We start from the raw sequence: 230,686 nt of genomic DNA on the forward strand, positions 1-230,686 counted from the left end.
TGTGGCTGATCAAAAAAGGCAACCTCTGCCTGTACACTATCAGCAGATTGTTTTGCTGATAAGTGCTGCTGCAATAGCTGTTCTACGGCCGATAATGGCTTAAGTCTTTGCAGTGCAGCGTACCGCTTTCGGGGGCCTCGAATAAGCTCTACTTTTAACCCAAAATGAGCAAGTATTGCCTTTTGAAGCCTTTGCTGTAAGAGATGCCTGGCGTCAGCATCAGTATACGATGCCGGTAGTTGTAGGGCATAACTATAATAATTGTGCAACATCCAATCCTTTACTTTCAGGTCCTGCGCATAATCGCCTTGATAACTTGGCACAGGCTCATTAAAAGATTGCTTTTGCAGGGTAGATGGCGATACATTCCACTGAAAGGCTGATGTAATATCAAATAGCTGGAAGACATCCTGATGAAAAGCCTGATAAATAAGCTGGTCCAATGGATTATTTATTGAATAGATCAACATACTGTCCCTGCCACGATGAATAGTCAGGGGAACCGTAAAATATTGATCCACGAAACCAGCCATCTTAAAGCCCTTTTGATCTACCAAAAGATCTGCTTTACCATTGTTCATTGTAAACAAGGACTTGTTTGGATCTACCGCTTTAATAGTATTGTTCTGCACCATCTTGGGCATATCTTCATGTAGGATCAATGCGATATTCTCCTTGGATACATAGTCTGACTTGGGTTTGGCAACCACCTTCCCTTTGTAGATCCAGATCATATGCGGTAGGCTTTGGTGCGGAAACATTTTGGCCAATACCGTATCCTCGGTAATGGATCGATAGTCCCAAGCAAAACGATCCGCTATTTTGATCAGATCTTTACAAGACTGATAAGTAACTGGGATAATCTTTACTTTGGACGGATCCAATTCTTTGGATATGGAATCCATTTTCATCAGGTAGTACAGACAAGGCTTACACCAGTTGGCCCAAAAGTCCAATACGATTAACTTGTCATAATCGGCACTCAGATCACTGATTGATTCAGCTTTAGATTTAAGGTCAAATAACTTATACTTTGTTGTATAGAAGTTTTCCGGCACTTTATCGCCTACAAATAAAGAACTCGAATCGGGCGTATAAAATTGTGCCTTTAGCATGGTAGGAAAGCACAATGAAAATAAAGCGATTAAAAGATTCAGTTTTTTAATTGCTGATCTTGAAAGTAGCCCATCGGCCCCGCTGTTCTTGCGGGACGTCTGAGCTGATAAACTAAACATAGAAACTAAGAAGTATAAGATCACAAGTACCGTGATCTTTAGTATTTGGATATATAGCAGTGCGCTGCTATTGAATTGTAGTTTTAATTTTTTCATCATTTTAGGAATTGGTATTGGATGGGGATATCCGATTAAAGAAATCGGAGATCGCTTTAGAAGTATCTATTGCTTCTTTGTTTACTCCTATTGAAATAGATACCTTACCAAGATCCAATTGAGTCATGTGGATCATTAAATAGGCTATCAGGACGCGGAGAAGTTCGACGGAAAATTCAGACAATTGGGGGTTGACCTTCAAATTCTCCTTATCGCTCGTGTCGGGATGTAAAACAACGATATAGTCTTGGATTGTACTTAAAGGATACTTATCCCAAAAGTCTTGAACATTTTTCACAGGATCATATCCTGATCTATGAGTTTCATAAATTACCAAATCCAGTAGAATTAGGTGAGCATAATCAGATCTCATTCATTAGATTTTTAATGGCGAGTTTAGAGCATACCTATTCCAGTCCGACTGAATCGGTTACTTTTTAGGCCGTAAACCGCCCGTGATAAAATTGATTAATTGGGGAGCTAGAATTCTTTTGAATGAGTATCACTAGGTAAATAATTGGGCGTCTCGAATTCCGTAGCTGATGTGGCCAGATCATTGCTGGCTGAATCGCACCGAGCTACTCGGGGGATTTGAAAATGTTTTTTGTGGATTGTTTTTTTTGATTCATAGCTCACTTAATTTAAGTTTTATAAAGTGAGTCCCTCGAGGTTATTAAGAACTATAGCGGGCTCCTATCAACCGTATAGCAGGCTTCCGACGGCCTAGTGAAACGGAATTACGATAGTCGCCCACGAGCTATAGCTTGCACAAAAGTACAAAAATATCTACATGGGCATTGGACTACCGTCTCGTTCACTAGTAATTTGTCGGAATTCACTATCGAGACTCTTTTAGTCAAATGCTATTCTATCCAAAAATTGAATGAATATTAAGCAAATATACAAATTCCATTCATTCAATACAAATATGTATCGAATAAAATTCCCGAATATATCAACATTTGGTTTATGACCAACTATTCAAAAATCGAAATAGAAATTATTAATATCTCACTAGGACTAACTGTCAAATTAAGGAGGCTAGAACACAAGTACTCCCAGCTTGACTTGGGTATTATTAGTGAGACCGACAACACCTTGATAGGTAGGATTGAAAGAGCTGAACATATAGTTGGTTGGAATGTCATCATGTTGGTGAGCCAAAAATTAAATATTAACTTCTCATCACTATTTGTACTTAAGACCAAGGCAGAAGTTTTAGAATTAATCGAGAATTGTTTAGCCCTAGAAACAAAGTTAACACAGCAGAAAAGAGCGTTTTATGACAAGTTGAAGGGGAGGGTAAATGAATTATTTGATAGAATACCGTAGATCGCTATTATACTACATTTGACAATTACTGGATTGAATAAAAAAAAGAGAAAATTAGAAATAAATTTTAATACTTTTCACAAAGGGAATAGTTCTAAGTATAATATTACAAAAAATTGATTACTCAAATTGTCTATTAATTTTAGTTATTTGGATTTAGAGTTTTTTAAAAGAACAGTTTTAATTTTTTGTGTCACTTCAGAATAATTAGTAGGCTTAATAATCAACTCTAAGATATTTGGATCTATTTTTTTTGCTTCCAATCCCTCTTTTATCTTATTATTCCCAGTTAATATAATAACCTTACGTAATACGTTATCATTATCTTTCCAGTAATTCAACAAACTATATCCATCCATATTGCTTGCTGTGGCTAAATCTATATCAATGAAAATGACAGAGTACTGACTAATTTTATTTAAATCACATAATTGTGTTTTAGCAAAAACATCAATATCCAATTTACTATCAAAATTTAATTCATTTGCCGCCTCAAAAGCTATCTTAACAGAGTCATATTCATTTTCAAATACAGCTATTTTCATCGATTATTTTAATATCTATTCTAACAATAATTATACTTAAAGGAGCATCATGCCGAGCTTCTAGGAATACATCCATCTCATTTAAAGCATCTTTCATTAAGGCTATCCCATGTGTGGTACGTTTTAAAATTTCTCTCCTATCATCGCTATTTAAATCTAATATTAGCTTATCTATTTCTGAAGCCGGTTGCGAATAATCATTTGAAAACGTAATACTAAGATTGTCTTTAGATATAACAAAATCACATTCAATTTTGTTTTTTGAATACTTTTGTATGTTATTTAGCCAATCAGATAAAAACACTTCCAACCCCTCTTCATTAATATTAACATGCCGAGTATTAGATTCTGGAATATTATGAATCTTTACCTCCAAGTTTGGAAAATACACCGAAAAAGTCCTAGCTAATATAGCATATATTTTTACAATTGATACTTTTTTAACGGTTAAAAAGTTATAGGGATTATCGTTTTTCTCCAACAAATAACTTGCTCTATCAGTAATTGTCTTGAGCTCTATCCTTGATCTAGCAACTTCCGATTCAATATGCCGATCCATGATTTTCTTTTTATCAGTAGGCATTTTCCCAATATCTTCTAACATTTTGATAAGATTACTGTATGACCCCAAATGGTTTCTGATAAAATGCATCGTTTTGATCGCGTATGTTACATATTGCCGCTTCTTCGAAAGTTCTCTTGTGGTTTCATTTCGTTGGTCTGATAAGTCCTTCTCTGCTACTAAAATATTCGATATTTTATTGAAAATCGGGCTAAACATTTGAAAAAAATCGAATCCTTTATACAGAAAATCTAAATCCCCTTCTAACAAAAATGCATACACGTATTCATAATCTTGCGCTACTGAATATAGAAAAATATTATTTTCGGAATTTATCAAATCAAACTTTGACCTTACATTGTAAGTGATTCCCTTTGCTCTTAACGTATCCAATAATCCATCTTCTATTCTACTTTTCCAAACAAATTTAGAGCCATTAACAACTACTAACCTATTATTAATTACGGCATAACAAATAATATCTTTGATAAGTTTCTTATTATTACCAATTAAAGGGTTAAATGTCCAAAGATGATTATTCAAAATTGGAATAAACTCACCATAAAATTTGTAAACATGTTTAAGATATCCCTTCCTGATGTAATAATTATTAATAATTTCCTCTAACTGATGAATAACAAACCTTACAGAGCTTCTAACAGAATTTAACCAAGCTAAAAAAAAGAGATAAATAAAGCCTACAGCAGGTAATATAAAAGTACGCCATGACAAAAACGTATAACTATTATAAATAACAAGAAGAATTAAATAAGCTATTATGGGTAAAGGAATAATGTATTTGAGATCTTTACGGGTTACGGTCGAGAACGAGCTAATAATAGGAGATATTAAATACAAAAAATTAACCGGCAAATTTGGGTTATTTCTAAATAAAACAACGAGAATTAACCCATAGGAGAAGAAAAATTTCAGTGCCGGCGTTTTATCAAATTTCAAAACCAACGAAAAGAAAATTATTGATGACATCACCACCGTTACAAAAGGTATTGCCTCTTCATTTGTAAAAAAAACAACAACCGATAGCGCGATTAGCAGAATCGAAAAAATTATACTGTTAAATATTGTAAAACGATTATCAAATTTAAACATGCTATTTTACAGAAAGTTTATCAATCAGTCTTAAATATATAAAATTAACAATGAGAAGTATATAGGCTAATTTTGCTAACACTAAAATTACTACCGAAATAAATCCCGTACCGTCGACCTTTAAATCATTGTCAATATCCAAAAACAAGGTCAACATATTGGCTATATGATTAAAAAATTGATTAGTGGTATAATTATGATAGCTGATCTCAAAAACAGCTAATTTTTCATAAGGTGTAGGCACGAGAACCAAAGAAATTGCCACAAAGGTTATTATTATTGCCAAAATGAGATTCCGTATATTGAAACTAGCTAAAAGCAGTATAGATAGCATACGCGCGCAAACTCTCTTTTCATTCCAAAGAAACTTAATCCTACATTCATGCCTTTTATTTAATAGCCAGTCAAAAGTTTCTTCAGTATGATTTAACTTTACTATTGTTATACAATAATCAACGAAGGAAACCCTTTGACTTAGTGGCAACAAATCGATTAGGTCATTTAATTTAGCCAAATTTACTTTATCATATCCATGCGCGCTATGCTTAACGGCTTTTAAATGAAAGAAAAAATAGGATTTCATAATTTTATAAATTCTATCATTTCTCCCTAAATCTATGTTTAAGCTTATTAAATTCAATAATAAATTACTTTTTTTAGCATAGGTACATTTAGTCTTTAAAGCTAGCTCAATAGCTAATATAAATTTTCTTTTTACATCGTCCTTATCCATCTAAAAAAATAAACTTAGAAGTGTAAAAATGTTTCTTACTTAATACTATGTTCTCACATGAGTAGTAATTTTTAAGATAATTCAATATACTTCTAACAAGGTTAATAATATTTCAAAAATAATATAAAAATTTATTATTATATCGCTAAATATATAAAAACAATCGTTTATCAGATCAAAGATAATTAAAGTATCTTTTAAATTAGGATCTTGTCATATATTCAAATATTTTGTGTAATTTAAGTCATACAGTCGTTGGTTTAAAAAGATATCGGCACCTATTTTGATTATATAACCTTATATTTACAAAAATTTTTGAGTACAGCATAATGGCAGCATTGGAACAAATAAAGAGCTTGATTCGTTCATTTGGCGAAGGAGACGAAAGTCGTTTCTATGCCACTGCTATGCAAATAGCTGCCGCTGAAGCGCGCCAAGGCCATACCGTCTTAGCCGAAGAGCTCAAAAAAATGATCGACAAAGCGAAGCTCTCTAAAAGTAAAGAGTCTGTCCTGATAAAAAAGCTTCCTGTCAATAGTGCTCAAAAAGAATTAGACGATTTACTAGAATTAGTTCGCCCTGAGGTAAAACTCAAAGACATGGTGCTTTCCAAGAATGTACGAAACTCTATCCAGCGTGTACTCGATGAGCAACGTAAAATAGACATTCTCGAAAGTCATGGTCTGACTGCTCGTAGAAAGCTTCTTTTTACTGGTGCTCCAGGCTGTGGTAAGACAATGAGTGCTCATGTATTGGCGAGTGAACTGGGCCTCCCCCTATTCATCATCAGGCTCGATGGGTTGATTAGTCGATATATGGGTGAATCCATCGCAAAGCTCCGCCTAGTATTTGACGCCATGCGTGATTTTAGAGCTGTATATCTTTTTGATGAGTTTGATAGTATAGGTACTTCACGTTCCGCAGGAAATGAAGTCGGCGAAATAAAGCGTGTACTAAATAGCTTCTTGCTACAGATTGAAAAAGATGATTCAAGAAGTTTGATCATCGCTGCAACTAATCTCCCTGAATCTTTAGATGTGGCACTATTCAGACGCTTTGATGATATTATTCAATTTCCTCTCCCTACTGAGGAAGATATATACCAATTATTTGATTTAGAATTCACTGGGTTTGACCTCCCCTCTACTATAGATCTAAGAAAAGTTACTCATAAAGCCATCGGATTAAGCTTTGCAGACATCCACCGTATTGTAAGTGATGTATGGAAAGATTATCTCGTCTATGGCGATAAAAATGTGAGTGAAGAAAAAATACTACATTATGTAGAAGGAAGGAAAAGACCTTTTTAAGGGACTTATTCTTTTTTCCAATATGCCAGAAAATAACCTACCCCATCTAGTAATAGATGGAAATTTTTATGATGCGCAAAATTACACCTCTAATATTCAAGGTGGTCCTACTATATTAGCTCGTAGCGGTATTAATCGCCAGCAACAAGGAGATTTCGTCAAAGTCAGATTCGATGAAGCTTTAAATGACTTTTGGAATGGTAAACAGATTCAAGACTTTGTTTATATAGTTTTTAAATCCGCGCCGGATTTCCCACTTGATATTGATAAATTTGATGATAAATCTAGTTTCCGTATTGCGTATACAAGGATATGCCAAGACGTAGATGAAGAAGGCAGGACATTCAAGTATCAAGAAGCAGGCATATACTTAGACAAAACAGCAATCACTAACTTTCTAAATAAAGTAGATGAATTTCTTACTAAGAATACACCTCAAAGTGAAAAGGCGGGTAATCCTAAACCTAGAAATTATTCTTTAATAGCAAATATAGAGGATATTCGTGCTGCCACTCTAGCAGCATTTTGGCAGGAGCCTGAAAATGAATTTCCTAATGCGGACGAAAGTATTTGGTGGGAAGTATGGTTAGATTATGATAATAACAATGACTACATTGAACATTGCAAAGATTTTCTACAGCAACAAGGAATCCAAATTGGCCAACAGTGGATCTGCTTTCCTGAGCATACAGTAGGATACATTAAAGGCACTCCGCGGCTAATGGAAAACTTACTCTATTTAGAATGTCTAAGTGAGTTACGTAAACCTCGTGATTTGACAGATTTTTTCACATACGCTACGCGTATCGAACAAGATAATTGGATTAATGATTTGTTACAACGAGTATCCAATAGCTCTGACCAAAATAAAATATCTGTATGTTTATTGGACACCGGAGTTAATCGTGGTAATCCATTATTAACTCCTCATATTAAGGAACACTATCTCTCTACAGTCTTTGCAGATGGCCATGTTGCCGACAAAACTGATATGCGTAATGGCCATGGGACTCCCATGGCGGGACTAATTCTGTACGGAGATTTATCTGAAGTATTTGGCAACAACCATCCTGTAAACATTCCTTTTAAATTCGAGAGTGTAAGAGTCATAGATCACACCAAAGCACATGACCCACTGAATTATGGTTTCGTAACGATCGATGCTGTCTCTAATGCCGAAATCATGAATCCAGATCATAAACGCGCAATTTGTATCGCTGTAACATCTAATGATAATCAGCATTTGGGGAAACCGTCACTTTGGTCCGCTACTATTGATATGCTTTCTTTTGGAACAGAAGATATTAATGAAAGAAACTTGTTTATCATTTCTTCTGGAAATTTAGCAGACGAAATTCGTAATGAATATCCACTAATTAATGATGACCATAGTATTAATGATCCCGCACAAGCATTTAACGCTTTAACTGTGGGAGCATATACGTTGAAAGATAGAATAGATCTAACTATCCATCCGCAATCAGAATTGCTTGCGAATCGTGGAGCAATGTCTCCTTGTAACACAACCTCAGTAAATTGGAACAATGAATGGCCTAGAAAACCCGACATTGTAATGGAAGGAGGTAATCAGACACTACAATACGGAGGTGTATTACGACCTGATTCGCTTCAACTATTAAGCACATCCCGTGGCACTACACAAAATTGGCTAACATCATTTGGAGATACAAGTGCAGCAACAGCCCTAGCTAGCCGATTTGCTGCACAACTATATATTGCCTATCCTAATTTCAGACCGGAAACAATAAGAGCTCTTATTGTCCTTTCCGCTGAATGGACTCCCAGCATGTTAAACAACAGAAAAATTGGACAATTGTCACCTGCCGAAAAGACAAAACTTTTACAGACTGTGGGATATGGTGTTCCTAATCTATCTAGAGCAATTAAAAGTGCTTCTAATTCACTTACTTTAATATGTGAAGCTGAGTTAAAACCATATAAATATGAAGAGTCGCGGGTTAAAACGGACCAATTCCATTTATACAACTTACCTTGGCCGGTAGACGCACTAGCAGAATTATATAATACACCGGTACAATTAACTGTTACCCTGTCTTATTTTGTCGAACCGAATCCTGGAAATAAAAGGTATGCAAAGGCAAACAACTATATGTCGCATGCATTAAGATTTAAAATGAACGATACGAACGAATCTCCAGATGCATTTGCAGGAAGAATTAGTGCTGAAATGCGGGAAGATGATTATCAAAATGAGGGTCGTGAACGAAACTGGAAATTGGGTGAAGACCTACGGAATAAAGGATCTATTCATAAAGATATATGGGAAGGCAATGCTGCTGATTTAGCAACTCGGAACATTTTGGCAATATATCCGACAACAGGATGGTGGAAAACTCGGAGAAAATTAGAACGCTATAACAATTCTATTCGATATAGCCTGATCATTAGCATTTCGTCTCCTAATAGTGACATTGATATTTACACACCTGTCAAAAATTTGATTGAGACTAAAGTAGCTATCCCTGTTGAAATTAGAGTTTAACCATGTTGAGGTAAGTGGATGGTGAAAGTTCAATAAGAGATCATTTAGGTTTTCCTCCAAAGTGTGCATTTATTTCTGAGAAGCAAAATGGTATACCCGACAGAAGACAACGGGTTACTCCTGAAACGAAACCCAAACACCCGGAGCTGAAACCGCACAAGCACAAACCTGGAGATTCGAAGTAAAGAAACAAGGGATTCAGCTATACTTTATAGCTAAATCCCTTGTTTATAAGTCGCAATTTTAATAGATCTTCAAACGCACAATAGTGTACATTCTTTTGACTACGGCATTAGAGGTTCTATTCCAAAGTAAAATCTATAATTTCTTGTTTCTATACTACAGCCATTGGTGATCACACATTGTAGAACAAGCCAACCACCTGCCCCCCTAGAACTGACTTGCACATAATTCCCACTGGCAGTCCAAGATACGATCGGGCTCCCAGCCGATTTAGAAACTAAAGACCAAGAATAACTCGTTTGACCAGCAGATTCATAATTATTAAGATTCATACTACCTTCGTACTTGACATTACCAGTCCCTTGTAGCACTTTAAATGTTTCATAATCATAAGCCTCTAAATGATCTAAGTTTTCAAATCCTATTACAGTGCTCCCTCCTACCATTATATTTTTATCATATATTCTTCCATCTATAGTTGATCTCAATTTGACAGTACCATTTGCTGTACCAATTCGAGTCACTTTCCATTGATTGTTGCCCAATGCCGTAAGAGTCGCGACATTAGCCGCATTTACAAGTGTTACAGTACCTGGGTTGACAATAGTATAAATATCTTCGGCACATGTCTGCGCTGGGCCAGTAATAATAGAAGTAAAATATACATCTATTTTAGACATTTCACCCCATTCGGAACAATTCGATGCTTTTCCTGCCACCATGATCGACCTCAGCTGCGTATCATTTATGTTTAAATTAATTGTAGGTGCTGTTGTGATGGTTTGAATCCCAGTATTTGTCGTCCACAAAAATGAAGCGGCAGGAAAATTCGCGTTGACAATATTGGCTGTATAAGTTTTAGTTCCCGTAAAATTACCCGGGATTTCCTTATCGCCACTGATATTGTATCGAGATGCAGTCTTGACTTTAACATCCAAATCTTTATAGGTGGATCCACCTGATGTCCCCCCTGTTCCAAAGGTTTCGTACTGAACACGGAGCCTCCATTTACCCTCATCAGTAATATTTCTATTCCATCTAACAACTACAGTATTTGTATTCTGGCTAACAATCGTCCCATCCACCACAGACCATAGGAAATAGTTATTAAACGAAGCCCCGCTAAATGAATATTGATAGTTAACTTCTGGACAAGGATTCGCTTCCCCTGATATAATTTGCCCGATTAGTTTATTTGAACAAAGGACAAATAAGAATAATATTATAAGATTTATTTTAGTTTTCATTTTTCAATTAATTTAGGTGACCACTCTTCAAATTCTCCATCTTTTACATCTTTAGAAAAGATTTTATGCATATAAATCTTCCCATGCTCTCTCAATGTAATCTCCTGACTACTATAAGATCTTTTACCTGATTCCGCATCTGCATCCAAAATCACAGCGATTAAATACTTTCCGGGACGATAATCTTGCAATTGAATTCCTGAGCTTTTAGTGATATTCTCTGTTTTCACTACTGTATTGGTTTTCGTATCAACTGCTATCCCTTCTAGTGCCTGATCTACATCTTTTATTGCAAGAGTCTTATCATCACTAGGCCACATAATAATTGTCGCTTCAACCGGCGATACGTAAAATTTTTGCCAGGGATTATATTTAATTGCACTGGTCCGAACGTGAACAACCGACATCTTTTCAGGGATTCCCATAAATGGATTTTGAGGTTGTTGATATAATCTATCTAAACCAATGCTTTCTTCCTGAATAAAGGGCTCATCTACCCTTTTTGAACAACCTGATAAGATTGAAATTAAAATTGGGAGTAATATAAATTTACTTTTCATGTTATTTATTATTAATGATTAAACGCATTTAACTTGTCACCAAAACAAAATATATTGATGATCAAATGACATTCTATTTTTTTAAGAACCCTCTTTCTAACGCCAAGATTTCGCTTATAGACAGATTACATTTATCTGTCAAGCTGTTTTTAATTAAATTGTGTTTTGCCATATTTTTATTCTTTTAAGTATATAGCAAAAGTAGCCTGGCTTGCACCGCTATCTGAGGAAAAGAAGGGGTAAGTAAGCGGTAGTGAAGAGATACCGAAAAGTCGGGGCATGTCTTTCATAATACTGTAAGGGAAACCGTAGGAATAACTATTTAGGGTAGCTTAGATTTGCCAAAACATACACCAATCACAAAATTTAAAATCTGTATTATGTTTAGGAATCTATTGAAAAGAAAAATACTAGCCAATTATATATTGTTATCTGTCTCACTCTTATCGCTGAATGGATGCAGTAAAAATCAAGAACCAATTGTGGAACAACCTACCGATGAATTTAGCTACGAAGTCGAATGCACAAACTGTAAAATCACTTATACAGATAAATCCAACGTCACAAAAACAGTGAACCATACAACTGGAAAATGGGAATACAAATTCGACCAGAAGATTAGTTTCGAACTAAAACTATCAATCAAGACATCCTTAAGTTCGCAACAGACAATTAATGCCTATATCTTAAAAAACAAAGAAGCGGTATTTGGTGATGTCGGCTACAATCAAACAACAATTACCTACGACACCCAAAATGCAAGAGGATCGGCAGTCTACGGTTCATACAAAAATACAGACACGGGCAACGGTGGAAATACTGGTGGCAGCACCAAACATACATCCTCCGTCTGCGGTGCTAAAAACAAATCGGGCGGTTACTGCAAACGTGTAGTTGTTGGTGGTGGAAGATGCTGGCAGCACCGATAGTGCCCCTTCTTAAAAACAAAAGCAAAAACGCGGACATTCTATATCAGCGGAAAAAGGGCTCATTTATATCGTTATAAATGAGCCCTTCTGACCTATAAAAAACTTCTTTTCTTGCCTATGATAATTTTAATTGAGATTTCTTCTTTCATTAAAATTGACTATGTGCCAACTAAGTTGTTTGTCGAAAATCCATCAATACCCTATTAGTATTGTTTAGAAATTCTTCCATACTGAAACAGTAACGTTTATATACTTCTTGTTCACTAGAATAATACGATATTTCCCCTTTGCCATTATTCAGGCCAATATAATACATAGGAGTAGGTGTCCCCCTCAAATGAAATTTAAAACTTGAAAAACATTCCTCTAACTCGCTGTAATACCTAAACTGTTCGTCTTCACTGAAGAAAAATGATCTCTCATAACCGAGAGACTCTAATTCAGCAATTGATTTATTTTCATCATTTAAGACATCTATATTTTTAACAGCCAATAAATCTTTAGCTTCATCAAACCATTCTACAATTTCAACAATATCCCACTGCCAATCTAGAATAAATTCTACCTTGTTATCCGATTCATAACATAGTTGAATTATACCCCAATCTAGTCATTAAGAATTGCCCCTACTTTAGCACCAATTATTTTTAACATCCTTTCAAATCCGACATCCGTCGGATGAGTACCGTCCACGGTTCCTTCCGAATCATCGCCTATTAAATGATCGGTTGGCAAGTAGTACAAGTCTTTATATCCGGCTTGCAGCAGTTTTTCATATTGTAATCTAAAATTCTTATTCTGCTCAGTCAATCTTGATTTCCACTTCAAATTGTAATTGCTTATCTCCCGTGTAATACTTTCTATTAACAATATAGGTACACCCGGATGAGATTTACGAAGCCGCGCTACAAAATTAAAGGTTCTTTCTTTCACCTCCTCGGGGCTACTATTTGGTACACAATCCAAAATGAACAAATCAACAGTACCGATATCACCGAGCATATCTGCGACAGCCGGCTCCATACGGGCATTTCCGCTCACTCCCATGTTAATCACATTAGCATTTAATCTGCGTCCTAATTGAGCCGGATAAGCTAAGCCTGGACGGCTTGCTGAGGCTCCATGGACAATACTTGACCCATAAACCACCACCGTTTTATTAAAAGATTGTCTAGTGGCTAAAAAGGAAGCTTTCTCATCAATAATCACCTCGAAATCCAATAATTCTTTGTACAAAGGAAAATAAAGAAGAAATTCTTTCTCGGTGTTAGCCATATCTTCGACCACTATAGCATTACTTTCTGCTTTCTTGAGATCGGGACGGGCCACCCCGGCAAAGCGCCAGCCGTTAGCTTCCTTCACATATGCATCAAATCCCCGTGACATAATTGGGGTCGAATTATTACCCAATTCCGCATCGACTGTTTTCCATCTCAAGGATAGTTTACCGGTATTGCTCTTAAAAGTGACATACATTCCAGTAGCGTGTGTATACAATTTTTTTACGGCAGCAGGAAGTCTTTTATACTTTAATGTGTCTACACGGTGATATCTAGGGGTATTTTCAAAAGGCTTTCCTTGAATCTCAAATTTAGATGCAGGAATAACTTGTTGCGCGTAAACAGAGAATGAACTACAAATTAGGATGAGTAAGAGAAGAGTACTGATCTTTTTTTTCATTGCACTTTAAATTAATGATGAACAAAAATCGTAATAAAATTCGCCCCCTATGGGGACGAATTTTATTATTTACTGAGCTTAAGCTCTATAAATGTTGGGTAATGATCAGAAATATAATGTGTATATTCATTCTTGATGATACCACTTTTGGTAATCCGTGATGCTGCAACCGAATTGGCCCAAATAAAATCTATGCGTTTGGGATGACCGGTATTATTTTGCTTGATATTTCCGTTACCGTCCTTAAAGGTCGGAACAGAACTTTCAAACTCCTTATGTAACAAACGATAGGTATCTTTAAATCCTGCTTCATGCAGTTTCCCCAATACAGAATAATCGATCGCTCCATTGTGCAAGTTACGGATGTGATCATGTTTTTGCTCACTTTGCTTCATAGCGTCCAAAACTTCCTTTCCATATTTGTCCTTATCCGATATATCCAGAGAATTAAAGTCCCCCATAATGAGTATAGGTTCGTTACTCGGGATCTCATTGGCTTGCGCCAAGATATCGGTCACTTCCTTCAATCGCTTCTCATAACTGAATGGCGAAAAATGAATGACAAAAAAGTGTATGCCTTTTATTTTTGCATAGATGTAACTATGCCACATATTTTCAGTGACCTTCTTAAAATTGACCAAAGGATACTTGGAGGTAATGGCCACAGGAAATCCATCTTCCTTAGATTGTAAAACATAGTCGTGACCGATACGCTGTCCCAATTGTTCCAGCGTCTTTTGGGTATATCCATTCATTTCTTCCAGGGCAATCACATCCGGCTTCCAGTCCTCTGCAAAGTTTACAAACCGATCTATATTGACCGAATCTTTCTTTAATCCATAAAGGACATTATACGAGACAATCTTTAATGTTTCCTGCGCATTTGCAATACACGCATTCGCAGCCACAATGATGGCAATAACAAATAAGTTTTTATAATTTTTCATTTTCTTTTTCTTTAAGTACCTGATTTATCCCAACCTTTATTCTGTTCGAGCTTGGTATTTAACTGAAGCTCTTGTGTCGGAATTGGATAGTAGTAATCTTTTTCCTCTGTCCATTTTTTGAGGATGTCCGGCAAATTGACAATACGGCCACCATTTTTTCCATTTTCCAAAACCAGTTCACCCAGTTTCTGATATTGGACACCAGGTTTTTTGGTAGGCGCAGTGCCTTCGTAAATCACCAGGTCCAATTTTCCATCTTGATCCAAATCGTATTCGCCTGCTCCAGGAAAATACATTCCATAAAATGGTTTGGCAACTTTCGCTCCTTCTTTCCAGCGTAACAGGTCATTATAGCGTAGCCCTTCTTTTACAAGCTCGATACGGCGCTCTCGGCGAATTTCCAAGATTGCCCCTGTTTGGCCACTCTTACTAACATTGGGATAAGCAGCCAAAAGATAGGGATCAGCTTTGGAATTGGCATCGGCCAACACCAAATTGGGCATATTGACACGATCCCGAAGTAATTTAATGGATCTGTCAATATCATTCTGATTGATTGTACCCAATTCGGCCTTTGCTTCGGCATAGTTAAGTAATACTTCTGCATAACGGATAATGGGCATATCATTGGTGCTTTGCCCAGCATCAAAGCCCGGTGCAAGAATATACTTAATATATTGATAACCTGTTACTGATGTTGCGAAATCAGGAACTGATGTTGTATTCGCACCAATACGCTTGTAGCCAGGTGTGCGAACTGTCTGCGATAGCCGCGGATCGCGATTCTGCGTTTCTTCGTAAAACGATAGTTTATCAAAGTTAGGCTTGTCGGTAAATCGGCTTCCATCTTTCATCAAGTAATTATTCACAAGCTCTTTAACCATACCCGGACGGCCGTAAGAAGCGGACAAAATATAGAAATTCGCAGAATGGACAAAAGGAACAGATGCGCTATACTGCCGCGCCAAGATCATTTCTGCAGGATTGGCATCTTCTGCAATGAACAGCTCCTGATAGGCTTTATTTGGGTCACTTTTGTAGATACTGTAGGTATTGGACTTCATTAACTCGTCGGCGGCAGACACACTTTGCTGAAGCATGTCTTCCCAATCGCCCAAGCCATGGTATTTGCGAAATGTACCCTCAAATAAACACATGCGGGATTTAAAAGCCAAAGCGGTCCATTTGCTGATCAATTGAGCGCTTTTGGCTGTACTGCAATTGGCGATAGCAAAATCAAGATCTTCAAGTAATTTAGCAAAAACAACTTTACGTGAATCTCTAGGTTTGAACATCGCAGGATCATCCAGCTGATTTACTTTGTCATACCATGGTACGTCACCAAAGCGAACGATCTTGTCGTAATAAAAATATGCACGAAAAAATCGAGCAATACCATCATACTGCAACCGTGCTGCCTCATCTGCACATTTGTGCGAATTTTCAAGATAGAAATTTATACGGCGAAGGGATGTCCATGTCCACCCTCCTCCACTTGCTGGAGTAGTACGGGTGCCCTGAAACTCAGAAGCGAGCGTATTACGTGCTTCGTCATCGCCCTGACCCGGTGTATTGTAATGTATGGCCAGCGCATCAGGAAGATCTGCATAAAAAGCATTGGTAAAGGTCTGCAACTCGGAAGCGGTCCGAAAATAGTTTTCAGGGGCCAGCTCTGCTATGGGATATCGTTCCAGATAGTCGTTGTTGCATGAGCCAACCACAAGTCCAACAATAAGTGTAAAAATATTAAGATTTCTTTTCATGATGTTTTCATTTTAAATAATCGTCATGTATAAATTAAAACGATAACTGAGCTCCAAAAGAATAGACGCGGCCTACAGGATAACTCCGCCCCGTATTATCGCTCATTACTTGTTCGGGATCGATGTAATCGGTCTTCAACTTCGTCCAGGTATGTAGGTTTTCTCCACTGAAGAACACACGTAGCTTATTGATCTTTGCCTTTTGAGTAAGTGTGACTGGAAATGTATAACCTACAGTCAGATTACGCAGCTTTAGGTAGGCTATATCTTGCATATACATATCGTTGGCGACAGAAAGTTCAGAGTTTTGTGCTGTATAGCCGCGTAAAAAAGGGAAATAAGCATCAGGATTTTCTGGCGACCATATCTTATCCTGAAAATTAGACGGAATAAATGAATCGTATGGTCTGGCATAAACGGACCAAAAAGCTTGTGCTTCAAGATTAGGATACCAGTTTTGCTTCCCTACTCCCTGAAAAAAGACGGAAAGATCAATGCCATTCCAATTCGCTCCTAGGTTTAACCCATAGGAATAACGCGGTTGATCATTTCCGATAATGGTACGATCACCAGGATTGGAAAGCGTATTATCGCCAGCATCAATGATACCATCGCCATTGAGATCCAAGATTTTGATATCACCTGCCTGAAGCATACGCAAGTCTGCTGTGGGAGCCTGAACACGACGCCTATTGATCTGATCTTGATTGACGATTTTCGCATACTCCTGTGCTTCTTCGGTTGTCTTGAAAAATCCGTCGTAATGATACCCCCATATTTCGCCCAATTTTTGTCCTGTATAATAATTGCTCAATAGCCCAGCATCGTTGGCAAACTTGGTAATTTCAGCCTGATAATCTGACAGCATTGCCCTAACGGAATAATTAAAAGGTTTTCCGCTTACATCAAAATGGTCCTTCCATAAAAGGGAAAGCTCAAAACCTTTGGTCTTGAGGTCGGCTGCATTCTCCTTGGGTTCCGATGCACCAAATACAGCCGGCTGGGTTTTGCCTTTACTCAGCATACCCTTTGTCTGCCGGACATAAAAATCAGATTGAAAATCGAGCTTGTTATTAAGTAAACTAAAATCAAGGCCAATGTTGCTGGTGGTAATTTTTTCCCAAGTCAATGTGGGCGCTACCGGCGCGGGACTATTGGCAACATTTAACTTTTGACCATTGACTAAATAGGAGATCTGACCTGTACCCATGGATGAAATATAAGCATAGGTATCCACCTCCTGGTTACCAAGTGAGCCGTACGAATACCTAATCTTCAGGTTATTGATCTTGTTTTTCAGTGGAGCGAAGAACTTCTCCTCGCTGATGCGCCAGCCTGTAGAAAAGGATGGAAAGAATCCAAAACGACTGTGCTTTGGAAAACGTGAGGTACCATCGTATCGACCACTTACCTCTAGCAAGTATTTGCCTTTGTAATCGTAATTGGCACGATAGAACCCTCCACGTACTGCCCATTCATCGCCACCTGCCTCAAACTGCTTCTCCCCGATCACCAAATCAAGATCATTTAAATTCTCAGACAATAGATCCTGACCAATTCCTCCAATACGCTTATAAAAACGGTCTTCTTGATTAAAACCGCCCATCACAGTAAGGTGGTGATCGCCAAAATCTTTTTGGTAAGTAGCAAAAACATTGATAAAATGCCAAGCATATTTACCCATATTTTCCCGAAGCTTATCCTGATTTAAAGCTCCGAGTGAAGACAATTCGAGCTGTCCCGGATATTTCGAATAGTACTGTTTGGTCTGTCGGTAGGAATAGTCAGAACGATATTCACGATAGGAATAGTTTCCAGTTAGGGATAGGCCTTTTCCCAATTTCAAAACCGCTTCTGTCATATTGGTAAATTCTGTACCCCGCGTATAGCCACGCATTGTGCCGCTTTCGAGCGCATTGTGCAGGCCGTACCCAATAGGATAACTATTAATACCCGAATACCCCGTAAGTGTGCCATCCGGATTTCGCGGCACGTACATCGCATGATAATGGTAGGTCGGACTATTGCTCACGTTGTTGGCAACGGTACTGAAATTATTTTCCAGTCCGGCCCAATCATAGCTGGATTTGAAAAAATGTGTGCTATTGCTGATGGTCAGCCAGCTTCGGATATCTGACGCGATATTTGCACGTAGATTATAACGTCCAAATTTATCGGGATCAATATTGAATATCCCTTGTTCAATCGCCTTGGAACCAGATATCGCATAACGTGTATTGCCAGAAGATCCAGAAAAAGAAAGATTATGCTCGTTTTTTGGTCTTGTTTTTTTGTACAAATAATTGAACCAATCGAAGTTGGCATAGTAACGATATATGTCATTGCCACTAGCATCTTTCTTAACCACAACCCAGGGTCTATCCGGATTTTCAGTCTTATCGTTAACACGTGCAAGTAATTCTTCATAATCTTCATCGGTATAACGCGTGGTCCGATACCCTAATGCGTTGTACATAGCGTCATCATTGATCTTCGCATTCCAATAACCACTCGTGATGAAATCAGTATTTGTGGCATGGGTAGTGAAACCAATATTATTATTATATTCAATGGAGGTCTTTCCATTTTTACCCCCTTTTTTTGTTGTGACCAAAACAACACCGAAGGCACCACGCGCTCCATAAACAGCCGCTGCGGAAGCATCTTTAAGCACCGTTACAGACTCTACATCATTGGGATTAATACGATCCAAGGTACCTAGAATACCATCAATCAAAATCAATGGACCACCACCGTTAATGGATGTGTTTCCTCTCACATTGACTGAACCACTTGTACCGGGTTTTCCTGATCCAAAGACAATGTTGAGATTGGGGATATTGCCCTGAAGTGCTTGGGTAAGCTGTGTGACAGGACGATCTTCAAACTCCTTACCCGATATTTGGCTCACCGCCCCGGTTAGGTTAACTTTTTTCTGTTCACCGTAACCGACTACAACGACCTCATCCATTGCAGTAATAGCCATATCTAGGCTAACTTGAATCTCATTTTGTCCACTTACATTGACCTCCTTGGACTGATAGCCTAACATTGAACATACAAGCTGATCATTATTTGTTTTAAGGCGAATCTCAAACCTACCATTGTCGTCGGTAGTTGTTCTATTATCCGTTCCTTTCTCCGTTATAATAACATTGCTAATTGGATTGCCCTTTGAATCGACCACTTTTCCCCCTACGCGACGCTGTTGAAGGACAAGAGTATTATTGAGACCTGGAACATATCGATTCCACGGGATTCCCGCTGCTGTAGAAGCTGGCTTGCTTAATACGACATTATTGTCCATAATCTTATAGACGATCTGATAGTTTTCAAGCACATCCTTCAATGCATATTCGAAAGGTACATTTTTGTAATCGACATCGATACGCTTGGCATTGCTTAGCAAAGTAGCTTTATACAGAATATTGTAACCGCTCTGTTCTTCTAAAACCTTTAATATGGTTTCGAGTTTGGCATTTTTCTTTTGGAAATTGACTCCTTGCCCAAATGTAATTGCACTCAACTGGAGGTTAGAGGCCAGCAACAAGGGAATCGCTAATGACATTTTCATAGCAAATTCTTTTTTGGCAGAGATCCTACTTTTAGGCAAAGGATCTCCATACCGTTTTTTTTTGTACTTTTGCATACGGTTGTAATGGTTTTTAAGTCTATTAAATCTTTTTCAGCCTGGTCTTTTCGAAGACAAATTCAGGGGCGGTCGTAACGCTCCTGAACTCTTCTTTATAGGTTATCTTTTCACATAAATTTTCCTCCCTTTCAATTCAAAATGAATATCTCCGACTAGTTCGATCGTACGGAGTAGTTTGTCGATATTATCATATCTTGACACTGTGCCCGAGAAAGCAAAGTTTTCGGGATGATAATCAAAGTGGACTTCCACGTCATACCATCTACTGATAATTTCCATGACTTCGTCAATAGGTGTATTATAAAAAGCAAATTTTCCTTCTTTCCAGGCAATGAAATAGCGCGGGTCAACAGCCGTCTTTAGAAACTTTTTGCTTGTAAATTGAAACACAGCTTGTTCAGCAGGACTTAAGTAGAGGTTGTCCTGTGGGCTATCTTGAACATTTAATTTCACCTTGCCTTCCACCAAAGTTGTCACAATCGATTTGCCATAATTTTGAAGGTTAAATGCTGTCCCTAAAACTTCCAATTTCTGATTACCTGCATGAACAATAAAGGGCACCCGTCTTCCTTGATAGACCTGTTTAGCAACCTCAAAATAAGCTTCACCCTGCAATTGTACTTTCCTTTCATCACCGTTAAAACTAATTGGATAACGTAGTGTAGTGGCGGCATTCAGCCAAATTTTTGTGCCATCTGCCAATAGCAGCTTATATTCTCCACCTCGTGGCGTAACGATTGTATTATACGCTGTCTGCTGATTGCTAGTCCCTGAGCTTTTCAGACGATAGGATATAATACCTTTGTCGGATTTGATAATTTCAAACGCACCATTATCTATGATCGTATCCAATTTCAATTTTTCGAGATCTATACGCTCGCCACTTTCTAAAATTATTTCGGCTTTTTGGGATCCGGGAACTACCGCAGGTAGATTGTTGACCATTGCCCGGTCATCCAGTCTATTTTCTTGTATAAAGAAGAAGATCGAAGCAGATATACCAACTAGCAACAATATAGCTGCGATACTAATATACATTAGAATGTGAATTGATGATTTCTTTATAATTGGACTGGAAACAACTTGGTCTTTTATTCTTTCATCTTCAATGATTGTCTTAAAAAGATTATCGTGCGCAATTTGATTGTCTGGAGACTGCTCTATCTCTCCCTCGTCCATAAGCTGTTGCCACGCATTCAAAAAATCCGGATCATTGAGATAATTGGCAAAATTTTGCTTTGCACGCTCGTCTAATGTTTTTGCCAAAAATTGGCTGATAATAATCTTATATGCTTCTACTTTGGACATCCTTATCTGTTGTACTCTATAATATTATTCGTACAACTAGGATCGATGAACTAGTCAAAAGATGTTTTTTATTAAAAAAAGGATTAAAAGTAAGCCATCAAGTTTCAAACGTACAAACTGGCATGCTGCTACAAGATGGTTGCGTACTGTATTTTTGGAAATACCAATTTCTTCGGAAATTTCTGCATAACTCATTTCCTCTATTTTGCTCTTATGAAATACAAGTTTTTGCTGTGGCGGTAAGCAGGATACAATCGTCTTGAGTACTTTATCTAAATCTTTATGAGCGATTGTCCGCTCTAATTCATCACTTAGTTCATCCCATTCTGCCAATTGTGATACTTGATATTTTTGTCTAGACAACTCTTTTCGAAACAAAGTGATGGCCGTTCGCTTTGCTACTAAAAATAAAAATGGAAAGATAGCTTCCGCAGAGGGGATTGAATTCCGTTTTAGAAAAAGTTGCACAAAAATCTCTTGCATAACCTCCTCCACGTCTAATTCGGAAGAACATACACGACGTACCTTGTGATACATCAAAGGCCTATAAAAATCAAAAATCTTTTTAAAAACCTTCTCGTCTCCCAATTTAAAGCGATTAAACTCATCAAGACTCAATGGAACTGCATTTAAATCCATGGTTATATTTTCCCTAGGTTACACTTGGTCTAAGCAACAAAACTTATATTAAATCTATATAAATGCAAGGTTATTTCAAAATGAAATATGAGTATCCCAAAATTTCAGTCAGTTTTCAGCAGGGCTACTACCCAACAAAGCGATCTATAGGCCATTCTTTCACAAAAGTTTATTCACAACCGACACTATATATCTGGGCAACGTAATACAGGATTACAAATAGAGATGGAGATCATCGTTAATGAGCTCTATATTTTGCCATGTTAGATTCTTTTCTGTAAATTCAAAAACCAATAAAGTCATATGGATCATTTAGAACCTATACCATTATGGACATTGGTAGCTAACATCAAACAGGAAATTAGCTATGGTCAAGGAAAACTGCAAACCCGTTATGGCACGAAACAGTTTAGCCCGGGCACCAAGGTATATATTATCGATTGGTATGCCGGGATGTGCCAAGCTATCACCGTAATAGGCTTGTCCAGAGATACGAAAAAATTAATTACCATCGTTATACGGGCCGAATGGATCGAAAACTTCCGAGTCAAGTTATGCTACAATCCTAAAGTATGCTCAAAAATAAAGACCTACTTTGATTAGGAAGAAACTGGAATGCAACGGTATACAGGAAAATTTGTAAATGATATGTTTATCGGTATACCCCAATGGATTAAACCTATTTAACTCTCACAACGATAATGTGAGTTACCTTTGCCACAATTGATTATGTATATGGTCAAATATTAGCCATTACAGTAAATTACTTTGTGCTGAATTTTAGATAATGGTCTTTCATCGGTATCCCATCTGCAGTACGGAATGCATTTCCTGTAATGATGATCTCATAGGTTTTGTTTGGTTCTAACTCCCAATCTATAAGCACGGATTTCTTATCTGAAGAATAACGATGTCCTTTTATCACCGGAAAACCTTCTTTGGAAATCCCCCTAAATGACCGTCCCTGTCCCAATAAGGGCCTGTCGAAATTTATCTTCAGCTCCCTTAAGGTGTTGTTGACATTGGTTTGTCCATCCTGAATTCCCTCAAAAGAAATGATTTTTGGTCTTCTTTCTTCAAAAGCTGCATCTAAAGAAGAAATATCTGCAGCGTAAGATCGATAAGCTTTGGCAAGTACAGGCATATAGCTCTCTAAAGTAGGATATAAGTCTCGCTGACGATCAAAGTGTTCAAGTTCATCAACAAGTTTCTCAATCCAAAGAAATCCCCTATCTAGCTGTCCATTGGTTTCCTTTGAAATCTCTTCGAAGCTGAAATTATGATCTTTTTGATATTTGATAACCGCAGCTCGAACCAATGCCTCGTTCAACATCGTTTGCCAGCTACCGTATGCCTGCCGGTTCATTTTCTCCTTTACGACGCTATATAATTTTTCCCCGCTGTCTCTAAAAATTGTCGTGTCTTTTTCCAATAAATAGTTAACAAAGGAGTGGTTAAACTCGTGAAGTAATGTAGGGAAATAGCTCTGTAACGGAAATTCAGCCATGCCAAGACTATCCATACTCCATGTCCCCATAATAGCGTAGACTTCCTTAAGACCCTGTGGATTTTTAATGGCTACCCCATAGTTACCGCCGCCATTCCCCAAACCATTCACAATCAAAAACTTTTCGGATGGCTTCTTACCATAGAATTTAGGGTACCAGTCCAATTCAATATGTTCATAAATTGGAAGAAAGCGCCTTTGTACCTCATTGTACAGTGCCTGGTTATCCTGAAAAAATCGTTTACTATTACTGTCTTTGTAAAACTTATTTAATAGTGTTGCGAATTGAAGAGCATTAGCTCTACTCCACCTTTTGTCCAGGGTTTCGTTGATATTTTTTTGCTTAAGATTGAACTTATCATCAAGATGTATAGCCATACTCATCACTGCATCGTACCCTATGCCATTTTCATTTTTAATCTTATTGACAAAGGTGATCAATTCGTGTTCTTTAAAAGGACCATAGTGTTCATTGATTCGATCAACATAGCGCTTAAAAATACCTGAGCTATACTCTTGATTGCCAGCAAGTCTAAATACAATACTCAGAATCTCAATACGCTCATCAACTTTTGGCTTATCCATAATTTCGTTACGCTGCCCATAGGTAAGCATAAATGATAAACTGAATAGGATAATCAATACATATTTAGAAGTTTTTTCGAACATATTGGAAATAGGCTTTACCATCTTTTATTTATTTTGTACTTGAATGGGAATTCCAAATAGTTTGCCAATAAATTTAACACGCTATTTGCCAATACACTACGAACGAATTTCTTTCTTAATACTGACCGTTATTGAACACTAGCCGTTCAATATTGAACAGGCTGCCAGCCATTTTCTCTAATCTTATTCACTAATATTAAATTGATCACTTAAGTCCTATAACTGTTTGAAAGCATATTACATTTATTGTCCAACGTTATCTAAGTTGATAGCTGTTAGAGCAGCTGAAACACCAATGAACAAATTCGATTGTTCTAAGTAATTTCTTACATGCAGAAAGGGACAAGTCAAGATCATTGGAAAATGGAAGTTAAATGTGTATATTTAATTATGGAGACATATAAGATGGCTATAATATTATACCGTTTAGCAAAACAATTATGAAAAATATTCTTTTCGCTTCCACACTAGCTCTGTCTATACTTTCCTGCCAAGAAAATAAGCAACAGAACTCACCCCTTGTAGAAAATGCAGTGGACAATGCTGAGTCGCCTACTTCAGGTTCTTTTAAGAGTTATCGTGGAAATAATATAACTGTAGACAATATCTATTCCGAATTGATAAAAGATGATAAAAACCTTACAGCTCTCAATTCCAGGATTGTGAAGACATTAGAGGAAACAGAAAAAGTTTTATCTGTTTATAATAATGTACTCGAAACCACTAATTCTTATTATCAGGATGCCAATGAACGAACGAAAGCCATTACAGATTCACTAGTAAAACAACAGGTACAAAAGGAAATTAGTGCCAGTGCTGATCGATACGATCTTAAAGTAAAAAATATAACAGATCATGTCAGTCAAATCACTAAAAATAATGAAAATCTGGTTAGCACGTATACTGCTTTTAAAATCAGAAAAACGCTACCTGAAATTGAAAAATATCAAAATGCGCATCCTCTAAAAACAGATAGCCTGAATACTTTCATTATCAAGCAGAATAAATTGCTGGATGAATTAAAGAAATTTAAATAAATGATATCAAGAGAAGAAATACTTAGTCAACTTGACAAAGAGGCCAAAAATTATACCTTTCCAATGTTGGATCACGGCTATTACTATCATGGAGATCAAAAAATGGTAGTTTTTCGAGATGAAAGCCGATGGGCAATATTAATTGAAATTTTTGCATTCAACAATCATGATTATGATGTCAACGGTTTTACAACAATTGCCTATTTCTATGGCAATTGCCTACTGAAAGGGTATGATAATGACAATTTCAATTGTTTCGTAAGTGATTCTGATACGGAGTCATTTCTTTATGACGATGAAAATTATATCCCATATTTAGATAGTAACGTTAAAACAATAAAAATTAGAGATAAAATTATTCCATTAAATACAGATCCTGATTTTCTTAAACACAAACAAATCGATCTTGAATACTCGAATAGAATTGCCCCTTGGGATTTAATGAGAAGCTTCGTGCCTGAATATTCGGATCATATTTGGCTAACCAATACCGAAATATCACTGAGCATTCCATCAGATTTACCGATATTCTTAGAGCTGAATGAATGGCTTCCTCCTGATTTAGCTGATAATCAACTACCGAGTGAAACGGAAACATTTATTCAGATTGCAGAAGCACTTTCAACTGGCAATAAAGTCTTATATAAGCCTACTGTTGCACCAAACACGCACTGGAAATATTGGCCCGAGGGTGGAACTTTGTAGTGATCGAAAACCTCATTTCCCTAGTTTTTGCTTTATTGCTTATTCCAAATTCTATAAAATTCTTCCTTCGTTATAAAGTCCTTCTCTTCTAAATCAAGTTCGTCCAATGATTGGTCGTATAACATAGAAGTTTCTTCTCTGGGATTTTCTATGGACAAAAAGACTTTACCTTCGCGCATAATTTCAACCTGCTCTATGGCTTCTCCATTTTGAAAATGTAGATAAAACAATACATCTTCCTCATCCCAATATTTTTTTACAAATACTTCTTGCATATTACTTGAATATAGAAGTGCCGTGATTGACAATTCTTCCCCTAAAGGTAATGAATGAACTTTCTTTTACAAAAGTTTATTAAAATCCAACACTTTAGATATACATGGGTTATGTGATACCAAGATAAAAAAATGGAAATAGAAATTATAATTAATGAGCTATTTATTTTGCCTTTTTACCTCCTGTTTTGTAAATTCAAAAACCAGTAAAGCCATATCATGAAGCTAGTTGTAAAAATATTTCATGTCTGTATTGTTATATTACTATTGTTGGGATATCAAAACGGGGCATTGGCAAAAGCTACCGCAATACCACTGTCAACGGATTCATTAGTCGTATTGCATTTTCAGACAAATGACTCGCTGGTATACAGTCGGAAGGATTTTGACACTATCTTAAGTCATCATCCTGAATTTCTATTTAAAGAGACTTTTGATCCCACATGGAGCTATCACCTCCAACACGATATGGAGTTCAATAGCGAAGCTGGACAGGATAATTATTGTATGCTCTATTCCTACTTCTTAATGCAGGTAAATGGTGAGCAGAAATATGCTACACAGCGCAAAACATTAGTTCAGCTATTTTCAAAAATAAATGAATTATTTGCATTAATTGAACATGGAGGTACGTATTTTGGACATCAGCATAAAAGGCTACTGGCGGAAGTAGAATATTCGATTTTCCTAATGCCAAAAGATAAGAGCGAGCTTCGGAAAACATATGCTATCAACAAACAAAAACAGCTGTATATTCAGGGTCTACGGCAGCTCGTAGCTGATGAAACAGCGAATAATGAGGGAATTGAACCTCAGCGAAAATTAAGTCAAATCAAACGGCTAAGCAAAGTTATAGACGACATAAATCTGCTCATTCCGGACAATTTCTCTTTGAAAAGGGCGCAATACTTTCAAAGCAATTATTATGAATATTACTAAACGACAGACAAATCTTGTATATTAACAATAGGATAGATTTTGCAAATGGGAAATAAACTAAAACTGCCTGCAACTATACGGCTAGCCAAAGAGGAAGAACTTCCGAAAACACCCGCCTCAATCCGTGAAAAATTTGCATGAATAACATGCGGAAAAAATTAAACTGCGGTCTAGCATTTGTAAGACCCCATATAGTATCTTTTATGGGAAACGATAATAATAAAAGAAAAGGTATCATTAAAAGAAGTAGTTTTCTCCATGTAAACTTGGGTGATCAGAAAAATAACCACAACTGATATATTTAAAATGAATTGCGTTGGATAGAACAACACATACAATCACTATTAAATCAATTGACCAAATTCCGACAGTCGATGAAATTAAATCCATTTCAAGAGAAGTGGCCTTAAAGATTATTTTTGAAGGAAAGACGAATAAACAGCGAGAACAAGTCGGACAATATCTCGAATATGCACTTTCTGGTTTTCAGGTCTTGATCCATACTATCGAACCCGAACTTAACATTGTAAAACTAATTACCGATAAAGAAATTGAAGATCATCAAGACTTTTTTGAGCAATGTGCAAAAGATTACGGGCATCTAGGTGGACAACTCGTGTTTATGTTGGTTGACAAACTTGATTTAAATTTAAATAAGGATTTTCCACTAGATACGTTTAACGAGTTAAAACAAGACGATCGACAGATAGGAACAGTTGGTGAATGGAGATATTTCGTCCATGGTTTTCACTGCGGTTTTCAACATTTGACAACGAAACAATGTATTGAAGTTCCTCTTACCTTCGGACTCGAGTTTGGAGATTTAGATCCATATTTTTTCATGAAGTTTATCCGGTCTTCACCAGACTACAGGCGTCTGCCAATTCCCTTATTTGATGAATATGCCGACGGATTAAGAATAATAAAAAAAATGACCTCATTAGGAAAATTTGAAGAGATTCAATCTAATGTTCCTGGCCACACTGGCATTGCCGTCACAGATAGGGAGAAAGTTAAGATTAAATCCGATTTGGATTTAGAAAAAATATTCGTAAAACATATTGAGGAAATTAAAAAGAAACCCAAATTCAACCTTTGGAAATTTCTTGGCCTAAAAAGATGAGCCTGGCGACAACGGTCTTTCATCTGCAGATTTACAATAATTATGACAGAATTGCTGCCTTATGATAATCTCCGTTTCATCAATAATACTAAATAATAACATGATTTATATTAGCCAAATCCGAAATAAAAAAAAGCTGGAAGACCACGATCATTATCCGTATAATATCCCGTCATTGTCAACACTGGATGAACTAAGATTTCGAAATCCTGTGACCTTCATCGTCGGAGAAAATGGGATCGGAAAATCCACCCTTGTAGAGGCAATAGCTATCAATGCAGGTTTCAATCCGGAAGGTGGAAGCCGCAATTTTAATTTTAGTACCATGGATTCCCATTCCGTTTTATTTGAAGCTATTCAGGTAATACGAACGGCATATCGCAACAGAGATGGCTATTTTCTCAGGGCTGAAAGTTTTTACAATGTCGCTACTGCTGTAGATCAATATGGGGCTCAGGACTCCTATGGTGGATCGCTACACGAACGTTCTCATGGTGAAAGCTTTCTATCGTTATTACATCATCGCCTAAACGGAAACGGACTCTATATTTTTGATGAGCCAGAATCAGCACTGTCTATCATAAGCCAGCTAAACATGCTGAGCCGAATAAGAGAACTTGTAGAACTGAGATCGCAATTTATTATTGCAACACACTCCCCCATCCTGATGGCCTATCCCGAAGCAGACATCTATCAGGTATCTGAAAATGGAATAAAGCTGATTGCATACCAGGATACCGAACAATACAAATTGATGAAGTATTTTATGAATAACCACGAACGAATGCTATCCGAATTGGGATTCGATTTGTAAATCAAAAAAATGGAAGACAAAAATAAATGCAAAGGAGACTGTAAACTGAACTGTGTCAGACTTAGCATCATATTTTACCTCGCTATTATTTTGACACTTGCTTTCTTCAATCCCTTTCCCTCTACCTCAGCTATAATATCCCCCGCAGACTCTCTGCTCTCAACAAGAAAAACCAATTGACCGTTAAAGCACTTCATGACGGGTTTCTGAAATGATTCCAAACTTGTTGGATCTCCATTCGCCACAGCCTTAAATGCCCCCTGCCCTTTTACCTTGAATTTTAATTCTCGGTCTTCGCTTGTCACTATATTCCCCTGTTTATCAACGAGCGTAGCTGTGATAAAAGCAATGTCTTTTCCATTTGCTTTCAATTGTTTCCGGTCCACTTCTAAACGTATAGTATATAGCTTACCTGCAGTCTTTACACTATCTCTTGCAGCTATATTCCCTAAAGAATCATAGGCAATTACTGAAACCGTGCCCGGTTCGTATTTAGTATTCATCCACATCAAACGATAGCGCTTCTGACGCATAAAATCATTTTGTGCTTTTTTATCCTTAGATTTTTCCAAAGTAACATCAAAATCTTTCCTTTTAACTCCTTGACTTTTTCCATTGATAAAAATTTCCGCTGCAGGGTAATCTGTATAAACAAAAATTGGCGTTTTCTGTCCTTCGCGTCCCTTCCAATTCCAATGAGGAAGAATATGAAGTGTATGCGATTCCTGGTTCCAATGGCTTCGATAAAGATAATATCTATCTTTAGGAATACCGACAAGGTCTACAATACCGAACAAAGAACTATGACTTGGCCAATCTGTATAGTAGGGTGTCGGTTCGCCCAAATAATCGAACCCTGTCCAGACAAATTCACCTATTGCATAAGGTAAATCATCATGCTGGATAAAGTTATCTTCAGGCAAATCCGACCATGAACAATGCTCTACATCATAACTCGAGGCCTGATGGTCGTCATATTTTGCCATTGATTTTCGTTCGACGGGAAATTTATAAACACCTCTAGAACTCAAAGTGGACGCAGTTTCTGTACCAAGAATCAACTGCTGTTGCAACTTTTCATACGCTTCGGGGTATTTAAATGGGCGATAATTAAAGCCTGCCACATCCATCGTTGAGGCAAAGCTACTATTTATGACCGCATCAGGGTTGTCCATCCCCTGGGTAACAGGGCGAGATGGATCCTCACGATGGCAAATATCTTGCAGATACCGCGCCACCTTTGATCCATCAGGACTTCCTTGTTCGGGTACTTCATTTCCAATACACCACATCACAACGCTTGGATTATTGCGGTAATGCCGTATCAGATTGACAAGATCTTTTTCGGCCCAATCGTTAAAATATTGATTGTACCCATTCTTCATTTTGGGAATTTTCCATTCATCAAAACTTTCCGCCATTAGCATAATTCCCATTTCGTCACAGGCTTGTACCAGTTCCGGCGCCGGCATATTATGAGAGGTGCGAATAGCATTAACGCCCATATCTTTCATTATTCGCAACTGCCGCCTAATAGCGGCCTCATTCACAGCTGCTCCCAACGGCCCTAAATCATGATGCAAACACACTCCTTTAAATACGGTCAGCTTTCCATTCAAATAAAACCCCCTATTTGGTACCAGAGCAATGCTTCTGATTCCAAATACTGTTTGATATTTATCGATTAATTTGCCGTTCTGATAGAGCTTGCTGACAGCCTTATATAAATTGGGGGATTGCAATTCCCATAATTGTGGTTTATCAACGAACAATTCCTGCTGGATCTGGTAGTTGCCAATTCGATCATTCTTCTTCGCCACAATCTGTCCATCGCTGTCTATAAGAATAGTCTCTAAGGAAAGAGAATCTTTCGACAGATCTATACCAACTAAATCAGTCCAAACCTGAATTCGAGCGAAATCCTTTGTGATCTCAGGTGTCGTAATATAGGTGCCCCAATTGGCAATACTTGTTTTTTCAGTGATCTCCAATCGAACATTTCGATATAATCCTGCGCCAGGATACCAGCGGGATGACTCAGACTTATTTTCTAATCTTACGGCTACCAAATTTTTACCCGGACTCACATACTCGGAAATATCAAAATAAAAACTATTATAGCCATAAGGCCAATTGCCGACCTTTTTCCCATTAACAAAAACGACAGCATTGCTCATAGCACCATCAAACTGTAAAACCGTGCGCTTATTTTGAACGTTTTGTGGCAATTCAAATTCTTTACGATACCAACCAACGCCAACAAACGGAAGTCCACCAGTCCGACCTGCATGTTCCAATGCTTCCTTTTGTCCATCTTGGGCAATAGCCATATGCTGCTTATCATTGTTGGCACTAAACGGGCCATAAATTGCCCAATCATGCGGAATTCGAACAGTCTGCCATGCGCTTGTAATCAATCCGAGATCAGAAAAGTTTGGCTGATCATTTTTTGTAAATTTCCATCCATCCTCCAGCAAGGTTACTATTCGTTCCTGTGCAAATAAAGTATTGGGTCCAATAGATATTATTGCACACAGTATAAATTTCAGTCCTAGGGTTGAAAAAATGAATAAATAAGATTTAGATTCTTTTTGCATCTATAGCATTTTAAGGTTGAGTTTGTTCAAAAAAACGATTTAAAGATCCGAAAATACAACTTATGTATAACATAATAAAATTATTCAGGTCTTTTGTAATTGGATTTAAAACTGAAATTATGGTTTGCTATTCAAATACTCCTCTTTCATTGAAATAGAGCCCCAACTGTTCTATCTGCGGATTTAGACGAGATTGTAAAATGTTGATTCTTATCTTCTGGGCAATAACTGTTGGAAAAGCTAATAGACGTTTGTTACCGATCGTAGTACCTTTCGACACTTCTTTCCAGACTCCATCTTGCCATACTTCCAAATTAAATCGCTCGACACGTTGCCCTAAAGCGATGGTTTCCTGTAAGGAGAGAACGTTGAACGCGGTTGCTTTAGGTAGGATATATTCAAAAGTTGCTGTGCTGATTTTTTCATCTTTCGTCGTCCAGAATGGCATTTTTTTCCATTTTTTCAAAACGAGGCCTGCAGTCTGGAGTTTGGCTTTGCTTAAAAGATTTTTCGAAAACAATGCTGTGCGCCAGTCATTCCACTTTTTTAGATTTGCAGCATCTACCGAATGAACCAATCCGGCTGCTGTTGGTGGAATATTAAGCAACAAGACACCATTTTTTCCCACCGAATTAAAGTAAATATCCATCAACTTCCCAGGGCTTTTGACTTTGTTATCCTCTTCCTCGTGATAGAACCATCCCGGGCGTATAGAAACATCAGTTTCCGCTGGGTACCATACCAGCCCTTTTGCTTCTTTGATCGTTTCTCGGCTCCCAAGATCTTTATTACGCATATCTCCGGCCGGTTTAATATTCATCTGTTGTTGCGATCCCGCAGCAATATGATTTTGCGCTAGGTTACTAGCAGGTACAACTGACCATTCTGTATCCCGACCATAGCCCGTTTCTGTACCAACCCATCTCACATCGGGTCCCATTACTGCGATAACGGCCTCAGGTTGTTTTTCTCGTATAACCTGATAATAACGATTCCAATCGTATTCCTGCTTTTTACCGTTAGGTCCCTCTCCATTAGCACCATCAAACCAAACTTCATCAATCTGACCATATTGGGTCAGTAATTCGCTCAATTGGGCAACAAAAAAATCGTTATAAGCTTCTGACCCATAAGAAGCTTCATGTCGATCCCAAGGGGAAAGATATACGCCCAACTTCATACCATATTTTTTACAGGCGGCAGCAAGTTCGCCAAAGACATCTCCTTTTCCCTTTTTGTAAGGAGAATTTTTAACCGAATAGTCTGTTGTATTCGTTTGCCAGAGACAGAACCCATCGTGATGCTTCGCGGTAAGAATCAAAAGTTTAATTCCACCTTCCTTTGCTGTCCTAACCCATTGTTCTGCATCTAATTGTGTCGGGTTAAATAATTTTGGATCGTCTTTCCCTTCACCCCATTCCTTATTTGTGAAGGTATTGATCCCGAAATGGAGAAATCCGGTCACTTCCAGCTTTTGCCAATCAAGCTGTCTTTGGGTCGGTATCACGTTGGCTGCCTTGGTTACAATAGCAGATTCTGATTCTCCGGGTTGTAAGGCAATCATATTTTGAGCCGAAGCGTCAAATACCGCTGCCAATAATAGTAAAGTAATGATATTAATTTTCTTCATTTTATATCTATATGACGAAAATAAGATAGCCGGAATAATCTCCGAACTATCTTATCTTCAAAATTTTCGTAAAGGTTCCGACCAATTATTGATTGGCCCCCTGATTGGCGACTAAAGGCCAATTCGGGTTTTGATAAATAATTGAACCAGCTGGGCTACCATCTGTTGAAGTAATGCTCAAATGACTTATTGCAATAGGAGACAAATAATGGGCACTGGTCCAACTATAGCCATTTAGAACAAGATTGTTAGCCGAAAGATTAATCCGATAGGGTCTTAAATATTGGCTTTCCTGTGGTGAAGACACATTTGCGGTTTTTCCTGCTGTACCGGGTACGATTAAAGTAGAGACGCCCTTATATTTGTACCAGTCTTGCATAGGCCCCCACAGCCTCATCCCTTCAATAATGTATGGATTGTTTGCTAGCTGATCAAGTGCCCGCCAACGCCTAAGATCATTAAATCTAAATCCCTCGGCAACGAGTTCCAAACGGCGCTCCCTTCTAATATTATAAAGAAGTTTGTCGGAAAGTAATTGTCCGGCTGAATATGCAGCGAAGTCACCTTGAGCTTCCTTTTGCATGTCCGTCGCATTTACGGTTGCCATAAAATCTGTATTCACACCTGCTCTTTCTCTGATTTTTGTCCAGTAACTATTCGCTTTTGCATCGATCACTCCCTTTGCAAGATAACTTGCTTCAATATAATTTAAATAAGCCTCAACGGCACGAAAGATAATTGAGCCTGTGGTACCAGTCTGCCCCTCAGCTTGAGCAAAAAGATAACTCATTCCTTTTTTCACGGCATAACCTGTCACGTACCTTGTTTCGGCTAGTCCGATAATATCTGGTCTCGGCTCTGTCTGTACAGCACCTGTCGAAGAAGTCTGGTTGGTATAACTCAATTCACCAGGTGCTTTCATAAAGAGCTGTAAGCGATTATCCCGATTTTTTTTGACTAGGCTGATGGAATCGTCACCGGCATACCCAGCGTTAGAAGCATAAATAGGCAGTCCATTTTTCATGGTGAAATTTTCCACAAGACCTCTTGAATATCCAGAATTTCCGCCATTACGGTTCATGTAGTGATTTACAGCATGCGTAATTCCTAAAGGCATTGAATAACTCCGCCATAAAAGGACTTCACTGTAACCGTTTAGATTTTCATCACCAAACATTTTAAAATAGGGATTTGAAGATGAATTATAGCCATCATCCTTTGTATTTCCGACAAGTTCCACAGCATCGGCTACCTGAGCAGCTGCTGTCATCGACTGCTCTAAGAAATAATTGATCTCATTATCGATATTGATTGAAAAATTTGGGTGCGATTTTGCACCGGGCCAGCCAGTTCCACCAGGGACGAAAGCAGTTCCTTTGTGGTATTTTAGCCAAGAGCCTTCAAATAATCCTACACGAGATTTAAAAAGTAAAGCTGCCTTTTTTGAAATACGGTTTTTCCCATCCGGAGCAACATCGTTCAGCAGTGTAATTGCTGAATCCAAATCAGAAAGAATAAATCTAACCACCATATTTCTAGGTTGTCGAATGGAAGCAGCCGTCAGCTCCTCCATATTATCTTTAAGTGTATTTCTGATGATCGGAAAATCACCCAGCGCCTGTACTTTATTAAAATATTCATACGCTCTCAAAAAATAAGCTTCTCCCACATAATGGGTTATATTTGCTGAATTGCCCGTTAACTTACCGTTCTTCCATTTTGGAAGTACCTGTTCGAGAAAATAGTTCAGCTGCCTAATCTGAGTAAAATCCCATTCGCCGCCCGAACTCGGCACACGCCATTCTCCCGGAACCCAACGAGTCGAATAACTTGAAGTCACCTGGTTATCGGTACCATTATCGTTCGCAAATGTACCGAGCCCCCAGCCAGAATGGGATGGAAAGGCATAACGCCCAACAGTATATGCGGCTAAATCAGCTTCTGTATTTAAATATTCTTGTGGCGTTACATTGGATAAGGGTTCTCTGTCCAGATACTTGTTACAGGAATGCAAAGTGAACAACACGGTCATCGATAACAACCAAGAAATTGTAGAAAAATAATATGTCGTTTTCATATATATCGGTTTAAAAATTCAAGTTAAGGCCAAAAGAATAAGTCGTCGAAAATGGATATGTCTTTCCATCATTCCACCCGCCGAGTCCAACGGTTTCTGGATCAAAAACCTTAGCCATTTTGGTAAAAGTCAACAAATTCTCACCTGATGCATAAATACGAATTTTGGAAAATCCTATCTTGGCCAATAGTTGTGGAGAAAACGTATATCCAAATTGAGCATTCTTTAAACGTAAATAAGCGGCGCTCTGCAAATATTTAGTTTGTGTTTGCTGATTTTTTGAGGTGTTAAAATAAGGTCTTGGTAAATAGGAATCTTTATTAACACCTAAAACACCGTTCTGTACCATCGTGGAATTCTCATCGCGGTAGAAGTCCATATTCTCAACAAATCCAGCGGACTGCCACATGCCACCATTCGCTCCCCAAAAATAGGGGCCATTGGGCATATAATCGCGTTTTCCAACACCTTGCAAGAAAATCCCTAAATCGAATCCGCTATAATTGAAATTTAAATCAAAACTATAACGATAGCGTGAGGCCGAATTTCCTATAATTGCCAGATCCCCTGGGTTCGCCAATGTATTGGCTCCATTATTAACCTGGCCGTCTCCGTTGAGATCAGCATACATAATGTCCCCAGCTTGCCAGTTTGTCCCGAAAGACTGTTTGGCATTAGCGAGGTGTGCAGCCATTTCTTCTGCGCTCTGTGCTATTCCTAAAGTTCGATATCCCCAGATCTCTCCATTCTTCCGGCCATCATACCAAGTACTCAACGTGCCTGTAGGATTAGGATATTTGGTGACTGTCTGACGGTCGTCGGCAAGGACAGCTCGTGCGCTATAATTCAGTTTACCGATATGATCTTTCCAATTTAACTCAATTTCAAATCCTTTGGAATTCATCTCGGCATTGTTTAAACGTGGTACAGCTGTACCCAAAATAACAGGAAGTTCTGGTGCTGGTCCTATCATATCAAATGTATTCCGACGATAGACTTCAAGAGATAAGCCTAAACGATTGGAAAGTGCCCGCAAATCCATCCCCACATTCCAGCTTGATACACGCTCCCAGGTCAAAGTAGAGGCAATAAGCCCTGGTGCACTGGCGGTATTTGTTTTTTGTCCATTCAAAAGCCAGGTACCATTAGCTATATTTACTGGCATTGTTGCATAAAAAGGATACCAATTGTCCGTATATTGGTTTCCCAACTCGCCATAGGAACCACGCAACTTAAACATGGAAACATGCTCCTTAATAGGCCAAAATGACTCATTCGCTATATTCCATCCAGCGGAAACGGAGGGGAAGAGATTCCAGCGCAAGTCTCTTGGAAAACGTGAGGAACCGTCGTATCGTCCGTTAGCCTCAAAAAGATACCTATCTTTGTAGCTATAGTTTAATCGTCCAAAAAAACCAGCAGTAGCCCAATGTTGGTAGCCCCCAGAAGCCCTTGGATTGGTGGTGGCAGTATTCAATGTAGGTACATTATCTGTGATCAGATCGCTCATGCTTCCATTAAGATCTCTATACTTATTGAGCTCTGAATTGAATCCAGCCAAAATTTTGAAATGATGATCATCGTTGATGTCAAAGGAATAATCTGAAAAGAAATTTGTACTGAAATATTCGTCTTTGCGATTGTATTCAGACACATTGGTATACCCCGCAGCATTGTATCCTACTGCAAGGAGGAACGGGTTTCCTTTTGCATCATTTGAATAAGCTTTCAAAATTTCAGCATGATCATTTTGACTCGTAATGCGATAATTGACATTTCCTGTTATATTCCAGTTTTTGATTGGCTGATAATGTAATTGTAGCTGCTGATAAAGAAAATCTTTCTGAAATTTTGAACGTCCTCCTTGCTGCAGCTGCAAGATTTCACTTGGTTCGGAATAATTTCCATTTGGGTCGTACAAAGGTATCGTAGGCCATCTTCTCGCTATATTATGATAATATAGATCATTCATATGGCTTGCTTTTTCGTAGTCTTCACGTACAAAACGCGTATTGTACATCAGGTCCACCTTATCGCTAATCTTTGCATTGATTTTCGTAGCTATCGAATATCGTTGAAAATTGTCATTAGCAAATCTGTTCAAACCATTTTGATCCATGTAATTCGCAGAACTATAAAAATTTAGCTTTTCAGTACCGCCATTCAAACTGAGCGTATGTTCATGGGAAGTTGTAAAGTCCCGATAAAACTCCTTAAACCAGTTTGTATTCCCATTAGATCCTGTATAGTATTGAAATCTGTCACTAGCATTTGGGGTAGTCGTCGTTTCTATTTCTCCTTTCTGATAAGCATCAATTCGTTCCAATACCTCCTGCGAAAATTTTGCACCCTCACCATCGTTTGCTGCGACTTCATTGAAATAATAAGCAAATGTTTTGGAATCTAACATCGTGGGTAGTCCTCTTGGCTTGCCCAGTCTTATATTATTGTTATAATTTGCAGTTATCTTCCCCGATTTTCCAGATTTTGTTGTAATGAGGATAACTCCAAAAGGTGCCCTGGACCCGTAAATAGCGGAAGCTGCTGCATCTTTAAGTACTGTGATATTTTCAATATCCTGAGGATTAAGCGCATTCATATTGCCCTCCATCCCATCAATTAAAACCAAAACTGATGAACTTGACCCCACCCCTATCGTTCCTGCTCCACGAATATTGACGCTTAAATTTTGATTTAGCTCACCGCCCAGTCCAGTTGTCTGTAAATTCAACCCGGGGATCATGCCCTGTAGGGCCTGTCCAACATTCTGTACAGGTCTTGACTCTAACTCTTTACCGTCAAGAGAAGAAACCGCACCAGTCAAATTTGCCTTCTTTTGTGTTCCGTAACCCACTACGACAACTTCTTCCAAGGCTCTATCCTGACTGGCCATTGTCAACAGCATGGGGGTGCGACTCGCGTTTTCACTTAAAGAAGCATACCCCACATAGGAAAAATCCAAAATGGATTTTTCATTTGCTACTTTTAAAGTAAATGTTCCGTCTTCTGCTGTCAATACAGTATTTGAGGTACCTCTTTCTGTCACAGTCACACCCGCAATTGGTTTTCCCGATGCATTTAAAACTGTACCTTTAACCTCTATCTTTTCTGATTTTTGATTTGGGATATTTTTTAAACTAGTCCTTTCCTGTGGTTTAACAATAATAGTCTTGCCTTCAATCACAAAATCTAGATTCTGCTCCGTGAGCGCTTTTTTCAACACTAACTTCAAATCCAATTTGGAACCAGAATAAGAGATTAATTTTTTGTTTTGCAAAATATCAGAATCATAAATAATCTGATATCCTGTTTGTTTACGTATCTCTTTTAGTACTTCTGTTAAAGTTGCATTTTTTAGATTGAGGTTTAACTCTTGTGCCTTGGCCAAGGGAAGGCTTTGGAGAGCTATTAAACCAAGGATAGTCCCTATTCTTGAAGAGCGCTTTAGAAAAGTTAAAGCAGATTTGTCCCGAACAAACCAAAATTTGTTTTTTCTCAGGTGAAATTCTTTATTCATATTTTTAGGTTTTATTGTAAAAGGGGTATTATCCCCATTCTTACAATAAAGAGTCTCCCAAACGCTATTACCCTAAAAACTTTTTTAAAAAATTATTTCATGATCTTTTAACGTGATGTTCAAATTGCCTGATTTTTTTATGAGATCCAAAATCTCGGAAAAAGAGCGATCTCTTTTAAGAAAAAGTGTAAAATTCCGATTAGGAACTTTGTTGGGATCAAAATGAATTGGATAGATATTAGCAAGATCTGAGAGAATATAGCGCAAGCTTTTATTTTCATAATACAAATTACCATCTTTCCACGACATATAATCTTCGGTTATAGCAATTGTTTTATCAATAGATCCTTGATCATCCAGCATGGCCATCTCTCCAGGAATAAGCAACTTGTTTTTTCCTGATTTAATACTTTTTAAAGCTATACTTCCTTCCGTTAATACAGTTTGCTCGGCTCCTTCACGAGACAAAACATTAAACTTTGTACCTAAAACAGCTATCCGCTGTTTATCTGTCAGAACAATAAACCCCTGTTTAATATCAGCCTGCTGTCTCTTAGCAACCTCAAAAAAGGCTTCCCCTTTTAAAGTTAAAATCCGATTTTTTAAAAAATCGCCTTTGTAACTCAGCTCAGAATTAGAATTGAGAAATACTGTTGTTCCATCTTTTAACAAAACCTTATACAATCCACCAACCCCAACGCGCAGTACAACATCATCAAATTCGGAGGTTGATGATTCTATCTGTTCAATAATCAACATATCTTTCTTTTTACTGACTTTGAAAGGTTTGTTTTCATTATTCTCCCATTCAGAAAGGGACATGAGCCTTGACCCTGAGATTGTGATATCGCCAGCTGTAATATCCGCATAAATATGCTCAGATTTTTTGGGGAAGATATTAATGGAACGAGAATAAAAAATGTATAAGCTAGCAGAACAAATAGATAAAACAAAAAATAGGATAGCCCCATTCAACAAACGCTTTTTACGTTTCTTTCTACTAATCGTTGTTAGAATACGATCAAAAGTCTTTTTTTTTATATCTTCTCTATCGTTTAGGGGCATATGCTTATAATACGGATGAACTTGAAAGATTTTAATTTGTTAATATGACAAAATAACGAAAAGGTGAATATAATTATAAGGCTTTTCGTAATTTATTCAAGACTTTTGATATATGATATTCGACAGATTTAATGCTAAGGTTCATTTTTTTGGCGATTTGTTTGTAGGATAAATCATCTTCGCGACTCATGATAAATATTGCTCTTGTTTTGGTAGGAAGTCTCGCTAGTAAGCCATCAAGCTGTTCAGAGAGTTCTTTATACGAAAGCTCATCATGCTCAATCGCTATATCTAACAACAGGTGTTCCTCTAATTCATTTAACCTACGTAATTTCCCCAGCAGTTTAAAACATCTGTTTTTCGTACAAATGAATAAATAATCTTTTAACGATGACTGGATGTTTAATCGTTTATGACGTGCCCACAATTCGGTAAAGACATCATGTAAAACATCTTGTGCTAGCGATTCTTCCTTCATTAATCGTAAAGCAAAGTTATAGAGGCCATCCCAGTAAAAATTATAAACTAGGGAAAATGCTTGCATATCTCCGTCTTTTAGACAGCGCAAAATTTTGTGCTCTACTTGACTTTCCACTTGATTCGATTCCATATCGGTAATTAAAATGTTCTTCAATGGTTAGCAGCTGTTTAAGATTAATTGGTTAGATTAAGAAAAAACGCCAACAATATTATGTATTACATAAATACAATATTAATATTTTTTTATAAATGTATAAAATGATATATAAAATTTTTAAATAAAAAAATTAGGCCAAATTTTGCTTTGGACTCGAAATCATATTGCCTTTTTATCACCTTGCTATAGCGCTATGTTTATTTCATTGAAGGATCTAAAACTGGATGAGAAGCAGCAAAGTTGGGGATCAATCGACACGCTAGAGTAGCTGTACTCACCAGCGATATATTTTGTCTCTGCATTATAAAATAAAGCCCTTGATATCGTAGAAACACAAACTTGGTTGACTGTAAGAATATATGAAACTGAGGTGCAATCCGATTTCTTTTTTGACCTAGTTTGGCATATCTTTATACTTGTGATTCCGTATTACCATTTTCTTTTTTGAATATCACATTATTTTATTGAATAAGTAATGAAAGTAAAAAATACCGACAATTCTGAGCATTATATTTGGGGTGAAAATTGTGATGGGTGGCACTTATTAAAGTCCGATTCTTTAAGTGTGATTCAAGAGAAAATGCCGCCAGGAACAAAAGAAAGTTTACATTTTCATAGTAAGGCACAGCAATTTTTTTACATATTAAAGGGTACCGCAACTTTCGAAGTAGATAATGAATCATATGTTGTTGAAGAAAACAATGGCTTTCATATCCAAGCAAGTCAGAAGCACAGAATTTTCAATAGAACTAATCAAGATTTAGAATTTCTTGTTATTTCACAGCCGAAATCTCATGGAGATCGAATTAATTTGTAATCTTTCATTAAAAATAAAGTTCGTTTGGCCTGCTAAACTCTTTTTATTTTCAACACTATTAAGCTGCTCAACACAAAAGAATCTTGATGACTTTGCTGAAATAGATCGAAACAATTGCAGTAGTTTTAATCAGCAAGGCAAAGGATATACAGAAAGCGAGGTTGCACCATTGATACATGGAAAAGTAAGATTATGTTACAATAACGAAATAGTGTCTGACGCAAGAGTTTTTTTTCTTCAAAATGGAAAAGATACCATAGCTTCCCTTATGACCGACAAAAAGGGTGAATTTTTAAATAAAATATCATCAGATGGTTTCTGGGGGAAAATAATTATTGAAAGATTTGGATCAAATCTTTCAATCGATGATGTCCGAATTAATGCTAATTTTAAAGATTATTATTTGGATATAAAATTACCAACGCAACCTGTTTATATAAATGAAACAGGGCCTAAAAAGGACCAAAAAAAGCTGAGGAAAGAAGTTGAAAGAGCAAATCGAAAACATAAATAGATGTAGCAATGAGGTTTGGAGCTTTAAAATTTCACTATATTTTTTGATCTTTTGTTTCTCGTCCTGTTCTATCATCCAATCGAGAACGGAAAAAGTTAAGATTCTCGGAGGATATGAAGCTTCAAGCTTTCTAGACGAGAACACTTCTCAGGACTCAGTAACAATTTCAGGCGTTGTCACTGCAGCTAAGACAAAAAGAAAGGTAATCAATGCCGAGATAAGATTTTTAGATTCTGAAGGAAATACACTTAAAAAAATATCTTCTGATAACAACGGGTCTTTTCATACAAAACTGGCAAAACTCTCAAAATTTGGAAGTATCGAAATTGATGGAAATAGTGCTGGTTTTCTCACTATAGCAAACATTGACTTTGGTATTTTTGTCAATAACACTAAGATCAAAGCAAGACTATTCAACTATGATTATTCTGCAACAGAGCTAGAACTTTCAAAGAAAGAAGATCGAGATCAGCTAAAGCGAGAGATAGAAGAAATGAAAAAACGAAAGAGGTAATTTCTAGTATTTACCGCCACTCTTAGGGATTTATTTACTTTTTATAAGTTAATATCGGAATTTTTCTCAAGCGAGATAGTTCGTGTGTCGTTGAAGCATAAAGTATTGGGTTTAAATAATGTTTAGATTTATTTATAAAAAAAACAACTAGAGACGGTCTTATTTTTCTAACCGCAAGATCAATATCTTCAATTAAAGTGTTCGTCGAGGTTCTGAGAGCATATTTAACCTTAACCGCAACTCCTATTCTTTTGAACAACCGCGCTTCTAAAAGCGTAGCTTTAAGCATAATTTCTCGTGGAGAGACAATATGCAATAATTTAATTTCAAAATTAAGTGTTTTTACAAACTCTACAATCTTCTTGATTTCCTTTTGATAATTAGTCATATCTGAAGCGTAACAAATACTATCTATAGTTTTTGTCTTATAAAAACTAGGCACACTAATCACGGGAACTGGAGATTTCGCAATTAATTTGTTTGCTGTGGCACCAATCGTCTTTTTTAATCTCCCTCCCCCCTGAATACCATGGCATATACAGCTACATTTATGCTTGGACACGCATCTCAAAATAGTGGTCACTGTATTTGGATTCATCTGAAGGTCGATCTCAAAATTGACGGCAGGCGCTTCTATGTTACTAAAAATTCGATCTAAAAACTTGTTTAACTTAGTTAATATAAAATCTCTTCTGACTTGACGGTAATTTTCAAACCTATGAGGTCTCCAGCTTTTGGGTTTCAAAAGATGATAAACATGCACAATAATCAAATTAGCACCTTTTAACTGTGACAATTTATAGGCAAAATGAATGGCTGAAGTAGAACCAGCCGAAAGATCTGTAGCTACCAGAATTTTTTCCATACATCCTCATCATTTTTCGCTAAAATTACTTTTAGAATAATACAGATACAATGATGGCTATCAGTTAAAACACTGATCGTTAGCGTAAAATATGCTTCACAGATAATTTGATGATATACATTTTTCAAGATTTGGAGAGAACACCTTATACAGGCATTTTAGGGAAGGTAATTATAATTGTTCTGATGAAAACGGGGCTGTAAACCGTTTGTTTAGCTTTTCATCTTTATTAAACCGCCAAGATCCATAATGTGGATCTGACTTCCATTTCTTTCTATTAATCCTCTTTCTCTAAAATCGGTAAGTATTCTACTAACCGTTTCTGTAGCGATACCGGCAAGTCCAGCAAGTTCGTCCCTACAAATATCTATTTGGTCTATTGGGACTGCATTCTTATTTAACCTAATTAATACTTGTGTAAGTCTTTTTCTCACAGACTCATAAGCAAGCTCGACGAGTTGATCTTTTTTTTCGCGTAAATTGGCTGATAATATTTTAATAAAGTGTTGATTAAGTCCAACATGTTCGTTTAACAAGCCAATAATTGCACTTTTAGATATAAGATAAAGAGATGAATCCTGAGTAGCTTCGGCACTTTCAAGCCAAGGATCATCTAGCAACAAAGTATCCAGACCAATAAAACTGTTTGGTTTATACAACCCTGTAATCATTTGTCGACCATCGTCTGTTAGTTTCAAAGTTTTAATACAACCTTCGATCAATAGATAAAGCCATTGCGAATGATCGCTTTCGTAATACAACGTTTGTTTCTTTTTGATATTTCGTATTTTGCATTGAGAAATAAGATCGAACAGTTTTTCCCAGCCTGTACCATTATGGGGATGATTGTTATTCGCCTCGCTAATCGGCAATGATGTCTGATTCTTATTCTTGTTAATTCGACCTTCTACAGATCTAACAAGCTGATCGCCCTGAAATGGCTTGGTGACAAAATCATCAGCGCCACATGCTATCCCTTTTTTTACCATATCTGGAGTCGATAAAGCATTTAAAAAGACGAAGGGTATTTTAGTAGTTGATGGATTTTTTGACAATATAGATAATACACCAAAACCATCTATATTTGACAACACAGTATTGCATAATATTAAACTAGGATGTTTACTTAATGCTAGATTAATCCCTATTTCGCTATTAAATGCTGCTGTTACTTCATACCCTGAATTTTTTAATAAATCCGAATATTTACCCAGTAAATCCAGATCATTTTCGATAATTAAAATATTATTCATTTTTGTCAATACCTGTATAAGATAATTCATAAATCTACTTCTAATTCTGCTTTGCGACAATTTTTTCTTAAAAAACATAGCTTTTCAGCGACAAAACCGATCAAAATATGTGACCATCGTCACTATAAACCCTGACAAGCATCATTTCACACAAAGAACATTTGAAGGAAATTTATATGAAAAGTAATTATGGCCTAAAAATTAAGAGAATTATGAACGCTATCATATCGGGGAAGGATTTTTTTAAAGTTGGTTTAAATCCCGAAAGCAGCAGAGCTGCCTCAAAAGATTCTTCGCAAAAACATGCAGGTAGTATTGTAGAATCCATTATTAGAAAGCAAGGTCATAATATAAGTAAGCTGGCCAAATATATGAAGATTAGCAGGTGTACGTTATACAAATGGTTTGAGCATGATACTTTACCTTTTGATATATTAGTTAGAATTGGCTCTTATACTAATTATGATTTTTCTTCTGATTTTCCCGAAGTTTTTCGCTCAAGTTCAGAGGCTGAAATAGAACAGCATCCTTTACAAAACCCATCCAAAGAAAATGAGAAGATTGACTATTGGATAAGAAAATATATCCTTCTGTTAGAAAAATATAACGAGTGTCTAATAAATCAAAATCACTCTCAAAACCCCAAATAACTTTCTTAATTCGCTATCTTCTTTAAAAAACATCCCTTTTATCTTTTCCGTTAGCTTATATGTACTAAGGTCACTAAAACTTGGTTATGATCGTGCTTAGGATATAACGCCCGATTTGTACCCGTCTTTATATACCTCACCATAAAGACTACACAATACCTGACGGGCTCCTCCCCCATTCTATCTGCTATATGCATTTTTCTTTTGGTTATCTGTCGTTTAAAACTGTAAAGAAATCAAAATGTTTAAACTGAGAAATGCAAATATCCTGTTTTACTACTTTTCTCAAATTGATATACAACAAAAATTACATTCATCAAACATTAAATACAACCAAGTATTATACATATAGTAATTCACTTTTTTTACAACTCCTGGTAAATCTGTTGAACAAAACCGTAAACTATTGTAAAACCGGTATACCATTTATACACTTTAAATACAAAGTAATCTGCCGCATAAATTATTGATAGTTTTCTATATACCTTAGTTGTCAAGAAGTTTTGCACATTTTAAGATATAAAATCATGAAAACAAAACACCTGTTAATTATTATATATATACTCACTTTTAGCTCATGTGCGCAAAAAAGAGAGTTGGCTTATTTCAGCAATTTAGCTCCGCAAACCGCCGAGAAAACGATACAAGACGAATCAATAAAAATACAACAAAACGATCTTTTGAGGATAAATATAAATAGTCTTAACCCGGAATCAAACACGCTATTTACGGTTAACCGCCAAAATGCAGCAGGAGCTACCTATGAAGGACCGGCAGGTTACAGAGTAGCTAAAGATGGAACGATTACTCTCCCCGTAATAGGTAATATTAAAGTGGAAGGTTTGACTATTACGCAAACCCAGGATGCATTAATAGAAAAACTAGCTAAATATGTCAAAGAACCAATGGTTGAAGTACAACTTTTAAATTTTAAGATTACCGTAATCGGAGAAGTAAATAAACCCTCGAGCTTTATCATACCTGGCGATCATATTAATTTATTAGAGGCGCTTGGTATGGCAGGTGATATGACGGTTTATGGTAAACGAGAAAACGTATTAGTCATTAGAGAGCAAAATGGGAAAAGAATAATGAAAAGGTTGAATTTAAACAAAGAAGATGTGCTTAATGATCGCTTTTTTAATCTGATGCAAAACGATATAGTTTATGTGGAGCCGGATAAATCTAAAGCTATAGAGTATAGCCCTAGCACGAGAATTATGCCTATTGTTATTGCCTCTATATCGGCAGTTGCTGTCCTGATTTCATCCATTTTAAGAAATTAATTACTTAAGGAATAAGATCATGTTTGCAGAAAAGAACTTAAACGGCCCTAAAGATGTTGCAGAAGCTTTGAAAAGTTTTACCAAAAACTGGCCCTATTTTTTAATTAGCATTACGACAGCAATAGCTTTCGTTTATGGCTTCTTGTTCATAACACCTCCTGTTTATAAAATTAGTAGCACATTGTTAGTACAAGACGATAAAGAGGGTGCTTCTATGTCTAACGGCACTGCTTTTAGCGATTTGAACATGTTTCAAACCACTAAAACAGTTGAAAATGAAACTGAAATTTTCAGATCAAGAGATTTGATATCTAAAGTTTTAAAAGATTTGAATCTTGAGACATCATACTTTCAGAAAGTAGGTTTTAAAACAAAAGAGTTATACGGTAATACATTACCTATTAAAGTAGAAGTACAGGAATTGAAAAAAGGAGCTTATTCCAGAGCTATAGAAATTACATCTATTAACAACAACCAATTTCGTTTAACAGTTGGTAATATTAATATGATTGCAAACTATAATCAACCTATCAAAAATAAAAACTATACAATACTAATAAAGAAAGGTCCTGCTTTTAAACCTGAATATGGAAAAATAAATATTCAATTTCAAGATCTGTATAAACTGACAGAGTCATATAGCTTAGCTAGGTTGAATATAGTTCCTGTAGTTAAAGATGCTAATACTATTGTAATTAGTTTGAACGATAATATTCCGCAACGGGGATTAGATATTTTAACAAATCTTATTGAAAACTATAATACTAATAATGTAAACAATAAAAATATTATCGCTCAAAATACAATTAAGTTTATAGATAACAGATTAAAATATTTAATAAATGACCTCGCCGGAGCGGAACAAGATGTAGAGAACTTCAAACAACAAAATCAAGTGACCGATTTCGGTATAGATGCGCAATTAAATGCAACAAGATCGGTTGAATACAATCAATTGTTAGCGGAATCAGTTGTAAAGCTCGGCCTAGTAAAATCTATAGAAGGTTATTTTCAAAGCAATCAGGCACAAGGCAGTTTAGCGCCAAGCGCCATGGGAATAGAAGATCCTATACTAAATGTAATGATCGGAAAGTTTAATGATTTACAGTTAGAAAGAAACAGAATGCTTCGTACAGCTAATGCTGAAAATCCTCTTGTTTTAAATTTGAATGAGCAATTATCAAGTTTAAAAAGCAACATTCTGGAAAACTTAAAGTCAATTAAAAGTGGGTTTAATATTCAGAACAAAAATTTACAAAAAAATTATTCGCAATTCTATAGTAAAAGTAAATCTGTCCCTACAATAGAAAGAGGACTTTTAGAAAGAAGTAGAGATCAAAGTGTGAAAACTGGGTTATACCATTACTTGTTGCAAAAACGTGAAGAAACAGCATTATCATTGTCTACAACTGTACCTACATCACAAGTTATAGATAGACCAGCTTATAATACGACACCTATTGCTCCAAAAGCACAAATGCTTTATTTATGTGGTTTAGTCTTCGGATGCTTAATACCTGCAGGGTTTATTTATGTTAGGGGATTTTTTAACAATAAAGTGAGGGATGCCAGAACAATTGAGCTTACAGGTGCAAAATTGCTAGGTGAACTTTCCCACAATCTAGATAAAAGTACCAATGTTTTTCAAACAGACCATCGCTCCACTATTTCCGAGCTATTTAGGTACATACGCATGAATTTAAGCTTTATGACAAATCAACGTCATAAAATGATATTGGTTACATCAAGTATGAAAGGGGAAGGAAAGACATTTTTTAGCATCAATTTGGCGACTACATTAGGAATGCTTAATAAAAAAGTTGTTATTGTAGAACTTGATTTGAGGAGCCCCGTACTATTAAAAAAGTTAAAATTATCATCAACGCTAGGAGTTACAGATTATCTTGATGATGAGTGTATTTCTGTAGATGATATTATCCAAACCAGTCTATTATCAGATAATGTCAGTGTAATTGGGTGTTCAGAAATTCCAAAAAACCCAGCAGAAATGATAATGAGCTCCAGAGTTGATGAACTCCTAAGTGAATTAAGAAAACGCTTTGACTATATAATTGTAGATACATCCCCTGTTGGACAAGTAGCTGATGCTTTCAGTTTAGCGCCTTATGTAGATGTAAGCATTTACCTGGTAAGATATAATTACACGAATAACTATCAATTAGGTATCCTGAAAGATATTAACGACGAAAATAAGCTTAAAAATCTAATGGTAGTATTTAACGACGCTAAAAGAGGAAAGAACCAAAAGTATGGTTATGGTGGCTACGGATATGCCATGCCTAACTAACACGCTTCTTAAAAGAAAAAAATAGATCTATTACAATATTTAAAGCAATAACTATTATAAAAACAAACTTACGCTGCACCTGATTTGAAATAAATGATCTTTAAATAATTATTTTAGCCGCCTCCAATTTACCCTTTATCTAATTACTTCACAAAACACACGCTCATCACTGTAAGTGATATGGCGAAGCCTTGCACCCCAAAATAGCAAACCAGTATTTACACAATGTCCGGAAAACTCTATTGGGTCTAATAAAACAACACATTTTTTTACTTCCTCTTAACAAATCTGACAATGGAAATGGCATTAAAGTACAAAAGAAAACTTAAAAAAAACTGGCTGGTTATTTATGTACGTCCTCGTTGGGAAAAAAAGGTTGATAAGTTGTTGCAGGAACAAGGGATTGATACTTTCTGTCCCTTAAGAACTACAGAAAACCAATGGGCGGATAGAAAAAAGATGGTAAGTGTACCACTTTTTACTGGTTATGTTTTTGTTAAAATAGATGATAGAGAGCTTACAAAGGTCAGATATACGCTTGGAGTAGTTAACTATATCTATTTTATGGGGAAGCCAGCTGTGATAAGGGAGTCAGAAATTGAACAGCTTAAGGAACTGGTGAAAACATATAATAACCTTGAAATAATTAACCTAAAAGATCTTTCGCCTGGTGATAGAGTAAGAATTAAAAGTGGCTTATTCTACAATCATGAAGGTAAAATAATCAAAGTACAAGGAAAAACAGTCCTGATGTCGCTTGACCATATAGAATGCGCATTGGTAACCTGTATCGAGATTAATCATCTTATAAAAGCTTCACCTTTAAACACAGCATTATGCACAAGATAGAACCCGTAAGAATAGCCATAATTGGCCTTGGGTATGTTGGACTTCCACTCGCAGTAGAGTTTGCCAAAAAGCATAAAGTCATTGGTTTTGACATTCTTCAACGAAGGGTGGATGAACTTAACGAAGGCAAAGATTGTACTTTAGAGGTAAGTGAAGAAGAACTCAAAAAAGTGCTAACTTTTGACTATACAGTTCAAAATGGACTGTATTGCACGAGCGAAAAAGACAAATTAAATTCTTGTAAAGTTTTTATCATCACCGTTCCGACACCTGTTGATAAAAATAATAGACCAGATTTAACGCCATTAATAAAGGCTAGCACTCTAGTAGCAAGTGTATTAAAAAAAGGAGATATTGTTGTTTATGAATCGACTGTATATCCTGGTGTGACAGAAGATGAGTGTGTTCCTGTTTTAGCAGAAAAATCAGGACTAGTTTATAACGAAGATTTTTTCGTAGGATATTCGCCAGAACGGATCAACCCTGGTGATAAGGAACATACAGTTGCCAATATATTAAAAATAACTTCGGGCTCTACACCTGAAACGGCCACTACAATTGACAATCTTTATAGATCTGTAATTGGGGCAGGCACCCACAAAGCTTCATCAATAAAAGTTGCAGAAGCAGCAAAGATTATAGAAAATACACAAAGAGACATCAATATTGCCTTTGTTAATGAATTAGCGATGATTTTTAACAGGCTGGGTATAGATACCACTGAAGTGCTTACTGCTGCAGGTACAAAGTGGAATTTTCTGAATTTCAGACCAGGTCTGGTAGGTGGGCATTGTATAGGTGTTGATCCGTATTACCTTGCACAGAAAGCACAAGAAGTTGGTTATCATCCTGAAATTATTTTGGCTGGGCGTCGCGTAAACGATGGAATGGGAGCTTATGTAGCAGATCAGCTTATTAAACAAATGATCTATAACGGCACGCATATCATAGATGCAGAAGTGTTGGTGTTAGGATTTACTTTTAAGGAAAATTGCCCCGATGTAAGGAATACAAAGGTAATCGACATAGTTAGGAGGTTAGAAGAATATAAAGTAAAGGTCTGCATTCACGATCCTTGGGCCAATTCAGATCAAGTTAAACAAGAGTATGGCGTGATTTGTCAGAACGGGGAATCGAAAAAGAGACAATACGATGCAATTTTAATAGCCGTTGCTCATCAGGAATTTAAACACCTCGACCTTACAAAGCTCTGCAAAGAAAATACAGTCGTTTACGACATCAAATCAGTCTTGCCAAATACCATGGTAAGTGCACGCTTATAACAAATGACTTTAAAGGAAAAGACCATCTCTGGCCTAATATGGTCAGTAGGTCAGCAATTTGGTTCTAAACTAATTAGTTTTTTTATAACCATAGTGCTTGCCCGCATTTTAACCCCGGCAGAATTTGGGTTAATAGCTATGTTATCGGTATTTATATCCATCGGAAATACATTACTAGACAGTGGCCTTACTTCTTCGCTTATACGAACGGCCGATGCAGATCAAAAAGATTTTTCTACCGTTTTTTATTTTAATTTGATAGGGAGCACAATACTTTATTTTATATTATTTTTTTGCGCCCCTCTTATTTCATCGTTTTACCATCAGCAAGTCCTTACAACTATCATTCGTGTTTATAGTCTGATATTTATTTTAAATGCTTTCTTTGGTGTACAAAACACCTGTCTTGTAAAAGAGATGAGGTTTAAAACACAAACAAACATACAAATTCCTTCATCTTTAGCAGGGGGAATTTTAGGAATTATTTTGGCTAAGACCGGATATGGGGTTTGGAGTCTGGTATGGATGAGTTTATTTACTACATTTTTATCTACCATACTTCATTGGATATATTCAGACTGGCGTCCTGCTTTGATATTTGATAAAACAAGTTTTAACCGTCATTTTGATTTTGGTTATAAAATGACCCTATCGGGAATACTTGACACCCTTTACCAGAATATATATACACTGATTATAGGTAAATTTTACTCTGCTACTCAACTAGGATATTATTCCCGGGCCGATTCTATCAGTCAGCTACCAACAGCAAATATTTCAGCAGCTGTCAATAAAGTTACCTATCCGATGTTTTCAGAAATATCCCATAATAATGTGCAATTGAAAAGGGTAAACAAAAAAGTGATGCAGCAGGTTATTTTTTGGAATGCTCCCATATTGATTTTTATGAGTGTAGCAGCTCAGCCTCTTTTTAGTTTTTTATTAACCGATAAATGGTTGCCAGCAGTACCTTATTTTCAAATACTTTGCATTGCAGGTGTAATGCAGCCCCTTCATGCATATAATTTAAATATTTTAAAGGTAAAAGGCCGGAGCGATTTGTTTTTAAAACTGGAGGTTATAAAAAAAGCACTAAGTGTAATAGGCATTTTGAGTGTAATACCATTTGGTATTTATGGTCTGTTATATTTTCAATTATCCTTTAATTTTATTGGATTCTACATCAACACAATCTATAGCGGAAAGATGATTAACTATCCGGTCAAAGAACAGATATTCGACATTTTACCCACCATAATCTTGGCTGTCTTTATTGGTATTTCAACTTATCTTCTTGATTCTTTCTTAGTGGATTCTTTTAATATTAACAATTTGACACGGATTATCATAAGTGCTCTGTTTTACGCTCTTACTTATTTAAGTATCAGCAATCTTATAAACCTTACAGCAATAATAGATTTTAAACAATTAATACTAAAAAGATGATACCAGTAACTAAGCCATTTCTTCCTAAAATAGAGGAATTTGAAAACTATGTAAAAAGTATTTGGGACCGCCAATGGTTAACCAATAACGGCCCTCTAGTTAATGATTTGGAACTTAAACTCAAGCATTACCTAAATGTGGATTATTTATTATATGTATCCAATGGTACTATTGCTCTCCAGATGGCTATCAGAGCATTGGAATTGAAGGGAGAAATTATTACAACTCCATTCTCTTTTGTTGCTACAACGAATAGTATTGTATGGCAGGGCTGCAAACCAGTATATGTGGATATCGATCCGGATACGTTCAATATTGATCCAGATAAAATCGAAGCAGCAATTACCCCTAGAACTTCCGCGATTTTGGCAACCCATGTGTATGGCAACCCATGTAATATTGATGCAATACAAAATATTGCTGATAAATATGGTTTAAAGGTGATATATGATGCAGCCCATTGTTTCGGAACAAAATATAAGAACAGGTCAGTCTTTGCATATGGAGATATTAGTATCACAAGCTTTCACGCGACTAAATTGTTTCATACCATAGAAGGAGGAGCTGTTTTCACTAAAAAACCAGAGTTGTTAGAGAAAATGGCATTTATACGTAATTTCGGATATTGCGGCCCGGACACCATTGCGCTGGTAGGCATTAATGCGAAAAACTCAGAATTTCATGCAGCTATGGGGTTGTGTAACCTGGAACATATTGATGCCATTCTGGAAAAGAGAAGATCTTTGTCTCTGCATTACCGAGAGAACCTGAAAAAGTTAAAAGTTAAATTTCAGTTCATTGATTCTGCTCCCGATTACAATTACGCCTACTGTCCGATTCTGTTTGATTCAGAAGAACTGATGCATGATTGTATTGTCAAACTTGAATTGGCAGGTGTATATTGCAGAAGGTATTTTTTTCCTTCTTTGGCTACATTACCGTTTGTAAACCGTAAAAGAATGCCCGTATGCGATTCTGTGGTAAAGAGAATTGTTTGCCTGCCCCTGTATGATACACTCACCATCCCCGATCTGGATATGATTTCACGTATATTATTGAGAGCACAGAAATATCCTGTGAAAACCATCAATACACAAAAAGGCTTTGGAGAATTGATTGCCAATCGAATAGAAAAAGTCATAAATGGTCATGAAAAAAAGTAAACCAGCTATGAAAAGTTCAGAAACTGAAGTGATGGTTAGCATCTGCTGTGTAACTTACAATCATGAGAAGTATATAGCACAGGCTATTGAGGGCTACTTGATGCAGCAAACTTCTTTTAAATTTGAGATTCTTATCGGGGAAGATTGTTCTACCGATAATACCAGAAAAATTGTAGAGGAATATGTGCTAAAACATCCTGATAAAATAAAATTAATTACTTCAGAATCTAACGTGGGTGTCCACAAGAACGCGGTAAGACTGAATAAAGAGGTAAAAGGTAAATATTTGACCCAATGCGATGGAGATGATTATTGGACAGACCCTTTAAAACTGCAAAAACAAGTTGATTTTTTAGAACAAAATCAAGAGTATATCATGTGTTGTCATTATTCAAAAAGAATTAAAGAAAATAATGAAATATATTATATGAATTTAAATCCAAAACCAATAATCTATTCGTTTGAGGATATATTATTCGATAATGATTTTGAAACAGTTCTCAATACAATTCTTTTCAGAAATACGCCCGAAATTAGAGAAATTTACTCAACAGATTGGTTCTTTAAATTTAATGCCCCAGACAGATTTCTTAAACTTTATTTAACATTTACTTCCGGAAAGAAAATCTATGTTTTACCCGAAATAATGTGCTGCTATAGAAAACATCCAGGAGGCATCTGGAGCATGTTAAAAGCAAAAAGTTTAAAACAAAAAACACTTGACGATTTGTACTTGATTATTGAAATTTTCAAATATTCCCGCGTTCAAAAAATCAAGTTGCTTCTCTATTATCTTAAAAAATATTTCCTATTTGAAGTTAGAGATCACAGTCTACAAAATGCTTTTAGTACTATAAGAACCATATTGTAAGCGGTTAGAAAATATAATTATACATTAAATAATTTCCGATATGAAATATCTTAAGATTATTATTTTATTCTTAGTTTTCTGCAATCTTCCAAGTTATTTCTTGGTTAAAGTTAATGCCGCAATTGGTCAGCTTTTAAGCTACAGCACCTTCCTTCTCCTAATCGTTTATTATTTTTTAAGTGAGAATAAGAAGCCAATAGTTCCATTTATCGTATTCGGTCTTTTATTCTTTTTGATATCGATAATAGTCAGTGCACAAAATGACGATGGTTATTTAGTAACGCTTATTAAATATTTTATTGTCATAGTTATGGGGGCAAGTGTTGTAAGCGATACCACAAAGGAAGATATATATATAGTACTTTTAATAGGCTGTTTAAGTATAATTTTTGAATCTATTTTTATTGAAGGTATTGGTGGCAGATATAGAGGGTATTATATTAACCCTAATGCAGCTGGCTATGCTTGTATATTAGGTTATTCTCTAAGTTTTTCAATAAATAACAAAAAATTAAAAATCATTGGCCAATTACTATTTTCAATGGCCGGCTTTCTTACTTTCTCCAGGACTTTCTTATTTATCTGGATATTAGTCAATTTGATATCTTTGCTAATCAATTATAAAAATGTATATAAAATACTAGTAGGTATTGTTTTATTTGGTCTGTTTCTTTCATTTGGAGATAAACTGGATTTAAGTACGAAAAGAATGCATGCATTTTCAGGAATACTTGAAGGAAAAGTAAATGATGATTTAAAAGAAGAATCGAGAACAGAAACCTGGTCCCATTATTATAATCAAATTTTAAACAATCCAATCTTGGGTAATGGATACCATTCCTTTAGCGGAGAAATTTTTGGACCTGAATACAATACTTACACCGTAAAAAATGGTGTACACAACACTTTTTTAATGGTTATTGGTGAAGCTGGCTTTTTTGTCCTTCTCTATTTTTTATGGATATATGGGTCTTTTTTAATTAATGGCATAAGAATGTTTCATGATAATCCGGTAATTTTTCTGGTTTCATTTTCTTTAGTAATGTACATGCTTACCAATCATAATTATTTTGAAAATAACCTGGTATTATTTGTTTCGATGTGGCTATATATTCAAATAGATCTGGGTAAGAAAGTATCCGAAAAGAAACATTTAGATCTTCACCAAGTCAAGAACTATCAGGTTGAGTATCTAAATATAAATGCATTTTAGTATGTGTGGAATTTATTTAACCAATATTCCTATTGAAGAGGAGGCCGTAAAATTAAAACTGGAATCTATACAATTCCGTGGACCGGACTATTTAGGGATTCAAAAAGTATTTGATTTGACTTTTGGACATTTACGACTATCCATTTTAGATTTAAATGTTCGTTCACATCAACCTATGACATTTGAAGACCTTGTTATAGTGTTCAATGGTGAAATTTATAACTTTCAGGAGATAAAAACAGATTTAATAGCTCTAGGGTATACTTTTGATACAACCAGCGATACGGAGGTGTTATTAAAAGGTTATAAAGAATGGGGAGCTGCTTTAGTGCCGAAACTAAACGGAATGTTCGCTTTTGCTATATATGATGCCACATCAAGAAAAATATTTTGTTCACGCGACCGCTTAGGTGTAAAACCCTTTTATTATTCATGGAAGGACGGTGAACTTGAAATTTGCAGCCAGTTACGTCCAATAAGCCAACACAAACAAATAAACGATGAAGCTATATCGATGTATTTGGACTGCGGTTATATCCCCAGCCCATACACGATCTATCAAAATGTCTATAAATTACCTCCTGGAAATAATCTGGAGATTGATTTGGACAGACAAAAATACGAAGTTAAAGAGTACTGGAATCTGAAGGAGGTCGCCGAAGTGGGCTTATCTTATAATGAGGCCAAAGAGAAGTTGCACAATCTGTTAAAAGATGCCGTAAAAATAAGATTGCAAGCAGATGTGCCTTTTGGATCATTTCTCTCCGGAGGAATAGATTCTGCTCTAATATCCAGTATTGCTTCAACGGTTTCAAAGGATCCTATCAAAACATTTTCGATAGGCTTTGAGGATCCGGAATATGATGAAAGCAAGATCGCTGCAGAATATGCAAAAATTATAGGTTCTGAACATACAGAAACAATTTGTAAAGCAACAGATATTTTAGAAATGATTCCCCAATTAGTAAAAGTGTTCGATGAACCTTTTGCAGATAGCTCTGCATTGCCTTCTTTACTGTTGAATAAAATAACGAAGCAATCTGTTACCATGGTCTTGTCTGGAGATGGGGGGGATGAAAGTTTCTTTGGATACAACCATTTTAGATTAGTGCCTTACGCAGATAAAATTACGTTTGTACCCTATTTTTTGAGAAAAATGGCCGCCAGCGTATTAAGTTTTAATTTCCTGGGTGCCCGCGCACTTTCCTATAAAGGAATACTCAATGCTGCTTCAAAATATGATTTCATTGCAGGTATATTTGTTGGATATGACTCTCTTCTAAAGAAGAGAAACTTTAATTGGTTGTCCCACTATAATGGCTATAAAATATGGTCGAAAGATTTGTTACAGGCAACAGCTGATTTAAATATTAAATTGTGGTTAGAAAACGATAGTAATGTAAAAGTAGATCGTGCCAGTATGGCTCATTCAGTAGAAGTAAGAAGCCCATTTCTTGACTATAATATCATTGAGTTTGCAAGAACACTTCCTATATCATTTCGTTACGAAAAAGGCCGAAGAAAAAAAATATTAAAGGATATTCTGAAAGAATACATTCCTGAAGAAGTATTTGACCAACCCAAAAGAGGATTTGCTGTGCCTTTAGCCGGCTGGATAAGAAATGAACTGCGTAGTGAATTTGAAGAAAATCTAACAGACGATTTTTTACGTCAGATTCCTATCTTAAATGTACCCAGGTTTAAAGATATTTTTAAAAAGCATTTAGAAGGAAAGCATGACTATTCATCTTTTATTTGGAGAATATATATATTGTCTAAGTGGTATCAAGAATTTGGATTTTATAAAAATTTGGCACCCAATAAATACATTTAGCACCGAATAATAATACCCTTTACTTCTTCTTTAACTAAAAAAAAAGCATTGTTTCAGGCATGTATGGCTTTTTTTAATGCTTTTAATCGTTGGTATTGCCCCATTAAATATTTTGATCATTGAAGTTTTCCAGATACTTGTCAACTATGAAACACTCATGGTTAACAAATCCCGCGTGTGTATTCCATTCCGGTAACTCGGAACAAGTTAATGACAGATAAAAGACAGATTAAACACATATGAAAAATAAGTTATTTTTTGTTATTAATAACCTTCATAGTGGAGGGGCAGAAAGAGTGTTATCTATATTGGCAAATGAATTTAGTAAACAAGGATTGAGCGTTTTTGTTGTTTGTCTCAATGAAGCCGAACCAGGTTATCAAATTTCATCTCATGTCAAGATGATTAATTTATTAGAAAAGAGGGAGAAGGAAAATATTTTTAACCGGATTAAATATGCATTATTAATATTTCTACGATTGTCTAATTTGCTTATTAAAGAAAAGCCAACTTGTGTTATTTCTTTTATGACCACAGCAAATTTATGGACCGGTTTAGCTTGCTCTTTAATTAAAACACCCTTTATAGTTTCGGAACGAACTACCCCTGATCATACGATTAATTCATTCAACTTCTTTTTAAAAAGAATTTCCTATATCATATATAAAAAATCTAAGGCTATAGTTATACCAGCCAAAGGAATAGAGGACTGCATTAGAAACCATAAATCTTTTAAAAGATTAAATAATTTTAAAATTATCCGAAATCCTTTAAATGTATTTAAATCGCCCTCTGTTAAACCGGTAAACAACAAGAAGTTCATCTTAGGAGTTGGTCGTCTTTCCTATATTAAGGGATTTGACCAACTAATTGAGGCCTATAGTAAAATTAAAGCTGATGACGTTGATTTATTAATTGTTGGTGGCGGAAGTGAATATGAAAACCTATCCAACCAAATTGAAAAATTGGGTATGCAAAAACGGGCTAAACTAATTGGACCAAAAGATAATCTGCAGGATTATTATAATCAAGCCGAATTGTTTGTTCTACCATCCAGAAATGAAGGATACCCAAATGCTTTAATAGAAGCGATGAGTTTTGGCTGTCCTTGTATTGCCATGGATTGTGAGTTTGGCCCATCAGAAATAATAGAAAATGAAGCAAATGGAATTTTAATAGAGGCAAATAATACTGGTAAACTTACTTCCGCAATGGATAATTTATTAGCCGATGAAAGCCTTAGAGTAAAAGTTGCTAGCAATGCGCAGTTAATAACTCAAATAAATTCTATAGAAAACATTCTGCCAAAATGGAAAGATTTGATATTGCATAATGCATAATCAATGTCCTTTCTTTTACTGAAACAGACATTTAACCACCTTAAATTTTAGAATTATGAATATTCCATTTTCACCTCCGTTTATTGATCAATCGGTTATTGACCAAGTAGTACAAACACTTCAAGATAAGTGGATTACAACCGGACCTAAAGTTAAATCTTTCGAGCAAGAAATAGTTAAACTTACCAATTCTGATGCAGCAGTTTGTGTAAATTCCTGGACATCCGGAGCAATACTGATGTTAAAATGGTTTGGGATTAAAGAGGGAGATGAAGTAATTATACCAGCTTACACTTATTGTGCAACCGCTTTAAGTGTTTTGCATTGTGGTGCTATTCCTGTAATGGTAGATATCAACGATGATTTTTGTATAGATCCTGAAAAAGTCAGAAAAGCCATAACTGCGAAAACAAAAGCTATTATAGCTGTAGACATTGCAGGATGGCCATGTAATTATGTTGAACTAAAAGCTATTATTCTGGAATCGGAGGTGAATAATATGTTTACAGCAGAGTCTGATAAACAACAACTTTTAGGACGTATCTTATTGATCGCAGATGCAGCCCATTCTATCGGTGCAACGTATAACGGTTTGTCTTCGGCTAAAATGAGCGATATAGCTATATTCTCATTTCATGCAGTAAAAAATATCACTACAGCTGAAGGGGGCTGTATTTGTTTAAATCTTCCTCGCAGTTTTAATGCAATGACAGAATATGAATATCTAAAGATATATACACTTAATGGACAAAACAAAGATGCCTTGGCTAAATCAAAAGGTGGTGGTTGGCGTTATGATATATTATTTCAAGGGTTAAAAATTAATATGCCAGATATATGTGCTGCTATTGGTTTGGCACAAATAAAAAAATACACTAATGAGTTATTGCCTAAGCGTAAAGAAATAGCTTCAAAATATTGTAAGGGCTTGGAACAAATGGATTGGTTTATAAAGCCCCCTTTGCAGGATAATGAGAGAGAATCTTCCCACCATTTGTTTCCACTACGAATAAAGGGTATTACCGAAGCACAGCGGGATCGGATAATAGATGATTTGGCCCAACTAGGTGTAGCCGCCAACGTACATTTTATACCGATGCCTATGCTTACTTATTTTAAAAACCTTGGGTATCATATAGAAGATTATCCAGTCGCCTATAAGCAATACTCATGTGAAATTTCTTTGCCTCTTTACCCTCAGCTTTCAGATGCCGAAATACAATTTATTATTGAATCGGTAATTGCCACCGTACAAATTCAAGTAAACAAACCAGCACAGGCAGAGGCTAAAGATAAAAATAAGAAAACAAGAAAAGCAATCGTTTCAACAAGAATTTTTGGACATGGACACCAAACGCATATTTGATATTTTATTAGCCTCATTTGGCCTAATTGTACTTAGTCCGGTTTTTGTAGTAATTGCTATACTAATACTTCTAGATTCGAATGGAGGAATATTCTATCGTCAGATCAGGGTGGGAAAGAACGTGGAAGATTTTCCGCTGTTCAAATTCAGAACTATGTATGTGCATCAGACAGATCAACAACTACTTACCATAGGCAATCACGATACTCGTATCACAAAAATTGGATATTGGTTAAGAAAATATAAACTTGATGAATTACCTCAGTTATTAAATATACTAAAAGGCCATATGAGTTTTGTTGGTCCGCGCCCTGAGGTTCGTAAATATGTAAATCTTTATAACGAGGAGCAAATTAGGGTACTCTCCGTTAAACCGGGAATTACCGATTGGGCATCAATTGAATTTTCTGACGAATGCGAACTTTTGGAAAAATCCAATGATCCAGAGCATTTCTATATAGAAGAAATAATCCCATTAAAAATTACACAAAATCTGAAATACATCAATAATCATGATTTATGGATTGATCTGAAAATCATATTTCTGACTTTAAGAAAAATTGCGATTGGATAAACCAGTCAATTAATACGATTCTAAAACTCATCAGCAAAATGAAAATCGTTCACATTATAGGTGCACTTAGAAGAGGTGGAGCAGAGCGTTTTGTTGTCGACTTATGTAATGAGTTGGCAAAGAATGATCAGTATCAAATATATTTAATTTCTCTTTGTGATAATGATGCTGATACAACTTTTCTTAATGAAATCAGTGGGAAGATAAGTTATTTATCCCTACACAAGGGCAAAGGTCTAAATTTCCGGGTACTTTTTAAATTGACCAGTTGGCTGGTTAAGCAAAAAGCGGATATAGTTCACACGCACTTAAATGCTTTTGAGTATTTGCTTTTGTATAGATTTATGAGTGGTAATTGCAAGTTTTTTCACACCATCCATTCAACAGCCGAATCCGAATGTCCGAATTTTTTAATTAAGGCATTTCGTAAAACTCTTTACAAGAAGAATAAGGTAATTCCTGTCGCAGTTTCAAATGATGGAGGCAAATCATTTCAGAAATATTATGGTTTGGATAATGTTATTGTAATTGAAAATGGTCGTCCATTTTTAACTCTGACTGATGAATATCCTGTACTTATTAAAAGATATAAAGAAAATATAAACTCTTTCCTTTTAATTCATGTGGGAAGGATTATGAAAGTGAAAAACCAGCAGCTATTAATTGAAGCTGTACAAAAGTTTAATACAAATGAAGAGAAAAAATGCAAACTATTAATAATCGGTGATGTTCGTGATGAATCCTTATATCATCATCTTTATTCACTGATAAAAGACGACCCTTACGTTGAGTTTCTTGGAGGAAAAGAAAATATCGCTGATTTTCTAAGTATGGCAGACTTTTTCTGCTTATCAAGCTTTTATGAAGGGATGCCTATATCCTTAATTGAGGCATTATCAGTTGGATGTATATCGATTTGTACTAAGGCCGGTGGTGTTAAAGATATGATTAAGAATGAGGACACCGGCTTCTTGAGCAATGATAATAGTGTGGATTCATATTATCAAACGATAAAAAGAGCCGTTTTCTATCCAGATAAACAAAAGATAAAAGAAAATAGCCTGAATTCATTTAAACAGCACTACCATATAGGAACTTCGTGTAAGAAACATGTAGATGCATACCTTGTGATCTAAACATAAATACTAAATAAACAGAACCTTTTAAGAATTTGCATAATCAGGTTTGGATAATGAAATTCTTGTTATTTAATCTTGATGAAAACATGAAAAACGTAATTGACAGGTATTTTGGTGCAGACAAATGGAATATAGGATTTGTTAAACAATCTGCTGCAGATTTAATCCGGAGAAAAAGATTTAATGGAAAAGTAGTATGGCTGGAGGAGGATGAAGCCCATTATTCGGCAGACCCCTTTGTTGTCAAAATTAATTCCAGTCTTTTCATCTACTATGAGGAGCTTAACTTTTGGAAAATTAAAGGCAAAATTTCAAGAATTAAAAATTTTAATTTTAGCACTAAACAAAGGATATCTGGCCTTACACCAAAAGGGATACACTTTTCATACCCATACATTTTTGAAGAAAAGTCAAATTTTTATTGCATTCCAGAAACAGCAGATGCAGGTGAAGTAAGTCTGTATCAGCTGGATCATGAAAACTCGACCGAGTTGAAGAAGAAAAGGGTTTTGCTAGTGGGGCCACGCTATGTAGATACTTCGATTATCTACTACAAGGGAAAACATTGGCTATTTACCAATATAGATGGCATGTTAAATAATCTATACATATACTATTCAGATTCATTAGAGGAGGAATTTAAACCACATGCATTAAACCCCATTCCGGTAAGTTCAAAAAATTGCAGGAGTGCCGGAAACTTATTTATAGTAAACGGGCAACTTTACCGCCCAACTCAGAATCTGGAAATCCGTTACGGAGGATCCATAATTATTAATAAGATTTCTGAACTTTCTGAACATTCATTTAAATCAGATCCTGATTTTGAATTATTTCCGGAAGCCCCTTATTTGGAAGGTATGCATAATATCAGCTTTGGAGACAATTTGATTGTTGTAGATGGAAAGAGAAGAACACATTCTCCCATTACTCCCGTACATAGATTATTAAAAAAAGTTCTTTACTAAATATTGGCGCATAATGTTAGCTGAAAAATGTGATTATTTTCAAAGGATGGATACGATTTCAAATAGATTATTATTTGTATCAATGTCTGATACTGCAGGTGGAGCAGAAAATATCCTGTGTATGGCAGCAGGTGTAACAAACAGTCCATTAATATTTCTGAAACATATATTTGATTCTCGCCTTTTCATACCAAAAAAACAGGAGGTAAAGCATTTAACTAAAGGGGCGATGTTGATCGGCTTTTTAAAACTTGTTAAAGAGCTGTACCCTTACAGAAAAGATTACACGATCATAAGCACAAATCCTTACCTAAATTCATATTTAGGCCTACTCAAACGCGTTGGGTACCTAAAATCAAACCTGATTGTCCGTGAATGTACTTCGGTATTTACCCGTTATACAGGTCTCAAAAAATTAAGCTATCAGATAGCTTATAAATTAGGTTATCCAGCCGTTAATTTAATCGTCTGCCAAACGGGAATTATGCGTAATCAGCTATTAGCCCAAAATAAATTTATCCCAAACGATAAGGCTGTAATAATAGAAAATCCGATTGACCTAAATCATATATTAAGAAAAGCAGAAGCCTCTATAGATGAAAGTCTGACAGATTCAGAATTTATTTGCTCAGCCGGCAGGTTAATTCCTGAAAAGGGCTTTTCAATACTAATCCATGCATTTGAAAAAATTGCACAACAGCATGAGAACCTAAAGTTATTGATATTAGGAGAAGGCAAAGAAAGGAAAAATCTCAATACTTTAATAAAAGACACCGGTCTACAAGATCGAGTAATCCTAATGGGGCATGTTGATAATCCAATACCATATTATAAAAAAGCAAAACTATGTGTTGTCTCATCTATTAAAGAAGGATTTCCAAATGTTTTGCTTGAAATGATGGCAGTAAATGACTCCGTTGTTTCAACCCTTTGCGCCGGCGGCATTGAAAAAATACCTTCTATTCTTAAAGTTGAACCCAATAATATCAACTCTTTAACATCAGCTATAGGGTTTGCGCTCGCTGATTATCCCAGCCAGAAAAACGATAGCAGGCAAGACTACCTCAAAGATCGCAGTCCTGAGCTATTTATTAGTTCCATTCTGGAAGAGTTGCACCGGGTAAATAGCTTATAACTTTTAATAAAAAGACTCAAACAATCTATAATTCATCTATAAACTTATATCTTATGAAAATTTTAGTCACAGGCACGGCCGGATTTATTGGCTTCCATTTAGCCAAACGTTTGTTAGAAAGAGGAGATACAGTAGTAGGTATAGATAACATCAATGATTACTATGATGTCAACTTAAAACACGATAGACTTATAGAAACAGGAATAGATGTGACAGAACTAGAATATGGTATAAGTAGGATAAGTACTAAATATCCAAGCTATACTTTTATTAAATTGGATATTTGTGATAGTGAAAGTTTAGCGACTTGTTTTGAAACTTTTCAGTTTGATGCTGTTTGCAACCTTGCTGCACAAGCAGGTGTAAGATACAGTATCACAAACCCTGAAGTTTATGTAGAGACTAATATAAAAGGTTTTTTGAATGTTTTAGAGTGCTGTAGAAATTTTAAAATTAAACACTTACTTTATGCCAGCTCATCAAGTGTGTATGGATTAAATAAGGTAATGCCTTTTTCTACACATGAAAGCGTAAATCATCCCATTTCACTATATGCTGCATCTAAGAAAAGTAATGAATTAATGGCTCATGCCTATAGCTATTTGTTCAATTTGCCAACGACAGGTTTAAGATTTTTTACAGTTTACGGTCCTTGGGGTAGACCAGATATGGCTTTATATATTTTTACTAAAGCAATAATGGAAGGTGAAGAAATAGAAGTTTTCAATAGCGGTGAGATGAGTAGAGATTTTACTTATATTGACGACATTGTCGAAGGCATAGTTCGAGTAATTGATACTCCCGCACAAGCAAATCCAAATTGGAATGCGAAAAGCCCTGATCCTGCGACTTCAAAAGTACCTTACGTTGTTTATAACATTGGAAGAGGAGAACCGGTAAGTTTGTTAAATTTTATTAATGAAATCGAAAAACATACTGGAATTAAAGCCAATAAAGCTTTTTTGCCTATGCAAGCCGGAGATGTTGCCGAAACTTCTGCTAACATTAATGATTTAACCAATAACCTTCATTATCAACCGATAACAAGTGTGGGAACAGGGGTGAAAAATTTTGTAAAATGGTACAACAACTATTATACAGTGTCTTATCAAAATCAGACAAAAATTATACAAACCGCAAATGGTTTGTCATAATACTGTAACATAAGGTTTTTTAACAACTTGAATAATTTTACTCGAAAACAAAAATTTGAAAAACCACAACTAACTAAATATCAAGTCTTAACAAAAAAATATTCAAAATTAAATTAGATAACTACTTCATTATCTGCATTGTGTTTTAATTTACAAATCCTTTAGGTTTGCGCCCAAGATGTAAATTTAAAACACAAATTCATGCAGAAGAAAACAAAATTAATTACAAAAGTGCTAGTATTTAGCTCACTACTGTTTACAATTTTCACCTTTAGTCAATGTCAAAAAGAAGGGGTAGAAAACCTAACAATTGATGCGCCTAACGATGTGGATTTACAAAGTGTTGTTTCAACAACTTCAACTTCTGTATTCACAGTAAATGTTTCAAAAGGTATTTCCGATGGCGGATTTTCGGTACGAATTCCGATGGACGCCAATTTAATAAGCGACACAAACGATAAGCCAACTGCATCAACCGTAAGAGTATTTGAAAATGGTGTTGAAATAGGCCCTTCGCACTCTGTACACCAGGAAATCAGAAACTTAGGTAAAGGTCGTTTCAGTCATAAATCGGGCTTCTTGTTTCTTTCGGCTTCTGATAACTCAGATCCGAGAACCAATCGTAAGAAATACACCTATACTGTAGGAAATCAAAGCATTACATTACCTCCAGTAGTTCCGCCAACCGGTACCACAGATCCTCCAGTATCTACTAATGAACCTATCGGATATGCTTCTGTAAATGGTAAAACAACAGGAGGTGCAGGCGGCCAGACGGTAACTGTGTCAACTTTTTCAGCGCTTCAAAGTGCTGTTTCATCCTCGGCACCATTAATTATACAAGTTTCTGGTACAATTACAGGATCTGGATTACTTAGAGTACAATCTAATAAAACGATTCTGGGCCTTAACGGATCTAAACTGATTGGTGCAAGTTTGTTTATCTACGGGAAGAGCAATATCATTATCCGGAATATGACAATCAGCAAAGTTAAAACATATTCAAATATAATTATCAAAGGTGGTGCACACCACGTGTGGGTAGATCACTGTGACCTTTCATCAGAACGGGTAAGCGACTGGGATTACTATGATGGATTGTTGGACGTAGGAACTGGTGCTGATTACGTTACACTATCATGGAATAAGCTGTACGACAACCATAAAGCTATGCTGATCGGTTTTAGTTACAACGAACCTGAATCTGTTGGTAAACTTCGTGTTACTGTACATAACAACTATTTCTATAATGTTTCAGAACGTTGTCCGAATGTAAGATATGGAACTGTTCATACTTTCAATAACTATTATGACAATGCAGGATTTGTTAGCTCTTTTATGGGGGCAATTGTAAGAGTGGAAAATAGTTATTTCAAAAACACTACGCTTCCGATCAGAACAGAACTTAGTCCTGTAGCAGGTGTTATCAGCGGTGAAAATACCAATATATTTGATAACTCTGGAAAAAACAAAATTACTACGGCCCCTTCAAATTGGGTACCTACTTACGAATATAAATCAGTACTTAGTGCTGCAGCAAATGTTCCATCTATTGTGATGAAAGGTGCTGGCGCAACTTTATAATCAACAGAAGTAAGTTAAAACATTTAATTGCAAGGCCATCTGACTGTAAGTCAGGTGGCCTTTTGGTTCATGTATAATTCTTTTTAATTCCACTATTATGGCAGAAAATAGAAAAAAAGTATTGATAGCGTGCGATTCTCCGCGTACATTACTTGATTTTAGGGGTAAACTCATTGAAGAACTTATCAAGAAGAATGAGGTGTTTGTTTATACCCCAAAAATTTCACAACAGCATGTTCAAGAAAAGCTAAAGAATCTTGGAGTAACTGTTTTTGAAAATCATCTGAACGGAAGTAATGTATCGATCCTCTCCGATCTTACATACATGATTCAATTATACAAGGTTATCAGGAAACTAAGACCGGATATTTTCTTTCCCTACACATTTAAACCTGTAATCTATGGAACTATTATAGCAAAGCTTTGTGGAATAGATTGTATAACTCCGATGTTAACCGGACTGGGGTATAATTTCACCGATAATAGTTCTAAAAAAAGTATAGTGAGCCTGATAACCAAAACACTGCTTAAGTTAAGCCTGATGGAAAACCGGAGGGTCAGAATCATTTTTCAGAACCGAGATGATTATAATAAATTAATAGAATCAGGTATAATCGGAATTAAACATCAGGCATTTGTAGTAAATGGTTCTGGTGTGGATTTGGGCCATTATGATTATTCTGAACCAGAAACTACTAATATCAGTTTTCTAATGATATCCCGCCTTATCAATGCAAAAGGTGTAAATGAGTTTTTTGAAGCCGCGAAAACCATCAGATCCAAATACCCGGATATAAAATTCAGGCTTATTGGTTCTTTTGATGATAACATTGACTCCATTAACAAAGAACTGTATTTCAAAATTCAATCTGGAGATACCTTAGAATATATTGGGCAAGTGGATGACGTAAGACCGTATATAAAAAATTCATCCATCGTTGTACTCCCTTCGTATTATGGAGAAGGTGTTCCCAGATGTATCCTAGAAGGCATGGCCATGGGAAGGGCCATCATTACCAGCGATTCTGTTGGATGTCGTGAAACTGTAAATGTTTCACCTTCCTGTACTAATGGTTTTTTGGTTCCGGTAAAAAATATTCCAGCGCTTGCTTCCAAAATGGAGCACTACATAAATAATACCCGAGATATTATCTCATATGGTATCAATGGTCGAAAATTCGCCAAAGAGAAATTTGATGTGAACCTTGTCAATGCAGAAATGCTGAAAATCATGAACGTTGGCTAGCTTGTACATCTAAAAAACTGTAGTTCTTTAAAAATATTATAAGTCATGGCATATCGCTTGATCAATTTTCAACAATCGGAAGAATGGACAGCATATGTCCATAATTCTGTAAACTATGATTTTTATCATACCTGGCACTATCATTCATTAGAGAAAAACGGGGATCCATTTCTTTTCGTTTACGAAGAATCGGATGTGTTTATTGTGCTACCTCTGCTAAAAAGAGAAATTGAAAATTCAGGTTTATATGACCTGACTTCTGTATATGGTTATTCAGGGCCGATTTCTAATAGAAAATTTGCAGAAATAAGTGACCAGATACTTGAAAATTTCAAGTATTTCTTCTTAAACTTCATGAACACTGGAAGATATATCTGTGTTTTCTGTAGACTTAATCCTTTTATTGACCAGAAAGTGTTGATTGAAAAAATAGGAGGTATTTACAACAATGGTAAAACTGTATACATGGACTTATCCATTTCTATTGAAGAGCAAAGAACAGGCTATGAAAAAAGGATGGGCAGACAAATTAGACACTTGAGAAAGATGCCTTACATTATTAAAGAAGCTAAAACCGGAGATGAAATAAGTTTATTTACGGCCATGTACAATGAGAACATGCACCGGCTGAAAGCAGAAAAAAGCTATTTTTTCAACGAAGATTATTTTGCAGCAATCATTAAAGAGGATAGTTGCAAGTTAATCGTGATGTATGATGGAATTAAAATGATTTGCGGCGCAATTATTATGTGTTGTGGAGGCATAATCCGAAACCATCTGTCTGCCACAGCAGTCGATTATGTTAATCAATCGCCCAGTAAGTTACTCACGGACGAAATAAGTATAATAGGTAGGCAGCTAGGAATGAAGTATTTTCACCTGGGCGGTGGTTTGGGAGGTCGGGAAGACTCCTTATTTAAATTCAAATCATCCTTTTCAAATCTGTTTCTCGAAGATTCTACCTGGAAATTTGTATCGGATACAGTCGTATACAATGATCTGATCAAGGAAAGAAAGAACGATTTAAATATAAATTATTTCCCCTTGTACCGTTACCCTGAAATGGACATTAAATAAAAACAATCCGATTTCAAAATACCGGGTTTTCTAAAAAAAATAAATTTTTAACCATTAAATCTGTATGCTTTGAAAAATATATTTAATTACTCTGGAGCTACTATTAGTGACTTTGAGAATGCAATTGATCAGTTTGGTTGGGTTATATATGAAAACGCTCTTAATGAAGAGCTGATTACTCAAATTATTAATGACCTGGAACCGGCTTATTTGCAAAGAAGAGAAATCCAAACCCAAAACGGTATTGAAACAAATATGGAGGGAACCCTTCATCATTTATTGGAATGTGACAATTTTAGTTTACATTTTTTAGAACAAATGTTTTGTGATAAGGAAATACGCTTCTTTTTAGGTGGAAACTATATTTTAAATGGGTTTAGCGCGGTTATTAACATGAAAAACGATAGGCCGTATGTTCAAAATATTCATCGGGATTTGAGAAGTTTTACCGGAAATATGAAAATGATGATCCAAATGATTGTGTTGCTTGATCATTTTACAGAAGAGAATGGTGCTACTTATTTACTTTCAGGCTCACACAAAGAAGATATTAAACCAAGTGAGGAATATTTTTACAAACACGCTGACAGGGCGATAACAAAAAAAGGCAGTATTATCTTGTTTGATTCTAACTTATGGCATGCTGCCGGTAAAAATTATACTGAAAATGCTAGAAAAGTATTAACATTAAGTTTCACCAAACCATTCTTTAAGCCGATGTTTGATTTTCCAAGATATTTAGGTTATGAATTTGGAGAATCTTTAAGTGAAAGCTTAAGGCAAGTTGTTGGTTACAACGCCAGAATTCCATCAGATTTGTACGAGTTTTATCAACCTCCTCATAAAAGAATGTATTTATCGAGTCAAGGTTAATAGTTTTTTGAGAAAATTTAACTTCCAATTTTTATGAAAGATCAAAAAGAACTTCAGAAAACCATTGGAGGCTTTTTTCAGTTACAACTCTCAAATGGCGAAGAATACTATCCTTCACTCATAAAATTAAATACAACCAGAAATGCATTAGAATATATATTGAAGGTTAAGGGGTATACTAAAATTTATATACCCTATTTTACGTGTGATACGATATTGGAACCTATGTTAAAATTGGCAGTTCCATATGAGTTTTATACACTGGATAAACAGTTAGACCCTATTGTTGATTTTGAAATTGGATATACTGAATGCTTTTTGTATACCAACTATTTTGGCATAAAACAGCATACAGTAGAAAAATTAAGCAAAAACGTTAAAAATTTAATTGTTGATAATTCGCAGGCCTTCTTTTCAAAACCAATAGATAACATCGATACAATATATTCATGCAGAAAGTTTTTTGGCGTCTCTGATGGTGCTTACTTGCAACTTAATAGTAGTCTCCGATTGAACATAGAAACGGACATATCTTTTGATAGATTGTTACATCTTATAAAGAGTATCGATGTTGGGAGTGAAAATTCATATGGGGATTTTGTTGAAAACGATAAAAGTCTTGAAAACAACGATATAAAAAAGATGTCTGTTCTAACGCAGAAAATTCTTTCTGGAATTAATTATCAAAACAGTGAAAAAATAAGAAAACAAAACTATAATTATCTGCAGGAAAATTTGGCTCTAATAAATGAACTTGATATTGAAATACCTTTAGATGCTGTTCCTATGGTATACCCTCTTCTTATTTCAAATGATAAAGTTAAAACTAAACTTATAGCGAATAAAATATTTGTTCCTACCTATTGGCCTAATGTTTTTAAGTGGACAAACGAACAGATGTTTGAAAATCATCTGGCAAAACACCTTGTCCCACTACCAATAGATCATCGGTATACTATAAAAGATATGGAACGAATAGTTTGTGTGTTGAAAGATATAATACATGAACTAGCATCTTAGTTCTATTTACTAGCCTCTTTATTTTTTGATTCACATTATGAATTTACTTTAAATCTTTTAAAAAAATAGGATGGATAATTTAGTTTATATAAGACCATTGGTTTTAAGCGATGCAAATGTCTCTTATCAGTGGAGAAATGATTCTGACATCTGGAAATATACTGAATTTAAACCTGATAGATACGTTTCTTTAGAAACTGAACAGGAATGGATAAAAGGCAAATTAGAGAATAAGGATGAACGACGGTTTGCAATTTGTCTTAAAGAAAACAATCAATACATAGGAAATATTCAGTTATTAACTATAAATAATGGACTGGCATCCTTTCATATATTCATAGGTGAAAAAAGCTTATGGGGAAACGGAATAGGCAAGCAAGCTACAAAGCTTATATTAAAGTATGCTTTTTTCGAACTAGGTTTAAAATGTGTCTTATTAGAGGTAAATCCATTAAATATTCCTGCTTATAAAACTTACGAAAGAATGGGTTTTGTTGCAGTAGGCTCCAATGAAGTAAATGGATTTATTAAAATGAAATTAAATAAAAAAGAGTTTCCCATCTAACCTTAGTTCACTTACTATCATGAGAAAATTAATTACTCTTTTTCACAAAGAGCAATGGAAAGCCTACGTATGGCGCCAATGAGCCAATATATAATTCCTTAGTTGATCGTATAGGAATCGATCCTAATAATAAGATTGAGTATTTCCCCTTATACAGATACGACTTTATACCGTTAAATAATGCAATACTCCAATATTAGCTGATATATGTTAGTATTTGATTAACCTCTTGGTCTTGTGACCACCTAAAAATGTACCCCATGATTAAATTACTTACCCTTAACGAAAGAAGCGAATGGAATTCTTACATTAAACGCTCTTTTGTACACGATTTTTATCATACCTGGCATTATCATTCTTTAGACAATAGTGGTAATCCTATACTCTTGATTTATGAAGAAGGTGAAAATTTCATAGCCTTTCCGTTCCTCAAAAGAGTTATCCCTGATTCGCCATTTTTTGATTTAAGCTCTGTGTATGGATATCCTGGACCAATTGCAAGTAAAAAATTCGAACACCTGGATGAAGGATTAATCGATAATTTTAAAAAGTCATTTTTAAAATTTCTGAAAAACGAACAGATAGTCTCCGTATTCTCCCGATTGAACCCTTTTTTTGATCAGTATATTTTGATGAAAGAATTTGAGGGGGTTCATGAAAATGGACTTACTGTTGCACTCGATCTGAATTTACCTTTAGATGTTCAGCGTAAAAAGTACGATCGGTCTGCCACTAGAGCGATCAAAAGGTGCCGGAATAAAGGATACTTCGTAAAGGAATCAAAACGACAGGAAGATATTGATACATTCATTGATATCTATACAGAAAACATGCGTCGAATCGGCTCAACTGAATACTATTTATTTGATAAACAATACTTTACAAACCTAATTCATTCAAAAGAGTTTGATTGCAGATTATTATTGGTTTATTTAGGTGATGAAATTACATGTGCAATGATCATCTCTTTTTCTCACGGCATTATTCAGGCACATTTGGTTGCTACTAAAGCATCATATTTAAATCAATCTCCTGCAAAATTTCTAGTTGATGAAATTACCATTATTGGACGGGAAAGGGGAATGAAGTTTCTTCATCTAGGTGGGGGGCTCGGCTTTAAAGAAGATTCCCTGTTCCGATGGAAATCGGCTTTTTCAGATCTGTTCTTAAACTATAAAAGTTTCCGGTTCATTGCAAACCGCAAAGCATACAACTATTTGCTTGATAAGCGCGGAATTGATAAAAAAATAGCAATCGACTATTTCCCTTTATACAGAGCTTTCATTACCTTATTTTCCTCTCTATCATTTATCTAAAATTACTCTTATTATGAAAAAGTTATTATTTAGCAATAAAGTACATTCAAGATGGCTGATATTATTGATCGATCAGTTAATCGTAATCTGGACACTCTTTATGTCTTTATTGCTGACAAAAAAAACTGAATCTGCTGAATTGTTTTACACCAGCAATATCCTATATATAGGACTTTACAGTGTGATCTCTATTTACGTGTTTATCAACATGAGAATTCATACAGGAATCATAAGATATTCCAATACAGAAGATATCTTCCGCGTATTCATGGCAGTGCTAATAAGCAGTATTGGTTTTATGCTTATCAGTAATTTGTTTGTTGCTCCATATTTTAAACTTCCGTGGAAATGGTTTGACAAAGTACTGTTATTGAACTTTTTTATTTCTTCATCCTTGTTAATTATTTTGAGAATAGCCGTCAAACACATTTTTGGATATTTAAAAGATTTACAACCCGGAAATATAAAGGATAATATTTTAATTTATGGAACTGACAGCACCTCAATTCTGGTGAAAAAAGCATTGGATACCTGTCAGGAAACACCTATAAATGTCTTTGGTTTTATTGATGATGATCTGGATAAAATAAACAAACATATAGAACAAAAAAATGTATATCCGTCATTTTGCATAGAAACTCTTAAGAAAAAATATGCTATCAATAAAGTTTTATTAGTTGGCAACGATCTAAATATTAATGGAAAAAAGAAAGCAATTGAAAAATGTATAGAACTGGGTATTAAAGTAGTTACAGTGCCGTCTTCTGATAAATGGCTATATGGTAAATTAAGTCCTAATCAGATACAGGACTTGAAAATTGAAGATCTTTTACAACGGGAACCTATTATCCTCAAAAAGAATAATGTATCAAAAGAGATAAACGGAAAGAGAGTTTTGATTACCGGAGCAGCAGGCTCAATAGGCTCCGAAATTGTACGTCAGGTTTTAAACTATAAACCAGAGTATATCATCCTCTGCGATCAGGCAGAAACACCTTTACACGAACTTCAGCTTGAAATTCAAGATTATTATCCCGAAGGTAAAACCAAAATATTCATGGCCAACATCCAGAACAAAAGCCGAATGAAAACACTGTTTGAAGAATTTAAACCACAGATTGTTTTTCACGCAGCGGCTTATAAACATGTTCCGATGATGGAAAATAATCCTGCAGAAGCTATATTAACCAACGTATTAGGTACGAAAAACATATCCGAGCTTTCGATAGATCATGAGGTAGAAAAGTTTATTATGATTTCTACAGACAAAGCTGTAAAACCCACTAATATTATGGGAGCTTCTAAACGTCTTGCAGAAATGTATATCCAATCGCTAAATAACAATAATATATTATCAGCTTCGGAGAACGTTAGAGCAAATTTTAAGAGTTTACTTAAACCAAAAACTAAATTTATTACGACCCGTTTCGGGAATGTTATGGGGTCAAACGGATCTGTCATTCCGAGATTTAAAGCTCAGATAGAAAAGGGTGGCCCAATAACAGTTACCCATCCAGAAATAACCAGATATTTTATGACTATTCCTGAATCTGTACAATTGGTATTGGAAGCTGCAGCAATGGGAAATGGAGGTGAAATCTTTATTTTTGATATGGGAGACCCGGTTAAGATTGTTGATCTGGCAAAGAACATGATCAAACTTGCCGGCATGACGCCTGATAAGGATATCAAAATTGTTTTTACCGGACTACGCCCCGGAGAAAAGTTATATGAGGAGTTACTCCTTTTAGAAGAAGAAACTATTCCGACCCATCATCAAAAGATTAAAATATCTAAAATTATTGATTATAGCTTTAATTATGTTCATCAGGTTACAGAGGAATTATTGTGCTTAAATAGCTTGAACAATGACTATGAAATGGTAAAAAAAATGAAAGAAATTCTACCAGATTTCATCAGTAATAATTCCAAATATGAAGAGCTAGACTTTTGTGAGACTAATTAGATCAACTTTAACATTTTTTTATTATGGGCATACACGTAGGAAATATTCTAAAACAGGTTCTTCGAATGGAACGTATTGGGATTAGCGAATTATCCCGAAAGCTTAAAGTAAGTAGAAGAACAATATATAATTGGTTTGAACAAGAGAATTTGAATCTTCAAATTCTCTTAGAAGTTGGTAATATAATTGGACACGATTTCACGGCCGAACTACCGGAAACGTTAGTAAAAAACCATCGTCACGTGCTTAGTACACAAGATGCTTCTTCTGTAAAAAATACAGATGCCGATAATAATTCTGTTTATTTCTGGATGAATAAATATATTGGCTTGTTAGAAAAATATAATGATCTATTAAATCTCATTTCCGAGAACTCACCTTCAAATAAGAATTCAACAGGCAAAAATGGTTATTTTTTATTGTAAAGATGACCTGAAGCCTACCCTCCTATTGTAATCTCACCCTAACTAGCTATATCCAAAACTAAATAATTCAAAATTAGTGCCAGTGCTGATCGATACGATCTTAAAGTAAAAAATATAACAGATCATGTCAGTCAAATAACTAAAAATAATGAAAATCTGGTTAGCACGTATACTGCTTTTAAAATCAGAAAAACGCTACCTGAAATTGAAAAATATCAAAATGCGCATCCTCTAAAAACAGATAGCCTGAATACTTTCATTATCAAGCAGAATAAATTGCTGGATGAATTAAAAAAAATTAAATAAATGTGCGGCTTCTTACTTTCGTCCATCCAAGCCCGTATCATCCTTTCCCTATTAAAAGCTAACCCCATCTGTCCATCGCTTGCCACTGCAATCAGACCGACGTCTGATTGATCTCAAAGCCTAATTTCCTCAGTTCATTCGATTTTTTCCTGCGTTCATTGTTTTGTTATTGAATAAAAAACAGCACCATAATATTTTTGCTTCATCAAACAATTAAAATCAAAAAAGATGAACAGAGAATTAGTATTTTTAAGAATTTTCGCAGTTGCAACTGTTATAGGAATTACATTAATTTCATTAACTGCATTTAAAAAATCAGGAAACCAAAAATTTAGTGAAATAGATGTAGAACGTATCAACATTGTGGAAAAAGACGGAACGGTAAAAATGGTTATTACCAATGTAGATCGTTTTCCGAACGGAACTAGCAAAATCAATAATCGCCCGACCAACGCAGACCGAAAAAAACGTTCGGGAATGTTATTCTTTAACGAAGAAGGCATAGAATGTGGCGGATTTATCTATGACGGAAGAAAAACAGAAAACGGACATTCGGCGGGGCTTTCTCTGACTTACGACCAATATGATGGCGACCAAGTAATGCAATTACTGACACAAGATATTGGAAAAGGCGACAAACGATCTGTTAGCAGTACGTTGGCGTTCAACGATCGACCAGACAAAGAATCGCAACTCAAAACAATGGAAATCATGCAAGAACTTGAAGTACTTCGCAAAAAAGATCCAAAAGCAATGGAAGAAAAATACAAAGAATATGAAGCACAAGGAATACTTGGTGGCGTTCCACGAGTAATGCTTGGTAAATCCAGAAGTCAAAACAACGGATTGTTTCTTTTTGATGATAAAGGCATGCCAAAAGCGATGTTTTATGTGGACAAAGAAAACAATGCAAAACTAGATTTCTATGATGAAACAGGAAACGTCATGGCTTCATTTCCCGAAAAGAAAAATTAATTAGTTTCAGCATAAAAAATAGTCCTGCAACATCTCAGGACTATTTTTTTTTTGTAAATTGTCATATCAAACTTCAATGAAGAATATCATCCACAAAATATATCAAATCCGACATTTTTTGCTGTTCATTTTACTGTTCGCTTACATACAATCCATTTACACGCGAATAGCAGTAAGACGGCAAATAAATGCTTACATATTCACTCCAGAAGCAGCTTTGGCTACAGTAATTGGAGCAGGAATTTTGTTTTTGATTATTCTTTTCTTCATTCGAAAATGGCAAGGAACAGATACGTTCAGTAATCAAACAATGCTGAAAATTTTTGGCACTTCGTTGCTTTCATTTGTAATTTCTATGCAGTTGATAGGATTATTGATAGCATTTGCTTTTGGAAATATAGAGCGAAATTTCAACCAACAAGCCTTTACTCTTTCCTTGTTTTCTGATTTTTTGAATGGCGTTATTTACGGTAGTTTTTTCCTTGCCTATCACTATTTCAATAAAAATAAAAAACACCAACAAAAACTAGCAATATATAACCAATCTTTGGCAGAAAGTAAAATCAATCAACTCAAAGCACAACTTAATCCGCATTTTTTGTTCAATAATCTAAATGTATTGGATCAATTAATTGAAGAAGACAAACAAAAAGCATCTGATTTTCTGAACGAATTTGCCGAAATTTATCGTTATGTATTGCAAGCATCAGATAAGGAATTGACAGATATTGATCAGGAAATCGATTTTGCTAAACAATATTTCAAACTCATTCAGTATAAGTATGGAAATGCCTATAAGCTAAACATCGAAACCCAAAATGCAAAAGGTTTTATTGTTCCGCTTACTTTGCAATTATTAATCGAAAATGCACTTCAACACAATATAGGTTCACAAGAAAATCCTGTTTATATCAAAATAAATATTGATGAAAATATTTTTGTTTCAAATAATATAAATCTGAAGCGAAATACAAAGCTAACATCAGGACGAGCACTGAAAAACCTGAAAGAACAATATCAATTGCTTTCAAAAAAACCAATTGAAATTCATCAAACCGAAAAAGAATTTTCTGCAACTGTCCCTATTATTCATAAACAAAGTAAATGACAAAAATACTCATCATAGAAGACGAAATTCCGGCTCGAAAAAAGCTAAAAAGATTTATTGAAGAAGTAAATTCCTCAACCGAAATCATCGCCGAATTAGATACAGTTCAATCTGCTGTGTTTTTTTTGAAAAGCCACCAACCTGACCTTATTTTTTCGGATATTGAACTTTTGGACGGAAATGCTTTTGAGATTTACCAGCAAGTTTATATTTCGTGTCCTATCATTTTCACCACGGCTTACGACCAATTTTGGATGGATGCTTTTGATGGCAATGGTATCGCATATTTACTGAAACCTTTCTCTAAAGAACGATTTCTAAAAGCGTGGGACAAATATCTTTTACTTGGAAATGCTACTTCAAATGAAGAAAAGGCAATCGTCAATCTAACCAAATTTTTTCAGCAAAATTTCATCCAAAAACAGTATAAAAAACGTTTTTCCATCAATACGAATCAAGGGATTTATTTCTTAGAAACAGAAAACATTTTGTTTTTTGAAGCCGATGAAGGAATTATTTTTGCTTACGATACCAAAGGTAAGAAACATCTACTTACTGAAACTACATTGAAAGAAATTGAGGAGCAACTCAACCCTTTGGACTTTTTCCGTATCAACCGAAGTGAATTTGTTCACAAACCTTACATCGAAAAGATCGAACGATATAAAAAAAATACGCTTGCTATCAAATTAAAAGAATTTGAAACTTATTTAAAAACCAGTCAAAGCAATACGGCGACATTTCGGGAATGGATTGAAAAATAAGAGCGATCGCATTTAAGTGAGCTCTTTCCTTATTCTGCTCAAGGACTGCGGCGTAATCTTGAGATAAGAAGCGATATATTGCTGTGGAACCTGTTGAACGATCGCTGGGTAACGTCGTAAAAGTTCCAAGTATTTGGTTTTCGCATCGCCATAATTCAGAAAATCATTATCCTTTATTTTTTGAAGCAATGAAGCCTCACTAAAGGTTTTGAAATAAACATATAGATTTGGAATGGTCTGAAAATACCGTTCAAAAGCTGAAAAAGCTATCGTATAGATCTTGCTGGCAACAACTGCCTGAATAGCCTCTGTAGCCGGCTGCCTAGTATAGTAACTTTCAAGATTTGCGAAAAATTGGTGCTCCTTGATAAAATGCTTCGTGACATCATTGCCTGATATATCCGCACCCAGCAAACGTAAGATACCGCTTTCAACAAAGAGAATCTCAGACGCTACTTCATGGAGTTCTTCGATATAGGTACCCGCTTTTACCTGGCGTAATTTAAAACTCGCAGCAAGCAGATCAATATCGCTTGCAGCAAGTATTCCTCCAAAAGCAAGTGCAGCCCTAAGTTTTTCCATTATTTTTTACGATTTGTAGTTCCAATAGACTGTTTGCGCAGGCGATTACCGCTTCCTTGACCGGAATGGGCTTCCATCCCAGTTCTCTCTGCGCTTTACTGATATCTGTTTTCCTCCGAACCATCTCCAACAAAACCGGTTTGAGCTCGGGGCGAAATTGCGCCAGCATCCTTGTTATAAAGTTAGGAAATTCTGCTGTAGGAATTTTATGTCCCGGAAAATGATCTTTAAGGATGAGCGCAACAGCCTTGAGCGTTAAATACCCCGTGGCAGCGATATACCTATTGCCGGTTGCGTCCGGGCTTTCCATGGCCAAAATAAGGAGATCTGCTACAGAACGGACATCGACAAGATCGAAACCGATCTTAGGCAAAGCGGGATAACTCCCGTTCATCAAGGCGACAACGATCTCTGCAGAAGTACCATAATCTTTTTCGATCACCGGCCCCAAAATAGCCCCTGGACATACCGTAACCAATTCCAGCGAGCTAGCATCTTGTCTGATAAAATCCCAGGCGGCCTTCTCGGCGATGGTTTTACTTTTATAATAGGGCGTAAGATCACTCTCGCGGCTTATATCCGTCCAATCGCTTTCCGTTAAAATTTTGTTGGGTTCTTTATTTTGTCTACCATAAGCAATAGCGGCTAAAGAAGAGGTCATCACAACCCGCTTAACATTGTTGTCTACCGCGGCACTCAAAATATTTAACGTACCGTTTTTTGCAGGTACGATTAATTCATCCTCATTCTTGGGCAGTGTTGTCGGGAAAGGTGATGCAACATGCTGGATAAAGTCCACTCCTTTTGCAAGATCGTTCCAGATACTTGCATCGTTTAAATCTGCGACTGCAAAGTGCAGCTTATCCAAATGATCGGTATGTTGGCCAATCACCTCCTTTATCGATGATATGCGATCTCTGTTCCGTAGTGTACCTATCACCTCATAGCCTTTATTGAGCAATTGAATGGCCGTATGTGCACCTAAAAAACCGGTAACTCCGGTCAGTAATACTTGCTGATTTTTCATTTCCTTTTATTTATAAAGTTCGGATGATCTCATCAAGCTACCATTACCATTTGTTAAGAAATAAGGCTTTTTACATCTTTTGTGATTAGTTGCGCTACTTCACCTATCTCGGAGCAGATATAAACGGTTTTATCCATCTTTTCCAGATAAAGAGCAAACTCGTCGAGTACCTCAACGTCATTCCCGACGAGAATAAAACAGTCGAAAAGATGACCAAGGCTTCCAAGGGTTTCTATTTTTAAGCTTAATCTCTTTTGGAAAAAAATCATAACAATCATAACACATATTTTTAGAATACTTAAATGGCGCCCCGCTGACACCAAAAAACAACGGGGACACCATAGATAATCAGATTTGAAATGCATCAGCAAATCGGGCAAACGTTTCTCGTGCCGCATAAATGGCATCTGCAGCATGTTCTTCCGAAATATTTGCACGCAAAACATCAATAAAGACATTCCATTTCTGATTTGTTTCTGAACCATAGCCGGAGAAGAACGATACTCCTTCAGTTATTCCGTATTTCCCAAGCATTTGAACAATGACCATCCCGCCCATCACGGAACCCTCCATGACGTAAAGTGCACCCAGCGCCTTTGCCATACTGTCGATGGTAGGGACATGTACTTCTGGAAGTTCGTTCAGGTCTCCACCTAAGTCCACGATATCCTCAGCAAGACTAACGGCATGTCGCCTTTCGGGATAATCTGCCAATATATTCGCAGTGATATATGGAGCAATGGCTTCTTCTAAATTCTTGAAATAGCTATAAAATATTTTCAACAGATCTGCGTATTCCGCATTGCTACGGATCGACTTTAATCTGGCGACAACCAATTTCTCCAATTGTTGGTGCGGTGAGGCGGTTTGATTTCTTAATTCTTCTTGTATCATCATTATTGTTTTTTATTGTAAAAGGTGATTTTTGTTCTATCATTCTACACCGCCACCCAGACTGCGATACAGGTCGGCAATGGCAGACAGCTCCTGACGTCGGACAGATGCGAGGTCAAGTTCGCTCTGCAATACATTAACCTGTGCTGTAATCACTTCGAGATAGTTTGCCATGCCATTCACGAAAAGGGTATTGGCATTTGCTGTTGCCTGCTGCAGTGTATTGACACGTTGGGCTGTAATGTACTGCTGCTGTTTCAGCTTCTCGATCTTTACTATGGCATCGGAGACCTCTCCAACCGCTCCCAAGACTGTTTTTTGAAATGCAACAATTGTTTTCTCTCGTTCAATAGCAGCTATCTTATACTGTGTGCTAAGTTCCTTATGCTGGAGTAATGGCTGTACGATAGTTCCGCCCACAGTACCAAAGAGTGCTCCCGGAATATTGAACCAATCGCTTGCTTTCAGTGCCCCCACTCCGCCTGCGGCAGTAATTCGAAGTGCAGGATACATCTGCGCTTTGCTGATGCCTACTTTTGCATTCGCAATCACCAGGTCCAGCTCGCGGCTCCGGACATCTGGTCGTCGCCGAACCATATCAATGGGCACACCAGTAGAGAGCTGCTCCGGAAACTTAATCTCATGAAGCACAGTACGCCCCAGCTGTATACCCGGCAATTCACCAGCAAGCACATGTAGCGCATTCTCCTGCAATATGATTTCCTTTTCAAGTTGCGGGATCAGCTCCGCGACTGCCAGTCGCTGTGCCTCTGCTTGCTGAACCGCCAAATAGGTGGCCTGCCCCATTTTATACTGCACATTTGTAATACGCAAAGTACTATCATTTAATGCCATATTCGCTACTGCGACACGACGCTGCTGATCTAGCATAAGAAGATTATAATAGCCTTTTGAAACACTGATAATAAGATCGGTCTGCAAGGCTTTACGAGCCTCATCACTCTGTAAATAAGCGGCAAGCACGGCTTTGTTGGAATTACGGATCTTTCCCCATACATCGGCTTCCCAAGTCAAACTGGCTCCTAAGGAATAATCCTCGATATGATTGGCCCCTAAAAACTGACTTGCCGTCATCCCGTTGAGGCTGTAATTAGAAGGATTACTTGTATTTCCCGTTGCATTGAGACTGACAACAGGTAGATTGTTCCATTTTGACTGCCGTACAAGCAGATGTGCTGATTCGATATTTTTCAGCGCGACCTGCATGTCAAAGTTTTTCTTCAGGGTACTATCGATCATTACCTGCAACACTTTATCCGTGAAAAAACTCTTCCATGGCAGCATTGCGATACCAAGCGTATCTTTATCGGTCTCTCCACGGAAAGCCGCAGGAAGTTCTGGTTTGGGCAACTGGACGTCTTTAGTGATCGCACAGCCAACCAAGGTGCCTAGTAATGCAGTGATAAGAATAATTTGACGATAGTTTTTAGTTAAATAGCTCATAAATTGTCTCTTTTATTTGTCTTAAGCTTCTATAGCATGTTGGATCGCTGGTGTTGGTTGCGTTTTCCTACCCGATATTTTCTCCTGCAGAGCCTGAAAAACAACGAACAGCACCGGTATGATAAACAATCCCAGAATGACACCACTGATCATTCCGCCTGCAGCACCTATACTGATCGAATGGTTTCCCATCGCGGACGGTCCAGTGGCCCGCATCATAGGGGAAATACCGGCAACGAATGCGATTGAGGTCATAATAATAGGACGGACACGCAGTTTGGCTGCCTCTAATGCGGCCTGCAACAATGTAAGCCCTGCATGTCTGCGCTGTACCGCAAATTCGACGATCAGGATTGCATTTTTGGCAAGTAGCCCAATCAGCATAATCAGTGCCACTTGGATATAGATATTATTGTCAATGCCTGCAATTCCGATAGCTGCAAAAACGCCTATTATACCTGTTGGAACTGAAAAAACTACGGCCAAAGGAAGGATATAGCTGTTATACTGGGCACACAGCAGGAAATAAACAAATAGTAGAGAGAGCGAAAAAATAATCACGGACTGGCCCCCGGACGAGATCTCTTCCCTAGTCATTCCCGAAAATTCATACGAGTAACCTGATGGCAATACATCAGCTGCGACTTCCCGGACAGCGAGGATAGCGTCACCGGTACTAAAGCCCGCTTTGGGCACAGCATTGACACCGATCGAGTTGAAAAGGTTATATCGTGTAATCACCTCTGGACCAAAGACTCTTTTCAAACTGACCATTGTTTTTACGGGAACCATCTTGCCAGATCTGTTCTTGACATAGACTTCGTTCATCGAAGCCGGATCTGCACGTTCCTGTTTATCGGCCTGTACCATGACCCGATAATACTTACCAAAGCGATTGAAATCGGAAACTTGCGCACTGCCGAAGAAAGATTGCATTGTTCCCAAAACATCTTTTTCATCCACCTCCAATTGTTCGATTTTTTCGTGGTCTAGAATCATCTCGTACTGTGGATAATCTGCACGGAAAGTGGTAAATGCGACAGCTATTTCTTTGCGTTTGCTCAACTCGGCAATAAATTTGTTGGCAATACCACCAAATTTATCCAGCTTGCCGCCGGCTTTGTCCTCGAGGACCAGATCCAGCGCATCCACATTGCTAAATCCAGGAACGGTAGGAAAAGAAAACACAAAGCATTGGGCTCCCTTTATTGTATTGAGCCGTTTTTGAATTTCAGCAATGTTAGCAGAGACATCGTTCATCGATCCACGCTCACCATCCTTTTTCATCCTGAAAAAGGCTACTCCGGATGACGGACTGGTGGAATTTGTCAACACATTGAAACCTGCTACTTCATTGAATGCAAATTTCGCTTTCATATCCCGCACCTTATCGGCCGCCTCATCAAGGACTGCCTGCGTCCTATTCATGGACGAACCCGGGGGAAGATTGACCGAAATTGCAATAAAACCCAAGTCTTCTGACGGTATAAAACCTGTCGGAGTCCGACGAATAAGCCAGCCCGTAATTACAACAACAAGCGCTAACCCAGCGAGACTAGCCCATTTAAACTTGATCAGCTTTTTCACTGCTATAACATACTTAGCTGTTATATTTTCAAAGCCTTTATTGAAAGCGTAGAAAAAACGCTGTTTAAAATTTGTGGGCTCTTCAGCATGACCATGATTGACATCTTTCAACAATAAGGCACATAATGCGGGACTGAGGGTCAAAGCATTCAATGCAGAAATAACAATTGCAATAGCTAAAGTAAAGGCAAACTGACGGTAAAACACACCTGCGGACCCTTTCATAAAGCCAACGGGAAGAAATACTGCTGCCATAACCAAAGTAATCGAGATGATGGCACCAGTAATCTCGTGCATCGCGGACATCGTTGCTTTTTTGGCTGTCATATTTTTATTTTCCAGTTTGGAATGTACTGCCTCAACAACGACAATGGCATCGTCTACGACTATACCTATGGCCAATACGAGTGCAAATAGGGTGAGCAGGTTGATAGAGAACCCGAAGACAGACATAAAGAAAAACGTACCTATAACCGCCACGGGAACTGCAATAGCCGGAATCAGTGTGGACCGGAAATCCTGCAGGAATAGATATACGACTATAAAAACAAGAATAAAGGCTTCCAGAAGTGTATGCTCTACCTGATCAATGGATTGATCAAGCATATCCTTGGTATTGTAGAGTATCTGCTGCTTGATCCCCCGTGGAAAATCTTTTTCAGCTTTTTTCAAAAATTCGGCCACCTTCGTCTGTATTTCTCTCGAATTGGTGCCAGGAAGCTGTATGACCTGGAATAGCACACTTTTTTTATCGTGTACGGTATTTAATGAATTGTAGGTGTAACTGCCCAGTTCCACTTTGGCGACATCTTTAAGTTTGAGCATACTGCCATCTCCATTCGTTCTGATGATCATATTCCCATAGTCCTCGGGTCTAGTATACTTACCCGCATATTTGAGTACATATTCGAAAGATCTGTCGCTTGATTCACCAAACCTTCCCGGTGCCGCTTCCTGATTTTTACTTTTGACGGCGGCCATCACTTCTGTTGGTGTAATGTTGTAAGCGGCCATTTGCGCCGGATTGAGCCATATCCGCATCGAATAATCTCTATTACTGCCGTAAAAAGTGACTTGGCCAACGCCCTGTATACGTTTTAACTCCGGAATGATGTTGATCTGAGCATAATTGGTCAGATATGTTGCATCGTATAGTTCGGGCTTATCACTCATCAAATTAATCGCCATAATAAGCGAATTTTGTACCTTTTGGGTGGTAGTACCGGCCTGGACAACTTCTGGAGGAAGCAATCCCGTAGCAGATGAAACTCGATTCTGTACATTTACAGCGGCCTGGTCGGGATCTGTGCCCAGCTTGAAGTATACGGATATGATGAGTGTACCGTCGTTGCTCGAAGTGGAACTCATATAGGTCATATTTTCTACCCCATTAATGGCTTCCTCCAGCGGTGGCGCTACCGCACGCACCATCGTTTCGGCGTTGGCACCGGGATAATTGGCCGAAACCTGAACCACTGGAGGTGCTATATCCGGAAACTGTTGTATAGGTAGATCCATCAGACCTACCGCGCCAAGAATGACCAGCATGATGGAAACTACAGTAGCGATAACTGGCTTATCAATAAAAATTTTTAACATGGTATAATAGTCTTTAGCATAAGTAAAATAAGGTGACTAGTTGCTCGCCATTTTATCGGATGATATCTCGGGCTTAACAGCCATTCCATCTTTAAGGGACTCCAGCCCTTTTAAAATAAGTCTGTCCCCACTAGTCAGGCCGTTGGAAATGTAATAGCTGTTTCCGGCAGCTCCGGTAACCGTTAATGCAACCTGCCGGGTTTTGTTGTGCTGGTCAACGACATAGGCAAAGAGCTTGTCCTGCATTTCGAACGTAGCTGCCTGGGGTACAGCAACTACACCATGCTGCCTCAGGCCAAGTCTAATACGGCCTGAATTGCCTGAACGAAGCAGACCTTGCCTATTGGGAAAGGTAGCCCTTAGGGTGATTGCTCCAGTAGACCTGTCGAATGCTGCATCAACCATATCAAGCCGACCCGTTACGGAATAATCAGCTCCACCAGAAAGCACCAGATTTACCGCAGCACTGTTCTTTAACTTTTCGTCGATTGAACGACCTTGCAGACCATCCTTAAAGGCGACAAAATCAGCTTCTCCAACAGAAAAATAAGCGTGAACCTCCCTATTGTCGGAAAGATAGGTCAATGACTGGGCATCGGACGGAGCAACAAGACTACCGGTTTTCTTTCCGAGACGGCCGATATAGCCACTTACGGGAGCTTTAATGGTAGTAAAATTTAAGGTGATTTTGGCATTTTCTATTTTTGCCATCGCTTTTCGTTCACCCGCTACCGCTGCGTCATAGCTAGCCTGTGCTGTTTTAAGCTGATAGTTTGATACGACCCGATTATCAACGAGCGCTTTTAGCTTTTCGACTTCAATTTTTGCGGTCTGTACTTCGGCCTGCGCTATGGATAGCTGCGCTTTCGCATCGTTATATGCTTCCCGGTATGGGCGTGAATCGATCAGGAAGAGTGCTTGGCCCTTTTCCACATAGGCACCTTCCTGAACCAAAACCCTTTCCAGGATTCCATTCACCTGGGGGCGGATCTCGACATCAGTAAGCCCCTCTAGCTGTGCAGGATATTCTGTATAAACGACCGTATCGGTCTTGTTTAGAACCAGCACTGGAACCTCAGGAACACTGGGCTCCTGAACAGGTTGATGACCTGGTTTGCAGGAAGAAAATATGATAACTGGAATTGCAATTCCGAGTAACAGATTTTTTTTCATAAAAATTTGATTTGATATAATAGAAATGTGTAAGAATATGAGTGACTGCTGAATTTCTTGAGTTATTCAGTGCTGGTAGTACGGATTAATCAGTAAGTATACGACCACGCCAGTAAAGCTGACATACAACCAGATCGGCATGGTCCACCGGGCAATCTTGCGATGCTGATTAATTCTATTGTTTAGCGCAAAAGCCATGGCTAGGAGCCCAAGAGGCACAATGACGGCTGCCAGCACAACGTGCGTGACCAAAATAAAGTAGTAAATCTCTCGCAATATGCCATCTCCTTTATAACTGGTAGAGGGCATAGAGAAATGATAAAGCAAATAAGAAAACAGGAATAAGGAGGTAAAGGAGAAGGCAAGAAATATTGAACTTCGATGCAGGAGTATGTCTTTACGACGAACTGCAAACAATGCAAATAGTAGCGAAAAGAAGGTTAAACCATTTAAAATTGCATTGAGCATGGGCAGGCTGGAATAATCACAGCCTGCTACCAAGCTTACTTTTGGCATAAAAAAAGTAAGCAGGATTAAACCATTAATAACAATGGTGAGTACCCAGATAAGTAATATAGAATTTCTGTATGGCATTATTTTATAGATATTTTGTGATTGATGACTGAGCTGGTATTCGTGCAAACATGGATAAATATTGATTTCAAGAATTAAACATACTACATGGTATGTTTTTGAATATAAAAAGGTTTTTATTGCGCATGATATTTTTTCAACATACTAATCAGTATGTTTTAATACGTAAAAATTAGATTTTAATAACTCACCAAAACATACTATAAAGTATGTTTTTATAAAAAATTTTACTTCAATGAATCGAGATATTGTCGGAATTCGCTTAAAAATGATACATAATAGGGTTTACCCAATAACTTGCCCATATTTCTGACACCATGGTATAATGTTATGATATGAAGCGCTATCTGTTTGGCATCATGCGAACGCGCTAACTGTCCTGTCTCCTGCCCCCGTATGATCTCAGCTTCGATCGCTCTCTCCCATTTATTCAACGATTTTTTCAACGCTAACCGAAATGCATCATTCAGCGGAGCCATCTCCTGAATGAGATTTACAGCCGGACAGCCATGCTCAACCGTCATAAACGGATGTTTAAAGAGAAGTTTATCCATCATTTTATAAATGTTATCTCTAAAATTTGAGCTTGATGACAGTGAATTTTGAATGTCTGGCCAAATCTCCGTATGCATAGCTTCATCTATCAACGCTATACCCATCTCTTCTTTATTTTTGAAATGATAGTAAAAGGCTCCTTTAGTCACCTGTGTTGTAGCCAGGATGTCATCAATACTTGTCGATTGAAAACCCTGCTTGTATATCAATTCCATTGCTCTTCTGAGAATATCGGATCTTGTTGCCTGTGCTTTTGACATAAACATACCAATTAGTATGTCGCAAATATACACAGCAAATGCACCACTTGTCACCCCCACTTGTCATTCTTAAGTAAAACTGAAAAATTAAAGGAAGTAGTCACTTCATCTCTATTCTTTAGCTATTAAGGGCTAACTGTATGTAAAATGTTTTTGACGGTAAAATGACTCGAGGAAAATCAAAACACTAGATTCTTTTAATATGTTTGCAAACATACTAGTTAGTATGTAATTTTATTTACCTAACACTGAAGCAATTTTTAAGTGAGAAATTTCATCATTTAGGCATTTAGATGAAAACATACTAGTTAGTACTTTTTATAAATTAGGCAAAATAACGAGCCTTGATCTTTTATCTATTATCCATAAAAAAATGTTATGTATTACTTTTTTCTTGTTTGTCATTCAGCTATTCGATGGTTTGTCTTAGGTAGCCTAATTTATGCCATATTCGCTGCGTTCAGGGGATTGAGATTGAAAAAAAAATTCAGTCCCAAGACCAATGCTGTTCGTCACTGGACTGCAACCATTGCCCATATTCAGTTATTAATCGGAATGGCACTTTATATCCAAAGTCCTATTGTCCTAGCTAAAACGACTGACGGGTTGGGTTCGATGGCTAATCCGCATGTTTTCTTCAAATATATCCATATTTCGCTTGCTGTAGTGGCAATCGTGTTGATTACGATCGGTTCAGCTAAAGCCAAACGTATGCAGGAAGACCAAGCCAAATATCAAACCATGCTATGGTGGTTTTCCGCAGCATTACTTATTATACTAATTGCGATTCCATGGCCGTTTTCTCCCCTGGCAGCACGCCCCTATCTACGCTCATTCTAAATCAATTCATTATACGCTACTAATTTTCAACGTGCAAATGTTAAATCAAATTTTTAAAACACCGCTGGGCCGCCTGCGGCTGCTCAGTTATCTGGAAGGTATTTCGCTCCTCATCCTTGTCTTTATTGCGGTACCATTAAAATATTGGGGACAACAGCCCATGCTGGTTAAAGCGCTTGGACCAATCCATGGTATGCTCTTTTTATGGTTTATTATATCAACACTTAGTGTGGGGATCGAAAGGCACTGGAGATTCAGACAAACAACTTGGAAAGTATTACTTGCCTGCCTTATCCCCTTCGGTACATTTTATATCGATAGGCATATTCTCAAACCTATCATGAAGGCTGAATGAATAAGAAAACGATAATCGTAGCTATTATAGCTTTCATAAATTTGATCATTATTTTTGTGGGATACCATATCCGACCTTCTCATTTAAATTATGATACAGCATCCGTAAAGCTAGACTTTACTGTACCGCCCAACTTTCCCATCCCAAATGCTCCATTCGGTCAACAACAGATAACCCCAGCCGGATTCCAACTTGGAAGGCTTCTCTTCTATGATCGGGTGCTTTCCCTAAACAATTCCATTTCGTGCGCAAGCTGCCATCAGGCAGCCGCAGCTTTTTCAGACGAGAATAAGGCGTTGAGTCAAGGGATGAAACAATGTACCGGAACAAGAAATGCTCCGGCACTATTTAATCTTGCCTGGCAAAAGGAATTTATGTGGGATGGACGCATCAAAGAATTGCCACTATCATCTCACAATGCCATTACCAATCCTTGTGAAATCGCCAACAGCATGGCGGGTGCAGTTGACAAACTTCAGTCGAACAGCAAGTATAAAGGATTTTTTAAAGCAGCTTTTGGTTCAACAGCTATAGATTCGACAAAAATGCTGAACGCACTTGCACAGTTTATGACTATGCTGGTATCTGCTAATTCACGTTACGACAAATATACCAGGCATGAAAATGGTGGCATCTTTACGGATAAGGAGAAACAAGGGTATACATTATTTAAAAAAAATTGCAGCGTATGCCACCAGGAACCATTATTCACAGATATGAGTTACCGTAATAACGGGCTAGACCTCATATCGCGAGACGCTGGAAAAAGTAATTCAACACATTTGGTAAGTGATATTGGAAAGTTTCGTGTGCCCTCACTCCGAAATATTGAAGTCACGGCGCCCTATATGCATGATGGAAGACTCGGAACACTGGAAGAGGTGCTAGACCATTATGCTGAAGGCATAAAGCAGCATTCTAATCTAGATGGGGAGTTACAACAAAATGGCAAAATAGGCATTACGCTTTCTGCTAGTGAAAGAAGCAAAATTATAGCTTTTTTAAAAACGTTAACAGACAATGACTTTTTAACCGATCCAAGATTTCAACGGCCATGAACAGATAAGATTAGGATAAATATCGATAGCACTTTTAAGCATCTTTCTATTCGGCACATACTGACGATTTAATTAAAAACTGGATGAGAAATCGCAATACAATTGAACTCTTAGGTTTTTGGGAAAGTATATATAATCCCAATTTTAAACCCGTCGAATTCGACGGGTTTAGAAAACAAGCTGGTCTCAATAGTTTTGTGATGACTCCCAAACGCTGGATAGAAAATACCAATGCAATTGGTATAATTTCTAAAGCTGGGAGATACGGGAACTTTTGCTCATAAGGACATAGCACTAGAATTCGCTTCCTGGATTTCAATCGAGTTTAAACTTTATATAATAAAGGAGTTTCAACGTTTAAAAGACGATGAAAACAATCGTTTGAAATTAAACTGGGACTTACAGAGGACACTAGCAAAAGTAAATTATCACATTCATACTGATGCAATAAAGGAAAATCTCATTCCAGCAGAAATTACAAAACAGTAAGTGAGTTTCGTTTATGCAAATGAAGCCGATCTGCTCAATGTTGCACTATTTGGAATGACCGCTAAGGAATGGAGAGATGCAAATCCTGATAAGAAAGGCAATATCCGGGACTACGCGGTTATAGAACAGTTGGTCGTGCTAAGCAACATGGAAAGTATAAACGCGTTATTAATTTAACAAGGAGTACCACAAAATGAACGGCTTATGCAACTGAATAAAGTAGCGGTGACACAAATGAAGTCGCTCGTAGAAAATAAGGCCGTTAAAAAATTGAAATAGTACGTCGCTATGATGAGCCAAGGTAGCTCTGACAGCATCCATTATGGACTTTAGTAGCTAACAACAGGTCAATAGTCGATCCAACATAAATCATCATTGCCTATTTCCTGCTCGCAAAAAGGAGTTGCAATTTTGAATTTCACAATTTTTTCAAGACTTTATTTAATTCAATTACGTTTTCTCGATATCTTGGATATTTTCGAATATTTCGAACACTATGATTTTGATTATTTACGGTACCCACTTCATCGAATTCAAAAAAGAGCTCGTCAATTAAAAGTCCGTTTAATATACAACTAGAAATATATTCTGCATTTTGTTCAAACTTTGGTATTGCTTTTAAATGGTCATGTATAATCTGCTTCGCATTGTCTTTTTGATGTTGTTCAATTGCCGTCATTGGTAACATAAGCAGAAATAAATGTTCAAACTGCCGGAGTGATAAAAGTTCATCCCAAGTTAGAAACCATGCTTCAAAATGTCCTCCCAAATTTCCAAAGTAAATGTCGTTAAGAAAAAATATAATTTCATGATCTTGAAATTCAATTAAGAAAGTTATATCTTCCACTAAATTTCCTCCGATAAATTTTAAAGATTCTCCATCTTTATCTATCGAAAAAAATTGTTCTTCCCATTCAGCTAATTTTTCTTTGTCAATTCCGATTACTTCTAGTGCTTCGTCAATGTTGATCTCGTTGATGTCATCGTACCCATTGAACCATTTAATATACGTATACCAAAAGAACGTATTGTCTTCTAAGTTGTTTAGTGTAATTTGTCTATCCATATTTAGCTACTGCTATTTAAAATTAGTCAGACAAGCCAATTTATTATACTACCTCCCCTTCAGCTAATATAGTTGAAATATCTTTTGGTTACCCCCCATAAATTTTATTATTTTATCCATCAAACTTGAGGTACTTCCCGCAGTTTGATCCCGGGCGAAAAATCCGCTTTCAAAATATCTTGTTCGAAAAATTATCCTGTCTATCAGACTATCAACGCGATGCAATGCGTTAGATATGCAATTCTATTTCTTATCCTATGCTAAGTCGACCGAAGAACAAATCTTTTAAATTTATAAGACTGCAAATGATCAAAATCCAGATAAAATGGAACAGAGGGTTATCAAATGTAGACTATACTGAAAAAGAAAAAAATAACCAAAAAATATAAAGCTATGCAAAAGATAATTCCAAACCTTTGGTTTGACAGCAACGCACAGGAAGCCGCGGAATACTACCTTTCGGTTTTCAAAAATGGAAAAATAATCAATATTACGTATTACCCGAATTCGGAAGCCGAAGGACTGGCTGATTTCCAGAAGGATTTTGCCGGAAAGGTGCTTACCGTTGAGTTTGAGATTCTTGGAATGCGTCTCATCGGGATCAATGCCGGCCCGATATTCAAATTTAACGAGGCTATTTCCCTGATGATCCCATGTAAAGACCAGACTGAAATAGACTACTATTGGGAAGCACTTACATCGGGTGGAGGACAGGAGAGCGTTTGCGGGTGGCTGAAAGACAAATACGGATTAAGCTGGCAGGTTTGTCCTGAAAACTGGGCGGAACTCAACAAAAGACCAGGCGCATTCAAAAAAATTATGGGCATGAAAAAGATCATTATTGCCGATTTCTAAAACTAGGTAACGACAAAGTCCATATTCAAACACTGGTGTAAACTCGAAAAAATAAACGTACCGGCAACGCAGCAATGGCCGCTAGGTTTCAATCATAGACCGAGGCCTTCTTAAAAATTTGAAAATGCGTCTCTGATTATTGCGCAAGCCATTATCTTTCAATAGGAGATTGGTCTAGGTAATTTTCAAATATCGAAAATCCGACAGCAGTAACATCCAAGGCAACATTGGACAGAATAATAATTGCTTTTTGAGATTTATCATCAAATGCCACAAAAGACCTAAATCCACCTGTACCTCCAGAATGATGAAATATCGCCTTACTTCCAGCCTTTTTAACACGCCAACCCAATGCCATAGTTTGATCCTTATCTGCAAAAGTCAGCTGATGTGTCAAATGAATGGCCTTTGTCAGTTTATTTTTGAAGCCTAACTGTGCCTTCATAAAAATAATCATATCGTCCAATGTAGATCTTATGGCACCAGACCCCGCCAAAGATCCCAAGTGCCAATACGACGTTGGCCTACCTTTTTCATCGTATCCTTGTACCACGTCGGTATCCCCTAGTGATGTATTTTTCATTCCCAAGGGCAAACAAATATTATCAATGACCAATTGTCCAAAACTTTTGTTACTATGACGTTCTAATGCTACACCTAAAACCCCAGCGCCTAAATTTGAATAAGAAAATCTGACTCCGGTCTGAGACGAAACATGATAATTTTTAAGGAAATGGAAGAGTGAATCAACCTTATAATGACTATAAGGATCTGACGGAACGGCATTAGTCGTAAAAATATTATCCGGGAGCCGAGGAAATCCAGCGGTATGATTTGATAATTGCACAAGTGTGATCGGATGACCATCCCATGCTAAACGAGGAATGGAATCGGGCAGGTATTTACTGATCGGATCCTCTAATTGCATATTGCCTTCAACTACTTCTTTTGCCAATAAAAGTGAGGTGAAAATTTTTGTAACTGACCCAATCTCAAAAATACTTTTGGAAGCATCTGGAAGTTGTTTACTTGTCTTAGCAATAGCTCCATAACTATATTTTCTTTGTCGCTTTCCATCAATTACCGCTAACATAATACCTGTGGCAGCACCCTTTTGAATATAAGGCCTGACGATTTTTTCCACCAGCAAATCTATGGAGTCTTTTAACGGATTATTACTTTCTGCTTTGAAATTCTTATTTTCTATGAAAAATGGCAGTTCCTTAAAATTCATCCTTAGAACCTGTTTCTCATTATCAAGCAGAACAGAAAATAATTGTTCGGAGTTTTCAAATTGAATGGTATAATTATACCCGTTTTTAGTAGAATCAACAAAAGAAAAATATTGCATCATGCCCACATTTGCCACAAACTTCCGCATTCCCAACGAAAACTTTTCTTTTGAAATTTTAGATTGATAAGTGGCGGACGATTGCCCGTAAATCTCGTCTGATTTTTTTTCATTAAAAAGTCTTTGAAACTCCTCCATAAAATAATTGTAATCGGCACGAGTAGCCTGGGCAGGTAAGTACCGTACCGAGAACAGCAATAAAACCAGGAGACTGTAAAATCTATAATTTGGTTTAATTTTCATTTTTGTGTATTTCGGGTATGTTTAACAAATTTAATATATCCAATTGAAGAATCTTTACTATTTTCATTAATAAGATTTTATCTACATTGTCAAGAATATGCATCAATTATTGAATTTTTAAAATATAAAATTTGGAAGATAATCGATCACATTATTTAATTAAAATTATTACACCATAGTAAAATTGAAATCATTTATGAAAAAAAGAGTGAAATTTGACTTCGAGATATTCTTTACGAACGGCGGTAGTATCAAAGGGGAAGATTTCAGATTAGATATATCTGGAGACGATATCATTGACAGTGCCCTGGCGGACTACATCGTTGAAGATATGCAGTTGCTCATGGTAGGTAAAGTTAATATCCTTAACAAAGAAATCCTCATTGAACCCCATAAACGTAAGCCAATTGATGAAAGTGTAGCGGAAGATTTCTTAATAGATTTAAGTCATACAATAGAGGATGGCCTGATCACTTACAAGGGGCTACCCGCACCGATTATTTGCGACTATCTCTCCAGGGAACAATCAAAACAGAACTATGATAGCGATACATCTTTTCAGATTGGAAAAATAGAGATGGTCACTAACACCGGAACTTATATCGATTGTCCATTTCATAGATTTGCGGATGGCAAAGACACAGCTCAAACAGTATTAAAAGATTTTGCGCAGCTGGATGCTGTGATGATCCATATACCATTTACAGAAACCCTGAAAATTACAGAAGATCATCTTAAAAATAGAGAAATCAGGAATAAGGCTGTATTAATACAGACCGGCTGGGATAAACATTGGAATACGGAGCTATATTATCAGAACCATCCGTTTCTTACCGAACAGGCGGCAATGTATCTTCGGGACTGTAAAGTTAAACTTGTAGGTATTGATTCCCATAATATAGATGACACGGATGGCAGAACAAGACCTGTTCATACGGTGCTATTGGGTGCCGGGATTTTAATCGTTGAACATCTCTGCAATTTGAATAAATTACCGGCTGAGAATTTTACGTTTACAGCCGCTCCACCAAAATTTAAAGGTGTGGGGACTTTTCCGGTCAGGGCATTTGCTTCTGTTGAAAAGAAATAATTATATTCAAATACGAAATCACCTTTAACAAGAAACACAATTACATGAAAAATAACGTAGGATTAACAAAAGATGCAGGCTGGCAGTTCGGAATCAGAAAAACTATGCTAGCAAACCTGGAAACACTGTGGAATGTCTTTTTTTCAGACCGGGGATTAAGTTATTGGTCTGAAGGTGTAGACCAGGGTTTTTCAACTTTTAATAAATATTCACATATCCGGACAAAGTGGAGGCACAAAGATTTCACAGAAGACGCCAATTTACAGATCAGATTTATTCCTTCGAAAAATCAAGATAAAACAACAATTTCATTTCATGTTGATAAATTAAAAAATGAAAGCCAGCGTGAAGTGACGAAAGCATATTGGTCAAAAGTGATTGAAGATCTGAAGCTGTTGCTGGATTCTTAGGGCCCACGTGAATAAGGATTATTTTATCTTCCCTAATCTTCCAAAACTAATTCAAATAGACCTGGATAGCTCTTTACAATGCCTTTCTGATCTACTGTGATCGACGAGGAAAATACGGTATCAAGATTGTCATACAGATATTCATCCTTCTTCTTTCTGCTATAAAGCTGTTTGACTGGCTTTATTTCATTTTCAAGAATGTTGATGTATATGACATCAATAGACTTTGATTGCCCTATATCCAGTAACAAATTATTGATTGGCAATGTATTTGTAAAAGGTGTAACCGAAATATCGATAAAGAGAAATTCATTGAACTCCGGTCTAGGAATTCCATTGATCGACCATAAACCTGCAGCATTTGTCCCGATAATTAAATTTTTGTGCCCTTCAATTTCTGTTTTTATTTCAAATTCCTGTATGCACCAATTTCTGTCTATTTTTAAAACATAATCTACATTATAAATACGGTTTAAATAGTTGCCAATGATAGACGATTTTACATAATAGGCATCATTTTTCAGTTCTATCGTGCAATCTTCCCAGGATTTATAAACCAAGCCTCTCCAGATAATCTTTCTCATTTCGATCTATGAATTACAGTTTGCGGTCTTATTTCTGAACATTTCTTTGAATGATTTTTTGAGATGGATTCCCTTTCCCAATACCATTCCGAAACGGTTCTAAAAGTCATTTATGTAATTAAGCAGTTATTGTACCAGTTATTTCTCAAATATAAATAAAAGGTGAATGTTATATAAATACCGGCCTTTAAGGTAAAATTTACTTTTATATAATTGTATATCCGTTCGTATTGTCATGATTGCGACTGAAGATCCGATGCCCATATTTGCAATTATCTTCTTGACTCCTGCCCCGCATTCATCTGAAAAGTTAATAGACTCTATTGATCGTTAGATCGAACTAACCTCTTATTCTCGTTACCGTCATTTGGGGAAGCGTTCTCCCATTTCATTTCCTTCGTATTCAATTTTTTTATCAGATACTGTTCTGTATATATCTTGCGTTCATCGTAGAGCGTCACCAAAGTCTTATCATTACTTAATACATAGGTTCTGTAAATAGTAGTATCTCGATTTGAAAGCGCATCGTAGATATTCTTAATACAGGTCATATCTGAGTTGAATTTGTATGTAACGGAACCATCTACGGCCATTTTAGGATCATCATTTGCCACGGTCCATTTACCGATAAGGTTATCAATGGCTATCTTTTCATCTTTTTTGCAAGAGCTAAGAACGACAATAATGATGGCTGGAAGTAGGATTCTGCAATTTATTTTCATAACTTCTTGGTTATTTATTATTGATATATCAACAATACGAGTGAATTTGATAATCTGCTACAGTAATACTTAAAATCTTGATCCCGTCCATGTAAATACATTTTACAAGACAACTTGATCCTAATCATTACATGTCCCATCATCAAAAGCAGGTCTATAATTTAAATTAGTCATTGTTTTTAGTGATAACGAATAGTAGATGGCACGGATCGTATAACCTCCTCGTAATACTCCCTTCTCTAAATACATCCAATCTGATATTTTTTGGTTATCAATCCTTACGGTATCGCCAAGAGCGACCTCTTTCGTAGAGACCGGACTGTTAGAGACAACGCCGGTAAAGTCGGGATTGACTAGCGTTGAAAACAGCCTGAGATAGTTGATGGGAATGTTTCCAATTTGCGTTGAAATACGTAACTTCAATACAACTGATCCATTGAATACAACATGATAGTTCCGAATGATAATCGCTTACCTCCATTAAACGGCCTGGTACTTATCGGCGGCAACAGCCAACGCATGGGAAGTGCGAAAGAAAAGATGCATTGGCATGGCAAAGAACAGGTCTATCATTTGGCCGATATGTTAGGGAATTATTGCGATGAGGTATACATTTCCTGTCGTGTAGAACAGTTTGATGAAATAGCGGACGGCAAGGAGATGACTTCAACCTACGCATGGATTTCCGATCGTTATACAGACATTGGTCCTATGGGTGGAATGCTGACTGCTTTTGAATTTCGGCCCGATCGAGCCTGGTTGGTTGTGGCCTGTGATTTACCTCTGGTCGACCCCGAGGCTATCGCCTATTTAATACAACATCGCGATCCTCGAAGGATCGCCACCGCATTTAAAAGCCAACAGGACAGCTTGCCCGAGCCATTGTTCGCAATATGGGAACCCAGTAGTCTGCCCGTACTCCGGCAGATGCAGGCTCAACATAAACTTTCTCCACGCCGGGCATTGATACAACATCAGGCCCTATGTATTGAAGCCCCGGATGTCAATACCCTTGTCAATGTCAATACCCCTGCCGAGGCCGACAGTGTAAAAGCCATGATCAACAACAAAGATTAAGGTCGTTGAAGTGCGCCACGGTAGAGCATTTCATCCACTTTCTTGTATACCTCAGGGTCATGTCGTTTTATTTTAATCTTCACATATTTGGAAGCTGGCATATTGCTTTCTTTTACGACATTGTTGACTGAAACCAAAACATTCGTCTCGGGGAAATAGGTTACCGTATTTTTTTCAGGAATGGCGTAGGAAACGATCAAAAATAAGGGAGCTACGCGTTCTATACCATCATCGTAATTATACAGATCGACTTTGTCTCCGGCCTTAAAACCAGCTTTATCAATATCTTTCTGATTCATAAACACCACACGTCGCTCATTTTTTATACCCCGATAGCGGTCGTCGAGTCCATAGATAGTGGTATTGAACTGATCATGGGTTCGCGTTGTCGCCATCATATATTCATCGTCATCCAGATGGTTTTCGGGGATATCCGTTAATGTGAAAGGTGCTAGCCCTCCGAGTTCATGCGAAAAAGATTGTGCATCACGGGCGCCATTCGGTAGATAGAATCCATCGCGCTGACGGACCCTCACATTGTAATTCTCAAAACCGGGAATACATTGCTCAATTGCATCACGTACCGCGTCGTAGCTGTCATGATAACGTTTCCAGTCGACTACCGACCGATCTCCTAAAGTTGCCATTGCCATCCGGCAAACGATCTGTGTTTCGTTGACCAGATTTTTAGAAACAGCATCCAATACCCCTTTAGAGGATTGAACCACACCCATGGAGTTTTCCGTGCTGATGATCTGAACTTCACCGTTCACAATATCCTTGTCACTGCGTCCGTAAGTCGGTAGGATAAGCGCCTCCTTGCCATGGATCAGATGGCCACGGTTTAATTTGGTGGACACAGCGACCAATAAATTCAGCTTCCGAAGTGCATTTGCCGTAAATGTTGTGTCGGGTGTGGCGGACACAAAATTGCCGCCCATGCAAAACAGGAATTTGATTTTTTCAGCGTGCATCGCTTTAATTGCACGCACTACATCATAACCATGTTCACGGGGTGGATTAAAGCCAAAATACTGCTGCAGCCTATCTAACTGCTCGTCGGTAGGTTTTTCATCGATAAGCATAGTACGGTTTCCTTGTACATTACTGTGCCCCCGAACGGGACAGACACCGCCCCCTTTAATACCGATACTTCCTTTCATCAACAAGATATTGAGGATCTCGCGAATCATATCAACACCGTTGGGCTGCTGGGTGAGGCCCATGCCCCAGCAAAAGATAATTTTATTTCTGTAAGCGAGCAGTTCAGCCGCTTTTTGCATATCGGGAATTGCAATGCCACTTAGCTGGCTCAGATGCTCCAGATTATAGTCCGCTTTGCTGAATTGCGCCAAAAAGTCCGAGTAGCCCGTTGTCTTGCTGTTAATAAAATCGGAATGAATAACCAGGCCCGGATTTTTAGCTTCGAGGTCCAGTAAAATAAGTTCCAGTGCTTTTAAGAGTGCCATATCGCCATTGATCTTCACGGGAAGATAAAGGTCGGCCAAACTCACCCCTTTGCCGATGATCCCATTGAACTGCTGCGGATTATGAAACCCCATTAATCCAGCTTCGGGCAGCGGGTTGATAGCAATGATTTTGGCTCCATTCTTTTTTGCCTTTTCCAGCGCACTCATCATACGAGGTGCATTTGTCCCTGGATTGTGACCGATGATAACGATAAGCTCGCTTTCATAAAAATCGTCCAGTTTGACTGTGCCTTTACCGATTCCAATGGTGGGGCGAAGTGCCGAACCGGAGGTTTCGTGGCACATGTTAGAGCAATCCGGCATATTGTTGGTACCAAATTCTTTGGCAAATAATTGGTAGACAAATGAAGCCTCATTGGACGTACGGCCTGAAGTATAAAAGGCGGCCTGATGCGGCGATTCCAGCGCATTGAGCTGTTCGGCGATTTTTTGAAAAGCACCTTCCCAGCTGATCGGTTCATAATGTGTTCCTCCCGGGCGCAGATACATCGGATCTGTCAGCCGCCCCATCTTACCTATTTCATAGTCGCTGAGCTGTGAGAGATCGTACACTGAATTGTTCTTAAAAAACTCTGGGGTGACTCTTTTTGTTGTAGCTTCTTCTGCCAGTGCTTTTGCGCCATTTTCACAGTACTCACCGACTGGCGAACGCTCATCGTCTGGATCAGGCCAAGCGCAACTCGGGCAGTCGAAGCCGCCTACCTGATTCATTTTGAACAGCGCCTTGGTGCCCCGGATAAGCGTTTTCTCTTCTATAAGATCGGCAAATGCCGCCAATACAGCCGGAACTCCAGCCGCAGATTTTTCTACGGGTGTCAATTTCAGATCCAAGAGCTTATAAGGATTTTCTGCCTGTGGCTCCTTCTTGATTGATTGCTCCATTTTTTGCTTATTGTTCTCTTCCATAACATAAGATTTTGGGACAGTTCACACTATTTTTCTATGTGCTTAGCATTTAAGATTGGGATTCGGAAAGTTGTCGCTCTGATCCTCCAGGGTATTGTCGATGCAGGCAAAATCCTTTTCCACGAGAATTTTAACTGGTCCCGACTGCCCGTCGAAACCTATCCGCTCTGTCGCCACCAATTCCTTTACCATATTGGCAGACAGTCCAATTACAATTTCATTTTCAACAAAAGAAGCAATGAGTTCTTCAGTATCCGTTTGCAGGATGCGGTATACAAAGGGCTGGTTGATGAATTCGGTTCGGGAGGCTACTTCGCCTGTATTGCCCAATTTATCAATTTCGGACATCGTCAATCGCAGTCTAACGGAATTATCTTTAATCCTTATTTTCATCTTTCTATTTTTTGATCTAATGCTGTCGGGTAGTCGAGCATCCCCGCTAATCCTTCTATTTTAACATGGTCTGCCAGGTTATAGATATTACATCTATGGTCGCGTAAAAAACCAAATAAAGTGATATCGAATTCCTTGGCCAATTCAACCGCTAGACTTGATGGCGCACCGATTGCTGCAATAATCTGTATCCCGGCCATGGCTGCCTTTTGTACCAATTCAAAACTCGCCCGGCCACTCAAAACCAGGATATGTTTTTGCAACGGCAACAAATTGGCGGACAATGCGTGCCCCACAAGTTTATCAAGTGCATTATGCCGTCCTACATCTTCCCGCAAAGCGATGAGCTGTCCCTGTAAATTGAATAGACCCGCAGCATGTATACCGCCGGTGGCTGAGAAATTTCCCTGTGCGGCACGGAGCAGATCCGGCAAGCGATAGAGTATATCTAATGCTATCGAACAGGATATAGGCGCAAGATCCTTGAAAATACTAACAGTTTTGATTGCTGCGATGGAACCTTTTCCACAAACACCGCAACTTGAAGTGGTGTAAAAATTTCGGTCCAAAGCGCTTGTTATGGGGGTAAATCCGTCGTTCAGTCTCACAATAACGACATTGTCGTTATTTCTTGTGCAGGGCGCTTCCAAACGATCCACAGCTGTTACCTGGCTAATAACAGAAATAAAACCTTCTGTAAATAGAAACCCTATAGCAAGTTCTGCATCATGGCCAGGTGTCCGCATCGTGACCGAAATATTTTTATATTCGGCCTTTCCGTCAACTGACGTACATATTCTGATCTCCAGCGGTTCTTCGACCGATATGCTATCCATGACATGTGCTGGGATACAATCCGTCACTTTGACAAGGTCAATCTGTTTTAAGGTCGTATTGAGCAGTGCGTTGGATTCCATGGTTTCTAGTTCACATAGATTAAATATACTAAATTTATGGTGCTTACTTTAATGCATTCTGTTTAAATACTTAGATCAATTGGCAAGGTGTAGATCCGCTTCCCTGTTGCCGCATAAATCGCATTACAGAGTGCCGGTGTAAATGGCGGTACAGGAGGCTCTCCTACTCCGGTCGGTTTTGCGTCGCTATCGATAATATCCACATGGATCTGTTTTGGGGAATCGGGCATTCGAATAATCTGATACCCGTCAAAATTACCCTGCTCTACCTGACCATCTTTTACCGTGATCGTGCTTTTGAGTGCCAGACTTGCGGAAAATTGTGCGCCACCTTCAAATTGCGATTTGATACGGTCTACATTGACGGCTAATCCGCAGTCCACCACATAGTAGACATTGGGAATACTGATTTTCTTGTTCTGATCCACATTGACCTCTACCACACAGGCAACGCAGGTTAAGAAGCTTTTATGTGCCGCAAAGCCAAATGCAGTACCTGCTGGCATGGATTTACCCCATCCGGAAAGCTTGGCTACGCGCTCGATCACCTTTTTCATGCGTGCTGTATCCCAAGGGTAATCTTCGATCTTTTCGCCATAATTGGGATAGCTTGTCTTGATCAGTTCCTGCTCAAAGGTAATGTGGCGGTCTTCACCTAGTAGCTCCAGGGCATTCGAAACGGCATCCATTCCTCTTGCTTCAGCAATTTCATCGAGCATTGTCGCAGCGGCAAAAACCTGTGGAATATTACGGACAGACCTCAACCAGCCAATCCGCAGATGGGCTTTAGCATCATGCGTAGCAATATTTATTGCTGGAACATTGTAAGGGAAATCTGAAGCTCCCAACATTAACTCGCCGTCACTGGGCTGTACCACTGATAAATCCTCTGTCGCAGAGATAGACGGATTAGCAATATGATGGGCCCAGCCACTCAATTTATTTTGGCTGTCGATGGTGGCGACAATACGCTGTACACTCATGGCGTGGTAGTAGTCATGACGAATATCATCCTCACGTGTCCACTGAACCTTGATCGGCAGACCAGATTCTTTGGCCAATATAGCTGCCTCCAGGATAAAGTCAGGCTTTGACTTTCTACCAAAACCGCCACCCAAGAGGGTTACGTTCATTTTCACCTTCTCCACTGCCATACCCAGTTCGGTGGCAACCGCATCACGTGCGCCCTGCGGATTCTGTGTACAGGCCCACACTTCGCAGCTTCCGTTTTTCACGACAGCCAAAGCACAGGGTGGCTCAATGGTTGCATGAGCCAGGTAGGGAGCAATATACGTGTGTTCAATAACTTTTTTTGCATTCGCTTTTGCGGCGTTGAAATCGCCACGTTTACGACGGATTGTTCCCTCCTGTGCCACCACCTGCTTAAGTTCTTCGATCTGTTTGGCTGAATCGTAGCCGGCATTGGGGCCCATCTCCCATTCCACCTCCAGCAAGTCCCTGGCTTTTATGGCGGCCCAGGTATTTTCGGCGATGACAGCCACCCCAGCCAATGGTTTGGATAAGGTGGCTGGCAGTCCAGCACCCTTGATCGTAATCACCTTGAGAACCCCCGGCACAGCCAGGGCTTTACTGTCGTTTACGGCTTTTACTTTGCCGCCCACGACCGGGCACCGTTTAATGACCGCAATTTTCATCCCTTCGACAACGGCATCAATTCCAAACACGGCTTTTCCGGTGACAATATTGTGCAGATCAATGATCGGGGTTTCTTTGCCGATCATATTGAACTGCTGTCTGTCTTTCAGTTTCACTTCGCTGGCTTTCGGAATAGGGAGGGTTTTTGCAGTTTCTACCAGATCGCCAAAATCCTTTTTCTTGCTGGATTCCCGTTGGATAACCTGTCCATTTTTGGTATCCAATTGGTCTACGTCAACGTTCCATTCTTTGGCTGCAGCACGAAGAAGGAGTAACCGCGCTATAGCACCGGCTTCCCGCATGGGTTTATAAAACATCCTTACTGAAAAGGAACCGTCTGTGTTTTGGTTACCATATTTTTTTTCATCCCCTTCAGCCTGGATGATTTCCACCTTCGTCCAGTCGGCCCCCAATTCGTCAGCAATAATAAGGGGAAGAGACGTGCGGATACCTTGTCCCATCTCTGAACGATGTGCGACAATGGTCACTTTGCCATCTGAACCAATTGTTAAATATACATTTGGAGCCACAGTAGCCACTTTTTTACCTTTGTCATCACAGCTAAAGAAGCTTACACCCAGAACCAAGCCACCAGTAAGCAAGCCGCTGGCTTTTAAAAAGTCGCGTCTAGAAACAGTAAAAATCTCCGAATTGACCCGATCGGTTTTTCTTTTTTGAAAAGGAGCTAATATTTTCATCTTGTTTATATTTTTGATAATACCTAGCCGTTTGTAACGGGTGTACCGGCTGCTTCTAAAATGGCTGCTTTGATTCTATTATATGTACCGCAGCGACAGAGATTGCCCTGCATTGCTTGCTCGATCTCGGCTACTGAAGGTTTCGCATTTTTCTTCAAAAGAGCTGCCGCATTCATGATCTGTCCGGTTTGGCAATAGCCGCATTGGGGTACGACATATTTTTCCCAGGCCTCCTGAACAGGGTGATCACCCTCCGCTGAAAGTCCTTCGATTGTTGTAATTTTGCCCTCACCGATCGCTGAGACCGGAAATGAACAGGATCGGATTGCAGTATCGTTGAGATGTACGGTACAGGCCCCACATAGCGCTTTTCCACAACCAAACTTGGTCCCTTTAAGACCAATGATATCACGGAGTACCCAAAGCAAGGGCATATCCTCAAGCACATCAACTTCGTGCTTTTTGCCATTTACTAAAATTGAATATTTTGCCATAATCGTTGTTTTTTCTTGTTTATGTAAGCGATATTTATCGGTTTAAATGGGATAAGCTTTCTTATTTATACGCTAGCGCTCAGTTTATTCAGTGGTACAAAATCGTTATTTAAATTAATCAAATAATTATACATTTTACGGATGTTTTTACCATTATTACAGTTTTGGTGTTTTTTAACGTCTAATTCATTAAATTTGATAAACGGCATTGTATCAATATTGCTGTTGATTTAATCATTATATCCGCGTTCCACTGTCTTGCCCGTATTTGCATGAAAGAAATTAAAGACATTGTTTTAGCTGCCAGTGCAGCTGCTTCCGAAAATATCAGGATGGTGCTTGCCACTGTGGTTAAAGTTGAAGGTTCCTCCTATCGAAGACCAGGGGCCCGCATGCTGGTAACAGAAGACGGGCAAATGACGGGAGCCATCAGCGGCGGATGTCTTGAAGGAGATGCACTAAAAAAAGCGCTCTTAGCTATCCATCAACAGAAAAATCGCCTCGTCAGTTATGATACAAATACGGAGGAAGGTTCGTCAATCGGGTTACAACTGGGATGCAACGGTATAGTTCATATCCTTTTTGAATATGTAAACATGCAACGAACAGATCATCCCATCGCCTTGCTGCAACGCTTGCTTCAACAGCGTGAAGAAGGTTTGTTGATTACGTTCTTTTCTACAGACAAACAGGGGGAACAAAAAGGAACCCGCTTACTTATTAAAGATCTGAAGGAGCAGGCTTTTGCCCTAGACGCTCACTATTCGCCACTGAATGAGCATATCCAATTTGCCAAAAGGGAAGGAAAATCGGTTCTCACATCCTTTCAGGAAAATGGGCAAAGCAGTGAAGTACTCATTGAATACCTCGTTCCTACTATTCATATGGTTATTGCCGGTGCCGGTAATGATGCGCAACCTGTGGTAGAGACAGCCCATCTGCTCGGCTGGGAAATTACGGTGGTTGACGGACGTGCCAGCCATGTCAATACCGCACGCTTTCCAAGAGCTCATCAGCTTATTGCCGCACCAGCAGTTGAGATCACAGCTAAATTAAGCATAGATCCATGGACTGTTTTTGTGTTGATGACACATAACTATGCTTACGATCTCACACTCCTTAAAAACTTGATGCACACATCGACACGTTATATTGGCTCTTTGGGTCCAAAGACCAAATTACTACGCATGTTCGACGATATGCAAGAGGCTGGTGTGACCGCTACCGAAAGTCAACGAAACATTATTTACGGCCCAGTAGGACTCGATATCGGTGCCGAAACTTCCGAAGAGATCGCTATAGCAATCGTTGCAGAGATCAAGGCTGTGTTGAATAATAGGCCGGCAACTTCATTAAAGTTCCTCAAAACGAAAATACATACTGAATACCCCACAATAATTTAGAAGACATCATGCTGACGGATACATTTGGACGGATACACAACTACCTACGCATATCGCTTACCGATAATTGCAACCTCCGTTGTTTCTATTGCATGCCGGAGGAAGAGTATAGCTTTACCCCGAATGATAAATTGATGCAGGTGGACGAAATTGAGCAATTGGCTGGATTGTTTGTCGATCAAGGAATCAGCAAAATCCGCCTTACAGGAGGTGAACCCTTGGTTCGCAAGGATGCAGCCGATATTATAGCACGTTTGTCCAAACTTCCGGTTGAACTTCATATGACCACCAACGGAATCCGTATCAACGACATGTTGCCTCAGCTTGTGGACGCAAAATTCAAAAGCATCAACATCAGCCTGGACACCTTGCAACCCGGAAGGTTTTTTCAGATCACACGAAGGGATTATTTTGACCGTGTACGTGCCAATATAGACCTTTTGCTTGAACATGGAATTCATACCAAGATCAATATGGTGGTAATGAAAGGCATCAATGACGATGAGATTTTAGATTTTGTTGCATGGACAGCGAGGAAGCCGATAGAAATCCGTTTTATCGAATTTATGCCATTCAGTGGGAACAAGTGGAGCAGCAACCAGGTGTATACACAGGCCGATATTCTAGCGACTATTCAGCGGAGCTATCCCATAGAACCGATCACTGCAGGTCCACACGATACCGCTAAAGCATTTTCGATTGCCGGACACGTTGGGCGTATTGCTATTATAAGTACAATGACGGCCCCTTTTTGCGCAGGATGTAACCGGATACGGCTTACAGCAGATGGAAAACTCAAAAATTGCCTATTCTCTACAGGTGAAACCGATCTGTTGACAGCATTACGCGCAGGTGATGAAGTGCTTCCATTGATCCAGGCTACCATTAGCGCCAAAGCAAAGGAATTGGGGGGACAATTAACAACAGATTTTGAACATATAGACACCGATTTTCTCAAGAATCGGAGTATGATAACGATTGGTGGATGATAAAGCAAACAGGTATAGTCATATTGGCGGCCGGAAATTCTTCGCGGCTCGGCCTCCCGAAGCAGCTGCTCGAGTTTGAAGGTGAGACTTTATTGCGCCGTATCAGCAGGGAAGCGCTGGCGATACCTAATGCCAAGGTATCTGTCGTGATAGGTGCTTATCCCGACCCTATCAACACAGCTCTGAAGGACAGTAATGTCGCTGTGGTAATCAATCCACATTGGACAACAGGAATGTCTACCTCTATTGGTGTAGGCTTAAGGGATCTGCTAAAACATCATCCCAATCTGGATCGTTGTATAATCAGTCTATGCGATCAGCCTTTCGTAGACCGACATGTCTTTCAGCAGCTTATTCAATTGGCCGATAGTACTGATAAAGGTATTGTAGCAACCGGTTTTTCAGGAATATGGGGCGCTCCGGTACTTTTTGACAGAAAATATTTTGAGCATCTGATGTGTCTGGAGGGACAACAGGGGGCTAAAAAAGTAGCCGAGCAATTTCCCGAAGATCGTGTCGTATTTTCTTATGAGGACGCAAAGTATGATATCGATACACAAGACGATTATTTCAATCTCCCCCATCAGTTTATCAGTGTTCAGCAGGCTAAAGATATTATCCATCACCATCTGCCTGCGCCAAAACAGATACAGCTCCCCCTCGAGGAAGCCTTAGGCTATACCTTGGCCCAAACTGTTATTGCTGAGCAGTCAATTCCTGCTTTTCCCCAGTCATCGATGGATGGCTATGCCATTCGATATAGCGACAAAGAGCGGGAACTTCCTGTCGTGGACAAAATTCCTGCAGGCACCACGGTCGAAAAAATATTGACAGAAGGACAGGCAATGCGCATTTATACCGGAGCCCCTCTGCCTCAAGGCGCAGATACAGTAGTGATGCAGGAAAAAGTAGATTTGAGCGATGCAAATACAATCCAGATTCGCGATGAAGCTCTCCAATTGGGGGACAATGTACGCCCCCAAGGGTCAGAAGTGCAGGCTCACAGCATCGCCATGCTTACAGGAACAACATTGACTCCGGCTGCTATTGGCTATCTCGCAGGCATCGGATGCAGGGATGTTCTTGTTACCGCGCCACCACGAATACAACTTATTCTCACCGGAGACGAACTGAAACCTATTGGTACGAAACTTGGATATGGAGAAGTTTATGAGTCTAACTCCTATCAGCTTAAAGCTGCATTGCAGCAGCAAGGCATACTACATGTTGAAAGTCGTCATGTGCCGGATGACAGAAGCCAACTCCAGGCAGCTTTAGAGCATGCATTGGATGAAGCGGATATGGTTCTTTTAGTTGGTGGTGTCAGCGTGGGCGACTATGACTATGTCGTGGATGTGGCTAAGGCCTACGGTATTAAACAGCGTTTTCATCGTATCCGTCAAAAACCGGGAAAACCACTCTTTTTTGGCACACAAAATGAAAAGCTGGTGTTTGGGCTACCGGGCAATCCGTCCTCAGCCCTAACCTGTTTTTACCTCTATGTGGCGCCTGCATTGGAACGTATGATGCAGCTTCCGCAACGAACACGTTCCATCAAAACCCATACAACACATGCTTATAGTAAAAAGCCCGGTTTAACTCATTTCCTTAAGGCACGATACGATGGACATGCTGTTGAACCTTTACACGCGCAAGAATCTTATCGCCTCCAATCGTACGCACAGGCCAATTGCCTGCTGATTCTCGAAGAGGATAGCAATGGTTGTGCCGCTGGCGATGAAGTTTTTATCCATCTTTTAACCTAATCGAGCCATGCAATTTGAGCTTTTTTATTTTTTTCTTTTTATTCTGGCTTTTCTTTACGCATCGGTTGGGCACGGCGGTGCAAGTGGCTATCTGGCATTGATGGCACTCTATGGAATTGCGCCGCAGGAAATGAAACCTACAGCACTGGTGCTTAACCTCTTTGTTTCTTTAACATCCTTTATACAGTATTATAGGGGGCATTATTTCAAACGAAATCTGTTTTTGATGGTCGCCATTGCCTCTGTTCCCATGGCTTTTATAGGCGGCATGATCACCTTGGAAGATCATTTGTACAAGAGGTTGCTGGGGCTACTGCTGCTTTTTCCTATTTTTCGATTTTTCTTTTTTAAGAGCCCTGCCGAAGATGAGCTCAAACCGTACAACAGTTTTGGTGCACTGGTAATTGGTGGCATTGTGGGACTACTTTCAGGCATGATCGGTATTGGCGGCGGAATTATCCTCTCCCCTTTTCTGATCCTGCTTAAATGGACCGATCAAAAACAAACTGCGGCTATCAGTGCTGCATTTATTTTTGTAAATTCATTGTCGGGACTTGGTGGTATGCTCACAAAAAGTATTTCGTTCAATGCCCATATGTGGGGATACGTTGTGGTAGCTTTCCTTGGAGGTCTACTCGGAGCCTATCTTGGATCAAAAAAATTAAAACAGGATGCGCTGAAGTATGTACTCGCTACAGTTCTTTTGGTTGCAGCCTATAAATTATTGTTTACATCAGCTTAATAAATTTTAAAAAAATAGGACTGATCTATTTATCCAAATCGGATAACATAAAGAAAGCGAACAAGTCTTTCAATTGTGAGATAAGCAAAGTAGGATGAAAAGAGGCGAAACTTTGATAAAAAATGAATGAAAAAATGAAAGTTCACGTAAAGACCTTTGGCTCCTTGACCGATATATTGGCAAAGGAATTTTATATAACAGCTAACGATACAACAGAGTTATTGGCAACATTATCGCGCGACCATGCCGAATTGGCACAGCGCAGCTTATTGATAGCCGTAAACAATACTATTATTAAGACACCGGTAACATTTCAGGAAAATGATATTGTTGCCTTAATGCCACCCTATTCAGGAGGATAAGCGATGCGGAATGAACGGTATTCGAGGCATTATGTCCTCCCCGGTTTTGGTGAATTAGGCCAACAAAAGCTGCAAGCTGCCCGCGTACTGGTCGTTGGCGCTGGCGGGCTTGGCTGCCCTGTACTCCAATATCTGGCAGCAGCAGGGGTTGGAACCCTCGGTATTATTGACCATGATCATGTGGGGCTGAGCAACCTGCACCGTCAGGTTCTGTATGATACCAACGACATCGGCCGAGCTAAAGCTGAGGTAGCAGCGGGTAAGCTCAGGCTGCAGAATCCTGAAATTGAGATCCGCTATTGGGCGGAACAACTGCATTCGAATAATGTCGCCGACCTGATCAGTTCGTACGACCTGATCATGGATTGTACAGATAATTTTGCTGCACGATATCTACTTTGCGATGCTTGCCGTTTATTGGATAAACCGTTGATTTTTGCTGCAATCTATCAATATGAGGGACAGGTAGCTGTATTCAATGTGGCCGACAAAGAAGGCATAAAGACAAATTATCGGCATTTATTCCCTACAGCCCCAACCACCTTGGAAGCTCCCGACTGCAATGTAGCGGGGGTATTGGGTGTATTGCCCGGTATGATCGGAATATTACAAGCAACAGAAGCCATCAAGCTATTAACCGGCATCGGTACCGCCTTGATCAATAAATTAATGACGGTCAATATGCTTGATAATAGCAGTTATATCTTTGAAATCCCCTTTGCGGCATCCGCAGAAACCATTTATCCACAAACTTTAGCTGAGTTGAGTACGTTTAACTATGAGCAATACTGTGCTTCGGAGAGCCAATTTATACAGGCCATAGATGCACAAGAGTTTGTTGAAATGTGGTCCGCAGAGGATGTTGTGCTTGTCGATGTACGCGATCCAAATGAACTTCCGCGTCTGTCCCAGCCACATCTATCCATTCCGCTTTCAACATTACCTGCACAAATCAAAAATATCGATAATACACGCGTTGTTTTTATCTGTCAGAGCGGAAAACGGAGCCTATTGGCTGCCCAGTACTTTTACGAACAGACAGATGCCGGACAACAAATATTCCATCTGGACGGCGGCATGATCGCCTTAGAAAACTATATAAATGACTAAACAAAAAAACGACATATTTTTTCAAGGACCAATTCCGGCCACTTTGGTTGCGGAAGCTATCTCAAAGCACCATAATAAACCTGAAATTGGTGCACATAGCATCTTCCTGGGACAGATCAGGGCTGATCAGATCGATGGGAAGGCCGTAAAATCTATTGATTATACGACAAACCGGGAACTGGCCCTACTTAAAATGGCGGAGATCCGCGAAGCAGTGCTTGATAAGTATCCATTAGCCTGTATGCATGTTTATCATAGCGAAGGCGAAGTACAGGTTGGCGAAATTTGCTTCTTTGTATTCACGTCGTCAGCACACAGGCGTGCAGCGATGGATGCTTGTGACGAACTTGTTGAACGCATAAAAAAAGAAATGCCCATTTGGGGTAAAGAATTATTTGAAGACGATACGCATCAATGGAAAATTAATAGATAATATGGTTGATATTACACATAAAAGTGCGACGCTGAGGAAGGCAATAGCAATGGCCACGGTACTTGTCTCTTCTGAGAATACCGTCAGGCTTATTGAACAGCGACAGGTTCCGAAAGGCGACATATTTGAATTTGCACGTGCCTCTGCATTACTTGCGATCAAGAAAACTGGCGATATGATCCCTGATTGTCACCCTTTGCCGGTAGAATATGCTGCGATCCGCTATACCCTATCGGACTTACAAATTCATATTGAAGTTGAAGTACATACGATCTATAAAACTGGTGTGGAGGTTGAAGCTATGCACGGCGCCTCTGTTGCAGCGCTCGTTATTTATGATATGCTTAAGCCCATAGACAAACAGGTGGAGATAGGTGGTATCCGATTACTTGAGAAAAAAGGCGGTAAGAGCAATGAATCCTTGCCTTGGGTCGCAGTGCTTAAAGCTGCAGTCGTGGTTTGTAGCGATTCGGTAACCCGAGGAGAAAAAGAAGATATCTCAGGCAGGCTTCTGTGCGATCTTTTGGAAAAGCAAGGCTTGCACGATATTGCCTATGCGGTAATTGCTGACGAAACGAGTGCAGTACAAGAACGTGTGGAACACTATGGGCACGCTGGTATAGATCTTCTGGTATTTACGGGAGGCACAGGACTCTCGGACAGAGATATTACGCCAGATGCTGTGGCACCATATATTACCAAAGATATTCCCGGAATTATGGAAACGGCAAGACAATACGGGCAGCAGCGTGTTAAAACAGCCATGTTATCACGAGGTATTTCAGGATTTGCCGATCGCATGTTGGTACTTACCCTGCCCGGATCACCGAATGGTGTACGCGAAAGTATAGGCGCATTATTTCCACAGGTGCTGCATGTCTTTGAAGTGAGGGAAAACCTTGGACATTAAGTCCTCAGCTTTTCGACAAGCTGTTTGATCCGCATAATGGTCTGGCTGATTTCCACTTCACGCGTAAATCGGCCCAGACTAAATCGAATGGACGATAAGGCATCCAAATCTGACAACCCCATAGCCTTAAGCACATGTGAGGGCCTTGAGGTGACTGCAGAACAGGCCGAACCGCTGGATACCGAAATTGTTCCTAACTTGGTAATCAGCTGCTCTGAAAGCACACCTGTAAAACAGATATTCGTCGTGTTGAATAACCGATGGGATGTACTTCCATTTATAAATGTATCTGGTATAGTAAGAAGTTCGCTTTCAAGATAATCTCGGAGCTGTTCTACACGGGATTGATCTATTGTTAAATCTTCGAGTGCGATTCGCAAAGCAGCAGCCATCCCAATGATACCGGTTGTATTGACAGTTCCGCTGCGCCAGCCCTGTTGCTGTCCGCCGCCATGGATTTGAGGTATCAAATGCTCTTTAACCCGACTGGCGATATACAGTCCCCCGATACCCTTGGGTCCATAAAATTTGTGTGCTGAAAAAGCCAAAAAATCAACATCAAGGTGCTGGAGGCTTATGTCCATTTTCCCAACCGCCTGTGTTGCATCACAAAGAACAAATGCATGGCCCTGATGCGCTATTTCACTGATCTGTTTTATCGGTAAGATAATACCCGTTTCATTATTCACCAGCATGGTACAAATTAACAGCGTATCTTCGCGAATACTTTCCTTAAGTAATCTGAGATCGAGCATGCCTTGAGGATCTACCTTTAAATAGGAAACTTCAAATCCCAATCGCTCCATAAAAGCGCAGCTATCCAAAACAGCTTGGTGCTCTGTGGAAATGCTGATAATATGTTTTCTGGACGAAAACTGGAGTCCTTTTAGGACCAGGTTAATTGATTCTGTAGCACCCGAAGTGAAAATGATATTCTTGGGTTGCATACCCAGTCTATCAGCGATATCTTCGCTCGCCTGATCCATCGCATCCTGTATGGTTAAACTAAATAGATGTGCCCCACTTGGATTGGCATACTCCGTTCTAAAAAATGGAAGCATTTCATTTAAAACACGCTCATCTACCGGGGTGGTCGCATTATAGTCAAGATAGATAAAGTTTGAATTTATACTGTCCATTTATTTAATATTTATTGATAGTTGTGGTTAATAACAAAGTAGCCAATAGTGTTCCAATTTTTTTCATTATTTAAAGTTAACTTTTTTATAATTGTTTCCTTTTTCAAAACAGTCAGAAAACCTCTTGTCTTGAATAAAAGTCTAATCTGTAAGCATGTACAGGAATGCTATACCATATTCACATTTATCTGAGATACTATTGCCAGTGATGATATAATTTCTGGTAACTATCGGGATCAATGCCGGACCGATATTCAAATTTAACGAGGCTATTTCGCTGATGATCCCCTGCAAAGACCAGACTGAAATAGACTACTATTGGGAAGCACTCACATCGGATGGAGGACAGGAGAGCGTTTGCGGATGGCTGAAAGACAAATACGGATTAAGCTGGCAGGTTTGTCCTGAAAATTGGGCGGAACTCAACAAAAGACCGAGTGCATTCAAAAAAATGATGGGAATGAAAAAGATCATTATTGCGGATTTCTAAACAGAATAAAGATGGTTGAAAAAGTCCATAGGTAAAAAATGGTCTCATTATTATAAATTTCAATTTAAATACAGAGGTAACAAAAAAAAGACTACTAAAAAGGTAGTTTTTTTTGAATTTGTGATTCTTTATAATTATCTTTGACTATCATAAAATTTTTAGGTTTATAATTGGTTATTTAAGGTTTTCATTCTCCCCGTTTGAAAACCTTTTTTGTTTTAAAAGTACTTAATCAATGGTATACACTATTTCAGCAAATCCATATCGTCGATTACATCGGATAGATTTACAAAAAAGTCTCAGCGATCAACTTTTGAATGGATAAATTGTATTTGTGGTTTATGGAACACAGTTGTGTCTGGTGGTACGCTGCTTGTTATCCAGACGTTTCCCCCAATCACCGAATGATGTCCAATACGAGTATTCCCACCCAAAATTGTTGCTCCCGCATAAATAATTACGTGATCTTCAATAATCGGATGTCTTCGCTGACCGGCTAAAACCTTGTCAACACTAAGGGCACCTAAAGTAACCCCCTGATACAGCTTTACGTGATCGCCGATAACCGCAGTTTCGCCTATAACCAGACCCGTTCCATGATCGATATGAAAGTGACGCCCAATGGTCGCTCCCGGATGGATATCTATGCCTGTACGTTCATGCGCATACTCGGTCAAAATACGGGGGAACAAGGGTACCCGATCTAACCAGAGCTGATGTGCCATGCGATACATGCAAATCGCAAGAAACCCTGGATAAGTACGTATGACCTCACTTAGATTGTTGGCAGCGGGATCGCCATCCAGCATAGCCTGAGCATCTTCAAGCATCAGATGATAGATATGCGGGAGGTTTTCAAAAAAACGTTGGACAATTTCGCGATGATCACAGCCTATACAGTCTTTACTGTTCAGCAAAAGATCATATAGCTCATTTTCCAAAATTGTAAAAGTTGCTTTAACGGCCTCTACCGTAAGCAGCTTTTTCGAATTACGTTCTGGAAACATAAGCCGAAATACATCTCTTGCCCATTCCCAGATACGAACGTTGCTGGGCATATCATGCGCAGCCTGTTGTCTGGCAAATAAAGTGCTATAAAATTTTTCCATTTCTTTTTTTTTATACTGATATCCTGAAAAAAAGCTGGCAGCTAAACGATCCCCCTAACCGCCAGCTGCCATACTTTTAATTAGTAAAATCGTTTGTTTCGACTGACCAATCTCTCCACCGTCAACGCGAGGAGATCGATCTCCTGATGTGTATTGTAGAAGGCAAGGGAGGGTCTTACCGACGAGTCATACCCCAGTCTCCTCAGGATTGGCTGTGCACAGTGATGACCTGTCCGAACGGCTATACCGACTTCATTCAATGCCTGACCGACTTCGCTGTTGCTGTATCCTGAAAGGGTAAAGGAAAGTACACTGGTTTTTTCTGTCGCTGTACCGATCAAAGTAACCCCGGCGATCTGTTTCAACGACCGGGTCGCATAATCCAATAGATCATGCTCGTAGTGATAGATGTTATCAATGCCGATAGCCTGCACATATCGGATTGCAGCCCCCAGGCCAACAGCATCGGCAATATTGCCAGTACCGGCTTCAAAACGATTGGGCACAGCATGAAATTCTGTTTTTTCAAAAGAGACATCTCGGATCATGTTTCCTCCACTTTGGTAAGGCTGGGTATTGTTTAGGATGTCTTCTTTGCCATAGAGCACGCCGATTCCTGTCGGGCCAAATATTTTATGTCCAGAAAACACAAAGAAATCGGGATTTAGGTATTGGAGATCTATCGCGATATGGGAGACCGACTGAGCCCCGTCCAACAGTACTTTGGCCCCTACACGATGTGCCGAATCAATAATGGCTTTTGCCGGTGTTATTGTACCCAGTGCATTACTGACATGAGTAAAAGAGACTAATTTCGTCCGGGAACTGAGCAGTTTGCTATACTCATCAAAAAGCAAATTTCCCTGCTCATCAACAGGGATTACCCGGATCTTAAAACCTTTCTTTTGACTCAATTGCTGCCAGGGAACTATATTGGCATGATGTTCCAGATAGCTAATTATAATCTCATCATCTGGGCCTAAATGCTGGTCTCCCCAACTATTGGCAACAAGGTTGATAGATTCGGTCGTGCCACGCGTAAATATAATTTCATTGGGTGAACTTGCATTTAGAAAGTTTTTAATGACATTTCGCGATTCTTCGTACGCATCTGTAGCACGTGCAGCAAGTTCATGTGCAGCACGGTGTATATTGGAATTTTCAGTCTTATAAAAGCGCGATATCCTATCGATAACCACTTGTGGTTTTTGAGTCGTCGCGGCATTGTCCAGCCAAACAAGTGGCCTTCCACCCACAGTTTCTTGCAGAATAGGAAAGTCGCGACGAATTGACTGAACGTCAAAACGGGGTTTCAACGTATCGAAAGGCAAGGAAGACGTATTTTCAAAGGCAGCCCCCGACTTTATGAAATAGAATGAATTGGCACTATCGGCCAGTGGTATCTGGGCAGTATGTTTAAAACCACTTAATTGCTGCAATGCTCCTCTTAGTGTGTCAAGTGGCTTTTCATGCGTTTCTGCAAAGGGTAATTTATTGACCTGTGGTTCTATATCAACACCCGTAGCAGGAGGAAGAACTGGGTTGTAAATACCTGGCTGCCTGCCATTCCCAGCTACAGGGATAGTAGCATTTCCCCTATGAAAACTTGGATCATGAAAACCGATCGCTGGATCTTCTAACCGGAATTCTCTCAGTTCAGGATTAGAGCCCGGTTTTTCAGCATGGATTTCATGTCGGGGAAGATCCCGAGATACGAGGTTTTCCGTTGGAACTGCCTTAAAATACTTATTTGCTTCTTCCGTTAGAAATCTTTCGAAATCAATATCTAAATGAGACATAGTAAAATTTTTTAAGGAATGATTTATTTATAATTGTAGCTGTGGTATTGTGTGATGTCAACATCGTCCAATACAGCCACAGCATCGTCTACGAGAATGACCAGTGAACAATATAAAGATATCAGGTAAGAGGCAATGGCTTTATCATTGATTCCAGTAAACTTGATGGATAGGCCCGGCGTTTGTTCACCCGGTAAGTTAGGCTGATAAAGACCGATTACTCCCTGACGTGCTTCTCCTGTGCGGATTAACAGAATTTTGGTCTTCCCATTTACAATAGGCACTTTATCACTGGGAATCAATGGGATGCCGCGCCAGGTTAAAAACTGTGAACCGAAAAGTGACACCGTGGGTGGTGGGACACCACGACGTGTACATTCGCGCCCAAAGGCCGCAATGGTGAGGGGATGAAGCAGAAAAAATCCAGGCTGCTTCCATACCTTTGTGATCAATTCGTCCAGGTCATCGGGTGTAGGAGCTCCAGATCTGGTCTTAATAATCTGTTTGGACGCGACATTGCTCAAGATTCCGTAATCAGTATTGTTGATGAGCTCACTCTCCTGCCTTTCTTTAATTTTCTCAATTGCCAAACGTAACTGCTCACTGATCTGATTATAGGGCTTGCTGTAGAGATCAGAAACCCGCGTATGTACGTCTATCAGTGTATTGACCGCGTTTAAATTATACTCCCGTGGACTTTCGTCATAATCAACAAATGTATGTGGTAAAACACTCTCATCACGTCTGGAACAGTCTACCTGGATACTGTCTTCGCCGACAACTTTGTTTAAGCGAAACACGCCCGATTCCACAGGTGTCCATTGCAATAAGTGTACTAGCCATCGGGGTGAGATACTTTCAAGTTGTGGAACGGTTCTGGTGGCAATTGCCAGGTGTCGTGCAGCGACATCGCCCAAGGCGGTCTGTTGTGTTGGTTTTTCACTCATATTGTAAAAGTTTAATGAAATTTGGAATAGATTAAGAACACCTGAAAAAGAGTGTAAATTCGATAGTAGACTCTTTTTTAAAAGAAGGATAGAAAGTCTATCTTAATTTTAGAGCAGACTTTTCAGTCTGCCCCTCATTATTTAGTTTAATAAATCAATTAGAAAGGTCGTAATAAGTACTTTAATTCTTAAGCAATCGGCACAAGCCTATTGTCCTCCAATCTCACCGCAACTTGTTTTACCGATGTAAAACCGTCTTCTCTCGAAACAATACTTGATAGATCAAGACCCTTTTTGGAAAGGGTGCTTAACAGAGCGGCCCGAAATATGGCTTTGGATGATCCCCACCCCCGGCCCGACACCGTATCATTATTAAATTGGATTAATTCGTTAATCGAATAATGAATAAGCGTTTCAGATAAGTGTTCATAAAGACTTTTTGTTGTTGCCATACAATTTAAAAATTTAAAGGGTTAAACTATAAATTGTATTCAGTTTTTTTGGCCGAAACCCATATTATTTAACCACCGTGGTAATTCTACTCGGTTGGTATCGCGCGATGCAATTCTGAATACTCTATAAAGTTAGTAGATTTTATTTAAATATCCATATCTTTTTGAAAATAAAAGTTTTATTTACTTCCCCCGAGTCAATTATTCGTTCTATCCCTCCTATTCTGTTAACCGTTGTATGCATCAAGGGTTATTATTTATGTGCGGAAATATTTTTGAGATAAAAATCAATAGACCACAAGAAATACCCGAGAAACATGAATGCAACAACATGGAAAAAAGTAGCACTAAAATTTACCTAAATAACAGTATGGCGATTACCAATGTGAGCATGATATTGAAAGTCTGTGCGATCAGAAATGCATACAATGGCTTCTTATTATTATGTACAAACAGTTCTTTAAAATTCGTTTCCAGACCTATCGATGTAAAAGCCAGTGCAAACCACAAGCCTTGTATACTTTTTAATTCTGCTTTAACACTATTGATTTGCTCAGCGTTAATTACAAAAGAAAATAGCAAAGATGCAAAGACAAAACCCAGGACAAATTTCGGAAAACGCTCCCAAATAATTTTTAATGTAGGTTTCTCCGCATTTTCTGCACTTTTGGAATGCGAATATGTCCAATAAATACTGATAGCAAAGGCGGCAATGCCAAGTAAGACATTTTGAGAAAATTTTACTATAGTACTAATTTTTAACGCTTCCTCACCTACCAGCGAACCGGAAGCAACGACTGCTCCAGTGGTATCGATACTCCCTCCCAGCCAGGCTCCGGTAACTTCTTGCGATAAGCCCATCCATGCTGCAAAGTAAGGCATTAAAATCATCATGGGGATCGCAGTAATCAAAACAAGAGAAACAACATAAGATAGCTTTTTAGGATCTCCTTTAATGGCTCCAGATGTAGCAATAGCCGCCGATACACCACAAATTGAAACAGCCGACGAAAGCATCAACGCCATTTCCTGATCCACTTTCAATTTCCTACAAAGCCAAAATGCAAAATACCACACTGACAATACAACGACCAAAGCCTGAATAAGCCCTAAAGTTCCAGCTTTTAATATCTCGCCAAATATAACCGTTGTTCCTAATAGCACTAAGCCAATTTTCACATATAATTCTGTAGAAAGTGCTTCTTTGAACCAGGAGGGCAGCTTGAACAAGTTGCTGATCAGCAAACCAATACCCATGCTAAAAATAACAGCTTCCAGATTATACTCCTTTACCGTACTATTGCCAGCTAAAACCAATGCGAGTATCGTTAATACAAAGATGAAAGGAAAAACGACTAAAAGTGACTTTAACGGTTTTCTTAATAGTACGGCCCCAACAAGAGCAGTAACAAAGACCAACAAAAATTGGACGCCGATCGCCAAAAGATTCTCAGGAGACAGGACTTTTGCAGAAAGATCTGCCGCCGAATTCCACGAAAAACTTGGGCTAGGTACGATGATACCAAAGAGTGCTGAAAAAATTAGAGCTAATCCGAGGATGACGACTGTCCAGTCCTCGCTAATAATGGCTCTTGATTTGGAAGATGACATAATACTATATAGTTAAGTTTTTTTAAATTGACTGACAATTTATTCTTGTTATTTTATTAAATCGTTCAATGCGCATTCAATTTCCGCAAAGTCGAAATCAAATCCATCTTCCAGGGTGAACCTGGTTGTCCCGGGAACAGGTTGGAGAAGAATACTTGAATCTACAGCTTTCAAGAACGATCCGATACGGGCAATTGCCCTAGGTATAGGCAAGCCAAAAGATGCACCCGAACTCGCTCTGAGCGCTTTCATAAATGTAGCATTGGTAACGGGACGGGGGCTACATGCATGATAAATAAACCGTGGTTGTGTCTGCTCAATTATCCACATCACTAATCGTACAAGATCGCGCTCATGAATCCAACTCACACATTGGCGTCCGTTAGAAATTTTACCGCCCAATCCCCTTCTAGCCAGCGGATGTAATTCAGCTAGCATACCTTGCTGTTTTGACAACACAGGGCTGACACGAAGTATCACTTTAAGCGTCTCAGGCAGGGCATATGCTGAAAAAGCAGCTTCCCATCTTTTGGTGAGCTGAGCAAGATACCCCTCTCCAACCGCAGTACTTGTCTCATCCTGCAGTTCATTTAATCCAGAAAAAAGAGATATACCAGAAAAGTTTATCCAAAGCCTTGGGGGTTTATCACAAGCTGCTATTGCTTTTCCTATTGCATTCGTCGGTAAAAGCCGTGAATCGGTCAGAATTGCTCTATTTTTTCGCGTAAATCGACGTCGTATGCTTTCGCCGCTTAAGTTTATCACGGTATCTGCACTTTCCAGTACATGAACCCATGTACCCAAATGCTCTCCGTCCCAAAACAGATAACTTACCCCATCTTCTTTCTCAGGCTGTTTTCGGGACAAAATCAACACTTCCCACCCCGATTCCAAAAACTTTTTCTTTAGCACTGTTCCAAGATGACCGGTCCCTCCAGCAAGTACAACTTTTCTCATATCCTCAAATCGATTTTAAAATGGTCGTTTAAATTTAATGCGAAGATCAAATACCCTCGACATCAGCAAGGAAAACCTCCCCTGTTTTCTCAATATCCCATCCTACAACTGGATTGAAATGATAACCAGACTTCGATTCCCGCGCTTTGACCAGTTGATTGTATGTTGGCTGTATATACCCTGTCTCATCAATTGCTTTACTGAGGACACGTGTCGGTTTTCCATCCCAATTCCACATGAATTTAAAGGCGGTATGTGCTTTTTCCAATACTGGCCCTTGTAAATGTGCTTCGTTCCATGTTTTACCATTGTCTGTACTCACCAGCACTTTTGTTACCTTTCCACGGCCGCTCCACGCTATACCACGTAATTCTTGCCAGCCTTCTTCAATTTTTTTCGGATAGGCGGGAAAGGTAATAATAGATCTGGCATCCATTACTAAACTAAACATCCGGATTTTCCCACCTTTAACTTTCTCGGTGTATTTTGATGTTTCCTCTCTAGTCATCACAGGTTTATCTGTGACCTCAATACGCCGCAACCATTTGATTTGAGTATTTCCTTCAAATCCGGGAATGACCAGCCGCATTGGATAACCTTGCTGTGGTCGAATAGCCTCTCCATTCTGACCATAAGCAATGATCGCCTCCGTCAGTGCTTCTTGCAAGGGTACACTGCGCGCCATTAAAGCGCCGTCTGCACCTTCCGCCAACAGCCATTTGGCTTTGGGTTTAACACCTAGATCGCGCAAAACGGTCGATAGCAATACACCTGTCCACTCACTTTGACTTGTTAAACCGCAGACTTCTCCAGGCGTCATTTCCCGTTTTCCATAACGAAAATTGCCAGAACATTCAATAAAGCATATCCGCGATACGGAAGGATATTTCTTGAGGTCCGAAAGTTTTAATCGGATAGGCTTTTCTACTAATCCGTGGATAAGTAACTCATGCTGCTCGGGGTCGATGTCGGGTATACCGGCGTGATGTCTCTCAAAATGGAGATCGGAGGGCGTAATTGTGCCTTGCAGATCTTCTAAAGGCGTACGGGAAGCTGTAGCGTAAGTAGCTATTCGCTTAGGGCTATCGAATTTAGAACGATAGCCAACTTCAGATGATGGCCTCCCCTGTACTTTGCTGGGATCGACAGTGATTTTGGAATCGAAATCAGGCTCTACAACCCGATTGGATATATGTTGATAGGCCACAAAACCTACCGCAATTGCTAAAAAGAAAGCTACTGTGACCGTCAACAAACGGACAAGCTTTCGTATCTGTTTTAAATATTCTTTTCCTTCAGACATATTCTTTTATCTAACCTCCTTCCCTCCGTGGCGATCATCTAACACGTATCTTTTCCTCGCGGGCATCTCTATTTGAGGTAAAGTTGTTGCTGTAATTTTATGCTCCTCATGTATAATTCCATTCAAGTACAACAGATAAGCTGTAATATCATAAACCTCTTGATCTGTTAGTGAACCCGGGGCGTTAAATGGCATGGCACGACGCACATAATCAAAGATTGTTGTCGCATAGGGCCAGTAATTACCGATGGTATTGCTCCCCGTAGAATCTGTGACCAGCTTATCTTCGGGCCCTTCATATCCATTCGCGCCATGGCAACTGGCACATTTTTGTCGGTATACTGAAGCACCTTGTTTAGCGGTTCCCTCGCCATTGGGCAAGCCTTTTCCGTCGGGGCGGACATCGATATCCCATTTGGCGATAAAACTTTTATCTGCAGGGCTTCCTATCCCAAACTTATCCGGCCATGTTGCCTGATACGCAGCCAGTCCATCCGACCAGTCTGTTTCACTCTGCTGCAAACTGGCTGTAGATGGGACTCGATCACTCATTTCGCAACATAGGAGGAAAGCGATCGCGCCGCCAATCGAAAGATATACTGCTCCACGTTTAGTCATACTGTCCAGCAACCAATTTACCCGGGGTAAGCTTATAATCTTTTATAACCTTATCTAGCACCACATAAAGCGAATCACGATTTTCGTCAATCCCGCTCAATATGACCCTATTTCCCCCATTAGATACCGTATAATGAAGAACGAAACGCTGTCTCATTTCTTTCCTCGCTAATTCATCTGCTTTAGCAAATTCTCGGATACGGCGTGTCGTCCGCGCTTTTTGATGTACATCATTTACCTCATGGGCAAACTTATATTTCACCGAATCGGGAATCCATTCTGTCAAGGAAATCGCTGGAGTGTCGGCAGATAGCTTTTGCTCTTTCAGATAGTTTCGAACGCCGCCATCGCCACCTTCGCCGGCTGTTACATTCCGCTCATCGGGAATCAACTTAAATTTGTCCTCCAGGTACAATGTTTTGTTATCCTTATCGGCGTAATAATGAAAAACACGCTGACCTCCGGCCACACCTGAAATTTCAAAACTTCGGTTTACATCCCGCTTCGGATCGCCCCCCCCATTTGAAAGGTCTAACCGTAAAGGACGATTGACCCGAAAGGTGAGTGTGGACCATTTCTCAAACGTTGCAGATTGCCAACGGATGCTATCGTATGGATTAAAAAATCTTGTTTCTCCATTTAGTTTAAATTCCGTTACATTGTACGTTCCCCGCAGTTCATTTACTCCTGCTGACGAAGGCTGTTTGTATGGATCGTATCGAAAATCGATGTATTGCAGATAGAAAAAGATGCCAACAAAAACAAATAAAACAAGAGCTTTGAGGCCTATTCTTATCGCGTTAATACCAGGCTTAAACGTAGGTAAATACAGCTCGATCTTTGTGGCAACTTCTTTGACAAATAAATTGTAGAACGGCTTGTAATAAGGCACGAGTAAAAATAAACTCAGCAAGACGAAATACGAACTGTAAACGTGAACTCCGCCATCATAGGCAAAATTCACAACAACGATCGCGCCCAAAGCACCTACCAACAATGCCGCACCAATAGGTACCGTTTTCCTGAAAAAAAGCATCGTACCTGCACTCACTTCGAGTATACCTGCAAAAACCTGATACCAGGGCACAATTCCAAACGAAAGCCAAAAGATCTTCTGTGCAGTTAAATTGCCATAGTCGGTATCCAAAATACCTAAAGAGGGATAAGGCATCTGCACCGGAAAAAGTTTTGTAAATCCAAAGCCTATAATACCCAAACCAGCTCTATAACGTACCACAACATTGAGCCAATAAAACAGCCTGTTATATTCAGATCGCTCTCTTTTGAGCAATCGTAGAACAAATGTCCAGATCAATGCTGCTACGATAGAAAAAAACAAGGTATTCACCCAAATACTATACCCCTCTAAACGATAGCCAAATGTAGTTTTGCCAAACCAATTTACACCAGAACCGAACCGACAGATATCATACAGATCGCGGTAATCCAAATTAAACCAGTCAATCGAAAATACTTGTTTATACCACAGCGGATTATTAGGTATAGCTATTATAATAAAGAAAATAAAGCTGACGCGAAATGCAATGAGCTGAAAGGTAGTCCATCGGGTCCTACCTAACGACGAATTATTTATTGACATCTTCAAATAGTTTAAAGGTTTATAATTTGTATCCAAGTCCTCGCCGTCCGATCTTCTTTACTTCGTAGAGCAGGTATTTTTTATCTACCTTACTGAGACTGGCCTTCACAGTGTTTCCTCGTGCATTAACACCGACCAAATTCACATGGAGGCTGTCGGGTCGCTCTACTTTAAAGCGGTAATTATCATTCGGATAATTTTTATTTGGATTTCTAAGCGCGATCGTGTCGCCACTAATCGTATACCGATAATAGAGACGGTCTCCAGTCTGGGTGAATTCATAATCTCTTTGCTGATCTTCCCGCTCGAGAAAGGCGGCGGGGGCTATATCCTTAAAAACTGTATTTACTTTTCGTACACTGATTGTATTCCATCGCTCAAAAACGACGTCCTTCCACCTTACGCTGTCAGTTGGCGAAAACGCCAATGTATCGCCATTAACAATAAAAGTGTCTACTAGATATTTTCCTTCGATAGCTGGTAAACCAGCCTCGTTTGGATAATGCAGCGATTGTTCCGGGTGCTGGTAGATGGAATAAGACCTGACTGCCACCAATACAACAAACACGAACACGAAACCTACTTTGAGCACTATCCGCCATTTTGACCAGCGTACTGTTTTCCAATCCAATTTCCAACTGGCGGGTAATGTTTCTTTAAGAGATACAATCAATGATCCTAAGCGTTGCACATCATATAGAAAAATGGGCAAAGTCAATAGGATGATATAAGTAGAAACAAAATAGGTGGGCCCTTGATAGGCCAAATCGGCCAAAAATGCATTTCCATAGAATGGAATGACAAAAATAACCGACAAAAAAGCTGTTTTCCGAAAGAGCAAAAGTAGCGCGGCAACAAGTTCAACAATACCCAAAAAAACCAGATATGCCGGAGCCGCCGATAAACTTAACAACAGGTGCTTCCAATCTGCAAAATAACCATATGCTGTGTTTAAATGACTCAAGGATAGCTCGGGAACAAATATGGGAAACAGCTTGAGAAAGCCGGCTACAAATAATATGGCAGCTAGCTTAAAGCGCACAAATATTCTTAGATAATAATAGTATAACTGCTCCCTAACATCACTGTCGGTATTGTCCCTTTTCAACCAAATAGCAGCTCCTGCTAATGCGATAATCAAGATCAATAACCAATCTTGTATACTATTCTGTTCGCCGAAATAGTGCGGCAAAAATGTCACTAACTTGAATACGTCCACAATAAAATATTGCCAGCTGATCGTAAACAACGTTTTATAGAATTCTGGCTGCAAGGGCAGACTGAGCAACAAGATAAAGAGTATGCTCACACGAAGAAGATACTTCTCCAGCTTGTGTTTTTGAAAAAATAATGCCATCTGATGTCAATATTTAGGATGAATAACCTGGATTTTGTTTCAGTGCCGGATCGGCGAGAATCTGACTATATGGGATGGGCAACAACAACCGGAATGATTCGCCTATTCCCAATACCTGCTGTGCTCTACCTGTCCGAACCAAATCAAACCATCGATGTGCCTCAAAAGCGAATTCAAGACGGCGTTCGTTCTCAATCCATAGCAAGAGATTACTTTTACTGGTTGTGAATAAATTATCTGGAAGCAAAGCTCGTTTTCTAACTTTATTGAGATCCGCCAAGGCCAGATTATATTCGTTTAATTCAGCATAGGCTTCAGCTCGAATAAGATAGAGTTCAGCAATTCGGATGACATAAGTCGGATCGGCACCTGAACTTCTGTAATATAAATCACCGTACCAACGATTTTGGTTATCCTTAGCTATTAATACACTCCGCGCGCCCGCTGTACTCGTATTTGTCAATAAGGCAATCAGCGGGTCACTAGGAGCCCATTGTCTTGTACCTCCATTCGTTTGCGGTTGCCATTGAGCCCGGTGCGGATTTGGTTCGTTGATACTGTAAAATAGTTCGAATACCGATTCTCTGGTTCCGGTAACGTCATTTTTAAAAAAGGCATAATAAGGAGCTATTAATTCATAATTGGATTGGTCATCGATCAATAATTTTGCGTAATCTCTCGCTTTCTCCCAATTCTTCTGATATAGATAGTATCGGGCCTTTAAAGCCCATACGGTTTTTTTTGTAAAAGCAAATCGATCTGTTGTGCTTGTTAAAAGGCCTTCGGCCAAGTTGAGGTCATCAAGAATTTGCTGATACGTCTGTTCAACTGTACTACGTGCGATACCGATATTATCGCCTACTTTCGCTGTCGGTTCCTTAATTAATGGAACTCCACCCCAGACACGCACCAAATCAAAATAGGCCAATCCCCGGATGGCATATGCTTGTCCCAACACCTTATCCTTGACGGCTGTCGGTATTCCATCGCCTTCATAATTCGCAATTGCGCGAATGACGTTATTCGCACGATTTATCGTTGTGTAAATCCCATTCCAGGTGGATGCTATTGTTCCATTCTCTGGATTGACTTTATGGTTGATAAACTCCTGTATTTGTGACTGTGACCCTGTCCATTGAACATTATCACCCGATAAATAAGCAATAGATTGATAATTTACACTGTAGTAACTTCTCAATGCATCATACACCCCACTAATAGCTGCATTGGCGGATGTTTCGTCTTTGATGATGCCATCTCCCGATATAGACGACTTGGGGTCAACCTCTAAGAACGAAGAACAGTTTGTAAATAAGAGGAGGTAAAATATGTAAATAAATTTTGTTCTCATGACGCTTATAAAGTTAAATTAACACCTAGCTGGAAACTTCTGGGCTGAGGCGGGGTTCCCAAATCAATTCCTTGTTGATTTGCTGCGCTGTTTGCTGCCGATTCGGGGTCAAGCCCCGTGTATTTCGTAATCGTGAATAAATTGGTTGCCTGCACATAGATTCTCAACTTTGAAAATGGCGATTTTCCTAAGCTCTTCGAGGTGAAATTGTACCCTAAACTTAATGTTCTGAATCTCAGATAAGAGCCGTCTTCGAGCCATCTACCACCACCATCTTTGTAATTATTATTATTGACCCCATCAGAACGCGGAACATCGGTGATATCCCCAGGCTCTTGCCACCGGTCGAGATTAGATTTAAAAATGACCCGCGCAGCATCTCTAGCACCGCCGGCTTCTCCGAAGAATCTATTGTGATTATATATTTTGTTGCCTATTGAGAATGTAAAGAATGTACTCAGATCAAAATTTTTATAGGAAAAATCATTACTTAATCCCCCGAAATAATCTGGCCAGATGCTACCCAAAATCTGCCTGTCTCCAGTTGTTATACGTCCGTCTCCGTCCACATCTTCGTACACGGCATTTCCTGTTTGCGGATCGACATACAATTGATTGTATAACCAAAAAGAATACATTGGATATCCTTCCTTGAATTGAATAAGGTCTCTACTACCATAATTTTGAGGTGTCGCTAATTTCTCGATCTTGTTTATATTTCGGGCAATATTAAAGGAGGTGCTCCAAGAAAAGACATCACTTCTAAGATTTAACGAGCTAATGCTCAACTCAAAACCTTTATTACTGATCTCTACAGCATTATTCGTAAAATTGCCAAAACCTGTGGTTCCAGGTAACACTTCCGTCAATAATCCGTCTTTTGTATATTTGTAATAGTAGTTTATTGCTGCAGTTAATCTATTGTTCAGTAAAGCCGCATCCAAACCGATATTAAATTGAGATGTAGTCTCCCAGCTAAGCTGCTGGTTGGCCAATTGTTCAGGAAAAACTCCAGCAACTCCTCGGTACGACGACCCTACACCTGACCACAATTGCCTTGAAGCAAAGGAATTGATGCCATTTTGATTTCCTGTGAGACCATAACTGGTTTTTAGCTTAAGGTCATCCAAGAAAGCAACATCTTGTAAAAAGCTTTCTTTACTTAAGCGCCAAGCAGCACCGATTGCCGGAAAATAACCCCATTGATATCCTTTATTAAACTTTGAAGACCCATCTGCGCGTAAGGAAAGATCCAATAAATATTTGTCATCAAAGGCATAATCTACCCTTCCGAAAAAGGATGCCAGCTTGTATTGGTCCCAGTCTTGGTTACCTGTTGTTGTAGCAGCGGTATTGATTAGTTTAAAGTCATTTGTTGCAAAGCCCCGACCTTCTGCTGAGGTGAGCGAAAAATAACTACCCTGTAACGTATTTCCCAACAATGCGCCAATGGTATGGCGGGAGCCTAATTTTTTCCGGTATGTCAATGTTTGTTCATTGATCCAGGTTGTTGCTTGTGAAATTGCAGAAGTGGCCAATCCATTTACACCACTTCCAGCGATTAGCAATTTATTCCAGTACTCGTGTTCATTGTAATTGTTATAATCCACACTAAATGTCGAACGAAACTTCAATGCTGGTGTGATCTGATACTCACCATAAACATTTCCGATGTAGCGCAAACTTGTTGATCCCACATCATAATTCTCTAATAAAAGCGTTAGATTGTCAAATCCGGCTCTACCGACCAGAACACCTTGGTCATTGTAGGGCGATAGATAGGTCGGCGTATGCAAAGCTGCCTGTAAAATACCTCCTTGAGGCCCATCCCCTGCACGACCTTGGTTACGTCCCGTCCTAGAAATACCATTACTCGATCCTATTTTAAGTTTATTGTTTATCTTCTGGTCTATGTTAAAACGAAAGTTAGCTCGATCAAAAGATATTGGTTTTAAGATGGATTCTTGTTTGTTATACCCGGCGCTCAAATAGTAAGCTGTATTGTCGCTTCCTCCATAGACAGATAGATCTGCATTATATACAACAGCGGTCCGAAAAGCTTCCGAAAGCCTATCGTACGTCTGTTGTTCAGAAGGTAATCCTCTCCCGCCGTCTGCAACAGGCCTAAATGGTTCAGCTTGACCAATATTTCTAAAATACTCATTTACGAGTTCGGCGTGTTCGGGGCCTGAGGTTAATTCCCACAGTTTAGCGGCTTTTGCGCTTCCTGCGTAAAGGTTGATGTCAATCTTTGCCGATTGTGCGTTTTTTCCTCGTTTGGTTGTAATTAAAATAACCCCGTTAGCACCCCGTGATCCATACAGAGCAGTTGCTTCAGCGTCTTTCAGTACTTCAACATATTCGATGTCCGAAGGGCTCAGATCTGCAATGGGAGATGTGGCCTTGCCTCCTGTATTGATTGTTTGGAGGCTCTCTGAATTTAGAAATACACCATCGATGACGTACAAAGGATTATTGTCTGCATTGATAGAGGTTGCGCCCCGCAGACGGACGTGCAATGCATCTCCTGGTATTCCTGAACTGGCCGCAACCTGCATGCCAGCCACCTTCCCTTGGAGCTGTGCATCAAAACTGCCTGTGGGGATGTCTTTTACAGCTTGTTGAGATACCCGATCCACGGCACCAATAAGATTTTTTTTCGCTATAGTTGTATACCCAACAACAACGACTTCATCCAAACTTTCAATGGCTCTATTTAGTTCAATTATTGCCGGAGACGTTTCAATGACAAGGTTTTGAGTTGTATAACCAACCGAAGTAACGATTATCTTAAACGGCAATTTTTGTCCTGTTACAAAGGAGAATTTCCCTTTTCGGTCTGTTTTCACGCTATGAGTTACTGCTTCCAGCTGAACGGTGGCACCTTCTATGGGCTCTTTTGTCGCGGCATCAATTACCGTTCCCGAAAGAGAAGCATTGATAATCGGTTTTGTTTCTTGAGCCCACACTGCTGCGATAGAGGCCCAGATAAAAAAAATAGAAAGCGAGTACGAAAATACTCTACGATATTTCATAGTTTTGGGTGTTTGATAGTGAATACTGCAAGTGCCAACGCCAATTGAACTTGTTATTTGCTTATTAAATCAAGGGGAGGTTATTTACTTCCCTTTGTCAGTTTAGGTACACATTCGGTGGGGAATACAATAGTGATTAACAAAATCAAATATTGCACGAAGAGAAGAAAATCGGGTTTGATGTAAATTTTTCATACGTTTTATTAATGGTTTAGATTCTATCGTTGCCAACGCCAATTGAAACGAACGATGCTAATATAAAAATATTTTTACAAAGACTACTATTTTAATAGACTTTATTTAAATAACTGAAGATTATATAGTTCTACAACATATTGCAAGACACAAAGATTCGACACATATAGACTGCATTAAAATCAAAAAGAAAGGCTGTACTCAATGACAGCCTTCTCTTTCTAACCGAATATAAGCCAACCCAGGTAAGGATTCACGCATATTGGAAAACTATTTGGAAAAAATTTCCGCCAATTTTTTATCCAATTCTTCACCACGTAAATATTTCGCAATGATTTTACCATTAGGGTCTACCAAGAAATTCATGGGAATAGCCTTGACATCATACATGACTCCAGCTTCATTTTCCCAACCTTTGAGATCCCCGACCTGCTTCCAAGAGAGGCCATCATCCTCAATTGCTTTCAACCATTTCGCCTTATCGGCGGCCTTATCCATGGATACTCCTAGAATTTCAAATCCTTGTTTTTGGTATTTAGCATAGGATTTAACCAAATTTGGGTTTTCACGTCGACATGGTGCACACCAGGATGCCCAAAAATCAATCAGCACGTACTTGCCACGGTAATCGGATAATTTCACAGGCTTACCATTAACATCGGGCTGTGTAAAATCCTGGGCTTCTACCCCCTCGCTTGTTTTTTTGACCAAGGCTATTCGTTTGGCCAAGTCCTTTCCTAGGATCGAATTCTGCAGACTAGGATCTAGCGTAGCAAATATCTTTTCGGCTTTGAGCGCATCAAACTCAGGGGGCAAAGTAGAATTAAAAGCCATTAAAGCCATATAGCTTTTAGGATTTTTAGCCACATAGTCCAATTTTGCATCGATGGTCTGTTGCTGTATCGCATTCGCGCGATCCTCCAATGTCTTGATATATTTAGGATCTTGCTGATCTGCGAGCGACTTAGCTTTATATTCGTTATTTAAAACCTCATATTGATCGTATATCGGTTTCAACATCGTATTTACCCGTTCATTTTCTGTATTTAAAGGGGATCCAGAGATTTTTGCATGTTTAATTGAATCTGCCGCTACAAATTTGATCGTCGCTGATTCAATAAAAAAAGGAAGAATGTCTTGTTTCGGTGGTTTAGCAGGGTCAAAAGGAGCATTATCGTGAATAATACGTAAATGCGCTTCCATCGGGGAAGGGATGCTTCCCTTAAATTCAAATTTTCCGTTTTTCATATCTACGGAATCAATGCGTTCTTTTCCGTCATAATTAAGACGCAGATATGCTTTCGCAGGTTTGTCTAACTTGCCCACTGCTCCTTGCAGTGTATAATTTTGTTGTGCATATCCTAATACTGGCAATACGCAAGCTAATGCTAGCGCCCATTTCATATTTTTCATAATTATTTAGTTTTTCTCGTTCAAAAATCTATTTCACTAATTTCGTCAGACTGTTTTTAGCAGGCTGTCCGACCGTTCCTGTCTGTAATAATTGTTTGTAAAGTTTTTCATCCCGTAGTACAGACAATGCTTCTTTAAAACTTTGGTTGGATTCGTTCCGGACCCGGGCCATGTAATCACCGCCAGTATATAATAATGAACCTACTTGTGCTTTAAATTCAACATCAATAGTAGCATGCGCGTCAAGCTGTTGTGGAGGTGGAATTGCTACAGCAATTTTGTTTGCGGCAGTGATCAGTTGCTGGTGTACTTCTTTTGGAACTTTAAACCTTATGTTGAATGCTTCGAAGTCTGGATACGCTTTGAGCAGAGCCTCACGATTTTGTTGGACAAACTCAAATCCACCTTTGGCAACAAGCCCACTGTTCATCAGTTGTGTCATCCACGTACTATATTCATTGGTATCTATGGGAACAAAACGATCTGGCATAATTCCACCACCACCAAAAACAATCCTTTTATTTCCAAGTGTCGTGTATTTTAAAGAGTCCGGAAATGAAATATGTCCTTCTTCCAATAATTCTTTTGATTCCATTCGACGGTTAAAATCCTGGAAATAATCATCCTTCCCTTTATTGTAGGGCTTTTGAATAGAACGTCCTGATGGGGTATAGTAACGCGCACCTGTAAGCTGCATTTCTGAGCCATCCGATAGGGCTACCGGTTTTTGCATCAGTCCTTTTCCGAAACTACGGCGGCCGATGATCACAGCACGATCCCAATCTTGAAGCGCGCCAGTGACAATTTCACTGGATGAAGCAGTAGCTTCGTCAATAAGGACCGCAAGATGTCCTTCGTAGAACTGGCCAAATCCGCCCGTAAAGTAATAGTCTTTTCCTCCTTCGTTGGGCACTGAGTAAAAGACAATTTTCTCCTTAGGCAAAAACTCATCGGCAACACCAATTGCAGATTCGACATAGCCTCCACCATTGCTCTGCAAATCAAGGATCAGCTTTTTCATTCCTTGTTCTTTCAGATTTTTTAGAGCAGCATCAATCTCCTGACGTGTAGTTCTATTAAAAACTGAAAGCGCAATGTAACCGATCTCCTGATCTACCATATAACTTTCTCGAACCGATCTCTCCAATATATTTTCGCGAACAATACTAATATTCTTGCTTTCCTTGCTTCCCGGAGACGCAATTGTAAGGAGTACTGGCACGTCTTTTTCACCGCGCAATTTTTCCATAATCTCCTTATTGCCCCATTTTTGCTCAAGAATGCTTTCTCCGTCTATCCCTTGGATCTGATCACCGACACGTATTCCTGCACGCATGGCAGGTCCATCAGGATTGACTTTGGTGACAAAAGTCTGCTCTTTTGTTTTTAGAAACTGAATGCCTATCCCAGCAAAGCTTCCACTCATGGCGACACGCATCTGTTCAGCCTCTTCACGACTTGTATAGCGGGAATGTGGATCTAAATCCGATATCATCGCTTTGATAGCCGCATCCACCAGATGTTCTTCGTTGACCTGATCGACATAATTCTGCTGAATAAGCTTCAGTGCTTCCTCAAATTTATACTTTGGATTCATTTGAGCCTGTAAGGACAATCCCAGACCAAACATGCCGACGAGTAAGGTCGTTGCTTTCCTATTCATATTATCTAATATTTTAATAGTCTATTTTTCGTTTTTAAGTATTTCGATAGCCAGGGAAAGTTCGTCCATCAATTTGCTGGGGCTTCCTGAGTAACCTCCCGAGCAATAACGCACCCGACCATTTTTCACAATGATTTTTCGCGGAATAGATGAATCGCCGAATAGAGGTACCAATTGTTTGAACACCAAATCCTGCTCATTCGTCTTTGGATTGACGGAATCATGCAACAAATTGAATCGAAAACCTTCTCCACGAACATAGTTCACTGATTTATCTTTATAATTTCCGGTCTGCATGGTACCTAACATATAGATGGCAACATGTTTATCCTGCGCATACTTGTCGACCAAGAGCTGCATCCCAGGAAAAGCCATAATACATGGGCGGCACCAGGTAGCCCAAAAATCCACAACAACAATTTTATCTTTCCAATCTTCTGGTGTAATAAACAGTCCTTCGGCAGTTTCCAATCGAAAATCTGGCATAGGATGATTGACCCAATTGTGATCCACATAGGCCTGTATTGCAGCTTTTTCCTCCTTGGATTTTAATCCCGCCAAGTAAGTTTGATAAGCAGCCTCATCACCATCATGTCCTTTTAAATAAATTGCTTTGAGCTTATCAAACATACGTGGTGTCATTGCATTGTATCTTGCACTCATCTCGAGTAAGGGTAAGATTTGTTTGTCATCGCCTAAACCGTCCAGCACCTGAAGATTAATTTCATTGAGTTCGGCATTATTGTATTTACCATCTTCGGAAAGCAGCAAGAAATATTTTCTGGCTTCTTGATACTTTTTGAGATCATTTAATAAAGAAATATGGGTAAAAAGACGGTCATCCAAATTTTTAACGACATTGGAATCTGCCTGTGTCTGCCGATCAAAATCTTCCTGATAGGAGTTGTCTCCTTTACGCGCGATCAATTTGGGCAGAATTGCTTCTGATACTTGATAAAGGCTATCTTTACCAACCATTTTAAACATATATGCACGCATGATATTCCAGCGCATCAATTCGTTTCCTGTACGGAAATCGATATCGTCATACAGTTTCGCAAACTTGTCAAGTTGTTTGGAGTCGAAGTAAGCCGATCCCAGTCCACGGTATACTGCATAATAGATAAACCCCTGACCGTTGGGATGCTGACGCCATTGCTGAACAGGAAAACGTTGTAAAAAATTCTCATACGAAGCAATTACCTCCGCTTTGTTTGGACTGCTTCCCATGGTATTGCTGTAAGCGATAAACCGGGCCGTCGCACCAGTTGGAAAGTCGGTGTTTACACGCTGCTCGATCAATTGGGTCAAGGCTCTATCCTGAAGCCGCACGCTCGCAAAACTATAGAGTTGGTTAAGGTTTTGATCAGAGATATCCTTTTGTTTAAGTTCATCGTTTATCAACTTCTTGGCGTATGCCGGAAACGCGCCCTCCAAAGCCAATTTTTGTAAGTTCATAAAAGGCTGAAAATACCGCAGGTAACGATTTCCCGACAAAGCAAATTCTTTTTCAGCTAATCCTTTCAGATAGGCAGCTGGCAACGCAGGGGGCTGACTACTATAATATGAAAAGATTCCACCACCAGCTATTGTAGGTACCTGAAAAGCAGCTTCTCCCAAATATGCCCCCTCTACGGAATTTCCTTTTCCATCGACTAGAGCAATAGCATAGCCACGATCCTGATTGTTGTCAATTGCATCCGGGTGATCAGCTTCTCCCTGGTAGAATTTTACTGCTATAAAAGCCGTCGTCGGTTTAACCGGTACCGCTACTGTCCATAGCCCTGTCGCATTTTTCTGCATGGAAAGGCTTATCTGCTTCCAGTCAAAATCTTCAAACAAAAAGAATGTCGCATGTATTGCATCACTAAATTCAAGATCCTTGTCTTTGGCGCTGTAGACCACCTGAACAGGCGCTGTCGTTTGGGGTTTTGCCGGTTTGAAAACGCTGCTGTCAAATCGAGGCTGCGCATATAACACAGCCTGGACAAACAACAGTACTAAAAAGATCATCTGTTTTTTCATCTTATATAAATTATCTGGGGTTTTGGCCAATTTCAGGATTAAGAGTCAACACTTCCTGGTTAATGGGGTATATCAAACGTGGGCTTGAAGCCGTCAAGGTATAAGTCTGTCCATTTAACGTACGGCTAACAGGTTTAAAATAATTACCATCCAACGTAAGGCGGCGCATGTCGTACCAACGTAGATCCGTTCCAACAAATTCGCGACGACGCTCGTCGACGACCGACTGTAGTAAGTCACCACTGATATCTGTCGGTGAAAGTGCGATGTATTTACTGGCTGCAAAACGCTTCTTGCGCAATAGATTTAGCAATTCGACTACTTTGGCTACATTATTTTGACGAGCGTATACCTCTGCCCGATTTAGAATTATTTCAGGGCTATTCAAACCTACATAAGAGTTGTAATAATAAGGGTTATTAAATAAAGGTTTGATGTATACCGATCCTTTGTAGGTATTGACATCGGTACCAATGAATAATTTCAGCCGAAGATCATCAGCTTTGTACAGTGCGATAAGTTCAGGATTTATCGGACCGCGTATAAATCCTGAGCTTAACTTTGACAAGAGTACTTCCTTATCATCAATCAACCGAGGATAGGAGCCTGAAACGTAGTCCTCCAGATTATACACTGTAGGATCTAAAGCTAAGGCCAAGTCGGCATATCTACCTGCTTCTTCAAAATTACGCATTGTCAAGTATACTCTTGATAACAAGGCATAAGCGGCGATTTTGGAAGGATGGTAATTAAAAGTCGGATAATTAGGTAGATTTTCCGTAGCCAAACTTAAATCTGTGATCATCTGTTCATAAATCCGAGCTAGCGACACACGACTTAGGTTTTCAAAAAGATCTGCTTTCAGCAATAATGGTAATCCGGGTTGGCTTTCGGCCTTTGTGGGGTCATATACTTGGGCATACTGATTGGCTAAAGAAAAATAGGCAAACGCGCGATGAACACGAGCTTCAGCAGCTACAGCAAGCTTTTGTGACGTTGTGCCATTTTGGCTTTCCATCACCCCGTCAAGAATTTCATTGGCAATGTAAATCTGTTTATACAGATTATTCCAGGCTACATCTTGCTGATTGTCTACATAGAAATAGTCATTCCAGATATAAGCTCTTTGGTAATTCTCGCCCCAGGCCAATGAAGCTGTAGTTGGGACTTCCGCAGCGATATTATCACTTGTGATAAGTGGCAGTATATACGAACTTTCAAAGTTACCCTTATTGTTGAGAAGATAACGAAAATCGTCGGTTGTCTTCAGGGTACGTTTATCATACTGATCTACTTCTACAAATTTCCGACATGAAGCTGCCAATAATACGCTCGAGGATAGTAGGCTATAGAGGATAATATTTTTGATTTTCATGATTTCAGGTTTAAAAAGATAGGTTTAGACTCATAAAATACGTTGGTGAGGGCGGAAGATTTGAATAACTATTCAATGTCCGATAACTTGGATCAATTCCATCTTTATTTTTTCGCCAAAGTAAGCCCAGATTGCGAACACTCGCATTTACGTTTACAGATTTAAACGGTGTATGTTCCAAGGTTTTGAATGGAAAACTATAACCTAGATCAATCTGTTGCAAGCGAACATTACTACCACTGATTACCAACGCATCCGAATTGGCATAACGGGACAAACTATTGTATTGGTATCCTTGCTTACTCAACCCTGGTACGTTTGTGAAAGCCTCATCTCCAGGTTGACGCCATCTCTTTGCTAAATCAGACTGAAGACCGATGACTCCAGAATAGGGAGCATAATCTGGATAGTTTTGTACGGAAAGTCGTCTAAATACATGTCCCAATTCGTAGGTTATACGAACTCCCAAGGTGAAATTACGATAGGAGAATGTATTGAATAGTCCACCAAAATAGGGCGGTGTGGTACGCCCCACTTTCACAAGGTCTTCGGGTGAAATAGCTGTAGCAGGTGCATCAGCATTGACAATTTCTCCATTTTGTTTGTATACCTGCGAACGTCCTTGATTATCTAATCCTGCCCATCGGTAGGCATAGACATAATCTATTGAATTTCCGACAATCGGAATAGTTCCATTGATATAGTCAAGCACCCGAGTCGGATTGCTGAAACGCGAATCTGTGACTTTATTGGTATTATAACCAAAATTGAATAATGTATTCCATTTCACCTTAGATTGCAACCAAACAGCCCTTAAGCCTAAATCAACACCTTGCCCGGACATTGTCGAGCTATTAAATTTCAGACGCGTCCAGCCATAGGTTGGGTTGAACGGAAAATCATAAATAATATCAGAAGATTTCTTCGTATAATAATCTACGTTAAACTGTAGTCTGTTTTGCCAGATGCCGTAATCTACGCCAATATTTAGTGTATGGACTTTTTCCCAGCTAATCTGACTATTAGCAGGAGATACAATTTCTGCCGTTACTTCATTTGTAATGTTATCATTACTTGTATTGATAACAACTACCCTATTTGCACCTGTTGGCAAAATACCGTTGACTCCGTAGGTCATACGAATCCCCAAAGCATCTACCCATGTCGATGCCTTTAAGAAGTTTTCTTTTTTAACATCCCATTTTCCACCTACAGACCAAAGTGGCTTACCGCGCTCACTCTTAGAAGCACCAACTAGCGTAAAATCATCAAATCGAATGCTTCCAGAAAGTACATATTTACCGTTAAAGGCCGAAAAAGCGCCATTGGAATAGTAAGATAACGCTCGGTTTCTATTCTTTGCAATAGCAGCATTGGAACTGAAATAATTATCCCAACCATAAATCGTCGAGTAACTTCCTCTTGGATTTATAACGGCAAATGAATAGGTATCAGCGTTGAATCCTAAATAGTTATCTCCGGATGACCGGTAATTATTCTGTTTCCATTCGGCACCGGCGAGAAAATTCAAATTATGCTCCATAGACCTGCCAAAAGCTTTGTTGATATTCAGCTGCGAACGGAAAACGTACTGGGAGCCATTATAATTTTGAATGCCCAATCGACCTCCCATCGGATAGCCATATACATAATTTCCATTAGCATTGAACGTAGTACCGATATTGATCTGATTTCTCTGGCTATAACTATTTACCCCGTCAACATTTTCCGTGTTGTTCAGCTGCCGCTGCCATTGCCCCATTACCGAGAGATCTGCCCAACTGGTCAGTTTGGTATTGATATCCATATGCATCCGCAACCCATGATTTTGATTATTATAATTTGCAGCAGTAAGCTCTTCTATTGGATTATAAGCCCAATCCATATAACCTTTGTTCTCAAAATCCTGCGAGACCTCAGGTCTAAATTGAATATAGCGTCGTATGTTATTTCCGTTCTCATCTTTCAACAGATCATAAGGGAGAAGGCCGCCTGAACTAATATTTGATGATAGAGCGTTGATTACGGCCGAATTACCAATGGAATTCCCATAATTATACGTAATACCGGTAGCTAACTTAACGCGGTCGTTGAAAAGCATATTGGTAAGATTAGCCGTTGTATTGAAGCTTTCTGCTTTATTTGCGCGAAACACGGGGACATCTTTTGTATAATTGGTGGAGACAAAGTAGGTGCTCTTATTGGCTCCTCCCGAGATCGAAAGATTATACTGTTGGGAAGTCGCTTTCTGCAATAGATAGTCTTTGATTTGATTACGATTATCAGTAGATGCAAGTCTTGAGAGTGCTGCATCGCGTTCCTGCTCAGTTGCTGTCCCCCGTATTGAACGAAAAATCCATTCGAGTGATTCAGAGTGAGGTTTGTTACTATTAAATGCGTCCCAGCTATTTTTTTCGATATTGTCTGCTATAAAGCCTTCCTCGACCAATTGTTTTTCAAGGTCAATATATTGCGACGAAGACATCCTGTCCATTTTATTAAGATCAGCCGGAGAAGCGATACTTAAGGAAGTACCAAAATTGATTGATGTTGGGGTAACTCTTCCTTTTTTAGTTTCAATAACGATTACCCCATTTGCAGCTTTGGCTCCCCAGATTGATGATGCCGCAGCATCCTTCAATACAGTTATGCTTTCGATATCGTTCGGATTTATTCGGCTTAATACCGCACCACCAGAGCTCTGTGTATTGCCCTTATTCGTAAGCGAAAATTGGGCATCAACTGTTTCTGCCATCGGGAATCCATCGACTACGATCAATGGTTCTTTTGGAGTTCCCCCGGTACCAAAACTATTTATACCGCGTATCTGTATGTTATTTGTCCGTGGATCTACATACATCCCCGGTACGAGGCCCTGTATTCGTTCAAGAATATTGATTGCTGGTGTTTCCTGTAATTGTTTGGCCGTCACGTTTCCAAATGAACCGGTAGCTGTCTCTTTGGGGATTTTAGTGTACCCCATAGACACCACTTCAACATCATCCAACACATTGACGACCTGTTCCATCGTCACATTAATTTGATTGCTAGCACCAATTACACGGCGTTGAGGCTCCATACCCATGTAAGAAAAAATAATGGCATCAGCAGGTTCTGTAAGACGTAGTGTATAACTTCCATCGCTACTTGATGTCACCCCCGAACGCACGGCATGTCCATCAGATATGACCGTAGCCCCAACCAAGGGTGTACCTTTACTATCTTTCACAAATCCAGAGATAGTTTTCCAATACAGGTCATTACCATCTTTACTTACCTTATCTCTATTGTCACGAATAATGGTAAAATAATTATTTTGAACGTAGAGAAAGAGATAATTGTTTGGATAGAGAAGTTCTTTCAATACAGTCTCCACCGGAATTCTCTTATTTTTCGGGATCAGATCACTGTTGACAAAAGAATCCCGGATTAGTCCCTCTTCATAAGAAAATTTGGTTCCGTAAATGCGAGTTACCTCGCTAAGAGCCTGCCCGAGACTAGCTCTTTTTTGTGCAAAGCTACCTGTGGTACTCATCAGGCAGACAATAGGCACAAGAAGTTTAGTTTTCATAAATTTTGATTGATTACTAGTTGTTTTTAGTTAGGTTTTATTACAATCTGTTTGTTTTTCACTTCAATGTTTACATTCATCGTATGTTTGATAACAAAGAGAATGTCATCAATCTTTTTTACGGGTATGACACCAGTAAACCGCTTATTGAGCAATGCTGGATCTTCAACTACGACTTGGTAGCCATAGTTATCTTCCAACACGCTTACTATATTGGCTAAGTTGCTGTGTTCAATGCTCAATTCGCCGCGAGTCCAGGATAGCACTTTGTTGGCATCATTATAAACAATCTCATTAGTTTTTAAATTTTCGTCGTAGATGAACATCTCCCCTGGTGCCAGTACACGATCCTCTCCATTTTGCCCCTGAACGCGTACGCTCCCTTCAAACAAGGCCACTTCGATGCGTCCACGGCGATCCTTCACATTGAACTTTGTCCCCAACACCGTCAATGAAAGTTTACCCACATGCACCACAAAGAGATCGTTTTCGCGCAGGCGATTTTTAATTGCAGTATGTTTTACCTCAAACATACCTTCCCCTTCAAACCAGACTTCCCGCGGTTTATCGGTCTTCCAACTGCGTACATAGGAAATACGGGAATTACTATTTAATTTAATAATAGAAGAATCTGGCAATGCTAATTCACGTTGTTCACCAAATGCGGTATTAGACGCTTTTGTACCAAATTGGCTAATTTCATAACTCAATATTCCAAAAAGCAGCAGTGCCGCAGCTGAAGCTGCCCATCGAAGCATTGTTCTAATAATCGATTTTTGCCCCTGTTTCCTTTCATAAACTGGAATCTGGTTTTGAATGTTCGTCCAACGCTGATGACTATTTAAGCTGCTTTGAACAGGTTTCTGTGCTTTAATTAACAGTATCCACGTTCTTGCAACCTCCATTTCGGCAGTCAAATTTGGGTAATGATTGCCCAGTTCCTGCCAAAAATCCTGTTGTGCAGCTTCATTCTGAAACATAGCCTGCGCAAAGTCTTCATCCGAAAAAAAGTCCGTCGCCGTATAATCTTTATATTTTGCTAACCTAGAATTCATACTGTTTTATATAGGTTACACCCTTCACAAAAATTTTACCCCAATAAATTTTATTTTTTTTTAAAATAGCAATGCCAGTCAAATCAACCCAAAAGGTGCAAACGCCATTCAGGATAATTTAATACTGGTTATTTTATATATTGTGGAAAAACTTACAGTAAGATGTAAGATTTATTGATATCGTAGCTGGTTGAGCAAATAGAGCAGTACCAAAAGACTAAACCCGCTAAAGTGTTTTTTCAAACTGTCCAGCGCGCGGTAATATAGTTTATAGGTGTCTTTGGTCGAAAGCCCCATTATTTCGGCTATATCTGTATAGGGCAATTCTTCAAAAAAACGTAGATGAATAATTTCGCGCTGACGAGCGGTCATCTGTTGCAGTGCTTGATCGAGTCTATCCCGAATCTTCATAGCACGTTCCTGACGGATTATAGTAAGATCATGTGGAAGCTCAATGGTAAATGGCAAATAATCAACGGAAGAATTGGTCACTTCTGTCCGCCGAAGTGATTGCTCGATTTTCTTTACCAACGTACGACGGAAAGCCTTATATAGGTAGTTTTTGACCGCAACATCTGTACTTAAGTTCTCTCTGTTGCACCATAATTTAACAAATAACTCTTGAATACTATCCTCGATAATCACCTCATCTTGTGTAAACTTAAACCCATAATTGAACAACAGTTGGTTGTATCGTTCAAAAAGTATTTTGAACGATGGTTCATGCCCAACTTGAAACATTTGCCAAATCTGTTGATCGGAGTTCATTGATTAATGCGCGACTTCTTGCTTTTCAGTTTAAGTAGATAAAATTTACATTCAAATCTAGTAATTTTTTTCTATCAACATACGATTCAATATTTCTACTTCTGAAAAGCGAATATTCGCCTTCCTCTAGCCAAGCTGAAGATTTCAGGACCGTTGACCATCCAGATTCGAAAACCGCTGACTAGTTAATCCGGACAATTTTGACCATTTGAATTTTACTTACTTTTATATTTTTATTTAAAGTGGTCTATTCGCCTCGGAATCGCATGGTCTCAATGCCCGAAATCTCCAGTTTTATCCAGTGGCCAACTAATCAACAATAAATTTATATACTATCGGATTCGAGATTTGGTTATGTTTGACAAGAAAACTATTCCCAACCATATTGACCAAATCGATAGTATTGTCATGACGGAGATCTTAACTATATGCCCAGGGATAATTAATGTATTCCAGCATGGAACGACTACATTGGAAAAAGTGACGTAAAATGCCGCTACTATTAAGATTAGAGTTAATAAAAATAAAAAAAAAATATCAATTTTGATTTAGAATTCATATTATAGCTGGTATTTCTTAAATATATACAAATGTTAAGAAAATTTTGGAAGAACCGGAATCTACTTACATTTATTTTCACTTAAGTAGTCAGTAGTCCCGAAGGTGTTATTTTTTAGGCAGGATAAGCTTGATCTACTCCTATTTTGCCTTTTCGAATATCCTGTTTACTTAGGGAATGGAAGTAGTTTGAAATGTTGGCATCGGCTTGAATTTTAAGTCCAGATCACCGACACGCAAAAATATTACTCCCCGCATCTTTTGATCTTGATTGTTAAAGACTTTGATTGCGATAGGTCATAGGCGACTGCCCTAGATGTAACTTAAAGAATTTACTGAAAGTACCATAATCTGAAAAATTTAGTTCCTGCATTACATCTTTCACGGACATACTTGATACATTCATCAAAATAACTGCTTCAGAAATAGCAATTTCTTCTAATATGGCTTTGGGGCCGAGTCCTGTAACATCTTTGACGATACGAGTTAGATGCTTTCTAGAGATAAATAACCTATCTGCGTAATATTGTACAGAGCGATTTGTTTTAAAATGCAATGAAGCTAAATTCAAAAAATCCATTACCATTCGATTTTTACGCTCAAATCCGGCACTAGAGCGAGCCAGATTACCGTTAATTTTTGAACTGATTTCATAAAACAGAAGCATCAGTGTCATTTTAATAATTTCCGAACGGAACATAGCTTCCGAATCCATTGTATTCTGTCGTTCCAAATTCATAAAATATTCAAAAATACGGCTTGAATCCCTGGTATCAAGCCGTAAAATTGTATCGTTTTCCCGACCAATCTTTTCCATAGAATATGCTTTGTAAACGGGTAAACCTACCTTTTGAAAGAGATCAAATTCTGTAAAAAGTGTGTGCATCTCAATGTCATCCGAACAATCGATTACTTGCATAACCACCATAGGTGACAAAAAGAAAAGTGTATTTGCTTCAAGGGTATATTCGACAAAGTTGAGGGATACTTTTACACGACCATTTTTCACTAAACACATCCCCAAATGGTCAAAACGTACTGGCGTCTGACGTAAATAATTTACGACCTCAGCTTTCGTCGACTTAGAGACTAGAAGTCCCGAATAATAGCAATTACCTAGGATCTTCTCATTTAAATAGTCTTTAAAAGTGAGTTTTGCTATCTTATTTACCATATCAGATCTCATTTGTGATGTTTTGTTTGAAAAATGCGATGTCAGCTTCGGAATAAAAACACTGTGCTAGCATCCCATGCAAAAGATCATTTTCATTTTGAACGACAGCTTTTTTTAAGGGTTCAAAGCGTCTGGTAAAACCCTTTTTTGTGGCATAATAAATATGCAGAATAGGATTATTGTCAATAAATTTCTTTCTGTGTGCTATAATCTTATATAACACATGCTCTTTATTCCTTTCCTGTCGGATCTTCAATGCTAATGAACGGTAACATGCGCTGAGTTCATGATAAACAGTCAGCTCCATGATACCTCCCATACTTCCAAAATACCGAAAGAATTTTGTTTTCGAAATATTTAACGATGTTAAAATAGCATCCAATTTAAGGTTTTGAAATCCACTGTCAATCAACAGTGGCTTCAAATCTTCAATTGCTTGCCTTATAAAACCATTGTCTTCCATCTTTACTACCTGTTACTTTCAATTTACACCCCTAATTAGCACCGCCACCTAAAGCTTTGTAAAGAACTACTTCGGTATACAGTCTTTTACTTTTCACTTGCATCTGATCAAGTTCGGCTTGTAATTTACTCTGTTGTGCAGTTAATACCTCAAGGTAGGTAGCCATATCATTCTTAAACAATACTTTGGCCTGTTTAACGAGTTGTTGATTGCGCGCTACAAGCTGATCATTATATCGTTGTTGATCTTGAAGTGATGCGATTTGCTCCAACGTATTTGACACCTCACCTACAGCCTGCAAAACCGTTTCTTTAAATTGCAACTCTGCCTGTTCAGATCTTATGATCGCTTGGTTATGGGCAGTTTTTAATTGACGACCCTGCAATAGCGGTTGCGTCAATGAACCAGACAGCATACCAAATAAGGACCCAGGAACAGTAAACCAATTGCTTGCGGTAAATGAGTTGAGACCGCCCTGCGCTGTAATACGTAAGGCGGGGTACATATTCGCTCGGGTCACTTTGATATCAGAAACTGTCTGTAAAAATGTATATTCAGCCTGTTTGATATCTGGTCTACGGCTCAACATATCGGCAGGAACACCTGTCGCAAAAACGTCCCGCTCCACTAAACTCAAAAGATCTCCTCTTGAAATACCGTCTTTAGGAAATTGTCCAACAAGAGCTTGCAATGCATTTTCTTGTATCGCAATGTTCTCTTCAATGACGCGTATGGACTTCAAGAGATTATCACGGCTATTTTCCATCTGCTGAACAGCGAGGGAGGTACTCAGACCAAGACGTTGCTGAACTTGGGTAATCTGGAGCGTACTGTCTACAATAGCCAGATTCTGTTGAGAAATTAACTTTTGCTGATCAAATAAAAGCAAATTGTAATAGCCCTGTGCTATTCCAGCGATCAATCCAGTACGTACCGCAATGGTCGCTTCCTTCTGGGCGAGGTAGCTCGCGAGAGCGCCGGCATTCTGGTTTTTAATCTTACCCCATATATCCGCTTCCCAAGATAAGGTGAGTGTAGATGAATAGTCTTCCATATAGGATTTGCCCATAAACTGACTTGCCATCATACCATTCATGCTATTGTTGGATGGTCTATTGATGGAGGCCGCTCCAACGGACAGATCTACGACAGGAAGATAGCCCCATTTCATCTTTTTCATCGTCTCTTGTGCCGATTCGATTTGCTTTACGGCTACAAGCAAATTATTATTATGCAGCAGTCCACTGTCTATTAGTGCAATCAACTTTTCATCTTTAAAAAAATCACGGTAGGAAAGCGCGGCAAGATCCGCAGCTGTATCGACTTCAACCGATTCATTTTTTGTTAAAAATTGTTGGGGCAGTTGCTCTTTCTGCAAGGTTGGAATCTCTTTATTTGTTTTACAGCCTAAAAGCAGTAACAAACTACATATAATACCCAAACATATATTATTTTTTGATCTCATTTTTTAATTCTTATGCTTCTGTAGTATTTCTTCTAATGCTGCCCTTCCAATTCATGTTGCTCATATTCCCAATCTTCTGGGTCTATCGGTTTTCCACTGAGGCGTTCCTGCAGGTATTGGAATACCACAAATAGAATTGGCGTAAAGAAAACTCCGAGGACAGTCCCGGCCAACATCCCAAATACAGCTGCATAACCAATAGAATGGTTACCTATAGCTGAAGGACCAACCGCAACCAGCAGCGGCAACAAACCTGCAATAAAGGCCAATGAAGTCATCAAAATAGGACGCAAACGTGCTTTCGCACCTTCAATAGCTGCCGCTGCCAATGGTTTTCCTACTTTCCGCCGCTGCAATGCAAACTCAACAATCAAAATCGCATTTTTAGCCAGCAAGCCGATTAACATGACCAAAGCCACTTGTACATAGATATTATTGGAAAGCCCACCCAAGGAGATTCCCCAGAATACACCCAGCAATCCCACGGGAATCGCCAGCAACACTGCAAAAGGCAAAATGTAACTCTCATATTGTGCTGATAAGAGAAAATAAACGAAAATAATACACAATCCAAAGATCGCAGCTGTTTGGCCAGAAGCCCCACGCTCTTCACGAGCCATTCCTTTCCAATCTACAGTAAACCCCTGCGGAAGTGAAGATTTACCTACTTCTTCGATGGCCGCCATTGCTTGTCCTGTACTGAAACCCGGTGCCGCCATAATGGTTAGATTAATCGCATTAAAGAGATTAAAGTGTTCGACATTCTCTGGTCCGGAAACAGGTTTTAGCTCTACAACACTTTTGAGCGGTACCATCTGTCCTAATTTATTTTTAATGCTGATTGTTTCAATCGACTTGGGATCAGCGCGGAAGCCCGGTTCTGCCTGCAGCACCACACGATAATATTTACCAAAACGATTGAAATCAGACGCTTGCATACTTCCGTAATAGGCCTGCATAGCGGTCAATACATCGCTCACATTGAGACTAAGCTGTTTGACCAATCCCTCATTTACTTTCATTTCATATTGAGGGAAAGAAGCATTAAATGTCGTAAAGGCGAAAGCTATCTCCGGCCTTTGCATCAGATTTCCAACAAATGCATTGGAAACATCATTGAAGGCTTGCAGAGTACCCGAGTTCCGATCCTGTAACACGACTTCAAGTCCAGAAGTATTCCCGAACCCTGGTACGGTCGGCATCCCTGCCACCAAAAATGTGGTCTCATCCTGTTGGGACAATATTCCCTGAAACTGACCAATGAGCTGATTGATATCTTTTACGTCTCCGCGCTCTTTCAATGGTTTCAAACGAAGCATGATCGCTCCCGCTGAGGATGATGTACTGAAACTCATCATATTGAGCCCTGATATATTGATGATACTTTCAATGGCAGGATGATCTTTTAACATATTTTCAGCCTGTTTAAGATGCTTTCCCGTCCGATCCAACGATGCTCCGGGAGGGTCATTAGCCAATACCATTAAAAAGCTTTGATCTTCATCTGGTATAAAGCCTGTCGGCGTGGATCGGAATGCATATACAAACAATCCGATGAATAATGCTAGTCCTGCAAAAGCCACAGACTTTTTCTTGACCAAAAATATAATGGACTTGGCATAACGATTGGTCAATTTGTCAAAGCCTGCATTAAACGCTGTAAAAAAGCGTTGCTTAAAGGATACTTTTTCTTGCTCGTGATGGTCATGTTGTTTAAGTAAAATTGCACAAAGAGCCGGGCTCAACGTGAGAGCATTTACTGCAGAGATCAAGATTGCCATTGCTAAAGTCAATGCAAATTGTTGATAGAATACTCCGGTGGGACCATCCATAAACGCCACGGGTATAAATACGGCAGACATCACCAAAGTAATCGATATAATAGCTCCGGTAATCTCACTCATGGCGGACATTGTTGCAGAGCGCGGGTTTAGCTTCTTTTTCTCCATTTTAGCATGGACGGCTTCCACCACGACTATTGCATCATCTACCACAATACCAATGGCTAGCACCAGTGCAAACAATGTCAGCAGGTTGATCGAGAAGCCAAATACCTGCATAAAGAAAAATGTCCCCACAATAGAAACCGGAACCGCAATGGCAGGAATAAGCGTCGAGCGAAAATCCTGTAAAAAGATAAACACGACGATAAACACCAAAATAAAGGCTTCCAACAAGGTGCTCAAAACTTGTTTGATAGATTGATCCAAAGATTCTTTAGAGCTATACGGGATCTTGTATTTCACTCCTGGAGGAAAGGATGCGGATAATTCTTTCAAACGATTATTCATCGCGATTTCGACTGCATTTGCATTGGATCCCGCTGTCTGAAAAACTGCTACCATAATCGCCGGCTTATTGTCAAAGCTGGTTGTAACGGTATTCGTGTAGGAGCCAAATTCAACACGAGCAACATCCTTTAATAGTAAAGAAGATCCGTTGTTGTTTGCTCTCAAAATGATATTCTCATATTGTTCAGGCTCGGTATATTTGCCCTGATAGCGAATCGTGTATTCAATAGATTCCTTAGAACTTTCACCAAATTTGCCTGGAGCAGCATCTTTATTTTGAGATTGTATGGCTGCCGCAATCTCCTCTGGCGTAATATTATACGTAGACATACGTTGCGGATCCATCCATACACGCATCGAATAATCCTTATTTCCAAATACCTGTGCATCTCCAACTCCAGTGATGCGTTTTAACTCAGGAACAATATTTATTTTGGCATAGTTCTCCAAAAACAGCTCATTTGCGTTACCTCCGTCTGCATATAAGGTCAACATAGCGACGATGCTATTCTGGCGCTTCATAGTGGTCACACCGATCTGGTTCACTTCGGAAGGCAGCATACTAGTCGCCTGAGAGACTCTATTCTGCACATTGACAGAAGCCTGATCCGGATCGGTTCCTAACTTGAATACCACATTGATCATCAAACTACCGTCATTACTAGCGGTCGATGAAAGGTAATCCATATTCTCCACTCCGTTAATTGCATTTTCTAAGGGAGGGGCTACTGATTTAGCGATAACTTCAGCGCTAGCACCTGGGTAATTTGCTGTCACCGTTACGGTGGGCGGCGCAATTTCAGGAAATTTGGTAATGGGTAATGATGTCATTGCCACCACGCCCAGAATAACCAATAATATTGATATTACGGTCGCTAGTACCGGCCGTTTAATTATTTTTTTTAACATAATAAATTGATAAATAAGACTCAGAATATCGTATAACTACGACAGACAACTTACTTTTTAGGCGTAACGATGGCTCCAGGCCTAACAAAACCTAAACCACCTGTAATAATGCGATCTCCAGCTTGCACCCCAGATAGCACATAGTAATCTTCAGTGGTCTTCCCTCCAACTTGTATATCGACCTGACTAGCTCTATTGTCTTTATCCAGCTTATACACATATATTTTGTCTTGCACTGCAACAGTAGCCTTTATAGGAACAAGTAGTACATTATCAAGTGCCGTAGTCATTTCGATGCGGCCTGTATTTCCCGCTCTTAATTCCCTTTTAGGATTATTAAATCGGGCACGAATAGCTATAGATCCTGTATTTTTATCAAATTGTCCGGTCACAGCATCGATAATACCTTTTTGGGAATATTTGTTACCATTAGACAGTGTGAGTTCCACAGAGTCTTTTCGCTGATTTCCCTCCTGTTTTGTCTGATAATTGGCAAAATCGCTTTCACTCATACTGAAGTATGTGTAGACCTGATTGATATCTGTCAATAATGTCAGCGGTTCTACTGATGAAGCGCTGACCAAGCTCCCTAAACGATAGGGAATCCGACCGATATATCCGGACACAGAAGCTTTAACGAGGCAAAAGTCGAGGTTGATCTTCGCCGCATTCATTGTAGCTTTGGCCTGTTCTAAGCTCGCTAAAGATGCTTCATATGATGCTTTGGCCTGCGTCACTTGTAGATCAGAGACAATTTTGTTGTCTACCAATTCAACTTTTCTATCAAGATCAATTTTAATGTTTTTAAGATTGGCTTCAGCGACACGAACTGCAGCTTTCGCTGTGTTATATTGCTCAACAAAAGGCCGGTCATCAATTTTAAAGAGCAGTTGACCAGTTTGGACATAAGCTCCCTCATCAACAAATATTTTATTTAAATAACCTGAAATTTGAGGTCTTACCTCAACGTTTGTAATTCCCTCAACTGACGCTGCATAGGTATTTTTTGCTTCACCGCTTCCAGTTTGAACTTGCTGCACCGAAACTTCGGGAGCAGCGGAATTTGTCGCCGGAGTTCCTTTACTCTGGCATGAAAAAAAACTGACGAGTACTCCTAATCCTACAACAGTGTTCAGACCGCTCTTTAAATTCATATATTTTCCTTTATTTTTGATGCGTACAAATATAGAGGCCATATTTGCGTCTAAAAAGACAGGAAGATCCATCAACTTGGTAAAAAGACGTAAATATTCATTATGACTTAAATTAGATAATGAGTATTGCAGTAAAAAAAAGGGACAATCACCTTGTTGATGAAGTCCCTTTCGTTGTCCTTATAATAATAACTAAAATTAATGCATTATTTATAAAATGAATAGTCAAAAAGAAGCTATTAATTAGTAAAAAGACTGATTAATAGTAGCTTATGTAACATCTTATGTCAAATCACAGCCCAAATAATATGATAACCCATTGATAACAAATAGATTGACATCTTTCATCACTAACTTACAATCGTTTTCATTTTTAAGTTCTTGTATTTCCAGGCATTGAAGTGCATTATTTATTGTACCTAACACAAAATTGTAAAGTATATTGCTACTTTCACTTGTAGAAAAACTACCTTCTATTTTGCCTTTATCGATCAGATCAACAAAAAAACTCTGAAACATGGCGACTATCTCACGTGCTTTATTCACGATTGGCTCACTGACGTCAATCACTAAGGTTTGAAAAAGCAATCTCACACCATTAGCCGAAGCGCATGAATAATCAATACAGCGATTAATAAAAGATTTTAACTTTTCCTTGTAATCAGCATGGAGTTTTATTGCTGCAAATATCTCCAAGATATCTTTTTGTATATTTTCCAAAATCTGAACAAGTAGGTTTTCTTTATTTTGGAAATAATAAGATACCATTGACGTATTCATTGGTACAACACCTGCGATATCCCTTATACTCGTGTTATGAAATCCGTTGATCGAAAACATTTCTTTAGCGACTTGTAAGACAAACTCCCTCCTGTTGTCCATCTTGCCATTTAATTTGCTCTTCATACCTCTTATCAATTTTATAAATGTATTTGCACACCATTAGTTTTTAAATCTCTTTTTTCAAAAGCAGATTTAAAATCACGAATGACTCCAAAACTTATAAAAAAGACTCTTTTTAAATAAAAAAACGTAAAGACTTACCCAGAGCTCAATTTTTCACCGCTACTCAGAATTCCAAAGCCCTTAATCTAATCGTCAATAATTTCAAAATAAGCGCTGATAGAACTGATTTAAACCCCTACACCAAAAGATTTATTAGTTTCAATTGACATTTCATCTTTAAAGATAGCAATTGAAGTTGTAAAACAGGAACTAGAAAATTTTAAAGTAAGACTGGAAAAGATAAATCGGAAAAACAATGCAAATATTGAAAGAATCTGCGAACTGTTGATAAGAATTCATGAAAACTATCAATAAAGAAAACGGAAAGGATATAAATTTTGTAAACGCTATCTATATCCTTTCTCTCAAAATTACGCGTCCTATCCGTCATCTGAAGCAATCAAGGTTCGAACGATCCCTGCTCGCTACTGAACTTCAAAAAGATCTTTATATTTCATGGTTTTGTTGTGCATCGTCATGATAATTTCGCCTTTTCCTCTAGGTGCAAACGCAGGTACCATAAATTGAAGCTCTTCTGAGCTCCGGAAGATGCTCGTCGCGTATGCACCGCCTAGGGTCAGTTCAATCTGACTGAGTCCTCTCCCTTTAATCGTTACGATATCACCGGGATACCCTTTTAAAGGACTAATATTATTAACCTCAAAATTATTGATATATAGTTGCTGTTTTTTTGGCGCATAATAGTTCTCATTAAAATTATAATTTACACTATAGCCGATCTGAATTTCTGTACTGCCAATGATATAACCGGGCAAGGAAAATTGTATTTTACCATCTTGAGCAACAGGAAACTCGTAAATTCCATTTCCGATGACTGAATAAGCATGACCATCTATAAAATTGCCTGTAATCGTAAACGGCTCGCCAACAAATCTTGTCAAATCTGCAGGTGTATTCCACTTCAGATTTCTGACCTCCACTTGCTCAACGGAGCTGACCGAATAATAAGGACTATTGTATCCAAAATTGTAAATACCATCTGGGACATCACGTACGGTAAAAGTCTCTAGGCTCCCGTTACTACTATCAAAATAATGTGCGATGCCATGTTTACCCAGAAAATAAGTAGCCTTTTCAGGCTTCATCAGATAGGTGTACATATCAATTCCATCTACCATCATTAAGGAAGGGGAATGGATCACTTTTTTTGCAAAATGAATATTGCTACCGAGAGGTTTGATCAATTCGATGGAATCTTTGAAAACAACAGAGTCTTTCCCATTATGGTAGCCCAGTTGGAATTTACCACCTTTGAGACTTTCAATGTCATAGAGATTAACCTGATGATAGCATTCAACTTTTTTTCCATTGATCAGCATATAAAATGGCGCTGACATGGGCATTCTGTCCCATTTGATGGCAGCCCCGCGTATCGGTATAGGCTCATTTAGATAAAATTTAGTTTTTTCAGGTGGATTGGCTACACCTAAAACCTGAATGTTCGCTACTGCCCTACTATTTGTATAGCCTGATTTATCATTGACACGTAAGAAAAAAGACACCTGATTTCCATGATAGAAATTGTCTGATTTTGGGAAGATAAAGTTAAGACTTTTTCGGTCGTTACCGATTTGATATGGCATGACTTGCTCACTCTGATATTGGCTCTGGTAATATAACTTTATATTTTCGGAGAGAAACTGAAAATCGCCAGTAACGGTTACTTTATTGTTATTTGGCACAAGTTTATCTTCCAAAAGATTAATCTTGATCCCGTCCACTTCAAACGTGTTGGGCTTTCCCCGGTAGAAACCATTTTTTGTTTTAACATAAAATGAATACCGATAGCGATCTCCTAACTCAAAATTACTACTGTGCTGGTATTTCAATGTAATATCCCCGACGGTAGCCTTGCTTCCCATGCTGGCAACAATTTCTTTCTCATCGTTTGCCGTTGTGATCTTTTGGATCAGAAATCCATAATCCTCCACAGGCATCCCATTTAATCGGGCTATATTTCCATTTAACGTTACCGTTTTATCTTCTAAATTACTGAACGTAGTGGTTTCCAATTGAACGGGGCTGTAATCCACAGGCACGACGACTTCTTTCTTTTTGCATCCAACCAAAATGCTGAAACAGCCGATAGGTAGCCAAAGGAAAAAAAATGCAACTATATGTATAGATCTGGTCTTTCTCATAACTTATCTTATGCGATTAAAGTATTTCAAGGTAATCATCGGCGAAAATCACGTTTTCGATGACATAATTAAAAAATCTTGCGTTCACTCGGTATTTACCTTTTGCTAGATCTGTGGGGACTATAAACTGAATTTTATCGTTTTGGGATGTCGTATGTGGGATCTCCTTATCAGCGATTCGCACCTTATATCCGTTCATTCCATGTCCCTCAATAGTGATCAGAGTTCCCGCCGTCGCACGTAATGGATAGACCGAATTGATTACAGTAGCCTTGACCTTCAGGGGAAAGGCATTGGAATAGTAGGTTTTTCGCTGTCCCATCTCGCTGGAATAAACTACCTGCGCCTGGAAATTTCCAGCTTTGATTGCAGGTATTTCAAACATGATCTCACCATCGGTATTACAGGTTGAATAATAGCTTTCTTGAACCGGGCCAATAAACAACCCATAGGACCGTCCTTTTATAAATGTGCCCTTCAACTTTATTTTATCTCCCGGATAACATTCCTCGAGGTTACTTGAGTTGACATGTACACTCTTTACTTTAATTTTGTTATTGCTTTTATAGCTGAAGAAACTATTCTTCATTTCCAGTGAGTATTCACCGTCTGGAAGATCGCCTATTGTTAATTCCCCTTTTTTTAATGTATTGTCTCGCAGGATATAATAAGCTTCTTTATTTCCGACGGTGGAGTAACCATAAAAATCAAATCTGCCGGGATCTGGCCCTGATATGTCAAATTTAGTCCCCGGATGTACGTATTCCGGAATCACTTTGAATTCATTTGGATCGGCTTCAATAAGCTGTAAAGGCTTTGGAAAGGTGATCGTGTCGCGCCCATTCGTATATCCTATTGGGAAACTCTTACCTTTCTGACTCTTCACAAAGTCATAAATCCGCAAGTAGCTGGAGTGCTTCATGAAAACATTTCCAATAAAAACCTGCAGTCTGGCATTTTCATTATATTCTCTAACAGAAGAAGGTAACTGCAGATATTCATCGACATAAAAAGCACAAGTCGAAGGCGCAGCTAAGGTCGCTAGAATAAAGCCCTGAGCGACGATAGCCGTTAATAGTGGCCCATTTTTATCCTTGCTAATTAATCTAAAGGTTGCATAATTACCTTGCTCTATTCCTTCTGGCACTTTAAAACGTATGCTTTTACCCGAGCTGGTAACTTCAAAAGGTACTTTCTGATCCTCGGAGGCTGCATAACCATAATATAAACCGTAGTTCTTATCAGCATTTCCAAACTCGCCTTCAACAGTAATGATCTCTCCTACAGCTAATATCAGGTCTTCTTTAGCCTTTACTTTAAGGCTACTGACCAAAAACCTCGCTGGTTGAGTGAAATAAAGCCCTTTCTCCGTCCGCACAAAATACCTGTAATTATAGTAAATACCCTCTTCGTAATTCTCAGGGTCGGGAACTTTAAACGTGATGCGACCTGATTTTAAACTTGTGGTAATGCCATATTCCTTTTTTACCGAAGTTTCGCCAACATATCTCTCAATTAAGAAGCCATGCGATTGAATAGCGTCGCTATTATTCAAATATCTGACCTCGGCAGCCAAAATCAGATTATTACCAGCGTTACTCTCCGGTGTCAAAAGGACAACCTCAGTAGGATTGCTATCGGGGGGAACTACGGTTTCCTCCTTTACACAGGAAGCTGTTAAAAAGATAAGACTACTACAGAGGAAAACTATATTATACCTCCTAGTAATTTGTTTAATTACAGTAATAAAATTCATTAGATTATATAGGCTAAATCTCGTCAGCAAAATACCGATAATTATATGATATAAAAAAAATTAATTGAATAAAAAATAATATTGTCATTGAGGATAATCACATCCGATCTAAAGATCTCTAAAACCGCTATCTTGGATGCGCATTTTCCTCAAAATTATGTCTCAGTATCATTTTTTATACCCATACACCATTGACTTATGTGTCATATGATCTCGTTAGACCCGCTGATTTTTAGGAGGCAGACATTAAATTTGTAATAATTACCAGATTTGTTATAATTGTTATAGATTGTGTAAGTGATATGTACCCAAATGTAATGTACTGGATTAGAGTAGGCCATTCAATAGACACAGTATGTAGAACTTCTACTTATCGTCAAAATTAAACAATATGAAAATGAAATACTTCACGCTGTTACTACTAATAATTCTGCCATTGTTATCTTGGGCACAGGATAGTGAAATAATCGATATCGCCAGAAAAGTTTATCAACAACCACAATTCCAAGAGGTGTATAGAGATTATCTTATCCCAAAAGTAATATTGAATAAAGCCCTCCCCCTTACCCTAAATCGGAAAATGGAAATAAAAAATGACCCAAACAATTTATGGAAAGAAAACAAAGATAATAGAGAATACTATATTGTCACATTTCCCATTAACCTAGACATTGACACAGGATTTACAATGGATTATGGTGCACAAGTATATATTTGGAAAGATAACAAAAAAACCTTTATCATCTTTCTAGGCCAAAATGGTATGGGATATCCACCAAATTGGGGAGCAACAGTTAATGACGACTCAGCGAATCTCTATGATGGTAAAGAATAATGTTGTAGAAAGCCAGCACAACCAACTTTTCGCTTCGGAAAGTAAAATTAAGCCTGCCGTCACAGCCGCCAACACACATTCCATCAGAAATTACTAAACAACAATCCAATTTCGTTTATGCGAGTGAAGCCGATCTGATGAATGTCGCACTATTTGAAATGATTTAATCGCATTTAAGCAAGCTCTTTCCTTATTCTGCTCAAAGACTGCGGAGTTATTTTTAGATAAGAGGCGATATACTGCTGTGGAACCTGTTGAACAATCTCAGGGTAACGTCTCAATAATTCCAGGTATTTGGTTTTCGCATCACCATAGTTCAGAAAATCATTATCTTTTATTTTTTGCAACAGCGAAGCCTCACTAAGGGTTTTAAAATATACGTATAGATTTGGAATAGTCTGAAAATAACGTTCAAAAACTGAAAAAGCTATCGTATATATTTTACTGGCAATAACTGCCTGAATAGCCTCGTTTGCCGGCTGCTTAGTGTAGTAACTTTCAAGATTTGCAAAAAATTGCCGCTCTTTGATAAAATGCTTTGTGACATCATTGCCTGATGCGTCTACACCCAGCAAACGTAATACACCGCTTTCAACAAAGAGAATCTCAGAGGCTACTTCATGGAGCTCCTCGATATAGCTGCCTGCTTTTACCTGACGTAATTTAAAACTTGCGCCAAGCAGATCAATGTCACTTGCCGCAAGTATTCCTCCAAAAGCAAGTGCAGCCTTGAGTTTTTCCATTATTTTACGATTTGTAGTTCCAAAAGACTTTTAGCGCAAGCAATTATAGCTTCCGTAACAGGAATGGGCTGCCATCCCAGTTCTTTCTGCGCTTTACTGAGGTCTGTTTTCCTCCTGACCATCTCCAATAAAACGGGTTTGAGCTCTGGGCGAAACTGCGCCAGCATTCTTGTTATAAAGTTAGGAAATTCCGTTGTAGGAATTTTCCGCTCCGGAAAATTTTCCTTGAGGATAAGCGCCACTGACTTAAGGGTAGAATAGCCTGCTGCAGCGATATACCTATTGCCCGCTGCTTTTGGACTTTCCATCGCCAAAATAAGTAAATCAGCTACAGAACGAACATCGACAAGATCAAAACCGATCTTGGGTAAAGCAGGATAACTACAGTTCATCAAAGCGACAACGATCTCTGCAGAAGTACCATAATCCTTTTCGATCACCGGCCCCAAAATAGCCCCGGGACATACTGTAACCAATTGGAGCGGACCAGCTTCTTGTCCAATAAAATCCCAGGCTACTTTTTCGGCGATGGTTTTACTTTTATAGTAAGGCGTCAGATCGCCCTTACCGCTTATATCTGTCCAATCGTTTTCAGTAAAAATTTTGTTTGGATCTTTCTCTTGCTGCCCATAGGCTACAGCAGCTAATGAAGAGGTCATCACGACTCGCTTAACGTTGTTCTCCACGGCGGCTCTCAAAATATTTAGGACACCGTTTTTTGCCGGTATTATTAATTCATCCTCATTCTTGGGTAGTGTTGCCGGGAAAGGTGATGCAACATGTTGGATAAAGTCTACTCCCTTTGCAAGATCGTTCCAGACATGGGGATCGCTTAAATCTGCAACTGCAAAGTGCAGCTTATCCAAATGATCGGTATGCTGCCCAATTATCCCTTTTATCGACGAGATGCGATCTTTGGTAAGTAGTGTACCTATCACCTCATAACCCTTATCGAGCAATTGAATAGCCGTATGTGAACCTAAAAAACCGGTAACTCCGGTCAGTAATACTTGTTTGCTTTTCATATCCTTTTATTTATAAAGTTCGGATGATCTGAACAAGCTACAATTACCATTTGTTAAGAAATACGAACTGTCCGGTAAAGCAATAATTGACTTCCAAAAAATTAAATTGTATTTCAGAAACAATTTATCTAAGTTTGGCCAAATGAAAAAAGTGCTCCTATACTTCTTGACAATTTCCTTGCTCGTCCAAGCTAGCTGGGGCTATGTTGTCATAGGTGCATTTTATGTAAACAAAGATTACATTGCGAAGTATCTTTGTGAAAACCGCGATAAACCACAATTGCACTGTAATGGAAATTGTGTGTTAATGAAAAAAATCAGGAAGGCACAGGAGAAAGAAAAGCAGAATCCAACAGCGAAGCTTAAGGCTGAAGTGTATGATTTCATTAATTCGTATGCACTATTTTCCTTCATTCCAGCTTCCGTTGAAATAAAATCGATTCCACTGGGACCGGTTTTTACAAAATATCACAGTATAGACTCAAATCGTTTATTTCGCCCCCCTATTGCTGCCTAGTTACTTTCCCTACAATGGCACTATCGGCCATTGAATTATTCTTAGAAAAAATCATCAAAGGCAACATAAATTCATGAAATACTCATTTTCCGTATTGCTTGCATTGTCAGGCAGTATAGTATATGCACAACATTCTTTACCAGATTCATCATCTAGGCTACGCGACAGCATCAGGCTTGACGAAGCTCTTGTCACTTCCAAATATTACAGAAAATACAAATTGGATGCTGCATCCAACACTTTAAAGCTACAGGTTCCCCTACTCCAACTTCCACAAAATATTCAGGAAATAGACCATAGTATCATTACCGACCAGCAGGCAATTAATATCAACGAAGCCATTAGCAGGAATGTCAGTGGTGTCATGCGCAACAATACCGCCGATTTTTATGGTCCCTTTCTATTTATGCGCGGGGCTGGGATCAATACCTTACGCAATGGTGTTGACATGTCCATGATCTATTACGGGCCTATGCCGGAAGACGCCAATATGATCGATCGATTGGAATTTATCAAGGGTCCCTCGGGCTTTATGAATGCAATCGGTGATCCCGCCGGATCTTTTAACCTCGTCACCAAGAAACCAACAGGTATCACATCCAACCAAGTTTTCTTTCAGACAGGAAGCTGGGATCTCTACCGTCTTGGCACTGATCTGGACGGCAGTTTCGATAAGGATAATAAGTGGCGCTATAGATTAAATGCAGTAGGACAAAAATCGCGTTCATTTCAACGCTTTGCATTTAATGACAAGGTCGTGGTCAATCCGAGCCTGACATACAGTATAGACTCCACATCGTCCCTAACGGCGGAATATAGTTTTCAAAAACAATCCTTTCTCCAATATCTACTCACGGTATTCTCTCCCTATGGATTCGCATCCCTCCCACGTGATTTCAGTATTGCTGACCCACAGAAGGATCCTGTACAGGCAGTGGAACACAGCGCATTTTTAACGTATACAAAAAAACTAAGCAGAAACTGGAACCTGACAGCGAAAACTGCTTACGCCAATAACCACATGGATGGCAACTATTTTTTTGTATCTGCCTATGATAAAAACCGACCGTCCGAAATCAAAAGACGTGTTACTTATGAAAGATTTGCGACCGATGTTGCTTCCATTCAGGTCTATGTGAACGGTCTATTCAAAACAGGTGAGCTCGATCATCACATTTTGGCCAGCTTGGACGGAAATCGAAAGTCGTTACTCGGCTATTCAGGATATAATGACAAAAGTGCCAACCAAACGCTATATCCGCTAGATGTTAATAACCCCGTGTATGGTACACCATTCGATGACAACAAAAAGTCAGGTTCACTCGAAAGCATTGCGACAAACAAACAGCAGATAAAATATTTGGCTTTTTACCTACAGGATGAGCTTAGTTTCTTACAGGACCGGCTACATTTAACCTTGGCGGCACGTCTAACACAATCGACAAGCCATATTGATATCCCTGCAGAATCCAGTGTTTCGGATCTCGTCCTTACACCTCGTCTCGGTGTAAATTATGCACTTAGCACAAACGCCTCATTTTATGCATTATATGACCATACTTTTACGCCACAGAGTGGCTTGAGTGCTGATGGGAGAACATTCGATCCACTACGGGGGAAAAATTATGAAATTGGTTTAAAAAAAGACTGGTGGGATGGCAAATGGAACAGTACTCTATCCCTTTACCATATTACCCGCGACAATATCTTGGTGACAGACCCTTCGACAAACCTGCAATCACAAATTGGGCAGACCAAGTCAAAAGGAATTGAGTTTGACCTCAAAGGTGAAATTGTCAAGGGTTTGAATGCTGTCATTAATTATGCGTATACTGATAGTTATATTTCCGCCGATGCCAATCCAGCACTGATAGGTAAGGCTACCCCCTATCGCGTACGGCATATACAAAACACGTGGCTAAATTATCGGCTTCCTTTTGAGAAACTGGCTGGACTGAGTGTTTCGACAGGCTACCAATATCAAGCTGGTAGAGCTGGCCGATATCCGCAGGATGAAATTCCATCCATTGCAGCGCTCTTTCGCCTGGATGCCGGTCTAGGTTGGACAAACGGCAAAATAGCAATCAATGGTCTTATCAATAACCTGACCAACCGATTCAATTATGGGAGTGCCTGGACAAGGCCAATAGGTCTCTACGCCTATGTGCCCTATGCCCCGCGCGAGTTCCGGTTGACTGTATCTTATACTTTCTAGCCATGAAGACGATAACCAAGTGGGCATTCCGCTGGCATGGATGGCTGGGACTAAGTTCGGGGCTATTCTTTCTAATCTTGGGGATTACAGGGTCATTGCTGCTATTCCGGCACGATCTTGACAGAGCACTCAATCCAGACATCTATCATAGGCCCGACAGCGGGCTTATGATCTCTGCAGACAGCGCCTATAGAATCGTCGCAGACGCTTTTCCGGGTTTGGAAAAAATTGTCTTGCACGACTTTCCGCTATCATCGGAAGAACCCTATGAATTTATGCTTTATCGAAAGACCAAAAGTCCTTACAATAATCATTTGAGTTTTGCTTTTGTAGACTCACATCAGGGCATAATCCTGCGCCAAGGCAACTACGAGGAGCTTGGCGGTTCATTTTTTAGATGGATATATGCCATGCATTACAGCTTTTTACTCGGTCGCATCGGACAGGCTATCTGCGCCATTGTCGGCATACTCCTCTTATTGACGATAGTTTCGGGCCTGGTTGTCTATCGGAAATATATAAGGAAAGTTATTTTATTTCAGGTACCGCTGTACAAGCAGGGACGACGATTATACTCCTCCTTGCATCGGATAGTGGGGGTTTGGTCGGCCTTGTTCAATATAGTTTTGCTGGTAACAGGTGTATGGATGAATATCCCCGTTTTTCAGCCCCTTCTTTGTGACCACCAAACCATGGTGCAGCAACAGGGTTCGTTCAAGGCAAAACCAAATTTAGATAAACTGCTAAACTACTGCAAAGTAGCTGCTCCGGGATTTGACCCCATTGCGATAAATATTCCAAAGGATAACAAATCCCCTATTTTGGTCCGTGGCCACCTGCCAAGTACCACATTCTTTTTGTTCAGTGGAAAGGCGAGCAATTTTGCTTTCGATCCTGTTCATGCAAACTTTATAGGGCAACTGGATATTGAAAAAGCAGATTTTTCGAAAAAAATTTCCTGGGCAATTTATCAATTGCATATTGGCGGATTTGGTGGTTACCTCGTAAAGTTTATCTATGCTTTAATCGGGTTGACACCAGCATTACTTACTATGACAGGCACCTATCTATGGTATAAACGAAATTGGTAAATTACGCTTTATTAATAATAATCAATCAATTCATCATTTTTTGAAAAACGAGTTTTTTTCCTCGCGGCCAACTATAGCGACCATCATTAAACCATTTTTTATATTCGATAAAAACTAGCCTGACTTTTTCGGGCCAGTTACGGATCTCAATTTTTGCTTCCTTATCATACAACGCGGGAGCGGGAGAATAATAATGTATAAAACTTAGATTTAGAAGAAAACCTGATAGCGTAAAAGGTGCTATTGAGCTCCTAGGTAATTGGGTGAATAGATATCTCTTGTGCTAATCATCCACTTGCTTTTCCCCGATCACAACATCGCCACGAATAGATCTTAAATAACCTTCAAAGGCGATATTCAATCCTTCAATAATCAGCTTATCATGTGCACCGACATCGCCAATTAACTTTTTGTCATCATAAGCATCACCAACAATTGCCAAAACGCAGCTCGTGCTTTGTTGTGGAAAAAGGCCAACACCTATTATTTCCTCACCAAATTTTACAAACCATGTTTCTTCATTATGGTCGTCGGTAGTATTGGGTATATGTATCGCCTGCTGCAGGTCTTCACACTTAATGAGATCAAAATTCATTTGCTTTGTTTATGTTATATATAAGACAGCGTTGAACAGAATATTGTTTTTTAGGAACCGATGACTTCCAAAAATGGGAAATAAAAATGTTACAATCTCGATATTAAGTTTAACAGTCAAAATGGAAATTTGCGCTGTAAAATTTAAACGTGCATCTACTTTATTTGGAGTAACGGTGAATAGAACATTTACAAAAAAGGCACCGTCCGACTTTCAACGCATTTGGCAGCATATAGATATAAAGCTGCACTCCAGGTCTGCCAATCCTGTCCACTAGGTATTGCATCTTGACTTTTGATCCATTCGTTGAAACCGTATTCTAATCTAAAATCTACAGCCTTCTTAACAAGCACTGTGAGTGAGAGTAATTTTACCTCTGCTAGATCAAATCGCTGTGCTTTCACTAAGGCGGCAATATAGAAACCACAGACAAAAGGCCATATTCCACCATTGTGATAATCGCCAGGTTGATTGTACTGGTTATATCGTTCATGCCATTCGCGATCTCCCGGATAAATAAATGGAAAAAAATTAGGGGGCAGATCTATAGCTAACTGTCCTTCTTTCTGCATAGACTTGCAGGAGGATTCCACCCAATCTATGATGGCGTCTGCCTTTTGGGAAGATGCTATCCCGCTAAGTATGGCAAGGCTATTGCCCAGCAGATCAAACTTTCCGCTATGGTATAATTTATATGTCCATAGGGCATAATACTGATCTTCATTAGCAAATAGAATATTCACTCCATTTGCGAGCCTATCAGCACGCTCCTGATAACCTAATAATTGAAGAGCATTGTGATATATGGCATTAACATACAACCCATACCCCAATACCCACTGTTCGTCCCGCCAGTCGCTGGTGGGTTGCTGGGCAACAACCCCGTCATCCGTAGGACTCTGGTACGTCATCCAACGTAGCGACTTGTTAACGGCACGCCCTAGAAAATTTGTATTTCCTGTCATTTTGCGGTATATTCCTACAGCCATGAGAAACAACGGTGTTGTATCACTTGCCCCCAAATTGTTAGGATCATAGACAATGGATGGTATATGGCCATGTACTGTCTGGGTGATTGCTAAAACTTTCAAAACACTCTTTATACTATCATAAAGCTGCATATTATGAGTACTAGCAATGCCAAGGATTGAAAATAAAAGATCCCGGGTATAGGGTTCCGGATACCCCCAGCCCGCCGTGCGCGGAAGGTGATGGAATGGCCCACTACTATTATTTAACAATACTCCTTCAGCAGCTAGCTTTGCAGCATTGATCTCCTCAAATTGTTTTTCGGTAAGCATTGCTCCTCTAATTAGTTGATCTTGAAATATTTTTCCATGATTTTAACAAATCGCTTGGCTACTACCCTGTAGTCGAATCGTTCTTCAACTCTTTTTCGCCCAGCTGCTCCCATTGTAGTACGAAGGGACGCATCTCGCATCAATCTAGACAAACAATCTGCAATATCATTAACGTCCGCCCTGTAATCTACGGTACGAGGTATATCAAAATGGATAATATGATTGTCCTCATAACCGGATTCAGTACCTAGTATAACGTTGTCGACGACAATTTCTTTGGCTACCCCTGCTAAAAGAGCCGTTTCTCCATGAACGAGTGTATCAAGCATGCCCATCGCACGGATACCAACAACAGGTTTACCACATGCCCCTGCCTCAACCTGGGGCATACCAAAGCCCTCCAATCTGGAAGGAGCTGCGTAGATATCGCAAGCACCGATTAGATAGGGCATAAAATCGCGCGAAACGGTATTTGTTGCATATATTACTTTTTTACTAATCCCTAATCGTTCGGCGAGGTCGTGATCAGATTGATTTTGAAAAGAGGTGCGCGGCTGTGGCCATACTTTACAAACATATTTCCATGGAAGCACATCCCTGTCGATTAAGGCAAGTGCCTCCATAACTTCATTTGCGCCTTTAGAAGCTGCATCTCCACCAATAGTTAGAATCATAATCTCGTCTGGCGACACGCCAAGCTGTTTTCGTACCGCAACGATTTTGGGATCGTAATACGCATGTGGGACAAAAGAATCCGTAGGACAACCTACAGGAAGCACCTCTATCTTATCTCCTGAAATGCCGTCCCTAACATACATTTGTTTAACCCAATTAGAAGTAACCAAAATAAGTGGTAATTCGTTAAGTATTTCATTATAATTCGCAATATATCCATCGGCTACAAGCCATGGTACAGCTATTCTTCCAAAAAGTTGCGGATGCACGACGATCGACGGAACATGCCCCCAATATCCAATACCAACGACAACATCTGGCTTGAACCAATCATAATACCATTCTTTCTCCTGACAAGATTGCCAATGCGCCGCATGAACATCAACACCTATTGCCTGCAATCCCTTATAAAGTAGATCGCCCTGTGTGGACAAGCCCCCCGGAGATGGTGGGTAATCGTATAATAATAAGACTCTCATACCAATACTCCTCCTTTAGACAACCAAACCATAGCCTTTCCGGTATCTGTAAATGACCAAAACGCTTCTGTACTCGGGGTTGTAATCACCTCCCAGCCCTCCTTTGGATAACCGTATATTCTATTCATAATATCATACTTGGTATCATAAATTGCAAGATTGAGCTGATTTTTTATCGGAGCCATTTTATGTGGTCGCGGATAAAACTGACGATTGCCATCGTGATAGGCAAATGTCCAAAGTTCCTTGCTTTTTATCTTTCTGTTTTTCCAGAGCTTTATAACGGCTTCGCTAACTTCAACATGTCGTCTGTGATAAGTATACTCGCCTGAAGGATTATGTGTGATCACGAGGTCATAAACAATAGGTGGCAACAGTGCGAGAATAGTCTGTTGAAGTTCGGATTCGTGCAACGGCACCTGTCGGACCCCATCATCAAGACATCCCATTGCACCATTTGCTCGTAGCACTCTAAGTGCAGCATCGAATTTTAAAGCACGGTCGGGATCATCCCCCCGACATACACTTATTACATACACCTGCCAATCAAAATGTTCGAGAATTGTACCGCCTGCCCAAAGTGTCTCATCGTCGGGATGCGCAACGATTACAGCTATTCTTTTTTTTGCCGAGGCTGTATCGGCAACAATGGATGGAGTAACATTTTTCATCTCTTTTATCCTTTAATTTTCTTAGGCTGATGTATCAGCTAGAATCTAGCATATTGTCATCGGATGAACCTTCCTCCACTATCACACTATAATCCGTATATATTTCTGCTAATTTGTATCCCATATCAGCTATCGTTCTTTAGTTACTATTTTTTCTTCAACTCTCTTAAAAGATGTGCTAAATAATCTGTTTGTACTTTTTGAATCTTCAGTAGTTTTTTGCTTTGCTAAATGAGTAGGTGGTCCATCTATTCACTCAGGAACTTGATCTTCAATTGTATACCTGTCTCCATCAGCTTAAAATTTACTAAATAATAGTATTATCGATTCATAATAAAGTTCTGATTTATACCCCACTACACGTTATACATTTAGACAAATTTGTTATATAATTGGTAGATTTTCCGATATAATACTAAAGTTCTTCGAGATTTTTTCACTTTCTTAATAGGAGTTTTTCCCCTAATTCAATGGATTTATAAAGTATTCCCAATTTGTCTAGTTCAGACTTTACCATCATTTTGCAACGACGGCTTACCATATTTTGAATGATTATTTTCCTGTCTGCATATCCATTGGGATTAAAGTCATCATATGTTAAACGAAGCTTGCTTATAATTTGTCTTTAAATAATTGTTTGCTACTCATTTGATTTACGATGCAAGGATCACGGAATTTTAAACGGTTTGAGACCAAATACGATATTAAGATTCACTTTCATAAACAAATCTCCGTATATAGTTTTCCAAGTCGATAAGATCAAAAGGTTTAGCTAAAAATCCATCGGCTCCACATTCCACTGAAATACTCCGTCCATCGATATGACCTGAAATCATAATTACGGGCAGCTTATCATGTTTAGATGAACTCCTGAGGTCTCGCAGTACTTGGTCTCCGTTACGTGCAGACATATGAATATCCAAAAAAAGAATATCAGCATCTATACTGTCCAACACGTCTATCAGAACTAAGCTATTCGCTACCGTTATAACTATCGTATCTTGATCCTCCAATACTATAGAAAATGCATTCAGTATTTCTATATCATCATCACACACCACAATTTTCTTCTTCATCTTGAGTTTTTTAAATTCTATTGATCAGAGATACATTTTTCAGAGATCATCATTTATAAAAAATGGATCTTACAGACGTAAGATCCATCCATTTTTTTTGTTTAGTAACTCTTATTTAGCTTTTGTATTGAGGTTGGTATCCGCCAAGGCAGTTAAATCAGAATCACATTTTTTTTCTTCTGAAAGAGTCTCACGCAAAAGCTGAATGGCCTCATTGTACTTCAAGACTTTAGCAAATGCCGCGAGCGTACCATATGTGGCAATTTCGTAATGCTCAATCTTTTGGGCAGCAGCGATAATACCTGCATCTCTAACGGTTCCTTCTTCGGTTTCCTCGATAATATGTTCACCTTCTTCGATCAACCCTGCCATTGCAGCACATCGCTCTGCTTTAGGCTTCAGCTCCAGAATATCGAAGCACTGTTCCAAGCGTTTCACATGATCTTCGGTTTCCAAAAGGTGTTTGGAAATCGCTTTTTTTAATTTCTCAGCGGTAGCGTTTTTTTCCATTTTGGGCAATGCTTTTATCAAAGCTTTTTCCGCCAAATAAATATCTTTAAGCCCGTCTTCAAATAGCTCGGCCAAATCTTTTGCAGCATCGGATCCTGAACGCTTTTTCGTGTGGTCTGTGGATTGTTTCGTCATCGTTCCATTTCCAGAATTTTCACTTGCGTTACTTTTAGTTGTTGTTTCCATTTTTTAAAGTTTATTGCCCTAGAGCTTTTAAATTAGAACATCCATCGAACAGTATTAGTTCTATTAGCAGAGCTATCACCTGCATTTCACGTGTATATTCCAACGAAGACGTATAAAAACATCTTTTTGTATTGAAAATCAAGGTCTTTTTAACCGGAATAATAAGTATCTCCAATTGGGATCCACCCCTCTCTGATACAATTAGATTCTAAAAAACGATTAAATTTTGCTTATATTTAGACATAAGGTCCGCTAACATAAGATTCGAACAGAAAATCAAACATCTTATTCTCCAATTTGTAATTATATAGTCATTCCTTACAAAGTGATATATTTTAGTCGTTGATATTGACTTCGATTTCACCAACAGTAACAGATATGAAAGAAAATAATGATACCATCTCCCATTTGCTCATGCGGATCGAAGATATTCCTGCAGTAAAGAATATATTGAACACCATATGTCTATATACAGGAATGGATCTAGGGCTGGTGACCTCTCACAATGGCCATCAATGGATAGCCTGTGCTGTACGGGATTCGCTCGGAGTCGGAGTAACAGCGGGGCAGCAGCTCGAATTACATTATACCTTAGGAGATGAGGCACATGATAAACATGCTCCTATCATTATCCCCGATATCGACTACTGTGAAAATGAAGATTGGAAAAGAAAATTGCATGCAAAAGGTTTTAAAAGTTATATTGCATTCCCGATCGTTGACAATGATGGATTGTTCTTTGGAACCCTCTGCACGATAGATTATAAAGCCGTATCAATTGATAGAGAACGGATAGCACCACTATTTGAACTTCTAGCTGAACTGATCAGTTTTCATTTGGGTTCGATCGCCAAAATAAAAAATACCCAAGCCCTGTTAGGTGAAGAATTACAATACTCTGAACGCAGGGATACGCTATTATCCGTGTTGGGGCATGACCTAAAAAATCCATTGAGTGCTGTCATTACCTTATCGCAATATCTCGCCGACAAACTCGAGAATGCAAAACATAAACAAACGGCCAAGCTTATTTATGATTCGTCCTATAGAATGAAAGGTCTAATAGATAACATGCTTGATTTTGCCCGGAGTAAGCTCGGCACGGGAATACATCTGAACAAAAATCTGGTCGAATTAGATAAAGTGATCCTTCAGGCCCTTCGTGAGATCCAAACAAGTGCACCCCACAGAAAAGTACAGACAAATCTCGGAGCAAAACATCCAGTAACATGTGATCATGAGCGTATGGCACAGGTGTTTTCAAATCTCATAGGAAATTCATTCCGACATGGTTTGGCAGAAAATACAATCGTTATAAAGTCCTCTATTGAAAGTGACAGATTTATCTTCCAGATAGAAAATGATGGCCATCAGATAGCGGCGCCTATATTCAATAACCTATTTAAGCCCTTTGTTGGAAGAAAAAACCAGAAAGAAGGTGGACTGGGATTGGGCCTTTATATTTCCAAACAGATAATCACGGCTCACAGCGGTGATATCCATGTCAAATGCTTTGATGAAAAGGTGGTTTTTACCCTTTGGATACCAATATGATAGATGCTTTGATCATATTTTTATGGGATTTATGCTCGACAATTAAGCATCATAAAGATATAATATGCGATACTCAAATTCAGTTTTGTTAAAGAAAAAAGCGAGCAAAAGCCTGGTCTAATAATCCAGCCTTTGTACCCGCTCCAAATTAATCTACCTTTGTGCAAGAGCAAACAATAAGCTATCTTTTCAATTGCCTATTTCTTTTTTTTACGGAAAACATTCTCCGTTAAGTCTTTCGAAACAGAATCTTTTTCTTTTTGATAAGAAGATTGCGTTTTCTCTTTTGTGCTTTTTTCCTTTTTAATGTCTTTACTCATGATGTATGGATTTTATAGTGCGTGTTATCCTTTTCCCTTTTCAATGTTTATACTTGATCGGGAGGAATAAAAGTAAACTAAAACGTGTTCTCTCTTTGAGGTACACTAGCAGCTAGTTGTTGAACTAAAAATTTCCGGAAAATATATTGTGGAGAATTTAAAGATAAAACAAGTGTATTTATCATATTGGACCTACGAAATGGGGTTATATGAAATAGTAGATCATAGTATTAAATATACAAATAATAATTGACAATGAAGCAACTACTGTTCAAAAGAAACTAACTCATAGGTTCGTGCGTATGATCCTCCATTTTAAGTCTTGCCATTAGATAGCTTATGGTGGATTCTGCGCCTTGATTGATATTGATAGCATGCTCTTCAAGTCCATCAAAACAGCCTCCGGTAACAGGATTATAAACAATCTGTCTAATATGATTCCGTCCCAAAAACCAGTCGAATACTATTCGGATGGTCTTCTTATATTGCTCATCTTTTGTAAACTTATAGAATCTATCTAGTGCAATAATGGTATAAGCAACATCAATGGGCTGCTCTCCGCCCCTGGGATCAGTTCTCAGCTGGCCACGATGTGCCCAGCCTTTGTTGGAAATCACATGAATCTCTTCGTCGACAATAATCCTGCTCAATAAGAAATCAAAGGATTGATAGGCGATATCTCTATATCTGTTGTCCCTAGTTGTCTCATAGGCGATCAACATGGCTTCTGGAATAACACTATTGCCATAAGTCATATAAGATTCATACCATTGCCAATCTGAAGAGCTCTCATGTTCAAACATAGCTGCTAGACGATCTGCCAGGACTTCTATGATAGCCTTATAATTTTTGCCCTTCATAAAACTTAGGCCCTTAATGGTAAAGGCCATCGATCTTGTCGAATAGTAAACTAATGCATGCTTGGATGCCCGCTCCAAAAGCTCTATTGCAAGTTTTACTATCCTTTCAGGCAAAAGATTAGCCATGCCCACCACTTCACCCAAAGCCCAGACAGCTCGGCCGTTGGCATCTTCAAGATTCTCCTGTTTATTTTGTATTGTAAAATTGCCGCTCCTGTCTACATAATTCAGAAATGTACCATCTTCTTGCATACAATAACCTATAAAATCCAGGTATTTCTGGATCAGAGCAATGGTTTCATATGATTCATATATTTTATAGTGATGTAACATCGCTATAAGTGCTCTTGCATTGTCATCCAACGCATAACCGCTTGCAAGGTCGGGCGTAGAGATATCCGCAAATTGAACAAATCCACGTTCTTCAGACATCCGAAAAATATGATCCAGGTTGACGGGGGGAACTGAGTATATCATTTCCCTCTTTTTATCTATAAGTAACTCAAAAAGATAAACATGAGCTATAGCAACGTTCTGCCAGGAGGTTTTAACCATCTTTTGAAGATTCACACGATGAATCTTGCCTAATTTAAGTTCATCATCTAAAATTTGATTGACCGCAGCCGCAAGCTGCTCAGAAGCTTCAAAATCAATTATGGTCCCCATATCTTCCTTTAAAACCTCTTTTACGTGAGGGATTGGCGTCGACACAATGGGACAGCCAGAGCTCAGCGCATAAGAAAATGTTCCACTAACCGCCTGTAAAGGGTCTTTTGACGTAAAAAGATACACATCCGTGATCGACAGATAGGACAATAAATTTTCTGTTGAGAGAAATTCATTAACAAAACGGACATGATCTGAAATGTTATATCGGTCTATTATTGTCTCAAGTTTGTTTCTATACGTCTCTCCTTCATATCGTAAAAGATTGGGGTGTGTCATCCCCAAAATAAGGAACATTACATTTGGATTTTGTTCGATAATAGCGGGTAGCGCATAAAGTGTAGTCTCTATACTCTTACTGGGTCCAAGTAAACCAAATGTACTGAGGATTTTCTTGTCCACGAGACTGTATCGCTCAAGAATGGCGTGTTTATCCGTCGCTGGAGCTAAATGCGTGCCATGCGCTATTACGGTTATTTTACCGGTAGGAATTTTGTAAGTACTCGTAAGGATATCGGCGGATCCCTGTGTCATCACGATGATTTGCGAACAATTATAAGCAATGGCATATACATGTTCGAGCAGCATGCGGTCTGGTGCTGGCAACACCGTATGGAAAGTCACGACAATAGCAAGCTGTGCTGAATTAAGATCCTTGAGAAAAGTTATGAACTCAGTTTCTTGACCAACGAAAAGGCCAAACTCATGTTCGATACAGATCAATTTAATATCCTGATCAAACAAAATGTTTTCAAGAATGGTGTCGAAAGAGAGCGGGTTTGTTATATCTAGTTTCCCTAGTGGACCATCTTCTTGAGACGTATTGTCATCTACTATCGGTATAGGAATTAGTCGATAAGACTCTTCAAATTTACTCGCGATAGCCTTCATTAGATCTGTTGTGTAAGTTGCAATACCGCAGGCGCGTGGAGGATAAGTGGATAGGAACGCTATTCCTCTTTTTGTTGCTGAAATCATTGTTGGATTTTTAAGTGAAGTCCTTGCATACGATCTTCTTGTATCTTTGACAAGGTGCTGCACGTAGGGAGGTTTATAAATATACAAAAATAAATTGAAAGAAAATTTTTATTATGAGGGTAACAAGAGTAATATATATCCGATAATTTAACGCTGCCAAAATTTAACAAGCAGGAAACAGTCTGCTGGAGCTGTTCGCCTAACTATTTTTTTAATAAATCGGCAGTCCTTACGATCTATGATAAGTTGATTATAACATCCAACAATGAAGACATCTTATTTACAGGTTATTGAACTTCGAAGTCTATCATTCACCTGATGCTTTTAAGGCTTTTATCTTTTCTACCAGCAACTTTAGTACTGGTTTCCTCGCGATTAAATTAAAACTCCAAATATCATCCGTGATGAAAACGTAATGTCCCTCAAAACTGTAGATATAATCGCCCCCTTCCAGTCCAATTAACCAGGCTTCTTTCTTAAGGTCAGGGTAAGTTCTCAAAACCTTCCAGCAATATTCTTTAATTTCCGCCTCGTCCTGAAAATCATCGAGCAAGCGTAAAATACTGCGCTTTTCGCTCAGCCCATATAGGGATAACATTTCATCGATCTCATTCATAAAAGTATGTAATCCAAAAGCAATTTACATGCAATTTGCTAATTACCAATAAAATATCCATATATTTATTATAAAAGGTTATGGTTTTTTATTAGAAATTCACCTTACTCAACTTACGATGAAGAGCTATCAATTTCGTTTTAATAACCGCAGCAAAACCTCAGCCATGCTTGTTTGGTTTTTTACGGTTTTATTGGCTATTACACTGACAACCACCCTTTTTCTTGTACGCCCTGCACATGATCTCTCGAGCTGGCTGTTACTGATATTATTTCCGGTCCTCCTAATAGCTATTTATAAGCTATTTAAAACGGCCTCCGAACGACAATCGACAGAAATAGTAACGCTGAATAAGGCCGGATTTACCAGTGCCTGTTTTGGTTCGGTTTTATTTTCCAACATAAGTGCAATCAACATTCCTGCCCGTGAAATATCATTGTTGGGAGGGGAAAACTATGATTACTACAAAAAAAAAGACGTAGATACCCCTAACATCGTGATTTCGATTACGACCGACAGGGGCGATATATTTTGTTGGAGCTTAAATGAGTGGGGTGGCTTTTATAACTCAAAAGAGGACTTTTCTATTTGTTTTGACTTTCTAACTGCCTTAACCGATCAACTGGTTCAATGTTGTCAATCAGATGAGTCGCCTAAAAGTTATTTAAAAATTCTCGATGAAAATGGAATATGGAAAAGAAGCAATGGTTATTGAGTTAGTAAAAACTATAAATTGCCTTTAGAATGCGATCTTCAAAATAATGAGCCTTAGCAGCATCCGACTTTCGCTGTATGGAAACCAAAAAGCCTTTTTCATCATAACTCATTCCCAGTTCACTTACTTTTCGTCCGTTCCAACTATCTTCCATTAGTTTCAGGTTTCGGTTTTGGTCGTAGACATACTTTTCGGTTTTGGGATCAAGGGAAGAAGGTGCATCAGTGAGCTCTACCAAAAGTCCGTCTTTGAATTGATACAATTCAGATGGTGTTTTCTCGACAGCACAGCCATTATGTAGAAACAACACTACGGGATGCCCTTTCAAATAGTAATACGTCTTTTTTTGATAACACGTATCTGAACCGCCGCTATTTTTACTAAAATTGAAATATTCGGTACGTTCTTCTGCCTCGAATTCGTTTTCGGTATAGTAACGATATTGCATGGAAGAAAAATCATTATTCGCTGTCATTTTCTTCCAAAGGCTTTCGTCAGGTAAGGCGCCTTCTAAAATCATGTTGTCCGCTCCAGGAAATTGCTCTCCCTGCCAATCATTGTTTTGTGGCCTATTTGGCATCTGAGCATTCAATGTGAAGTTTCGGATGATATCAATTTTATTATTCTTATTGTATTGGAAGCAACTGACTTTCACAATCCCATTGGAATAATCTATCCTTGCTTTTTTATCGATGAGTCCGTTTAAATTATAAAAATATCTGGTATAAAAAGCGGTATCAGGTTTTTCGTTATTATATCGTATACTCGTCATACTTACCACCATGCCGTCGGTGTTAAAATTGTAAATATATTTTATCCCAATCTTCTCTTCGCTCTGAAGCAGCATACGCTTTACCTTATTGCTTTTCATAAAAGCAGGATTGAATGAAAAAACAGTTTTTGTAAAATAATCATCGTCCTCCAAGGGGGTGACGTTATAGAATGGGAGCACCTGAGCCTTTCCTACAGTCACGATACCAATAAATAACATGAGGGTTAAGAAGTAGCAAAGGTTATGTTTCGTGTATATCATACTTTTAATGAAAGAAGAATTTTGGTTCCAGTGGACTGTTGAAATCGAATAGTTAAGTCCAATTTTCCTTACTTAAGAACTCGATGCTGATATTTAAATGTACTTAAAAACTCTTTGCTCTTTAAAAAAAGTTCTAAAAATAAGCTATAAAAACCTCTTTAAATTCGAAAATTCAAGTTATCAAGGTAGAGTCCTCATTTAATGTAACAACATATATATTGTTACATTAGAAGGTCTTGGCCTTCTTTGAAGTTAAACAACGCTTTACCATAAACGTAATTTTAATTTCAGATAAATCGACTTCATCAATGATTTCAAAACCTCTTTTTTTATAGATGTTTACATTCAAAGGATTTGCAGTTTCGAGATAAACATCTCTTCCTGAATTTTCGGCATCTGCTAAAACTGGATCCAATAAGGCTTTAGCCAAACCCTTCCCCTGCTCCGATGGCATTACACCAATACATGCCAAGTATAAATATGGATTTTGATTAGAGATATGAGCATCCTTTAGCTTTAAAAGCTTAAGTGATCGCCAAACTGTTGGAAGTCCCATATTAAATAAGAATTTTAAATTTCTGAAAATTACTGCTAACGATAACCGCTCTTTCTTTTCAGATTGCCAAAGTGCTGCAGCATCTCCAGTCGGCCCGATAAATACCTCACCTTTAGCCAATGTCTCTTCAACTAGATAATCAGCCAAAAAATAAATCTTTTTTTCAAAGTTTTTCTGACCGATCATCCACCTAAAACAAGGATCGTTTACAAATGAACTACAAATAATATCTACCAAACGGTTAGAATCTTTTTTATCGGCTTTCTTATTTTTCATAATTACAAAAAACAGAAATTAAAGTCCCAATAAACATGACAATTGTCAATAAAATTGGAAGACAAAAAATAGAATTAAACCGCTAATATTTTAAATCTTACTGCGAATCCGGCTTAATGTTTCGACCTTCACTCCAATATAGGATGCAATATAACGGGTACTCACTGTAGCGATCAATTGTGGGTAATGGTCCATCAAAAATTGATACCGCTCTAGGGCAGTTGTATGCTGGATAAATCTCAGACGTTCGTCTAAAAGAAGAGCATAAGCAATAATCAGCTGCCTCTCCAACTCCAATAGAAGATTATTTTCTTTTTTTAACTTATCAAAATCAGAAACAGAAATACGATAAACCTTTACTGGGCCAAGTGCTTTGATATAATCGGTACTTGCTACCTTGAATACGGCTGTTCTAAAGTCTGCAACGATATCCCCAGGGAAAGTGAAACTCGTAACAACCTCTTCACCATCCCTTATATAATAGTTCACTAAAATCCCCGATTCCACCACATAATAATACAGGTTTCGTTGTCCAGGGGAAAGCAGCAGTGAGTTCTTGGGGAATTCGACCAATTCAACAAAATCAGCCATCTGATCGTCAATAGCGGCCTTTAGATCTTTCAATACGGAGGTTGCGAAATTTTTGTAGAGCATCATCTAAAATTATGAAATAAACTAACACCATAACTCAACCTTCTCCATCTTCGATTTTCTCCTTAGAGCAATCCAAATTCTGGAAGAGGAGAAAAGTTTAAAAGTCAAAAGACATTAAAAGGCAATTAAGTTCTCTTTCATAGATCTAATTTACTTAATAAATCTATAAAATGGCGAAGAAGAATAAATGGCCCCTTCATCGCAGTAATCCTGTACTTTAATTTGTATATTGGGCCTTGAGAAAAATCTCAAAAAATGGACAATACCTATTCGTAACTTGGGCATTATCCACCATAATGTTATTGATCTAGCTTCAATTTTTATAATCTGCCATATATGTGAGATGAAAGTCGTCCAATTCAGCTAAATGATAGTGTGTAGGTCTACTAATAGTTCTCGATGAGTATGAACGTATGTAAGTGAGTTTAGATGGCGGGGATTACTGAATATTACTTTTTTCCAATACTACTTTTATTCAAAAATGAAAAAAACGTTTATTTTACCTGTTCTTGCTATCGGATTTTTAATTTGGTTTTTGGCAACGTTAGCTTTTCGGTTTGCGGGACAATTCTTTTTTATTACCGATTCACCAGTCGTACTTACTAGTTTATATGCAGCAGTAATCCCTATATTGATTTTGATTACAGTCTTAACTTTTAAAAAATTTAGACTTTCAGGTTTTGAAAATATAGTCGCTGGCGTGCTATTGGTATTGCCAGGAATGATTCTCGATACATTCGCTATTCAATTTTTTGAACAGATCTTTCCCAATATGCCGTCAAGCCGAGCTGCAACATTTGGTTCTTGGCTCATGTGGGCTTATAGCGTTGTATTATTTACGTCAGTCGTTACGGGGCTGCGACAAAACAGGATGCTTGGCGGGGACTGAAGAACGGACCTGCGCTATGGTAATAAATACCGTTTAGCGCCCTCTCTTCAGCATGCCTATTTCAATATGTTTTATAGTTATATCGTGTTCCCAACAGCGTACACTGCCAAAGGTTAATAGAATATTACCTGAGCTTATTGATTTTTTAAATAAGCCCCATCTCTATAATCGCATCCAATTCATCACATCCCATGACCAATAGATAACGCAAACTATTAGGAACATAACCAAAGAATTTTTTGAACGCTGCAGTAAAATGGCTTGCGTGCTTATAACCAAGTTTATTTCCAATAACGCTGATCGTTAATCTGTGATCTTTTAATAGATGTTGTGCTCGCTGCATTTTACACTTCAACACAAAATTGAATATCGTTATTCCATAATAGCTTTTAAAGTGCTGTTTAAGATATTGAACATTGGTCCCAACTTCTTTTGCAAGTTTATGTATGGTATAGGTCTCATGAAGGTTTGTTTCGATAAGCAATTTCACCTGGCTAATTTTCTCAATATCTGATTCGCGTAGTTCCAGTTTATTGGATGGAATACCGGGCTGCACAGCATCCATTAGGGTTGAGAGAATAAACAGTGATTTGGACTTATAAAATGCAGGTAATAACAAACTGCTTCCATTCATTCGTATTAGATCCTTAGCTTTTACATACGTTATAAGCGACGTCTCCTCTGAAATTTTCTCCGCATTTAGTATTGCATCATTTATCGCAGCTATATGCTGCTCGGAAATATCCATTTGCTTAAGATAAGAGTCTCGATATAGCAGTATGAGACAGCGCGAATTTCTATGTTTGGATGTGATGCTGACTGTATTCGCATGCAATCGCAGCAACATACTACTGCCCTCTTTCAAAACAATTCTCTTCGGCCCAGTTGACAAGCTGCAGCCCTCTTCAATAGCTATAATAACAAGATAGCTCTTATCTTCCGGGACAAAGTTATGGTCTGTGTACGGATAGACCATCCTTACTTTATAATCCGGATGATCGTATTTAAATGCTTTTTTTTCTGCTTGAAGTAACTCCATCGAATAGAAATTTCCAATAGTATAAGTCTTATTTCCGATTGCGTTATTCGGTAAATTATCTTAGCAAGTACCTTCGTAAGCTATTTATTTAGACTTAATATAATCAAAGGTATTGAAATCATACTACTTATTCAATTAAACATTAAAAAATGTTAAAAAGCTACTTGTTAATCCTATTTCTATTCTTCACCTCGCAGTTTTATGAAGAGGTGGCCGCACAGACTAATTTTACCATAGAGGGGCGTATCCTGGATTTAAAAACCGAAGAGCCTATTAGTGGCGTTTCAATCCGTGTGAAAGAAAGTATCAAATCAAGTTCTGTGATGACAGGTTCACAGGGCAGTTTTCGTATCCGCCTTCATCAGGGACAGACATTGGTGATCTCACATCTCAATTATATGCCACAGGAAATTCAGGTTCGTAGTAGACAATCCAATCTTGTCATCCGACTAGCTGAAGACCCACACATGTTATCCGAAGTAAACGTAACTGGTGCATTGGGGATAAAAAGGCAAGCACGAGAACTCGGTACTTCGGCACAATCTGTGGACAATCAAGAATTGAATCTTGGTAAGGTCGTAAATCCTCTTTTGGCGTTATCGAGTAAAGTTGCCGGACTAAGGATCAATGCAACAGACTTAACAACAGGAAAAACTGACCCGGGGATTCAAATTAGGTTAAGAGGAACACGTTCTTTAAACCGGTCAAAAAATGATCCCATATATGTTGTGGATGGTGTACCATTGCCCGATATTACCCGAATAAATCCCAATGATATCCAAGACATTACTGTACTGAAGGGAGCTAATGCTGCTGCGTTATATGGATCTGAAGGTGTCAATGGTGCAATTATGATCACGACAAAATCGGGTCGGGCAGAAAGAGGGCAGATCAACTATAGTAATAGTACGCTGTTTTCCAAGGTTTTCCTGCTACCCCCTGCTCAACAGCGTTTTGGTCAAGGACAAAATGGTGTGTACAGTCCTGTAGCAAATGAATCTTGGGGTGATCGTTTTAATGGTGAGGTCCGAGATTTTGGGTTACCCATCAATGGTGTACAACCAACGAAGGTATATAGTGCTCCGGATAAAGATAACCGATTGGATTTTTTCGATACGGGCGTAACAGTACAAAACGATCTCTCATTCTCTTCTGGCGATGACAAGGGATCTTATTACGTTTCTTTGCAGGATGTTCGTATCAAAGGTGTGATTCCTGGCGACAAATCAAGTCGTACTGGAGTACGATTTAATGGGTCGCGTCGATTTAACAAGTTGAATTCCTCTTTCAATACAAATTACGTTTTTTTCAAGAACAATACGACAAGTGATGGCCCATGGTTATCTGTTTATACACAACCCGCCAATATCGACTATAAAGATGCACGAAACTGGCAGGATCCAAGTTCTCCAAATCATCCTTTAAACTGGTATAATCCAGTTGCCGGGACTAGAAATCCCATTTTCATGGCCGACAATAACAGAAATACGTCTGATCAGCATACATTAAATTCAAAACTGGAGTTTAATTATGAATTTACAGATTGGTTAGATGCGACTTTCCGTACTGGCCTATATTTCCAATCAGAACCTGGTCGTGTGACGAACAGAAAATTGGTTTCTAATATAGCAACAAGAAATATAAATGGGAGCGTAAATGATACACATAGAGTCTTTACCCGTTTCAACAATGATTTGATCCTGAATTTTCATAAGAACTTTGGTGATTTCTCTACCAAGTTTTTGGTCGGACAAAATGTTCGAATGGATGATACGAAATCTATCAATATCAGTGCTACAAATCTATTATTTGAAGATATATTCAATCAGGGCTCTCGCACTGGCGAATTGGTCGGTGGTTCAACAATTACAAAATACCGTTCGCTCGCGACTTACGGAGAATTTACGGCTGGATATAAAAACTATCTTTTTCTAACGTTTACAGGGAGAAATGATCAGGTTTCGGTGCTTGATCCAGGAAACAACAGCTATTTTTCTCCAGGTGTAAGTTCCTCTTTTGTATTTACAGATGCGATCGCGAGCCTGCAGAAGAGCAGGGTATTGAGCTACGGTCGTATTTTTACTTCTTTTAATAAGACAGGAAACGTAACCTTAGATCCTTATCGTCTGAACCTGAGTTATAGCCAAACCGCGGGTTTTCCATTTGGTAGTTTGGTCGGATTTACTCCTTCCCTATCTGAGCCAAACCGATCGATAAAACCCGAATTTGTTAAATCATTTGAGGTAGGTACCCAGCTCGGATTTTTTAACGACCGTTTGCGGACGGATATTGTTTATGCTTATTCCGACTCGGATGGACAAATATTTGATGCTGGTATCTCGCGTGCAACGGGCTTCAATTCAACGATCGTAAATGCTGGACAGATCATCAATAAGACCTATGAAATCATGATCAATGGAACTGCAATTAAAAGCAAAGATTTGAATTTACAGTTTGGCCTTAATTTCAGTTATACCGACACAAAAGCCAAAAATCTATATGCAGGCGACGAGTTTAACATCTTTCGACAAGCTTACGCTATCAAAGGCCTACAATATCCAACACTTCGCATGACTGACTTTTTAAGAGAAGACGGGAAAATCGTTTTGGATCCAAACGGGAATGTAATCCCTTCGGAAGAAGAAAAGGTAATGGGAACGATGGTACCGCCCTATCTTTTTGGATTTAATACCAAATTCAACTATAAATCCTTTACAATGGGTTTTCAGATTGATGCGAGACTGGGAAGTTGGATGTATTCGGAGGTAATCCCGAGGATGTTTGCTGCCGGAACACATCCGGAAACTGCTAAATACGATAGACAGCCTTTTATTATGCCTAATTCTATGGTACGCCTGGCCGACGGATCAATTGTCGAAAATAATGAGGTATATTCTAAGGGAGATAAAGCGTGGTGGACAGCATACGGAAATATACAATCTGTCACCGCCGCTAAAGGAGATTACCTAAAGCTTAGGGAACTCTATATCGGGTATGATTTGCCGCAATCGTGGCTATCCCAGCAACGGATGATCAAAAAAGCAAGCATTGGTTTTGTGGGAAACAACCTTTTCATCGTCAGGCATTCTTCCAATACAATCGGCGACCCAGAGGCACTTTATAATCAAACAGATGGCTACAACAGCTTCAGACAGATTCCGACATCAAGATCAATGGGTTTTAATGTCAACATTACTTTTTAATACTACGGAGATGAAATACACTATCATAAAATCAGCCTTATTTGCGATTACTTTACTTACAGCGAGCTCCTGTAAAGACTTTCTTGATGTAAATGATAATCCGAATGCGCCAATAAAGGAAAATTTAAGCCTAAATGCCAAGCTTCCTGCTGCCTTGGTCGTATCTGCCGTAAATGAATCTGTTCAACTGAATCAGATCGGTGGTTTGTGGGGAGGTTATTGGGGAACTTCAAATGAAGGAGTGAGTGCTTTTACGGCATTAAAGACCTATAATGGTCCTGCGATAAGGGATACAAGAGACGGCATACCTGTCTGGGAATCCAATTATAACAACCTACTGTATTACAAAGAAATTTTGGATCAGGCCAATGTCGAAGATGCAAGATTTTATGCGGGGATCTGTAAAATCATGATGGCTCACCATTTCTTTACACTTGTTGACTTTTACAATAATGTTCCCTTCAGTGATGCTTTAAACGGCTCTGTTAACCTGCATCCGAAATATGAATCAGGAAAAGATGTTTATGCCAAGTCCGTTGATCTAATTACCGAAGGTATTGCAGATATCAAGGTTGCCTCTCTGTTGCCTACAACAGACGACGTTCTTTTCAAAGGAGATAAAAGCAAATGGACCAAATTTGGCAACACACTCAAATTAAGAGCCTTGCTAAAACAATCGGAAGTTTCTAGTCAAGAATCCTATATTAAACAGGAAATATCCAAAATTATCGAAGAAGGTTCAGGATTTCTTTCCGAGAATGCAGCTGTCAATCCGGGTTATCTCAACACTGCAGCAAAGATGAATCCTTTTTACGAGACCTTCTATCGGAACAATGCAGGTGTGGCAATAGCAAATTATGCCAACATCAGACCAACACAATTTTTGATCAACACTTACAAAGCCTATAACGACCCGCGCTTACAACAAAACTATACGCAGGTCAGCGGGGAGTTTAAAGGTGTCCTTTTTGGAAATAATACCATAGTTGAGGAGTTTGCAGCGTTTAATACTTCAGCCTTAAAGGGTCCGCTGGAGAATGGTAATCAGCCCGCTGGGATTATAAAATCATTTAGCCAGTCAACCATTCTCATTTCCTTAGCGGAAACTGCTTTTTTAGAAGCAGAGGCCATCGAGCGGAAATGGATTAGTGGCAACGCGAGTGAATCCTACCAAAAGGGAATTCAAGCCTCATTTAATTATCTGTTCAACCAAAATAATTACAATGCGCAATCCTACATAAACCAGAAAAGTGTCATTTATACGGAAGCGAGTAACAAAATTCAACAGATCATAACCCAGAAATGGCTTGCATTGCACAACATCAACAATATCCAGGCATGGAACGATTATAGACGTCTGGGTTATCCTGCAATACCAAATTCACTGTCATCGCCAAGTTCAGGAGCGTATCCATTGCGCTTTATGTATCCGGAGACAGAAATCAATACCAACAACGCCAACGTGCAAGCACAAGGAGAAAATGGAGTCCTGCTGGCAAGGGTATGGTGGGATACAAAATAGTATTGTTTATCAATATAGAAATTTAGATTAGAGAGCTAATGTTATCAATTGTGGGTAGCATTATTTGTCAGACGGGGTCCATTGAATGGGCCCCGTTCTTTTTATGACAAATTGCACTTTCACCTCCTAGACTTCCAAAATAACCGTCAAGATTTCTCCATATCTAATGCTCATTTTTTTACAATTACATTTAGTGAATCAGGTAGTTATAATACCCCTACAAGTTATAATGAGACAGGTCGACCTGCTTTTGCGATGGATAGCAATTTAACTTTTATTTTGGCCTTGGATCTTGGCTGGTGACGCCAGAAAATAAATTTGTCCGCTCCGCTAATGTCGGCACATTTTTCCGGGGGCACATTCAATACACATTATTGGGTCGATCCACAGGAAAATATGATCGGTCTTATTTTCACACAGGAATATATGGTTAACTCTTCTTTATTGATTGGATTCATGCGACTTACTTTGAAATTTTTTAAAAAAGTAAAGAACCCACAAAAACTGAGTGTATCCGTACACCGCATCTTCAACCGGAATCGTAAGTACCCTGATCCCCATAAATTCCATGGGATTGTAATTGACTATCGGAGACTCCAACCCTGTTCCGGTGAGTATACCATTGACAGGTAAAAAGCCCAACATAAGCAAGGTGAAGACTACAGAGGCCTGCGTAATCCATTGTATCCGAAATGCAAAGTGAAACAGCATTAATGTCACGATGGTCACAGTAGCGGTAACAACTGTATAGATTCTGTCAGTATATCGAAGTGCCACCACAGCACATATAATGACACTCACAAAGACAACAATATTATTAAAGGCGGATAGCGATTGTAATCTAAAAAATTTATCAATGCAGAAATAGGTGAAAATACAAGAAAAAGGGATGAAGATAAAGAATAACCATTCTTCCAATGGTAATCCTGCTATAACCAGGCCTAGGGTGTATCTTGTGTCAAACCACCATACTCCCTTACTGGTAAACCAGACATCCCAAGCTATAAAAAATACAGCAACAAGAGCTGCTGCCTTTAGAAATGGGACAAACTCACGATCGAATCGAAGCCGCTTGTCGAAAGATGCGACAAAACAGATTATGACCGTAAAAAATAAGATAAGCGAGTAAGTATATGGCATCATATTTTTTCATTGTTAGTATACATTTTAAAGTATTTCATCGGAACATATAAAAAGCCAAAACATTCGCCCTCCTCTTTACCTAAATGTTTATGATGTTGTTTATGGGCACGACGAAGCGCCAAAAAGTAACGGTTATTTGCTTTACTCAACCATTTGAAGCGTTGATGGATAAATATATCATGCACAAAGAAATACGCCATACCATAGAGCATAATCCCTAATCCGACGTAAAACAGATAATTGTAATCCCTTAACGAACCGAAATACATCAATGCGATGGTGGGAAGAGCAAAAATGATAAAAAAGTAATCATTCTTTTCCAAAAAACCCGAATTGCTATGATCGTGGTGATCGCGATGTAATATCCAGAGAAAGCCGTGCATAATGTACTTATGGATAAGCCAGGTTGCGCCCTCCATAGCGATAAAAGTGATCAATACTGTAATAAAATTCATAGCTCTATATTATAAGTAAGCAGCTTTGTAACGCAGATAACTTTTGAAAGCAACATAGGCTTTTTGTACATTTGGTATCCTAACTCTGCTTTCCAAAATTTCCTTTGAGGATTTTTTTCGAATCTTTGCAAACAGTGAAAGGTAATACTTGTAAGCTAGATAGACGCCAAATTTTGCCGATGCAGGCAATTTTTTAATTCCCAAAAGCGCTTCCTTAAATTCGCTGTGTATCTCATCCTCAATCTGGCTTTTGAGTGCATTATCGAAGACTGCCATATCCAGATTCGGAAAATAGGTGCGACCAAGAACATGGTAGTCGTCTTTAAGATCCCGCAAGAAGTTTATTTTCTGGAATGCAGAGCCCAGTTTCATGGCGTAAGGTTTTAACTCCTCATAGCGCTGTCTATTACCTTCCGTAAAAACCTGTAAACACATCAATCCAACCACTTCCGCCGAACCATAAATATATTCTTTATAGCGTTCAGAATTATAGTCGACTTTATTCAGGTCCATTTCCATGCTATGTAGAAATTGGCGGATTAGCTCGATGTCAATAGCATATTTATGTACCGTCTCCTGAAAAGATTGTAATATCGGATTTAATGAGATACCTTCCTCTAGCGCACAGTTTGTCTCGAGGTATAACCGCGCCAACAGTCGCTGCTTATCATAACCATGAAAACTGTCCACGATTTCATCAGCCAGTCTTACATAGCCATAAATCGCATAAATACTAGCCCTAATGCTGGGTTTGAGTGCCAATATACCGAGCGAGAAACTTGTACTATACTTTTCAGTTGTTTTTTTGCTTACTTCATAAGCGAGTTCATCAAATAGCTTTTTCATGGTCTTATGTTTTACGATATAATTCAATGGCTTCTTTGGCAACAATTTTCCCTGATAAAATGGATGGAGGCACACCGGGACCAGGAACCGTTAGCTGACCTGAATAAAAAAGATTATGGACTTTCTTATTTCTGATCTTGGGTTTCCATACCGCTGTCTGTTTCAATGTATTTGCAAGTCCATAAGCATTTCCAGCGTAAGCATTATAATCGCTGATAAAGTCGCTTACACAGTAACTTCTCTTGTATGCAATCTGTTCATATAGGTTTTTTGTACCGGTATGCTTTTCCAAACGCTTTAACATCTTAATTAGGTATTTTTCACGTGTTTCATTATCGTCCGAGATAGCGGTCGCCAAGGGCATTAATAAGAAGAGATTCTCACTGTCTGCAGGAGCTACATGAGAATCCGTTTTGGATGGGCAACATACATAGAACAGCGGATTTTCAGGCCACTTTTTTTCACCATAGATACAGTCAATATGATCATCCAACGGATGCTCAAAGAAAAGTGTGTGGTGTGTTAGATTTGGAATGGACGATTTCATCCCCAGATAATATATCAAACTTGAGGGGGCAAAGGTCCTGCTCTTCCAATAATCATCATCGTAGTTTCTCAACTCCTTGGCAAGTAGTGTTTCGATATGGTGATAATCGGCCGATGCAACCACGAGATCAAATGGATGATTCACACCATTAACAACTAATGAAGTGATCTTATTCTTTTCAATCTTGAACCCATCAACATTATGATCAAAATGAAAAGTGACTCCTTGTCTCTCCGCTACTTGTTGCATCGCCAGTACTAACTGAAAAAAGCCTCCTTTCGGATAATGAGTTCCAAGTGCATAACCGCCGTAGTTCATCAGGCTATATAATGCCGGAATATCCTTGGGTGAAGCTCCCAAAAATATAACCGGAAATTCCATCAATGTCCGCAATCTTTGGTCCTTAAAATATTTGGCAACATAGGATCGAAAATTGGAAAGCAAATCTAGCTTCAAAGCGCTAAGTGCAATTTTTGGAGAAAGGAATTCACTCCAATTGTGACAGGGCTTATTGACAAAATCACGCATGCCAACTTCATACTTAAATTTTGCAGCTTCCATAAATCGATCCAACTGCGTACCCGCCCCGGGTTCGATCTGTTCAAATAATTGTTTTAACTCCTGATAGGATTCAGGTACTCGAATCTGTCCGGAGTTAAATATCATTTCAAATTGTGGATTGAGTGATACAAGCTCAAAAAAATCAGCTGTACTGCATCCAAAATCCGAAAAAAAGGACTCAATAATATCAGGCATCCAGTACCAGCTTGGTCCCATATCAAATTTAAACCCTTCTCTCGTACTAAACTGCCTCGCTCTTCCACCGGGCTGCGTATGTTTCTCAAAAACATGCACATCGTATCCTGCCTGCGCAAGATAGGCCGCCGCTGAAAGACCCGAAAAACCTGCACCAATAACTGCTACCTTCTTTTTCATTTCTGTTTTTTTAGCTGAACTTGAGTAATACCCCCAATAGATTTACTGACACTGCAATATGGTAATGTACACATTGTAGTTCTTATATTATTTCCATCGCACCGCAGTATGGACTATAACTTCACTTGTTCCAGCAATTTTTCAGGTGCAATATTTCTATCATAGATTAATTGATGAAATTTGCTCAATTTATCCAATAGACTTATCAGTGTTATTTTTTCACTGTAGGTCAAATCACCTGAAACAATCTGGGTAGCATGACGTATTTTCCCCATTTGTCGATCCAGCGCCGATAAGCCATTTTCTGTGATATAAAGCACCTTACTTCGTCGGTCTTGCTCTGAATCTTGCTGACCGATCCATCCTTGTTTGATCAAACGATTTATAATCGCCATGCCGGCTGGCTTTTCATGAATATTCCGCCTGATCAATTCCATTTTTGTCATCTCGCCAAACGACCTTAAGGTTATAAGGTATATAAACTCTTCTTGTGTAGAAAAATCAGATTCCCAAATAGCTGCCTTTGAATAACTTTTTGCAAACCTATTCATATGCACTATTAATGTGCTGATCACACTCTCTGGACTACGCCCATTTTCCTTACCGTCCCATTCGGGTTCGACCAGAACATCGGTTTCTTTTGCCACTACCCAACGTTTAAATCCATCCGCGTCGGTACTGTAGATTCCATCTACGTTTTCCTGTTCAAATTCCTCTACTAATACAATGATTTCTTTTAAAAGTTGATATTTCATACACTTTATTTAGAACATAAATATACTATATTTGTTTTGATTTTTTTAATAAAGATTTTTTTAGAATAAATATATACTATAAATCTTATCTACTCTTGATTTTGACCAACTGCAACTCATATCGGGTAGAGACTTGCTTTTACTTATAAAAAGACTTTTGTGCCAATTGGTAATCGCTTTTATTAATAATCGTGCAACATTTTTTTCCTGAGCTCGACTAACCTATAGTCACTAACTGCAAACAATGGTCATCAAACTTTGCACAAGAACCTTAATTACATGAAAGTCATAAAAAAAATTGCCCTAGTCTTCCCATGCCTGCTTCTTTTCGCCATAGCTCATGGTTCATCTAATAGGATTATCCTTTCGCGCATCGATTCAACCTTTACTGTTACAGGCAAAGTAGTCGATTCGCTTACAAAAGAACCCGTTCATTTAGTTTCAATATACCTGATGGATCATCAAAGTAGCAGCCGTCCTGTCAAAACAGTGGTTACAAATGAAAGTGGGGACTTTCAATTAACCTATAGTCAGCGCTCATTTTACCTAAAAATCAACCACCTTGGCTTTCAGCCTCAGATAAAAAGAATCGAGACGCCGAGCGGGAGCAATATAGATATCGGTACTATAAGGCTTCATAAGATTGACAATAAACTTGAGGAGGTTGCGGTTTCTTCCAAGAGACCTACCTTGGAGCTAATTACCGGTGGGTATAGATTTAATGCGGAAAACAATATATTAGGCAATAGTACAAATATAGCAGAACTGCTCAAGCAGGTACCGGGATTAACCGTTGATGAAATGGAAGGCAAATTACAATTGCTCGGAAAGGGGGCTACTGTATTGATAAATGGTCGAAAAGTCAATTTGGGTGGTCAGGATTTATTGAACTACCTGAAATCTCTACCGAGCAACGAGGTCTTGTCTGTTAATGTGCTTACCAGTCCAGGCGCAGCATATGATTCCGCAGGAGACGGAGGTGTGTTAGATATCAGACTTAAGAAAAATTCCAATCTGGGCTTCTTTGGGTCGGCAAGTACAAGTGTTTCTACCCTTTGGGGAACGGACCAATCGCTTAATTTAAATCTAAAAAAAAGTAAGTTTGAAATTTCATTGGGTTATAATTTTTCATATGGTGAAAACTTGCATAAACGAAACGATCTTATAAAAAACTATTTCTTACCTGATTCTAGTTATCTCTATAGACAAGAACAGGTTAGTGAAAGATCCCAAAGGACACATTCCATGAAAATCAATACACTTTATAATATTGATTCAACAAGTACGCTCTCTTTTAATTATTGGTACGCCAGCTTTTATGGTAAATTTCCAAATGAACGAGACGCCACGATCTATAATCGGAAAGATGAATTTCAAAGGCAGCTTAAACAGCGGGACTTCATGTTTTTAGACAATAATTTCCATATCGTCGATTTGATCTACGACAAAGATTTTAAAAAGAAAAACAAGCTTTCGATCGGCATGAATTACGCTAAATACTCGAATGAGAATAACACTTCATTCTGGAGAAAGGCATATGATTTTTCTAACACGGAAATAAATTCCTCAGAAAATGATAGCAGAAATTTTATTATTAAGAGACCATATGAAATCTGGACCTTCAATACAGATTACAAAACTAACATTGGAAGGAGTATAGATCTAAAATTTGGTGTAAAATATGCCCGTGCAAATACAGAAAGCTTCTTTAAGAATCTGACCACAGATGGAAATATCGTCGGAGGAGAAGCAAATATTGAAGATAAGGTTCAATATAACGAAAATATACTTGCTGCTTATTCTTCTCTGAGTGGTAAATATAAACACTTCTCCTTCGATGTAGGCTTGCGACTAGAATCATTCGATTATACATTACGATCCCTTTCAACTGACGAACAGATTAAAAACAACTATCTTAATCTATTTCCCAACTTTAATGTACGATATGATTTCGAGGACCTTAAAAACAGCATTACTTTATCGGGGAACAGAAGAATCGAACGACCAGGTTATAACATGCTCAATCCATTTGCGGTGACCAATAATCCCATCTATTTTACCAACGGCAACACACAGTTGAAGCCATATTTTGCAAATAGACTAGATTTGCAATATTCACATAAGTGGAATAGCAACCACTCACTGATCTTTTCTTTATATGGAAACTCCTCGAAGAATATGTTTACCTATATCTCAAGATATAATGAGGAGGTTGGAAGCCCGGAGTTTAACTATTATAATGATTATAATCTAAACCAAATTGGAGGTTATGTCATGTCGCAAAACAAATTTGGAAGCAGCGTGAATGTCAGTACATATTTATCGGCCCAACGACCGACTTTCAGATCGAATAAGACAGAAGATATTTTGTTACCTGGGATTGTCAACTTTAGTGGGTCGATCAACACCTTTATTAATATTCTGCCAAAGACTACTGTTCAAATATTCGGCTTTTATGCTTCGAAAAGAAATAGTTTTCAAATGCAATATGGGGCAACAGGATACATCACGACGGGTTTACAACAAAAAGTGCTTCGGGACAAGCTAAACATATCCCTGACGATTGAGGATATTTTCAACTTACAAAAAGCACCTATTTCCATTTTAGGCAATGTGATTAGCATTGAAACAGTGAATAAATTGAAGTCACGCTATGCAAAATTGAGTTTCAGTTACAATTTCGGAAAGACCTTCTCCGCAAAACAGACCAAAAAGCTGGAAAAAGATTCGAGGATAGATTAATCCATCAATACTTTAATCGTCAAAGATGATTCGTGGAAGCATAGCGCTGGATATAATTAAGCTTAGAAAATAGCTTAAATACAGATAGACCTCAAAATACTGCGAATTTAAAACGAATCCATACGAATTGAAATTCGCATGAAAATCTGAAAAGCGTTGTTTTAACTTAGTCCTATAAACATGTGAAAGAGAACGTTAATTATGAATGAGACTATCATAGAATTCGATAACAAAAAACGTCTGAAATTAGCGCTATTTGGCTTGCTGTTGACGATAGCGGCTTTGGCATTTGCTTACTATATTTTCTTTGTCGCTGAAAAAATAAGAATTTTCCCTGGAGCACTGATGTTGACCTTAGGGGGCTTGGGATGTTATTGTCTAATTGGCGGTGTAAAAAGCCTATTTGTTAAAGATCGCACTGGCCTAATATTGAACGCAAATGGCATTCGATATAATGGTACGCCAGTAGGAATAAAGGCTGGGACTGTAAAATGGACTGCTATTAAATCTGTCTCGACAGGAATGGCCCATGGCATCCATTTTGTTTTTTTGAAGCTACACCATCCCGAAAATTATATGCAGCAGTTCTCTCCACAAGTACAACAACATGTACTCGAAAATGGAATAGCCGTTTCGGCAGATCAATTGTCGCTTAATTTCAATGCACTCAAAAAATTGATAGAAGAGTATTATGAGCGGTATAAGGGACAATAAGAGGGAAAAGACTCGCCATAAACAAGCCCCTATAAAATCTTACAGGGGCTTGTTTCTATTAATCGTATCAAATTGTTGTATTACAAATCCAGTTGGATACCTAAATTCGCTATTGTTCCACTTCCTTTTACATAATAACGGCCTTCATTTGTAGCTCCCCTCACCTCCGCGTGCAGTGGAAAGTAATCATTATTAAGGATATTATTAACTGAAAAAATGAACGCCAGATTCTTTAATTTGTAGCGTGTTTGGAAATCCATCAGACCATAGCCCGAAATCGGATATTTGCCATAATTATATTCAGAAGGTTGAAACACATCGCGTTTCCCCAAATGTAAATACTGCAGATAGACATTCCACCGATCTGTCAATTTGAAATCTGCATTGATATTTACTTTAAAAGGTGAAATAATGGAATTGTCCAATTTATCCTTATATTTTCCCTCATTTTTCAAATCTTGCCTACCATCCATATACCCGAGAATAGTACCAAACTTCAACCAGTCAACAGGGGTTACATCGACTACAAATTCCAAACCATAAATACGTTGAGGCACTTGAATCAGTTCATAATTACCTGGCGTTGAAGTTTCTGCGGAAGTACTCCCCTTTTTGGAAGAGCTATAGTACCCTGTCAATTGGTAACTTAACATAGCATAGGTTCCATTTAGCCCCAACTCAAAATTATTGACAACTACAGGCTTCGGATCAATTTGACTCAAAGGTACTCCATTCCGTAATACAAGTCCTACATCGCCGATAGAATACCCTTGTGAAAATGATACAAAGGGCTGCAGGTATTTTAATTTATTATACCTTCCTGCCAAGTTGAATACAAATGCATTCGAGTTGCTCTTATCTCCAGGAGTGACTTTCCCTGCTTTTGTTAGATCTCCTACCTTGAAATCCAAGTTTTCGTATCGCACACCACCTTTTAAGATCCAATATTCAGCCAGGTTAAACTTACTTTGAAGGTATAGGGCGCCACTTTTCATATTCATGTCGGGTGTCACTAATCCATCGTCCAACGTTTTTTGAACCGTGTGATCCTTTAAAAGATCTACTCCATAAATTAAAGTTACCTTATTGCTGTTGGATAGATCAAAGGGCGTACTAAAATTTAGTCTGGCTCCCTTATGATCAGAATATGTTTGGTTGTAGCTTTCAAATACCGTGTTCATATCTTCATAATACAGACTCATATTTGCTGAGGTTCTACCAAAGTTACCATCATACTTTACATGAAAAGCTTTATTGTAAGGTGTCCCACCGTTAATCACTGTATCTGAAGGTATCCCTATAGCAGGTTTACTGCCAAACTCTCCCTTAGTACCGACATATTTACTATCCTGAACACTTCTATAATAGTTCCCCATAAGTTCAATACGATGATTATCGTTAATCTGATAACCAATCTTCGCTAAGGCATTATAACTTTTTGTCTCGCCCAGGCCATAAAATGGACTTACAATGGTACCATCGGAGCTACGTACGACACCTGTTCGCGCAATCTTTCCTTGCACAACATAATCAAACTTGTCTTTCGATCCAGAAAATACTTGTGCCAAATTATACCCATATGTTTCATCTGGTCTGACCAAGCTTAGGGAATTATTTAAAGAGGTTGAAGAATGAAAACTCCTGTCTGTCTTTGCCTTCTTTGTTATATAATTAATTATACCACCTGCGGCGCCATTTCCATACATTGCAGAAGCACCATTGATGACCTCAATATGGTCAATTGCGCTAGCGTCTATCGTCTTCATATCTCTTCCGCCATTTCTTAAAGGAGTAGATTGAGGAATTCCATCAATAAGTACCAAAAAATTCCGACCACGTATTTTAGCAATAAAATTGTTTTGGCTTTCCTCACTGGGAGAGATACTGGGCACTTTCTGCATCAAAATATTGGGTAGGTTGTCATTTATCAGACGCTGATCTTCTAAGGTCTTACCTCCGATATAGGTAATTGATGATGGCACTTCGTCAATACTTTCAGCCAGTCGGCTCGCCGTTACGACAACTTCATTCAAGTGATTACTTGTTTGCTCCATGACAAAGTCTGGGAGCTCCAGGGTTTCCCTTTCCAGTGCGATCTGCGATTTGATTTCTTGAAAACCAATATGCTTTACGGTCATGGAGTGAATTCCTTTAGGAATCTTTGAAAAAATAAAATTCCCTTCATGATCAGTCTTGGCGCTATTTATCCCGTCAATATTGATATACACATTGGACAAACCTTTCCCCTCTGAATTTTTCACCTTGCCCTTAATTGTCCCCGATTCTTGATCATTACCATTTTTCCTAACAGCAATCGGTCTTTCCCTTGAAAAACTTATTGCTGGAATTATGGAAAAACTTAAAACCAATAGACTGCTCGCCAATGTTGTTTTTTGGGTAATAAACCAAGATCTTGTTGTTGTTTTCACGTGTTGAAGGTATTTAAAAAATCACTCGTCCTGTCCGCATATTAATATCTGTTTATTTCCAAACCTTTCTATCTGGGAAAGCCTGTTCTGAAAAAGATATAATTACTATTTAGACTAATTATTATTAACGGCAAATATAGTAAAGTTAGGAAATACTTAAAGCTAGAAATTTAGAATATGAGCCCATTATCGACACAAGTAACAATTTCTCATTACAACTGGCAGGCGTTATCTCCATTTCTTAATGGTTATTATTTCGTTGAAAAACAAAATATATAATGATTCCACTCATACAAATTAAAATGGATCCCAGAAAAAATGGCACTCCCGAAAATTGAAATAGCGCTTTATCCTGTGTAAAATAGTAGAATGAGTTTGTCATTATTGGAGGTCCAATAATAGATGTTGCACTTACCAAACTTGCCAACGCTCCCTGAAGTTCACCTTGTTCATTTGAAGGAATATTCTTGCTAATAATGGATTGCAGTGCGGGTCCACAGATTCCGCCTAAAGAATATGGGATAAGGAAAACAAACATCATCCATCCTTCACTAGCGAATGCGAATAGCATAAGACCGACCGCATAAAAGAATAATCCAAAATATACACTTTTCTCGTCGCCTAATTTAGGGTTTACCCATCTTATTAGAAACCCCTGTACTAATCCAAGCAATAATCCGAGCAACCCAAGTGATAAGCCAACCGCCCGTTCTGTCCAACTAAACTTATACATGGTAAAGAAATGCCAATTACTCTGCACGGCGTGAAGAGCGATATAGACCAAAATCAAGGCAACAACAAGGCGCGCTATTTTCGATTGTTTTTTCAGAAAATTAAATGTTCCAATAGGATTCGCACGTTTCCAATCAAATGGTCGTCGTTTATCCTTATCTAAACTTTCCGGCAGGAAAAACAGCCCATAGAGAAAATTCACTAGGCATAATAATGCGGCTGCATAAAAGGGTACTCGAGCGCCGTAATATCCAAGTAAACCACCGATTACCGGGCCCAAGATAAACCCCATACCAAAAGCTGCGCCTATTAAACCAAAATTTTTGGTTCTATCTTCATCCGTGGATATATCAGCGATGTATGCACTAGCGGTTGAAATACTAGCCCCAGTCAGCCCAGCAATGATTCTTCCCAAAAAGAGCCAACTGATAGATGGCGCCAATGCTAATAATATATAGTCGATAGCAAATCCAAAAAGAGAAATTAAGATAATTGGGCGTCTACCATATTTATCACTGAGATTGCCCACTATAGGCGCACATATAAATTGTGTAACAGCATAAGCAAAGCCGAGCCATCCTCCATATTTTGCTGCTTCGCTAAGGTCTCCATGAATAAGTTCTGCAATGAGTTTAGGAACAACTGGAAGTATAATGCCCCAACTTGTAATATCAATCAACAGGGTAATACATATAAACCCAATAGCTGCTTTTTTTCCTGTATTTTTCATGCCGTAAAATTAAACAGACGAGAAAAGGAGCTATTGACAATTTAATGGTGTTTACGTACCATTTGAAAGCTAATTCTACTTGAAAATCTGTAAATGCCTTCGATAGTTAAACGAATACCATCTATCACACGTTTCGATAAGTTGTTGGTGACAAACCAACAATTCGTTTGAAGTATCTGCAAAAGACGCTTGTTTCTTCAAAATGAAGTTCATTACTGATTTCTTTGATTGATAAATTAGAAGATTTTAATAATGTTTTAGCATGTAGAATTGTGATATGATCAATCCATTGTAATGCCGATCTTCCAGTTTTCTGTTTGAGGAAAGTTGAAAGATATTGAGGTGTTAAATGTAGTTTTTCAGCGTAAAATACAACACTTCTTTGTTGCCCGGCATACTTTGAAACAAGCAGATAAAATTCATCGATAATCTCATGCGTACGGCTTTTCACCAAATTTTTGTTATTTGGTAATTTAGAATAGACTTCAGAAATCATACTAACTAGCACCATGACGAGATGCCGTAGCATTTGTGTCTTATTGGGACTTGCTTTTTTATGGTAGAAGTTTTGTATAAGGGTCAATAATTCATTTTGGAGTTTAATTTCTTCCGATTGAAGTCTAATAATTGGCTGCCATCTTATTTGATTGTTCATTACAAATTCCCGTAGAACAGGAAATTCTGTAATGAAATCCAATGAAAGACCGATTGTTATAATTTCAGCATCTTCACTCAATGATTTTGTGTCGATCATCACTTGTGGCTGCAAAATAGCAATGTCCCCTTTATTTACGTCATATTCTAAGAAATGGATTTGAGATTTCATAGATCCCTGTACCATAAAACCTAATAATAAACCATCAAATATGCGGCTATGACTTGTATACTTCTTCCCAGGGCCATGTCGTTGACTAAGAATAACTATGCCTTCCGTCTTTTTTGAAAGGTCAAGATTATACAATTGATAAACATTATCCAAAGTTATTAATAGAGCCATGTTCAAATGTCGTTAAAAAAAAACAGCATAACATGTGTTTTTCATCACTTTTACCATTTTCCTAAGGGAATCAACGTCCTTTCCGCTTGGCAGCCGGGATAAGAAAATAAAAAGTCCCAATTTCTCAAAAAGGGACTTTCTTTCGTGTATTATCAAATTACTTTTTTGTTTTCGACACTTGAGTTATCAGTGTATATTGCTGAGATGAACCATCAGCAGGAGGGTTCCTGACCTCTTCAACTTTTACTTTGATCACATATTCGTATCCTGATTCGTAGTTAAATCCCTGGATATTTTCATAAATAATAAAAAAACCTTGGGTGAATTACTTATAAGATATTATCATCATATTTGCAGCTAATATTTAGCCAGCATATTATCTAATGAATTTTCATACTTGGATCAACCAACTTACGAAATTAAGAGTACTAACATGTATTTGTAACCTCCTTGGATTATTATTATTTTCCTGTGCAAAGGATGTTATCATAATCCCACCAGATACAAATCCGACAGAAGTCGTTCTTTTAGCTCCCTTAAGCAATACGGGCAATAATTTGACTTTATCCGCCGAAGTAAGGTATTTAAATAATAGTGATATTATCCTATCCCATGGTTTTATGGTCGACGGAAGAAGTGGAGATACTTATATAAAAAGAGAATATCCTATTGCTTCGACTTTAAAATCTGGCTCATTTACGTACAAAATCCCCGACCCTGAGATTTACAAAGAAGGTTACTATTACAGTTACAAATATTTTGTAAAGTCAGAAAAAGAGACATACCTAAGTAAATCTGATCAGTTTAGAATCAATAACATTAAAGTCATTGCCAAAGAGGATCTTAAAATAGCTGCAGGCGAAATTATTACGATAGAAGGTGAGTTTACCAACATTGAAAAAGATTATGATCTCTACTATTCCTTCCACGAAGATAAAAAAATGCCTTTTGAAATTGTCAATTCGGGAAAAGCCATTCGTTTCAAGGTTCCCGAGGGTGTAAAACAAGGCTATAATGTCACATTTAGATTGATCAGCAAAAACCAGGAGGAACCGCATCTAGCTGCTATCATTGCTAAGGCTTTTATTGTTGGGACATTAGCCCCACCGACTTCTTATTCATATTATTACGATGATATTCTTCGTCTCCCCTATCTTACAGATTATTCAGAAAAACCAGGGCTAGAAGTGTTTGTCGGTAATATTTTTTTAAGACATAGCGATGAGATGGATCTTCGCTATCTTATTGATAACCAAAAAGGAAAAAAATTCACTATGGGTTATACGAATGGACGTGACACCATAACCTTTCCCCAACCGTTGCAACTTATCGAGCCAGATCCAAACGAATTCAAGGTAATACCAGCGTATGTACACCCAGGAACAAAATTTGAAGTATTTGGAAGTGGCCCGGACAAATTCAATTTTGGGGGGCACGTAACTGTAGGGAATCAGCATGTCATTTATAACCAAGTAGACAGAAACGCAAAAAAAGGGGAATTAACAATAAGTGATCTCCCTGAAGGTGATTATCCGATGATTATGAACAATAATCACTTCACCTATAAAAGTGCCAATACAATTAAGGTCAAAAAAATGAATATTGCTTCAAGTAGCCATAGTGAAGCCTATGCCGGAGATAAAATAACGTTAAAGGGCACATTTGTAAAAGGGCAATCCTATACACTTGAAATAGATAAAACTAATACAAGCTCAACAACCTGCACAACGACCGGTGAAGTAAATTTTGAAATCCCCCAATTTATGACGGCCGGGAAATATCAAATCAAGATGAGTTATAAAAGTGATATGGACTATCAACGATCTTATTATTCCAATAGCATTCCCTTGGAAATTAAAGCGACAACAATCACTGCCATATATCCTTTGAAAGCCTCTACAGGTGATTTGATTACGATTGAGGGAGATGGACTAAAAGGTTATCAAGCGCAAATTGCAACGGTGGAAGCACGACATACCCTGTCCCAGAACAATAAAATTCAATTCGAAATTCCAAATAACCTGCCTAAAGGTAAATATCGCATCAATATTAGTTTTACCAATTTCGGGAAAAACAATACTATTACGGCGACAGACTATCTTGAAATCAACTAACCGATAAAGATAATTTATTATGAAGACAAGATCTATCCATAGCGCAGCAATTTTCCTTTTTTCGTTATTCATTATGAGTTTGAACATTCTTATTGGATGTAAAAAGAAAGAAGTTACGGAGGTAGTCGATTATAGCCCAGTATCGCTAAAGGCTGGCTCATTTAGCAACCTGGAGGGGAAAACCGTTACTTTACATGGTCTCATAGAACGGTTAAATGGGGTGCCGGTAGAAGACCATGGGTTTATTATCGAAAAGATAGAAAACAATAAGGATAATGAAAAGGAAATCTTAATCAGTCTAGGCAATAAAGTAACCACCGGTGAGGTTTCTTTTAAATATCAATACAGCCGTGATTTTGAAGTTGGAGACCGTTTTCGTTATACCTTATACGTCAAAACAAAAAACGGATTTTACCGCAGTGAAAGTAGTATTTTTGAAGCAGATGGACTTCAAATCAATTACCTGGAAGACATGCTTGTACCCAATAACAATAAAATAACAGTTACTGGCGATTTCAAGTTCATATCCGAAAATGTAAAATTATACTACGATGGTTTAGATCAGAAGGAATATATTGTACCTTATCAACTCGCAAGTGACCGAAAGAGCCTAATCTTTACTTTTCCAAAATCAGGTAGTTTCAATCATGGAAATAAGATATTCTTTTTTCTCCGCTATAAAGACAAATCCGGTCAGGAAATTAGTAGAGGCATCGCCCGCATCCAGATACTGGGAACCGTAAATCCGCCAACAAAAACTCAACTATATCTCAGCGATTATCTACCAATAGAAGGAACAGGATTAGATCCGGAACGGATTTGGATGGATCCTCCCTTGTACATATTGATCAATGGCAAAAAAATTAAATACAAAAACTACATCTATCTACTTGATATAGAGAATCTAAAAGGAACTAAATTTCAACTGGGATACCACAATGGAAAGGATTCTGTTGTGTTCAAAGACTCTATCGAACTGATCAAACCTATCGGTAGTAATATTCATTTTGAAAAGAAGATTATTCATTCTCCGTACTTAATGAAAATGACTGGAGTCGATTTCTATTCCTACATTACAGTATCTGAAAAAGCAAGATATTATCTTGGTAAGCATGACATAGCACATATTCCTTACAGTACGCGCGGAAATACAGAATCTTTTGCTGTGCGCAATATTCCAAATGGCCTGTACAATTTCAGTTATAGTAATCCCTTCTATACTGCAACAACTACCGAGCAGGTTGAAGTCAGAAACTTGACCTGGGTTACTCCCCCAATTACATCGAGATTTGTTGGAGAAACTTTTACAATTACGGGTAATTTCATTGATGATCACGAATACCTGGTATCAGGCGATGGAATTTACGAACATCCTATAGCGCAAGATGGTAAAATAAATTTTACTCTGCCATCAAACATAATTGGGCGGACAGAAATTCAAATTGGCTACCGTGTCGACATCAATTACGATGAATCTTTTTACGCACCTAAAAAACAGCCCCTGTATATAAACGATTTTCAAGTGAGCGACATTACACCTTTAAAGGGTTATCCTGGAGATGTTATAACGATCAAAGGAAAAGGCCTTGGCTCCATACAGATAACTGTTGGCGGCGCTTATGCAACAAGTATCTCTCGAAGCTCAGAAGAACACCGTTTTATCATCCCGGCATTTGCACCTAAAGGTAAATCAGCTCTTGTAATGACTTTGAACGGTACGACGATTAAATATAAAGAGCTTTTTGAGGTTTTGTAACCGCAAAATTTAATAAATGTTATGTGTGCCATTATTATCTTCATTGATATGTAGGTAACTAGCAACATGCCAATAGCAAAACAAACTGGATCGTTAGCATAATCAAAAGACAAAAGTTCTTTTTTATGGAAAAAAGAACTTTTGATCATCATGCTTCAAAAGACCCGTTTTTCAAGCTCATTTTTTTTAACCATAAAGTGAATTTTTAAAAAAATAAATCTAGTTTTAGAAGGATTTTAACTTATTTTGTACCTCAAATAAAAACCATAAATTAATCTATATGCGTCGTAAGAACCTACTATGTATTTTTAAATTATACATGTGTTTCAATTTTTTATGTCTTATTTCCTGTAAATATAACAGCGAAGATCTTAATTTTCATGAAATTAAACCACCAGATAAAGATGCTAAGGTTTCTATGAATCTAGCAGACGTACCAAATGGTCAAACCGTTTATATTTATGCTCCAACCGATTTATCGTATGCAATCAATGCTACATCAGGATCTATCGCTAAACAAGAGTTTTATCTCAATAATAAACTTGTGGGTAGTGAAAAGGCAGTATTGCGCATAAAGCCTTCCGATCTTGCAGGAGGAACGTCGGATATATTGAAAGTAAAAGTAGAACTATCTTCAGGAACCGGAAGTTTAGCTGAGGTTTTAGGACAGGAGAAATCTGCTTTTGAATTCACCTACCCAATAAAATACATAAACCCTCAGGTAAATTTGAATATTAACCAACGGATTAATTCTTCAAAAAAATTAGAGATTTATTGGACAAAACCAGCCATAGAAGGTGCTGAAATTGAAAGTTATGAAATATACAATTTCAGCAATTTGGATCAAATCCTGATTAACCGAATTTCAGATCCTGATAAGAATAGCTTTGTTGACGATGATTATTCCTATGGAGCAAAAACATATAAAATAATAACAAAATACAAGGGTAACAAAGTTCCACCAAAAGAAGATTTTTATTCTGTAAAATATAAGGTTTTCACAAGCGATTATTTCAAAATAAAAACCTTAAAAAATCTAAATCTGAACATACAGTGGACTCACCCAGATGGCATTGCAAACAAGTATATTCTTGTATGGAAAGGAAATACACAAACAATCCCAGTAGGTAAAAATAGTGCTGAGGTCTACAGGCCTGCATTCCCTTTTCAAGAAGAGCAATATTATGAATTATATATTTTGCCCGAAAAGGCTAATGAATGGGATTATGCTAAATACCCGAAGATCATCAACTATTTTAAAGAACAAAAATACGAAGCTGAAATAGAATATGCGCATATGATCATGGCTGAGGGAGATATTAAAAACAAATTAATCCTTTCCATGCGCGGCGTAAAAAATGGTTTTGGAATCCGAAGTTATGGAATTGATGATCTCGCTATGAAAAGTAACAATACTGATCTTGTGCAATACCCTTATTATATTAGCTCATTTAAAGTTTCTCCTGCTACAGGAAAAGTTGCAGTTCATTTGAGAAGTGATATTTATGAAACGAAGCCAAAAATCGAAGTGTATTTGGATTTTACGTTCAGTAAAAAACTTAGAACTTATGCTAGTGATGATTTTCCAGTCTACTATTTGACCAGTGATGATAAAATCCTTGTCGGTAACAATGATTTATATCACTATGAGATATATGATCTAAATTCAGGTAAATTATTGAGTGAAAAAAGGGAAAACAACGGACAGTTCTTTCCTATTATTTCTCAAGACGGTAGATACACCTCAAGTTCTGGAAGCTATGATAATGGTTGGTACAAAATCTATAAATATGAAAATGATCAGTTTACATTGATTGCTGAGAAAAAAGGAAGCCGTACTAGAAATGAGATCATATTTCACCCGTTAATTAAAGATCAGGTTATTCTTCAATCATATGATAATTATTTCTCAATTTGTGAATTACCTACTTTAAAAGTAATCAAAAAAGTACAAGGAGAATTTCTTTGCTTTGATGGATTCACCGGAAATATCCTTTTTAAGGATGAATACTTCTCTTCTAATTCGATCGTTAATGTGTTAGATAATAAGTATAGTAATGTCCTCTTTAGTATGACGACAGGCAATTATTTCCAACCTTATCAAGTACGACTTCTAAACAACAATATTATTCTTTACAACAATTATGTTAATATCGTCCAATAGCCTAAAAATCATGAGAAAACTACTTTTAAGTATTGCCTTGTTATTCATTACGATAACCTCAATGGCTCAAATTGGATTCGGATATCGATTTGGCATGGGTAGCTATAAAATGTCCGATATGAGTTCATTATTAAATGTTATTCAAAGCGGAATTAAATTAGACTATCCAGTTCCTATTTCAGTTACTGATAATTTCCCAAATCATTATACCAATTACGGTGAAATTACATACTCCGTAAAAAAGAATGACTATGGTGTCAATTTCACTTATCTATCCACAGGGGGTCGACTGGCCTATTCGGATTATTCCGGAGCTATTGCCTATAACTTGAATGCGAACGCCTATCGTATCGGAGCGGTATATCGTAATTTTTTCTTCCAGACAAATGAAGGACAGGATAAAAATTTATTGCTTTTTGCAGAGATCTCTCCTGCGATAACCATCAATAATATTACATCAGACGGTTATTATCAAACTCAATCTGGCCGCAATGAAATTGACAAAAAGCACCTTGTTGAATCCAAATCCACAGGTTTTTCGATCACTCCTTATGTTGGTATTCAGTGGAATATAGTTAAGGCCCTGGGCATTAACCTAGGTTTAGGATATAATGCTGAAATACCTGGTAAAAGTAGTGAAATGAGAGATACCAAGATTGACTGGTCTGGCGCTCGCTTTGGGCTAGGTCTAAATTATAAGCTGATCCATTAATGAATAGTTTCATCATTTGGAAAATTAAATCTTTTTAGACCTAAGCCGTAGAAATTGAAGAAAAAGCCGTTATACTAATGTAAAACGGCTTTTTTTTGTGAGTTTTCTTATCAAGTTACAAAATTACGAAACGATTCTATTTAGATATTGTTCTTCAATAAAGAATAATATTATATGGAAGACCTATTATATTCGGTAGCTATTAGCGTAATGATTGTTTTGGCGGTTACTTTTGTGGGCGGATTCATAACAGAAGATTTTATTCATATTCTTTTAATTATTGCAGCTATAGCATTTATATTTCGCGCAATAAAGGGTATTAGTAATTCTAAAGTGCACCAACCTCAACAGTAAGTCAAAGCTATTAGTAAACAAATAGACCGGCAACAAAAATGATAATCCCAAACCAATTAAATCAAAATCAATGGTACGATAGGTATACGAAGAAGAGCGACTTCGACTCCTGTCAAAGAATTTTGGAGGCTTTATGTGGCCACACGAAAATGAGGTATGGCATGATACGCAGGAAAGATGGCCGGAAATGGGGGAATTGGTGCGTTTATGACTATCATTCTCAGAAGATCGTCAATAAAAACAGTGAAAACTACGTTAAAATATATCAGGAAATAAGGAAAGGTTTCTCACCTATTTACATTGACGATAGCGAGCAATGTTCTGTCGACGAATGGACACAAGTTCTTCATGAATTCGGTTTAAAAAGCTATATCTCTTATCCGATTATTAACAAAAATAATTCTATTGTTGGACATTTGAGTTTCATGAATGCGGAACCCGTACACTTCGACCCAATTAAATTGGAGACGTTGCTCCCTGTTTGCAGTGATTTGATTGCAATAGATTTTAAAACTGCAATTGAACGTAGAAATACGAGAAGAAAATTAGAACAGGAACTTAGTTATTCCAAAAACAGAGAACTCGTTTTATCGTCCTTGGCCCATGATTTAAATAATCCCGTCAGCATCGTAAAAGTGATATCACAATATCTTGGCGCAAACATTAAAGATGAAAGCCAAAAAAACTTAATAAAGAAAATAGAGGAGGCTTCATCACGGGTAAAGGGTGTGATAGATGACATTTTAGATTTCAGTAGTATCCGTCTTCAAGACAGGCTAATTAGAATTAATGATCATTACCGCATGGATTCATTGATTAAGCAAATCTTATCGGAATTTGAAGTATTACATAATAGAGCACTAATCGCCAACATCAACCTTCCAGTTGATATACCCTGTGATCATCAGAAAATGGGGCGGGCTTTCGCTAATTTAATTGGAAATGCTATAAAACATGGTAATCCTCATGAAAATATCGAAATAAATGCATGCATTCAAAAAGAAAATTTCATTTTTAGTGTTACAAATGAAGTCGCCTATCCTCAATATTCAGATCTTACAGATCTATTTAAGCCTTTCGTAAAAGGAGTCAATAGTAATGGGCTCGGATTAGGATTATTTATTGTGAGTGAAATAGTAAAAATTCATAAGGGAAAAATAGTCGTAAATTTAAAGGACAATAAAATTACTTTTAACCTGATGATCCCCATAGATTCAGCTACAGTTGTTCAATAATAAAGTATAGACAATGATTTCAGTGAGAATTAGTTTTCGCTGAGATACTTTATTCAACAGACTAAGGGTGTGCTAATCAAACCCTTAGTCTTATTAGGTATGTTGGGTATTGGGTACCGGTGCGTGTTCTTCAATAAGTTTATCATGTTTTAACTCTCTCCAAAAGTCGGCGGGAATCTTGGCCTTAAAGGAATGTGCATTTTGCACGGCCTGCTCAGCGGTATGTGCTCCGGGTATAACACCGGACACTGCTTCGGGAGCCGCTGCAAATTGCAATGCTGCTGTACGGAGATCCACAGCGTGATTTTCCGCGACCTGTTGCAGAGCATTTAGCTTTTCTTTAACACCGGCAGGAAACTTCCCATCATAGAGATAACGGTCTTTACCCGATAAAAATCCAGCACATAATGGAGCTCCTACAATAATGGAAATATCTCTTTCAGCAACTTTCGGGAAAACCTGATTCAGTTCATCGTCATGTTTTATCAATGAATACTGGCAGGCCGAAAGAAAAATATCTGGATCGGCAACTTCCAATGTCTGTAAGATAGGAGTAACGGTATTAACTCCCAGTCCCCAACCTTTAATAACTCCTTCTTCTCGCATCTTAGTCAATTCGGGCATTGCTCCATGAATAGCTTGCTCAAAATAATGTGTATAGCTGTCTTTCATATCTCCATTGTCAGGTGAAAGGTCATGAATAAATACCATATCAATGGAAGATAATCCCAAGCGCTGCAGACTATCTTCAATACTTCTTCTCACTCCTGCAGCACTATAATCATATTGGTAAGCAAAATTTAATTTTCCTTTCCATAACGATTGTTCCATTTTAAAATCCTCCTGCGGCAACATTAATCGGCCTACTTTTGTTGACAACGTAAAACTTTCTCTAGGCTGATCTTTTAAAAATAAGCCCATCCTACGTTCACTGATACCCAAACCATACCATGGCGAGGTATCAAACAATCTTATCCCTGCATTCCAGGCGGCTTCGACTGCCTTTAAGCATTCGACATCTGAGTTGTGCTGAAATCCATTTCCCAATGCCACTCCGCCAAATCCAGCTTTGTTGGCGGGACGGAATCTTTTCTTTTGTATTAAATTTTCGGCTGTTACCATCTTATATTGTTTTAGTACTCCCTATTATTTATGTTCGCTCGTCTGCCTTGCCGCAAGTTCATCATGTGCTGTAAGATCAAGACGTAAAGGTGTAATAGAGACCAAATTGTGTTCTACTGCCCAGCGATCAGTCCCCTTTTCAGCTGGTTCTAATGGCACCACTGTGATCCAATAGTTTTTCCTTCCCATGGGATCCTGTCCAGGAACCACACTGCCATCATATAAACGTACTGATTGTCTTGTCCAGGAAAGCCCTTCGGGTTTGGGTGGAAAATTCACATTATAAAGAGCAGGGCCCTTATTTTTCAGTAATATCTTGAGTACCTCTATTGTCCACCGAGATAGCCCTTCAAAATCAGGTTCTGTCTTTCCAACAGGTGTACTCAATGCTATACCAGTAATCCCGAGCAATGTGGCTTGCTTTGCTGCAGCCAATGTTCCTGAGTGCCACATTGAATTGCCTAAGTTTGGCCCCATATTAATACCAGAAAGTACAACCTGCGTATCTGGAAACATATGTAAACCCAAGGCCACACAGTCTGCCGGTGTGCCATTGACCCTATAGGCATCAATATCCTCAAAAGTAACAGGCGCATGCCGATAGCTTAGGGGCCGAGAATGCGTAATAGCATGCCCCATTGACGACTGCTCAACATCGGGTGCAACAATCTTAACCGTCCCAAACTCTTTCGCCATCTGTGCCAGTGCCGCAATCCCCGGTGAATAGATACCATCGTCATTGGTGATAAGTATATTCATAGCTGTCCTTTTCTATGAAAACCAATCTCAAGCATGCTTTGTTCTGCTGTTATGAAAGAACATGGCAAAAACATAAGGTTAGTACACAATCCTGCCGCTGGGGATGACTCGAATGGAGACAAAGACGAACTATGTCAATTGATTGAAGATCTTGGCCACAATTGCACTGTAGTAACAAAAAAAGATGCTGTCAAAAAGATCGACCCACAGACAGATATCATCGCCTTGGCCGGCGGTGATGGTACCATAAGAATGACCGTTATGGGTCTATTGGAAAAAAAGCTAAGATTTAAGAGGCCGATCGCCATATTACCACAAGGCACGGCAAACAATATTGCTATTTCTCTTGGTATTCCTCTAGACTGTGAAAAAGCTATTGGTCTATGGAGAAACGCTCTACTTAAAAAATTCGATGTAGGGATGGTCACAGGATTAGAAAGAAAGCCCCTATATTTTATTGAATCTATCGGTTTTGGGGTATTTCCTATACTAATGAAAAAAATGGATAAAAAAAACACGGAAGATCTTAGTGCAGAAGATGAAATCAAAACCGCACTAAGACAGCTCCGCAAGCTGGTGGAAACATTCCCCGCTACCACACTGAGACTTACAGTGGCTGGAAATAACTATGAAAAAGAGTGCATACTAGTTGAGATCATGAATATACCAAGCATCGGACCGAGGCTAGTGCTTGCTGCTGATGCTGATCCTGGAGATGGACAGTTTGATATCATCATTGTCACTGTCGATCAACGTCAGGAACTTATAAGCTATATCGATGGACTATTGAATGGAACCGACGTCGAATTTAAAATAATACCTATCCGGGCTAGTCGATTGGCGATGGAATGGGAAGGCAAAGAAATACACATCGATGATGAGCGCAAGAGTTACTTCGGCCAACAATTGAAGCTTACCTTGCTGGAAGGTATAGTTGAAATTATCACAGGCAATAAATAAGATACGATTTCAGCCAACGATAATGGTTCGAAAAATGTTCTCTTTTAAAAAACGAGTTAAAATGAACGGATCAAAAAACATAAACCATAAACTAGGCATGGTGCTCCTTCTCATGATTGCTATCCCAAATCCAGATCCACGTGAGCCAAGCCCAGACTTGTCCGAGTCACAGGAAGAGGAAGCTTCTAAAGAAGAAGAAGAGGGCCCTAACACCAATCTATCTGGTCTCAAAGACGATCGCACCCATAACAAGGAGGAAGCACAAGCCGAACAGAAAGAAAAAGATGATGAAGATAAGCCCGACCTTTCTGGTGACATCAATGTTTAGATCATAGCAAAATCATCTTATATCTTTACGTTTGGGCACATACCTCTCGGCATCGAAACATCGCAGTCAACAATAATATTAAGTCCCTTAACCTTTTCGAGGTGGGAAGAAAAACAGTTTTGGATTTATTTTAAAATAGATCCAAACAGCCTTTCCCATTTTAATCAATTCTTTCGACGATAGATTTCGCGAGCGGAAGGCTAACATCAAGGATAGCGAAAAGCTGACCACAAAATTAAAGAACCCTATAATTCCAATCCCTAAAATGCCCCAAACCCATATGTCGGTAGAGAGCTCCATCCCATGACCAAATAAGCCCAAGGCCAAATTTCCACTGGCAAATGTAATATGCCTAATGTCAAGATTTAAACCTAAAAAAAGTCCGATGGAAGCTGTTGAACCCATAAAGATCCCGAACCACACGTTAGACACGATTCCTGCCCATTTTTTTTCATAAAACGAAGCTATTTTGTTTGTTTTTGCTTGTCCAAATATCTTTTTCAACATGGGGTGTTCCTGAATACGATAATATACGGAGTTATGCTTGTCCCGATTTGAAATACTGCCGGCAATAATTCCGGAAAGAAATAAAAAAACACCTGCAATAGAGGCATGCAAGACCAAGGGCGTCTTTATCGGATTGAGGTCATTGACCAGATGTAACCACTTGGCACTCGCAATATTGACCTGAAACAATTGTTGAATCACCCAAACAAGAAAAAGACTCATCGGAAAAGCCATCAAAACATTACCAACAAAAGCAATAAACTGAGACCGAAATAATCGCGCAAATAATTCAGCAAATATCCAATATCGATGCTTGTTGGTCCCCTGTTCGGCAATCCCCTGCTCAATTGCGTTGACCAATGCTGAAGCTGTCATTGCAGGTTGTTTGGTGGCTAAGGTAGCACCAAAGAGATAAATTAACGTAAAGCCAATAGCATAATTCACGCTATATAAAAATGCATGACCAAACTCACTGCTGTGTACGTTACCTAATAATAATTTAACGATACACATTACGCCCACAATGAGGCCGCCACCGCAGGCAGAACGGAACATTTTCCAATATTCCTGCCGACTTGAAGTAATATAATGCTCCCCAGTCTGTGCAGTATGATGAGTAATCTCGTACGCTAAAAGCTGTGTACTCTGCCCTACCAATTTGCGAATATTGCTTTTTCGGGAATTGTAACCAATAAGGGTCATTGCTAGTGCAATCGTCTTTTCCTTTTTTTCTTCCGGATTATCAATCACTAAAAAAAGTAAGATTTCTCGGATCCTTTCAAGTTGCTGCCGCATGCGCAAAAGTGATTGATTAACCTTTATGGAAATTCCGAAACGATGTGAATTATCGAAGGCAGTTTCAATATACGATTCGCACTGCTTATGAAGTACCAAAATTTGTTTATAAGACAGATCATCCGAGGAGATAAACTTATTATCCGATTGCAAAATACGGTCATTCAATTCGGTGAATTCCCGCATAATGGCTATAAATGGACTATCAAAATTCTGAAACTCAGGTACCATCTTGTTTACATCCGTTTCCATTGCACGCCCCGTAATACGTTGAACCAACAGTTCCAATCCATACAATATTTCGATCATTCCAAAACCAGTTTCATCATCATAAATTGTTTCGAATCTACATAAACGAAACAGTTCATCGACCTGCTCTTGCGAAACCGTAGCAATCCAGTCAGCATCACGAGGTTTGTAAAAAACCTGATTTAATATATATTGCAAAGTAGACTTGGGTGGCTGAAAAGGCAAGTATCGCTCGGTGATCCTTTTTTTAAGTTCATAAAAAAAATCCGCATAGCTGATAATTCCTGTATCTGAAATCAACTGATCAAAATCTTTACTAGCCAGAACTCTTTTTAAATAAAACTGAAAGCATTCCAGCTCCTCGGGTGCGGCATGGAGATAGTCCAGTAAAAATTGAATATCGATCTGATAAAGCAGATTGGTATGCTTGGGACGAATCATATCCACTAGTAGAACCAAAAAATCGACGCTTACATAAGCAGAGTCTTGTAATTGAGTTTTATATCGTATAAACAAACTGCTTACCTGCTGCTCTTTATCCTGTTCTTTTTTCATAAATTATAAAATCCCTGTTTTAGATACCAAATTTAGGTACATTTTGTTTTTTTAATCTAAAAGAATAACACGCCACATTGTGTCAAATAGCCACTTGAATAGATGATTTTGATCATTTTGCTTCCCTTTGCATTTTCATAATTTTATAGCTAAGAAACTATAAATCAAAAATTAAGCCCAACATAACAGACGAAAATGAAAAACTACGATAAAGTGAAGTCCGCAAAATTATGTTACGAACATATCGGCGGAAAACTCGGCCAGCTCTTATTGGAGGTGTTAATAACAAAAGGTTGGCTAGCAAAAACAGATCCCAGCGATAGACACCTCTATATTACTGAACTTGGAGAATCCCAATTGACAGCATTCGGCATTGACTTATCACAAATCAAATCGTAACCATCATGAACTTACTCTTAGATTACGACAATTTCTTTCTACCAGCACAGGACCTGGAGAGCGCCAAGGAATTTTATGGAAATCAACTTGGTCTTGAAACTAAATTCGACTTTTCGGATAAGGGAATGATTGCGTTCAAAATAGGCAAAAATGAACCTGCAATCATTCTTAGTACAGTACAACATACCAAACCGACTATTTGGTTTACTGTTGACGATGTGAAAACTACATGTGAATATTTAAAGGAAAAGGGAGTCGTATTTCTAAGCGAGCCATTTGAGATCATGACGGGTTTAGCGGTTGAATTTAATGATCCATTCGGAAACAAACTTGGAATAACAGATTATTCCAAATCAATTAAAGTTTAATGAGTAGACATTCCAACTGAACGTTTTATATTCATAAACAGGGTTTTATTTTTTTCAGGCAGATACCATGACTATGCAAATGAACATTTAAGTATATTCGTATAACTTAACGAATTCATACTATGAATGCGATGACAGACTGTGAACTTCAAAATATAGACCCAGACGATATTGGCGATGTACTCGTTAAAGTCGAAAAATCATTTGACATTAAGTTTAGGGGCACAGAACTTATGCATATCTCAACGTTTGGTGAGCTCTGCGATCATATCACAAATAAGATCCAACTTGATCATTCGAGCGACTGTACAAATCAACAGGCTTTTTATAAGCTACGTGAAGCAATAGCTTCGACAGCTCAAATCGATTCTAAAACGATCACGGTAAACACTGTACTTACGGACATTTTCCCAAAACATAGTCGGCGGTTAACGGTAAAAAAACTCGAAAGACATTTAGGCTTTAAACTTGACATCCTACGCCCCCCTTTCTGGCTAACGCTAATACTCGCGATTTTTTATGTTGCTTCCTTAGCTGGTATTTACTTTAATTGGCCAATTGGGCTAACAGGCCTTGTGTTTTCGCACACTTCGCTTTGGATTGCACACAAAACCGGTAAGGTGCTTGACTTGCAGACGGTAGGACAACTGGCAAAAAAAATGACAGCGGAAAATTATTTAAAATCGAGACGAAACCCTACCACATGCAATAAAATCGAGATTGAAAAAGTATTGACAGACCTGTTCAGTAGTGAACTATACCTTGACAAAAGTAAATTAACAAGAGAAGCGAAACTTGCTTAATATATACTGATTCGTCGTTTAAATTGTCTTATTATGATCTAGCCAGCGCTTAACGGCAATGAGCTACGGCTGTCCACGATATTTCTTAGACTGTAAAGTTTAATGGAATATATCGTATCTTGCTATCCAATTTTAAACCAAATATCACTTCAATGCGAAGAATTATCTATTCAATAGTAGCTATCGGTCTTATTTTTACAGGATGCGCAGGAATGAAAGGTCAGGGCGATAATAATGGCTGGAAATCCTTGTTTGACGGAAAGGACATCAATGATTGGTTTGTCAAAATTCATCATCATGATGTTGGTGTGAACTACGGAAATACTTTTAGAGTTGAAGATGGAATGATTAAGGTCAGATATGATCAGTATGATGATTTTAATGATCAATTTGGCCATTTATATTATAAAATACCCTTTTCTTATTATCATTTAAAATTTGAATATCGATTTGTAGGCGAGCTCCATAAAGGTGCCCCCTCCTATACACTTCGTAATAGCGGCGTTATGTTTCATTCGCAGGACCCCAGAACAATGTTGAAAGAACAGGATTGGCCCATTTCTGTCGAAATGCAACTTTTGGGAGGACTGAGCGATGGTCAGCCCCGCCCAACAGGCAATATGTGTTCTCCTGGAACTAATGTGGTCTATCAGGGCAAAATAGCTTCCTCACATTGTTTAAATTCTACTTCGAAGACCTATGATGGTGATCAATGGGTTAAAGGGGAATTGATTGTATTAGGAGATTCGATAATCAAACATATCATTAACGGAGATACCGTACTAGAATATTCAAGACCTCAGATTGGAGGTGGAACAGCCAATGGGTATGACCCAAAAATTAAGATCGATGGTAAGTTGCTCAGCAGTGGATTTATCGCATTACAGAGTGAAGGTCAACCCGTAGATTTTAAGAATATATGGATTAAGGAACTACCTAAACCAAAGAAGTAAAAGAGGTTAAGGCAAGGAAAAAGGTTCAAAAATGGAGTTTTTTAAGAGAAAAACAACCGTTCAGATTATTTCAATTTCTGAAAAATCCTGTATGAACAAGTAAGATCATTCGAAAAACTTCTGAGAGTGACCTTACTTGTTCAATTTATTCAAGTGTATTTGCAATAGCGACCAATAGACCTAACGTTTTGTAGATACCATGTCCTTAGATTTTTTCATCATGCTATTTACAGGATTCCGGCGGGCCACCTTACTATTGGGCAGCCTTACATAATAAGAAGTATTATAACCATTTCCAGGTCTAAAAAAATCTGTGGAAATGATCTGAGCTCCACTACTGAAAGCAGCATTAGCCCTACTGTAATCATTTATTTTTGCTTCATAGGTTTCAATATCAGACCTACTACGTACGATATACCCCTCCCTCACCAGACGTTGGATTTCTTCCTGACGAACCAAAGCATTGTCCAATAGTATAAAAGAAGCAAAACTATCATTGGGTTCCGACTGGACAAACATGATACGCTTCTCAAGATTAGGTTTATCTTTAACATAGGCAGATTCAAGGTTCATTCCTGCTGTTGCTGGCAGCAGCAGGAAGACAAATTTCCCTCGAGAAGCCTTAACAGTGGGCCAATGACCAGAACGTATTGCTTCACGTAAAGTACTGTAATTTCCACGTACATCGTCAGGTGTAATGAGCTTTTCTCTTCCCAATACCGCAACAACTTCGGCATCCAGCTGGTCAAAAGCTTTATCATCAAATGGAAGTACTTCAGCACCATTAGGAAAAATCGGGATCCCCTTGTCTTTGGCCTCGACCATAATAAATATAGGGAGATGTTGGGGATGCTGTTCGGACCATTCTCGCAGCGCTACAAGACCTGCACGGAATGTTGCATAATGTGATCGAAAATCAAAATCAGCAATATGAAGCATCTTGAAACCAGGTTTTTCCAAATCCTCTTTTTGATATGGAGCGAGATCCGAAACTCCCATTTTATTTAGGAGTTCATAGCCTGCAGGTTTATCAAAGCGATGTCCAGTAGGGTCATAATATACATCCATTTCTAAACTACGGATTCCACTATCTAATTGCACATCAAAAGGCGGATGGTCGTATTTTAATCCTTCACTCATAGACATCGCATTGGGGTGAAACTCCTTAAAGGAATTAAGTTTATCTGGAGGGAATAACGTTGACATCTTCTCCATCATCTTTGAAAAAATAGGGTCTGCATAAGCCGAAAGACGTGGATCCACGGGTCTGGCGTAACTATTGTGTGTCCCAAGGACTTGAATCTGATTGATCTTTAGTTGATCCAGTTCTGCCAGTTCGGTTTGTTGGCCAAAGCTTGTTCCAATGCCCACTACAAGCAGGGACATTGCGATTAAAGTGATTTGTTTCAATTTCATCATTGTTGTCATTTAAAAAAGTTTTGCACTGATACCAATTTGACCGCGGACTGAATACCATTCAGCCTGCTCAGCACGATCGTATACACCATGGTAATAGCGTACTGGGGCACCAGTAATATTGTTTAGTTCGGCAAATAGCCTAAACTTGGCGTTAATAGCGTAAGAAGAAGAAAAGTCTACCGAAAAATTACTCGAATACCATCGATAATGCTCAGGTCCAGCTATTTGCCGAATAGCATCAAGGTATTTCCCTTTATAATTCCCTGCAATACGAGCCATAAATTTGCTATTTTCATAGATTAGAGAAACGTTGAAAAGATGCTTGGCCTGTTTAGGAATCACACTTTTATCTTCTATTAATTTTCCATTGTCGAAGCGCGGAACTGTAGCCTTTGAATCTGTAAACGTATAATTTGCATCGATTCCAAATCCCTTCCATATTCCGGGCAAATCGGTAAACCTCTTTGATATGCCGGCTTCGAAGCCTGCGAGCCAAGCATTTTGGAGGTTATCCGGTTCGTTGACATTGAACATGATGCCATTGATATTTTGTGTAGACTGATTGGAATAAATCAGGTTGGAAAGCTTTTTATAAAATGCGCCTGCTGAGACCATCCCTATTCCACCGAAATAATGCTCAACCATCAGATCAAAGTTGCTGGCAAAAGTGGGTTTCAAATTAGGATTTCCGCGTGTGATCACACGGTTGATATCATCCTGAACTGTACCTGGATTGAGATTCCCAAAATCGGGGCGCGCAAAACTTCGCGTAAATGCAAGTCTAATAATATCGTTTTTTGTCGCATTGATCTTCACATGCAACATAGGCAGAAAGGCATTATAGCTATTGTCCTGATTGATAGCTTCGACATGAGTAGATTTATCGGCAAGCGTAGATACTTTGTTCCCCGAAAAAGTGACTTTGTTATATTCGTTCCGTATACCAGCAATAAGGGTAAACTGCTCAGTCAGTTTGTACTCCGCGGAGCCATAAATAGCGTAGACATTTTCCCTTCCACTGTAATAGTTGGCCGCTCCAGAGGCATTTGTAGCGGAATCGACTCGGAAGGGATACAACTTGTTACCAGCAATTCCTGCTGGTGAAGCAAGCTGCTTTACGGATTCCATAGAAATCTGGTCAATGAGTTCATTGTCATAAGGTGATCCTATTTCGGTCAAAAAACCCCCACGATACGGATAAGGTTCAGTCCCTAAACTAGCTAAGGTCGGGGCAGGTCCTGAAACACCGGCTACATAAATACTATACGGGTTTTCTACTTTCTTGTCTTTGTGAATATATTTGCCGCCAAATTTAACAGCCAATGAATTGTTCGGCGTATATTTTAAATTGACGCCAGCACGTTTGTTGCTCTCCTTGTTTTTACTCCTAATATTGACGACTTGTGTCAACTTCATAGCCTCGGCACTAATTGGAGAGGATGGTGAAAGATGTGGTAGGATCCGATCAATATTATCCCCTACTCCATCAGGTGAATCCATCGCCAAGTATTTCTTTCCATCTGTAGCCATGTCTTCGTAGGAAACTTTCTGGGAGAAAGTAGCCATCGGGTAATAATCTGGATTCTTAAATTTGAATGAAGATTGATCCATGCTAATTGCCCAGTCCAAGCCTAATTTTTCTGAAAAAACGGACTGTCCGCTCAGCTCTCCGGAATACAGATTTGTATGATAATCTGCCGTCCTTGTTGTAATTGTTGCTGTCTTGGTATTAAAATAGAAGTAGTTTTCCCGTACGCGTTGAGCATCTAGATATTCACTATACAAGCCCTTGACCATAATTTTATGTTTCTCGTTGAAGGCATATTCCAGCCCTCCATTAAACCCAACAGTACGTCTGTGGGCAATATAATCTCGCAATTGAAGATCTGTAATGGAAAAAGCTTGAGTCTTATTGCTGTTTCCAAAATCATAGTTTAGATTGTATCGATCCTGGGCAGCTGTTCGGTCCCAGATTACTGCAGAAAGAATGTACCCTAATTTACCCTTCGCAACACGGTCTCCAAAAAGGACAGAACCATTATATGAGCCTCGTTGAGATTGTTCATTATACCCACCGGCAGCATTGATGTTGAGTGTACGTTTAAGGGGGGCAGCCTTGGTAATAAAATTGATGGATCCACCAATAGCATCTCCTTCCATATCAGGAGTAATAGCTTTTGACAATTGTACATATTGAATCATTTCCGAGGGAAATATATCCATCTGAATTCTCCTATCTGCATAATCAAGACTAGCTGAAGGAAGTCTATTTCCGTTTAACAACGAAGCACTCCACTGGATTGGTGTCCCCCGTACAGAAACATAACGTCCTTCCCCTTGATCCCGCTCAATTGAGACCCCCTGAATACGCTGTACAGCTTCGGCAGCATTCCGATCGGGCAGTTTACCAATGGCATCTGCCGCTAACACTTCCATAATGGCATTTGCCCCTTTCTTGATGTTCAATGCTTTGAGTTGAGAGCCCGCAGAAGAACCAACAACAACAACTTCACCGAGGCTATTGTTGGAAGGCGCTAATTTAATGTTCCCTAAATGAATCCCTTCATGGGAAACTATTGTATCAAGTGTGAACACCTGATAGCCGGTATAGAAAATAGAAAGCTTAATACGTCCCTTTTCTTTTAAAATCAATGTAAATCTACCATCTAAATTGGTTTGTGCCGCCAGCTTTCCAACTTGCACTGTTGCCCCGGGCAATACTTCATCAGTCGTTGAAGTAACTAATCCCGTAATCTGTTGTGCCTGTAAAAAAAAAGGCATCAACACAATCAAAAAGAGTAACGTTCTTTTCATATCATGTAATCAATTTTTGTTATTTGACACGAAATTGATATTTCATTAACTACCGATCGTCTTCCTCGATAAAGAAGAACCTACCACTTACGACAAACCACATAAATAACTGTATTTATGCTATTTACAAGAATTAATTTTGTATTAAGCTTAGGTTATCGATAAATTGGCACCTGGCTAACGACGCAGAAATACTCCTTTGCCAATTCATAGCGAAAAGTATAACGTTACTCGGAGATGCTGCAGTAAGCCATTACATTAGGCCTTGAGTAGATTGAAATGCGCTGCGTCCTTGAGATAGGCTGATGGAGTGCAACCTTGGACTCTTTTAAAATATTGATTAAATGAAGATTTGGAATGGAAGCCGGCCTGAAATGCCAATGAGAGAATATTAATACTTTCGCCTTTCTTTCTGCACTTATCCATCAGCATCACCACCTCCTTAATCCTATATTCATTGATATACTGATAAAAAGACTTTTCTTTGTATTGATTTAATGTTTCTGAAAGGTGATGGCGCGATACATCCGCTTTTGCGGCCAGACTTTCCAATGTCAGATCGGGATCCAAAAAAACTTTATGATTGGACATCAAATACTCTACCTTAGCCAAAATACCGGCGTAGTCCAAGCTGCTATTCTTTTCATTTTCTTCCACAGGAAAAGAGTGCTGTTTTTTACTTTCGACGAGGATCAGTTCTTCCTCTTCATTGACAGATAGCTGTTCCTTAGGTTTTTCCGGCTGATAAACATGGACATAGAGGAAAGAGCTTATTTTTACATAAATAATCGAGATACAGATAATCGCCAATATCGAATAGATAAAGACGCGAAGCCACAAATGGATAAAAGAAAAATAAGCAGTAATATCGAACAGCTGAGTCCAAATCGTGATGATAAGAAATGCAAGACCTATTAGTAAGAGCAAAAACGCAGCTAACCTAACCATACCTTTTTCCAATTTCCAGAACACCGATATCGACTTTATCTGAGCCAAAATCTTTAAAGGATAAGCAATATATAATACCGTATAAGCATAACCTGACATTGAATTGTATTTTTTTATAAATGGTGGTAGCTCCCCAGCATTGTTAATTACATAAGCAGCAATCCAAAAATAACCAATTGAAGCACATATCGACGGAAGCATAGCCAGGAGAATATCAATGGGTTTCCCGCGATGTTCGAGATAGCGCATATAACACCATAGTAACCCTGGATAAGCTAAAGCAATAAATGTATTAAACTGTTGGTGGATTTTTGAATGGGGCCAAAAAACATTCAGAGCAAAACTGATTGCCAAATGCAAAAATATGGAGGCTAATAAATAAGAAAGAATATTATCATGCTGTCCATTATTTTTTTTATTCTTTAATAAAACACCCAATGCCAATAAAGCCTGGGTGGCCCCTACAATAATAATATAATTCACGTCCTTAATCTGACTAAGCTGTTTCGCGAAGTTAAGAATCAGGTATTATCAAATTGTTAAATATGCTATCCACTCCCTATTCAGTATTTGACATAATAAAGAATTAAGCAAGTTTACACCTATCGCGCAAATATTTCCTTAGCCAGATGATGACTGTCCTCCTATCCTGTACATTATATTTCGCCATGGCTTCTTCAAGCCACAACTCGCCATTAACAATTGCGTTGATCACATCCGTCTTCACTTCTTTTGTAAATCGGGGTCTAACTTTATTATTTTCGTTCATTAAATTGGTTTTTATAACTGGCTATTCAGAAAGCTCATATTGCGTTAAGGTCAGTTGAAGATTGAAAACTTCAAGGTTTCCATAAATTTCAAACACAAAGAACTAACACAATCTCGCTTTTTTAATTAACGATATAGGAACATAACAGGTCACTATGATTATAAAAAGCAACCTGTAAAACAGGTCGCTTTTATCGCTATTTAAACGAAATCCAAAATTCTAATTAAATAGCTCATTAATCATCATAAGAACGCGATGTTAATTTCTTACACAACGCACATTTTTCATCTGTGTCTCGATCAAGTCTATGCCAATGACAGATATGTTAAGTAGATTTGCTGTCAGATCCGCACTATTGTTCCCGAAGATTCCTTTTTCACCGTGGTAATACCACGCACCCAAACCAAGTAGTCCTCCAATTTTAATACCCGAGGAACCGGTCCAGATTTCTGCGCGAGTTCCGAAATTGCCCAGGTTGATCTGTACAAGACCATTCACCACAGCGAAAGAGGTACTGCCCCCATTGAAGTTGAAGTGAAGTTTGTTATTTGGATATGGTGCGGCTGTTCCACTTGCGTTATATTCAAAATAACCTCTACCGTTACTTGTGCCGTATGTCGGACTCTGACCACCGATTCCCAAAAAGCCGGTCAGCTTCCGAAAATCACTTTCACTAGCTTGGCGCCACACACCTTTAGGGTACACTTCGTTACAAGGATCACTATTGACGCCAAATCGATCAGGCACTAGCCCTTTGAATGAAAAGTAAGTATTTCTGGCATTTGAATGTGCATAGGTATGGTGAAAACGATATGGATTATGCCCTGCCTGATAGTAAATATTCTGTCTCGCCCATCTTACTCCGTCCACAGTTAAAGGTGATTCTAACAAATTGACCAATAGACGATGGCTGTTTCCTAATACCGGTGTAATATTGAAAGTAAAATTCGCTGGAGTCGATGAGAATTGGCGCGTTGAATTATCATCTATTTTCAATGCCAAATTTGAGACATTTACTTTTATCCCACCAGATACCGCTGCAGGGTCTGCAGTATACACATAAGCGATTTTTGCATCTTGGTAAGATGGGTCAATATCCGCAAAACTTGAAAAGGCTATTTCTTGATCAGCAGAAATTAGGTTAGAAAGTGTACCGTTACCAACATCAATTGTGGCAGTTTTTATTCCTGCGATCTCTACCTTAGCGCCGGTCATATTAGCGAACATCCCCATCGAGTTCAGTTCTACCGCCAAACGGGCAAATTTATGTTTAAATAAAATGTTGATCGGAACATTTAAATTTGCTCCTCCCGTGGGCACAGCAACCTCACCCGTTGCATACAACACATCTTTTCCAGCTGGAAGCGCAATCGTTGTATTGCCCGTATTGATGTTAGGGATATCTTCACCATTATTGTAAGATAAAGCTACCCATTTGTAGGTTTGGCCCTGCGTCACATCAATTGCTCCTTGGCTCCCTGTTGTAAATTGCGTAGAAGATACCAGTTGGCTGCCGTCTTGTGAAAACAAGAATAAACGATAAGTAATGCCATTGTCCATCGCGGCGGCACGTGCCCCATGTGCAGATGTTGCTGCAGCCTTAGTGGTAAACTGGGCCGCCTTAAATGGAACATTATTATCAATTTCAATCAATGCATCAAATTCTGGAAACTCCAATAGTTTTGGACCATTCAAACTGGTCGAATTTGTACTAGCTTTACCTTTGACAGATGCTGTCTGCTGCGTCTCATCTATACCCGATACTTTGAGAACCAGCTTCGTTCCATCCAGTTTTGTTCCTTCTTCAGTCTGATCAATACGACCATCTTCCTTAGAACATCCAGAGAATGTAACCGTACTTCCCAACAATAGGGCAATAGATGTAACGGTCCAACTTAAACGCTTTAAACGTGATATTTTCATAAAATTGTTAATTTAAATAAATAGATGTTAGTTTATAAATCGCCGTTACCTTCGCCTCCAGAACCATTTCCCCAATCGCCAACACCAGGATTTGGAGTTCCTGTACCGCCCGAACCGGCAGCAATCCCTTGTTCCAGCTCAATTGTTTGCACCTCCATAGTAGGCGCTTCGTAGATTTTCTTTTCTTTTTTCATTTTTTTAAAATTTGGTTTAATTACATCTATACTTAATTGAATTAAGCCTAAAAATGACCTAAACAACATTACCAATAATATTTACGCAAACTTATATATGAAAAAGAAAAATATTTAAAAACAAAGATTACATTTTGACCACAAACATGACTACAATTTGACCACACAAAACATAAAAACCTAACAACCAAACAGATAACAACAACAAAACTCGATGTGACTCGACACAAACCAAGTCCAAAACAATAAAATAAAACCCTAAAAAACAGATAAATAAACAGAAAAGGAAAAATACAGAAACATAAAATCAAACAAATTAACCCAAACAAACAACATGTTAGCTCTAGCGGAAAGCAATAAAAAAATGTACTCTAAAAAATGGGGGGCTACGTATCATCTTGGTCTAAACCAGACTTTGTAAATAGGCCTCGAGATCCACTTCTTTTTCTAATTTCAACTTTTGCTTTATTCGATACTTCGTCACACGAACACTTTTGGGTTCAATATGAAATGCAGTCGCAATATCAAGTGTACTGTGCTGGAGGTACATATATGCGCAATGCTTTAATTCGAGTGCAGTGATCTTGTTTTCAGACAACAGTCTTAGTTTTAGAAAAAAATCAGGGTTGATGGCTTGAAATTCGCGAATAGGTTGTCCCGTCACTTCATCAAATCGCAGTTCATCTTTTATCATCCGTTCAAATACCCCCGCATTTTCATTGCCTTCTGTTTCTACAAGTACGACCTTCAAATGATCAAGTAGTTTATTTTTACGTTCGATCTGTAATGCATCAAATAGAGCTGCCTTTTGCATCTGTTCATTCTGTGATTGTAGTACTTGTATTTGAGAAAGCAATTTCATCCGATCATCTTTTTGATAGTCGAGTTCACCATTCAGACGGTTTTCTAAATCTTCATTCCGCATTCTTAGTTTTATACATTCATCTGTCTGCGCTTTATGTTTTATTCTGAAGAAAAAACTTAACGTAAGAATCATAAGAAATAGGATGACACTCATACTTCCCCAAAATATACTATGATATTGTCGATGTTTAAGATCTCTCTCAATTGTGTTCAACACTTCAACAATTTCCGTTCCCTGTCCATTTTGACTTAATTGAATATCCTTAGTCCCGCTCCCTAACAATCCTTTCGTTCTCCATTGATAAGTCACATGCAATAACGGCGTAACATATGCTTTACCTAAATATGTTCTTTCCAACGAATAAAAGAGCTTTTTTTTCATCTTTATGGCATATACTGGAATATATCCAGACCTTGTAATATCTCTAGAAATTTTTTGATTAAAAAATAAACCCTTTACCATGATAAGACCTTTCATTATTAAGTTTCTTGATTTCAAATAAGATTCGCATAAACAGCTTTTGATCCATGTAAACGACCGATAAATGGTGTACAACAACAAATTGAGCATGTGTATCGTGTTACTTTTCGGTAGGCACCTTTCATTGGCGGTTGATTTATGGCTGAAATCTTTCTCTAACAAATAAGCCAAAAATTCAAAACTTAATCAAGGGTTAAAAGGCTTCAATTTGACCACAAAAACATACCAGAACGACAACAAATCGACTACAACATGCTACAAATTCGTAACTCAGAATATAAAACAATCAATTGCAACATAACACGCGCTGTACAAGAACATCGTTAATTAAAATATTTTCGGTCCTTACTTCAATAGCACTCTCCCATTTTCTCAAAATTTCGAAGACAGAAATAATGCCATAACCAATCACTCTTGTAGCTAAACAACTACAACTATATCCCCTAAAATCATTCGACTAGAGCTCGTACCTGTTCCTGTCATATTGCGTCTATTATCAGGATGTTGTTTTCATTCTTGATAGCGTGAGGATTAGTAAAAATAGTGTGATTCAAAAGCTTTTTTAGCAAAAAGAAATAGTAAATCAGAAGAAATAGTCGTGAACTAGCTCTATTTTTTTTACGGTAATTAAATTTATCATTCTGCTAGCAGGTGTCTCAAAAAAATTAAAACCGAAACAGAACGACAATGATTTACTATTTTTAAAGTAATAAGCACAAAAAAAATTAACAATCTGATAGGGATATGGATAAAATCACGAAAAAAGAAATTGCAGAAGCAGAGAACCAACTTTTCTTGGCACAGCTAGCCAGTAATGTAGATGGTCTTGATCTCCTCCTATATGACGACCTTGTTGCTGTAGCACCTGATGGTCAAATGTTAACCAAAGAAATGGATCTAAATGCACACCGATCAAAAGCTATGATTATTGAAAATGCTTCAACAGAAATTGATGAGATCAGAATAATTGGGGATACCGCGCTTTCCGTTACTACGATGACGGCAAAAGGCAAGGTAATGGGAACACCATTAGAAGGAAAATTTAGATATTTTAGGGTATGGAAACGCATTGACAACACGCTAAAAGTCATTGGTGCCAGTTTTATGCAATTGCCTTAATAAGGGAACGGAAAACTGAAAATTCGGTTTTTTAATTTTGTCGTTGTAAATTTATATAGATGGGTATGATAAATAATAAATTTAGGATTATATGCAATGCAAAAATGAAAAAATATACTTTTTTTCTGGCTTGTATTTTACTTTGCTTTTTTATTTCTTGTCGAAATATTGGCAAACCTGTTGATAAACAAAAATCCGGTTCTTACTTCATCGATTCAAAAGGGCAGATAGCTTATTGTCAGAATGGAAATTGGTTTAGTTTGGGCATTTCACAAATGCAGGCTGATACAAAGTCATTTGAGGTTTTGTCAGAAGATATAGCTAAAGACAAAAATGCGGTATATTTTCGTGGCACGACTCAAAAACTTGTGGACAAGAATTCCTTTTACGTCGATAATCAGATTCCAAAAGATCGTTTTCATGTCTATTATATCGATCAGGCCCTAGGCTTTAATATCATCCAAGGAGCAGATCCAAAAACATATGAGCTCGTAAAGGACCATATAAACTGGGCACGCGACAAGGACCATTACTTCTACAGTAATGACATGATAAAGGCAGATCGGAAAACCTTTTCGTTCGTCAATGACTATTTTTTAATGGATAAAGATTCAGTTTATGTCTCTCCGAATATAGGTGCCTTTAAAGCAGTTGTTGCTAACTCCGGAAACATTGAAGCCATAAACAAATATTACATGAGAATTGGCAATACTATTTATTACCCACCATTTCAGCAGGGATCAGATGTCATAACGAGGTCTTTTAAGACCATTGATAAAATTCGTGTACTTGATCATGATCATATTAGTGTTGACAACAAAACGATCCTATTCAGGGGGAAAAGCTTCAGATATGAACAGGTAGATGCTCCTTCCTTTGCGTTATTCCCGATTGATGAAAAGAATGATGTGTACGGAAGCAACTCCTATTCAAAAGACAAGAATAATGTGTACTATAATCAGGAAATAATTCCGGGTGCCGATATTAAAACGTTTATACCTTTAGGTCACGATTTCGGAAAAGATGCAAAAAATGTCTTTTATCAAAAACAGCTGCTTGAAGGAGTAGATGCAAATAGTTTTAAGAAGGACGGTGATTTTTATAAAGACAATCGAGGCAATAAATTCAGCGGCCTTACAGGAAATAAAATCTAATCAGCTTTCTTTTGACAGCTAAACCTACTTTTTGTATTCAAAAAAAGCTTGTCCAGAGGAATTTATCGATTGAAATTTCCAACTCGCAAACTATTTTAATACAGCTAGTCAGATTTTAGGCGTAATACATCAAACATTAGTTGATATTCAGGTGTCTCGAGATTATACTTTTTAGATTCACGAATAACGTAAGCTGTCAAAGATGCCAACTCTGTTTTCGGTCGTTTATTAAGATAATCCGTATGCATGGATGAAGTCGCATCGTAAGGCATTTGTTCCATTTTGTCCAAGGTCCTATGTACAATATGATCAGCAATAACAATTCCTTTTTCCTGAGCTAATGTTGTAACCTCCTGAATAAGTTTAATAACCGCATCTTTCTTCTTTGGATCTTCCATTATCTGACCAATAGAACAATCAAAATAAGAAGTAGCTGTGGCCATAGCGGAAATAAAAATAAATTTGTCCCATATTATTTTCTCAATTTCATCGGAATAATTCACATGGATATCAGCCTGTTGCACAAGATGATATAACCTATCCAGTCTTTCATCATGTTCTCCATTCAATCCGAAACTCATTGTACCCCATTTTCCTGTCACTTCAATTACTCCGGCAGCCTTTAACCGGGACACAATATAGGCGCAACCATCCACAACCAAATTATTCGGATAATATCTGTTGATACGTTCTTTGCTGTCCACTCCATTCTGTAAGGGTATGAATACTGTATCTGCGCTCACACACGGTCCTAATAAGGCCATAGTATCTTCTAGATCATAAGATTTAGTACAAAGAAAAATGTAATCCATTTTTGTGAAGTTTTCAGCCTCACTGGAAGCCTTATAGGGCTTCGCTGTAAAACTTCCCTTTTCTAATAACAGCTTTAAACCATGTTGGTTAATCTCCTCAAGATGGTTACCTCGCGCCAAAAAATTGACATGAATATCAGTGTTTTCATACTTGCGCGCTAACATACCGCCAAAATATCCGCCCACTCCCCCCAGGCCCACAATTAATATATGCTGTTCCATTAGTTTTTTTATTTCGTATTCCTTATCTGTATTCAACCTTAAAATAAATCTAAAGTGAATATAAAGGAACTTTTGACAACACACAACTTATCAATGTCAGGCGGAGATCAATTATTCAGGAACAACTTTTCTTTTACCATTACTTACAAATTTGTTAGTAACACACAAATAGCTGCTTTACATCCAGAAGCAAGTATTTGCCTTTACATTTGCTCGTATAATTAATCATGTACAACAAGTTTTTATTTATGAAAAAATACGCATACATCGGAGCTTTGGGTTTTCTCGCAGTAATCACAACCGAGTTTGGCATTATTGGCATCTTGCCCCAAATAGCCGATCATTATCATATCAGTATCGACAAAGCAGGTTATTTATTAAGTGCTTTTGCCTTGATCATCGCCTTAACTGGGCCATTTATGACATTGTTGGCTTCGGGATTCGACCGCAAGAAAGTCATGTTAACTGCCATCGCTATTTTCTTAGTCACGGCGATTGTCTCTTCATTATCTCCTCCTTTTTGGTTATTACTTACTGTAAGAATTCTTCCTGCCTTTCTCCAACCTGTCTATATTGCGACAGCATTGTCTGTCGCCATTTTAAAAGGGGGGAAGAAAAATGAAAATGAACTTATGAGCATTGTTTTTAGCGGTGTTGCAATTGCTATGGTGACAACAGTCCCCTTCGCCACCTACATTGCCAGTCTCTACTCCTGGACATATTCTTTCACGATACAGGCTATTGTCAGTATTATAGCACTGCTGGCAATCTATTTTGCCATTCCTCCTTTGCCCATAAAAGAAAAAAAATCCTACGGCAGTCAGATGAAAATATTAACCAAACCCATTTTTATGGTCAGTACCGCAATGAATTTCTTTATGGTATCAGCTTGGTTTTCTACCTATAGTTACTTCGCCGAATATTTAAACAAAGCAAAGAATATGGACAGCACCATGGTTAGTTATATGCTATTTGTATTTGGTATTATTGGAGTCATCGCAAACTGGGTGGCAGGGAAAATGCTCAACCGAAATATTACGTTTACCACAGCATTCTTCTTATCGGGTACACTTATTATTCCTTTATTACTGTATTTTTCAGATGGCAATATGTTCGCTACGGTCTGTACGATTGCCTTATGGGGATTTCTTTATTCTCCTAGCTTCTTAAACGCATCTACCTATATGATTTCTTCCGCTCCCGAGGCGCTAGAATTTGCCAATAGTCTAGCGACTTCATTTGGCAATCTCGGGGTAACTTTGGGAACTACCATAGGTGGCTGGATTATCGTTTCGAAAGGTATAGAATTTTCGCCCTGGCTTACGATGGCTTTTGGTTTTCTCGCCTTTCTGATGATCGCCCTACGACAGTTTTTAGAAAAACGTGGCACAACAAATCAAATCACCGCGGTACAGTGTACACAGCAATAATATATTTTGCCGGTATTATAAATAGCCAATGCACGACAATTTAGATCTAGTTAGCTTGGATAATCATTCCAGCGCGAACTAGATCTAACGCTTTCTCCTTAAAGACCATCGATAAGATACCAACTCAGAATAATACCTATGACAAAAATTAATACGGCCACAATTGTTATGCTATTTGAAGTTTGAGTAAAGTTTTCTTCTTCGATTTGTTTGTTCGTTTTACGATATTTAAAGAAAGCGACAATAACCGTCAATGCACCAATGACCACAATGGAAACGCCAACAGCACCAGAATGTTCATGCTGGGAGCCTGCAACTACATCTTTTTTTAAAATGAGCTCAATCTGACGAATAAATAGTGAAAACTTAACAACCACAAAACCGAATCCCATAATCCCTAGGCTTGTCCGGATCCAAGCAAGGAAAGTTCGTTCATTAGCAAGATGGTCATTTACCTTTTGTGGAGCATTTTTAGACATTCGAAATAATTTTGATCAACAACTAAGTTAAAAGAATTATAAAATCCATTCCTTGGCCCTTAAACAACGTTTTACAGCTGTGACTATGCTTTAGCTCATTTCGTTCACAGGTTAGTCAATTTTTTAAGGTTAAGAAGTCATTTTGTTTGTTCTTCATTAAACGCTGCAAAACGTTGAAAAGTTTGAAAAATATTTTAATGTTTCTTCTTTCAGATCTTTTTTATTAATGGAATACCGAACCCTGCAGATGAGGAAGGAATAAGTTTCCCATCTTTGACGAGATATCCCGACAAATCCACATCATCAGATGTACTTGTAACCCCTTCAATGGTTACGGTATTTCCGAGCCCTCCGGCTAAATGCGCTGTATAGTAGCTCTTGAGAAGCGATCCCCAGGCATGTGGAGATGCTTGTGCTCCGAGTTGTATTAACTTTGGCATTAAGTTCCTCCAATTCGTAAATCCAAGGCCTTCAATATCCGTAAGGTGAACATCCAGCAGTTTCTTTTCAAATAAGGTTCTCAGCAAGTTCTGATCAGGATCTGCTTCGCCATCCGCCAGCAAAGTATTTATGCCTTCCGATTTTAAAAAGCCGCTAAGCTTTTGATAATCCATCACCGTTTCATGAAAAGGTTCTTCTATCCAAAAGAGATTTACCATTGGGATACCTTTTAAATACTGAATAAATTGGTCTGATGTAAAACCGTTATTTCCATCAACTAAAATTCTGCAGTCAGGAAATGCGTCTGCCACTGCTTTTGTAACCTCAATATCCCGTTGAAGTCCTTTGGAAAAAGGCATCCATTTATGCCCCCTTCCAATTTTTAACTTAAATTGCCTGTACCCCACTCCATAATCATATTGGCATTCCTCAAGAATACGGTCAATTCCTGATGGCCTATCCGCTGGTTCTAAGTCATCGAAATAGATCATACCACTATAATAATCTGTTATGATCGGATCTTTTCGACCAAGTATTTCATAAACAGGTTTATTTAAAATGACTCCTGCGAGATCATGAAGAGCCATATCAAAGGGAATATGTGTCTGCAGCAGTGTACCGACTTTGGGAGAAAAAAGATCTGACATTTTCTTGCCTATCAATTCTCCCGAAATTTTTTCAGCTTCACGTCTTGAGCCACGGAGTGAGGCCCAGCCCATTGCTCCCTGATCTGTCCTTATAACACATATTTCCACATCAGGTCCATAACCATGTAGGTCGAGACGGGCATTTTTCCCCACAAGCCTCGGATAATTCATCTTTACGGTAAAAAATCTGATATCTTTTATCTTGTGATAGGACAGGACCTTGTTTCCTGGTTCAGCATCAGAGGAAAATAAAATTTCATTTGCGTAACCTTTATACAACGTAGCTGAGGCAATGCCAAAATTCAGCGCCTGAATAAATGTTCTTCTTTTCATAGTTGATTTATTTCGATTATCCGAAACCGTCAGGAAAGACTTGTTTCTAGTTTTTTCCTTTACACAGCGTAGGCATAACTAGCCATCTAACCAAAGCTTTATAATTAGTTTATAAATATCCATATGAAAGATACTGCATACGCGTTTGTATTTATTGACAAGCCGTATCAATTGCTGTACAATTTGTATCATTTTTTTTTATAAATGTCTCTGTTGTGTACAATTACCGTATGACTATCTTTACTGCTTCGAGCAGCCTTATTACCTCATACCAATACCGCAGAAAAAAATTGCATATAAATACCTATGTCTTAAATTTTCCTTTATTTTGTATATATGCGCATATTGGTAACAGGATCTTCGGGAAAATTAGGAAGTGTAACAGTTCGGAATCTACGTCGGGCTGGACACGATGTTACGGGAGTTGATTTATTAGAAAGCGATACCACTGATCATTTTTTAGATGTACAGCGAACTGAGGCAGTTATTGAATTCACAAGTGGTTATGAAGCCATTATCCATACTGCAGCGCTGCATGGTAGACATATGGATTTGAATTATAACCGGCAAAGTTTTATAGATACCAATATAACAGGAACATTAAATCTGTTAAATGCCTGTGTAAAGAACGGAATAAAGCGTTTTCTTTTTACCTCTACAACCTCCATATATGGCAATGCACTTGTTGATGCGGAAAAAGCGGTGTGGGTTACAGAGGATCTCATAGCCCAACCCCGTGATATTTATGATATTACCAAACAGGCTTGTGAAGAGCTCTGTAGAGATTTTTTCGAAAAAGAACAGCTAATGACCAGCGTCTATCGTGTTGGCCGATTTCTTCCAGAACCCGATAACCTTATGCTAAATCATCGTTTGTATCGGGGATTAGATGAAAGAGATGGAGCTGAGGCTCTTCGACTAGGTGTTGAGACCAACTTTACGTCGTTTCAGATTTTTAATGTTTCTAGCGGTTCGCCTTTTGAAATTGAGGATTTAATTGAACTAAAATCTAACCCTTCCCATATCATCGCTAAGCGTATCCCAAATGCCGTTGAAATATACCGACAGAGAGACTGGAGTTTTCCAACATCGATAGATAGAGTGTACCGAAGTGATAAAGCAATGCAATTACTTGGTTACACTCCGCAGTTCACTTTCGAATTTCTTCTCAATCAACTTCCATAAAACAGCAAGACGGCACTTTAGTTATTGATCTACTCCAATAAAAACGTCTTCATTTTATTTATTGCTTGCAAGGAAATAGCTAAATCTTTGTTGAGCACGATTTGTCCACTTGATTTTTCCCGAATAATCAAATTAGCATATTGTGTTCTAAATAATGAAAAAAGTGGCCTTTCCTTTAGCGGTAGATACTTTTCAACAATAGAAACTGCGTAACTATCGAAAACATATTCTTTTTTTCCAATGCTTATCCGGTCACTGAATAGCGTACAGCGGTTTTGCCGATAGGTGGAAACAAGTAAGGCGGGTAAAAGAACAAATCCAAAGAGAGCGAAGGCCCCAAAAGAAATAACCGTACTTGTACCTGAGATAATTCCCAAAAGATTATAGAGTGATCCGAAAATAATAAAGGGCGCCAAGACACCATAAAAAATGAGTGTCCGCTGTGATAGATTGATTTTCATACTAATGATAAAAGATTGATTTAATACACCAAAATAGTTAAAAGCCAAGGAATCTCCCACATAATATAATTATCGCTTTGATCTCCTTAATATTCGTCCACTATCAATAAATAAGGGTAATACTTTTGCCATATTTAGTCGGCTGTTTTTCTATCGTCAGATTCTTGTCGGAGCTTACAAAGCATTTGAAACAAGTCTCAAAAAACAACAAAATCTATATAAGATTTCCAAATTTCCCAGTATAGATTAGGATAAGGGTAATCATATCGAATAGCGCATGTGAAATGATTGAAACCCAAAGATTATTATTCCCTTTTTTATATAAAATACTCCAGTACAATCCTCCCAAACAAGCAGCAATAACAGCAAATATATCTTGCTGCAGATGATAGAGGCCGAAAAGAATACTGGTTATCACGATAGGCAACCAATGTCCCATTCCTTTAAACAATCTTTTTTCGAGTATATTCTGGATATAGCCCCGAAACACAACTTCCTCATAAAATCCACCAATAATCCAAGCTGCAAAAATTGTCATGATCAATCTTTCTATACTACTCCTGATAAAATTATACTCCGTATAATCCGGAACATTAAATAGATGTTTGATAACTGGAATATATATTATCTGCATAAATATTACCCAGGCTAATGCAGAGAGAATTCCTAAAAGAATAGCACGCGAAGAAAGGTTTTTCTTATCTAATCCCAAATCCCTCAATGTCCTGCCTTTTCTTCTTAAAACAAGAAAAATTGCTAGAAAACAAATGACTGCATAAGAATAAAAAGGTAATGGCACAGCATGCGGAAATACGACAAGAAATAGGATGAACCCGATATCCTGAATTATTGAAAATGCTTTCCTTTTCATTGGTTCAGTTATGAAGTGCGTATTATTTCAAAAATTTAAGCAACTGTAACACCAAAGAAGTGTCCTATTAACGCTGTCACTCCCATTGCTATCGTCCCCCAGAAACATATTCTGCCTACTGCAACTCCGATACTCGAGCCTCCAGTCTTGGCCGCAATCGCTCCAAGAACCATTAAAAAAATAATCGTAAAACCATACTGCAGATAGACCATCTGCTTAATTGGTGCAAGCAATGAAACCATAAATGGAAGTAGCGCTCCTAACGCAAATGAGCCCAGAGATGCCAGTGCAGCTTGTAGAGGTTTAGCTTGTGTAATCTCATTGATACCCAATTCGTCATGTGCATGGGCGCCCAATGCATCATGTGCAGTTAGTTCACGTGCAACCTGTAAGGCGGTTTCTTGACTGACGCCTCTTCTTTCATAAACTTTGGCTAATTCCTGTAGCTCGATTTCAGGCATTTCTTCAAGTTCCTTTTTCTCACGTAGGAGATCGGCCTTTTCGGTATCTTCCTGTGAGCTTACGGAAACATA

198 protein-coding genes and 1 riboswitch (2 of these 199 running past the window's edge) are annotated in these 230,686 nt (G+C 38.4%); of the genes, 88 read left to right on the forward strand and 110 right to left on the reverse strand.

The window, feature by feature from the left end:
• Nucleotides 1-1,334 carry the 5' portion of a redoxin domain-containing protein gene (locus tag M2419_RS04095; RefSeq protein WP_259254284.1) on the reverse strand. 250 nt of this gene lie to the left of the window's left edge, so 1,334 of the gene's 1,584 nt are visible here — the first part of the coding sequence; its start codon is at nt 1,332-1,334; the stop codon falls past the left edge of the window.
• A gap of 1 nt (nt 1,335) precedes the next feature.
• Nucleotides 1,336-1,704, reverse strand: coding sequence for a hypothetical protein (locus tag M2419_RS04100; RefSeq protein WP_259254286.1), 369 nt, complete (start codon nt 1,702-1,704; stop codon nt 1,336-1,338).
• Nucleotides 1,705-2,300: 596 nt separating this feature from the next.
• On the opposite strand from M2419_RS04100, the gene M2419_RS04105 reads away from it, so the two are divergent.
• Nucleotides 2,301-2,663, forward strand: a complete 363-nt coding sequence (locus tag M2419_RS04105) for a hypothetical protein (RefSeq protein ID WP_259254287.1) — start codon at nt 2,301-2,303, stop codon at nt 2,661-2,663.
• Between the two features lie 146 nt (nt 2,664-2,809).
• Here M2419_RS04105 and M2419_RS04110 read toward each other — a convergent pair whose 3' ends face one another.
• The 3 genes from M2419_RS04110 to M2419_RS04120 are packed head-to-tail and all read right to left on the reverse strand — an operon-like array spanning nt 2,810 to nt 5,613.
• The gene (locus M2419_RS04110; RefSeq protein WP_259254288.1) at nt 2,810-3,208 is read right to left on the reverse strand and encodes a response regulator; all 399 of its coding nucleotides are present in this window, start codon (nt 3,206-3,208) and stop codon (nt 2,810-2,812) included.
• Nucleotides 3,189-4,880, reverse strand: coding sequence for a hypothetical protein (locus M2419_RS04115; RefSeq protein ID WP_259254289.1), 1,692 nt, complete (start codon nt 4,878-4,880; stop codon nt 3,189-3,191). The genes M2419_RS04110 and M2419_RS04115 overlap by 20 nt, the downstream gene beginning before the upstream one ends.
• Before the next feature lies 1 nt (nt 4,881).
• A complete protein-coding gene (locus M2419_RS04120; RefSeq protein WP_259254290.1) occupies nt 4,882-5,613 on the reverse strand; it encodes a hypothetical protein in 732 nt (243 codons plus the stop codon).
• Between the two features lie 329 nt (nt 5,614-5,942).
• Here M2419_RS04120 and M2419_RS04125 point away from each other — a divergent pair, with 329 nt between their 5' ends.
• Nucleotides 5,943-6,923 (forward strand): AAA family ATPase, encoded by a 981-nt coding sequence (locus M2419_RS04125; RefSeq protein ID WP_259254291.1) that lies wholly within the window; start codon nt 5,943-5,945, stop codon nt 6,921-6,923.
• Between the two features lie 22 nt (nt 6,924-6,945).
• Nucleotides 6,946-9,447 carry a S8 family peptidase gene (locus tag M2419_RS04130; RefSeq protein ID WP_259254292.1) on the forward strand — a complete coding sequence of 834 codons (2,502 nt, stop codon included), beginning with the start codon at nt 6,946-6,948 and terminating at the stop codon, nt 9,445-9,447.
• A 284-nt stretch (nt 9,448-9,731) separates the two neighbouring features.
• Here M2419_RS04130 and M2419_RS04135 read toward each other — a convergent pair whose 3' ends face one another.
• A complete protein-coding gene (locus M2419_RS04135) occupies nt 9,732-10,715 on the reverse strand; it encodes a hypothetical protein (protein WP_259254293.1) in 984 nt (327 codons plus the stop codon).
• Between the two features lie 158 nt (nt 10,716-10,873).
• A complete protein-coding gene (locus M2419_RS04140) occupies nt 10,874-11,437 on the reverse strand; it encodes a hypothetical protein (protein WP_153847614.1) in 564 nt (187 codons plus the stop codon).
• A 380-nt stretch (nt 11,438-11,817) separates the two neighbouring features.
• Between M2419_RS04140 and M2419_RS04145 the strand changes: the two genes are divergently transcribed.
• Nucleotides 11,818-12,366, forward strand: coding sequence for a hypothetical protein (locus M2419_RS04145; RefSeq protein WP_259254294.1), 549 nt, complete (start codon nt 11,818-11,820; stop codon nt 12,364-12,366).
• A 606-nt stretch (nt 12,367-12,972) separates the two neighbouring features.
• Here M2419_RS04145 and M2419_RS04150 read toward each other — a convergent pair.
• The 6 genes from M2419_RS04150 to M2419_RS04175 form a co-directional block, all read right to left on the reverse strand.
• Nucleotides 12,973-14,046 carry an SGNH/GDSL hydrolase family protein gene (locus tag M2419_RS04150; RefSeq protein ID WP_259254295.1) on the reverse strand — a complete coding sequence of 358 codons (1,074 nt, stop codon included), beginning with the start codon at nt 14,044-14,046 and terminating at the stop codon, nt 12,973-12,975.
• A 65-nt stretch (nt 14,047-14,111) separates the two neighbouring features.
• Nucleotides 14,112-14,993 (reverse strand): endonuclease/exonuclease/phosphatase family protein, encoded by an 882-nt coding sequence (locus tag M2419_RS04155; RefSeq protein ID WP_259254296.1) that lies wholly within the window; start codon nt 14,991-14,993, stop codon nt 14,112-14,114.
• Between the two features lie 11 nt (nt 14,994-15,004).
• The gene (locus M2419_RS04160) at nt 15,005-16,756 is read right to left on the reverse strand and encodes a RagB/SusD family nutrient uptake outer membrane protein (RefSeq protein WP_182331041.1); all 1,752 of its coding nucleotides are present in this window, start codon (nt 16,754-16,756) and stop codon (nt 15,005-15,007) included.
• 34 nt (nt 16,757-16,790) lie between these two features.
• Complete coding sequence (locus tag M2419_RS04165; RefSeq protein ID WP_259254298.1) at nt 16,791-20,330, reverse strand: TonB-dependent receptor; 3,540 nt, start codon at nt 20,328-20,330, stop codon at nt 16,791-16,793.
• A gap of 177 nt (nt 20,331-20,507) precedes the next feature.
• Nucleotides 20,508-21,716, reverse strand: coding sequence for a FecR family protein (locus M2419_RS04170; protein ID WP_259254300.1), 1,209 nt, complete (start codon nt 21,714-21,716; stop codon nt 20,508-20,510).
• A gap of 54 nt (nt 21,717-21,770) precedes the next feature.
• A complete protein-coding gene (locus M2419_RS04175) occupies nt 21,771-22,355 on the reverse strand; it encodes an RNA polymerase sigma factor (RefSeq protein ID WP_182983839.1) in 585 nt (194 codons plus the stop codon).
• Nucleotides 22,356-22,658: 303 nt separating this feature from the next.
• On the opposite strand from M2419_RS04175, the gene M2419_RS04180 reads away from it, so the two are divergent.
• Nucleotides 22,659-22,958, forward strand: a complete 300-nt coding sequence (locus M2419_RS04180) for a hypothetical protein (protein ID WP_259254301.1) — start codon at nt 22,659-22,661, stop codon at nt 22,956-22,958.
• Nucleotides 22,959-23,118: 160 nt separating this feature from the next.
• Here M2419_RS04180 and M2419_RS04185 read toward each other — a convergent pair whose 3' ends face one another.
• Nucleotides 23,119-24,552, reverse strand: coding sequence for a DUF4932 domain-containing protein (locus M2419_RS04185; protein WP_259254302.1), 1,434 nt, complete (start codon nt 24,550-24,552; stop codon nt 23,119-23,121).
• Between the two features lie 419 nt (nt 24,553-24,971).
• Here M2419_RS04185 and M2419_RS04190 point away from each other — a divergent pair, with 419 nt between their 5' ends.
• Together M2419_RS04190 and M2419_RS04195 are read left to right on the forward strand one after the other, a co-directional pair.
• Complete coding sequence (locus M2419_RS04190; protein ID WP_153847624.1) at nt 24,972-25,568, forward strand: hypothetical protein; 597 nt, start codon at nt 24,972-24,974, stop codon at nt 25,566-25,568.
• On the forward strand, nt 25,569-26,273 hold the full coding sequence (locus M2419_RS04195; protein WP_259254303.1) for a DUF7003 family protein: 705 nt from the start codon (nt 25,569-25,571) through the stop codon (nt 26,271-26,273).
• A gap of 32 nt (nt 26,274-26,305) precedes the next feature.
• On the opposite strand, the gene M2419_RS04200 is transcribed toward M2419_RS04195, so the two are convergent.
• Nucleotides 26,306-26,548 carry a hypothetical protein gene (locus M2419_RS04200; RefSeq protein WP_259254306.1) on the reverse strand — a complete coding sequence of 81 codons (243 nt, stop codon included), beginning with the start codon at nt 26,546-26,548 and terminating at the stop codon, nt 26,306-26,308.
• A 219-nt stretch (nt 26,549-26,767) separates the two neighbouring features.
• On the opposite strand from M2419_RS04200, the gene M2419_RS04205 reads away from it, so the two are divergent.
• From M2419_RS04205 to M2419_RS04215, 3 genes are all read left to right on the forward strand, one after another.
• Nucleotides 26,768-27,487, forward strand: coding sequence for a hypothetical protein (locus M2419_RS04205; protein ID WP_259254307.1), 720 nt, complete (start codon nt 26,768-26,770; stop codon nt 27,485-27,487).
• 316 nt (nt 27,488-27,803) lie between these two features.
• Nucleotides 27,804-28,610, forward strand: coding sequence for a DUF6896 domain-containing protein (locus M2419_RS04210; RefSeq protein ID WP_259254308.1), 807 nt, complete (start codon nt 27,804-27,806; stop codon nt 28,608-28,610).
• A gap of 100 nt (nt 28,611-28,710) precedes the next feature.
• Nucleotides 28,711-29,424, forward strand: a complete 714-nt coding sequence (locus M2419_RS04215) for an AAA family ATPase (RefSeq protein ID WP_259254309.1) — start codon at nt 28,711-28,713, stop codon at nt 29,422-29,424.
• A gap of 74 nt (nt 29,425-29,498) precedes the next feature.
• On the opposite strand, the gene M2419_RS04220 is transcribed toward M2419_RS04215, so the two are convergent.
• The 6 genes from M2419_RS04220 to M2419_RS04245 all read right to left on the reverse strand — a co-directional run bounded on the left by M2419_RS04220 (nt 29,499) and on the right by M2419_RS04245 (nt 40,920).
• On the reverse strand, nt 29,499-32,021 hold the full coding sequence (locus M2419_RS04220) for a glycoside hydrolase family 2 TIM barrel-domain containing protein (RefSeq protein ID WP_259254310.1): 2,523 nt from the start codon (nt 32,019-32,021) through the stop codon (nt 29,499-29,501).
• A 127-nt stretch (nt 32,022-32,148) separates the two neighbouring features.
• Nucleotides 32,149-33,651, reverse strand: coding sequence for an alpha-L-fucosidase (locus tag M2419_RS04225; protein ID WP_259254311.1), 1,503 nt, complete (start codon nt 33,649-33,651; stop codon nt 32,149-32,151).
• Nucleotides 33,652-33,736: 85 nt separating this feature from the next.
• Complete coding sequence (locus M2419_RS04230; protein WP_259254312.1) at nt 33,737-35,728, reverse strand: RagB/SusD family nutrient uptake outer membrane protein; 1,992 nt, start codon at nt 35,726-35,728, stop codon at nt 33,737-33,739.
• Between the two features lie 10 nt (nt 35,729-35,738).
• Nucleotides 35,739-39,245: a TonB-dependent receptor gene (locus M2419_RS04235; protein ID WP_259254313.1), complete on the reverse strand. Its 3,507-nt coding sequence runs from the start codon at nt 39,243-39,245 to the stop codon at nt 35,739-35,741.
• An 84-nt stretch (nt 39,246-39,329) separates the two neighbouring features.
• On the reverse strand, nt 39,330-40,310 hold the full coding sequence (locus M2419_RS04240) for a FecR family protein (protein ID WP_259254314.1): 981 nt from the start codon (nt 40,308-40,310) through the stop codon (nt 39,330-39,332).
• A 73-nt stretch (nt 40,311-40,383) separates the two neighbouring features.
• Nucleotides 40,384-40,920, reverse strand: a complete 537-nt coding sequence (locus M2419_RS04245) for an RNA polymerase sigma-70 factor (RefSeq protein ID WP_259254315.1) — start codon at nt 40,918-40,920, stop codon at nt 40,384-40,386.
• Between the two features lie 502 nt (nt 40,921-41,422).
• On the opposite strand from M2419_RS04245, the gene M2419_RS04250 reads away from it, so the two are divergent.
• From M2419_RS04250 to M2419_RS04260, 3 genes are read left to right on the forward strand one after another with little or no spacing between them, the layout of a single operon-like run.
• The gene (locus tag M2419_RS04250) at nt 41,423-41,764 is read left to right on the forward strand and encodes a cupin domain-containing protein (RefSeq protein ID WP_259254317.1); all 342 of its coding nucleotides are present in this window, start codon (nt 41,423-41,425) and stop codon (nt 41,762-41,764) included.
• A complete protein-coding gene (locus M2419_RS04255) occupies nt 41,742-42,278 on the forward strand; it encodes a hypothetical protein (RefSeq protein ID WP_259254319.1) in 537 nt (178 codons plus the stop codon). The genes M2419_RS04250 and M2419_RS04255 overlap by 23 nt, the downstream gene beginning before the upstream one ends.
• On the forward strand, nt 42,250-42,792 hold the full coding sequence (locus M2419_RS04260; RefSeq protein WP_259254320.1) for a hypothetical protein: 543 nt from the start codon (nt 42,250-42,252) through the stop codon (nt 42,790-42,792). Before M2419_RS04255 ends, M2419_RS04260 begins: the two co-directional genes overlap by 29 nt.
• A 34-nt stretch (nt 42,793-42,826) precedes the next feature.
• Here M2419_RS04260 and M2419_RS04265 read toward each other — a convergent pair whose 3' ends face one another.
• Both M2419_RS04265 and M2419_RS04270 read right to left on the reverse strand, forming a co-directional pair.
• Nucleotides 42,827-43,657 carry a universal stress protein gene (locus M2419_RS04265; protein ID WP_159728105.1) on the reverse strand — a complete coding sequence of 277 codons (831 nt, stop codon included), beginning with the start codon at nt 43,655-43,657 and terminating at the stop codon, nt 42,827-42,829.
• A gap of 212 nt (nt 43,658-43,869) precedes the next feature.
• Nucleotides 43,870-44,940, reverse strand: coding sequence for a response regulator (locus M2419_RS04270; protein WP_159728107.1), 1,071 nt, complete (start codon nt 44,938-44,940; stop codon nt 43,870-43,872).
• 146 nt (nt 44,941-45,086) lie between these two features.
• On the opposite strand from M2419_RS04270, the gene M2419_RS04275 reads away from it, so the two are divergent.
• The 29 genes from M2419_RS04275 (at nt 45,087) to M2419_RS04415 (ending at nt 78,714) form a co-directional block, all read left to right on the forward strand.
• A complete protein-coding gene (locus tag M2419_RS04275) occupies nt 45,087-45,560 on the forward strand; it encodes a helix-turn-helix domain-containing protein (protein WP_228280155.1) in 474 nt (157 codons plus the stop codon).
• 527 nt (nt 45,561-46,087) lie between these two features.
• Nucleotides 46,088-46,846: a polysaccharide biosynthesis/export family protein gene (locus M2419_RS04280; RefSeq protein ID WP_159728111.1), complete on the forward strand. Its 759-nt coding sequence runs from the start codon at nt 46,088-46,090 to the stop codon at nt 46,844-46,846.
• Nucleotides 46,847-46,865: 19 nt separating this feature from the next.
• Nucleotides 46,866-49,154, forward strand: a complete 2,289-nt coding sequence (locus M2419_RS04285) for a tyrosine-protein kinase family protein (RefSeq protein WP_259254321.1) — start codon at nt 46,866-46,868, stop codon at nt 49,152-49,154.
• A gap of 294 nt (nt 49,155-49,448) precedes the next feature.
• Nucleotides 49,449-50,003 (forward strand): UpxY family transcription antiterminator, encoded by a 555-nt coding sequence (locus M2419_RS04290; protein WP_259254323.1) that lies wholly within the window; start codon nt 49,449-49,451, stop codon nt 50,001-50,003.
• On the forward strand, nt 49,991-51,286 hold the full coding sequence (gene tviB, locus M2419_RS04295; RefSeq protein ID WP_159728117.1) for a Vi polysaccharide biosynthesis UDP-N-acetylglucosamine C-6 dehydrogenase TviB: 1,296 nt from the start codon (nt 49,991-49,993) through the stop codon (nt 51,284-51,286). The genes M2419_RS04290 and tviB overlap by 13 nt, the downstream gene beginning before the upstream one ends.
• 3 nt (nt 51,287-51,289) lie before the next feature.
• On the forward strand, nt 51,290-52,732 hold the full coding sequence (locus M2419_RS04300) for a lipopolysaccharide biosynthesis protein (protein WP_159728119.1): 1,443 nt from the start codon (nt 51,290-51,292) through the stop codon (nt 52,730-52,732).
• Nucleotides 52,729-53,895, forward strand: coding sequence for a DegT/DnrJ/EryC1/StrS aminotransferase family protein (locus tag M2419_RS04305; protein WP_159728121.1), 1,167 nt, complete (start codon nt 52,729-52,731; stop codon nt 53,893-53,895). The genes M2419_RS04300 and M2419_RS04305 overlap by 4 nt, the downstream gene beginning before the upstream one ends.
• A gap of 7 nt (nt 53,896-53,902) precedes the next feature.
• A complete protein-coding gene (locus tag M2419_RS04310) occupies nt 53,903-54,766 on the forward strand; it encodes a glycosyltransferase (protein WP_159728123.1) in 864 nt (287 codons plus the stop codon).
• A gap of 40 nt (nt 54,767-54,806) precedes the next feature.
• Nucleotides 54,807-55,979: an O-antigen ligase gene (locus M2419_RS04315; protein WP_153847650.1), complete on the forward strand. Its 1,173-nt coding sequence runs from the start codon at nt 54,807-54,809 to the stop codon at nt 55,977-55,979.
• A 1-nt stretch (nt 55,980) separates the two neighbouring features.
• Nucleotides 55,981-57,813 carry an asparagine synthase (glutamine-hydrolyzing) gene (gene asnB, locus M2419_RS04320; protein ID WP_153847651.1) on the forward strand — a complete coding sequence of 611 codons (1,833 nt, stop codon included), beginning with the start codon at nt 55,981-55,983 and terminating at the stop codon, nt 57,811-57,813.
• Nucleotides 57,814-58,052: 239 nt separating this feature from the next.
• Nucleotides 58,053-59,153, forward strand: a complete 1,101-nt coding sequence (locus M2419_RS04325) for a glycosyltransferase (RefSeq protein ID WP_153847652.1) — start codon at nt 58,053-58,055, stop codon at nt 59,151-59,153.
• 55 nt (nt 59,154-59,208) lie between these two features.
• Complete coding sequence (locus M2419_RS04330) at nt 59,209-60,519, forward strand: DegT/DnrJ/EryC1/StrS aminotransferase family protein (RefSeq protein WP_259254326.1); 1,311 nt, start codon at nt 59,209-59,211, stop codon at nt 60,517-60,519.
• The gene (locus M2419_RS04335) at nt 60,497-61,093 is read left to right on the forward strand and encodes a sugar transferase (RefSeq protein ID WP_121125655.1); all 597 of its coding nucleotides are present in this window, start codon (nt 60,497-60,499) and stop codon (nt 61,091-61,093) included. The genes M2419_RS04330 and M2419_RS04335 overlap by 23 nt, the downstream gene beginning before the upstream one ends.
• A 38-nt stretch (nt 61,094-61,131) precedes the next feature.
• The gene (locus tag M2419_RS04340) at nt 61,132-62,229 is read left to right on the forward strand and encodes a glycosyltransferase family 4 protein (RefSeq protein WP_153847654.1); all 1,098 of its coding nucleotides are present in this window, start codon (nt 61,132-61,134) and stop codon (nt 62,227-62,229) included.
• A 56-nt stretch (nt 62,230-62,285) separates the two neighbouring features.
• Nucleotides 62,286-63,200: a hypothetical protein gene (locus tag M2419_RS04345; protein WP_153847655.1), complete on the forward strand. Its 915-nt coding sequence runs from the start codon at nt 62,286-62,288 to the stop codon at nt 63,198-63,200.
• 13 nt (nt 63,201-63,213) lie between these two features.
• Entirely contained in the window at nt 63,214-64,335 is a 1,122-nt protein-coding gene (locus M2419_RS04350) for a glycosyltransferase (RefSeq protein ID WP_153847656.1), read from the forward strand.
• Between the two features lie 53 nt (nt 64,336-64,388).
• Nucleotides 64,389-65,489 (forward strand): NAD-dependent epimerase, encoded by a 1,101-nt coding sequence (locus M2419_RS04355; protein WP_159728125.1) that lies wholly within the window; start codon nt 64,389-64,391, stop codon nt 65,487-65,489.
• Between the two features lie 201 nt (nt 65,490-65,690).
• Nucleotides 65,691-67,073 (forward strand): polysaccharide lyase family 1 protein, encoded by a 1,383-nt coding sequence (locus M2419_RS04360; protein WP_153847658.1) that lies wholly within the window; start codon nt 65,691-65,693, stop codon nt 67,071-67,073.
• A gap of 97 nt (nt 67,074-67,170) precedes the next feature.
• The gene (locus M2419_RS04365) at nt 67,171-68,319 is read left to right on the forward strand and encodes a glycosyltransferase family 4 protein (protein ID WP_153847659.1); all 1,149 of its coding nucleotides are present in this window, start codon (nt 67,171-67,173) and stop codon (nt 68,317-68,319) included.
• Between the two features lie 45 nt (nt 68,320-68,364).
• A complete protein-coding gene (locus tag M2419_RS04370) occupies nt 68,365-69,396 on the forward strand; it encodes a GNAT family N-acetyltransferase (protein ID WP_153847660.1) in 1,032 nt (343 codons plus the stop codon).
• Nucleotides 69,397-69,465: 69 nt separating this feature from the next.
• A complete protein-coding gene (locus M2419_RS04375; protein ID WP_153847661.1) occupies nt 69,466-70,269 on the forward strand; it encodes a phytanoyl-CoA dioxygenase family protein in 804 nt (267 codons plus the stop codon).
• A 33-nt stretch (nt 70,270-70,302) separates the two neighbouring features.
• Nucleotides 70,303-71,289 carry a hypothetical protein gene (locus tag M2419_RS04380; RefSeq protein ID WP_121125664.1) on the forward strand — a complete coding sequence of 329 codons (987 nt, stop codon included), beginning with the start codon at nt 70,303-70,305 and terminating at the stop codon, nt 71,287-71,289.
• 70 nt (nt 71,290-71,359) lie between these two features.
• Nucleotides 71,360-71,854, forward strand: coding sequence for a GNAT family N-acetyltransferase (locus M2419_RS04385; protein ID WP_121125665.1), 495 nt, complete (start codon nt 71,360-71,362; stop codon nt 71,852-71,854).
• Between the two features lie 260 nt (nt 71,855-72,114).
• Complete coding sequence (locus M2419_RS04390) at nt 72,115-73,170, forward strand: GNAT family N-acetyltransferase (protein ID WP_153847662.1); 1,056 nt, start codon at nt 72,115-72,117, stop codon at nt 73,168-73,170.
• 13 nt (nt 73,171-73,183) lie between these two features.
• The gene (locus M2419_RS04395) at nt 73,184-75,136 is read left to right on the forward strand and encodes a nucleoside-diphosphate sugar epimerase/dehydratase (protein ID WP_153847663.1); all 1,953 of its coding nucleotides are present in this window, start codon (nt 73,184-73,186) and stop codon (nt 75,134-75,136) included.
• Between the two features lie 23 nt (nt 75,137-75,159).
• Nucleotides 75,160-75,561, forward strand: coding sequence for a hypothetical protein (locus M2419_RS04400; protein ID WP_153847664.1), 402 nt, complete (start codon nt 75,160-75,162; stop codon nt 75,559-75,561).
• 534 nt (nt 75,562-76,095) lie between these two features.
• Entirely contained in the window at nt 76,096-76,842 is a 747-nt protein-coding gene (locus tag M2419_RS04405) for a hypothetical protein (protein ID WP_153847665.1), read from the forward strand.
• Between the two features lie 76 nt (nt 76,843-76,918).
• A complete protein-coding gene (locus tag M2419_RS04410; RefSeq protein ID WP_153847666.1) occupies nt 76,919-77,950 on the forward strand; it encodes a sensor histidine kinase in 1,032 nt (343 codons plus the stop codon).
• Nucleotides 77,947-78,714 (forward strand): LytTR family DNA-binding domain-containing protein, encoded by a 768-nt coding sequence (locus tag M2419_RS04415; protein WP_153847667.1) that lies wholly within the window; start codon nt 77,947-77,949, stop codon nt 78,712-78,714. Before M2419_RS04410 ends, M2419_RS04415 begins: the two co-directional genes overlap by 4 nt.
• Before the next feature lie 12 nt (nt 78,715-78,726).
• Here the strand turns inward: M2419_RS04415 and M2419_RS04420 are convergent, their stop codons facing one another.
• The 9 genes from M2419_RS04420 to M2419_RS04460 all read right to left on the reverse strand — a co-directional run bounded on the left by M2419_RS04420 (nt 78,727) and on the right by M2419_RS04460 (nt 88,449).
• Entirely contained in the window at nt 78,727-79,296 is a 570-nt protein-coding gene (locus M2419_RS04420) for a Crp/Fnr family transcriptional regulator (RefSeq protein WP_153847668.1), read from the reverse strand.
• Nucleotides 79,283-80,323 carry an aldehyde reductase gene (locus M2419_RS04425; RefSeq protein ID WP_153847669.1) on the reverse strand — a complete coding sequence of 347 codons (1,041 nt, stop codon included), beginning with the start codon at nt 80,321-80,323 and terminating at the stop codon, nt 79,283-79,285. The genes M2419_RS04420 and M2419_RS04425 overlap by 14 nt, the downstream gene beginning before the upstream one ends.
• 53 nt (nt 80,324-80,376) lie before the next feature.
• Nucleotides 80,377-80,601 (reverse strand): hypothetical protein, encoded by a 225-nt coding sequence (locus tag M2419_RS04430; protein ID WP_153847670.1) that lies wholly within the window; start codon nt 80,599-80,601, stop codon nt 80,377-80,379.
• Nucleotides 80,602-80,671: 70 nt separating this feature from the next.
• Nucleotides 80,672-81,220: a biliverdin-producing heme oxygenase gene (locus tag M2419_RS04435; protein WP_228280151.1), complete on the reverse strand. Its 549-nt coding sequence runs from the start codon at nt 81,218-81,220 to the stop codon at nt 80,672-80,674.
• 36 nt (nt 81,221-81,256) lie between these two features.
• A complete protein-coding gene (locus M2419_RS04440; RefSeq protein WP_153847671.1) occupies nt 81,257-82,681 on the reverse strand; it encodes an efflux transporter outer membrane subunit in 1,425 nt (474 codons plus the stop codon).
• Between the two features lie 21 nt (nt 82,682-82,702).
• Nucleotides 82,703-85,867 (reverse strand): efflux RND transporter permease subunit, encoded by a 3,165-nt coding sequence (locus M2419_RS04445; RefSeq protein ID WP_182331030.1) that lies wholly within the window; start codon nt 85,865-85,867, stop codon nt 82,703-82,705.
• A 36-nt stretch (nt 85,868-85,903) separates the two neighbouring features.
• On the reverse strand, nt 85,904-87,040 hold the full coding sequence (locus M2419_RS04450) for an efflux RND transporter periplasmic adaptor subunit (protein WP_153847673.1): 1,137 nt from the start codon (nt 87,038-87,040) through the stop codon (nt 85,904-85,906).
• A gap of 66 nt (nt 87,041-87,106) precedes the next feature.
• Complete coding sequence (locus M2419_RS04455) at nt 87,107-87,634, reverse strand: DUF420 domain-containing protein (protein ID WP_153847674.1); 528 nt, start codon at nt 87,632-87,634, stop codon at nt 87,107-87,109.
• Nucleotides 87,635-87,861: 227 nt separating this feature from the next.
• Complete coding sequence (locus M2419_RS04460) at nt 87,862-88,449, reverse strand: TetR/AcrR family transcriptional regulator (RefSeq protein WP_159728141.1); 588 nt, start codon at nt 88,447-88,449, stop codon at nt 87,862-87,864.
• Between the two features lie 378 nt (nt 88,450-88,827).
• On the opposite strand from M2419_RS04460, the gene M2419_RS04465 reads away from it, so the two are divergent.
• From M2419_RS04465 to M2419_RS04485, 6 genes are all read left to right on the forward strand, one after another.
• Nucleotides 88,828-89,289, forward strand: coding sequence for a hypothetical protein (locus M2419_RS04465; RefSeq protein ID WP_259254336.1), 462 nt, complete (start codon nt 88,828-88,830; stop codon nt 89,287-89,289).
• 37 nt (nt 89,290-89,326) lie between these two features.
• Nucleotides 89,327-89,644, forward strand: coding sequence for a DUF3817 domain-containing protein (locus M2419_RS04470; protein WP_259254337.1), 318 nt, complete (start codon nt 89,327-89,329; stop codon nt 89,642-89,644).
• Nucleotides 89,641-90,702, forward strand: coding sequence for a cytochrome-c peroxidase (locus M2419_RS04475; protein ID WP_259254338.1), 1,062 nt, complete (start codon nt 89,641-89,643; stop codon nt 90,700-90,702). The genes M2419_RS04470 and M2419_RS04475 overlap by 4 nt, the downstream gene beginning before the upstream one ends.
• 83 nt (nt 90,703-90,785) lie before the next feature.
• The gene (locus M2419_RS27445) at nt 90,786-90,986 is read left to right on the forward strand and encodes a hypothetical protein (RefSeq protein ID WP_409049500.1); all 201 of its coding nucleotides are present in this window, start codon (nt 90,786-90,788) and stop codon (nt 90,984-90,986) included.
• Between the two features lie 4 nt (nt 90,987-90,990).
• On the forward strand, nt 90,991-91,191 hold the full coding sequence (locus M2419_RS27450) for a hypothetical protein (RefSeq protein ID WP_409049503.1): 201 nt from the start codon (nt 90,991-90,993) through the stop codon (nt 91,189-91,191).
• On the forward strand, nt 91,192-91,368 hold the full coding sequence (locus tag M2419_RS04485; protein ID WP_259254339.1) for a hypothetical protein: 177 nt from the start codon (nt 91,192-91,194) through the stop codon (nt 91,366-91,368).
• A gap of 241 nt (nt 91,369-91,609) precedes the next feature.
• Here the strand turns inward: M2419_RS04485 and M2419_RS04490 are convergent, their stop codons facing one another.
• Nucleotides 91,610-92,257 carry an Imm19 family immunity protein gene (locus tag M2419_RS04490; protein ID WP_259254340.1) on the reverse strand — a complete coding sequence of 216 codons (648 nt, stop codon included), beginning with the start codon at nt 92,255-92,257 and terminating at the stop codon, nt 91,610-91,612.
• Nucleotides 92,258-92,650: 393 nt separating this feature from the next.
• Here M2419_RS04490 and M2419_RS04495 point away from each other — a divergent pair, with 393 nt between their 5' ends.
• A complete protein-coding gene (locus M2419_RS04495; protein WP_182331025.1) occupies nt 92,651-93,112 on the forward strand; it encodes a VOC family protein in 462 nt (153 codons plus the stop codon).
• Between the two features lie 151 nt (nt 93,113-93,263).
• Here M2419_RS04495 and M2419_RS04500 read toward each other — a convergent pair whose 3' ends face one another.
• The gene (locus tag M2419_RS04500) at nt 93,264-94,706 is read right to left on the reverse strand and encodes a beta-lactamase family protein (RefSeq protein WP_259254342.1); all 1,443 of its coding nucleotides are present in this window, start codon (nt 94,704-94,706) and stop codon (nt 93,264-93,266) included.
• Nucleotides 94,707-94,902: 196 nt separating this feature from the next.
• Between M2419_RS04500 and M2419_RS04505 the strand changes: the two genes are divergently transcribed.
• Nucleotides 94,903-95,796, forward strand: a complete 894-nt coding sequence (locus M2419_RS04505; RefSeq protein ID WP_259254343.1) for a cyclase family protein — start codon at nt 94,903-94,905, stop codon at nt 95,794-95,796.
• 44 nt (nt 95,797-95,840) lie between these two features.
• Nucleotides 95,841-96,206, forward strand: a complete 366-nt coding sequence (locus M2419_RS04510) for an SRPBCC domain-containing protein (protein ID WP_182331022.1) — start codon at nt 95,841-95,843, stop codon at nt 96,204-96,206.
• 32 nt (nt 96,207-96,238) lie between these two features.
• Here M2419_RS04510 and M2419_RS04515 read toward each other — a convergent pair whose 3' ends face one another.
• The 3 genes from M2419_RS04515 to M2419_RS27455 form a co-directional block, all read right to left on the reverse strand.
• Nucleotides 96,239-96,790: a putative glycolipid-binding domain-containing protein gene (locus M2419_RS04515; protein WP_182331021.1), complete on the reverse strand. Its 552-nt coding sequence runs from the start codon at nt 96,788-96,790 to the stop codon at nt 96,239-96,241.
• Between the two features lie 320 nt (nt 96,791-97,110).
• Nucleotides 97,111-97,512, reverse strand: a complete 402-nt coding sequence (locus tag M2419_RS04520) for a hypothetical protein (RefSeq protein WP_182331020.1) — start codon at nt 97,510-97,512, stop codon at nt 97,111-97,113.
• Between the two features lie 120 nt (nt 97,513-97,632).
• Nucleotides 97,633-97,935: a DUF2314 domain-containing protein gene (locus tag M2419_RS27455; RefSeq protein ID WP_182331019.1), complete on the reverse strand. Its 303-nt coding sequence runs from the start codon at nt 97,933-97,935 to the stop codon at nt 97,633-97,635.
• A gap of 24 nt (nt 97,936-97,959) precedes the next feature.
• Between M2419_RS27455 and M2419_RS04525 the strand changes: the two genes are divergently transcribed.
• Nucleotides 97,960-98,589 (forward strand): NTP transferase domain-containing protein, encoded by a 630-nt coding sequence (locus tag M2419_RS04525; protein ID WP_259254344.1) that lies wholly within the window; start codon nt 97,960-97,962, stop codon nt 98,587-98,589.
• Here the strand turns inward: M2419_RS04525 and M2419_RS04530 are convergent.
• The 5 genes from M2419_RS04530 to M2419_RS04550 form a co-directional block, all read right to left on the reverse strand.
• Entirely contained in the window at nt 98,586-100,985 is a 2,400-nt protein-coding gene (locus M2419_RS04530; RefSeq protein ID WP_259254345.1) for an FdhF/YdeP family oxidoreductase, read from the reverse strand. The two genes, M2419_RS04525 and M2419_RS04530, sit on opposite strands and share 4 nt — an antisense overlap.
• A 42-nt stretch (nt 100,986-101,027) precedes the next feature.
• A complete protein-coding gene (locus M2419_RS04535) occupies nt 101,028-101,378 on the reverse strand; it encodes a DUF7009 family protein (RefSeq protein ID WP_075993700.1) in 351 nt (116 codons plus the stop codon).
• Nucleotides 101,375-102,295 (reverse strand): formate dehydrogenase accessory sulfurtransferase FdhD, encoded by a 921-nt coding sequence (gene fdhD / locus M2419_RS04540; RefSeq protein ID WP_259254347.1) that lies wholly within the window; start codon nt 102,293-102,295, stop codon nt 101,375-101,377. The genes M2419_RS04535 and fdhD overlap by 4 nt, the downstream gene beginning before the upstream one ends.
• Before the next feature lie 62 nt (nt 102,296-102,357).
• Nucleotides 102,358-104,649 carry a xanthine dehydrogenase family protein molybdopterin-binding subunit gene (locus M2419_RS04545; RefSeq protein ID WP_259254348.1) on the reverse strand — a complete coding sequence of 764 codons (2,292 nt, stop codon included), beginning with the start codon at nt 104,647-104,649 and terminating at the stop codon, nt 102,358-102,360.
• 23 nt (nt 104,650-104,672) lie between these two features.
• On the reverse strand, nt 104,673-105,143 hold the full coding sequence (locus M2419_RS04550; protein ID WP_182331014.1) for a (2Fe-2S)-binding protein: 471 nt from the start codon (nt 105,141-105,143) through the stop codon (nt 104,673-104,675).
• Nucleotides 105,144-105,415: 272 nt separating this feature from the next.
• Here M2419_RS04550 and M2419_RS04555 point away from each other — a divergent pair, with 272 nt between their 5' ends.
• The 8 genes from M2419_RS04555 (at nt 105,416) to moaCB (ending at nt 112,858) form a co-directional block, all read left to right on the forward strand.
• Entirely contained in the window at nt 105,416-106,546 is a 1,131-nt protein-coding gene (locus tag M2419_RS04555; protein WP_182331013.1) for an XdhC family protein, read from the forward strand.
• A gap of 8 nt (nt 106,547-106,554) precedes the next feature.
• A complete protein-coding gene (moaA, locus tag M2419_RS04560) occupies nt 106,555-107,535 on the forward strand; it encodes a GTP 3',8-cyclase MoaA (protein ID WP_259254349.1) in 981 nt (326 codons plus the stop codon).
• Nucleotides 107,532-109,301: a gephyrin-like molybdotransferase Glp gene (gene glp / locus M2419_RS04565; RefSeq protein WP_259254350.1), complete on the forward strand. Its 1,770-nt coding sequence runs from the start codon at nt 107,532-107,534 to the stop codon at nt 109,299-109,301. The genes moaA and glp overlap by 4 nt, the downstream gene beginning before the upstream one ends.
• A gap of 7 nt (nt 109,302-109,308) precedes the next feature.
• Complete coding sequence (locus M2419_RS04570) at nt 109,309-110,043, forward strand: sulfite exporter TauE/SafE family protein (protein ID WP_182331011.1); 735 nt, start codon at nt 109,309-109,311, stop codon at nt 110,041-110,043.
• Between the two features lie 134 nt (nt 110,044-110,177).
• Complete coding sequence (locus M2419_RS04575) at nt 110,178-110,405, forward strand: MoaD/ThiS family protein (protein ID WP_172840724.1); 228 nt, start codon at nt 110,178-110,180, stop codon at nt 110,403-110,405.
• Nucleotides 110,406-110,408: 3 nt separating this feature from the next.
• Nucleotides 110,409-111,515: a HesA/MoeB/ThiF family protein gene (locus tag M2419_RS04580; protein WP_259254353.1), complete on the forward strand. Its 1,107-nt coding sequence runs from the start codon at nt 110,409-110,411 to the stop codon at nt 111,513-111,515.
• A complete protein-coding gene (locus tag M2419_RS04585; RefSeq protein ID WP_259254354.1) occupies nt 111,508-111,948 on the forward strand; it encodes a molybdenum cofactor biosynthesis protein MoaE in 441 nt (146 codons plus the stop codon). The genes M2419_RS04580 and M2419_RS04585 overlap by 8 nt, the downstream gene beginning before the upstream one ends.
• A gap of 1 nt (nt 111,949) precedes the next feature.
• Nucleotides 111,950-112,858, forward strand: a complete 909-nt coding sequence (moaCB, locus tag M2419_RS04590) for a bifunctional molybdenum cofactor biosynthesis protein MoaC/MoaB (protein ID WP_259254355.1) — start codon at nt 111,950-111,952, stop codon at nt 112,856-112,858.
• On the opposite strand, the gene M2419_RS04595 is transcribed toward moaCB, so the two are convergent.
• A complete protein-coding gene (locus M2419_RS04595) occupies nt 112,855-113,997 on the reverse strand; it encodes a cysteine desulfurase family protein (RefSeq protein WP_259254356.1) in 1,143 nt (380 codons plus the stop codon). The genes moaCB and M2419_RS04595 overlap by 4 nt on opposite strands.
• 280 nt (nt 113,998-114,277) lie before the next feature.
• Here M2419_RS04595 and M2419_RS04600 point away from each other — a divergent pair, with 280 nt between their 5' ends.
• A complete protein-coding gene (locus M2419_RS04600; protein WP_409049501.1) occupies nt 114,278-114,487 on the forward strand; it encodes a VOC family protein in 210 nt (69 codons plus the stop codon).
• 299 nt (nt 114,488-114,786) lie between these two features.
• Here M2419_RS04600 and epsC read toward each other — a convergent pair whose 3' ends face one another.
• The 27 genes from epsC to M2419_RS04735 form a co-directional block, all read right to left on the reverse strand.
• Nucleotides 114,787-115,596 (reverse strand): serine O-acetyltransferase EpsC, encoded by an 810-nt coding sequence (gene epsC / locus M2419_RS04605; protein ID WP_046675172.1) that lies wholly within the window; start codon nt 115,594-115,596, stop codon nt 114,787-114,789.
• An 80-nt stretch (nt 115,597-115,676) separates the two neighbouring features.
• Nucleotides 115,677-117,395, reverse strand: coding sequence for a family 2A encapsulin nanocompartment cargo protein cysteine desulfurase (locus tag M2419_RS04610; protein ID WP_182331006.1), 1,719 nt, complete (start codon nt 117,393-117,395; stop codon nt 115,677-115,679).
• Between the two features lie 23 nt (nt 117,396-117,418).
• The gene (locus M2419_RS04615) at nt 117,419-118,342 is read right to left on the reverse strand and encodes a family 2A encapsulin nanocompartment shell protein (protein ID WP_182331005.1); all 924 of its coding nucleotides are present in this window, start codon (nt 118,340-118,342) and stop codon (nt 117,419-117,421) included.
• 188 nt (nt 118,343-118,530) lie between these two features.
• Nucleotides 118,531-118,794: a 5-oxoprolinase gene (locus tag M2419_RS04620; protein WP_182331004.1), complete on the reverse strand. Its 264-nt coding sequence runs from the start codon at nt 118,792-118,794 to the stop codon at nt 118,531-118,533.
• A 34-nt stretch (nt 118,795-118,828) separates the two neighbouring features.
• A riboswitch (SAM-I-IV-variant riboswitch) is annotated at nt 118,829-118,922 on the reverse strand.
• Between the two features lie 226 nt (nt 118,923-119,148).
• Nucleotides 119,149-120,405 carry a YeiH family protein gene (locus tag M2419_RS04625; RefSeq protein ID WP_259254358.1) on the reverse strand — a complete coding sequence of 419 codons (1,257 nt, stop codon included), beginning with the start codon at nt 120,403-120,405 and terminating at the stop codon, nt 119,149-119,151.
• 48 nt (nt 120,406-120,453) lie between these two features.
• Nucleotides 120,454-121,362: an epimerase gene (locus M2419_RS04630; protein WP_259254359.1), complete on the reverse strand. Its 909-nt coding sequence runs from the start codon at nt 121,360-121,362 to the stop codon at nt 120,454-120,456.
• A gap of 46 nt (nt 121,363-121,408) precedes the next feature.
• Nucleotides 121,409-122,665 carry a sulfite dehydrogenase gene (soxC, locus tag M2419_RS04635; RefSeq protein WP_259254360.1) on the reverse strand — a complete coding sequence of 419 codons (1,257 nt, stop codon included), beginning with the start codon at nt 122,663-122,665 and terminating at the stop codon, nt 121,409-121,411.
• A gap of 6 nt (nt 122,666-122,671) precedes the next feature.
• Entirely contained in the window at nt 122,672-123,283 is a 612-nt protein-coding gene (locus M2419_RS04640) for a c-type cytochrome (protein WP_259254361.1), read from the reverse strand.
• The gene (locus tag M2419_RS04645; protein ID WP_259254362.1) at nt 123,276-124,883 is read right to left on the reverse strand and encodes a hypothetical protein; all 1,608 of its coding nucleotides are present in this window, start codon (nt 124,881-124,883) and stop codon (nt 123,276-123,278) included. Before M2419_RS04645 ends, M2419_RS04640 begins: the two co-directional genes overlap by 8 nt.
• A gap of 19 nt (nt 124,884-124,902) precedes the next feature.
• Entirely contained in the window at nt 124,903-126,240 is a 1,338-nt protein-coding gene (locus M2419_RS04650) for a hypothetical protein (RefSeq protein WP_259254363.1), read from the reverse strand.
• A gap of 13 nt (nt 126,241-126,253) precedes the next feature.
• Entirely contained in the window at nt 126,254-127,591 is a 1,338-nt protein-coding gene (locus M2419_RS04655) for a RagB/SusD family nutrient uptake outer membrane protein (RefSeq protein WP_259254365.1), read from the reverse strand.
• 5 nt (nt 127,592-127,596) lie between these two features.
• Nucleotides 127,597-130,626, reverse strand: a complete 3,030-nt coding sequence (locus M2419_RS04660; RefSeq protein WP_259254366.1) for a TonB-dependent receptor — start codon at nt 130,624-130,626, stop codon at nt 127,597-127,599.
• A gap of 465 nt (nt 130,627-131,091) precedes the next feature.
• Nucleotides 131,092-132,234, reverse strand: coding sequence for a TlpA disulfide reductase family protein (locus M2419_RS04665; protein WP_182330994.1), 1,143 nt, complete (start codon nt 132,232-132,234; stop codon nt 131,092-131,094).
• A gap of 28 nt (nt 132,235-132,262) precedes the next feature.
• Nucleotides 132,263-133,897: a S41 family peptidase gene (locus M2419_RS04670; RefSeq protein ID WP_182330993.1), complete on the reverse strand. Its 1,635-nt coding sequence runs from the start codon at nt 133,895-133,897 to the stop codon at nt 132,263-132,265.
• Between the two features lie 21 nt (nt 133,898-133,918).
• Nucleotides 133,919-135,922: a TlpA disulfide reductase family protein gene (locus M2419_RS04675; protein ID WP_182330992.1), complete on the reverse strand. Its 2,004-nt coding sequence runs from the start codon at nt 135,920-135,922 to the stop codon at nt 133,919-133,921.
• Between the two features lie 10 nt (nt 135,923-135,932).
• Complete coding sequence (locus M2419_RS04680; RefSeq protein ID WP_182330991.1) at nt 135,933-137,297, reverse strand: RagB/SusD family nutrient uptake outer membrane protein; 1,365 nt, start codon at nt 137,295-137,297, stop codon at nt 135,933-135,935.
• 10 nt (nt 137,298-137,307) lie between these two features.
• Nucleotides 137,308-140,868 (reverse strand): SusC/RagA family TonB-linked outer membrane protein, encoded by a 3,561-nt coding sequence (locus M2419_RS04685; protein ID WP_259254368.1) that lies wholly within the window; start codon nt 140,866-140,868, stop codon nt 137,308-137,310.
• Between the two features lie 26 nt (nt 140,869-140,894).
• Entirely contained in the window at nt 140,895-141,923 is a 1,029-nt protein-coding gene (locus tag M2419_RS04690) for a FecR family protein (protein ID WP_182330989.1), read from the reverse strand.
• 171 nt (nt 141,924-142,094) lie between these two features.
• Nucleotides 142,095-142,691 carry an RNA polymerase sigma factor gene (locus M2419_RS04695; RefSeq protein WP_182330988.1) on the reverse strand — a complete coding sequence of 199 codons (597 nt, stop codon included), beginning with the start codon at nt 142,689-142,691 and terminating at the stop codon, nt 142,095-142,097.
• A gap of 832 nt (nt 142,692-143,523) precedes the next feature.
• The gene (locus tag M2419_RS04700; protein WP_182330987.1) at nt 143,524-144,423 is read right to left on the reverse strand and encodes a helix-turn-helix domain-containing protein; all 900 of its coding nucleotides are present in this window, start codon (nt 144,421-144,423) and stop codon (nt 143,524-143,526) included.
• 1 nt (nt 144,424) lies between these two features.
• Nucleotides 144,425-144,886 (reverse strand): TetR/AcrR family transcriptional regulator, encoded by a 462-nt coding sequence (locus M2419_RS04705; protein WP_259254369.1) that lies wholly within the window; start codon nt 144,884-144,886, stop codon nt 144,425-144,427.
• Nucleotides 144,887-144,917: 31 nt separating this feature from the next.
• Nucleotides 144,918-146,351: an efflux transporter outer membrane subunit gene (locus M2419_RS04710; RefSeq protein WP_182330985.1), complete on the reverse strand. Its 1,434-nt coding sequence runs from the start codon at nt 146,349-146,351 to the stop codon at nt 144,918-144,920.
• A gap of 32 nt (nt 146,352-146,383) precedes the next feature.
• Complete coding sequence (locus M2419_RS04715; protein ID WP_182330984.1) at nt 146,384-149,551, reverse strand: efflux RND transporter permease subunit; 3,168 nt, start codon at nt 149,549-149,551, stop codon at nt 146,384-146,386.
• A 50-nt stretch (nt 149,552-149,601) separates the two neighbouring features.
• Nucleotides 149,602-150,705 (reverse strand): efflux RND transporter periplasmic adaptor subunit, encoded by a 1,104-nt coding sequence (locus M2419_RS04720; protein ID WP_259254370.1) that lies wholly within the window; start codon nt 150,703-150,705, stop codon nt 149,602-149,604.
• A gap of 282 nt (nt 150,706-150,987) precedes the next feature.
• Nucleotides 150,988-151,611: a TetR/AcrR family transcriptional regulator gene (locus tag M2419_RS04725; RefSeq protein WP_182330982.1), complete on the reverse strand. Its 624-nt coding sequence runs from the start codon at nt 151,609-151,611 to the stop codon at nt 150,988-150,990.
• A gap of 524 nt (nt 151,612-152,135) precedes the next feature.
• Nucleotides 152,136-153,872 (reverse strand): IPT/TIG domain-containing protein, encoded by a 1,737-nt coding sequence (locus M2419_RS04730; protein WP_259254371.1) that lies wholly within the window; start codon nt 153,870-153,872, stop codon nt 152,136-152,138.
• Between the two features lie 16 nt (nt 153,873-153,888).
• Complete coding sequence (locus M2419_RS04735; protein ID WP_259254372.1) at nt 153,889-155,628, reverse strand: IPT/TIG domain-containing protein; 1,740 nt, start codon at nt 155,626-155,628, stop codon at nt 153,889-153,891.
• 397 nt (nt 155,629-156,025) lie between these two features.
• Here M2419_RS04735 and M2419_RS04740 point away from each other — a divergent pair, with 397 nt between their 5' ends.
• On the forward strand, nt 156,026-156,463 hold the full coding sequence (locus M2419_RS04740; RefSeq protein ID WP_259254373.1) for a hypothetical protein: 438 nt from the start codon (nt 156,026-156,028) through the stop codon (nt 156,461-156,463).
• 173 nt (nt 156,464-156,636) lie between these two features.
• Here the strand turns inward: M2419_RS04740 and M2419_RS04745 are convergent, their stop codons facing one another.
• Both M2419_RS04745 and M2419_RS04750 read right to left on the reverse strand, forming a co-directional pair.
• Nucleotides 156,637-157,206 carry a Crp/Fnr family transcriptional regulator gene (locus M2419_RS04745; protein WP_259254374.1) on the reverse strand — a complete coding sequence of 190 codons (570 nt, stop codon included), beginning with the start codon at nt 157,204-157,206 and terminating at the stop codon, nt 156,637-156,639.
• The gene (locus M2419_RS04750; RefSeq protein WP_259254375.1) at nt 157,206-158,231 is read right to left on the reverse strand and encodes an aldehyde reductase; all 1,026 of its coding nucleotides are present in this window, start codon (nt 158,229-158,231) and stop codon (nt 157,206-157,208) included. Before M2419_RS04750 ends, M2419_RS04745 begins: the two co-directional genes overlap by 1 nt.
• Nucleotides 158,232-158,373: 142 nt before the next feature.
• Between M2419_RS04750 and M2419_RS04755 the strand changes: the two genes are divergently transcribed.
• The 3 genes from M2419_RS04755 (at nt 158,374) to M2419_RS04765 (ending at nt 162,054) form a co-directional block, all read left to right on the forward strand.
• Nucleotides 158,374-158,748, forward strand: a complete 375-nt coding sequence (locus M2419_RS04755) for a hypothetical protein (protein WP_182330976.1) — start codon at nt 158,374-158,376, stop codon at nt 158,746-158,748.
• 73 nt (nt 158,749-158,821) lie between these two features.
• Nucleotides 158,822-160,963, forward strand: a complete 2,142-nt coding sequence (locus M2419_RS04760) for a TonB-dependent siderophore receptor (RefSeq protein ID WP_259254376.1) — start codon at nt 158,822-158,824, stop codon at nt 160,961-160,963.
• Between the two features lie 2 nt (nt 160,964-160,965).
• Nucleotides 160,966-162,054 carry a PepSY domain-containing protein gene (locus M2419_RS04765; protein ID WP_259254377.1) on the forward strand — a complete coding sequence of 363 codons (1,089 nt, stop codon included), beginning with the start codon at nt 160,966-160,968 and terminating at the stop codon, nt 162,052-162,054.
• Nucleotides 162,055-162,337: 283 nt separating this feature from the next.
• On the opposite strand, the gene M2419_RS04770 is transcribed toward M2419_RS04765, so the two are convergent.
• From M2419_RS04770 to M2419_RS04795, 6 genes are all read right to left on the reverse strand, one after another.
• A complete protein-coding gene (locus M2419_RS04770) occupies nt 162,338-162,649 on the reverse strand; it encodes a hypothetical protein (RefSeq protein ID WP_159728153.1) in 312 nt (103 codons plus the stop codon).
• Nucleotides 162,650-162,837: 188 nt separating this feature from the next.
• Nucleotides 162,838-163,950 carry a glycoside hydrolase 100 family protein gene (locus M2419_RS04775; protein ID WP_259254381.1) on the reverse strand — a complete coding sequence of 371 codons (1,113 nt, stop codon included), beginning with the start codon at nt 163,948-163,950 and terminating at the stop codon, nt 162,838-162,840.
• 11 nt (nt 163,951-163,961) lie between these two features.
• The gene (locus M2419_RS04780) at nt 163,962-165,104 is read right to left on the reverse strand and encodes a glycosyltransferase family 4 protein (RefSeq protein ID WP_075993716.1); all 1,143 of its coding nucleotides are present in this window, start codon (nt 165,102-165,104) and stop codon (nt 163,962-163,964) included.
• Nucleotides 165,101-165,775, reverse strand: coding sequence for a PIG-L deacetylase family protein (locus M2419_RS04785; protein ID WP_159728157.1), 675 nt, complete (start codon nt 165,773-165,775; stop codon nt 165,101-165,103). The genes M2419_RS04780 and M2419_RS04785 overlap by 4 nt, the downstream gene beginning before the upstream one ends.
• Before the next feature lie 704 nt (nt 165,776-166,479).
• Entirely contained in the window at nt 166,480-166,851 is a 372-nt protein-coding gene (locus M2419_RS04790; protein ID WP_075993718.1) for a response regulator, read from the reverse strand.
• Between the two features lie 111 nt (nt 166,852-166,962).
• Nucleotides 166,963-167,547: a ferritin-like domain-containing protein gene (locus M2419_RS04795; RefSeq protein WP_259254382.1), complete on the reverse strand. Its 585-nt coding sequence runs from the start codon at nt 167,545-167,547 to the stop codon at nt 166,963-166,965.
• 378 nt (nt 167,548-167,925) lie between these two features.
• On the opposite strand from M2419_RS04795, the gene M2419_RS04800 reads away from it, so the two are divergent.
• On the forward strand, nt 167,926-169,101 hold the full coding sequence (locus M2419_RS04800) for a GAF domain-containing sensor histidine kinase (RefSeq protein WP_159728161.1): 1,176 nt from the start codon (nt 167,926-167,928) through the stop codon (nt 169,099-169,101).
• Nucleotides 169,102-169,298: 197 nt separating this feature from the next.
• On the opposite strand, the gene M2419_RS04805 is transcribed toward M2419_RS04800, so the two are convergent.
• The 3 genes from M2419_RS04805 to M2419_RS04815 form a co-directional block, all read right to left on the reverse strand.
• Nucleotides 169,299-169,421 (reverse strand): hypothetical protein, encoded by a 123-nt coding sequence (locus M2419_RS04805; protein ID WP_257787001.1) that lies wholly within the window; start codon nt 169,419-169,421, stop codon nt 169,299-169,301.
• A gap of 281 nt (nt 169,422-169,702) precedes the next feature.
• The gene (locus M2419_RS04810; protein ID WP_182983749.1) at nt 169,703-171,925 is read right to left on the reverse strand and encodes a glycosyltransferase; all 2,223 of its coding nucleotides are present in this window, start codon (nt 171,923-171,925) and stop codon (nt 169,703-169,705) included.
• 307 nt (nt 171,926-172,232) lie between these two features.
• Nucleotides 172,233-172,541, reverse strand: coding sequence for a hypothetical protein (locus M2419_RS04815; RefSeq protein WP_153846432.1), 309 nt, complete (start codon nt 172,539-172,541; stop codon nt 172,233-172,235).
• 118 nt (nt 172,542-172,659) lie between these two features.
• Here M2419_RS04815 and M2419_RS04820 point away from each other — a divergent pair, with 118 nt between their 5' ends.
• Nucleotides 172,660-173,256: a hypothetical protein gene (locus tag M2419_RS04820; RefSeq protein ID WP_259254385.1), complete on the forward strand. Its 597-nt coding sequence runs from the start codon at nt 172,660-172,662 to the stop codon at nt 173,254-173,256.
• A gap of 1 nt (nt 173,257) precedes the next feature.
• On the opposite strand, the gene M2419_RS04825 is transcribed toward M2419_RS04820, so the two are convergent.
• The 3 genes from M2419_RS04825 to M2419_RS04835 form a co-directional block, all read right to left on the reverse strand.
• Nucleotides 173,258-174,289 carry a hypothetical protein gene (locus M2419_RS04825; protein ID WP_259254386.1) on the reverse strand — a complete coding sequence of 344 codons (1,032 nt, stop codon included), beginning with the start codon at nt 174,287-174,289 and terminating at the stop codon, nt 173,258-173,260.
• Nucleotides 174,290-174,515: 226 nt separating this feature from the next.
• Complete coding sequence (locus M2419_RS04830; RefSeq protein WP_182330968.1) at nt 174,516-175,121, reverse strand: N-acetyltransferase; 606 nt, start codon at nt 175,119-175,121, stop codon at nt 174,516-174,518.
• Nucleotides 175,122-175,211: 90 nt separating this feature from the next.
• Entirely contained in the window at nt 175,212-175,778 is a 567-nt protein-coding gene (locus M2419_RS04835; protein WP_182330967.1) for a Crp/Fnr family transcriptional regulator, read from the reverse strand.
• A 478-nt stretch (nt 175,779-176,256) separates the two neighbouring features.
• On the opposite strand from M2419_RS04835, the gene M2419_RS04840 reads away from it, so the two are divergent.
• Nucleotides 176,257-176,664 (forward strand): DUF5367 domain-containing protein, encoded by a 408-nt coding sequence (locus M2419_RS04840; RefSeq protein WP_182330966.1) that lies wholly within the window; start codon nt 176,257-176,259, stop codon nt 176,662-176,664.
• A 145-nt stretch (nt 176,665-176,809) separates the two neighbouring features.
• Here M2419_RS04840 and M2419_RS04845 read toward each other — a convergent pair whose 3' ends face one another.
• Nucleotides 176,810-177,703, reverse strand: coding sequence for an AraC family transcriptional regulator (locus M2419_RS04845; protein WP_182330965.1), 894 nt, complete (start codon nt 177,701-177,703; stop codon nt 176,810-176,812).
• Between the two features lie 149 nt (nt 177,704-177,852).
• On the opposite strand from M2419_RS04845, the gene M2419_RS04850 reads away from it, so the two are divergent.
• A complete protein-coding gene (locus M2419_RS04850; RefSeq protein WP_259254388.1) occupies nt 177,853-180,906 on the forward strand; it encodes a SusC/RagA family TonB-linked outer membrane protein in 3,054 nt (1,017 codons plus the stop codon).
• A gap of 10 nt (nt 180,907-180,916) precedes the next feature.
• Complete coding sequence (locus M2419_RS04855) at nt 180,917-182,428, forward strand: SusD/RagB family nutrient-binding outer membrane lipoprotein (RefSeq protein ID WP_182330963.1); 1,512 nt, start codon at nt 180,917-180,919, stop codon at nt 182,426-182,428.
• 441 nt (nt 182,429-182,869) lie between these two features.
• Here the strand turns inward: M2419_RS04855 and M2419_RS04860 are convergent, their stop codons facing one another.
• The 5 genes from M2419_RS04860 to M2419_RS04880 all read right to left on the reverse strand — a co-directional run bounded on the left by M2419_RS04860 (nt 182,870) and on the right by M2419_RS04880 (nt 187,110).
• Nucleotides 182,870-183,571: a lycopene cyclase domain-containing protein gene (locus M2419_RS04860; RefSeq protein ID WP_182330962.1), complete on the reverse strand. Its 702-nt coding sequence runs from the start codon at nt 183,569-183,571 to the stop codon at nt 182,870-182,872.
• On the reverse strand, nt 183,568-184,026 hold the full coding sequence (locus M2419_RS04865; protein ID WP_182330961.1) for a sterol desaturase family protein: 459 nt from the start codon (nt 184,024-184,026) through the stop codon (nt 183,568-183,570). Before M2419_RS04865 ends, M2419_RS04860 begins: the two co-directional genes overlap by 4 nt.
• Before the next feature lie 9 nt (nt 184,027-184,035).
• Entirely contained in the window at nt 184,036-184,872 is an 837-nt protein-coding gene (locus tag M2419_RS04870) for a phytoene/squalene synthase family protein (protein WP_182330960.1), read from the reverse strand.
• A 4-nt stretch (nt 184,873-184,876) separates the two neighbouring features.
• Nucleotides 184,877-186,355: an NAD(P)/FAD-dependent oxidoreductase gene (locus tag M2419_RS04875; RefSeq protein ID WP_259254389.1), complete on the reverse strand. Its 1,479-nt coding sequence runs from the start codon at nt 186,353-186,355 to the stop codon at nt 184,877-184,879.
• 113 nt (nt 186,356-186,468) lie between these two features.
• Nucleotides 186,469-187,110, reverse strand: coding sequence for a MarR family winged helix-turn-helix transcriptional regulator (locus M2419_RS04880; RefSeq protein WP_075993731.1), 642 nt, complete (start codon nt 187,108-187,110; stop codon nt 186,469-186,471).
• A 279-nt stretch (nt 187,111-187,389) separates the two neighbouring features.
• Here M2419_RS04880 and M2419_RS04885 point away from each other — a divergent pair, with 279 nt between their 5' ends.
• Both M2419_RS04885 and M2419_RS04890 read left to right on the forward strand, forming a co-directional pair.
• Nucleotides 187,390-189,852, forward strand: coding sequence for a TonB-dependent receptor family protein (locus M2419_RS04885; RefSeq protein ID WP_259254390.1), 2,463 nt, complete (start codon nt 187,390-187,392; stop codon nt 189,850-189,852).
• Between the two features lie 201 nt (nt 189,853-190,053).
• Nucleotides 190,054-190,566 (forward strand): STM3941 family protein, encoded by a 513-nt coding sequence (locus tag M2419_RS04890; RefSeq protein ID WP_259254392.1) that lies wholly within the window; start codon nt 190,054-190,056, stop codon nt 190,564-190,566.
• 80 nt (nt 190,567-190,646) lie between these two features.
• Here the strand turns inward: M2419_RS04890 and M2419_RS04895 are convergent, their stop codons facing one another.
• From M2419_RS04895 to M2419_RS27460, 4 genes are all read right to left on the reverse strand, one after another.
• Nucleotides 190,647-192,995: a TonB-dependent receptor gene (locus tag M2419_RS04895; protein WP_259254393.1), complete on the reverse strand. Its 2,349-nt coding sequence runs from the start codon at nt 192,993-192,995 to the stop codon at nt 190,647-190,649.
• Nucleotides 192,996-193,236: 241 nt separating this feature from the next.
• The gene (locus M2419_RS04900) at nt 193,237-194,457 is read right to left on the reverse strand and encodes a TCR/Tet family MFS transporter (protein WP_153846449.1); all 1,221 of its coding nucleotides are present in this window, start codon (nt 194,455-194,457) and stop codon (nt 193,237-193,239) included.
• A gap of 124 nt (nt 194,458-194,581) precedes the next feature.
• Nucleotides 194,582-195,454, reverse strand: coding sequence for an AraC family transcriptional regulator (locus M2419_RS04905; protein ID WP_153846450.1), 873 nt, complete (start codon nt 195,452-195,454; stop codon nt 194,582-194,584).
• A 157-nt stretch (nt 195,455-195,611) separates the two neighbouring features.
• Nucleotides 195,612-195,761: a DUF4377 domain-containing protein gene (locus tag M2419_RS27460; protein ID WP_153846505.1), complete on the reverse strand. Its 150-nt coding sequence runs from the start codon at nt 195,759-195,761 to the stop codon at nt 195,612-195,614.
• 76 nt (nt 195,762-195,837) lie between these two features.
• On the opposite strand from M2419_RS27460, the gene M2419_RS04910 reads away from it, so the two are divergent.
• The 6 genes from M2419_RS04910 (at nt 195,838) to M2419_RS04935 (ending at nt 203,789) form a co-directional block, all read left to right on the forward strand.
• The gene (locus M2419_RS04910; RefSeq protein WP_259254394.1) at nt 195,838-197,568 is read left to right on the forward strand and encodes an IPT/TIG domain-containing protein; all 1,731 of its coding nucleotides are present in this window, start codon (nt 195,838-195,840) and stop codon (nt 197,566-197,568) included.
• Nucleotides 197,569-197,587: 19 nt separating this feature from the next.
• Complete coding sequence (locus tag M2419_RS04915; protein WP_259254395.1) at nt 197,588-199,324, forward strand: IPT/TIG domain-containing protein; 1,737 nt, start codon at nt 197,588-197,590, stop codon at nt 199,322-199,324.
• A gap of 418 nt (nt 199,325-199,742) precedes the next feature.
• A complete protein-coding gene (locus tag M2419_RS04920) occupies nt 199,743-201,488 on the forward strand; it encodes a hypothetical protein (RefSeq protein ID WP_259254396.1) in 1,746 nt (581 codons plus the stop codon).
• Between the two features lie 10 nt (nt 201,489-201,498).
• The gene (locus M2419_RS04925; RefSeq protein ID WP_259254397.1) at nt 201,499-202,200 is read left to right on the forward strand and encodes a hypothetical protein; all 702 of its coding nucleotides are present in this window, start codon (nt 201,499-201,501) and stop codon (nt 202,198-202,200) included.
• Between the two features lie 174 nt (nt 202,201-202,374).
• Nucleotides 202,375-202,554 carry a DUF5670 family protein gene (locus M2419_RS04930; RefSeq protein WP_259254398.1) on the forward strand — a complete coding sequence of 60 codons (180 nt, stop codon included), beginning with the start codon at nt 202,375-202,377 and terminating at the stop codon, nt 202,552-202,554.
• Between the two features lie 38 nt (nt 202,555-202,592).
• The gene (locus tag M2419_RS04935) at nt 202,593-203,789 is read left to right on the forward strand and encodes a GAF domain-containing sensor histidine kinase (protein ID WP_259254399.1); all 1,197 of its coding nucleotides are present in this window, start codon (nt 202,593-202,595) and stop codon (nt 203,787-203,789) included.
• Between the two features lie 93 nt (nt 203,790-203,882).
• Here the strand turns inward: M2419_RS04935 and M2419_RS04940 are convergent, their stop codons facing one another.
• Nucleotides 203,883-204,911, reverse strand: a complete 1,029-nt coding sequence (locus M2419_RS04940; RefSeq protein WP_259254400.1) for an aldo/keto reductase — start codon at nt 204,909-204,911, stop codon at nt 203,883-203,885.
• 24 nt (nt 204,912-204,935) lie between these two features.
• A complete protein-coding gene (gene surE / locus M2419_RS04945; RefSeq protein ID WP_259254401.1) occupies nt 204,936-205,670 on the reverse strand; it encodes a 5'/3'-nucleotidase SurE in 735 nt (244 codons plus the stop codon).
• 51 nt (nt 205,671-205,721) lie between these two features.
• On the opposite strand from surE, the gene M2419_RS04950 reads away from it, so the two are divergent.
• Nucleotides 205,722-206,630, forward strand: a complete 909-nt coding sequence (locus tag M2419_RS04950; protein ID WP_235032849.1) for a diacylglycerol kinase family protein — start codon at nt 205,722-205,724, stop codon at nt 206,628-206,630.
• Nucleotides 206,631-206,727: 97 nt separating this feature from the next.
• Entirely contained in the window at nt 206,728-206,958 is a 231-nt protein-coding gene (locus M2419_RS04955; RefSeq protein ID WP_259254402.1) for a hypothetical protein, read from the forward strand.
• An 87-nt stretch (nt 206,959-207,045) separates the two neighbouring features.
• Here the strand turns inward: M2419_RS04955 and M2419_RS04960 are convergent, their stop codons facing one another.
• Nucleotides 207,046-209,064 carry a site-specific recombinase gene (locus tag M2419_RS04960; protein ID WP_259254403.1) on the reverse strand — a complete coding sequence of 673 codons (2,019 nt, stop codon included), beginning with the start codon at nt 209,062-209,064 and terminating at the stop codon, nt 207,046-207,048.
• Nucleotides 209,065-209,259: 195 nt separating this feature from the next.
• Between M2419_RS04960 and M2419_RS04965 the strand changes: the two genes are divergently transcribed.
• From M2419_RS04965 to M2419_RS04980, 4 genes are all read left to right on the forward strand, one after another.
• Nucleotides 209,260-209,463 carry an ArsR family transcriptional regulator gene (locus tag M2419_RS04965; RefSeq protein ID WP_182983723.1) on the forward strand — a complete coding sequence of 68 codons (204 nt, stop codon included), beginning with the start codon at nt 209,260-209,262 and terminating at the stop codon, nt 209,461-209,463.
• A gap of 5 nt (nt 209,464-209,468) precedes the next feature.
• Nucleotides 209,469-209,831, forward strand: coding sequence for a VOC family protein (locus M2419_RS04970; protein ID WP_259254404.1), 363 nt, complete (start codon nt 209,469-209,471; stop codon nt 209,829-209,831).
• Nucleotides 209,832-209,953: 122 nt separating this feature from the next.
• Nucleotides 209,954-210,634 carry a hypothetical protein gene (locus M2419_RS04975; protein WP_259254405.1) on the forward strand — a complete coding sequence of 227 codons (681 nt, stop codon included), beginning with the start codon at nt 209,954-209,956 and terminating at the stop codon, nt 210,632-210,634.
• A 152-nt stretch (nt 210,635-210,786) separates the two neighbouring features.
• A complete protein-coding gene (locus M2419_RS04980; RefSeq protein WP_259254406.1) occupies nt 210,787-211,587 on the forward strand; it encodes a DUF1080 domain-containing protein in 801 nt (266 codons plus the stop codon).
• A gap of 180 nt (nt 211,588-211,767) precedes the next feature.
• Here M2419_RS04980 and M2419_RS04985 read toward each other — a convergent pair whose 3' ends face one another.
• The 7 genes from M2419_RS04985 to M2419_RS05015 form a co-directional block, all read right to left on the reverse strand.
• Nucleotides 211,768-213,006, reverse strand: a complete 1,239-nt coding sequence (locus tag M2419_RS04985; RefSeq protein ID WP_200845577.1) for a Ca2+-dependent phosphoinositide-specific phospholipase C — start codon at nt 213,004-213,006, stop codon at nt 211,768-211,770.
• 9 nt (nt 213,007-213,015) lie between these two features.
• Nucleotides 213,016-215,820, reverse strand: coding sequence for a TonB-dependent receptor (locus M2419_RS04990; protein WP_259254407.1), 2,805 nt, complete (start codon nt 215,818-215,820; stop codon nt 213,016-213,018).
• A 258-nt stretch (nt 215,821-216,078) separates the two neighbouring features.
• The gene (locus tag M2419_RS04995; protein WP_259254408.1) at nt 216,079-217,251 is read right to left on the reverse strand and encodes an AraC family transcriptional regulator; all 1,173 of its coding nucleotides are present in this window, start codon (nt 217,249-217,251) and stop codon (nt 216,079-216,081) included.
• Nucleotides 217,252-217,354: 103 nt separating this feature from the next.
• The gene (locus M2419_RS05000) at nt 217,355-217,537 is read right to left on the reverse strand and encodes a hypothetical protein (protein WP_120336403.1); all 183 of its coding nucleotides are present in this window, start codon (nt 217,535-217,537) and stop codon (nt 217,355-217,357) included.
• 258 nt (nt 217,538-217,795) lie between these two features.
• Complete coding sequence (locus M2419_RS05005; protein ID WP_259254409.1) at nt 217,796-219,460, reverse strand: fimbrillin family protein; 1,665 nt, start codon at nt 219,458-219,460, stop codon at nt 217,796-217,798.
• 32 nt (nt 219,461-219,492) lie between these two features.
• Nucleotides 219,493-219,723: a hypothetical protein gene (locus tag M2419_RS05010; protein ID WP_259254410.1), complete on the reverse strand. Its 231-nt coding sequence runs from the start codon at nt 219,721-219,723 to the stop codon at nt 219,493-219,495.
• Nucleotides 219,724-220,057: 334 nt separating this feature from the next.
• Complete coding sequence (locus M2419_RS05015; protein WP_159728223.1) at nt 220,058-220,900, reverse strand: hypothetical protein; 843 nt, start codon at nt 220,898-220,900, stop codon at nt 220,058-220,060.
• Nucleotides 220,901-221,743: 843 nt separating this feature from the next.
• Between M2419_RS05015 and M2419_RS05020 the strand changes: the two genes are divergently transcribed.
• Nucleotides 221,744-222,118 carry a nuclear transport factor 2 family protein gene (locus M2419_RS05020; RefSeq protein WP_182330941.1) on the forward strand — a complete coding sequence of 125 codons (375 nt, stop codon included), beginning with the start codon at nt 221,744-221,746 and terminating at the stop codon, nt 222,116-222,118.
• Between the two features lie 104 nt (nt 222,119-222,222).
• Nucleotides 222,223-223,272: a DKNYY domain-containing protein gene (locus tag M2419_RS05025; protein WP_182330940.1), complete on the forward strand. Its 1,050-nt coding sequence runs from the start codon at nt 222,223-222,225 to the stop codon at nt 223,270-223,272.
• 104 nt (nt 223,273-223,376) lie between these two features.
• On the opposite strand, the gene M2419_RS05030 is transcribed toward M2419_RS05025, so the two are convergent.
• Entirely contained in the window at nt 223,377-224,306 is a 930-nt protein-coding gene (locus M2419_RS05030; protein WP_182330939.1) for a ketopantoate reductase family protein, read from the reverse strand.
• 248 nt (nt 224,307-224,554) lie between these two features.
• On the opposite strand from M2419_RS05030, the gene M2419_RS05035 reads away from it, so the two are divergent.
• The gene (locus M2419_RS05035; protein WP_159728232.1) at nt 224,555-225,736 is read left to right on the forward strand and encodes an MFS transporter; all 1,182 of its coding nucleotides are present in this window, start codon (nt 224,555-224,557) and stop codon (nt 225,734-225,736) included.
• A 98-nt stretch (nt 225,737-225,834) separates the two neighbouring features.
• Here the strand turns inward: M2419_RS05035 and M2419_RS05040 are convergent, their stop codons facing one another.
• Together M2419_RS05040 and M2419_RS05045 are read right to left on the reverse strand one after the other, a co-directional pair.
• On the reverse strand, nt 225,835-226,215 hold the full coding sequence (locus M2419_RS05040; RefSeq protein ID WP_153846473.1) for a YidH family protein: 381 nt from the start codon (nt 226,213-226,215) through the stop codon (nt 225,835-225,837).
• A gap of 209 nt (nt 226,216-226,424) precedes the next feature.
• Nucleotides 226,425-227,636, reverse strand: a complete 1,212-nt coding sequence (locus M2419_RS05045) for an enolase C-terminal domain-like protein (protein ID WP_159728234.1) — start codon at nt 227,634-227,636, stop codon at nt 226,425-226,427.
• A gap of 336 nt (nt 227,637-227,972) precedes the next feature.
• Here M2419_RS05045 and M2419_RS05050 point away from each other — a divergent pair, with 336 nt between their 5' ends.
• The gene (locus M2419_RS05050; protein ID WP_259254411.1) at nt 227,973-228,821 is read left to right on the forward strand and encodes an NAD(P)-dependent oxidoreductase; all 849 of its coding nucleotides are present in this window, start codon (nt 227,973-227,975) and stop codon (nt 228,819-228,821) included.
• 29 nt (nt 228,822-228,850) lie between these two features.
• Here the strand turns inward: M2419_RS05050 and M2419_RS05055 are convergent, their stop codons facing one another.
• From M2419_RS05055 to M2419_RS05065, 3 genes are all read right to left on the reverse strand, one after another.
• Complete coding sequence (locus M2419_RS05055) at nt 228,851-229,282, reverse strand: hypothetical protein (RefSeq protein WP_259254412.1); 432 nt, start codon at nt 229,280-229,282, stop codon at nt 228,851-228,853.
• 214 nt (nt 229,283-229,496) lie between these two features.
• Nucleotides 229,497-230,153, reverse strand: a complete 657-nt coding sequence (locus tag M2419_RS05060; protein ID WP_153846477.1) for a CPBP family intramembrane glutamic endopeptidase — start codon at nt 230,151-230,153, stop codon at nt 229,497-229,499.
• Nucleotides 230,154-230,188: 35 nt separating this feature from the next.
• Nucleotides 230,189-230,686, reverse strand: the 3' portion of a protein-coding gene (locus M2419_RS05065; protein WP_153846478.1) for a VIT family protein. The gene runs 198 nt beyond the window's last position; only the last 498 of its 696 coding nucleotides appear in the window; its start codon lies off the right edge, out of view; the stop codon is at nt 230,189-230,191.

The sequence above is a fragment of the Sphingobacterium sp. BIGb0116 genome (genome assembly GCF_024808035.1).
In the GTDB taxonomy this organism is placed as follows: domain Bacteria; phylum Bacteroidota; class Bacteroidia; order Sphingobacteriales; family Sphingobacteriaceae; genus Sphingobacterium; species Sphingobacterium paramultivorum.

What these genes read in the sequence shown, in the direction of transcription:
- M2419_RS04545 (WP_259254348.1), bottom strand. Translation starts at nt 104,649, where the DNA reads ATGAAAATATTAGCTCCTTTTCAAAAAAGAAAAACCGATCGGGTCAAT.
- M2419_RS04465 (WP_259254336.1), top strand. Translation starts at nt 88,828, where the DNA reads ATGTATTACTTTTTTCTTGTTTGTCATTCAGCTATTCGATGGTTTGTC.
- M2419_RS04830 (WP_182330968.1), bottom strand. Translation starts at nt 175,121, where the DNA reads ATGAAAAATAAGAAAGCCGATAAAAAAGATTCTAACCGTTTGGTAGAT.
- M2419_RS04215 (WP_259254309.1), top strand. Translation starts at nt 28,711, where the DNA reads ATGATTTATATTAGCCAAATCCGAAATAAAAAAAAGCTGGAAGACCAC.
- M2419_RS04410 (WP_153847666.1), top strand. Translation starts at nt 76,919, where the DNA reads ATGAAGAATATCATCCACAAAATATATCAAATCCGACATTTTTTGCTG.
- M2419_RS04780 (WP_075993716.1), bottom strand. Translation starts at nt 165,104, where the DNA reads ATGAGAGTCTTATTATTATACGATTACCCACCATCTCCGGGGGGCTTG.
- M2419_RS04905 (WP_153846450.1), bottom strand. Translation starts at nt 195,454, where the DNA reads ATGGCTCTATTAATAACTTTGGATAATGTTTATCAATTGTATAATCTT.
- M2419_RS04140 (WP_153847614.1), bottom strand. Translation starts at nt 11,437, where the DNA reads ATGAAAAGTAAATTTATATTACTCCCAATTTTAATTTCAATCTTATCA.
- M2419_RS04220 (WP_259254310.1), bottom strand. Translation starts at nt 32,021, where the DNA reads ATGCAAAAAGAATCTAAATCTTATTTATTCATTTTTTCAACCCTAGGA.
- M2419_RS04740 (WP_259254373.1), top strand. Translation starts at nt 156,026, where the DNA reads ATGAAATACTTCACGCTGTTACTACTAATAATTCTGCCATTGTTATCT.
- M2419_RS04810 (WP_182983749.1), bottom strand. Translation starts at nt 171,925, where the DNA reads ATGATTTCAGCAACAAAAAGAGGAATAGCGTTCCTATCCACTTATCCT.
- M2419_RS04110 (WP_259254288.1), bottom strand. Translation starts at nt 3,208, where the DNA reads ATGAAAATAGCTGTATTTGAAAATGAATATGACTCTGTTAAGATAGCT.
- M2419_RS04825 (WP_259254386.1), bottom strand. Translation starts at nt 174,289, where the DNA reads ATGATATACACGAAACATAACCTTTGCTACTTCTTAACCCTCATGTTA.
- M2419_RS04355 (WP_159728125.1), top strand. Translation starts at nt 64,389, where the DNA reads ATGAAAATTTTAGTCACAGGCACGGCCGGATTTATTGGCTTCCATTTA.
- M2419_RS04580 (WP_259254353.1), top strand. Translation starts at nt 110,409, where the DNA reads ATGCGGAATGAACGGTATTCGAGGCATTATGTCCTCCCCGGTTTTGGT.
- M2419_RS04900 (WP_153846449.1), bottom strand. Translation starts at nt 194,457, where the DNA reads ATGAAAAATACAGGAAAAAAAGCAGCTATTGGGTTTATATGTATTACC.
- M2419_RS04840 (WP_182330966.1), top strand. Translation starts at nt 176,257, where the DNA reads ATGAAAAAAACGTTTATTTTACCTGTTCTTGCTATCGGATTTTTAATT.
- M2419_RS04115 (WP_259254289.1), bottom strand. Translation starts at nt 4,880, where the DNA reads ATGTTTAAATTTGATAATCGTTTTACAATATTTAACAGTATAATTTTT.
- M2419_RS04775 (WP_259254381.1), bottom strand. Translation starts at nt 163,950, where the DNA reads ATGCTTACCGAAAAACAATTTGAGGAGATCAATGCTGCAAAGCTAGCT.
- M2419_RS04165 (WP_259254298.1), bottom strand. Translation starts at nt 20,330, where the DNA reads ATGAAAATGTCATTAGCGATTCCCTTGTTGCTGGCCTCTAACCTCCAG.
- M2419_RS04300 (WP_159728119.1), top strand. Translation starts at nt 51,290, where the DNA reads ATGACTTTAAAGGAAAAGACCATCTCTGGCCTAATATGGTCAGTAGGT.
- M2419_RS04430 (WP_153847670.1), bottom strand. Translation starts at nt 80,601, where the DNA reads ATGATTGTTATGATTTTTTTCCAAAAGAGATTAAGCTTAAAAATAGAA.
- M2419_RS05000 (WP_120336403.1), bottom strand. Translation starts at nt 217,537, where the DNA reads ATGAACGAAAATAATAAAGTTAGACCCCGATTTACAAAAGAAGTGAAG.
- M2419_RS04755 (WP_182330976.1), top strand. Translation starts at nt 158,374, where the DNA reads ATGAAAAAAGTGCTCCTATACTTCTTGACAATTTCCTTGCTCGTCCAA.
- M2419_RS04455 (WP_153847674.1), bottom strand. Translation starts at nt 87,634, where the DNA reads ATGCCATACAGAAATTCTATATTACTTATCTGGGTACTCACCATTGTT.
- M2419_RS04530 (WP_259254345.1), bottom strand. Translation starts at nt 100,985, where the DNA reads ATGGAAGAGAACAATAAGCAAAAAATGGAGCAATCAATCAAGAAGGAG.
- M2419_RS04585 (WP_259254354.1), top strand. Translation starts at nt 111,508, where the DNA reads ATGACTAAACAAAAAAACGACATATTTTTTCAAGGACCAATTCCGGCC.
- M2419_RS04710 (WP_182330985.1), bottom strand. Translation starts at nt 146,351, where the DNA reads ATGAGATCAAAAAATAATATATGTTTGGGTATTATATGTAGTTTGTTA.
- M2419_RS04845 (WP_182330965.1), bottom strand. Translation starts at nt 177,703, where the DNA reads ATGGAGTTACTTCAAGCAGAAAAAAAAGCATTTAAATACGATCATCCG.
- M2419_RS04865 (WP_182330961.1), bottom strand. Translation starts at nt 184,026, where the DNA reads ATGAATTTTATTACAGTATTGATCACTTTTATCGCTATGGAGGGCGCA.
- M2419_RS04385 (WP_121125665.1), top strand. Translation starts at nt 71,360, where the DNA reads ATGGATAATTTAGTTTATATAAGACCATTGGTTTTAAGCGATGCAAAT.
- M2419_RS04735 (WP_259254372.1), bottom strand. Translation starts at nt 155,628, where the DNA reads ATGAATTTTATTACTGTAATTAAACAAATTACTAGGAGGTATAATATA.
- M2419_RS04440 (WP_153847671.1), bottom strand. Translation starts at nt 82,681, where the DNA reads ATGAGCTATTTAACTAAAAACTATCGTCAAATTATTCTTATCACTGCA.
- M2419_RS04920 (WP_259254396.1), top strand. Translation starts at nt 199,743, where the DNA reads ATGAATCTAGCAGACGTACCAAATGGTCAAACCGTTTATATTTATGCT.
- M2419_RS05035 (WP_159728232.1), top strand. Translation starts at nt 224,555, where the DNA reads ATGAAAAAATACGCATACATCGGAGCTTTGGGTTTTCTCGCAGTAATC.
- M2419_RS04790 (WP_075993718.1), bottom strand. Translation starts at nt 166,851, where the DNA reads ATGAAGAAGAAAATTGTGGTGTGTGATGATGATATAGAAATACTGAAT.
- M2419_RS04275 (WP_228280155.1), top strand. Translation starts at nt 45,087, where the DNA reads ATGAAAAGTAATTATGGCCTAAAAATTAAGAGAATTATGAACGCTATC.
- epsC (WP_046675172.1), bottom strand. Translation starts at nt 115,596, where the DNA reads ATGGAAAAATTTTATAGCACTTTATTTGCCAGACAACAGGCTGCGCAT.
- soxC (WP_259254360.1), bottom strand. Translation starts at nt 122,665, where the DNA reads ATGTCTGAAGGAAAAGAATATTTAAAACAGATACGAAAGCTTGTCCGT.
- M2419_RS04615 (WP_182331005.1), bottom strand. Translation starts at nt 118,342, where the DNA reads ATGAGTGAAAAACCAACACAACAGACCGCCTTGGGCGATGTCGCTGCA.
- M2419_RS04460 (WP_159728141.1), bottom strand. Translation starts at nt 88,449, where the DNA reads ATGTCAAAAGCACAGGCAACAAGATCCGATATTCTCAGAAGAGCAATG.
- M2419_RS04785 (WP_159728157.1), bottom strand. Translation starts at nt 165,775, where the DNA reads ATGAAAAATGTTACTCCATCCATTGTTGCCGATACAGCCTCGGCAAAA.
- M2419_RS04150 (WP_259254295.1), bottom strand. Translation starts at nt 14,046, where the DNA reads ATGAAAAAAAAGATCAGTACTCTTCTCTTACTCATCCTAATTTGTAGT.
- M2419_RS04380 (WP_121125664.1), top strand. Translation starts at nt 70,303, where the DNA reads ATGAAAGATCAAAAAGAACTTCAGAAAACCATTGGAGGCTTTTTTCAG.
- M2419_RS04175 (WP_182983839.1), bottom strand. Translation starts at nt 22,355, where the DNA reads ATGGATTTAAATGCAGTTCCATTGAGTCTTGATGAGTTTAATCGCTTT.
- M2419_RS04650 (WP_259254363.1), bottom strand. Translation starts at nt 126,240, where the DNA reads ATGGCATTATTTTTTCAAAAACACAAGCTGGAGAAGTATCTTCTTCGT.
- M2419_RS04360 (WP_153847658.1), top strand. Translation starts at nt 65,691, where the DNA reads ATGCAGAAGAAAACAAAATTAATTACAAAAGTGCTAGTATTTAGCTCA.
- M2419_RS05020 (WP_182330941.1), top strand. Translation starts at nt 221,744, where the DNA reads ATGGATAAAATCACGAAAAAAGAAATTGCAGAAGCAGAGAACCAACTT.
- tviB (WP_159728117.1), top strand. Translation starts at nt 49,991, where the DNA reads ATGCACAAGATAGAACCCGTAAGAATAGCCATAATTGGCCTTGGGTAT.
- M2419_RS04925 (WP_259254397.1), top strand. Translation starts at nt 201,499, where the DNA reads ATGAGAAAACTACTTTTAAGTATTGCCTTGTTATTCATTACGATAACC.
- M2419_RS04125 (WP_259254291.1), top strand. Translation starts at nt 5,943, where the DNA reads ATGGCAGCATTGGAACAAATAAAGAGCTTGATTCGTTCATTTGGCGAA.
- M2419_RS04655 (WP_259254365.1), bottom strand. Translation starts at nt 127,591, where the DNA reads ATGAGAACAAAATTTATTTACATATTTTACCTCCTCTTATTTACAAAC.
- glp (WP_259254350.1), top strand. Translation starts at nt 107,532, where the DNA reads ATGATAAAGCAAACAGGTATAGTCATATTGGCGGCCGGAAATTCTTCG.
- M2419_RS04475 (WP_259254338.1), top strand. Translation starts at nt 89,641, where the DNA reads ATGAATAAGAAAACGATAATCGTAGCTATTATAGCTTTCATAAATTTG.
- M2419_RS04235 (WP_259254313.1), bottom strand. Translation starts at nt 39,245, where the DNA reads ATGAATAAAGAATTTCACCTGAGAAAAAACAAATTTTGGTTTGTTCGG.
- M2419_RS04500 (WP_259254342.1), bottom strand. Translation starts at nt 94,706, where the DNA reads ATGAAAATTAAACCAAATTATAGATTTTACAGTCTCCTGGTTTTATTG.
- M2419_RS04395 (WP_153847663.1), top strand. Translation starts at nt 73,184, where the DNA reads ATGAAAAAGTTATTATTTAGCAATAAAGTACATTCAAGATGGCTGATA.
- M2419_RS04130 (WP_259254292.1), top strand. Translation starts at nt 6,946, where the DNA reads ATGCCAGAAAATAACCTACCCCATCTAGTAATAGATGGAAATTTTTAT.
- M2419_RS04225 (WP_259254311.1), bottom strand. Translation starts at nt 33,651, where the DNA reads ATGAAGAAAATTAATATCATTACTTTACTATTATTGGCAGCGGTATTT.
- M2419_RS04695 (WP_182330988.1), bottom strand. Translation starts at nt 142,691, where the DNA reads ATGAACTCCGATCAACAGATTTGGCAAATGTTTCAAGTTGGGCATGAA.
- surE (WP_259254401.1), bottom strand. Translation starts at nt 205,670, where the DNA reads ATGAATATACTTATCACCAATGACGATGGTATCTATTCACCGGGGATT.
- M2419_RS04880 (WP_075993731.1), bottom strand. Translation starts at nt 187,110, where the DNA reads ATGAAATATCAACTTTTAAAAGAAATCATTGTATTAGTAGAGGAATTT.
- M2419_RS04745 (WP_259254374.1), bottom strand. Translation starts at nt 157,206, where the DNA reads ATGGAAAAACTCAAGGCTGCACTTGCTTTTGGAGGAATACTTGCGGCA.
- M2419_RS04425 (WP_153847669.1), bottom strand. Translation starts at nt 80,323, where the DNA reads ATGAAAAATCAGCAAGTATTACTGACCGGAGTTACCGGTTTTTTAGGT.
- M2419_RS04340 (WP_153847654.1), top strand. Translation starts at nt 61,132, where the DNA reads ATGAAAATCGTTCACATTATAGGTGCACTTAGAAGAGGTGGAGCAGAG.
- M2419_RS04760 (WP_259254376.1), top strand. Translation starts at nt 158,822, where the DNA reads ATGAAATACTCATTTTCCGTATTGCTTGCATTGTCAGGCAGTATAGTA.
- M2419_RS04570 (WP_182331011.1), top strand. Translation starts at nt 109,309, where the DNA reads ATGCAATTTGAGCTTTTTTATTTTTTTCTTTTTATTCTGGCTTTTCTT.
- M2419_RS04630 (WP_259254359.1), bottom strand. Translation starts at nt 121,362, where the DNA reads ATGAGAAAAGTTGTACTTGCTGGAGGGACCGGTCATCTTGGAACAGTG.
- M2419_RS04325 (WP_153847652.1), top strand. Translation starts at nt 58,053, where the DNA reads ATGAAAAATAAGTTATTTTTTGTTATTAATAACCTTCATAGTGGAGGG.
- M2419_RS04495 (WP_182331025.1), top strand. Translation starts at nt 92,651, where the DNA reads ATGCAAAAGATAATTCCAAACCTTTGGTTTGACAGCAACGCACAGGAA.
- M2419_RS04805 (WP_257787001.1), bottom strand. Translation starts at nt 169,421, where the DNA reads ATGAGTAAAGACATTAAAAAGGAAAAAAGCACAAAAGAGAAAACGCAA.
- M2419_RS04345 (WP_153847655.1), top strand. Translation starts at nt 62,286, where the DNA reads ATGAAATTCTTGTTATTTAATCTTGATGAAAACATGAAAAACGTAATT.
- M2419_RS05055 (WP_259254412.1), bottom strand. Translation starts at nt 229,282, where the DNA reads ATGAAAATCAATCTATCACAGCGGACACTCATTTTTTATGGTGTCTTG.
- M2419_RS04800 (WP_159728161.1), top strand. Translation starts at nt 167,926, where the DNA reads ATGAAAGAAAATAATGATACCATCTCCCATTTGCTCATGCGGATCGAA.
- M2419_RS04195 (WP_259254303.1), top strand. Translation starts at nt 25,569, where the DNA reads ATGATATCAAGAGAAGAAATACTTAGTCAACTTGACAAAGAGGCCAAA.
- M2419_RS04970 (WP_259254404.1), top strand. Translation starts at nt 209,469, where the DNA reads ATGAACTTACTCTTAGATTACGACAATTTCTTTCTACCAGCACAGGAC.
- M2419_RS04170 (WP_259254300.1), bottom strand. Translation starts at nt 21,716, where the DNA reads ATGTCCAAAGTAGAAGCATATAAGATTATTATCAGCCAATTTTTGGCA.
- M2419_RS04990 (WP_259254407.1), bottom strand. Translation starts at nt 215,820, where the DNA reads ATGAAAAGAACGTTACTCTTTTTGATTGTGTTGATGCCTTTTTTTTTA.
- M2419_RS04855 (WP_182330963.1), top strand. Translation starts at nt 180,917, where the DNA reads ATGAAATACACTATCATAAAATCAGCCTTATTTGCGATTACTTTACTT.
- M2419_RS04955 (WP_259254402.1), top strand. Translation starts at nt 206,728, where the DNA reads ATGGTGCTCCTTCTCATGATTGCTATCCCAAATCCAGATCCACGTGAG.
- M2419_RS04365 (WP_153847659.1), top strand. Translation starts at nt 67,171, where the DNA reads ATGGCAGAAAATAGAAAAAAAGTATTGATAGCGTGCGATTCTCCGCGT.
- M2419_RS05015 (WP_159728223.1), bottom strand. Translation starts at nt 220,900, where the DNA reads ATGAAAAAAAAGCTCTTTTATTCGTTGGAAAGAACATATTTAGGTAAA.
- M2419_RS04850 (WP_259254388.1), top strand. Translation starts at nt 177,853, where the DNA reads ATGTTAAAAAGCTACTTGTTAATCCTATTTCTATTCTTCACCTCGCAG.
- M2419_RS04515 (WP_182331021.1), bottom strand. Translation starts at nt 96,790, where the DNA reads ATGAGAAAGATTATCTGGAGAGGCTTGGTTTATAAATCCTGGGAAGAT.
- M2419_RS04350 (WP_153847656.1), top strand. Translation starts at nt 63,214, where the DNA reads ATGTTAGCTGAAAAATGTGATTATTTTCAAAGGATGGATACGATTTCA.
- M2419_RS04665 (WP_182330994.1), bottom strand. Translation starts at nt 132,234, where the DNA reads ATGAAAAATATGAAATGGGCGCTAGCATTAGCTTGCGTATTGCCAGTA.
- M2419_RS04975 (WP_259254405.1), top strand. Translation starts at nt 209,954, where the DNA reads ATGAATGCGATGACAGACTGTGAACTTCAAAATATAGACCCAGACGAT.
- M2419_RS04305 (WP_159728121.1), top strand. Translation starts at nt 52,729, where the DNA reads ATGATACCAGTAACTAAGCCATTTCTTCCTAAAATAGAGGAATTTGAA.
- M2419_RS04285 (WP_259254321.1), top strand. Translation starts at nt 46,866, where the DNA reads ATGTTTGCAGAAAAGAACTTAAACGGCCCTAAAGATGTTGCAGAAGCT.
- M2419_RS04525 (WP_259254344.1), top strand. Translation starts at nt 97,960, where the DNA reads ATGATAGTTCCGAATGATAATCGCTTACCTCCATTAAACGGCCTGGTA.
- M2419_RS04680 (WP_182330991.1), bottom strand. Translation starts at nt 137,297, where the DNA reads ATGAAAATCAAAAATATTATCCTCTATAGCCTACTATCCTCGAGCGTA.
- M2419_RS04255 (WP_259254319.1), top strand. Translation starts at nt 41,742, where the DNA reads ATGGAGATCGAATTAATTTGTAATCTTTCATTAAAAATAAAGTTCGTT.
- M2419_RS04280 (WP_159728111.1), top strand. Translation starts at nt 46,088, where the DNA reads ATGAAAACAAAACACCTGTTAATTATTATATATATACTCACTTTTAGC.
- M2419_RS04940 (WP_259254400.1), bottom strand. Translation starts at nt 204,911, where the DNA reads ATGGTAACAGCCGAAAATTTAATACAAAAGAAAAGATTCCGTCCCGCC.
- M2419_RS04310 (WP_159728123.1), top strand. Translation starts at nt 53,903, where the DNA reads ATGAAAAGTTCAGAAACTGAAGTGATGGTTAGCATCTGCTGTGTAACT.
- moaCB (WP_259254355.1), top strand. Translation starts at nt 111,950, where the DNA reads ATGGTTGATATTACACATAAAAGTGCGACGCTGAGGAAGGCAATAGCA.
- M2419_RS04965 (WP_182983723.1), top strand. Translation starts at nt 209,260, where the DNA reads ATGAAAAACTACGATAAAGTGAAGTCCGCAAAATTATGTTACGAACAT.
- M2419_RS04190 (WP_153847624.1), top strand. Translation starts at nt 24,972, where the DNA reads ATGAAAAATATTCTTTTCGCTTCCACACTAGCTCTGTCTATACTTTCC.
- M2419_RS04705 (WP_259254369.1), bottom strand. Translation starts at nt 144,886, where the DNA reads ATGGAAGACAATGGTTTTATAAGGCAAGCAATTGAAGATTTGAAGCCA.
- M2419_RS04835 (WP_182330967.1), bottom strand. Translation starts at nt 175,778, where the DNA reads ATGATGCTCTACAAAAATTTCGCAACCTCCGTATTGAAAGATCTAAAG.
- M2419_RS04625 (WP_259254358.1), bottom strand. Translation starts at nt 120,405, where the DNA reads ATGTCATCTTCCAAATCAAGAGCCATTATTAGCGAGGACTGGACAGTC.
- M2419_RS04935 (WP_259254399.1), top strand. Translation starts at nt 202,593, where the DNA reads ATGATAATCCCAAACCAATTAAATCAAAATCAATGGTACGATAGGTAT.
- M2419_RS27445 (WP_409049500.1), top strand. Translation starts at nt 90,786, where the DNA reads ATGAGAAATCGCAATACAATTGAACTCTTAGGTTTTTGGGAAAGTATA.
- M2419_RS04730 (WP_259254371.1), bottom strand. Translation starts at nt 153,872, where the DNA reads ATGAGAAAGACCAGATCTATACATATAGTTGCATTTTTTTTCCTTTGG.
- M2419_RS04750 (WP_259254375.1), bottom strand. Translation starts at nt 158,231, where the DNA reads ATGAAAAGCAAACAAGTATTACTGACCGGAGTTACCGGTTTTTTAGGT.
- M2419_RS04105 (WP_259254287.1), top strand. Translation starts at nt 2,301, where the DNA reads ATGACCAACTATTCAAAAATCGAAATAGAAATTATTAATATCTCACTA.
- M2419_RS04510 (WP_182331022.1), top strand. Translation starts at nt 95,841, where the DNA reads ATGAAAAATAACGTAGGATTAACAAAAGATGCAGGCTGGCAGTTCGGA.
- M2419_RS04720 (WP_259254370.1), bottom strand. Translation starts at nt 150,705, where the DNA reads ATGAATTTAAAGAGCGGTCTGAACACTGTTGTAGGATTAGGAGTACTC.
- M2419_RS04950 (WP_235032849.1), top strand. Translation starts at nt 205,722, where the DNA reads ATGAAAGAACATGGCAAAAACATAAGGTTAGTACACAATCCTGCCGCT.
- M2419_RS04145 (WP_259254294.1), top strand. Translation starts at nt 11,818, where the DNA reads ATGTTTAGGAATCTATTGAAAAGAAAAATACTAGCCAATTATATATTG.
- M2419_RS04600 (WP_409049501.1), top strand. Translation starts at nt 114,278, where the DNA reads ATGATCCCCTGCAAAGACCAGACTGAAATAGACTACTATTGGGAAGCA.
- M2419_RS05005 (WP_259254409.1), bottom strand. Translation starts at nt 219,460, where the DNA reads ATGAAAATATCACGTTTAAAGCGTTTAAGTTGGACCGTTACATCTATT.
- M2419_RS04205 (WP_259254307.1), top strand. Translation starts at nt 26,768, where the DNA reads ATGAAGCTAGTTGTAAAAATATTTCATGTCTGTATTGTTATATTACTA.
- asnB (WP_153847651.1), top strand. Translation starts at nt 55,981, where the DNA reads ATGTGTGGAATTTATTTAACCAATATTCCTATTGAAGAGGAGGCCGTA.
- M2419_RS04885 (WP_259254390.1), top strand. Translation starts at nt 187,390, where the DNA reads ATGAAAGTCATAAAAAAAATTGCCCTAGTCTTCCCATGCCTGCTTCTT.
- M2419_RS04120 (WP_259254290.1), bottom strand. Translation starts at nt 5,613, where the DNA reads ATGGATAAGGACGATGTAAAAAGAAAATTTATATTAGCTATTGAGCTA.
- M2419_RS04610 (WP_182331006.1), bottom strand. Translation starts at nt 117,395, where the DNA reads ATGTCTCATTTAGATATTGATTTCGAAAGATTTCTAACGGAAGAAGCA.
- M2419_RS04160 (WP_182331041.1), bottom strand. Translation starts at nt 16,756, where the DNA reads ATGAAAAGAAATCTTAATATTTTTACACTTATTGTTGGACTTGTGGTT.
- M2419_RS04330 (WP_259254326.1), top strand. Translation starts at nt 59,209, where the DNA reads ATGAATATTCCATTTTCACCTCCGTTTATTGATCAATCGGTTATTGAC.
- M2419_RS04930 (WP_259254398.1), top strand. Translation starts at nt 202,375, where the DNA reads ATGGAAGACCTATTATATTCGGTAGCTATTAGCGTAATGATTGTTTTG.
- moaA (WP_259254349.1), top strand. Translation starts at nt 106,555, where the DNA reads ATGCTGACGGATACATTTGGACGGATACACAACTACCTACGCATATCG.
- M2419_RS04765 (WP_259254377.1), top strand. Translation starts at nt 160,966, where the DNA reads ATGAAGACGATAACCAAGTGGGCATTCCGCTGGCATGGATGGCTGGGA.
- M2419_RS04490 (WP_259254340.1), bottom strand. Translation starts at nt 92,257, where the DNA reads ATGGATAGACAAATTACACTAAACAACTTAGAAGACAATACGTTCTTT.
- M2419_RS04860 (WP_182330962.1), bottom strand. Translation starts at nt 183,571, where the DNA reads ATGATGCCATATACTTACTCGCTTATCTTATTTTTTACGGTCATAATC.
- M2419_RS04265 (WP_159728105.1), bottom strand. Translation starts at nt 43,657, where the DNA reads ATGGAAAAAATTCTGGTAGCTACAGATCTTTCGGCTGGTTCTACTTCA.
- M2419_RS04575 (WP_172840724.1), top strand. Translation starts at nt 110,178, where the DNA reads ATGAAAGTTCACGTAAAGACCTTTGGCTCCTTGACCGATATATTGGCA.
- M2419_RS04550 (WP_182331014.1), bottom strand. Translation starts at nt 105,143, where the DNA reads ATGGCAAAATATTCAATTTTAGTAAATGGCAAAAAGCACGAAGTTGAT.
- M2419_RS04670 (WP_182330993.1), bottom strand. Translation starts at nt 133,897, where the DNA reads ATGAATAGGAAAGCAACGACCTTACTCGTCGGCATGTTTGGTCTGGGA.
- M2419_RS04645 (WP_259254362.1), bottom strand. Translation starts at nt 124,883, where the DNA reads ATGTCAATAAATAATTCGTCGTTAGGTAGGACCCGATGGACTACCTTT.
- M2419_RS04700 (WP_182330987.1), bottom strand. Translation starts at nt 144,423, where the DNA reads ATGGTAAATAAGATAGCAAAACTCACTTTTAAAGACTATTTAAATGAG.
- M2419_RS04660 (WP_259254366.1), bottom strand. Translation starts at nt 130,626, where the DNA reads ATGAAATATCGTAGAGTATTTTCGTACTCGCTTTCTATTTTTTTTATC.
- M2419_RS04960 (WP_259254403.1), bottom strand. Translation starts at nt 209,064, where the DNA reads ATGAAAAAAGAACAGGATAAAGAGCAGCAGGTAAGCAGTTTGTTTATA.
- M2419_RS04915 (WP_259254395.1), top strand. Translation starts at nt 197,588, where the DNA reads ATGAAGACAAGATCTATCCATAGCGCAGCAATTTTCCTTTTTTCGTTA.
- M2419_RS04245 (WP_259254315.1), bottom strand. Translation starts at nt 40,920, where the DNA reads ATGGAATCGAATCAAGTGGAAAGTCAAGTAGAGCACAAAATTTTGCGC.
- M2419_RS04910 (WP_259254394.1), top strand. Translation starts at nt 195,838, where the DNA reads ATGAATTTTCATACTTGGATCAACCAACTTACGAAATTAAGAGTACTA.
- fdhD (WP_259254347.1), bottom strand. Translation starts at nt 102,295, where the DNA reads ATGGAATCCAACGCACTGCTCAATACGACCTTAAAACAGATTGACCTT.
- M2419_RS04505 (WP_259254343.1), top strand. Translation starts at nt 94,903, where the DNA reads ATGAAAAAAAGAGTGAAATTTGACTTCGAGATATTCTTTACGAACGGC.
- M2419_RS04725 (WP_182330982.1), bottom strand. Translation starts at nt 151,611, where the DNA reads ATGAAGAGCAAATTAAATGGCAAGATGGACAACAGGAGGGAGTTTGTC.
- M2419_RS04985 (WP_200845577.1), bottom strand. Translation starts at nt 213,006, where the DNA reads ATGATGAAATTGAAACAAATCACTTTAATCGCAATGTCCCTGCTTGTA.
- M2419_RS04795 (WP_259254382.1), bottom strand. Translation starts at nt 167,547, where the DNA reads ATGGAAACAACAACTAAAAGTAACGCAAGTGAAAATTCTGGAAATGGA.
- M2419_RS04400 (WP_153847664.1), top strand. Translation starts at nt 75,160, where the DNA reads ATGGGCATACACGTAGGAAATATTCTAAAACAGGTTCTTCGAATGGAA.
- M2419_RS05050 (WP_259254411.1), top strand. Translation starts at nt 227,973, where the DNA reads ATGCGCATATTGGTAACAGGATCTTCGGGAAAATTAGGAAGTGTAACA.
- M2419_RS04250 (WP_259254317.1), top strand. Translation starts at nt 41,423, where the DNA reads ATGAAAGTAAAAAATACCGACAATTCTGAGCATTATATTTGGGGTGAA.
- M2419_RS04435 (WP_228280151.1), bottom strand. Translation starts at nt 81,220, where the DNA reads ATGATGATACAAGAAGAATTAAGAAATCAAACCGCCTCACCGCACCAA.
- M2419_RS04200 (WP_259254306.1), bottom strand. Translation starts at nt 26,548, where the DNA reads ATGCAAGAAGTATTTGTAAAAAAATATTGGGATGAGGAAGATGTATTG.
- M2419_RS05025 (WP_182330940.1), top strand. Translation starts at nt 222,223, where the DNA reads ATGAAAAAATATACTTTTTTTCTGGCTTGTATTTTACTTTGCTTTTTT.
- M2419_RS04315 (WP_153847650.1), top strand. Translation starts at nt 54,807, where the DNA reads ATGAAATATCTTAAGATTATTATTTTATTCTTAGTTTTCTGCAATCTT.
- M2419_RS04675 (WP_182330992.1), bottom strand. Translation starts at nt 135,922, where the DNA reads ATGAAAAAACAGATGATCTTTTTAGTACTGTTGTTTGTCCAGGCTGTG.
- M2419_RS04240 (WP_259254314.1), bottom strand. Translation starts at nt 40,310, where the DNA reads ATGCCCCTAAACGATAGAGAAGATATAAAAAAAAAGACTTTTGATCGT.
- M2419_RS04980 (WP_259254406.1), top strand. Translation starts at nt 210,787, where the DNA reads ATGCGAAGAATTATCTATTCAATAGTAGCTATCGGTCTTATTTTTACA.
- M2419_RS04820 (WP_259254385.1), top strand. Translation starts at nt 172,660, where the DNA reads ATGAAGAGCTATCAATTTCGTTTTAATAACCGCAGCAAAACCTCAGCC.
- M2419_RS04890 (WP_259254392.1), top strand. Translation starts at nt 190,054, where the DNA reads ATGAATGAGACTATCATAGAATTCGATAACAAAAAACGTCTGAAATTA.
- M2419_RS05010 (WP_259254410.1), bottom strand. Translation starts at nt 219,723, where the DNA reads ATGTTGTTTAGGTCATTTTTAGGCTTAATTCAATTAAGTATAGATGTA.
- M2419_RS05040 (WP_153846473.1), bottom strand. Translation starts at nt 226,215, where the DNA reads ATGTCTAAAAATGCTCCACAAAAGGTAAATGACCATCTTGCTAATGAA.
- M2419_RS04715 (WP_182330984.1), bottom strand. Translation starts at nt 149,551, where the DNA reads ATGTTAAAAAAAATAATTAAACGGCCGGTACTAGCGACCGTAATATCA.
- M2419_RS04470 (WP_259254337.1), top strand. Translation starts at nt 89,327, where the DNA reads ATGTTAAATCAAATTTTTAAAACACCGCTGGGCCGCCTGCGGCTGCTC.
- M2419_RS04230 (WP_259254312.1), bottom strand. Translation starts at nt 35,728, where the DNA reads ATGAAAACGACATATTATTTTTCTACAATTTCTTGGTTGTTATCGATG.
- M2419_RS04450 (WP_153847673.1), bottom strand. Translation starts at nt 87,040, where the DNA reads ATGAAAAAAAATCTGTTACTCGGAATTGCAATTCCAGTTATCATATTT.
- M2419_RS04555 (WP_182331013.1), top strand. Translation starts at nt 105,416, where the DNA reads ATGAAAGAAATTAAAGACATTGTTTTAGCTGCCAGTGCAGCTGCTTCC.
- M2419_RS05030 (WP_182330939.1), bottom strand. Translation starts at nt 224,306, where the DNA reads ATGGAACAGCATATATTAATTGTGGGCCTGGGGGGAGTGGGCGGATAT.
- M2419_RS04420 (WP_153847668.1), bottom strand. Translation starts at nt 79,296, where the DNA reads ATGGAAAAACTTAGGGCTGCACTTGCTTTTGGAGGAATACTTGCTGCA.
- M2419_RS04535 (WP_075993700.1), bottom strand. Translation starts at nt 101,378, where the DNA reads ATGAAAATAAGGATTAAAGATAATTCCGTTAGACTGCGATTGACGATG.
- M2419_RS04370 (WP_153847660.1), top strand. Translation starts at nt 68,365, where the DNA reads ATGGCATATCGCTTGATCAATTTTCAACAATCGGAAGAATGGACAGCA.
- M2419_RS05060 (WP_153846477.1), bottom strand. Translation starts at nt 230,153, where the DNA reads ATGAAAAGGAAAGCATTTTCAATAATTCAGGATATCGGGTTCATCCTA.
- M2419_RS04270 (WP_159728107.1), bottom strand. Translation starts at nt 44,940, where the DNA reads ATGAATTATCTTATACAGGTATTGACAAAAATGAATAATATTTTAATT.
- M2419_RS04390 (WP_153847662.1), top strand. Translation starts at nt 72,115, where the DNA reads ATGATTAAATTACTTACCCTTAACGAAAGAAGCGAATGGAATTCTTAC.
- M2419_RS04405 (WP_153847665.1), top strand. Translation starts at nt 76,096, where the DNA reads ATGAACAGAGAATTAGTATTTTTAAGAATTTTCGCAGTTGCAACTGTT.
- M2419_RS04185 (WP_259254302.1), bottom strand. Translation starts at nt 24,552, where the DNA reads ATGGTAAAGCCTATTTCCAATATGTTCGAAAAAACTTCTAAATATGTA.
- M2419_RS04520 (WP_182331020.1), bottom strand. Translation starts at nt 97,512, where the DNA reads ATGAAAATAAATTGCAGAATCCTACTTCCAGCCATCATTATTGTCGTT.
- M2419_RS04640 (WP_259254361.1), bottom strand. Translation starts at nt 123,283, where the DNA reads ATGACTAAACGTGGAGCAGTATATCTTTCGATTGGCGGCGCGATCGCT.
- M2419_RS04685 (WP_259254368.1), bottom strand. Translation starts at nt 140,868, where the DNA reads ATGAAAACTAAACTTCTTGTGCCTATTGTCTGCCTGATGAGTACCACA.
- M2419_RS04415 (WP_153847667.1), top strand. Translation starts at nt 77,947, where the DNA reads ATGACAAAAATACTCATCATAGAAGACGAAATTCCGGCTCGAAAAAAG.
- M2419_RS04335 (WP_121125655.1), top strand. Translation starts at nt 60,497, where the DNA reads ATGGACACCAAACGCATATTTGATATTTTATTAGCCTCATTTGGCCTA.
- M2419_RS04180 (WP_259254301.1), top strand. Translation starts at nt 22,659, where the DNA reads ATGGATCATTTAGAACCTATACCATTATGGACATTGGTAGCTAACATC.
- M2419_RS04870 (WP_182330960.1), bottom strand. Translation starts at nt 184,872, where the DNA reads ATGAAAAAGCTATTTGATGAACTCGCTTATGAAGTAAGCAAAAAAACA.
- M2419_RS04875 (WP_259254389.1), bottom strand. Translation starts at nt 186,355, where the DNA reads ATGAAAAAGAAGGTAGCAGTTATTGGTGCAGGTTTTTCGGGTCTTTCA.
- M2419_RS04815 (WP_153846432.1), bottom strand. Translation starts at nt 172,541, where the DNA reads ATGAATGAGATCGATGAAATGTTATCCCTATATGGGCTGAGCGAAAAG.
- M2419_RS04620 (WP_182331004.1), bottom strand. Translation starts at nt 118,794, where the DNA reads ATGGCAACAACAAAAAGTCTTTATGAACACTTATCTGAAACGCTTATT.
- M2419_RS04770 (WP_159728153.1), bottom strand. Translation starts at nt 162,649, where the DNA reads ATGAATTTTGATCTCATTAAGTGTGAAGACCTGCAGCAGGCGATACAT.
- M2419_RS04290 (WP_259254323.1), top strand. Translation starts at nt 49,449, where the DNA reads ATGGAAATGGCATTAAAGTACAAAAGAAAACTTAAAAAAAACTGGCTG.
- M2419_RS05045 (WP_159728234.1), bottom strand. Translation starts at nt 227,636, where the DNA reads ATGAAAAGAAGAACATTTATTCAGGCGCTGAATTTTGGCATTGCCTCA.
- M2419_RS04100 (WP_259254286.1), bottom strand. Translation starts at nt 1,704, where the DNA reads ATGAGATCTGATTATGCTCACCTAATTCTACTGGATTTGGTAATTTAT.
- M2419_RS04595 (WP_259254356.1), bottom strand. Translation starts at nt 113,997, where the DNA reads ATGGACAGTATAAATTCAAACTTTATCTATCTTGACTATAATGCGACC.
- M2419_RS04690 (WP_182330989.1), bottom strand. Translation starts at nt 141,923, where the DNA reads ATGAATTCTAGGTTAGCAAAATATAAAGATTATACGGCGACGGACTTT.
- M2419_RS04445 (WP_182331030.1), bottom strand. Translation starts at nt 85,867, where the DNA reads ATGTTAAAAATTTTTATTGATAAGCCAGTTATCGCTACTGTAGTTTCC.
- M2419_RS04155 (WP_259254296.1), bottom strand. Translation starts at nt 14,993, where the DNA reads ATGAAAAATTATAAAAACTTATTTGTTATTGCCATCATTGTGGCTGCG.